Origin of the sequence: Streptococcus sp. FSL L8-0526 (assembly GCF_038007145.1) — a bacterium.
Taxonomy (GTDB): Bacteria; Bacillota; Bacilli; order Lactobacillales; family Streptococcaceae; genus Streptococcus; species Streptococcus thermophilus.
In genome coordinates this window covers 519,042-749,727 of sequence record NZ_JBBOWP010000001.1, presented here as the reverse complement: position 1 = coordinate 749,727, position 230,686 = coordinate 519,042, and the positions used below count along the sequence as shown (strand labels likewise).

General features: G+C 39.8%; 202 protein-coding genes, 4 tRNA genes, 3 rRNA genes and 28 pseudogenes (2 of these 237 only partly in view). 46 read left to right on the top strand and 191 right to left on the bottom strand.

Going from position 1 to position 230,686, the window contains the following annotated elements; genetic code table 11:
• The 5 genes and pseudogenes from NSQ85_RS04055 to NSQ85_RS04035 form a co-directional block, all read right to left on the bottom strand.
• A protein-coding gene (locus tag NSQ85_RS04055; protein WP_179970592.1) for an aminodeoxychorismate/anthranilate synthase component II crosses the window boundary here: on the bottom strand, nt 1–84 show its 5' end (the start). 483 nt of this gene lie to the left of the window's left edge; the window shows 84 of its 567 coding nt (coding positions 1–84); the start codon lies at nt 82–84; the stop codon falls past the left edge of the window.
• The gene (gene trpE, locus NSQ85_RS04050; protein WP_179973937.1) at nt 81–1,436 is read right to left on the bottom strand and encodes an anthranilate synthase component I; all 1,356 of its coding nucleotides are present in this window, start codon (nt 1,434–1,436) and stop codon (nt 81–83) included. The genes NSQ85_RS04055 and trpE overlap by 4 nt, the downstream gene beginning before the upstream one ends.
• Before the next feature lie 76 nt (nt 1,437–1,512).
• A pseudogene (locus tag NSQ85_RS04045) lies at nt 1,513–1,795 on the bottom strand (chorismate mutase).
• A gap of 575 nt (nt 1,796–2,370) precedes the next feature.
• Nucleotides 2,371–2,652: pseudogene (locus tag NSQ85_RS04040) on the bottom strand (PBECR3 domain-containing polyvalent protein); the annotation flags it as partial.
• Between the two features lie 93 nt (nt 2,653–2,745).
• Nucleotides 2,746–5,094: an HAD-IC family P-type ATPase gene (locus tag NSQ85_RS04035; protein WP_179973938.1), complete on the bottom strand. Its 2,349-nt coding sequence runs from the start codon at nt 5,092–5,094 to the stop codon at nt 2,746–2,748.
• A 965-nt stretch (nt 5,095–6,059) separates the two neighbouring features.
• On the opposite strand from NSQ85_RS04035, the gene NSQ85_RS04030 reads away from it, so the two are divergent.
• Nucleotides 6,060–6,359, top strand: a complete 300-nt coding sequence (locus tag NSQ85_RS04030) for a YbaB/EbfC family nucleoid-associated protein (protein WP_002884818.1) — start codon at nt 6,060–6,062, stop codon at nt 6,357–6,359.
• A gap of 265 nt (nt 6,360–6,624) precedes the next feature.
• Here the strand turns inward: NSQ85_RS04030 and NSQ85_RS04025 are convergent, their stop codons facing one another.
• The 4 genes from NSQ85_RS04025 to NSQ85_RS04010 form a co-directional block, all read right to left on the bottom strand.
• Nucleotides 6,625–6,807 (bottom strand): hypothetical protein, encoded by a 183-nt coding sequence (locus NSQ85_RS04025; RefSeq protein ID WP_445330293.1) that lies wholly within the window; start codon nt 6,805–6,807, stop codon nt 6,625–6,627.
• 105 nt (nt 6,808–6,912) lie between these two features.
• On the bottom strand, nt 6,913–7,641 hold the full coding sequence (locus NSQ85_RS04020) for a MerR family transcriptional regulator (RefSeq protein ID WP_340781201.1): 729 nt from the start codon (nt 7,639–7,641) through the stop codon (nt 6,913–6,915).
• Between the two features lie 174 nt (nt 7,642–7,815).
• A complete protein-coding gene (locus NSQ85_RS04015; RefSeq protein ID WP_179973265.1) occupies nt 7,816–8,406 on the bottom strand; it encodes a 3'-5' exonuclease in 591 nt (196 codons plus the stop codon).
• 49 nt (nt 8,407–8,455) lie between these two features.
• Nucleotides 8,456–8,992, bottom strand: a complete 537-nt coding sequence (locus NSQ85_RS04010; RefSeq protein ID WP_179972193.1) for a DUF536 domain-containing protein — start codon at nt 8,990–8,992, stop codon at nt 8,456–8,458.
• A gap of 512 nt (nt 8,993–9,504) precedes the next feature.
• On the opposite strand from NSQ85_RS04010, the gene NSQ85_RS04005 reads away from it, so the two are divergent.
• A complete protein-coding gene (locus NSQ85_RS04005) occupies nt 9,505–9,864 on the top strand; it encodes a metal-sulfur cluster assembly factor (protein ID WP_011681528.1) in 360 nt (119 codons plus the stop codon).
• A 147-nt stretch (nt 9,865–10,011) separates the two neighbouring features.
• On the opposite strand, the gene ilvD is transcribed toward NSQ85_RS04005, so the two are convergent.
• Entirely contained in the window at nt 10,012–11,715 is a 1,704-nt protein-coding gene (gene ilvD / locus NSQ85_RS04000; RefSeq protein ID WP_179973940.1) for a dihydroxy-acid dehydratase, read from the bottom strand.
• 127 nt (nt 11,716–11,842) lie between these two features.
• Here ilvD and NSQ85_RS03995 point away from each other — a divergent pair.
• Nucleotides 11,843–13,025, top strand: a pseudogene (locus NSQ85_RS03995) (NAD(P)/FAD-dependent oxidoreductase).
• Nucleotides 13,026–13,099: 74 nt separating this feature from the next.
• Here NSQ85_RS03995 and NSQ85_RS03990 read toward each other — a convergent pair.
• From NSQ85_RS03990 to NSQ85_RS03970, 5 genes are all read right to left on the bottom strand, one after another.
• A tRNA-Ser gene (locus NSQ85_RS03990) sits at nt 13,100–13,186 on the bottom strand.
• A gap of 59 nt (nt 13,187–13,245) precedes the next feature.
• A complete protein-coding gene (trmB, locus tag NSQ85_RS03985; RefSeq protein ID WP_179973942.1) occupies nt 13,246–13,887 on the bottom strand; it encodes a tRNA (guanosine(46)-N7)-methyltransferase TrmB in 642 nt (213 codons plus the stop codon).
• A 9-nt stretch (nt 13,888–13,896) separates the two neighbouring features.
• Complete coding sequence (gene ccrZ, locus NSQ85_RS03980) at nt 13,897–14,688, bottom strand: cell cycle regulator CcrZ (RefSeq protein ID WP_179973943.1); 792 nt, start codon at nt 14,686–14,688, stop codon at nt 13,897–13,899.
• Nucleotides 14,689–14,745: 57 nt separating this feature from the next.
• Nucleotides 14,746–15,780, bottom strand: a complete 1,035-nt coding sequence (locus tag NSQ85_RS03975) for an ABC transporter permease (RefSeq protein ID WP_415669366.1) — start codon at nt 15,778–15,780, stop codon at nt 14,746–14,748.
• The gene (locus NSQ85_RS03970) at nt 15,780–16,511 is read right to left on the bottom strand and encodes an ABC transporter ATP-binding protein (protein WP_179972197.1); all 732 of its coding nucleotides are present in this window, start codon (nt 16,509–16,511) and stop codon (nt 15,780–15,782) included. The genes NSQ85_RS03975 and NSQ85_RS03970 overlap by 1 nt, the downstream gene beginning before the upstream one ends.
• 64 nt (nt 16,512–16,575) lie before the next feature.
• On the opposite strand from NSQ85_RS03970, the gene NSQ85_RS03965 reads away from it, so the two are divergent.
• Nucleotides 16,576–16,995: an HIT family protein gene (locus tag NSQ85_RS03965; protein ID WP_179972198.1), complete on the top strand. Its 420-nt coding sequence runs from the start codon at nt 16,576–16,578 to the stop codon at nt 16,993–16,995.
• Nucleotides 16,992–17,300 carry a hypothetical protein gene (locus NSQ85_RS03960; protein ID WP_065972523.1) on the top strand — a complete coding sequence of 103 codons (309 nt, stop codon included), beginning with the start codon at nt 16,992–16,994 and terminating at the stop codon, nt 17,298–17,300. Before NSQ85_RS03965 ends, NSQ85_RS03960 begins: the two co-directional genes overlap by 4 nt.
• Nucleotides 17,301–17,341: 41 nt before the next feature.
• Here NSQ85_RS03960 and NSQ85_RS03955 read toward each other — a convergent pair whose 3' ends face one another.
• Nucleotides 17,342–18,073 carry a hypothetical protein gene (locus NSQ85_RS03955; protein WP_179973945.1) on the bottom strand — a complete coding sequence of 244 codons (732 nt, stop codon included), beginning with the start codon at nt 18,071–18,073 and terminating at the stop codon, nt 17,342–17,344.
• 18 nt (nt 18,074–18,091) lie between these two features.
• Entirely contained in the window at nt 18,092–18,727 is a 636-nt protein-coding gene (locus NSQ85_RS03950; RefSeq protein ID WP_179973946.1) for a DUF4230 domain-containing protein, read from the bottom strand.
• A 352-nt stretch (nt 18,728–19,079) separates the two neighbouring features.
• Here NSQ85_RS03950 and NSQ85_RS03945 point away from each other — a divergent pair, with 352 nt between their 5' ends.
• Nucleotides 19,080–20,255, top strand: coding sequence for an IS256-like element IS1191 family transposase (locus NSQ85_RS03945; RefSeq protein WP_179972202.1), 1,176 nt, complete (start codon nt 19,080–19,082; stop codon nt 20,253–20,255).
• A 368-nt stretch (nt 20,256–20,623) separates the two neighbouring features.
• Here the strand turns inward: NSQ85_RS03945 and NSQ85_RS03940 are convergent, their stop codons facing one another.
• From NSQ85_RS03940 to NSQ85_RS03835, 22 genes and pseudogenes are all read right to left on the bottom strand, one after another.
• The gene (locus tag NSQ85_RS03940; RefSeq protein WP_179973947.1) at nt 20,624–22,729 is read right to left on the bottom strand and encodes an ATP-dependent Clp protease ATP-binding subunit; all 2,106 of its coding nucleotides are present in this window, start codon (nt 22,727–22,729) and stop codon (nt 20,624–20,626) included.
• Nucleotides 22,730–23,444: 715 nt separating this feature from the next.
• A complete protein-coding gene (locus NSQ85_RS03935) occupies nt 23,445–24,536 on the bottom strand; it encodes a nucleotidyltransferase (protein WP_179973948.1) in 1,092 nt (363 codons plus the stop codon).
• A gap of 6 nt (nt 24,537–24,542) precedes the next feature.
• Nucleotides 24,543–25,283, bottom strand: a complete 741-nt coding sequence (locus tag NSQ85_RS03930; RefSeq protein ID WP_332068333.1) for a class I SAM-dependent DNA methyltransferase — start codon at nt 25,281–25,283, stop codon at nt 24,543–24,545.
• A gap of 323 nt (nt 25,284–25,606) precedes the next feature.
• Nucleotides 25,607–25,960 carry a ribosome silencing factor gene (gene rsfS / locus NSQ85_RS03925; protein WP_179972205.1) on the bottom strand — a complete coding sequence of 118 codons (354 nt, stop codon included), beginning with the start codon at nt 25,958–25,960 and terminating at the stop codon, nt 25,607–25,609.
• A 23-nt stretch (nt 25,961–25,983) separates the two neighbouring features.
• Complete coding sequence (gene yqeK, locus NSQ85_RS03920) at nt 25,984–26,574, bottom strand: bis(5'-nucleosyl)-tetraphosphatase (symmetrical) YqeK (protein WP_179973949.1); 591 nt, start codon at nt 26,572–26,574, stop codon at nt 25,984–25,986.
• Nucleotides 26,571–27,203 (bottom strand): nicotinate-nucleotide adenylyltransferase, encoded by a 633-nt coding sequence (locus NSQ85_RS03915; protein WP_340781190.1) that lies wholly within the window; start codon nt 27,201–27,203, stop codon nt 26,571–26,573. The genes yqeK and NSQ85_RS03915 overlap by 4 nt, the downstream gene beginning before the upstream one ends.
• A 103-nt stretch (nt 27,204–27,306) precedes the next feature.
• Nucleotides 27,307–27,624 carry a ribosome assembly RNA-binding protein YhbY gene (gene yhbY, locus NSQ85_RS03910; protein WP_179972208.1) on the bottom strand — a complete coding sequence of 106 codons (318 nt, stop codon included), beginning with the start codon at nt 27,622–27,624 and terminating at the stop codon, nt 27,307–27,309.
• 238 nt (nt 27,625–27,862) lie between these two features.
• Complete coding sequence (gene yqeH / locus NSQ85_RS03905) at nt 27,863–28,981, bottom strand: ribosome biogenesis GTPase YqeH (protein WP_340781189.1); 1,119 nt, start codon at nt 28,979–28,981, stop codon at nt 27,863–27,865.
• Entirely contained in the window at nt 28,981–29,508 is a 528-nt protein-coding gene (locus NSQ85_RS03900; RefSeq protein WP_179972209.1) for a YqeG family HAD IIIA-type phosphatase, read from the bottom strand. Before NSQ85_RS03900 ends, yqeH begins: the two co-directional genes overlap by 1 nt.
• 136 nt (nt 29,509–29,644) lie before the next feature.
• Entirely contained in the window at nt 29,645–30,559 is a 915-nt protein-coding gene (locus NSQ85_RS03895) for a DMT family transporter (RefSeq protein ID WP_179973952.1), read from the bottom strand.
• Between the two features lie 76 nt (nt 30,560–30,635).
• A pseudogene (locus NSQ85_RS03890) lies at nt 30,636–31,011 on the bottom strand (hypothetical protein).
• A gap of 97 nt (nt 31,012–31,108) precedes the next feature.
• The gene (gatB, locus tag NSQ85_RS03885; protein ID WP_179972211.1) at nt 31,109–32,551 is read right to left on the bottom strand and encodes an Asp-tRNA(Asn)/Glu-tRNA(Gln) amidotransferase subunit GatB; all 1,443 of its coding nucleotides are present in this window, start codon (nt 32,549–32,551) and stop codon (nt 31,109–31,111) included.
• Nucleotides 32,551–34,017 (bottom strand): Asp-tRNA(Asn)/Glu-tRNA(Gln) amidotransferase subunit GatA, encoded by a 1,467-nt coding sequence (gatA, locus tag NSQ85_RS03880; RefSeq protein WP_179973953.1) that lies wholly within the window; start codon nt 34,015–34,017, stop codon nt 32,551–32,553. The genes gatB and gatA overlap by 1 nt, the downstream gene beginning before the upstream one ends.
• A complete protein-coding gene (gene gatC, locus NSQ85_RS03875; protein ID WP_002884769.1) occupies nt 34,017–34,319 on the bottom strand; it encodes an Asp-tRNA(Asn)/Glu-tRNA(Gln) amidotransferase subunit GatC in 303 nt (100 codons plus the stop codon). Before gatC ends, gatA begins: the two co-directional genes overlap by 1 nt.
• A gap of 140 nt (nt 34,320–34,459) precedes the next feature.
• Nucleotides 34,460–34,642, bottom strand: coding sequence for a glycosyltransferase (locus tag NSQ85_RS03870; protein ID WP_232086282.1), 183 nt, complete (start codon nt 34,640–34,642; stop codon nt 34,460–34,462).
• Complete coding sequence (locus tag NSQ85_RS03865) at nt 34,567–34,890, bottom strand: glycosyltransferase (protein WP_232086281.1); 324 nt, start codon at nt 34,888–34,890, stop codon at nt 34,567–34,569. Before NSQ85_RS03865 ends, NSQ85_RS03870 begins: the two co-directional genes overlap by 76 nt.
• A gap of 363 nt (nt 34,891–35,253) precedes the next feature.
• Nucleotides 35,254–36,267, bottom strand: a pseudogene (locus tag NSQ85_RS03860) (family 1 glycosylhydrolase).
• Between the two features lie 152 nt (nt 36,268–36,419).
• Nucleotides 36,420–36,929: a peptide-methionine (S)-S-oxide reductase MsrA gene (msrA, locus tag NSQ85_RS03855; protein WP_340781187.1), complete on the bottom strand. Its 510-nt coding sequence runs from the start codon at nt 36,927–36,929 to the stop codon at nt 36,420–36,422.
• Nucleotides 36,930–36,940: 11 nt separating this feature from the next.
• Complete coding sequence (locus NSQ85_RS03850; RefSeq protein WP_179973029.1) at nt 36,941–37,789, bottom strand: MetQ/NlpA family ABC transporter substrate-binding protein; 849 nt, start codon at nt 37,787–37,789, stop codon at nt 36,941–36,943.
• A 123-nt stretch (nt 37,790–37,912) separates the two neighbouring features.
• Complete coding sequence (locus NSQ85_RS03845) at nt 37,913–38,470, bottom strand: cysteine hydrolase family protein (RefSeq protein ID WP_179973954.1); 558 nt, start codon at nt 38,468–38,470, stop codon at nt 37,913–37,915.
• A 62-nt stretch (nt 38,471–38,532) separates the two neighbouring features.
• Complete coding sequence (codY, locus tag NSQ85_RS03840; protein ID WP_164135571.1) at nt 38,533–39,318, bottom strand: GTP-sensing pleiotropic transcriptional regulator CodY; 786 nt, start codon at nt 39,316–39,318, stop codon at nt 38,533–38,535.
• Nucleotides 39,319–39,575: 257 nt separating this feature from the next.
• Nucleotides 39,576–40,790, bottom strand: a complete 1,215-nt coding sequence (locus NSQ85_RS03835) for a pyridoxal phosphate-dependent aminotransferase (protein ID WP_179973955.1) — start codon at nt 40,788–40,790, stop codon at nt 39,576–39,578.
• A gap of 354 nt (nt 40,791–41,144) precedes the next feature.
• Here NSQ85_RS03835 and NSQ85_RS03830 point away from each other — a divergent pair, with 354 nt between their 5' ends.
• Together NSQ85_RS03830 and NSQ85_RS03825 are read left to right on the top strand one after the other, a co-directional pair.
• Nucleotides 41,145–41,597: a universal stress protein gene (locus NSQ85_RS03830; RefSeq protein ID WP_179973956.1), complete on the top strand. Its 453-nt coding sequence runs from the start codon at nt 41,145–41,147 to the stop codon at nt 41,595–41,597.
• A gap of 179 nt (nt 41,598–41,776) precedes the next feature.
• Nucleotides 41,777–42,348, top strand: a pseudogene (locus tag NSQ85_RS03825) (IS30 family transposase); the annotation flags it as partial.
• A gap of 71 nt (nt 42,349–42,419) precedes the next feature.
• On the opposite strand, the gene NSQ85_RS03820 reads toward NSQ85_RS03825, so the two are convergent.
• From NSQ85_RS03820 to NSQ85_RS03800, 5 genes are all read right to left on the bottom strand, one after another.
• A complete protein-coding gene (locus NSQ85_RS03820; protein ID WP_179973957.1) occupies nt 42,420–42,593 on the bottom strand; it encodes a hypothetical protein in 174 nt (57 codons plus the stop codon).
• A 60-nt stretch (nt 42,594–42,653) separates the two neighbouring features.
• A complete protein-coding gene (locus NSQ85_RS03815; RefSeq protein ID WP_179973958.1) occupies nt 42,654–43,028 on the bottom strand; it encodes a hypothetical protein in 375 nt (124 codons plus the stop codon).
• Between the two features lie 210 nt (nt 43,029–43,238).
• Complete coding sequence (gene pflA / locus NSQ85_RS03810; RefSeq protein ID WP_179973959.1) at nt 43,239–44,039, bottom strand: pyruvate formate-lyase-activating protein; 801 nt, start codon at nt 44,037–44,039, stop codon at nt 43,239–43,241.
• A 187-nt stretch (nt 44,040–44,226) separates the two neighbouring features.
• Nucleotides 44,227–44,337 carry an LPXTG cell wall anchor domain-containing protein gene (locus tag NSQ85_RS03805; RefSeq protein WP_014621906.1) on the bottom strand — a complete coding sequence of 37 codons (111 nt, stop codon included), beginning with the start codon at nt 44,335–44,337 and terminating at the stop codon, nt 44,227–44,229.
• 558 nt (nt 44,338–44,895) lie between these two features.
• Nucleotides 44,896–46,227, bottom strand: a complete 1,332-nt coding sequence (locus NSQ85_RS03800) for a hemolysin family protein (protein ID WP_179973960.1) — start codon at nt 46,225–46,227, stop codon at nt 44,896–44,898.
• A 110-nt stretch (nt 46,228–46,337) separates the two neighbouring features.
• Between NSQ85_RS03800 and NSQ85_RS03795 the strand changes: the two genes are divergently transcribed.
• The gene (locus tag NSQ85_RS03795) at nt 46,338–47,120 is read left to right on the top strand and encodes an ABC transporter ATP-binding protein (protein ID WP_179973961.1); all 783 of its coding nucleotides are present in this window, start codon (nt 46,338–46,340) and stop codon (nt 47,118–47,120) included.
• Between the two features lie 618 nt (nt 47,121–47,738).
• On the opposite strand, the gene NSQ85_RS03790 is transcribed toward NSQ85_RS03795, so the two are convergent.
• The 4 genes from NSQ85_RS03790 to NSQ85_RS03775 are packed head-to-tail and all read right to left on the bottom strand — an operon-like array spanning nt 47,739 to nt 51,542.
• Complete coding sequence (locus NSQ85_RS03790; protein WP_340781183.1) at nt 47,739–49,805, bottom strand: cation:proton antiporter; 2,067 nt, start codon at nt 49,803–49,805, stop codon at nt 47,739–47,741.
• Between the two features lie 8 nt (nt 49,806–49,813).
• The gene (locus NSQ85_RS03785; RefSeq protein ID WP_011226461.1) at nt 49,814–50,056 is read right to left on the bottom strand and encodes a hypothetical protein; all 243 of its coding nucleotides are present in this window, start codon (nt 50,054–50,056) and stop codon (nt 49,814–49,816) included.
• Nucleotides 50,053–50,601 (bottom strand): tRNA (mnm(5)s(2)U34)-methyltransferase, encoded by a 549-nt coding sequence (locus tag NSQ85_RS03780; RefSeq protein WP_011226462.1) that lies wholly within the window; start codon nt 50,599–50,601, stop codon nt 50,053–50,055. The genes NSQ85_RS03785 and NSQ85_RS03780 overlap by 4 nt, the downstream gene beginning before the upstream one ends.
• Nucleotides 50,598–51,542, bottom strand: coding sequence for a TIGR01212 family radical SAM protein (locus NSQ85_RS03775; protein ID WP_340781182.1), 945 nt, complete (start codon nt 51,540–51,542; stop codon nt 50,598–50,600). Before NSQ85_RS03775 ends, NSQ85_RS03780 begins: the two co-directional genes overlap by 4 nt.
• 158 nt (nt 51,543–51,700) lie before the next feature.
• Here NSQ85_RS03775 and NSQ85_RS03770 point away from each other — a divergent pair.
• Nucleotides 51,701–52,958 (top strand): annotated as a pseudogene (locus NSQ85_RS03770) (ISL3 family transposase).
• 93 nt (nt 52,959–53,051) lie between these two features.
• Here the strand turns inward: NSQ85_RS03770 and NSQ85_RS03765 are convergent.
• The 10 genes and pseudogenes from NSQ85_RS03765 to dinB form a co-directional block, all read right to left on the bottom strand.
• Nucleotides 53,052–54,128 carry a SepM family pheromone-processing serine protease gene (locus tag NSQ85_RS03765; protein ID WP_179973962.1) on the bottom strand — a complete coding sequence of 359 codons (1,077 nt, stop codon included), beginning with the start codon at nt 54,126–54,128 and terminating at the stop codon, nt 53,052–53,054.
• The gene (gene coaD, locus NSQ85_RS03760) at nt 54,106–54,603 is read right to left on the bottom strand and encodes a pantetheine-phosphate adenylyltransferase (protein WP_340781179.1); all 498 of its coding nucleotides are present in this window, start codon (nt 54,601–54,603) and stop codon (nt 54,106–54,108) included. The genes NSQ85_RS03765 and coaD overlap by 23 nt, the downstream gene beginning before the upstream one ends.
• Nucleotides 54,604–54,636: 33 nt before the next feature.
• Nucleotides 54,637–55,236: pseudogene (rsmD, locus tag NSQ85_RS03755) on the bottom strand (16S rRNA (guanine(966)-N(2))-methyltransferase RsmD); the annotation flags it as partial.
• 90 nt (nt 55,237–55,326) lie between these two features.
• Nucleotides 55,327–56,334 carry a thioredoxin-disulfide reductase gene (gene trxB / locus NSQ85_RS03750; RefSeq protein WP_332068335.1) on the bottom strand — a complete coding sequence of 336 codons (1,008 nt, stop codon included), beginning with the start codon at nt 56,332–56,334 and terminating at the stop codon, nt 55,327–55,329.
• Complete coding sequence (locus NSQ85_RS03745; RefSeq protein WP_179972227.1) at nt 56,327–56,551, bottom strand: DUF4059 family protein; 225 nt, start codon at nt 56,549–56,551, stop codon at nt 56,327–56,329. The genes trxB and NSQ85_RS03745 overlap by 8 nt, the downstream gene beginning before the upstream one ends.
• Nucleotides 56,552–56,765: 214 nt before the next feature.
• Nucleotides 56,766–57,509, bottom strand: coding sequence for an amino acid ABC transporter ATP-binding protein (locus tag NSQ85_RS03740; RefSeq protein WP_179972228.1), 744 nt, complete (start codon nt 57,507–57,509; stop codon nt 56,766–56,768).
• Entirely contained in the window at nt 57,509–58,255 is a 747-nt protein-coding gene (locus tag NSQ85_RS03735) for an amino acid ABC transporter permease (RefSeq protein ID WP_179974542.1), read from the bottom strand. Before NSQ85_RS03735 ends, NSQ85_RS03740 begins: the two co-directional genes overlap by 1 nt.
• 395 nt (nt 58,256–58,650) lie before the next feature.
• Nucleotides 58,651–59,481 (bottom strand): transporter substrate-binding domain-containing protein, encoded by an 831-nt coding sequence (locus NSQ85_RS03730; RefSeq protein WP_179973965.1) that lies wholly within the window; start codon nt 59,479–59,481, stop codon nt 58,651–58,653.
• Nucleotides 59,482–60,062: 581 nt separating this feature from the next.
• Nucleotides 60,063–60,296 carry a hypothetical protein gene (locus NSQ85_RS03725; RefSeq protein ID WP_179973966.1) on the bottom strand — a complete coding sequence of 78 codons (234 nt, stop codon included), beginning with the start codon at nt 60,294–60,296 and terminating at the stop codon, nt 60,063–60,065.
• A 286-nt stretch (nt 60,297–60,582) separates the two neighbouring features.
• A complete protein-coding gene (gene dinB / locus NSQ85_RS03720; RefSeq protein WP_179973967.1) occupies nt 60,583–61,686 on the bottom strand; it encodes a DNA polymerase IV in 1,104 nt (367 codons plus the stop codon).
• A gap of 285 nt (nt 61,687–61,971) precedes the next feature.
• Here dinB and pflB point away from each other — a divergent pair, with 285 nt between their 5' ends.
• The 4 genes and pseudogenes from pflB (at nt 61,972) to NSQ85_RS03700 (ending at nt 67,205) form a co-directional block, all read left to right on the top strand.
• Nucleotides 61,972–64,281, top strand: coding sequence for a formate C-acetyltransferase (pflB, locus tag NSQ85_RS03715; RefSeq protein WP_179973968.1), 2,310 nt, complete (start codon nt 61,972–61,974; stop codon nt 64,279–64,281).
• A 266-nt stretch (nt 64,282–64,547) separates the two neighbouring features.
• Nucleotides 64,548–65,330: pseudogene (locus NSQ85_RS03710) on the top strand (carbonic anhydrase).
• Nucleotides 65,331–65,380: 50 nt separating this feature from the next.
• Nucleotides 65,381–65,833, top strand: a complete 453-nt coding sequence (locus NSQ85_RS03705; protein WP_179972233.1) for a GNAT family N-acetyltransferase — start codon at nt 65,381–65,383, stop codon at nt 65,831–65,833.
• Between the two features lie 227 nt (nt 65,834–66,060).
• Nucleotides 66,061–67,205, top strand: a protein-coding gene (locus tag NSQ85_RS03700) for an IS3 family transposase (RefSeq protein WP_179970608.1) whose coding sequence is annotated in 2 segments (ribosomal slippage) — nt 66,061–66,322 and nt 66,322–67,205 — 1,146 coding nt in all. Because the reading frame shifts where the segments join, the coding sequence is not laid out codon by codon here.
• 528 nt (nt 67,206–67,733) lie between these two features.
• On the opposite strand, the gene NSQ85_RS03695 is transcribed toward NSQ85_RS03700, so the two are convergent.
• The 9 genes and pseudogenes from NSQ85_RS03695 to NSQ85_RS03655 form a co-directional block, all read right to left on the bottom strand.
• Nucleotides 67,734–68,099, bottom strand: a complete 366-nt coding sequence (locus NSQ85_RS03695) for a TIGR02328 family protein (protein ID WP_015695649.1) — start codon at nt 68,097–68,099, stop codon at nt 67,734–67,736.
• A gap of 95 nt (nt 68,100–68,194) precedes the next feature.
• Nucleotides 68,195–68,527, bottom strand: coding sequence for an iron reductase (locus NSQ85_RS03690; protein ID WP_232087320.1), 333 nt, complete (start codon nt 68,525–68,527; stop codon nt 68,195–68,197).
• Between the two features lie 194 nt (nt 68,528–68,721).
• Nucleotides 68,722–69,672 (bottom strand): magnesium transporter CorA family protein, encoded by a 951-nt coding sequence (locus NSQ85_RS03685; protein ID WP_340781175.1) that lies wholly within the window; start codon nt 69,670–69,672, stop codon nt 68,722–68,724.
• 487 nt (nt 69,673–70,159) lie between these two features.
• Nucleotides 70,160–70,354 carry a hypothetical protein gene (locus NSQ85_RS03680; protein WP_179973970.1) on the bottom strand — a complete coding sequence of 65 codons (195 nt, stop codon included), beginning with the start codon at nt 70,352–70,354 and terminating at the stop codon, nt 70,160–70,162.
• 160 nt (nt 70,355–70,514) lie between these two features.
• On the bottom strand, nt 70,515–70,913 hold the full coding sequence (locus NSQ85_RS03675) for a hypothetical protein (RefSeq protein WP_232086253.1): 399 nt from the start codon (nt 70,911–70,913) through the stop codon (nt 70,515–70,517).
• A 76-nt stretch (nt 70,914–70,989) separates the two neighbouring features.
• Nucleotides 70,990–71,750 (bottom strand): annotated as a pseudogene (locus NSQ85_RS03670) (ABC transporter permease).
• Nucleotides 71,747–72,397 carry an ABC transporter ATP-binding protein gene (locus NSQ85_RS03665; protein WP_179972239.1) on the bottom strand — a complete coding sequence of 217 codons (651 nt, stop codon included), beginning with the start codon at nt 72,395–72,397 and terminating at the stop codon, nt 71,747–71,749. The pseudogene NSQ85_RS03670 and the gene NSQ85_RS03665 overlap by 4 nt, the downstream one beginning before the upstream one ends.
• A 201-nt stretch (nt 72,398–72,598) precedes the next feature.
• Complete coding sequence (locus NSQ85_RS03660) at nt 72,599–73,555, bottom strand: serine hydrolase domain-containing protein (RefSeq protein WP_084829079.1); 957 nt, start codon at nt 73,553–73,555, stop codon at nt 72,599–72,601.
• Nucleotides 73,555–74,310: a CppA family protein gene (locus NSQ85_RS03655; protein ID WP_084829080.1), complete on the bottom strand. Its 756-nt coding sequence runs from the start codon at nt 74,308–74,310 to the stop codon at nt 73,555–73,557. Before NSQ85_RS03655 ends, NSQ85_RS03660 begins: the two co-directional genes overlap by 1 nt.
• A gap of 282 nt (nt 74,311–74,592) precedes the next feature.
• Between NSQ85_RS03655 and NSQ85_RS03650 the strand changes: the two genes are divergently transcribed.
• The 3 genes and pseudogenes from NSQ85_RS03650 (at nt 74,593) to NSQ85_RS03640 (ending at nt 76,401) form a co-directional block, all read left to right on the top strand.
• Nucleotides 74,593–74,730 carry a hypothetical protein gene (locus NSQ85_RS03650; protein WP_340781172.1) on the top strand — a complete coding sequence of 46 codons (138 nt, stop codon included), beginning with the start codon at nt 74,593–74,595 and terminating at the stop codon, nt 74,728–74,730.
• On the top strand, nt 74,731–74,955 hold the full coding sequence (locus NSQ85_RS03645; protein ID WP_255135309.1) for a CPBP family intramembrane glutamic endopeptidase: 225 nt from the start codon (nt 74,731–74,733) through the stop codon (nt 74,953–74,955).
• A gap of 197 nt (nt 74,956–75,152) precedes the next feature.
• Nucleotides 75,153–76,401 (top strand): annotated as a pseudogene (locus tag NSQ85_RS03640) (ISL3 family transposase).
• 58 nt (nt 76,402–76,459) lie between these two features.
• On the opposite strand, the gene gla reads toward NSQ85_RS03640, so the two are convergent.
• The gene (gla, locus tag NSQ85_RS03635) at nt 76,460–77,323 is read right to left on the bottom strand and encodes an aquaglyceroporin Gla (RefSeq protein ID WP_002951781.1); all 864 of its coding nucleotides are present in this window, start codon (nt 77,321–77,323) and stop codon (nt 76,460–76,462) included.
• A 120-nt stretch (nt 77,324–77,443) separates the two neighbouring features.
• On the opposite strand from gla, the gene NSQ85_RS03630 reads away from it, so the two are divergent.
• Complete coding sequence (locus NSQ85_RS03630) at nt 77,444–79,711, top strand: Xaa-Pro dipeptidyl-peptidase (protein WP_100273451.1); 2,268 nt, start codon at nt 77,444–77,446, stop codon at nt 79,709–79,711.
• Nucleotides 79,712–79,790: 79 nt separating this feature from the next.
• On the opposite strand, the gene NSQ85_RS03625 is transcribed toward NSQ85_RS03630, so the two are convergent.
• From NSQ85_RS03625 to NSQ85_RS03610, 4 genes are all read right to left on the bottom strand, one after another.
• Nucleotides 79,791–80,171 (bottom strand): bacteriocin secretion protein, encoded by a 381-nt coding sequence (locus NSQ85_RS03625; RefSeq protein WP_084829082.1) that lies wholly within the window; start codon nt 80,169–80,171, stop codon nt 79,791–79,793.
• Between the two features lie 124 nt (nt 80,172–80,295).
• Nucleotides 80,296–80,559, bottom strand: a complete 264-nt coding sequence (locus NSQ85_RS03620; protein ID WP_002945924.1) for a hypothetical protein — start codon at nt 80,557–80,559, stop codon at nt 80,296–80,298.
• Nucleotides 80,560–80,880: 321 nt separating this feature from the next.
• Nucleotides 80,881–81,177 carry a bacteriocin immunity protein gene (locus NSQ85_RS03615; RefSeq protein ID WP_004197070.1) on the bottom strand — a complete coding sequence of 99 codons (297 nt, stop codon included), beginning with the start codon at nt 81,175–81,177 and terminating at the stop codon, nt 80,881–80,883.
• Between the two features lie 164 nt (nt 81,178–81,341).
• Nucleotides 81,342–82,268 carry a thioredoxin family protein gene (locus NSQ85_RS03610; RefSeq protein WP_084829083.1) on the bottom strand — a complete coding sequence of 309 codons (927 nt, stop codon included), beginning with the start codon at nt 82,266–82,268 and terminating at the stop codon, nt 81,342–81,344.
• 193 nt (nt 82,269–82,461) lie between these two features.
• Between NSQ85_RS03610 and NSQ85_RS03605 the strand changes: the two genes are divergently transcribed.
• Nucleotides 82,462–84,032 (top strand): IS3-like element ISSth1b family transposase gene (locus tag NSQ85_RS03605; RefSeq protein WP_340781170.1). Its coding sequence is split into 2 segments (ribosomal slippage): nt 82,462–83,107 and nt 83,107–84,032, totalling 1,572 coding nucleotides; the frame shifts between segments, so codons are not numbered across the junction.
• Nucleotides 84,033–84,177: 145 nt separating this feature from the next.
• Here the strand turns inward: NSQ85_RS03605 and NSQ85_RS03600 are convergent.
• From NSQ85_RS03600 to NSQ85_RS03585, 4 genes are all read right to left on the bottom strand, one after another.
• Nucleotides 84,178–84,420: a Blp family class II bacteriocin gene (locus NSQ85_RS03600; RefSeq protein WP_180482402.1), complete on the bottom strand. Its 243-nt coding sequence runs from the start codon at nt 84,418–84,420 to the stop codon at nt 84,178–84,180.
• Between the two features lie 250 nt (nt 84,421–84,670).
• Nucleotides 84,671–85,072 carry a hypothetical protein gene (locus NSQ85_RS03595; RefSeq protein ID WP_011226490.1) on the bottom strand — a complete coding sequence of 134 codons (402 nt, stop codon included), beginning with the start codon at nt 85,070–85,072 and terminating at the stop codon, nt 84,671–84,673.
• An 854-nt stretch (nt 85,073–85,926) separates the two neighbouring features.
• Nucleotides 85,927–86,052: a hypothetical protein gene (locus NSQ85_RS03590; RefSeq protein ID WP_340781168.1), complete on the bottom strand. Its 126-nt coding sequence runs from the start codon at nt 86,050–86,052 to the stop codon at nt 85,927–85,929.
• Between the two features lie 6 nt (nt 86,053–86,058).
• Nucleotides 86,059–86,289 carry a bacteriocin class II family protein gene (locus tag NSQ85_RS03585; RefSeq protein WP_011226494.1) on the bottom strand — a complete coding sequence of 77 codons (231 nt, stop codon included), beginning with the start codon at nt 86,287–86,289 and terminating at the stop codon, nt 86,059–86,061.
• A 252-nt stretch (nt 86,290–86,541) separates the two neighbouring features.
• Here NSQ85_RS03585 and NSQ85_RS03580 point away from each other — a divergent pair, with 252 nt between their 5' ends.
• Entirely contained in the window at nt 86,542–87,279 is a 738-nt protein-coding gene (locus tag NSQ85_RS03580; RefSeq protein WP_340781166.1) for a LytR/AlgR family response regulator transcription factor, read from the top strand.
• 530 nt (nt 87,280–87,809) lie between these two features.
• Nucleotides 87,810–88,613 (top strand): ATP-binding protein, encoded by an 804-nt coding sequence (locus NSQ85_RS03575; RefSeq protein WP_223899638.1) that lies wholly within the window; start codon nt 87,810–87,812, stop codon nt 88,611–88,613.
• Between the two features lie 17 nt (nt 88,614–88,630).
• Here the strand turns inward: NSQ85_RS03575 and NSQ85_RS03570 are convergent, their stop codons facing one another.
• The 19 genes and pseudogenes from NSQ85_RS03570 to NSQ85_RS03480 all read right to left on the bottom strand — a co-directional run bounded on the left by NSQ85_RS03570 (nt 88,631) and on the right by NSQ85_RS03480 (nt 109,276).
• On the bottom strand, nt 88,631–88,792 hold the full coding sequence (locus NSQ85_RS03570) for a ComC/BlpC family leader-containing pheromone/bacteriocin (RefSeq protein ID WP_011681573.1): 162 nt from the start codon (nt 88,790–88,792) through the stop codon (nt 88,631–88,633).
• 14 nt (nt 88,793–88,806) lie between these two features.
• A pseudogene (locus NSQ85_RS03565) lies at nt 88,807–90,174 on the bottom strand (bacteriocin secretion accessory protein).
• Nucleotides 90,175–90,189: 15 nt separating this feature from the next.
• A pseudogene (locus tag NSQ85_RS03560) lies at nt 90,190–92,344 on the bottom strand (peptide cleavage/export ABC transporter).
• Between the two features lie 1,013 nt (nt 92,345–93,357).
• Nucleotides 93,358–95,103, bottom strand: coding sequence for an ABC transporter ATP-binding protein (locus NSQ85_RS03555; protein WP_100285002.1), 1,746 nt, complete (start codon nt 95,101–95,103; stop codon nt 93,358–93,360).
• Nucleotides 95,096–96,853 carry an ABC transporter ATP-binding protein gene (locus NSQ85_RS03550; RefSeq protein WP_100285003.1) on the bottom strand — a complete coding sequence of 586 codons (1,758 nt, stop codon included), beginning with the start codon at nt 96,851–96,853 and terminating at the stop codon, nt 95,096–95,098. The genes NSQ85_RS03555 and NSQ85_RS03550 overlap by 8 nt, the downstream gene beginning before the upstream one ends.
• 187 nt (nt 96,854–97,040) lie before the next feature.
• Nucleotides 97,041–97,247: a hypothetical protein gene (locus NSQ85_RS03545; protein WP_011681579.1), complete on the bottom strand. Its 207-nt coding sequence runs from the start codon at nt 97,245–97,247 to the stop codon at nt 97,041–97,043.
• Between the two features lie 204 nt (nt 97,248–97,451).
• Nucleotides 97,452–97,979: a VanZ family protein gene (locus NSQ85_RS03540; RefSeq protein WP_171815053.1), complete on the bottom strand. Its 528-nt coding sequence runs from the start codon at nt 97,977–97,979 to the stop codon at nt 97,452–97,454.
• A 1-nt stretch (nt 97,980) separates the two neighbouring features.
• Nucleotides 97,981–99,149: pseudogene (rlmN, locus tag NSQ85_RS03535) on the bottom strand (23S rRNA (adenine(2503)-C(2))-methyltransferase RlmN).
• 3 nt (nt 99,150–99,152) lie between these two features.
• Nucleotides 99,153–99,875, bottom strand: coding sequence for a YutD family protein (locus tag NSQ85_RS03530; protein ID WP_084826128.1), 723 nt, complete (start codon nt 99,873–99,875; stop codon nt 99,153–99,155).
• A 52-nt stretch (nt 99,876–99,927) separates the two neighbouring features.
• Nucleotides 99,928–101,283, bottom strand: a complete 1,356-nt coding sequence (locus NSQ85_RS03525; protein ID WP_340781163.1) for a bifunctional metallophosphatase/5'-nucleotidase — start codon at nt 101,281–101,283, stop codon at nt 99,928–99,930.
• Between the two features lie 283 nt (nt 101,284–101,566).
• Nucleotides 101,567–101,803, bottom strand: coding sequence for a Blp family class II bacteriocin (locus NSQ85_RS03520; protein WP_171815042.1), 237 nt, complete (start codon nt 101,801–101,803; stop codon nt 101,567–101,569).
• Between the two features lie 329 nt (nt 101,804–102,132).
• Nucleotides 102,133–103,476 carry a DEAD/DEAH box helicase gene (locus NSQ85_RS03515; RefSeq protein WP_011681583.1) on the bottom strand — a complete coding sequence of 448 codons (1,344 nt, stop codon included), beginning with the start codon at nt 103,474–103,476 and terminating at the stop codon, nt 102,133–102,135.
• 74 nt (nt 103,477–103,550) lie between these two features.
• The gene (gene mraY / locus NSQ85_RS03510; protein ID WP_011227524.1) at nt 103,551–104,573 is read right to left on the bottom strand and encodes a phospho-N-acetylmuramoyl-pentapeptide-transferase; all 1,023 of its coding nucleotides are present in this window, start codon (nt 104,571–104,573) and stop codon (nt 103,551–103,553) included.
• A 1-nt stretch (nt 104,574) separates the two neighbouring features.
• Nucleotides 104,575–106,842, bottom strand: coding sequence for a penicillin-binding protein PBP2X (gene pbp2x / locus NSQ85_RS03505; protein ID WP_100273128.1), 2,268 nt, complete (start codon nt 106,840–106,842; stop codon nt 104,575–104,577).
• Between the two features lie 3 nt (nt 106,843–106,845).
• Nucleotides 106,846–107,166 carry a cell division protein FtsL gene (ftsL, locus tag NSQ85_RS03500; protein ID WP_002948801.1) on the bottom strand — a complete coding sequence of 107 codons (321 nt, stop codon included), beginning with the start codon at nt 107,164–107,166 and terminating at the stop codon, nt 106,846–106,848.
• Between the two features lie 2 nt (nt 107,167–107,168).
• Nucleotides 107,169–108,119 carry a 16S rRNA (cytosine(1402)-N(4))-methyltransferase RsmH gene (gene rsmH / locus NSQ85_RS03495; protein WP_014621931.1) on the bottom strand — a complete coding sequence of 317 codons (951 nt, stop codon included), beginning with the start codon at nt 108,117–108,119 and terminating at the stop codon, nt 107,169–107,171.
• Between the two features lie 164 nt (nt 108,120–108,283).
• Nucleotides 108,284–108,712 (bottom strand): hypothetical protein, encoded by a 429-nt coding sequence (locus tag NSQ85_RS03490; protein ID WP_011681585.1) that lies wholly within the window; start codon nt 108,710–108,712, stop codon nt 108,284–108,286.
• Nucleotides 108,678–108,893, bottom strand: coding sequence for a hypothetical protein (locus NSQ85_RS03485; protein ID WP_239504963.1), 216 nt, complete (start codon nt 108,891–108,893; stop codon nt 108,678–108,680). Before NSQ85_RS03485 ends, NSQ85_RS03490 begins: the two co-directional genes overlap by 35 nt.
• A complete protein-coding gene (locus tag NSQ85_RS03480) occupies nt 108,890–109,276 on the bottom strand; it encodes a hypothetical protein (RefSeq protein ID WP_340781158.1) in 387 nt (128 codons plus the stop codon). Before NSQ85_RS03480 ends, NSQ85_RS03485 begins: the two co-directional genes overlap by 4 nt.
• 106 nt (nt 109,277–109,382) lie before the next feature.
• Here NSQ85_RS03480 and NSQ85_RS03475 point away from each other — a divergent pair, with 106 nt between their 5' ends.
• Complete coding sequence (locus tag NSQ85_RS03475) at nt 109,383–109,610, top strand: hypothetical protein (RefSeq protein ID WP_340781157.1); 228 nt, start codon at nt 109,383–109,385, stop codon at nt 109,608–109,610.
• 305 nt (nt 109,611–109,915) lie between these two features.
• Here NSQ85_RS03475 and NSQ85_RS03470 read toward each other — a convergent pair whose 3' ends face one another.
• The 6 genes from NSQ85_RS03470 to NSQ85_RS03445 all read right to left on the bottom strand — a co-directional run bounded on the left by NSQ85_RS03470 (nt 109,916) and on the right by NSQ85_RS03445 (nt 115,616).
• Nucleotides 109,916–110,272 carry a DUF805 domain-containing protein gene (locus tag NSQ85_RS03470; RefSeq protein ID WP_340781156.1) on the bottom strand — a complete coding sequence of 119 codons (357 nt, stop codon included), beginning with the start codon at nt 110,270–110,272 and terminating at the stop codon, nt 109,916–109,918.
• A 359-nt stretch (nt 110,273–110,631) separates the two neighbouring features.
• The gene (locus NSQ85_RS03465) at nt 110,632–110,778 is read right to left on the bottom strand and encodes a hypothetical protein (RefSeq protein WP_340781155.1); all 147 of its coding nucleotides are present in this window, start codon (nt 110,776–110,778) and stop codon (nt 110,632–110,634) included.
• Nucleotides 110,779–111,101: 323 nt separating this feature from the next.
• Nucleotides 111,102–112,352, bottom strand: coding sequence for a glutamate-5-semialdehyde dehydrogenase (locus tag NSQ85_RS03460; RefSeq protein WP_014621940.1), 1,251 nt, complete (start codon nt 112,350–112,352; stop codon nt 111,102–111,104).
• Nucleotide 112,353: 1 nt separating this feature from the next.
• The gene (proB, locus tag NSQ85_RS03455; RefSeq protein ID WP_014621941.1) at nt 112,354–113,157 is read right to left on the bottom strand and encodes a glutamate 5-kinase; all 804 of its coding nucleotides are present in this window, start codon (nt 113,155–113,157) and stop codon (nt 112,354–112,356) included.
• A 135-nt stretch (nt 113,158–113,292) separates the two neighbouring features.
• Entirely contained in the window at nt 113,293–114,882 is a 1,590-nt protein-coding gene (locus NSQ85_RS03450; protein ID WP_340781154.1) for an ABC transporter permease, read from the bottom strand.
• 2 nt (nt 114,883–114,884) lie between these two features.
• Nucleotides 114,885–115,616 (bottom strand): ABC transporter ATP-binding protein, encoded by a 732-nt coding sequence (locus tag NSQ85_RS03445; protein WP_179972258.1) that lies wholly within the window; start codon nt 115,614–115,616, stop codon nt 114,885–114,887.
• Between the two features lie 273 nt (nt 115,617–115,889).
• Between NSQ85_RS03445 and NSQ85_RS03440 the strand changes: the two genes are divergently transcribed.
• A complete protein-coding gene (locus tag NSQ85_RS03440; protein ID WP_179973981.1) occupies nt 115,890–116,621 on the top strand; it encodes a DUF554 domain-containing protein in 732 nt (243 codons plus the stop codon).
• Nucleotides 116,622–117,014: 393 nt separating this feature from the next.
• On the opposite strand, the gene addA is transcribed toward NSQ85_RS03440, so the two are convergent.
• The 9 genes and pseudogenes from addA to NSQ85_RS03395 form a co-directional block, all read right to left on the bottom strand.
• Nucleotides 117,015–120,668, bottom strand: coding sequence for a helicase-exonuclease AddAB subunit AddA (gene addA / locus NSQ85_RS03435; RefSeq protein WP_340781149.1), 3,654 nt, complete (start codon nt 120,666–120,668; stop codon nt 117,015–117,017).
• Entirely contained in the window at nt 120,658–123,978 is a 3,321-nt protein-coding gene (gene rexB, locus NSQ85_RS03430) for an ATP-dependent nuclease subunit B (RefSeq protein ID WP_179973983.1), read from the bottom strand. Before rexB ends, addA begins: the two co-directional genes overlap by 11 nt.
• Nucleotides 123,979–124,469: 491 nt before the next feature.
• A complete protein-coding gene (locus NSQ85_RS03425; protein ID WP_232086947.1) occupies nt 124,470–125,120 on the bottom strand; it encodes a hypothetical protein in 651 nt (216 codons plus the stop codon).
• Between the two features lie 6 nt (nt 125,121–125,126).
• A pseudogene (locus NSQ85_RS03420) lies at nt 125,127–125,589 on the bottom strand (LytTR family DNA-binding domain-containing protein).
• A 214-nt stretch (nt 125,590–125,803) separates the two neighbouring features.
• The gene (locus NSQ85_RS03415; RefSeq protein WP_226003588.1) at nt 125,804–126,040 is read right to left on the bottom strand and encodes a hypothetical protein; all 237 of its coding nucleotides are present in this window, start codon (nt 126,038–126,040) and stop codon (nt 125,804–125,806) included.
• Nucleotides 126,021–126,368: a hypothetical protein gene (locus NSQ85_RS03410; RefSeq protein ID WP_232087324.1), complete on the bottom strand. Its 348-nt coding sequence runs from the start codon at nt 126,366–126,368 to the stop codon at nt 126,021–126,023. The genes NSQ85_RS03415 and NSQ85_RS03410 overlap by 20 nt, the downstream gene beginning before the upstream one ends.
• Before the next feature lie 339 nt (nt 126,369–126,707).
• Nucleotides 126,708–126,848 (bottom strand): hypothetical protein, encoded by a 141-nt coding sequence (locus tag NSQ85_RS03405; protein WP_179972262.1) that lies wholly within the window; start codon nt 126,846–126,848, stop codon nt 126,708–126,710.
• A gap of 44 nt (nt 126,849–126,892) precedes the next feature.
• Nucleotides 126,893–127,915, bottom strand: a pseudogene (locus tag NSQ85_RS03400) (DUF6574 domain-containing protein).
• 118 nt (nt 127,916–128,033) lie between these two features.
• Nucleotides 128,034–129,419 (bottom strand): Cof-type HAD-IIB family hydrolase, encoded by a 1,386-nt coding sequence (locus NSQ85_RS03395; protein WP_179973985.1) that lies wholly within the window; start codon nt 129,417–129,419, stop codon nt 128,034–128,036.
• Nucleotides 129,420–129,492: 73 nt separating this feature from the next.
• Between NSQ85_RS03395 and NSQ85_RS03390 the strand changes: the two genes are divergently transcribed.
• A complete protein-coding gene (locus NSQ85_RS03390; protein WP_179974543.1) occupies nt 129,493–130,458 on the top strand; it encodes an asparaginase in 966 nt (321 codons plus the stop codon).
• Between the two features lie 768 nt (nt 130,459–131,226).
• Here NSQ85_RS03390 and recG read toward each other — a convergent pair.
• The 10 genes from recG to NSQ85_RS03340 form a co-directional block, all read right to left on the bottom strand.
• Nucleotides 131,227–133,245 carry an ATP-dependent DNA helicase RecG gene (gene recG / locus NSQ85_RS03385; RefSeq protein ID WP_179973986.1) on the bottom strand — a complete coding sequence of 673 codons (2,019 nt, stop codon included), beginning with the start codon at nt 133,243–133,245 and terminating at the stop codon, nt 131,227–131,229.
• Nucleotides 133,246–133,373: 128 nt separating this feature from the next.
• Nucleotides 133,374–134,477, bottom strand: a complete 1,104-nt coding sequence (alr, locus tag NSQ85_RS03380) for an alanine racemase (RefSeq protein ID WP_141326799.1) — start codon at nt 134,475–134,477, stop codon at nt 133,374–133,376.
• A gap of 20 nt (nt 134,478–134,497) precedes the next feature.
• Entirely contained in the window at nt 134,498–134,857 is a 360-nt protein-coding gene (gene acpS / locus NSQ85_RS03375) for a holo-ACP synthase (RefSeq protein ID WP_179972266.1), read from the bottom strand.
• Nucleotides 134,858–134,860: 3 nt separating this feature from the next.
• Nucleotides 134,861–135,892, bottom strand: a complete 1,032-nt coding sequence (locus NSQ85_RS03370) for a 3-deoxy-7-phosphoheptulonate synthase (protein ID WP_179973987.1) — start codon at nt 135,890–135,892, stop codon at nt 134,861–134,863.
• A gap of 97 nt (nt 135,893–135,989) precedes the next feature.
• Complete coding sequence (locus tag NSQ85_RS03365) at nt 135,990–137,021, bottom strand: 3-deoxy-7-phosphoheptulonate synthase (RefSeq protein ID WP_179972268.1); 1,032 nt, start codon at nt 137,019–137,021, stop codon at nt 135,990–135,992.
• Nucleotides 137,022–137,042: 21 nt separating this feature from the next.
• Entirely contained in the window at nt 137,043–139,592 is a 2,550-nt protein-coding gene (secA, locus tag NSQ85_RS03360; protein ID WP_179973988.1) for a preprotein translocase subunit SecA, read from the bottom strand.
• Between the two features lie 182 nt (nt 139,593–139,774).
• On the bottom strand, nt 139,775–139,984 hold the full coding sequence (locus NSQ85_RS03355; RefSeq protein WP_179973989.1) for a hypothetical protein: 210 nt from the start codon (nt 139,982–139,984) through the stop codon (nt 139,775–139,777).
• A 137-nt stretch (nt 139,985–140,121) separates the two neighbouring features.
• Nucleotides 140,122–141,069, bottom strand: coding sequence for a mannose-6-phosphate isomerase, class I (gene manA / locus NSQ85_RS03350; RefSeq protein ID WP_179973990.1), 948 nt, complete (start codon nt 141,067–141,069; stop codon nt 140,122–140,124).
• A gap of 65 nt (nt 141,070–141,134) precedes the next feature.
• Nucleotides 141,135–142,028, bottom strand: coding sequence for a fructokinase ScrK (scrK, locus tag NSQ85_RS03345; RefSeq protein ID WP_179973991.1), 894 nt, complete (start codon nt 142,026–142,028; stop codon nt 141,135–141,137).
• 183 nt (nt 142,029–142,211) lie between these two features.
• A complete protein-coding gene (locus tag NSQ85_RS03340; protein WP_179973992.1) occupies nt 142,212–144,113 on the bottom strand; it encodes a sucrose-specific PTS transporter subunit IIBC in 1,902 nt (633 codons plus the stop codon).
• Nucleotides 144,114–144,302: 189 nt separating this feature from the next.
• Between NSQ85_RS03340 and NSQ85_RS03335 the strand changes: the two genes are divergently transcribed.
• Both NSQ85_RS03335 and NSQ85_RS03330 read left to right on the top strand, forming a co-directional pair.
• On the top strand, nt 144,303–145,745 hold the full coding sequence (locus NSQ85_RS03335; RefSeq protein ID WP_179973993.1) for a sucrose-6-phosphate hydrolase: 1,443 nt from the start codon (nt 144,303–144,305) through the stop codon (nt 145,743–145,745).
• An 8-nt stretch (nt 145,746–145,753) separates the two neighbouring features.
• Nucleotides 145,754–146,719 (top strand): LacI family DNA-binding transcriptional regulator, encoded by a 966-nt coding sequence (locus NSQ85_RS03330; protein WP_179973994.1) that lies wholly within the window; start codon nt 145,754–145,756, stop codon nt 146,717–146,719.
• Between the two features lie 89 nt (nt 146,720–146,808).
• Here NSQ85_RS03330 and nusB read toward each other — a convergent pair whose 3' ends face one another.
• From nusB to uvrA, 11 genes are all read right to left on the bottom strand, one after another.
• Nucleotides 146,809–147,243, bottom strand: coding sequence for a transcription antitermination factor NusB (gene nusB, locus NSQ85_RS03325; RefSeq protein ID WP_179973995.1), 435 nt, complete (start codon nt 147,241–147,243; stop codon nt 146,809–146,811).
• Nucleotides 147,236–147,625: an Asp23/Gls24 family envelope stress response protein gene (locus NSQ85_RS03320; RefSeq protein WP_002951891.1), complete on the bottom strand. Its 390-nt coding sequence runs from the start codon at nt 147,623–147,625 to the stop codon at nt 147,236–147,238. Before NSQ85_RS03320 ends, nusB begins: the two co-directional genes overlap by 8 nt.
• A gap of 70 nt (nt 147,626–147,695) precedes the next feature.
• Nucleotides 147,696–148,256 carry an elongation factor P gene (efp, locus tag NSQ85_RS03315; protein WP_179973996.1) on the bottom strand — a complete coding sequence of 187 codons (561 nt, stop codon included), beginning with the start codon at nt 148,254–148,256 and terminating at the stop codon, nt 147,696–147,698.
• A gap of 112 nt (nt 148,257–148,368) precedes the next feature.
• Nucleotides 148,369–148,824 (bottom strand): deoxycytidylate deaminase, encoded by a 456-nt coding sequence (locus NSQ85_RS03310; RefSeq protein ID WP_002951893.1) that lies wholly within the window; start codon nt 148,822–148,824, stop codon nt 148,369–148,371.
• An 18-nt stretch (nt 148,825–148,842) separates the two neighbouring features.
• Nucleotides 148,843–149,904, bottom strand: a complete 1,062-nt coding sequence (locus tag NSQ85_RS03305) for a M24 family metallopeptidase (RefSeq protein ID WP_179973997.1) — start codon at nt 149,902–149,904, stop codon at nt 148,843–148,845.
• An 877-nt stretch (nt 149,905–150,781) separates the two neighbouring features.
• Nucleotides 150,782–151,522, bottom strand: coding sequence for an ATP-binding cassette domain-containing protein (locus tag NSQ85_RS03300; RefSeq protein WP_232087326.1), 741 nt, complete (start codon nt 151,520–151,522; stop codon nt 150,782–150,784).
• Between the two features lie 187 nt (nt 151,523–151,709).
• On the bottom strand, nt 151,710–151,862 hold the full coding sequence (locus tag NSQ85_RS03295) for a hypothetical protein (RefSeq protein WP_179972274.1): 153 nt from the start codon (nt 151,860–151,862) through the stop codon (nt 151,710–151,712).
• A 190-nt stretch (nt 151,863–152,052) separates the two neighbouring features.
• Complete coding sequence (locus NSQ85_RS03290) at nt 152,053–152,232, bottom strand: bacteriocin (RefSeq protein ID WP_232086242.1); 180 nt, start codon at nt 152,230–152,232, stop codon at nt 152,053–152,055.
• Nucleotides 152,233–152,380: 148 nt separating this feature from the next.
• A complete protein-coding gene (locus tag NSQ85_RS03285; RefSeq protein ID WP_232086241.1) occupies nt 152,381–152,620 on the bottom strand; it encodes a hypothetical protein in 240 nt (79 codons plus the stop codon).
• Nucleotides 152,621–152,811: 191 nt separating this feature from the next.
• Nucleotides 152,812–153,054 (bottom strand): DUF3923 family protein, encoded by a 243-nt coding sequence (locus NSQ85_RS03280; protein WP_232086240.1) that lies wholly within the window; start codon nt 153,052–153,054, stop codon nt 152,812–152,814.
• A gap of 93 nt (nt 153,055–153,147) precedes the next feature.
• Complete coding sequence (uvrA, locus tag NSQ85_RS03275) at nt 153,148–155,973, bottom strand: excinuclease ABC subunit UvrA (protein WP_179973998.1); 2,826 nt, start codon at nt 155,971–155,973, stop codon at nt 153,148–153,150.
• A gap of 302 nt (nt 155,974–156,275) precedes the next feature.
• Here uvrA and NSQ85_RS03270 point away from each other — a divergent pair, with 302 nt between their 5' ends.
• From NSQ85_RS03270 to NSQ85_RS03260, 3 genes and pseudogenes are all read left to right on the top strand, one after another.
• Nucleotides 156,276–157,220 (top strand): magnesium transporter CorA family protein, encoded by a 945-nt coding sequence (locus tag NSQ85_RS03270; RefSeq protein WP_179973999.1) that lies wholly within the window; start codon nt 156,276–156,278, stop codon nt 157,218–157,220.
• 70 nt (nt 157,221–157,290) lie between these two features.
• A complete protein-coding gene (locus NSQ85_RS03265; RefSeq protein WP_179974000.1) occupies nt 157,291–157,962 on the top strand; it encodes a DUF1129 domain-containing protein in 672 nt (223 codons plus the stop codon).
• Between the two features lie 116 nt (nt 157,963–158,078).
• Nucleotides 158,079–158,960, top strand: a pseudogene (locus NSQ85_RS03260) (DUF4300 family protein).
• Between the two features lie 125 nt (nt 158,961–159,085).
• Here the strand turns inward: NSQ85_RS03260 and rpsR are convergent.
• From rpsR to rpsF, 3 genes are read right to left on the bottom strand one after another with little or no spacing between them, the layout of a single operon-like run.
• Nucleotides 159,086–159,325: a 30S ribosomal protein S18 gene (gene rpsR, locus NSQ85_RS03255; protein ID WP_000068665.1), complete on the bottom strand. Its 240-nt coding sequence runs from the start codon at nt 159,323–159,325 to the stop codon at nt 159,086–159,088.
• Between the two features lie 41 nt (nt 159,326–159,366).
• The gene (locus tag NSQ85_RS03250; RefSeq protein WP_179974001.1) at nt 159,367–159,885 is read right to left on the bottom strand and encodes a single-stranded DNA-binding protein; all 519 of its coding nucleotides are present in this window, start codon (nt 159,883–159,885) and stop codon (nt 159,367–159,369) included.
• Between the two features lie 11 nt (nt 159,886–159,896).
• Nucleotides 159,897–160,187: a 30S ribosomal protein S6 gene (gene rpsF, locus NSQ85_RS03245; RefSeq protein WP_179974002.1), complete on the bottom strand. Its 291-nt coding sequence runs from the start codon at nt 160,185–160,187 to the stop codon at nt 159,897–159,899.
• Nucleotides 160,188–160,405: 218 nt separating this feature from the next.
• Between rpsF and NSQ85_RS03235 the strand changes: the two are divergent.
• Both NSQ85_RS03235 and mutY read left to right on the top strand, forming a co-directional pair.
• A pseudogene (locus tag NSQ85_RS03235) lies at nt 160,406–161,359 on the top strand (hypothetical protein).
• Nucleotides 161,360–162,023: 664 nt separating this feature from the next.
• Complete coding sequence (mutY, locus tag NSQ85_RS03230; protein ID WP_179974003.1) at nt 162,024–163,175, top strand: A/G-specific adenine glycosylase; 1,152 nt, start codon at nt 162,024–162,026, stop codon at nt 163,173–163,175.
• Nucleotides 163,176–163,525: 350 nt separating this feature from the next.
• Here mutY and NSQ85_RS03225 read toward each other — a convergent pair whose 3' ends face one another.
• The 5 genes from NSQ85_RS03225 to polA all read right to left on the bottom strand — a co-directional run bounded on the left by NSQ85_RS03225 (nt 163,526) and on the right by polA (nt 167,592).
• Nucleotides 163,526–163,762: a hypothetical protein gene (locus NSQ85_RS03225; protein WP_232087329.1), complete on the bottom strand. Its 237-nt coding sequence runs from the start codon at nt 163,760–163,762 to the stop codon at nt 163,526–163,528.
• Between the two features lie 93 nt (nt 163,763–163,855).
• Entirely contained in the window at nt 163,856–164,089 is a 234-nt protein-coding gene (locus NSQ85_RS03220) for a hypothetical protein (protein WP_179974004.1), read from the bottom strand.
• Nucleotides 164,076–164,252, bottom strand: coding sequence for a hypothetical protein (locus tag NSQ85_RS03215; RefSeq protein ID WP_179974005.1), 177 nt, complete (start codon nt 164,250–164,252; stop codon nt 164,076–164,078). Before NSQ85_RS03215 ends, NSQ85_RS03220 begins: the two co-directional genes overlap by 14 nt.
• On the bottom strand, nt 164,253–164,465 hold the full coding sequence (locus NSQ85_RS03210; protein WP_232087330.1) for a hypothetical protein: 213 nt from the start codon (nt 164,463–164,465) through the stop codon (nt 164,253–164,255).
• 487 nt (nt 164,466–164,952) lie between these two features.
• Nucleotides 164,953–167,592: a DNA polymerase I gene (gene polA / locus NSQ85_RS03205; protein ID WP_340781143.1), complete on the bottom strand. Its 2,640-nt coding sequence runs from the start codon at nt 167,590–167,592 to the stop codon at nt 164,953–164,955.
• Nucleotides 167,593–167,798: 206 nt separating this feature from the next.
• Here polA and NSQ85_RS03200 point away from each other — a divergent pair, with 206 nt between their 5' ends.
• A complete protein-coding gene (locus NSQ85_RS03200; RefSeq protein WP_340781141.1) occupies nt 167,799–170,150 on the top strand; it encodes an endonuclease MutS2 in 2,352 nt (783 codons plus the stop codon).
• A 100-nt stretch (nt 170,151–170,250) separates the two neighbouring features.
• On the opposite strand, the gene NSQ85_RS03195 is transcribed toward NSQ85_RS03200, so the two are convergent.
• Nucleotides 170,251–170,793 (bottom strand): CvpA family protein, encoded by a 543-nt coding sequence (locus tag NSQ85_RS03195; RefSeq protein WP_340781139.1) that lies wholly within the window; start codon nt 170,791–170,793, stop codon nt 170,251–170,253.
• A complete protein-coding gene (locus NSQ85_RS03190) occupies nt 170,790–171,107 on the bottom strand; it encodes a hypothetical protein (protein ID WP_340781138.1) in 318 nt (105 codons plus the stop codon). The genes NSQ85_RS03195 and NSQ85_RS03190 overlap by 4 nt, the downstream gene beginning before the upstream one ends.
• 311 nt (nt 171,108–171,418) lie before the next feature.
• On the opposite strand from NSQ85_RS03190, the gene rnhC reads away from it, so the two are divergent.
• The 3 genes from rnhC (at nt 171,419) to recD2 (ending at nt 175,517) form a co-directional block, all read left to right on the top strand.
• On the top strand, nt 171,419–172,309 hold the full coding sequence (gene rnhC, locus NSQ85_RS03185; protein WP_340781137.1) for a ribonuclease HIII: 891 nt from the start codon (nt 171,419–171,421) through the stop codon (nt 172,307–172,309).
• Between the two features lie 18 nt (nt 172,310–172,327).
• Nucleotides 172,328–172,951 (top strand): signal peptidase I, encoded by a 624-nt coding sequence (lepB, locus tag NSQ85_RS03180; protein WP_340781136.1) that lies wholly within the window; start codon nt 172,328–172,330, stop codon nt 172,949–172,951.
• 61 nt (nt 172,952–173,012) lie between these two features.
• Entirely contained in the window at nt 173,013–175,517 is a 2,505-nt protein-coding gene (gene recD2 / locus NSQ85_RS03175) for an SF1B family DNA helicase RecD2 (RefSeq protein WP_340781135.1), read from the top strand.
• A 55-nt stretch (nt 175,518–175,572) separates the two neighbouring features.
• Here the strand turns inward: recD2 and NSQ85_RS03170 are convergent, their stop codons facing one another.
• From NSQ85_RS03170 to tsaB, 5 genes are read right to left on the bottom strand one after another with little or no spacing between them, the layout of a single operon-like run.
• On the bottom strand, nt 175,573–175,899 hold the full coding sequence (locus NSQ85_RS03170; RefSeq protein ID WP_179973035.1) for an AzlD domain-containing protein: 327 nt from the start codon (nt 175,897–175,899) through the stop codon (nt 175,573–175,575).
• Nucleotides 175,886–176,584, bottom strand: a complete 699-nt coding sequence (locus tag NSQ85_RS03165) for an AzlC family ABC transporter permease (protein ID WP_445330292.1) — start codon at nt 176,582–176,584, stop codon at nt 175,886–175,888. Before NSQ85_RS03165 ends, NSQ85_RS03170 begins: the two co-directional genes overlap by 14 nt.
• A 45-nt stretch (nt 176,585–176,629) precedes the next feature.
• The gene (gene tsaD / locus NSQ85_RS03160; protein WP_179974010.1) at nt 176,630–177,643 is read right to left on the bottom strand and encodes a tRNA (adenosine(37)-N6)-threonylcarbamoyltransferase complex transferase subunit TsaD; all 1,014 of its coding nucleotides are present in this window, start codon (nt 177,641–177,643) and stop codon (nt 176,630–176,632) included.
• Complete coding sequence (gene rimI / locus NSQ85_RS03155) at nt 177,643–178,056, bottom strand: ribosomal protein S18-alanine N-acetyltransferase (RefSeq protein WP_179974545.1); 414 nt, start codon at nt 178,054–178,056, stop codon at nt 177,643–177,645. Before rimI ends, tsaD begins: the two co-directional genes overlap by 1 nt.
• 1 nt (nt 178,057) lies before the next feature.
• Nucleotides 178,058–178,744 (bottom strand): tRNA (adenosine(37)-N6)-threonylcarbamoyltransferase complex dimerization subunit type 1 TsaB, encoded by a 687-nt coding sequence (gene tsaB, locus NSQ85_RS03150; protein WP_179974011.1) that lies wholly within the window; start codon nt 178,742–178,744, stop codon nt 178,058–178,060.
• A 262-nt stretch (nt 178,745–179,006) separates the two neighbouring features.
• Here tsaB and NSQ85_RS03145 point away from each other — a divergent pair, with 262 nt between their 5' ends.
• Nucleotides 179,007–179,237, top strand: coding sequence for a DNA-dependent RNA polymerase subunit epsilon (locus NSQ85_RS03145; protein ID WP_002947111.1), 231 nt, complete (start codon nt 179,007–179,009; stop codon nt 179,235–179,237).
• A gap of 4 nt (nt 179,238–179,241) precedes the next feature.
• Nucleotides 179,242–180,924 (top strand): ribonuclease J1, encoded by a 1,683-nt coding sequence (gene rnjA / locus NSQ85_RS03140; RefSeq protein WP_179974012.1) that lies wholly within the window; start codon nt 179,242–179,244, stop codon nt 180,922–180,924.
• Nucleotides 180,925–181,160: 236 nt separating this feature from the next.
• Here rnjA and NSQ85_RS03135 read toward each other — a convergent pair whose 3' ends face one another.
• The 4 genes from NSQ85_RS03135 to NSQ85_RS03120 form a co-directional block, all read right to left on the bottom strand.
• The gene (locus NSQ85_RS03135) at nt 181,161–181,538 is read right to left on the bottom strand and encodes a CHAP domain-containing protein (RefSeq protein ID WP_179974013.1); all 378 of its coding nucleotides are present in this window, start codon (nt 181,536–181,538) and stop codon (nt 181,161–181,163) included.
• A gap of 213 nt (nt 181,539–181,751) precedes the next feature.
• Nucleotides 181,752–183,095, bottom strand: a complete 1,344-nt coding sequence (gene glnA / locus NSQ85_RS03130) for a type I glutamate--ammonia ligase (RefSeq protein WP_179974014.1) — start codon at nt 183,093–183,095, stop codon at nt 181,752–181,754.
• A gap of 48 nt (nt 183,096–183,143) precedes the next feature.
• The gene (locus tag NSQ85_RS03125; RefSeq protein ID WP_179974015.1) at nt 183,144–183,518 is read right to left on the bottom strand and encodes a MerR family transcriptional regulator; all 375 of its coding nucleotides are present in this window, start codon (nt 183,516–183,518) and stop codon (nt 183,144–183,146) included.
• Nucleotides 183,519–183,692: 174 nt separating this feature from the next.
• Nucleotides 183,693–184,196 carry an FUSC family protein gene (locus tag NSQ85_RS03120; RefSeq protein WP_179974016.1) on the bottom strand — a complete coding sequence of 168 codons (504 nt, stop codon included), beginning with the start codon at nt 184,194–184,196 and terminating at the stop codon, nt 183,693–183,695.
• Between the two features lie 352 nt (nt 184,197–184,548).
• Between NSQ85_RS03120 and NSQ85_RS03115 the strand changes: the two are divergent.
• Nucleotides 184,549–185,231, top strand: a pseudogene (locus NSQ85_RS03115) (transposase); the annotation flags it as partial.
• A 79-nt stretch (nt 185,232–185,310) separates the two neighbouring features.
• Here the strand turns inward: NSQ85_RS03115 and NSQ85_RS03110 are convergent.
• Nucleotides 185,311–186,510 (bottom strand): phosphoglycerate kinase, encoded by a 1,200-nt coding sequence (locus NSQ85_RS03110; RefSeq protein ID WP_179974017.1) that lies wholly within the window; start codon nt 186,508–186,510, stop codon nt 185,311–185,313.
• A gap of 255 nt (nt 186,511–186,765) precedes the next feature.
• Nucleotides 186,766–187,011, bottom strand: a pseudogene (gene tnpA, locus NSQ85_RS03105) (IS200/IS605 family transposase); the annotation flags it as partial.
• A 114-nt stretch (nt 187,012–187,125) separates the two neighbouring features.
• On the opposite strand from tnpA (NSQ85_RS03105), the pseudogene NSQ85_RS03100 reads away from it, so the two are divergent.
• Nucleotides 187,126–188,473: pseudogene (locus NSQ85_RS03100) on the top strand (IS3 family transposase).
• 147 nt (nt 188,474–188,620) lie between these two features.
• On the opposite strand, the gene gap reads toward NSQ85_RS03100, so the two are convergent.
• From gap to rsgA, 10 genes are all read right to left on the bottom strand, one after another.
• A complete protein-coding gene (gene gap, locus NSQ85_RS03095; RefSeq protein WP_084829112.1) occupies nt 188,621–189,631 on the bottom strand; it encodes a type I glyceraldehyde-3-phosphate dehydrogenase in 1,011 nt (336 codons plus the stop codon).
• A gap of 187 nt (nt 189,632–189,818) precedes the next feature.
• Nucleotides 189,819–191,900, bottom strand: coding sequence for an elongation factor G (fusA, locus tag NSQ85_RS03090; RefSeq protein ID WP_340781126.1), 2,082 nt, complete (start codon nt 191,898–191,900; stop codon nt 189,819–189,821).
• 220 nt (nt 191,901–192,120) lie between these two features.
• Nucleotides 192,121–192,591, bottom strand: coding sequence for a 30S ribosomal protein S7 (gene rpsG / locus NSQ85_RS03085; protein ID WP_084829114.1), 471 nt, complete (start codon nt 192,589–192,591; stop codon nt 192,121–192,123).
• A gap of 18 nt (nt 192,592–192,609) precedes the next feature.
• A complete protein-coding gene (gene rpsL, locus NSQ85_RS03080) occupies nt 192,610–193,023 on the bottom strand; it encodes a 30S ribosomal protein S12 (protein ID WP_179972296.1) in 414 nt (137 codons plus the stop codon).
• A gap of 216 nt (nt 193,024–193,239) precedes the next feature.
• Nucleotides 193,240–194,064 (bottom strand): pur operon repressor, encoded by an 825-nt coding sequence (gene purR / locus NSQ85_RS03075; RefSeq protein WP_179974019.1) that lies wholly within the window; start codon nt 194,062–194,064, stop codon nt 193,240–193,242.
• Nucleotides 194,065–194,157: 93 nt separating this feature from the next.
• A complete protein-coding gene (locus NSQ85_RS03070) occupies nt 194,158–195,099 on the bottom strand; it encodes a 3'-5' exoribonuclease YhaM family protein (protein ID WP_340781124.1) in 942 nt (313 codons plus the stop codon).
• Complete coding sequence (locus tag NSQ85_RS03065) at nt 195,089–196,363, bottom strand: DNA recombination protein RmuC (protein WP_179974021.1); 1,275 nt, start codon at nt 196,361–196,363, stop codon at nt 195,089–195,091. Before NSQ85_RS03065 ends, NSQ85_RS03070 begins: the two co-directional genes overlap by 11 nt.
• 1 nt (nt 196,364) lies before the next feature.
• Complete coding sequence (locus NSQ85_RS03060) at nt 196,365–196,997, bottom strand: thiamine diphosphokinase (protein ID WP_179972300.1); 633 nt, start codon at nt 196,995–196,997, stop codon at nt 196,365–196,367.
• Nucleotides 196,990–197,649: a ribulose-phosphate 3-epimerase gene (gene rpe / locus NSQ85_RS03055; protein WP_179974022.1), complete on the bottom strand. Its 660-nt coding sequence runs from the start codon at nt 197,647–197,649 to the stop codon at nt 196,990–196,992. Before rpe ends, NSQ85_RS03060 begins: the two co-directional genes overlap by 8 nt.
• A gap of 7 nt (nt 197,650–197,656) precedes the next feature.
• Entirely contained in the window at nt 197,657–198,529 is an 873-nt protein-coding gene (rsgA, locus tag NSQ85_RS03050) for a ribosome small subunit-dependent GTPase A (protein WP_179974023.1), read from the bottom strand.
• 135 nt (nt 198,530–198,664) lie between these two features.
• Here rsgA and NSQ85_RS03045 point away from each other — a divergent pair.
• A tRNA-Leu gene (locus NSQ85_RS03045) sits at nt 198,665–198,747 on the top strand.
• A 38-nt stretch (nt 198,748–198,785) separates the two neighbouring features.
• On the opposite strand, the gene rsmA is transcribed toward NSQ85_RS03045, so the two are convergent.
• The 5 genes and pseudogenes from rsmA to trxA all read right to left on the bottom strand — a co-directional run bounded on the left by rsmA (nt 198,786) and on the right by trxA (nt 201,991).
• Nucleotides 198,786–199,658, bottom strand: a complete 873-nt coding sequence (rsmA, locus tag NSQ85_RS03040; RefSeq protein ID WP_179974024.1) for a 16S rRNA (adenine(1518)-N(6)/adenine(1519)-N(6))-dimethyltransferase RsmA — start codon at nt 199,656–199,658, stop codon at nt 198,786–198,788.
• 144 nt (nt 199,659–199,802) lie between these two features.
• A complete protein-coding gene (gene rnmV, locus NSQ85_RS03035; protein WP_179974025.1) occupies nt 199,803–200,363 on the bottom strand; it encodes a ribonuclease M5 in 561 nt (186 codons plus the stop codon).
• On the bottom strand, nt 200,356–201,132 hold the full coding sequence (locus tag NSQ85_RS03030; protein ID WP_340781122.1) for a TatD family hydrolase: 777 nt from the start codon (nt 201,130–201,132) through the stop codon (nt 200,356–200,358). Before NSQ85_RS03030 ends, rnmV begins: the two co-directional genes overlap by 8 nt.
• 53 nt (nt 201,133–201,185) lie before the next feature.
• Nucleotides 201,186–201,581: pseudogene (locus tag NSQ85_RS03025) on the bottom strand (CoA-binding protein).
• A gap of 95 nt (nt 201,582–201,676) precedes the next feature.
• Nucleotides 201,677–201,991: a thioredoxin gene (trxA, locus tag NSQ85_RS03020; protein WP_084826154.1), complete on the bottom strand. Its 315-nt coding sequence runs from the start codon at nt 201,989–201,991 to the stop codon at nt 201,677–201,679.
• A gap of 193 nt (nt 201,992–202,184) precedes the next feature.
• Between trxA and NSQ85_RS03015 the strand changes: the two genes are divergently transcribed.
• Nucleotides 202,185–202,967 (top strand): protein-ADP-ribose hydrolase, encoded by a 783-nt coding sequence (locus NSQ85_RS03015; RefSeq protein ID WP_179974027.1) that lies wholly within the window; start codon nt 202,185–202,187, stop codon nt 202,965–202,967.
• Between the two features lie 27 nt (nt 202,968–202,994).
• On the opposite strand, the pseudogene NSQ85_RS03010 reads toward NSQ85_RS03015, so the two are convergent.
• From NSQ85_RS03010 to NSQ85_RS02980, 7 genes and pseudogenes are all read right to left on the bottom strand, one after another.
• Nucleotides 202,995–203,412: pseudogene (locus tag NSQ85_RS03010) on the bottom strand (acyl-CoA thioesterase).
• Nucleotides 203,413–203,435: 23 nt separating this feature from the next.
• Entirely contained in the window at nt 203,436–203,771 is a 336-nt protein-coding gene (traF, locus tag NSQ85_RS03005; RefSeq protein ID WP_179974028.1) for a conjugal transfer protein TraF, read from the bottom strand.
• A gap of 108 nt (nt 203,772–203,879) precedes the next feature.
• Nucleotides 203,880–203,953, bottom strand: a tRNA-Asn gene (locus tag NSQ85_RS03000).
• 5 nt (nt 203,954–203,958) lie between these two features.
• Nucleotides 203,959–204,074 (bottom strand): 5S ribosomal RNA (rrf, locus tag NSQ85_RS02995).
• 83 nt (nt 204,075–204,157) lie between these two features.
• Nucleotides 204,158–207,057 (bottom strand): 23S ribosomal RNA (locus NSQ85_RS02990).
• Between the two features lie 147 nt (nt 207,058–207,204).
• Nucleotides 207,205–207,277 (bottom strand) — tRNA-Ala (locus NSQ85_RS02985).
• Between the two features lie 54 nt (nt 207,278–207,331).
• A 16S ribosomal RNA gene (locus NSQ85_RS02980) occupies nt 207,332–208,879 on the bottom strand.
• Together the 16S, 23S and 5S rRNA genes with 2 tRNA genes alongside form the textbook arrangement of a ribosomal RNA operon.
• A gap of 472 nt (nt 208,880–209,351) precedes the next feature.
• Here NSQ85_RS02980 and NSQ85_RS02975 point away from each other — a divergent pair.
• Nucleotides 209,352–209,489, top strand: coding sequence for a hypothetical protein (locus NSQ85_RS02975; protein ID WP_179972306.1), 138 nt, complete (start codon nt 209,352–209,354; stop codon nt 209,487–209,489).
• Between the two features lie 111 nt (nt 209,490–209,600).
• Here the strand turns inward: NSQ85_RS02975 and tgt are convergent, their stop codons facing one another.
• From tgt to rplK, 13 genes and pseudogenes are all read right to left on the bottom strand, one after another.
• Nucleotides 209,601–210,743, bottom strand: coding sequence for a tRNA guanosine(34) transglycosylase Tgt (gene tgt, locus NSQ85_RS02970; RefSeq protein ID WP_179972307.1), 1,143 nt, complete (start codon nt 210,741–210,743; stop codon nt 209,601–209,603).
• Nucleotides 210,744–210,995: 252 nt separating this feature from the next.
• Nucleotides 210,996–211,469: pseudogene (gene tnpA / locus NSQ85_RS02965) on the bottom strand (IS200/IS605 family transposase).
• A gap of 180 nt (nt 211,470–211,649) precedes the next feature.
• Nucleotides 211,650–211,784, bottom strand: coding sequence for a 50S ribosomal protein L34 (rpmH, locus tag NSQ85_RS02960; protein WP_179974029.1), 135 nt, complete (start codon nt 211,782–211,784; stop codon nt 211,650–211,652).
• Nucleotides 211,785–212,253: 469 nt separating this feature from the next.
• Nucleotides 212,254–212,481, bottom strand: coding sequence for an NAD(P)H-dependent oxidoreductase (locus tag NSQ85_RS02955; protein WP_232087331.1), 228 nt, complete (start codon nt 212,479–212,481; stop codon nt 212,254–212,256).
• Between the two features lie 324 nt (nt 212,482–212,805).
• Entirely contained in the window at nt 212,806–213,855 is a 1,050-nt protein-coding gene (gene jag, locus NSQ85_RS02950) for an RNA-binding cell elongation regulator Jag/EloR (protein ID WP_179974030.1), read from the bottom strand.
• Nucleotides 213,856–213,866: 11 nt separating this feature from the next.
• Entirely contained in the window at nt 213,867–214,673 is an 807-nt protein-coding gene (locus tag NSQ85_RS02945) for a membrane protein insertase YidC (protein ID WP_179974031.1), read from the bottom strand.
• 114 nt (nt 214,674–214,787) lie between these two features.
• Complete coding sequence (gene rnpA / locus NSQ85_RS02940) at nt 214,788–215,123, bottom strand: ribonuclease P protein component (RefSeq protein WP_179972316.1); 336 nt, start codon at nt 215,121–215,123, stop codon at nt 214,788–214,790.
• An 85-nt stretch (nt 215,124–215,208) separates the two neighbouring features.
• Nucleotides 215,209–216,594, bottom strand: coding sequence for an argininosuccinate lyase (argH, locus tag NSQ85_RS02935; protein WP_179974032.1), 1,386 nt, complete (start codon nt 216,592–216,594; stop codon nt 215,209–215,211).
• 329 nt (nt 216,595–216,923) lie between these two features.
• Nucleotides 216,924–218,123 (bottom strand): argininosuccinate synthase, encoded by a 1,200-nt coding sequence (locus NSQ85_RS02930; protein ID WP_340781118.1) that lies wholly within the window; start codon nt 218,121–218,123, stop codon nt 216,924–216,926.
• A gap of 903 nt (nt 218,124–219,026) precedes the next feature.
• Nucleotides 219,027–220,481 (bottom strand): glutamate--tRNA ligase, encoded by a 1,455-nt coding sequence (gltX, locus tag NSQ85_RS02925; protein ID WP_179974034.1) that lies wholly within the window; start codon nt 220,479–220,481, stop codon nt 219,027–219,029.
• A 181-nt stretch (nt 220,482–220,662) separates the two neighbouring features.
• Nucleotides 220,663–222,641: pseudogene (locus tag NSQ85_RS02920) on the bottom strand (peptide ABC transporter substrate-binding protein).
• 175 nt (nt 222,642–222,816) lie between these two features.
• On the bottom strand, nt 222,817–223,506 hold the full coding sequence (gene rplA, locus NSQ85_RS02915) for a 50S ribosomal protein L1 (protein WP_179974035.1): 690 nt from the start codon (nt 223,504–223,506) through the stop codon (nt 222,817–222,819).
• A 99-nt stretch (nt 223,507–223,605) separates the two neighbouring features.
• Complete coding sequence (rplK, locus tag NSQ85_RS02910; protein ID WP_179972321.1) at nt 223,606–224,031, bottom strand: 50S ribosomal protein L11; 426 nt, start codon at nt 224,029–224,031, stop codon at nt 223,606–223,608.
• Nucleotides 224,032–224,202: 171 nt separating this feature from the next.
• Here rplK and NSQ85_RS02905 point away from each other — a divergent pair, with 171 nt between their 5' ends.
• Nucleotides 224,203–224,556 (top strand): DUF3397 domain-containing protein, encoded by a 354-nt coding sequence (locus NSQ85_RS02905; protein WP_179972322.1) that lies wholly within the window; start codon nt 224,203–224,205, stop codon nt 224,554–224,556.
• A 93-nt stretch (nt 224,557–224,649) separates the two neighbouring features.
• Here the strand turns inward: NSQ85_RS02905 and NSQ85_RS02900 are convergent, their stop codons facing one another.
• The 4 genes and pseudogenes from NSQ85_RS02900 to NSQ85_RS02885 all read right to left on the bottom strand — a co-directional run bounded on the left by NSQ85_RS02900 (nt 224,650) and on the right by NSQ85_RS02885 (nt 228,041).
• Nucleotides 224,650–225,147 (bottom strand): beta-class carbonic anhydrase, encoded by a 498-nt coding sequence (locus tag NSQ85_RS02900; RefSeq protein ID WP_084830822.1) that lies wholly within the window; start codon nt 225,145–225,147, stop codon nt 224,650–224,652.
• Nucleotides 225,148–225,289: 142 nt separating this feature from the next.
• Nucleotides 225,290–225,986: pseudogene (locus tag NSQ85_RS02895) on the bottom strand (TIGR00266 family protein).
• Nucleotides 225,987–226,055: 69 nt separating this feature from the next.
• Entirely contained in the window at nt 226,056–227,417 is a 1,362-nt protein-coding gene (gene radA / locus NSQ85_RS02890) for a DNA repair protein RadA (protein ID WP_232997139.1), read from the bottom strand.
• A 177-nt stretch (nt 227,418–227,594) separates the two neighbouring features.
• The gene (locus tag NSQ85_RS02885; protein WP_179972323.1) at nt 227,595–228,041 is read right to left on the bottom strand and encodes a dUTP diphosphatase; all 447 of its coding nucleotides are present in this window, start codon (nt 228,039–228,041) and stop codon (nt 227,595–227,597) included.
• Between the two features lie 213 nt (nt 228,042–228,254).
• Here NSQ85_RS02885 and NSQ85_RS02880 point away from each other — a divergent pair, with 213 nt between their 5' ends.
• From NSQ85_RS02880 to NSQ85_RS02870, 3 genes and pseudogenes are all read left to right on the top strand, one after another.
• The gene (locus NSQ85_RS02880) at nt 228,255–228,857 is read left to right on the top strand and encodes an NADPH-dependent FMN reductase (RefSeq protein ID WP_179972324.1); all 603 of its coding nucleotides are present in this window, start codon (nt 228,255–228,257) and stop codon (nt 228,855–228,857) included.
• Nucleotides 228,858–228,875: 18 nt separating this feature from the next.
• Nucleotides 228,876–230,126 (top strand): annotated as a pseudogene (locus NSQ85_RS02875) (NAD(P)H-dependent oxidoreductase).
• Nucleotides 230,127–230,243: 117 nt separating this feature from the next.
• A pseudogene (locus tag NSQ85_RS02870) lies at nt 230,244–230,686 on the top strand (formate/nitrite transporter family protein) (it continues 349 nt past the right edge of the window).

The following is a 230,686-nucleotide window of genomic DNA, read 5'->3' as shown; positions in this document are numbered from 1 at the left end:
TAAGACTTTCACCTCTGTAAATGTCCCTAGGTATTGTGCCAAATTATAGGTAAAAGAATCATAGTTATCAACTAATAAAATCATTGGGCATCTCCTATTCTTGTCATAGCTTTCGCCTTGTTAATCGTTTCGTAAAATTCATTTTCAGGAACACTGTCATAGACAACACCTGCACCTGCCTGAACATAGGCTTTTTGATTTTTAAGAATCATGGTACGGATAGCAATAGCGAAGTCCATATCTCCTGTAGCAGACAAATAACCGATAGCTCCCGCGTAAATACCACGTTTTTCCTGCTCAAGCTCATAGATACGACGCATGGCACGAATCTTAGGCGCCCCGGACACAGTTCCAGCTGGTAGGGTTGACTTTAGAGCATCAAGGGACGTCAACTCCGGTAAGAGTTGCCCCTTCACCACACTAGTAAGGTGCATGACATATCGGAAATATTCAACCTCCATATACTTGGTCACCTTAACCGTACCATTTTTGGCAATCTTACCGATATCATTACGTCCTAAGTCAACCAGCATACGGTGTTCCGCAGTTTCTTTGATATTTTGTGAGAGTTCATCCGCTAGAGCAGCGTCCTCAGCCTCATTGGCACCACGAGGACGAGTTCCAGCAATCGGATTGGTTACAACCTCTCCATTTTTTACTGAAACCAAGCTCTCGGGGCTAGCACCAATCACCTGATAATCTCCAAAATCATAGAAATAAAGGTAATTTGATGGATTGGTCACGCGCAAATTACGGTAGTAATCCAAAGGATCTCCCTCAAATTCCGCTGAAAAGCGTTGGCTAAGCACATATTGGAATATATCCCCCTCACGAATGAGTTTCTTAGCCTTAGCCACCATATCCATGAAGACCTCTTTTTCGATATGATTTGAAAATTGCAAGGCCTGCAAAGCTTGAGGTGTAAACTCGTTTGGTGCCTGAATCTGGAGGCTCGTTATCACCTGTCCCAGAGCTTGACGCACCGCATCATTATCACGACCAGAGTAGATATTATCCTCAACCACATAAACCTTTTCCTTCTTGTGATCAAAAATCAAATAAGACTCATAGATGAAGAAATGCATATCAGGTGTCCCAATCGTATCTTCAGGAATCTCCCCGATATTTTCATAGAGACCGATCATATCATAACCTGCAAATCCGATGGCTCCACCTGCGAAAGGAAGGTCAGACTTAATGCCTTTGACGGTTACTCGGTCCAAGTATTCGAACGGATCCTGATCAATCGCCTTACCATTTTCATAAAGAACACCATCCTTGAAGGTTACTTCAAAGACCGGATTGTAGGCAACAATAGAAAAGCGTGCATTTTCCTTCTCACGAGGAATAGATTCAAGGATAACCTTGTGTTCCCCTTGAACACGCATATAAGCTAAGATAGGTGTTAAGGTATCGGCTGGTAAAATTTTTCTCATAATATTTCCTTTCAAACTGTATAATCGAGAGTAATAAAACTGATACAAGACACCTTTATGGAATGTATGGGCACCATTAGTATTCTTTGTTCACTTTCTCTTCTAAGGTAATAAAAGCTTTGATCATACTTCTCCAAACACCTTCAGCCACATCTGGCGATAAGCCAAGCTCTAATGCTTGCTTACGACGGTTAGCTATCACTTGGGCAACACGATTACTAGCCTGGACAAGCATCCTTGTTTCCCTTGAGCTTAAGCCGTCTTGCCTTTTCCACAAGTCTTTGACGTTGGGCCAGTAGTCGAATTAACTCTCTGTCAATATCATCAATCTCAATTCGAATATTGCTTAATGCATCCATAAATACCCAACCTTTCATTAAATAATGAAATACTACTTCTTTTAGGTAAATAGACCTTTAAAAATAAAAGTAAACAAAAAACCTCACAGAGAAAAACTCTGTGAGGGCATTAAATCTAGTTTAACGCGGTACCACCTCAGTTAATGGTCTCAAAAAACCATCATCTCTATCTCCTCTAACAAGGAGTTGCACGGTAAGGGGTGCCAACCGAGAAGAATATGTATTACCTTCTCATTATCATCCAATCAGCCCAATGTTCGCTTATCTCGATTACCTACTCACAATCACCGCAGGCTCCCTGAAAATCTAAGATCAGTTACTTTCTGATTTATTCACTATTGTACTCCTTTTTAAAAAGATGTCAATAATTTTCTGTTAATTTCGACAATTCTTCTCCTACAAAATTCGTTTTTAGCTAATCCAGATAGTGAGATAGCCTTGTCCCTAAGCTATACAAAATAAAGAAAATCCCCAAAGGGACTTTCTTTATTTGATAAACAACGGCAGGGTGACAATCCTGCATCTCTTTCAGACCCGAAGGTGCGGCAGCTGCCTCTTCCGCCCTCGTCGTTATTCCTTACCCATATTATATCACATAATCTGACCGCTACCAAAACATTACCATCAATACGTTTGATGTATTTCAAGGACAGGCCATTAGGATGGCAACCGATATATTCCGGATGAGCAATAATCTCTGGAATACGTTCATAGATGGCATCAAAATCACTGAATTCCTAGCGATGTTTTTCCATATGCTTCTTACGTTGTGCAGACAGCGTGATGTCTTCACCAGGCTTGTAGTCTAAATCAAAAGCTTTAATGACTTTTGACGTCAAGTGCCCTACTATTTTCATGCCTTTATTGTACCATACCTAATGCCCATCAAGGATTTTCCTATTATTTAGCTATCAAAAAACTCAAGTCTGTTAGCAAGTTTAAGTTTTGCTTTATGTTTTTTGGAAAGCACCTTGTTTATAGCTAATCCAGAAGAAAAGCGGTGTACAGATAGCCATTGCGACCAGATAGATTGGTAATGTGTAGCTATTAAGTGTTGAGATTGCAATCACATCTCGAAGATAGTAGGAACTGATTAAGAAGCCAAAGACTGAGTAGATAATCAAGGCCACACGCCCCTTATTCAAGGGGATACAAGCACGAATAACGGCAAGAACACCCATTGATCCCATCATATAATAAGAAAGCGTCAGCATGTCTGTACTACTCATACCAAGATAGATCTGAGACAGATGGAAAATAAGAACACTGATAGCCAGCATCAAGGCATTAGGAATAGCCAACTGGAGCGAACGTCTGAGGAAATGTTTCTCAACAGGACGAATATTACGTTCGAAGGTCAAAACAAATGGTGGAAGACCCTCGATAAACTGACCTGCCAAGGTCATCTGAACCTGAATGAATGGAAAGACCAAGAGGTACTCCGCCTTTCCAAAAACAATACTGCCAATACAGATAAGCCCCAAAAGGAAGGAATAAACAGTTTTAATGAGGAAAATAGGTGCAATGTGGGCAATATTATTAACTACACGGCGTCCCTCAAATAGAATTTCAGGAATGTCCTTAAACTCAGAATCCATTAGCACCAAGTTAGCAATCTGGCGTGTAGCAGGATCTCCCTCTGCCATAACAATCGAACAATCCGCCTCACGCAGTGCCAAGATATCGTTGACACCGTCACCAGTCATAGCCGTGGTATGCCCATTGGCATTAAGGGTTTGGATTAATAACTTTTTCTGATGCGGAGATACACGACCAAAAATCGCAGTATCCTCAGCCAAAGCCTCCAACTCCTCATCGCTGACCTTAGAACAGTCAATATAACTTTGATAATCGGCAAAACCAGCTTGATGAGCAATATGAGAAACCGTCACTGGATTGTCACCAGAAATAATCTTAAGTGTCACATCTTCTGAACGCAGGTATTCCAGAGTTTCTGGAGCATCCTCACGAATAGGATCGGCAATTTCAAGCAAGGTCAAAGCCTCGATATCATTCGGCAAAATCATGGTCTCTGTAGCAATACCTGACTGACTCCAAGCCAAAATCAAAACACGAGACCCTCGCGCCTGAGCCTTATCGACTGCTTTAGGATTCTCCTTAAGAAGCGTCTCAGGTGCTCCCAAAAAGAGAGTTCCAAGCCCATTGATGCTCACAGCACCCCATTTACGATTGCTTGAAAATGGAATAACATTACCTACCTGATAATGATGTTCCAGACCCTCATAAGCATTTCGAATAGCCCGAGCTGTTGCGTTTTTATCCTTGCTATGTTGCATATAAGCCGCAAGCAAACGCTCCAACTCCTCTTTCGTAAAACGCTCTGACAGTAGCTCCAGACCTTTAACAGTCATCTTTCCTTGTGTAATCGTCCCTGTCTTATCTAAACAAAGCACATCTACACGGGCCAAGGTTTCAACAGAGTACATTTCTTGCACAAGGATGTGTTTCATCCCAAGCTTAATGACAGCCGTCAAAAGTGATGTAATAGTCAAAAGGGTAATTCCCTTAGGCAACATTCCCAGAAGGGCTGTTGAACTGGTAACGACCGACTCTTGAAGAGAAAGCTGCTTAATCATGTAAGCCTCGAAAAAGAGTGCAAGCCCAAATGGTATAACAATCTTTCCCGTAAACTTAGCAATCTTGTCCATGTTATAAAGGATACAGGACACGATTGGCTTATGAGTCTTGGCCTCTAACATAAGCTTGTTGGCGTAATTGTCCTCGGCTACGTTAATGACCTTAGCATAGACCTGACCACTCACAAGATAAGAACCCGAGAGCAACTCCTTTCCAACTTTCTTTAGAATCTGATCACTCTCACCAGTCAGCATAGCCTCGTTAAGCTCAGCCATTCCATCAACAACCACTGCATCACTGGGAACCTGCTCACCCGCAGACAAGAGCATGACATCATCTAAGACAATATCCTTAGGATCGATGGAAACAAGCTGTCCATCACGCACCACACGAATCTGATCCTTATTCATGAGATTGAGCTTATCAATCATGCGACGGGCACGCAACTCCGTCATCATCCCCGTAAAGGCATTAAGCACAATAATCCCGAAGAAAAATAGATTGGACCAAGCCTGAACAGCAATCAAGGCCACAAAGATTGCAAAATTAAGCATATTAAAGGAGTTGAAGACATTACGCCTAAAAATATCCCAATTGCTGGAGCCAGCTTTTGCTTTAAAATAATTTGTTTTACCGGCATCTATCCGCTGCTTGACCTCCACCTGAGTCAAGCCTTGTAACTGTTTTTTCACAACTTTCATAGTAGCATAAAAACAAGGTGTTTTCAAAGGTTAGCCGTCATGAATACCAAGGAAATAAACCTATTATCCCTCATGCTTTTTTCACTCTGCCATCCAGGCCAATAAACCCAACAAAAATATTCTGTAGGATTATATTCTCTAATTAAACCTACTTCGGTAAAGTAGATTAAACAACTATTGAAGATTGATAAAAGGTTTTTTTGAACCTTCATGATTGAGGAAAAATCTTGCTTAATCTCTCGTTTAATGTGTGATTCATTAACTTGAATATTTTTGCTTCTTCTGACAAATAACTGACGTCCTCAAATCTAAACGTACTGTTAAAACCGATAGTCATATTATCCTTATCGTATAAAAAGCTTCCTAAGGATTTTGTTAGAAAAGATTTACTTTTAGTATTTATAATATCGTTTGTTCCATCATCATATATAATATTGTCGATTTTAGGAGTATAAATCCACCCCACATTCTTTACCAACATAACTAAATCCGTTTCTGTCCCCTCCTTATGAGGGATATGCTGAGCATAATAAACAGAGTTAAATTTTAAATTACAATAAGTATAGAGACTCATACACAAGACTATAAGCAGTCCGACATCCCTAAAATATTTCTTTTTTGCATTGTCATCTTCTCTCTCCTTTTCTATCTCCAATTACATGTTGACTAGGTTAACAATTAAGCATTGTACACTATTCATAACAAGTCTTAAAACTTCAAGGATTTGTGGATTCTGTAATTGCTTCTACAGCTTTTTTAACAAAGCCTCGTGATACCATCGTTGTAAACAAACTTAACTCTCTTATAATTACGGATTCTCTTTGACCCTCTCTCACTTTGTCATTCAAACTAAACATGGTATAATAGTTGAGGTATCGACTGTCTCTTCTATTAGGAAAAATAAGGCATCAAAAAGTAACAAGAAGGGGCTAAACCCTTGATATGAAAGGAATCTAGAAATTATTATGATGAACATGCAAAACATGATGAAGCAAGCACAAAAGCTTCAGAAACAAATGGAAAAAAGTCAAGCTGAATTGGCTGCTACAACTTTCACTGGAAAATCAGCCCAAGACTTGGTCGTTGCTGAATTAACTGGTGACAAAAAAGTGGTTAACATCACTTTTGCTGATGCTGTTGTGGATCCTGATGATGTGGAAACACTTCAAGATATGACTGTTCAAGCCCTTAACGATGCTCTTGGACAAATCGACGAAGCTACTAAAAAATCAATGGGTGCCTTTGCAGGCAAATTGCCATTCTAAACAATAAAAAGGAATCTCACGATTCCTTTTTCTATATACTCATTTAGCAACTCAGCCATAATATACAACAAGAGAGACACTGCACCCCAATAATGGGACAAGAGAAAAACTCTAATGCGACCAGTTTTCTTATACTCTTCAACTAGCTTGATAAAACTTACTTTGTCGATTCTCTTACCAAGCTCTGATACTTTTTTAGTAAATCTACCTGCAAACGTAACTGTTCAACTTCAGATAACTGCTTCATCCCTTTACCATAAGTATATTAGTTCCCCACGGATTGGTGGAAACGGTATAATTCATCATTCTGATACCATCGCCACCAGGTCTTCACCTGACTAGCATTTTTGACACCGAGGGCATCCATGATAACTTTATTTGACTTACCTACTTTCTTCATTTCGATACAGGCTAGCTTAGTTTCTACTGAATATGCTTTTTTGACCATAACAAAACACTCCTGTTTCTAGTTTATCAGAATTCAACAGGAGTGTTTTCTTGTGTCTCATTTTATGGATGCGGTGCCAGTCCAAGCGTTTTTATGTTCGAAAACTCATTTTGTTTGACTTTTAGCCAACTCCATGCAGTAGGACTTCACATGACAATGAGGACAGGTCAGTTTACGAGTCCTTGGTGTATGACTTGCAAGAGCAAACTCTTTAAAACTAGGATCAAAGATCTTATGACAGTTAGGACAGAGGTATTCAAACTGCTTTCTATAATGAAGTACCAGTAGGTTCACTAATATAACAAAAGCAGGGCAGACGATAAACAAACCTCTAGGATCCTTAAAATAATAAATGACTATCAGTAGGGCTATGATATAAAGAAGACTCGCTAGAATGATGCTCCCATACATTCTCAACTGCAAATTTCGCCATGATTTTTGATTTTCCATAAGACGTAAAATGTCTGACAAATCTTCTAGTGAAAGTTGACGCCACTTAGCAGTTGCTTTTTGCAAGTGACGGGCACGTTTTAGTTTGACCTCTATTTCCTTCGAAGACTTTTCCAAACTCTCGATTTGGTCTGTCAACAAAAGCTCTAAAACCTGTTCCCTATTCTCCTCTTGCAAGAGTTTCTTGATTTGTTTGATTGAGAAGTCCAAATCTCTTAAGAAACAAATGACTTGCAGGCGTTCCAAGTCTGATTCGTGATAGATTCTCCGACCACCTTCTGTGACTTCAGACGGCGTCAAGATACCTCGTTGATCATAGTACTGGACAGTCCTAACAGACACTTCTGCTGCCTTAGCCAACTCTCCTGTTGAAAACGTCGACATCTCAGTCACCTCCTTTTAAGATTTTCTATCAAAAGAGGACCTTTGCCACCCTTGATACCTAGATTCTACCTTATAACGTAAGGGAATATGCAAGACATAACCCTAGAGGATTTTCTTTTCTTAAAGAAAAAGTTAGCCATCGCTCTTTACAGCCTTTACAGCTCCTGTAAAGATCTAGTCGAAGAGGCCACCTAAATCTAGGGCAGCAAAAGGATTGTTACTGACTTCTTCCTGTTGCTCCAAAAGCTCGGCATTCTCATCTAATTCGAGAAACTTCTCGTAAATTTGAGCGGTCATCCGAGCATCCTCCAAACTGTTATGACCATGTCCCTTAATTCCAAAGAAATCTGCCACACTAGTCAACTTAAGATTAACAATACCATTCAAATCAGAAGCACGACGGTCAAAAGTCTCGTTAAAAACATCTAAAGCATATTGCTCTTCCAAGTTTAAACCATTTTCAGCTAGAATAGGCAAATCTGATTTAAGTGCATTATAACCGATAAGTGGTGTATTACCAATAAATGCCTTAAACTCTGCCAAAACCGACTCTAACTTTGGAGCCTTGGCAATCTTATCTGCTGTAATCCCCGTTAAACCATTGATAAAGGACTGCAAAGGAACATTCGAATAGACAAAAGAATCAAACTGGTCCACTTCCTTGTGCTGTCCCATTTTAACCGCCGACACTTGGATGATATGGCTAACGCCATCCACCGTATTAAACTCCAAATCAAAGGCAATATATGTTTCTAAATTTTCCATCTTAATCTCCTACAATAGTTAAAGCTGAGACCGAGTCTCAGCTTCTTTTTTATTTTCCAAATAGACGTCCAAAGAAACCTTTTTTAGCAGTTTCCTCTTGTTTAACCTGGATTTCTTCCACTTGAGCCTTGGCTTCGTCAATCTCTACCTTAGCTTCCTCAAGCTCCAATTTAAGCTCTTCTTTGTCCTTCATAGCAGTCAAGGTCAATTGCTGCTGCTGATCAATTTGCTTGTCTTTTTCAGCAATTTGCACGTCTTTGACACGCAATTGATTATCCATGTTTGACAACTGCTCATCCTTGGCCTTCAACTGAGCATAGAGACGAGCAATCTCAGAGTTTTTCTCGTCTACAAGAATCTCTAACAACTCACGTTGTTTTGTTTCTTCATCAATTGGCTCATCTTCAAATATGGTTTTCTTGTAGATTTCCTCCAACTTAATCAAGCCACTACGCTTAACGACAGTAACTCCTTTAGCATTTTTTTCAATATCTTCTTCTGGAAGTTGTTTGACACGATTATTGACTGCTTGACGACTAACGCCAAGGATTTCAGCAATCTCGCTGACGGTCATTTCAATACTCATAATAGCCTCGTTTCCTCTTGAAATTTCTTACTATGAGAATATCACAATCACACCTGTCTTGTCAATTTGACAAGTCATTCAGGACATTTAAAGAATCACTTACGAATCTATTTTTCCTTTCATTTTTCAAACAGTTTAGATAGGAAGGCAGGCTTTTGATAAACTATTTTTGGGTATAAATATGTTATAGAAGGAAAATCTTTGGCTTAACTGATTGGTACTTCCATAGTAAATGTGGTTGATACCGGATCTGCCTATTCAGGAATGTTGGGACAATTCTGAAGGGTTTGGGATTTTCATTCTTGCTCCAATTATTGACAGTGTTCACGTAACTCTCGTTACAAAACTGCCTATTATTGAGGCACATTAGCTTCAACGGTCTTACCGTTGAAGTTTTTTTGTTGCCAATCCAAAGCGCACTATAGCCTCATATTACCAAACCGGATTGAAAAAAGTCCTACATTATGCCATAATAAACAATAAACAAAAGCAAAATAGAAAGAACGAGTCCTATGAAAAACTTCCGTAATGATATCAAAATCAATGATTTGGCTCAGCCCTTCTTAGAGCAAATTATTGAACAAATGACTACTGTATTCGACCCTGAAATTGAGCTAGATATCTACAATCTTGGTTTGATTTATGAAATCAACATCGATGAAAATGGTCACTGCTACTTCCTTATGACCTTTACCGATACTGGCTGTGGCTGTGAAGAGACCATGCCATATGAAATCGCTGAAAAACTAAAAGCAATTGATGGCATTAATTCTGTCAAAGTAGAAACCACTTACTCACCAGTCTGGAAGATGACCCGTATTAGTCGTTATGGCCGTATTGCCCTAGGTATCTCACCTCGGGGCGGAAAATAAAACCAAAACCGATTGGAAATGTCCAATCGGTTTTTTATTAAGGAAACAGTGGATAGACATTACTAACTCACACAACACCCTAAAACTTAGAATCATAAAAATCACATCGCACAAATATACGATGTGATTTTGTTTTACAGCATGTGATTAAGCTTTACCTGATTTATCCATATTCCAGAAGTCAGTAACCGCACCACGTGATGCTGATGAAACGATGTGAGCATACTTACCGAGGACACCACGGCTATAAAGTGGTGGTAACTCAGTTTCTGCTTTACGTTTCGCCAACTCTTCGTCTGGTACATGCATAGTGATTTCTTTGGTATCCTGGTCAACTGTAACCATATCACCTGTACGGAGGTAGGCAATCGGTCCACCAACTTGAGCTTCAGGAGCAATATGACCTACAACAAGTCCGTAAGTACCACCTGAGAAACGTCCATCAGTCAAGAGGGCAACCTTGTCTCCTTGTCCTTTACCAACAATCATTGATGACAATGACAACATTTCTGGCATACCAGGACCACCCTTAGGACCTACAAAACGTACAACAACTACATCACCGTCAACGATTTCGTCAGAAAGAACTGCCTCGATCGCATCTTCTTCTGAGTCAAATACTTTAGCAGGACCAGTAATGTTACGCACTTTAACACCTGATACTTTGGCAACAGCACCTTCTGGGGCCAAGTTACCTTTCAAGATAATCAAGGGACCATCTGCACGTTTAGGATTTTCAAGTGGCATGATAACTTTTTGACCTGGTGTCAAATCATCGAAAGCTTCCAAATTTTCTGCAACAGTCTTACCAGTACACGTGATACGATCACCGTGAAGAAAACCATTCTTAAGAAGATATTTCATAACGGCTGGCACACCACCAACATTGTAAAGGTCTTGGAAGACATATTGACCTGAAGGCTTCAAGTCAGCCAAGTGAGGCACGCGCTCTTGGAAATCGTTGAAGTCTTCAAGCGTCAAATCAACGTTAGCCGCATGAGCGATAGCAAGCAAGTGAAGAGTGGCATTTGTTGAACCGCCAAGCGCCATTGTAACTGTGATGGCATCTTCAAAGGCTTCACGTGTCAAAATATCTGATGGTTTAAGTCCCATTTCTAGCATTTTCACAACTGCACGACCTGCTTCTTCGATATCAGCCTTCTTATCAGCTGATTCTGCAGGGTGAGATGATGATCCTGGAAGGCTCATCCCCATAACCTCAATTGCTGTTGCCATTGTGTTAGCAGTATACATACCACCACAACCACCAGGGCCAGGGCAGGCATTACATTCAAGATTTTTAACCTCTTCGGCAGTCATATCTCCGTGGTTCCATTTACCGATACCTTCGAAAACAGAAACCAAGTCGATATCCTTACCGTTAAGATTACCCGGTGCAATCGTACCACCGTAAGCAAAAATAGCTGGGATATCCATGTTGGCAATAGCAATCATTGAACCTGGCATATTCTTATCACAGCCACCAATAGCAACAAAGGCATCGACATTGTGACCACCCATAGCAGCTTCGATTGAGTCAGCAATAATATCACGAGATGGCAATGAGAAACGCATCCCTGGTGTCCCCATGGCAATACCATCTGCAACGGTAATTGTACCAAATTGAACTGGCCAAGCACCCGCATCTTTGACACCCTCTTTGGCAATTTGACCAAAACCGTGCAAGTGGATATTACATGGCGTGTTCTCAGCCCAAGTTGAGATAACCCCAACAATAGGCTTTTCAAAACTATCATCCGTCATCCCAGTCGCACGAAGCAGAGCACGGTTAGGTGATTTAACCATGCTATCGTAGACAGAAGAACGGTGTTTCATGTTATTTTCAGACATGATATTTTCCTCCATAGTTAGTAACAATTCTAATTTAAATTTGTACTCCTATTTTAACATAAATTGTCTAAAAAATCTGACCATTTACCAACTATTTTCTCTTTTCAAATTATGCTAAAATAAAACTATGAAATATTTTGATACTATCGTTATTGGTGGGGGACCTGCTGGCATGATGGCGACCATTGCCTCAGCCTTTTATGGCCAACAAACCCTTCTGATTGAAAAAAAATAAACGTCTCGGTAAGAAACTAGCTGGTACTGGTGGTGGACGTTGTAATGTCACTAACAATGGAACTCTGGACGATCTCTTAGCAGGTATTCCAGGTAATGGACGTTTCCTCTATAGCGTCTTTTCTCAATTTGATAATCACGATATTATTGCTTTTTTCGAGGACAATGGTGTCAAACTCAAGGTTGAGGACCACGGTCGTGTTTTCCCTAAGACAGATAAATCACGTACTATTATCCAAGCTCTGGAAAATAAAATCCAAGAACTAGGTGCTACTATTCTTACTAATACGGAAGTTATCTCTGTCAAAAAAGTCGATGAACAATTTCAAGTTAAGTCTGCAGACCAGATTTTTACTAGTGATAAACTCATCGTCACAACTGGGGGAAAATCTTATCCATCAACAGGTTCAACTGGTTTTGGTCACGATATCGCTCGACATTTCAAACTCCATGTTACTGATCTTGAAGCTGCAGAAAGTCCACTCCTAACCGACTTTCCACATAAGGCTTTACAGGGAATTTCTCTTGACGATGTCACGCTATCTTATGGAAAACACAAGATTACTCATGACCTTCTTTTCACTCATTTTGGCCTATCTGGACCGGCTGCCCTACGTTTATCTAGCTTTGTTAAAGGCGGTGAAATAGCTCATCTCGATTTTCTTCCTAACCAATGCCAAGAAAATCTCAAGACCTACTTTGAGGAAAATCGCGAGAAATCTGTTAAAAATACTCTCAAAGGTCTAGTGCCTGAGCGTGTCGCTGAATTTCTAGCAGGAGATAAGGCGGATAGCAAAATTAAACAACTCCATCCCAAAGATTTGGAAAATCTTATCAGTCAACTAAAGGAGATGGAAATTCCAATTACGGGCAAAATGTCACTTGCCAAATCCTTTGTAACCAAAGGTGGCGTAGACCTCAAGGAAATTAATCCTAAAACCCTAGAAAGTAAAAAAGTCCCTCACCTACATTTTGCAGGAGAGGTCCTTGACATCAATGCCCACACCGGTGGCTTTAATATTACAAGCGCCCTCTGTACTGGTTGGGTAGCAGGAATTCAGAGCCCTTGGGACTAACGAAATTTTTCGAATAACTCTATCCAAAAAGTGTCCCTTCTATTCTGGAAGGGACACTTTGTCTATTTCTGAAAAGGAGAGGAGGGGATTCGAACCCCCGAGCCCCGTTAAGGACTACACGCTTTCCAAGCGTGCGCACTCGGCCTCTATGCGACCTCTCCATATCAAACGATTAACCCATTACTGACTAATCGTTCATTTTAATTAGAATTTTCAAGATTTAATCTTTAAACTGAGCCTCTACTCGGTAGATAACTTGACCTTTTTCTGAAAACTTTCGCTCGTACTCAGTCATAACGTTGCCCTCATAATCACTTGCATGAAGATCCAACCACACTTTGTTAAGAATCATTCCATACTGTGAGAAACTCGTCAAACTGTATTCGAAAAGTCCTCGATTGTCTGTTTTAAAGTGAATCTCTCCATTTTTAGGCAAAATTTGCTTATAAGTATCTAGGAAAGTCTTGTAGGTCAAACGACGTTTCTCGTGACGGCTCTTGGGCCATGGATCTGAGAAGTTGAGATACATCATGTCCACTTCACCATTTTCAAAATAGTTGGTCAAAGCAGATCCATCCACACGCAAGAGTTTGACATTTTCAGCACCTGAGGCCAAGACCTTGTCCAAGGCGTAACTCAAAACAGATAACTGGATATCAATACCAATGTAGTTGATATCAGGATTTTGTTGGGCCATTCCAGTAATGAAGGCTCCCTTACCAGACCCCACCTCAATATGGATAGGATTGTCATTGCCAAAAATCTGGTGCCACTTACCTTTAGCAGCTTCCGGCTCAAGGATAACATACTGAGGATGGTTAGCTAGGTGTTCCTCTGCACCTTTACGTTTTCTAACTCGCATGTCTACTTTCTAATATCTGTGCAAGGTCTCTCTGAACTTACGCAGCTCATAAATTTCTCGATTGGCATGTTCCAAATCACGGTTATCAAAGAATTTGGAAATTTGTGTCAAATATGAAAATTGTCCATACCAGTAAATCTTATCCAAAACAAGGTCATTGTTCTTGTAACCATAATAAGACAACCACTGTGGCCAGTGAGCCAAAGGAATGTAATGGCTAAGAATCTGTGCTACATCATACACACGGTCAGTTAGACGTACAGAATCCCAATCAACCAAATAAATCAATCCTGAGGTTGTAATAACAAAGTTACTATGACGCGCATCGCCATGAACAATGGTCGCAATCTCTGCACGAAACTCTGGAAGATGACGTTTCAAATCTCTAACAACATCTTGAAGGAAACTATTCTCACGCAATTGATAGGCAGCATTTTCCTCCCACTCGTGTAGAAGATCAAAAGGATTTTCAATATGATAATCCAACTGCAAGAGCTGATTAACCAAGTGTTTAGAGCGGTGCAGATTACCAAGAATTTGGATAATCTGTTTACTGTTCATGTCATGTTTGGTCAAAATACGACCATCAAGCCACTCCTGTGCACTCATCATATCACCATTTCCCAGACGCTTAGCCCACAGGAGCTGGGGCGCAATCTGTTCCTTGGCAAGAGCTGCCAAGATTGGTGTTGTATTCATCTTCACAAAGACACGATCTCCGTTTGGATAAGTCCCCATATAGGCCTTACCACTATTTCCTTTGAGAGGAGTCAGGCTCAAATCTTTATCTGTTGATGTCACCTAGGCATCTCCTTTTTCTTTAGTCTTTTGCTTCTATTCTAACTTATTTAATAGGTATTAGTCAATCATCTTCTTAAGCTTGGCTGGTAGGTAAACAAGGCTCAAAACTAGCATAACTCCAACCAAAATCAGGCTAAATTTAAGGTCAAAGAGACAAAGAGCCTGAATCAGTGTCATTACAAGGACAATTTGATTAATCAAGTGCTTTAGATTGCTCACCTGCATGTCTTTTCCAATTGGCATAAGGTTGGCCATCCTTTGGTAAGCAAAGTGCGATTTAAGCGCTGTGAGCTGGAAGAGTAAGAGATAGTCAAAAACAACCACAAGTACCATAGCCAGCCATTTTTCAGGAACCAAAAATATAACCAAAAGTGTTAAAGCAAAAAGGCGTAGGCTAAGGGCAAAGTAATCTCCTGAACGTAAGAAGGCTCTTAGGTACAGGTTGTACCACGTATGTTTCTTGTCTTTCTTTGTACGCTTGATAATGCCATCCAAATAGCCACGGCGTTTAACACTCGATGTAATTCCCTTAACATTGGTAAAGAGTGAAAAAAACTTCAAGATTGATTGTTGACGTTTATTCTCCGCTGCAATAGCATCAGTCCAATTCAATCCAGACTGCTTATAAAAGGGTTGTGCTTTCTTTTGGAAAATAAAATACTTAAGAATAGCCATAGCCACGGCTACAAGGACAACTCCCCAAACTGGAAGACCCAAGGCCAGAAAAAGTGGGACGACCAAGATAAAAATCAATGTCTGGATGAGCACCCAAAATCTAAAAGCACGCCCTGTCGCCTTCTTAATATGGCCTAGCACCTCTTCTTCCTTAACTAAGAGGTAGTACTTGTCTGCAGGCTCTAAATAGGTGGCAATATTGCCCCAAAAAGGCAGTAAAAGACAAAGCACAAGTAAGCCAAGAATAATGGCCCATGGATTCTTTGGAAAATGTCGGAGTAACTGGCTATACTGAACCAAGACAAAACCCAGCAAAAAAAGAAGAACCAGGATAAAGTGGTCATTAAAGACGTAGCGACTATACTTAGCACAACGAGTAGTGAATCGTCTGCTACGCTCCTTAAAAAGTTCAGCTATCATGACAATTCTCCCTTAGTCAACTGCATATAGATATCGTTAAGACTAGCACTACTGTAGCCAAAGGTCTGACGAAACTCATCAATCGTCCCCTGTGCCAAGACCTGTCCATGGTGCAAAATCACAAAGCGATCACACATCTTCTCGGCTGAATCCAAAACGTGAGTCGACATGAGAATAGACTTGCCATTGGCTTTTTCCTCAGCCAGAAGCTCAATCAAATCAGAAATCGCCAAGGGATCCAATCCCAAAAAGGGCTCATCAACAATGAAAAGACTTGGGTTGACAATAAAGGCGCAGATAATCATGACCTTCTGCTTCATCCCTTTTGAAAACTGAGTCGGGAACCAGTCCAACTTTTCATCTAAGCGAAAGAGTTTGAGGTACTTGTCCGCACGTGCCATACCCTCAGTCACATCAAGACCATAGGCCATCAACACCGTTTCCAAATGTTCACGAAGCGTCAATTCTTCATAAAGACTTGGCGTCTCAGGAATATAGCCAATCTTCTGACGATAGCTAGCTGGATCTTGTTGAATAGTTAACCCATCAATGGCAATCTGTCCTCCATAGGGTGTTAAGAGACCAATAATCTCGTTAATTGTTGTTGATTTCCCAGCACCATTAAGACCAATCAGACCAACCAATTCACCATCAGCCACCTCAAAAGTGACATCTTTTAGGACGGGAATATTGGCATAACCACCCGTCACCTTTTCTAATTTAAGCATTATCTTTTCTCTCTTTGGTATGATATAATCTATTATAACAGAAACTCATGGAAAGGTCGTTATTATGGATAATTGTATTTTCTGTAAAATTATATCTGGAGAAATTCCATCATCAAAAGTCTACGAGGATGATAAGGTTCTAGCCTTCCTCGACATCTCACAAGCTACAAAAGGACATACTTTGGTCATTCCTAAAGAACACGTTCGCAACATCTTAGAAATGTCTGCTGAAACCGCAGAGACTGTCTTTAGCCGCGTCCCTAAAATTGCCCGTGCCGTCCAAAAAGCAACAAAAGCTATCGGAATGAATGTTCTCAACAACAACGAAGAAGTAGCTGGACAGACTGTCTTCCATGCCCATATCCATCTAGTACCTCGTTACGGTTCAGACGACGGTATCCATATGAGTTTTGATGAGCATGAACCTGACTTCGCTGCCCTAGCAAACCTTGCTGACAGCATTGCTAAAGAGGTAACAGAATGAAACTCGGACGCCTTCTAGCTCTTGGAACCCTTGCCTGTGGTGCCTACTACGCCTATAAACGACGTGAAGACATCAAAGAAGAGATCCTAGACCTCAACCAATCACGAGAAAATATCTCTCACGATCTGGACAGAATCAAACGCAACCTTGACATCATCAAGGAACAAAACCTTGTGCTTGATGACATCAAACAAGACCTCAGCTATAAAACACGTGTCTTCCAAAAAGACCTAGAACCCCGACTCAGCATCATCCAAGAACGCTTGAAAAAGTATCAAGGTGATGATAACGAAAAAGGTAAGTAGCCTCGTGCTACTTACCTTTATTGCTGATTAAAAATCGACAACTACTTGTACTCTGTAAAAATTAATTTAGCATCGTCAGCCTTTATTGACTCGTCAGATAATCCATCATAATAAATACTTAGGACTTGATTTTTCTTTAATCTAACAACAACATCTGTATTGCCTGGATTATATTCTTGGCTTTTTGAAGTATTTGAATCTAAATCTTCAATAGTGAGTCTCCAACCAAGATTACTAAATTGTGGGTCAAGATTAACGTTAGTGCTTAATTTGTAGGTTCCCTCCTTAATATCTCTGCCTACAATAAATTCTCCCTGACCAAGTTCATTACTTGGTTCAACTTCCTTAGCTACTGCATTGAATTTTACTTTAGAAATGTCATCTAATTGTAAAGTATCTCCGTCAAATAAAATAAGTCTAATCTTTGAAGCACCATTTGTAATATTCCCAACTGCACCTGCAATAAAGTTTATAGAAAGACCATCTTTAGATTTTCTTGTTCCTAAAATATTCCCTGAACCACCCGTAACTTCAATATCATAGATTCCCGGCTCAACATCACCTTTTTTGCCTACAGTAATATCATCAGTAACATAAATTTCATCTGTAGATATAGAGCTATCAATAAGTTTTTGGAAAGGATCTGATTTAGCAGTATGAACCTTTGATTGTTTTACCTTTGGATTTCCCTCTGACTTTTTACTATCATTTTGGCATCCCACTAATCCGATACCAACGAACATCAAAAGAACAAATGTGATTAACTTTTTCATAATATTTTCTCCTAAAATTTATTTTTTACTTTCGACTGTTACTGTTGCTTCAGAATCGATTGATTTGATCAGCGAAGTATAATATTTTTCTGCTGACTCCTCTATTATACTTCTGTGCTCGTTTAAATAAGATTCCTGTTCCTTATTAGAAAATCCTTCTGCAACTGCTTTACCAGTATCTATATCTTTAGTAGAATAACTAAGAATCTCCCCACTGGTATCATAAAGTTTATAAGGTTTATCTTTATCTAATTCAACACCAATGGATTCAAACTTAGACAAAGTCACGAGATAATGGTGTTCACCTTCTTTACTAATAGAAACACCTTTTTTGATATCGAATTTTGCAGTATAGTTGAGAATAATAATCGCTCTCTTTTCAGAACCAGGAATCACAAATTTAGTACCAAATAACTTTGTATTATCTTTAATTGTCTTAACTTTCTGTATACCAACATTTAACAAAACCACTTCTTGAACTTTTTCAATTTTTTTGATTGTTGAGTATGTATTTGTAGTTTGGTTCGATTCACTATTGGCTTTAGAAAAACTAATATATAATCCTAAAACTAAACCCAGTAAAGCAATAAGTCCAATACCTACTACTTTCCAAAGTAAAATCTTTGTTTTAAAAAATCTTTTTACTAATTTCATTCAAATTCTCCCATACTCCTACTTCTTCAAAAACAACTGAACTAACAGTGCTAAAATTACAATCCCAGCTGCAATCAGGGGGTTCAACATTGCCACACCTATAAGAAGTAGAATAGCTAAAATCCATAAAACTACCTTTATCATCTTATCACCTTTAAAATACGAATACCATAATTTCACCTAAATTTAATTTTCTGTAAACATTATATATATATTTCTGTAAACATTATATATATATATGTGTATATGTTGTCAATATTTTCGGTAGTGTAAAATAAGTTGTGTAAACACAAAAAGGAATAAATCCGTTATAGTAGAGTTGCAAAACATTACTAGAAAGAGATTTATTCCTATGACTCAGTTTACCACAGAACTACTTAACTTCCTAGCCCAAAAGCAAGATATTGATGAATTTTTCCGTACTTCTCTTGAAACAGCTATGAATGATCTGCTTCAAGCAGAGTTATCAGCCTTTTTAGGGTATGAACCTTACGATAAATTAGGCTATAATTCTGGGAATAGTCGTAACGGAAGCTATGCACGGAAATTCGAAACCAAATATGGGACTGTTCAGTTGAGTATTCCTAGAGATCGTAATGGGAACTTTAGTCCAGCTTTGCTTCCCGCTTATGGACGTCGAGATGACCACTTGGAAGAGATGGTTATCAAACTCTATCAAACCGGTGTAACGACTCGAGAAATTAGTGATATCATCGAGCGAATGTATGGTCATCACTATAGTCCTGCCACAATTTCTAATATCTCAAAAGCAACTCAGGAGAATGTCGCTACTTTTCATGAGCGAAGCTTAGAAGCCAATTACTCTGTTTTATTTCTTGACGGAACCTATCTTCCATTAAGACGTGGAACCGTTAGTAAAGAATGTATTCATATCGCACTTGGCATTACACCAGAAGGACAGAAGGCTGTTCTTGGATATGAAATCGCCCCAAATGAAAACAATGCTTCTTGGTCCACCCTGTTAGACAAGCTTCAAAACCAAGGAATCCAACAGGTTTCTCTTGTAGTGACCGATGGCTTCAAGGGGCTTGAAGAGATTATCAATCAGGCTTACCCATTAGCTAAACAACAACGTTGCTTAATTCATATTAGTCGAAATCTAGCTAGTAAAGTGAAACGAGCAGATAGAGCGGTTATTCTGGAGCAATTTAAAACGATTTATCGTGCTGAAAATTTAGAAATGGCAGTGCAAGCTTTAGAGAACTTTATCTCCGAATGGAAACCAAAGTATAGGAAAGTCATGGAAAGTCTGGAGAATACGGATAATCTTTTAACTTTTTATCAGTTTCCCTACCAGATTTGGCATAGCATTTATTCGACAAACCTCATTGAGTCTCTTAACAAAGAGATCAAACGTCAAACGAAAAAGAAGATTCTTTTTCCTAACGAGGAGGCTCTGGGACGTTATTTAGTTACCCTGTTTGAAGATTATAATTTCAAGCAAAATCAACGCATCCATAAAGGGTTTGGCCAATGTGCTGACACACTTGAAAGCTTATTTGATTAACATTCTTCAACTCTACTTGAGTGTTTACACATAATTATTGACAGTATCATATTTTCTTGAAAATATAATATATTTTAACTATTCATATCATAAGATTATTATAATTTCATATCATTTTAAAATTAAGAATAAACATGGAAGTAATAGCAATACCCAAAACAAGACTTTCCGCTGTGCTAAAGGTGAGAGAAACTATATTGCTTATGTCACTCGGAAGATTTGAGACTTAGGCTCAAATCTTAGGAATGGAATTCCGTTAGGAAGTCGCTTCCGTCCGTAGCACCCAAGGAAAGTCTTAAAAAAAGAAGAAGCAGAGATGTCTACTAACATCTCTGCTTCATTAATCGGATTAGGAGTTCCTATGCTTTTTATTTAGCATCTTTTTCTTTGATAACTAAGACACCATCTTCCATATCAGCTTCTAGGTGTTTAGCATCAAGGTTATCCAAGTGGAAGTCTGTGACTTTGTCACGGATTTGTTGTTCAACCACACGACGGAGTGGACGAGCACCCATAACTTCATCATAGCCTTCTTCTATCATATAGTCTTTAGCAGCTTTGCTAACCGTCAAGTCCATGCCTTTCTTAGAAAGAGTCTTGTTAACTTCATTCAACATGAGATCGACAATCTTAGAAAGGTCCTCCTTATCTAAGTGTGAGAACTCAATAATTGCGTCGAAACGGTTAAGGAATTCAGGACGGAAGTAAGGTTTCAAACGATCCATGAGTTCTGGTTTATCAGCATCTTCTGTCGAGTTAGATTCGTAACCAAAGCCAGCGTTTGAAGTTGCGATAATGACTGTGTTCTTGAAGTTTACAGTATTACCTTGACCATCAGTCAAACGGCCATCATCCAAAATTTGGAGGAGAAGGGTGATAACTTGAGGGTCTGCCTTTTCAATTTCATCAAAAAGGATGATTGAATAAGGGTTACGACGAACACGTTCTGTCAAGGTATTACTATTATCATCATAACCAACATAACCAGCTGTTGTACCAATCAATTTAGAAACGGCTGTGCGGTCGCTGTATTCTGACATGTCCAAACGGATGATAGCATCTTTGGTACCGAACAAATCAAGGGCCAATTGTTTAGCCAACTCAGTTTTACCAACACCAGTAGGTCCTACAAAGAGGAAGCTACCGATTGGACGGTTACCTTCGTCAAATCCTGCACGATTACGACGAATGGAACGTGCCACTGCTTCAACGGCCTTATCTTGACCGATAACCTTAGTTTTCAAACGGTTATCCATATCTTTCAAACGTTCGATATCCGTTGCACCCAATTGAGATACTGGAATACCAGTCATACGTTCTACGGATTCAGCCACATCGTTTACAGTCGCAGTCACCTTGCGATCTTTTGCATGGTTAGCAATTTTCTTTTCAAGTTCTTCAATACGAATCTTAGAATTTAGAGCTGCTTCGTAATCTTCTTTAGCAACTGCAGCTTCTTGTTTAGCTTTTTCTTCTTCGATTTCACGTTCAACAGCATTGACATCAGTTACTGGATGTTGTGCTGCCAAGTGAGCTGCTGTCATGTCCAAAAGGTCAATAGCCTTATCTGGCAAGCTACGTTGTGGAATGTATTGTACTGAAAAATCAACCACTGCTTTCAAGACATCATCTGGCAAGATAACATTGTGGTGTTTTTCATAAAGATCACGAATACCTTGAAGAATCTTGAAGGTATCTTCAGGAGAAGGAGCATTGACCTTAACTTCGTTGAAACGACGAGCAAGGGCAGCATCCTTCAAGATAGTGTTACGGTATTCATCTTGAGTTGTTGCACCAATCACTGTTATTTCACCACGTGAAAGAGCAGGTTTCAAGATATCAGCCAGACCTTTAGAACCTCGACCATCGCCAGTGCTTCCGGCACCAAGAATTTGATGAATTTCATCGAAGAAGAGGATAATGTTTCCAGCTTCTTTGACTTCATTTATCAAGTTTTGAATGTTTTCTTCAAAGCTACCACGGTATTGAGTACCAGCTTCAAGTGCAGAAATATCAATTGAGATGATTTCTTTGTCCTTGATAGCAGCTGGGACATCACCATTAACGATGGCTTGTGCCAAACCTTCAACTACAGCTGTTTTACCAACCCCAGCATCACCGACAAGGACTGGGTTATTCTTAGTACGACGAGCCAAGATTTCGGCAGTTTCTTGAATTTCTTTGTTACGTCCGATAACAGGCTCTAATTTACCTTCGCGAGCTTCTTGAGTCAAGTTACGACCAAGCTTAGCAAGAATACCATCTTGTTTAGGTCCTTTACCCTGTTGTTGCGTTGGGTTCACTGCTTCACCTTGATTACCAGGCAATTTACCTGTTTGACGGTAAATCGCAAATTCTTCAGGTGTCACTTCACGACCGTTAATCATGTAGCGACGGCTTTCTGAATGGAAACCACCCATGTTACCCATCAATTGATTGAAAAGATCATCCATATTATTAAAGTTGTTGTTCATATAATCACCTCATACAGTGTTTTCTTGTGATTTTTTCTTAAGTGTTATTTTTTAGTTAATGTGTCAAAATTGACTTTTACTGACCAAAAACCTAAAAATTTTAGAGCCTCAACTACTCTTCTAATAATTTCTGGTTTTGCTCTTGGTAGAAGGCTGAGAACTTTCACAGTCTTGAATTAATTATTATTTAGCATAAGAGCCACCTTCTTTCTGTGAATCTCTCAAAATAGCTAACTTACAAGCTTATTTCAGAAAGAAACTTATAGCTTAAGGAATCCCTTTTCCTTAAGTCTTATCATATACCTTTCATCTGCTTGGGTCAAGAATTTAGCTTTGAATTTTACTGAACTTTTTAATGAAAATTTAAGCAGACAAGCTGCAATCTTTTCATATCGGTATATGGACTGTTTTGACAACCTTCATAAGGATTTCATTTCCTTATGTTTATATTGTACAGCATTGGTCAGTATTGGTCAACATATTTTTTTGACTTTTTTTTGACCTTTATTGTAATTTTTTTTGCAGGCAAGCTATAATTACCTTTTTACAATTATTTAAGCTAGTCCTGCAATCTTATAAAGAAGCTAAATCCTTATGGAATCATAACACACCATTAGTCAGCAAAGGTCAATAGTTTTGTTTGATCTTTTTTGACCTTTTTGAGAATAGTTTACGAAAAGTAAAAGAGCCTACCAGAGGTAGACCTTTTATAAAACTATTTTACTCTAATCGGTATGCGTCCGAAGTTTTGTTCGGAAAGTTCAGGGTTGCCTAATTGATAAATATTATCCGCTTGTTGTGTAAGCATATCCCAAGGTTCTCGTCCAATCCGAACCACTATATCCACAGACTTTTTCACAAATTTGAGATGAGACTGCCCTTTTTGAGAAAATCCAAGCACATGAATAGATTTAGGCAAAGAATTATCCACAGCTCCAACTAGGATATAGGTCAAAATACGACGTACTCGTGCTTTTGTATAGCGTTTGGTTGCTACCTTATCCACCAGTTCCTCCAAAGAAGAAACCTCACGAATAGCAGCTTTTAAACGACTGGCAATCTCTTCATTCACCTGGAAAACATTGGTCAAATCAGGGTTTGTAAGAATCTGATAAACCAGCAATTGGAAATAATTATCCCAAGAGACCTGTGGAGAAGTTTGAAAAAGTTTGCTATTGGGCATGAACTTATCCACAAAATCACTATCTTCTTTGTGGAGACGTAGACTGGTCGCCGAGGCGAAAGATACTTCCTTGTCTGTGGAATGATAGCCAGCCCCTTGTCTCTGGATAGGATTCAACGTAATGCCCTTACCCGCACAAGCTTTGGCATAGGCTAATCCTAGGATATGGTTGGGTGTATTGCCAGTAAAATCCACACCAGCAAACTTTTCCCACATTTTTTGCGTCTTTTGTGGATAAGACAAGTCACTTGGTAAACTTTCCACAAAGGCTTCCATTTCCTCTGACTTTTCAGAATAGACATCTGCTATAGTCTGATAGTCTAGGACTTCTTCCGTGCCAAAAGTAAGGCTATCAATTCCCAGTCGAGACAAGATATCGACAGCCCCAGATGCAAAATAATCGGCAGACTGGACTGCCGTAAAGAAGGGCAACTCAACCACGAGATCTGCTCCATTTTCCAAAGCCATCTGAGCTCTAATCCACTTATCCACAATAGCTGGCTCACCTCGCTGAACAAAGTTCCCAGACATGGCAACAATTTTTATGCCTTCAGCATGATCCAAGAGATACTTGTGGCCGTTATGAAAAGGATTAAACTCAGCAATAATACCTGTAACTGTCATAGGCTCTTACTTTTGGGCGACAAAGAACCAACGTGCACTAGTTTCAGTCGGTTTCTTATCCTCGAAATCGGCGTAAAGCTTGAAAGATTTGAAGCCAGCCTGCTCTAGCAAGATATCATAAGTCAATATCTCATAGGTACGCTCCTCGTGCACCTCATCATGACGGCTAAAGCTTCCATCTTCCTCTTTGAGAAAGAAGGTCAATTCATGGACTACAGAATGCGGAGCCGCATCCTCATAAGTATCCCAGAGCATAGCAAAATCCTCAGCATTTTCATGGTAAGAATAGCCAGGGAAAACTTCATCAGTTTGATAGGTTGAGTGTACATCAAATATAAAGACGCCATCCTCATTGAGTGCATTGTAAACCTCTTTGAAGACGTCTCCAACCTCTACTTCATCCTGCATATAGCAGATTGAATCTGAGTAGCAGGTCACAAAATCATACTTCCCAGCTTGCGATAAATCCAACATATTGCCTTCAATAAAATCAATTTTCTGCTTGGCAGAAGACGCACGCTTCTGAGCAATTTTCAACATATCAGCACTCAAATCAAGTCCAGTGACATCAAAACCAGCTTGAGAAAAACGTACAGATTGAATCCCTGTTCCACAAGCCAATTCAAGCAATTTCTTTTTGTCCATAGTCTTTGGCAAATGACGGAGGGAAAAAGCCGTCCACAAATCGTAAAGACTGTCATCCATAACAGCGTCGTAGACCGCCGCAAAAGTTTCATAAGTAGCCATAATCACGATACCAAGTCCGTCCGTAATCGGAATGAAAATTAGAAGCTTTGACTTGGAAGCCTGATCCAAGCCAAGGCTATCTATTTTCCGACGATTACAGGACGGGTTCAAATCCTTTCTAGGATACAAAGAGCGTTAAAAGCAGAGAGAAAATAGGAAACTTTCTGCCGTATCGCTAGATACAAGGAAGTTTTTCTTTTTCTCATAGCTTTTAGCTTGTGTTAAGTTTTTAAAATTAACTAAACACGACACCCTATCCTTTCTTTCCATTAGATTTTCAATTAAGCAACAAAACCCAGTTATCGCCAACTGAGTTCAATTTCTTATGTCAAATAGGCTGACACATCCACCATTGGTGCTTCATGCCAGAGTTTTTCGAGGTTATAGTGTGCACGCTCATCTTCTGTAAAGATGTGAACAACGACGTCGTTAAGATCCAAGAGAATCCACCCCCCTTTATTGTCACCTTCCATGTGACTAGCGTCCACACCAGCTTCTTTAACTTTCTCACGGATGTTGTCGGCAATAGCTTCCAACTGACGGCTATTCATTGCACTCAAAATAACAAAGTAATCTGTTAGGCTAGTAAGACCATACAAATCTAGGGCAACGATGTCTTCAGCTCGCTTTTCATCAGCAGCTTTGACAACCAATTCAAGTAATTCTTCTTTAGTCAATTGTATTCTCCAGTAATTAATTATTAATCTTTTAAGTAACTCACAAAAGCATTATAGGTTTCAAGAGTTTTGGGATAAATCGGCAAGGCCTGGTGCGCCAAGTGTTCTACCGTATGAACTGTTTCAAAAGCAACTGCTTTATCCAAAGATTGATTTGCTACTTTTCTAGCTTCCTCTACCAAAGGGAAATTACGGTTATGCTCAATGTAGTCAGCCACATAGACAATTTTATCTAGGATTGACATTTCATGACTTCCGACAGTATGGATTTCAATACTGCGTAGAATCTCAGAATCATTTAAACCCAAATCTTCTTGGATTTTGTAAATCCCAACCATGCCATGCCAGACATTGTTTCCCCATTTTTTCAATTCAGGATCGAGCTCATACTTATCGATGAGCTCTATGAATTCCTTGTCTGGAAGTTCTTTGGCATAATCATGAAGGAGGCCAGCTAAACCAGCTTTTTCAGTATCGTAACCATACTTTTCAGCAAGAGCAATAGCAGCTCGCTCAACACCCAAAACATGACTAAAGCGTTTAGGACTCATAACCGCTCTAACTTTTTCAAGGAGTTCATCACGAGAAAAGTCAAGGTATTTTTCATAGGTCATTTATAGAGCCCCGCTTTCTTGATGTAGGCAAGTACAGACTGCGGCACCATGAAGTTAGGTGTACGATTCTTCTTAATGTAGGATCTGACTGCACTTGAACTAATATCCATAAGGGGCACATCAACCCAGATAACAGGATATGAGGTTCCAGCCTTATACTTAGGACGCGGTACACCAACAAATTGAACCATCTCGATAAGTTCATCAATACGGTGCCATTTTGGTAGGTACTCGACCATATCAGCTCCAATAATAAAGTAATAATCCGTATCAGGATTAGCCTCTGTCAAGAGCTTCATGGTGTCATAGGTATAGCTGATTCCCTTACGTTCCAACTCGATGGTTTCAATATCCAAACCTTCGATGCCGTTAATAGCCAGCATGAGCATATTAAGGCGATGCTTTTCATCAATAGTCTCTTTTTTATCGATATGAGGGGGCTCAAATTCAGGCATAAGAAGAACTTCATCGAGACCTAACTGCTGACGCACCTGGTCTGCAACAACCAGGTGGGCATTGTGAACAGGATTGAAATTTCCACCTAATATTCCAACCTGCTTACGGCCGGTATCTTTAATTTCTTCCTCTAGTTGAACCTTTGTAAACGGGGTTACAAGATCTAATGCCATGTTCGTCTCCTCTTATTCAAGCATTATATAATTTTTTAACATCTTCAATACTTTAAAAGTGTTTCTATACCTTAATTTGTCCTTCACCAAGTAACGTCAGCAACTATTTTTGGATGGCTTTAACATTTGGTGACAACTTACGATTTTCTTTTTTAGCAGATTCCTTGTAAATAATCAAGATGCGTCCAATCTTGAGGACTGTATCACAGCCGATTTCTTCTTCCAAAATTTCAGCAACTTCATGGATATCTTCCATAGTATTTTGAAGAAGGGTTACCTTAATTAACTCACGGGCATCAAGGGCGTTACGAACGCTAGTTTTGATATGATCGTTAAGACCGTTTTTCCCAATTTGTACAATAGGTTTAAGGGTGTGGGCTTCCGATTTAAGGAAGGCACGTTGTTTTGATGTTAGTGACATGTTTATTCCTTTTTAATTTTTTGATGTTTTTCTTAGATGATAGGGCCGCTCGTAAACTTTGGGTTCCATAGCTAATTTTTTGAGCTTAAAGTTTCAAAAATTCCAAATCCAAGTAACATAGTATGTTGCTTAGATTACTATCAGGGCGAAAAACACATTGTTTGCTTATGGCTTAACTCTAGGCAAACTTCATGCTCATTGAAAAGACTTTTTTATACTTTTAACTGCTTCATTAGGTTTAAATAATTGCTTTTCGTACGACGACACCAACGCCTTCTGGTGCCCAGGCAGCAACGATGGTTGGTTGGTCTGCTTTCCCTTGAACACGAATCCAGCCTAATCCTGAAAAGACAACGTCTGTCTTATCTTTGATAGTGAATTCGTGACAGACTAGTTTTGGAAATTCAGCCAATTCCTTAGGCCCAGGCGGCATGAGGAGACTTCCAACGTGCTTATCATAAAAGGCATCTGCGCCGTCAAGTTTAGTACGGTGAAGCTTTAGATTATTGTCAAAGAAGGCTGTAAAACCTTGTTTATCACCATCAATGAAGTCAAAACGTCCTAGTCCACCTAGAAATAGGGTTTGGCCTGCATTTAACTGATAAGTCTTCGGTTTGATTTCCTTCTTAGGACTAACGTATTTGAGGTCCTTAGCTGACAGATAATGTGCCATCTGGTGACGGTGTATAATTCCTGGTGTATCAAAAATATAGCTACCATCATCTAATGGGATTTCAATCTTATCAAGGGTCGTTCCTGGGAAACGAGAGGTTGTGATAACATCCTTATCACCAGTAATTTCTTTGATGATGGCATTGATTAAGGTCGATTTACCAACATTCGTAACACCAACAACATAGACATCACGACCCTTACGGAGGGCTTCAATACGTTGAATCAGCTCTTTAATAGCATGATGATTTTGAGCAGATGTCAACATGACATCCACAGGACGCATTCCTTCTTCGTGGGCACGTTCTGTCAACCATTGAGTTACCTTACCGTCTTTAACAGATTTAGGTAGGATATCCTTTTTATTTCCAACCAAGAGCACATCATTACCCGAAACAAAGCGTGATAAGCCTGGGATGATTGATCCATTAAAATCGAAAATATCAACAACATTAACAACAAGGGCATCACTATCACCAACTTCATGAAGTAATTTTAAAAATTCATCATCAGTGATGTGGACATCCACAATCTCATTGTAATGACGAAGACGGAAACAGCGCTGGCAGTATAGCTCACCTGTTTCCTCGGCCTTTTTAATAGAGCTAGTAGGTGTGAAACCTGCTTTTTCTTTATCCTCTGTTTGAATTTGGGCTCCGCACCCAATACAAAATAATTCTTCCATTAAATTCCTTTGTTGAAGGTCATTGGACCATATGCTTTTTCAATCTTTTTCCACATGCGACGTTCACGCCAACGGTTAAACTTGGTTACCCAAGAATCGGATTTCACCAAAGGCTTAACCAAAATCGAGCGAATACCTGCTCGGTGGCTAGCCCTAATGTCAGTCATGAGCTGGTCACCCACCATTACAACCTCTTCACGGTTAAAGTGATAGCGTTCAATCGCTTCATTAATGCCTTTAGTGAAAGGCTTCATGGCACGACTCACGAAATCCACATGGAAATTGGCAACTGCACGTTCAACACGTTTATAATTATTGTTGGAGACCACAACCACTGGAATGTCAGCCTCTGTCATCTCATCTAACCAAGCTCGTAGCTCAGGAGTCCCATCAGGGTTGTTCCAAGCAATCAAGGTATTGTCCAAATCGACCAAGACCGTACGAATACCGTGTTCACGTAGCTGGTCAGGTTTCAAATCATAAACAGCCTCCACCATGAACTGGGGCCTATAATCGTCTATACTCATTTTCTCTCCAAAGTGTTAGTTTACTTCTTATTTTACCATATTTTTAAGCTTTATGTGTGGAACTTAAGTCCTATTTTTTAAGAACAACCTTTACAGAACAATAAAGAAAAGAACCAAAATCACTCAGGCTCCATTCTTATCTCTGAATTTTTCCTTTTGTTAGGGCAACTAAATTTTTAAGCGATATGATGATGACAGCAAGAACAATTAAAATCATTCCAACCACATCAATGGCAAAGAAGCGGTCACCCATAATTAATACGGTCAAAATGACCGATGCTACGGGTTCCACCGAGGCTAAAAGACTCCCTTTGACAGCTCCAACCATGGCCGTCCCCCTAAGGAAAATGGTGTAAGCAAAGACTGTCCCAATGAAGACCAAACCAAAAAGCGCTAAGAGATTTCCACCGGTCAAAGGAAGCTTATACTTCCAAGCTTGGATAGCAATCGGAAAGACCAAACCACCAAGTAACATGCCTAGGCCAATAACAATCAAACTGCCCCATTTTTCAATGGCCTTAGCAGGCAGTAAGATATAAAGTGCATAGGTCACTGCCGAAAAGAGGCCCCAGAACAAGCCGATAGGCGTAATGGCCAGCTCTGTCACCTGACCATGCGTTGCGATAATAAAGGTTCCCGCAATAGCCATGATAATCGCTACCAACTCTGAAACCATTGGAAATCTACGGTTCTTAGCACACACAAAAGTCAGAATGAGTACTGGCGTGACATACTGCAAGACCGTCGCAGTCCCTGCATTGGTATGCTGAATGGCACTAAGATAGGCATACTGATTCAAGACCAGACCAAAGAGTGCAAATAAGGCGATACTTACTAAGGTTTTCTTATCTTTAAGTGCTGAAACTAATTTGTCTGACTGCCTAAAAAAGACCGAAGCTGTCAGCAAAATCCCAGCTAAAATTAAACGTAAACTTGTTAAAAGATTAACATTAACCCCATGAGCCATCAGGTATTGACCCGAAACTCCTGAAAATCCCCAAGAAATTCCAGCAACCAAGACCATCAGACTCCCTTTTAATTGTTTAGACATGTGTTTTCCTCAATTATGATAATGCCTATTTATTATAACACAGGGAGTCGTAAGTCAGTAGATAACTTCAGAAAAATTATACTCTTTTTCTTGAGGAATTTTCAAGCCACCAACCTATAATCCAACCACGGACTAAAAGATAATTTTCAAGTGTACCAATAGCGTTGACTTAGTGATGGTATCGAAGATATCTAAGGAAATAATTAGTTCCAATTCCCAAAACCTCCAATAATCAAAGCCATTAGAATAGCTCTCAAATAAAACCAATCGTACTTGAGATTGATAGCAATCAGGATGACAAGAACTGCTACATTCCAAATACCAATCTCCCTCTGCCATCCGACAGAAATGCCGTAACCCGAATGACTTCCCATGTAAGTTGGGAAGAATAGCTGAAAAATAATGCAACCAGTCATGGCGAAGATAAAAAGGACTCTTAAGAATTTGTTCATGGGGTAACTCCTAAAATCTATTTATAATAAAATTCTTGACTAGTCTAACACAAATATTGCAAATAGAAAACCAACCTTTCGGCTGGTTCTTTATCTATTATTCTTCTTTCAACTTAGCCAATTCTTGGGCAAGTAACTTGAGGGCTACTTGTGGGTTTGCTTGGCCTTTAGTTGCTTTCATGAGGAAGCCTGTGAAGGCCTTGTCAGCATTACGTTTACCTGACTTGAAGTCGGCTACGGCTGCTTCATTATCTGCAAAGACTTGGTGGATGATTGGAATCAAGACTTCAGGATCTGAAATCTGTACCAATCCAGCTTTTTCGACGTATTCACGCGCACCGCCACCGTTTTTCGCCAAATGAACGAATACTTTCTTGGCAATCTTAGATGAGATGGTGCCATCTTCGATGATAGCAATCATTTCCACCAAGTTTTCGGGTGTCAATTGGATTTCTTCAAGCGTTTTGCCTTCTGTGTTCAAGAATTGAGCGACTTCACCTTGAAGCCAGTTAGAGACTTGTTTGGCGTCTCCACCAAGGGCTACGGCTGCTTCAAAGAAGTCAGAAGTAACCTTCGTAGCTGTCAATTGGTTGGCATCATAGTCAGACAAACCAAGCTCTGCCACATAGCGAGCACGGCGGTCTTTTGGAAATTCTGGTAACTCCGTACGCATTTCCTCAATCCACTCATCTGAGATTTCAAACAATGGAAGGTCTGGTTCTGGGAAGTAACGGTAATCCGCTGCTCCTTCTTTGACACGCATAAGGATTGTGCTCTTGCTGGCTTCATCATAACGGCGTGTTTCTTGACGAATGACACCACCTGAACGCAAGATTTTCGCTTGACGTTGCACTTCGTATTCAAGACCTTTGCGGACATTTGAGAAGGAGTTCAAGTTTTTCAACTCCGTCTTGGTACCAAATTCCTCTTGACCATGTGGACGAAGGGAAATATTGGCATCCACACGCATAGATCCTTCTTCCATCTTGACATCAGAAATACCTGTGTATTGGATGACTTCTTTGAGAGCTGTCAAATAAGCGTAGGCTTCTTCAGGAGAACGCATATCGGCTTCAGATACAATCTCGATCAATGGCACCCCTTGACGGTTAAGGTCAATATAAGAGAAACCGTCTGCTCCATGCGTGTTCTTACCGGCATCTTCTTCCAAGTGGGCACGTTCAATCCCGATTTTCTTAGTTGTTCCGTCTTCCAATTGCACTTCAATCCAACCGTTATAACCGATTGGCTCGTCAAATTGCGAAATTTGGTAGCCTTTTGGATTATCAGGATAGAAGTAGTTCTTACGGTCAAAGTGCATGTGCTGGTGGATATCCATATTCAGCGCCAAAGCGGCCTTGATTCCAGCGTCCACAACACCCTTGTTCAAGACAGGAAGTACCCCTGGGAAAGACCAGTCGATCACATTAGTATTGGTATTTTGCTCGTTCCCAAAGTGAGCAGAGGTTGGTGAGAAAATTTTTGAGTTTGTATTCAATTCAACGTGGACTTCAAGTCCGATGACTGTTTCAAAGTTCATTAATTGTCACCTCCGAAAATCACGGGTTGTTGCTTATGGTAATCCGTTGTAGCTTCAAAAGCAGCTGCAGCTTGATAGATGGTCTCTTCAGAATACTTAGGACCAATCAACTGCAAACCAACTGGAAGACCTTGCGCAAAACCTGCAGGAATCGAAATCCCTGGAAGACCTGCCAAGTTAACAGGAATGGTCAACAAGTCCGCCAAGTACATGGCAACAGGATCATGATTGAGCGTATCCAAATCGAAAGCCACGCTTGGAGCTGTAGGACCAAGGATGAGATCGTAATCCGCAAAGACTTTTTCGAAGTCTTGGATAATGAGGGTACGAACTTGACCAGCTTTCTTGTAGTAAGCATCGTAGTAACCAGATGACAAACTAAAGGTACCCAGCATGATACGACGTTTGACTTCATCACCAAAGCCTTGGCTACGAGTGTTTACGTAGATGTCATCCAAGTTCTTGGCATCTTCCGCACGGAAACCATAGCGAATGCCATCGAAACGTTGCAAGTTTGAAGAGGCTTCAGATGAAGCAATGATGTAGTAGACAGCAACCCCGTATTTAGAATGAGGCAGGCTGACTTCCTCGACTGTTGCTCCCAATTTTTCAAAGTGCTTAGCCGCATCGAGGATGGTCTCTTTAACTTCTGGGTCAATCCCTTCCCCAAGGTGTTCCTTAGGAAGAGCAATCTTCATACCTTTGATGTCTTGACCAATCTTAGAAGTAAAATCGGCTATGCGGACTGGCGCAGATGTTGAATCCTTAGCATCTTCACTGGCAATAACATTGAGCAATTGGGCATTTTCCTTAACAGTTTGTGAGAACGTACCAATCTGGTCAAGTGAACTACCAAAAGCAATGAGACCGAAACGAGAAACCGTTCCGTAAGTTGGCTTAAGACCAACAATCCCGTTAAAGGCAGCCGGTTGGCGGATAGAGCCACCTGTATCTGAACCAAGAGACAAACGGACTTGACCTGAAGCTACAGCTGCTGCCGAACCACTAGATGACCCACCAGGAACCTTGCTGTGATCCCAAGCATTCTTGGTTGGTCCATAGTAAGAAGTCTCACCAGATCCACCCATGGCAAATTCATCCATGTTAGTTTTCCCGATGACAATCATATCTTTAGCTTTGGCATTAGCAACCGCTGTCGCATCAAAGATAGGCTCGTAGTTATAGAGCATTTTTGAGGCCGCAGTCGTCAAGATGCCATCAGTAGAGATATTGTCTTTGACAGCGAATGGAATCCCTGACAGAAGGTTGTCAGCATCGATTCCTTTTTCGTCAATGGCCTTAGCTTGTGCAAGGGCAGCTTCTTCTGCTACTGTCACAAAGGCATTGACTGCTTCTTCACGCGCCTTGATATCGTCAATGGTCGCTTGTGTCAATTCGGTTGCTGAAATTTCCTTAGAGACAAGGAGATTGTGCAACTCTTCAATGGTTTTATTGTTGAATGACATTAGGCATCTCCTCCATCTTCTAGGATAGCTGGTACCTTGATGTAGTAATTGTCTTTTTCAGGTACATTTTTAAACAAACGATCACGGTCAGTCCCTTTTTCAGCAACATCCGGACGCAGTACAGTCTTGCGGTCCGCCATGGTCGTTGTTGGGGCAACACCAGTTGTGTCCACTTCTTCCAACAATTCCACCATATCAACAATCTTCGATAAGGTTGTCGCAAACTCAGCTGTCTCTTCTGGAGAGAATTTCAATTTTGAAAGATTGGCAACGTGGGTTACCTCTTCTTGCGTAATTTTCATCTTGCTTCCTTTCGTGAAATGATGATTTTTCAACACCCCCCTATTTTACCATAATTTAGCCTAATTTGCTGGGAGGATAAAAAAACTGTAGCAACTTTTTTGTCACTACAGTTTACCAATATACAGCTTTTTCAAAACAGTTATCGTATGGGCATCAAGAGCTTTCTCCAGGCTTCTAACATTTCTGGTTTCAAATAATGTTTTATCAGGTCATATGAGGCTTGGTACATAGACTCAAGATCACTTTCTAAGGCAAATAAAATCTTGTCGGCCATCTGAGAAACAAGTAAATCCTCATCCATAGTCTCGCTATAAGGGACCAGATACCCATTCTCAGCATCTTCGATGAAGATTTTACTCTTTTCGATGGGCAAGAGCAACAGCTCTTATTGCCAAATCCGTTTAAATCTACTTCAAAAAGTGGTAACAAATCCTGCGTTAAAATCATATCATAGTCTAAATATAAAACGCGATTTTCTTGAACAAACTCAGGAATCACATAACGGAAAAAAGTCACATAATGAATATACGTACTTGGAAGCGAAAATTGTTTAAAGCTTTCTGCAGACATACGGCAATTGAGAATTTCCGAATCAATAGCAGCCAAACGACTATTCATAAGGGCAAACTAATCTGTTGGTAAATTCTCATTTAGCACATAAATTTACCACTACCCTTGGTGTGTATGTAAAGACTATAGAGCCAGCTCTAACTTTTTCACATAGAGATAGCTCTGCTATAAATACAACTGATTTTTTACCCAAATTTTCTCCATCTCAAACTTTAATAAGAATATCATTTTTAGAAAACATTACAATTTCTACCCTTTACAAAAAAGCCAGTCCAAAGGCTAACTTCAATTGGAGATCAATTTTCTTTCAGTGCTTGCTAGATTCGTAAAATTGAACCCAGACCAGCACACAGCTCAAATCCACTATTCTACAGAGGCACCGTTACTTGCGATAACTTTTCTCTGTACCAGTTAAATGATTTTTTCTTATAGCGTTTAAGGCTACCCTTACCATCATTGTCGCGGTCTATATAGATGAAACCATAACGTTTTTTCATTTCACCAGTTTCGGCAGAAACACGATCGATACAACCCCAGGTTGTGTATCCCCAAAGCTCTACACCATCTTCATTGATGGCATCCCTCATGGTCTTAATGTAGGCTGCCCAGTAGTCACATGGGTGGTCTGTATTTGGATAATATTGACCGGCTGCCAACATCCAACCAACCTTATTTTCAGGATCAATCTCGTGAGCCAACTTAGTCGCCATAGCTGAAGCTACCAACTCATGGTGGGCTGCTTGGTATTTAACCAGCTCCTCATTCTCACCCTCTTCAAAACAGGGCCCTACTCCCATAAATGGTGCATGGAGAATCATGTTAATTTCTTTAAAAGTGAGCCATTACTTAATCAAACCTTTATAACGTGTGAAAAGGGTACGGCAAAGATTTTCATAGAAACCAAGAATCTTACGTTTACGCCATCTCCTATACTCTGTAATCAAGTGCATTGGACAATAAAAGTGCGTAATAGTTACTAAGGGTTCGATGCCATGTTTGTGACAATCCTTGAATAGGTCCTCGTAAAAAGCTAGCCCAGCTTCATTTGGCTCAGCCTCATCACCCTTAGGAAAAATACGTGACCAAGCAATAGAAAGTCAATAAGTCTTAAAGCCCATTTCACCAAAGAGAGCAATATTTTCCTTGTAACGGTGGTACATATCAATGCTTTCCTTAGCTGGATAAAAATAACCATCCTCAAAATCAAACATCTTGCGACGTCCAGTAATAATCGAAAGGCGATCCTCACCAATTGACACCACATCAACATTGGCTAACCCACGTCCATCAGCATTATAGACACCTTCACATTGGTTGGCTGCTGTCGCACCACCCCCACAAAAAATTCGTCAGGAAAAACATTAATTTTTTAGTCATTATTCTACCTCTTATATATTTCGACTTAATATAGTAATAGTATACAATAACTTGTAATCGCTTTCTTATAGTAAACTACAGAAAACTGATACTATCCTATGATTTAAGACAAAGAATTGAGAGTAGGATAACTTCCTACTCTCGATGATGACTTATTTCCAATTTTCTTCTAAAAATTGGTGACGAATAGCGCTACTCTGCGCATAACGCTCAGGATTAGTCTTATAAAATCCCTGATGGTAAGCTTCGGCTTCGTAGAAAGTCTCCGCAGGTTCAATCTTTGTCACGATTGGACGGTCAAAACGTCCTGAGGCTTGAAGGTTAGCCTTAGATTGTTCAGCAATTTTCTTTTGACGCTCATCAAAATAATAAATCACAGGACGGTAATTATCACCACGATCCTCAAATTGTCCAAAAGCATCCGTAGGATCGGTCTGTGCCCAATAAATTTCGACTAAATCAGCAAAAGAAATAATTTCTGGATCAAAGATAATCTCCACTGCCTCGGTGTGCCCCGTCGTTTTACGACATATCTCCTCGTAAGTTGGGTTTGGTACATGTCCTCCAGTATAACCAGAGCGAACAGATAGAATACCTTCTTGCTCCTCAAAAGGTTGCACCATGCACCAGAAGCACCCTCCGGCAAAAATAGCTCTTTCCATAGCGTCCTCTCTTACCAAACTGGTTCATCCAAACCTTGAGATGATTTCTTGATGATCCCTTTGACTTCGTCAGTATGATAGGCCTTGATAACTTTCTTGATAGCATCAGCCTTATCTGATTTTTCCCAACCTTTTTGGGCTACAAGTAGATTGTACCATTGCTTAGTATTTTTACTAGCGGGCTCTACGTAGATAGCTGTCTTAGGATCAATACCAGCCTCTGTAACGAAGTCATTATTAATAATGGCCGCATCGACAGAATCAATGTTGGCAGCTGTCTGAGCAGCATCAACTTCTCTGATATTTAAATTCTTGCTATTTTCACTAACATCAGTCAACTTAGCCTTGTCATTTGCACCTACACTAAGTTTAATCAAGCCAGCAGACTGCAAGAGATTAAGGGCACGACTTTCATTAACGGCATCATTTGGAATGGCAATCGTAGCACCCTCTGGCAACTCTTTAATATCCTTATACTTGTTCTTACCACCCTCTGTACCAGAATAGACACGGAAAGCTGTGAAATAAGTCTCAGCAATTGGTACCAAGTCAGTCTTATGATCCGAGTTCCAGTTATCAAGAAAATTATAGTGTTGGAAAGCATTAATATCAATATCACCATTATTGAGGGCTACGTTTGGTTGAGAATAGTCCGTAAACTCGCTAAACTGAAGCGTGATTCCCTCTTTTTTCAAGATTTCTTCGATCTTATCCCAGCGTGCTTGTTCAGACTCACTCTTAGCCATGGTCCCTACTCGAACCACCGTCTTATCCTTAGCAGCATCCTTACCACAAGCTGCCAAAATACCTACAGAAGCAACAGCGATAGCCACAAAACCTAATAATCGTTTTATTTTCATCATTTTTCTCCTCTCAGATGAATCAATGCCTTTATTCTAACACGAATATATCCGCTTGACTAATTCATATTCTTAATCAGTTGATAGAGAGGAATTATCAAAAAAAAGAGTAAGAACCAACTCTTACTCTACAATTGTCGCTCCAAGAACATTTTTAAAATGCCCAATGGCAAAATCATGTGCTTCTGGCGTCAAGGAGGCTGTTGCACTCTCTACCACCTCGATATCATAGCCCAAATTATAAGCATCAATAGCCGTATGTAACACACAAATATCTGTTAAAACTCCCGTCAAAACGACTTTTGTCACACGACGCTCACGCAAACGAATATCCAAATCTGTTCCTGAAAAAGCTGAATAGTGACGTTTGTCCATCCAAAAGACACGATGATCATCCTTGATGGCGATGGCATCATATACACCAGCCAACTTACCATAAAGTTCTCGCCCAGCTGTCCCAGCAACATTGTGAGGCGGAAAGAGTTTAGTCTCAGGATGGAAAGTATCCCCCTCATCATGTCGGTCCATAGCCACAAAGATATAATCTCCATTGTCATAGGCTTCTTGCGTTACCTGAGCAATGCGATCTTCAATGGCTTGGGCAAGCTTACCAGCCGTCAACTTCCCATCATCTGCTACAAAGTCATAAGAGTAATCAATTGAAATCAATGCTTTTGTCATATTACCTTCTCCTTTTAAAAAAAGTGGGGCAGACTCAACCTACCTCACTTCTATTCAATGTTTTATTCGTATTCTTTCAATTTATCGTAGATACCTTCGTTAAGGACTTTAAGGTAAGTACCTTTCATACCAAGAGAACGACTTTCAATAATACCAGCTGATTCTAATTTACGAAGAGCATTAACAATAACAGAACGAGTGATTCCGATACGGTCCGCGATAACAGAGGCTGTCAAACGACCTTCTAAACCGTCCAACTCATTCAAGATAGCTGAAACTGCCTTGATTTCTGAGTAAGACAAGGTATTAATAGCCATATTAATAGCTGTTTGTTTACGAATCGTTTCTTCCAAGTTTTCTGTTTGAAGATTCAACAATTGCAAACCAACTACTGTAGCTGCAATCTCAACCAAGATAAGGTCGTCGTCCACAAAATCATGGTCGTTACGCCAAATAATGAAAGAACCAAGACGCATACCACCACCATAGATTGGTGCAATTGTAGTCAAACCGTCAGGGAAATCATCTTTTGATTCCACTGGGAAGATGGTCAAGTCACTGTCAATACCGATATTTTCTTGAGTATCATAAACACGGCTGATACCACGTATGTATTCCTCTGGAAGTTGTTTCGCTTTAAAAAACTCTTCCACACGGTCATTGTTGGTTTTGTATTTCATAGCATAACCAAGGAGAGTACCTCCACCATTTACGATAGCAGCATTACAATCAATAATATCTGCCAACTGAGCAGCCATGTTGTTATATGGAAGATCTCCTTCCAAACTATCTACTGAGCGTTGCAAGATAGAAGTAATTTTGCGTGTTTTATCAAGTAAATTTGCCATTTTTATTGTCTTCACTTTCTATTTATAATCTTAATAATCACAGATCCTGTACCAAGCATATCCATTAAGATCCGCTAGCACTATCATTATAGCATACCTGAACTAAAAATTGCAAACAATTGTCTGAAAATTATTTATTATTCTACTATTCATTATATTTTGTCTTTTTCAGGAGAAACGTTCGGATTTTAGGTAAAAACGACTCATTTTTAAGCAAGATAAAACCGAACAAGTCTTTTTGTCCAGTTTTCACGAATTTAGCGTTTATAATATGACAAAACACATTCGATTTTATTTCCAAGATCAGCCAATTCTTCCACACGAGGAAGGTAGACAATACGGAAGTGGTCCGGTTCATTCCAGTTAAAGCCTTTACCTGGAACCAAGAGGACCTTTTCCTTCTTCAAGAGACGAAGACAGAACTCTTCATCATCGTCAATATCATACATGTTGCGGTCAATCTTAGGGAAGATGTAAAGACCCGCATCTGGCTTAACAGCTGTGAGTCCTGGAATATTGTTTACTGTGTTTGTAATAAACTCACGTTGTTCATAAATACGACCACCTGGAATCAGGAGCTCATCAACAGATTGGTAGCCCCCAAGTGAGGTCTGAATTACGTGTTGAGAGAGCACATTAGAGCAAAGGCGCATATTGGACAACATATCAAGCCCTTCAATATAGCCCCTAACATTCTTCTTAGGCCCAGAAAGAACCATCCAACCTACACGGAAACCACAAATACGGTGAGATTTAGAAAGACCATTCATAGATACACAGAAAACGTCTGGTGCAAGACTTGCAATAGCAATGTGCTTCTTACCATCCATAACCAAGCGGTCATAAATCTCATCCGCAAAGATAATCAAATCATTTTGGCGTGCAATATCGACAATCTGTTCAAGAACATCTTTAGGGTAAAGAGCACCTGTCGGGTTATTCGGATTGATAATAACAATAGCCTTAGTATTTGATGTAATCTTTGATTTGATATCATCAATGTCTGGATACCAGTTAGATTTTTCATCACAGACATAGTGAACAGCGTTACCGCCAGCTAGACTGACACAGGCTGTCCAAAGAGGATAGTCTGGCATTGGAACCAAGACTTCATCACCATCATCAAGCAAGGCCTGCATAGACATGGAAATCATCTCTGACACACCGTTACCAATATAGATATCATCGATGTCTACATTTGGGAAACCCTTAAGCTGGCAATACTGCATAATAGCCTTACGAGCTGAGAAAATCCCCTTACTATCTGAATACCCCTCACTGTTACGAACATTCATAATTAAGTCACGAATGACTTCATCTGGTGCTGTAAAACCAAATTCCGCAGGATTTCCTGTGTTCAGACGGAGAATTTTTTCACCTTTGGCAATCATACGGTTGGCCTCATCCAAAACTGGACCACGAATATCATAGGCAACGTGTTCCAACTTTGATGATTTATCAAATGTTTTCATAAGTTAATCCTTTCAAAAGATACTAAAGCAGATCCATCTAGTAGAAAATAAGAAAATTCAACACCTGATGGGGATTTTTACTTTCATTGACACCATCTTAGACCTAGCCCGTTTGGCATCATTTCTGAAGATTTATCTTCCTCATTGATTATCTCGTTTCTTACGAAGCTAATAACAGATTGTATTATACCTCTTTTTCAGACAATATTCAATTTTTAGATAAGGTCAAACTCTTCCCATTACTGATAGTATCGTAAAGTAAGCAGTCAAAAAAGATTTCAGAAAACCCATAACAATGTTTTCATTTTTAAGATTAAAGGAGTATAATAAAACTAAAGATAGGAGGTAGAGCTTATGTCTCAACAATATGAACATATTATGGTAGCCATCGACGGTTCTCACGAATCGGAGTTGGCCTTTCTCAAAGGTGTACACGTTGCAAAACGTAATAACGCACAGTTACTTTTAGTACATGTTATCGATACACGCGCCCTTCAAAGCATTATGACTTTCGACTTTTATATCTATGAAAAACTAGAAGACGAGGCTAAAGCTGTATTGGCTAACTATGAACGTCAAGCCAGAGAAGCTGGTTTAACTAAGATTCGCAAAGTTATTGAGTTCGGTAATCCTAAGAGCCTTTTGGCTGTTGATATCCCTGATAAGGAAAATGTTGACCTTATTATGATTGGTGCCACTGGTCTCAATACTTTTGAGCGTCTGCTTGTCGGTTCAACTTCTGAGTACATTCTCCGTCACGCAAAAGTTGACTTGCTCGTTGTTCGTGATTCTGAAAAAACGCTATAGTCACCTCTCATAAGCACCTACGGTGCTTTTCTCATATAATAAATTGTAAAATATAGTGCAACAAAAAAACTCATAGCGTTTCATTGGTGTAAACTGTAAGTAACGAAACAAACAGAACCCGAGGAAAAACTATAAGCTACTCCCAGCTTACCATAACCGACTGAATAAAGATAGAAACCTATAAAACCATCTATAACTGGTTCTATACTGGTTTGATTGATCTGGATTTGAGCGTCCTTCGTCGGAAAGGAAACAGTCGACAACCCAAAGAATCAGGTGGAAGATTTAGAATTGGTACGCCAATTGCCAAACGTCCTAAGGAGGTCAGGAATCGTGAGACCTTTGGTCACTGGGAGGCTTGATACTGTGGTGTCTTCCAGAGGCAAAAACAAGGGGTGTTTAGTGGCCTTTCTAGAGCGAAAAACACGTTTTTACTTAGCTTCCAAGATACCAGATAGAACAACCAAAGCCATATTTTCAGCCATCGAACAACTTTGTAGGCTATTTCCAAAAGAGACTCTTATAACTTTCACTTCAGACAGGGGAAAAGAGTTTGCCTGCTATCCTCTGGTAGAGAGGAAGCAATGAGAACGCAAATGGCTTACTAAGAGGATATTTCCCAAAGAAAACAGATTTAGCTACTATTTCTGATAAGGTTTTGAACAAGGCCTTAGATGATATCAATCATCGACCACGAAAATGTTTAACTTACAGAACTGTTTGTGAATCTCTAGAGGATGAGTTCGAGTAAATGTTGCACTTATTCTTGTGATTTATCATATAAAAAGAACTGAGTTATTAATCTCGGTTCTTTTTCTTGTTCTATTTTTCAGACGTTGCTGATTCAGACACAGCTTCTGACTCTGAAGTTGCTTGGCTTTCTTCTACCAAGGCTTCGCTAGCAAATTGACTAGAGGAACTTGTTTGCTCCAAAGCAAGGATAGTTGAAGGGCTCTCGCGTTCTGCTTCCTGACTAAGGCTTGCTTCAACAATCATCAGTTCCTTTTGACGTTCTGTTTCACGAAGATACTCACGTTCTTCTTGCTCTTCCTGACGTCATCTTTCTTGCTCACGTCTTTGAGCTTTCTGACGTTCACGCTTAGCATGGCGTTTTTGCGTCTTATCAATCAAGACCTTAGTATTGTCTTTAGTTCGCATTAATTTGACAAGTTGAACCAAAAGTCTCCATACAAACACAATGACTAACTCCACAAAGAGAAGAAGCTCAACCAGAATAACTCCCAACAAGCTCCAAGCCATGAAAAGCATTATCAATAATTGCGTGGAAATCTTCTTCAAGTCACCCAAATGATTGTTGTAAATATTGAGAGTCTCAAGGAAAAGATCTAAGATTCCTTGTAAGAGATGAGACTCAACAGATTTATCTCCCTCAAGGCTCAAGTCCATTTGAACTTCCGCCGGAGTAACCACTGTCAACTCTCCATCTTGATAGACCTCAACACGATCCCCTAAATTTATATCAAAATCAAAAAGAGCACATCTATTTTTTCAAGCGCCCATCGGGATGACTAAGGTAAACAAAGTCATCATCAATTTTTAAAATACGAAACATAATTACCTGCTTTTTATTGCTTCCTAAAGAGTAACAAAGTAAAAAAGCTCTTGTCAAGAGCTCATTCTTTAATCCAAGGTTTTAACCCCGATACGATTCTTATACTCTTGATAAGTTTCCGTATGCATAAGAGCCTTAGCGTTTTTAACACGATCTGCAGTTGGTGGTTTGACACCTTCCAATGGATAAGGGATGCCAAGTTCACGCCACTTGAATTCCCCCATTGTATGATATGGAAGAATTTCAAATTTATCGACATTTTTCAAGGTCCTCACAAATTCACCCAATTCAACCAAATGCTCATCAAAGTCAGTCAAACCTGGTACCAAAACATGACGAATCCAGACTGGTACTTGTTTATCAGACAAGTATTTAGCAAATTCCAAGATATTCGTATTAGGCTGGCGAGTTACAAACTTATGTTGCTCTGGGTCAATCTCTTTGATGTCAAGTAGAACCAAATCAGTAACAGCCAAGAGTTTGTCAATAACTTCATAATATACAGGAGTATTACGGTAAGCAGATCCACAGGTATCAAGCGTACAATGAATACCTAACTTTTTAGCCTCCGTGAAAAGGGCTGTGACAAAATCAATCTGAAGCATGGCCTCACCACCAGATACGGTGATACCACCCTGTTTACCCCAAAAATGACGGAAACGAAGAGCTTCTTCTAAAACAGACTCGACAGTACGCTCGACAGCCTTATTTGACTTCATTGCCCACGTGTCTGGGTTATGGCAATATTGGCAACGCATCTTACAGCCTTGCATAAAAACAATAAAACGGATTCCCGGACCATCTACGGATCCAAAACTTTCAGTTGAATGAACAAGTCCAGTCACCTGACTGTAATTAATTTCTACCATGGCAGCCTCCTTGTAAACTCTTTTTACATGTTTTCATTATACCTCTTTTATCAGAAACATGCTCCATGTCTGTCTAATTTAAGATAAAAGTTATACTATAATACATCTAAAATTACTATATAACTATACTATACCAGAAGAAGAAAGGGAAAAACTGGATTCTTCCGGTTTTTTATTATCTATACTATTAGGCACGTTTCTTGAATACCAATAAAACTGCAAGAACAAGGAAGAATGTTCCTACAAGCGTCAATATTACAGTTGATACTTTACCAGTCAATGTACCGTCAGCATTCACTTTGAATCCTGTACTTAAGGAACAACAAGACTTGTTTTACCGTCATTATTGGCAACAACAAGCTGACTATTTTGTTTAGAAAGGATTGTTTGACCAGGTGCCCGTTATAGCTGGTGCTACTGGTGTTATAATGGCAACAGGTCAACCATTAACGTTGACTGAAGGAACTTCAGGTGATTGAGGGCCCTCACTTGTATTCGTATCTGTATCAGTTTTTGGCTGCATAAGAACAGTATCATTTGTCGCAATGCCGGCATCTGCAAAAGAAGTTACTGGTAGAAAGTCTCCTAGAGTAAGGGGGAGTAAAAGTAAGCTACTATGTATAGAATATAGAGATTTTTTAGAAGCTATTAAGATTCTCCTTTATCATTTAGATATTTTATTTTTATAATAAAGCATAACATAGAGGTTATCATATATTTTTAATCTAATTATGTATTAAAAAATATTTATCAAAAAGATAATAAAAAGCACTTTCAATCCAAAGGAAAGAAGGCGCTCAATTATCATTATCTGACTTTTTAGCTCTAGTCTTTTCTAATCTAAAGCTGGTGAATGCTATTCTCCTGCTTCTTCTGGAGCAGCTGTGATGATTACCTTAAGTTTGGTTACGCGACCATCCTTAACCTTATCGTTAATAAATTCAAGACGTTTGTCCTTGTTGATAACTTCGTAATGTTCCTTGACTTCTTGAGTGGGAATTGCTCCTACACCAGTCAAATAATAGCCTGCGATAGTATCAACATCATCACTTTCAAGCTCTGTGTCAAAGTATTCATTGAAGTCATTAAGAGTCATAGATCCTTCAACAATATAGGTATTCTCTCCTATTTCACGAACTTCCACACTAGCTTTATCTGTTTCGTCATCAATTTCACCGACGATTTCTTCCAAAAGATCCTCGAAGGTCACCAGACCAGCCATACCACCATATTCATCAAGTAAGATAGCCATTTGATTATTGGTGTTACGAAAGGCTGCCAAGAGGTCGTCAACGAAAATTGTTTCTGGAACAAAGAGGGGCTCATTCATGATACGGCGAAGATTAACATTCTCAAAACCGAGCTCATAAGCCGCTTTAAGGAGGTTTTTGGTATGGATTACACCGATAATCTTATCCTTGTTATCTTCGTAGACAGGGATACGAGAGAAGCTTTGCTTTATAATGGCTTGGATATTTTCCTGAGTATCGTCTTCAATATCTATCATGAAGGCATCTGTACGAGGAACCATGACTTCACGCGCCATTAATTCATCAAGAGAAAAGATACCTTGAAGCATTTTGATTTCTTTAGCTTCAAGTGTATCCTCACTCTTGGTCAACATGTACTCAATCTCATCACGTGTCATCGGCTCATCCGCATCATCAAAAGTCATAGGTGTCAAACGAGACAAGAGGTTGGTTGATGCCGAAAGAATCCATACAAAGGGACTGACAATCTTACCAGTTAAAATAATGACAGGTGCTGAGTAGATGGCCAGATTTTCCTTTAGGTTCATGGCAATACGCTTAGGATAAAGCTCACCAAAAACGATAGAAATGTAAGTCAAGACCACCAAAGATACCACGCTACCTGCTGTTTTAGCCCAAGCTACGTTACCAAACCAGGTCGCTATAACTGCTCCTAGCGAAGCAGAGAGACTGGCCCCTTGCAAAAGACTGATAAAAGTAATACCAACCTGAATAGTTGATAAGAAGTTATTGGGATTTTCAAGAACCTTGAGCAGGCGAATAAATTTCTTGTCGCCTTCTTCAGCCTTTTGTTCCACACGTGAACGGTTTAGTGATACTAAAGCCATCTCAGACGCTGAGAAAAAGGCCGAAAGTAAGGTTAAAATTAGTAATAAAATAAATTGAAATAATAAGGACTGACCGCTAGAGTCTTCCATTTTTTCTTCTCCTCTAAAAAAAATTCTGACTTTCATTATATCACAATTTTCCAATATAGGTTCCTATTTTATGCTATAATTAGAGTAATTTATCATCGAAGGAGAGACTTATGTCACTTATACGCTTAGAAAATGTCAGCTTGGCTCGCCAAGGAAAAATACTCTTGTCCAATCTTAACTGGTCAGTTGAAAAAGGCCAGACCTGGGCTATCCTTGGACTTAATGGTGCAGGAAAATCAACACTTCTACGCTTATTGACATCTGAGTTCTTTCCTTCTGAAGGTCATGCTGAAATACTTGGCTATACCTTTGGTAACGGAGACATCACGGGTCTTCGTAAACATATCGGTATTGTCAGTTCCTTCATCACTGAGCGTCTGCCTAAGCATATGACTGCAGAAAAAATCGTCCTTACTGGTAAATACAAGAGCTCAATCCTCTACAAGGCATATGGGGATAAGGAGTTGCAAGAAGCCAAGGACATGCTGACCTCACTTGGTGCAGGGGATTTGATAAGTCGTAAATACCATGGCCTCTCTCAAGGAGAAAAACAAATTTGTTTGATTGCTCGCAGTCTCATGGAAGATCCTGATATCATTATCCTTGATGAAGCGACTGTTGGCTTGGACCTATTTGCTCGTGAAAAACTCTTGCGTCAGATTGATCGTATCACCTCGCTTCCTCATGCTCCACTGGTTCTTTACGTCACTCACCACGCTGAGGAAATCACTGAAAACATGGACCATATTCTCCTACTCCGTCAAGGAAAAATCGTAGCACAAGGATCCAAAAATGATGTCATCACACCAGAAGTCTTAGCTGACTTCTATCAAAATCCTGTTCAAATTATTCCAATTGACGACCATCGTTTTTACATTAACCCTCTTTTATAGAGATCAGTCATAAAGTAGCTTGATTTAGGGCTAATTTACGAACAACATTAAAGAAACAAGTCCCCTAGACTATAAGTCTGGGGGAATTTGTTCTTTCATCATTACTTCTTTTTTATTTGAGATACGCTATACAAAATTAAGGCTGGAAGGACAAGGTGTTCTATAGACGTTCTTGAATAAAATAAATTGTGCAGCGACTATATATAAACAGATTTTGTCAGAGGTTTTACTGTGTGAGGAAATCTTTTGACTTTTACCGATTCGATAACAAAACAGTTCTTTTTTGACCGAATAAATTCTAAGATTAACCACATAGACATATGATATTGTCCGATGGCCGCTCTTTCCAGTTGTCTTGTTAATCTTCTTTACAATTGAGAATTTCATGAAAAAAGATTATAAGTCTAGCCTCATTAGTGCCTTGATTGGGCTGATGATTGCTAATGCAATCTATGACCTACTCCCTATTTCCTATTCCTACCGAAACTCTGATTGTTTCCGGTATCCTAGTAGGCCTAGGATTGGGCTATCTCTTTCCTGACCACGATAATGAAAAAAGCAAACATTAAAAGAAGCCAAATTAATAACTTAGCTTCTTTTTCTACTCTAAATTCTTTCTTAAGCTCCCCTTCGGGCTAGATTGATCATATCATATATCAAAGTATTGCTTGTTTCTTTGAGAGTATAGTTTTCCAAAGTATTGACTTCCTTACGAAGCTGTTTGGCATAACGACTAGAAATACGCCCAGCTTGTTCATATTCGATGATAATCTTACGTTCCAAAAAATAGCCTCGCAACATTTCGTCAACATAGTCTGGATTTAAGTGAGTGATAACCCGCTCGACAAAGGCTCCAGATTGAATAATTTCAGCCTCTCGAATCCGACAGCGTTTCAAATAAGACAAAAGATCTGAATGATAGACACCTTCCAGATTACTCAAGGCTTCCAAAACCCGCTCAGTATTTGTTAAATAAAGCTCAGTCATATGATCACGATTTTCCTTGGTCAATCGAAGACCTCGCCTATTCTCCTCTTGTTCAAATCGAAACTTGAAGGTAAAAGCTAGGTGCAAAATTCTACGAAGACCAATAACGAAAACAGCAGAGGCATAAGAGAGACTAGAAACAAAACCACGGTTGATACGGCGCTCCAAGCTTTTGATATAACGTTGGTATAGATTGTATTCGAGTTCTGAAATCTTCCCCTTCTTGTAGGCATATTCCAAACCCTCACTCTCGATTTCCATAATCATGATACGGATATTAGCTAACTCTTCCTTGATATCATTTGATTCCTGCTCCAAGATTAAATCTTCCAAACGTTGGTTATAGTTGTCAATGGTAGCATAAATAGCTTCTTGATTTGCAGACTGCTTCAGGTCTTTTTCTAGCTCTCTTACCACATCATTAAGAATAGCAATCTGCATGTAATGGTTGGTCCTATGTGCTGGTCTGGTAGCTAACCTAGGTAGAATTAAAATACCTATCAAGAAGCTCAATAGTGTAACACCCGCTACCGTAAAGATCAAGAGACTGTGTTCTAGCGCAGTCATATTAGTAACCGGAAGTAAAAGGATTGTTGCAATCGAAACCGTTCCTTTTACACCAGAAAAAGTCAAAATCGTAGCAACCTTCCATATTTTTTTCAGTGACCGTTTGGTCCGCCAAGCTCTTTGGGCAAACACTGTACTAATCATGACAAAACGAATTCCAAACAAGATCGCTGTTAACAAGACTATGGCAAGAAGCATCCAAAGCGTATTATAAGTACTGCTAGACAGTACTGGGATTGCTAAGGTTGGCAGTTCCGTCCCCAGAAGGAAAAAGACCATACCATTAAGCACAAAGGTAATGGTTCCCCAAATCGTATGGGAGACACTATCCAATTCGGCATCAAATACGGTGATTTTTTTGAAACGGCTAGCAAGCGAAATCCCTGCTACAACAACAGCAATAATTCCAGAGACATGTATTTCCTCAGCTACAAAGTAAGAGGAAAACGGTAGCACTAACTCTAGTAAGAGTGCACCTGTGACATCTGCTGCATCCATATTATCTAAAATGGTCAAAAAGAGACGATTCAATAGAGCTGTAATCAAGCCAACCAAAAAACCACCAATTACAGAGATAACCAAATTCCAGCTCGCGTCCAGGAGGGAGAAGGATCCCGTTGTCAAAGCAGTTACTGCCATCCGAAAGGCGACCAAGCCAGAGGCATCATTTAGCAAACCCTCTCCCTGCAGAATATGGCTAATCCACCTTGGAAAACTGAAGCGTTTGGAGATAGCGGAATAGGCAACAAAATCCGTTGGACCAAGAGCGGCACCGAGGGCTAGACAGGCAGACAAGGGCACCGAAGCAGGCAAGACGGCCTTAGCAAGATAGCCGATTCCTAGAGTAGAGACGAAGATGACTGGAAAAATCAAAAACAGAATGAGCCTCCAGTTACGTAGAATACTGGTAATGTCACTCTCTTCGCCCTCACGAAAAAGCAAGGGAGCAATAATAAACGCTAGAAAAAGTTCCGTTTCAAGCTCAAAAACTTCCCCCTTAAGAAGAAAACCAATACCCACTCCAAAAATAATTTGAATCAAAGGTAGGGGAAGTCGTGGAAAAATGCGGTTGATAACGTTCGATAAGATTAAGCTAAACAGAAGAACAAGCAAAGCTAATGATAAATGCATAGTTTCTTTTAACCTTCCTTATGACAACAGTTAGAAAATAGTTCTTTTTGCTTGCGAATTTTTTTATCAATGGCAGTCACGTCTTCCTTAGCTAAAAGTTTATGGCAACGTTCAACCTCAAGACTGGCTAGTTTCTTTTTGATTTTCGTCGTTTTGCAATTATAAACCGTTTTTAGGTTATCTTCAGCACTCTGCTTGTCTATATATTTGGCCTGCATATCTGCAAGTTTTTCTTTAATATCTGTAATCATTGTAATTTCTCCAACATCACCAAAAATGGCGGGGTATTAATTTGATTGAGAGGTTGATACAGCATGGCTGTAAAAACACGCTGGTCTAGACCAATCACATACTCAAGAACAGCATCCTTCTCCATATCACCCCCATCATGACCGTAGTAAATCATAATAGCTAGGCGACCACCCACCTCTAAGCGGTCAAGAATCTTCTCAATAGCTTCAAGGGTCGTGTGAGGTTTGGTGATGACACTCTTGTCTGCAGATGGTAGATAGCCTAAATTGAAAATAGCTGCTCGAATAGGCTCCCTAACATAATGGTCCAGATTTTCATGACCATCTAAAATGAGTTCCGTATTTTCAATTCCCAAGTCTGACAAGCGTTGACTGGTCTTTCCAAGCGCCTGCTCCTGCACGTCAAAAGCATAGACCTTCTTGGAAAGGCCAGCCAGAAAGGCTGTGTCATTACCGTTTCCCATGGTCGCATCGACAACTATACTCTCATCGTCCAGCACTTCTGCTAGAAAGTCATGAGACATATGAATGGGACGTTTAATCATGCTTTTTCCTCCTTCTTGCTAACGACTTTACACCCTTGCCATGAGTCACGACGTTCCATCTCTTTGTCAATGGCATTAAGGACTTCCCACTTGTTGAGACTCCACATAGGTCCAATCAGCATATCTCGCGGTGCATCACCAGTAATCCGATGAATGACGATATCCTTAGGGATGATTTCCAACTGGTCACAGATGATTGACACATACTCTTCCTGACTCAGCAATTTAAGACCCCCTTCGTGGTAGTCTCTTTGCATACGCGTATTAGTCATCAGGTGGAGGAGATGGAGTTTAATCCCCTGAATGTCATTATCAGTCACACAACGGCGAACATTCTCCACCATCATCTCATGAGTTTCCCCCGGTAACCCATTAATTAGGTGTGATACAATTTCAGCCTTGGGCGCACGCTCATGCAAGCGCTTCACCGTCTCCACATAGAGTTCATAGCTGTGTGCTCGGTTTATGAGCTCTGAGGTTTCTTCATAAGTCGTCTGCAGTCCAAGTTCAACCGTTACGTGCATGCGGTCTGTGAGTTCTGCCAGATAATCAATCACATCGTCTGGCAAACAGTCAGGGCGAGTACCGATATTGATCCCAACAACACCAGGCTCATTGATAGCCTGTTCGTAGCGATCCTTGATAACCTCAAGTGGTGCGTGAGTATTCGTAAAGTTTTGAAAATAAACCAGATATTTATGAACTTCTGGCCACTTGCGGTGCATAAAGTCAATCTCATGGTAAAACTGCTCACGAATCGGTGCCTCAGGAGCTACAATAGCGTCCCCAGATCCCGATACTGTACAAAAGGTACAGCCACCGTGAGCCACTGTTCCATCACGGTTGGGACAATCAAAGCCCGCATCTATAGGAAGTTTGAAAATCTTTTCGCCAAAAATCTCGCGATAGTAATCATTTACTGTTCTATAACGTTTTTTCATACAGACTATTATAACACTTTAGTCTAAAAAAGAGGCTCAATAATTTCTGTAGTGGGTAAATCCACCATGGAAATTATGGAGCCTTTTTGAGTATATACAAAAAGTCCCATATGACCTATAATGAAAAGTGCTCAAACTATCATTTTAGAAAGACTCATATGGAACAACTAAATCTTATCACAAATTTTCTCAGAATTAAAGACAAAATATCACTATCACTGATGAATGTGATATGGGAACTCACTTAGAACTCCACGGTCACTTGGATTACACAGCCCCTAAATGCCCAAAATGCAAGGGACAAATGGCTAAGTACGGCTACCAGAAAACTTCTAAAATCCCCTACTTAGAAACTGCTGGCTACCCTTTACTTATCCGTCTTCGAAAGCGTCGTTTCAAGTGTAAAGATTGCGGAAAAATGGCGGTCGCTGAAACTCCTCTTGTCAAGAAGAACCACCAAATCTCTGTCGCTGTTAACCAGAAAATCGCACAATTACTCATCGAAAATCAAGCAATGAAACATATTGCACACAGGCTATCAATTTCAACATCGTCAGTTATGAGAAAGCTCAATGAGTTCAAGTTTGAAACGGATTGGAATACCCTACCTGAGGTGATGAGTTGGGACGAGTATGCCTTCAAGAAGGGGAAAATGAGCTTCATCGCTCAAGATTTCGACTCCCTAAATGTCATCTCCATTCTCGACGGATGGAACTCAAGCAACCATCCGAAACCACTTTCTACGCTATCCTAGAAAGGTTAGAAATCGGGTCAAAGTTGATTACCATGGATATGTTTAGTCCCTATTATCAACTTGCTAAACAGCTTTTTCCGAATGCAAAAATTGTACTCGATCGCTTTCATATCGTGCAACACCTTAGTCGTGATATGAACCGTGTCCGTATTCAAATTATGAATCAATTCGACAGAAAATCGCAGGAATACCGAGCCTTGAAACGTTACTGGAAATTGATACAACAAGATAGCCGTAAACTCAGCGATAAACGATTTTATCGTCCTATGTTTCGAATGCATTTGACTAACAAGGAAATCCTAGAAAAACTCCTATCCTACTCAGATGAACTCAGACAGCACTATGAACTCTATCAATTTCTCTTGTTCCATTTCCAAGAGAAAAACTCAGATCATTTCTTTGACCTCATCGAACAGGAAATAGCCACTGTTAATCCTATTTTCCAGACGGTATTTAAGACATTTTTAAAGGATAAAGACAAGGTTGTAAACGCCATGGATTTACCTTATTCTAACGCCAAACTGGAAGCTACCAATAATCTCATCAAAGTCATTAAGAGAAATGCCTTTGGTTTCAGGAACTTTGAAAAATTTAAAAAACGGATTTTGATTGCATTGAACATAAAGAAAGAGAGGACGAAGTTCATCCTCTCTAGGTGTTAGCTTTTAATCTATCCACTACAGTTGACAAAGAGCCAAAAAAGAGAGTAAGACAGAGACAAAATCATAGATTTCTGTCTGTCCTACTCTCTCTTCTCATTTAGTCTTTTTCAAATAATCAATGGCTTCTTGAGCTGTTTTAACAGGGACGATTTTCATCTTGGTGCCCAGTTTCTCGGCAGCTTCCTTGGCCTCTTGATAATTAGTCTTGGCATCCGGATCGACCTTTTTCATTTCCTTAGTTACTAGATTATTTGGCACGAAGAAAATGTCTGCGCCACTATCAGCCGCAGATTTCACCTTGAGATAGGCCCCACCGATATCACCGACAGTCCCATCTTTTTCAATAGTTCCTGTACCAGCAATCTTGCGGCCAGCCTTGAGGTCTTGACCAGACACCTGATCGTAAATAGCCAAGGTAAATATAAGACCAGCACTTGGCCCACCGACACCATCTAGTTTAAACTTAACATTCTCAGGACTCTTAATTTCAGTATGGTCCGTTAGGCTGATACCAATACCATTTTTGCCATTGGCAATCTTAATAATCTTACCAGTAGCAGTCTTTTCTTTACCATCTCTCATATAAGTGACCTTGACCTTTGAACCCAGCTTAAGTCCTTGAACGTATTTAATCATGTCAGTCGAATTATCAAAGGTCTTACCATTAACAGCCGTCACCGTATCAGCGATATTGAGGACACCCTTGAAGCTAGAATCATCAGCAACCTGAAGCACATAGACACCCATATACTTCAAACTAACCTCCTTACCAGCCAGAGTCAAGCCCTGATAAACCGCTTGGTTTTGAGAAGTCTCCATGTAAAATTTGTTGATGCGTATGAAATCTTCATCAGAGTAATTTCCAGTTGCCTCTTCAGCCGTTTGAAGCTTTGCAAAATCATTAAACTTAGCATAGAGCATCAAGGCCAAAGTCGCCTTGGTTTGAGCCACCGCCACAAAATTATAGGAGCCCTTAGAATCATCAGCTTTCTTATTCACTGTCAAGACTTCCTTGGTATCAAAAGCACCACCCGGAAGCTCCACATAGTAATTATTGAGAGGGAAAAAGAGGGCAAAAAGGAGGAAAAGTAACGTAAAAATACTTAATAACCACCACTTAATACGCCACATTTTCTCTAGTAGCGATTTAGATTTTGTCTTGTTTGCCACGCTTGGCCTCCACTTCCTTAACAACTGCTTGCGGAACATAAGAGCTAATGTTCCCCTCAAAATAAATCAACTCACGCACACGACTTGAAGACACCGGTGTCACCTCATGACTAGCAATAAAGTAAACCGTTTCGAGTTCTGGCGCCAAACCTTTATTGAAATAGTCCATATTAGCCTCATAGTCAAAGTCTGTCGCATTGCGTAGTCCTCGAACCAGATAAGTTACACCAAGATCTCTGGCGACATCTACAGCCAGACTATCGTGGGCCGTTATGACCTTGACATTAGGAAAATCTGCCACAACCTCATCCAAGATACGCTTGCGAGTCACAACATCCCAGAAGCCCTGCTTATTTTTATTATAAAAAAGGCCTATATAGAGCTCGTCAAAGAGCTTGCTGGCTCTGGCAATAATATCCATATGCCCATTTGTAATCGGATCAAAAGACCCCGTAAACATAGCAATCTTGGTCATAGCATTTCCTTTCTACAACTTTCCTACCAAAGGCTAACGCACGTAAACGGTCACCTTACTGATACCATAGGTTTTCTGCTTCCAAATTCCAAAGTTTAAAATTTCTTCAGGCAAGTCCACAGCCTTATCAGTCTCACAAACCAACATCACCTTTTCAGACAAGAGCCCCTGCTCCTCTAACTGAGTAATATTGGCCACAATCTGCTCTTTCGCATAAGGCGGATCTAAGAGCACCAAGTCAAACTGACCTGTCAATTGTGTCAATGCACGCGCCGCATCCATCTTCAAAAGCTGGAACTGTTCCTCACTCTTGGTCATCTTGATATTTTCCTGAATAACAGCCTGTGCTCGACGATCCTTTTCCACGAGGACAGCAGACGACATGCCACGGCTAATAGCCTCAATAGCTAAACTACCACTCCCAGAAAAAAGATCCAAAACACGTCCTCCATCAAAGAAAGGACCAATCATATTGAAAATGGCACCCTTGACCTTGTCCGTTGTTGGACGAGTCGTTTTGCCTTCTAACGTTTTAAGCGGACGCCCGCCAAAATCACCTGCTACAACACGCAAGTCGGTCACCTCGTTTTTACTGACTTTTAGTAAGACTTCTCTATTATAACAAAAAACTACACATAGATGTTACTCCAAAGGAGGCTAGACTAGCTAAAGATCATCACACAAACACAAAAAACTCGAAATTCTCCCGAGTTTCCATTTATATTACTTATCACCAAGTGCAGTCACGTAGTTATAAGCTTCGATACCGGCTGTGGCACCTTCCCCTACGGCTGTGGTAATTTGGCGAAGGTCTTTCTGACGCACATCACCAATGGCAAAGATACCTGGAACACTTGTCGCCATCTTGTCGTCTGTGATTACCCAACCATTTTGGTCAGTGATGTCAAGGCCTGTCAAGTAATCTGAAACAGGATCAAGTCCGACATAAACAAAGACACCGCCAAATTCGTGGTTAGTCACCTCACCAGTTTTGACATTCTTGATATCAACACTGCGAACCTTGATGTCATCACCCTTGATTTCTTCAACGACGGAATCCCAGATAAACTTGACCTTTTCATTGGCGAAGGCACGGGCTTGAAGGACCTTTTGGGCACGCAATTCGTCACGACGGTGAACAATGGTTACGCTATTGGCAAAGCGTGTCAAATAAACTCCTTCTTCAACAGCAGAGTCTCCACCACCAACAACCAAGAGGTCTTGATTGCGGAAGAAGGCACCATCACATACCGCACAATAAGAAACACCACGGCTGTTGTACTCTTCTTCACCAGCAACACCAATGCGGCGGTGTTTAGCACCCGTCGCAATGATAACTGTCTTGGTTTGGTACTCCTCGTCACCAGTTTTGACAACTTTATAATTGCCCCTGTCTTCGATACCAGACACGATACCATAAAGATTTTCAACTCCCAATTTTTCCAAGGGTTCAAACATCTTCATGGACAGTTCTGGACCAGAAATATTTTCAAAACCAGGATAATTTTCAATATCAGATGTGTTATTCATCTGTCCACCAGGAGCACCTTGCTCCAAAGTTGCCACTTTAAGGTTGGCACGAGCTGCATAAAGTGCTGCAGTCATCCCCGCAGGACCAGCTCCAATAACAATTGTATCGTACATGAGTAACTCCTTATATAATTTTCTTAATATGATTTTCTTGTAGAGATATCTTACACCTAATGTGCCAACAAAGCTAGCATTATGCATCCAGTACGATAAGAATCGCCATAACAGCAAATGCCAATACTGGGATCGAAACCATCGACATCATAATAGCATCATAGAGGGCACCCTGACGCTCCTTAACGGTTTTGTCTAAACGACGTAGGGCACGCCATCCAAGCCAAAAGACACCAATCACCAAACAAACAAAGAAAGCAATCACAAGGCCTAAGAGATAAAATTTAAAAATATTTAATAACATAAATCATCCTAAAGTGAGAAATAGAAAAGGCTGAGACAACATTCTTCAACCTCTGAATCCGATTAGTAATAACTACAGAAGGCAGTCACCGAGTAGACTCCTTAGTCACCTTTGAAGTATTCAAAAGTTCCTAGTCATCCTTGTGGGACTTTGACTATGAACTAGAAATGTAGTCCTATCCTATCACCTTTTCTATTGTAACAAAAATCCCATCTTAAAGATATTGTTTTGAATAAGAAGCGAAGAATTCTTTTGTTCGCTCTTCTTTTGGATGGTTAAAGATGTCATCAGGTGTTCCTTGTTCAAGGATATGACCTTTTTCAAGGAAAAGCACCTTGTCAGCCACTTGATAAATAAAGTTCATGTCGTGACTGACCAAAATCATGGTTTGACCTGATTTAGCCGCATCTGCGATTGATTTTTCAACCTCACCAACCAACTCAGGGTCAAGGGCAGATGTCGGTTCGTCGAGCAAGAGCACATCAGGCTTCATGGCAAGGGCACGGGCCAAGGCCACACGTTGCTTTTGACCACCTGACAAGTGACGCGGGTAATAATTTTCACGATTAGAAAGCCCAACCTTAGCGAGCTCTTCTTTCGCAATCTTGGTAGCTTCTTCGTCAGAAAGTTTCTTAACAATCTTAAGACCTTCCTTAACATTATCCAAGGCTGTACGACGTTCAAAGAGGTTAAACTGTTGGAAAACCATAGCCAACTTACGGCGAAGGGTAAGGATTTGCTCCTTGGTAATTGTTTCAAAATCCACCTTGAAATCATCAATGGCAATAGTACCAGAATCAGGTTGTTCCAAATAGTTCAAGCAACGAAGGATAGTCGACTTCCCTGCACCAGAGGCACCAACAAGAGCCACAACTTCACCTTTTTCAATGTCAATATCAATGCCATCGAGAACCTTTTGTCCTGAAAATTCCTTGGTCAAATTTTTGATACTAATCATTAGCGGTCACCTCCAATGCCAGAAATGTCAGTCGCTTCAGGAGCCTTAATGGCCATATGATTTTCAACTGAACGACCAATGTTCTCAATCAAGATTGAAATTACCCAGTATATAAGAGCTACTGAAATATAACGTTCAAAGTAACGGTAGTCAGCACCACCTAGGATTTGAGCCTGCGCATACATTTCGACGATACCTGCACTAAAGGCAAGTGATGTTCCCTTAGTCAAACCAATCAAACTGTTAATCAAACTTGGTGTCGCAATAACAGACGCATTTGGTATAATGACACGACGGTAAACCTGTGCAGATGTCATCCCAAGAGAACGGGCAGCTTCAATTTCCCCAGCATCCACAGCTTGAATCGCCGCACGGATGGTTTCACTCATGTAAGCTGCTTCATTAAAGGCAAAGGCCGTAATAGCGAAGATAGCCGGCGGAACCTCATTAATATTCAAATCTAAGCCGAACTCACCATTCAAGTAACGAAGGAAGAGTGGAATACCATAGTAAGTCAACATGAGTTGTACAAGGATTGGTGTCCCACGCAAGAAGCTCACAAAAACTGCTTGAATTGGATAAAGGATACGTACTCGATTAATTTTAACAACCGCAAAGACAAGGGCCAAAATCAAACCGAAGAAGGCACCTGCAATAGTCAATCCCAAAGTTAAAGGCAAACGTTCTACAATCTTAGGAACAGCATCGAAGACAGCCTTCCATGAGAAGAGCTTACCAGCTGGCATCCAAGATGAAATCCATTTGAAGACAACCGTAACCAATTGCAAAACATAGCTCCAAAGGATTTCCACTAGCCATGATAAGGGAACGGCTAAAGCAACAGCTACTGCCAAACCAACCAAGCCAAGGATAACTTGAAGATACCAAGGTGACCGATTAAATGCTTCTATACTCTTTTTCACAATGTCGCCCTTTCTTTCTAAAAAAGTCGGTTAGCCTAGTGCTAACCGTTCAAATATCTTATCATAAATTTTATAATATTCATTTTAGCACGACTCAGAAAGTCTGTGAAATAATCTTTTCTTATCATTGTGATAAGGAAATCATATCACGGATAATTCTGCTTTATTAACGTCAAAAAGCAGAGACAAAGGTCCTAACTTTTCAACTTTTAATAGTCTTATTTCAAATCACTGACGTAATCGCCACCGAAGTATTCCTTACTGAGTTTGGCAAGGGTTCCATCCTTCTTGAGCTCTTTGATACGTTTATTGACAAAGGTCTTGAGTTCCTTACCTTGCTTATTTTTTGAGAAAATAAGGTATTCAAGACCATCAGTCTTCATACCGATATCGTCTTTAAGCTTGTTTACAGCCAACTTATAGCCTTGATCTTTAACAATATACTCAGACGAAATGGCATCATAAAGGATAAAATCAATTTTTCCTTCTTGAATGTGTTGAACGCGTGTTGAAAGACCCGTCGAGCTAGAAGCGTAATTGATTGTAATTGGTGTCTTGTCCGCATTGGCGTGGTTCCAGTTTTCAAGCAACTGAGCGTAGTTAGTGCCAGGAAGCACTTCTGTTGTCTTACCAGACAAATCGTCTAGGCTAGTATACTTTGTACCCTCAGCACTGATGATTGCATAGTTAGAACGTGAAATCGGATCTGAAAAACTATATTTCTGTGCACGCTCTTCATTGTAGTTAAAATCATTAGCTGCAATCTGATAACGTCCAGAATCCACCCCTGTCAAGATGGAATCAAAAGGCGTCGTTACAAACTTGACCTCATACTTGTCCGAATCCTTGAAAACAGCCTTGACCAAATCAATATCATAACCCTTGAAGTCATCACCTTTTTTAAAAGTGAAAGGTGCCGTATCAGAGTCAGTCGCAACAGTAATCGTCTGCTTTTCACCAGATACCTTACTGTCACTTTTGTTTCCACAAGCTGCCAAAGTCAAAACCGACAAACCAAGAATCCCTATGCCTGCAAGCCATTTTTTCATATCTATAATCCTCGATACTTTCATTAATAGTTAGTGATAACAGTTTACCACCTTCATCCAAACTCGTCTAATAATAAAAAACTAAAAGGTGATAGATAAAGGTAATAGGGATAAGGTTAGAAATAACAAGATAGAAAAAAGCTACCATATCAGTAACGACTCTTTTCATCTTTAACTTATTACATTATATTATATTGATCGTCTAGTATTCATGTGAAATACTATCAACTTATCACTCCTATATAATCCTAAGAGAGAAAACAACTAAAAATAATCTATTATCCACACTACTTGTCCTTACCTGATAACTTATTACTTGAGTCGCTACTACCTTCAGGTTGATAGTCTGACAAATTCTTATGGATACGTTCAGCGTAAACGGGCTTTACTTCCTGATTCAGCATGGCCAACCAGATCCTCGAAAAGTTCTTTATAATTTTTTGTAGAGGTAGTCCAGTTGATCCCATTATCTTCGATAAATTGAAGTTCCTTTCCAAATTATCTGCACCTGTCAAAGGTATATAGAACAATTCTTTATCAATATCCTTAAATTGCGTTAAATCACCGTTAAAGTTTTCACACTAAAGGAACTTTGTTGTGAGATCTTTACTCTTACCCTTTTCATCATTACTCTTATCAGATTGGTTCCAGTACTTCAACTTGTCAATATTAATACCATAGGGACTCATGAGGAGAATACGAACAGCAGCTTCAGCTCCATGGACACTAACAGAGAGTGAAGTAACAGTCACTGTTGCTTCATCTTTCTTGACTTTAACTTCCTTCAGTTTATAGTCCTGAATCTTGCCAATCATATTACGACGTACCCTGAGAAACTTTGAAAACACTTGAGTTGGTACTTTAGCATCAGCCTTGACACGTTATGTCGAAGTTGATTCGTTTTTTCTTTTCAGCTGACTTATTTGAAGCACAGGCTACAAGAACCAAGCAGGTTGCTAAAATCAAGCCCAGATAAGTAAAAACTTTTTCATTACTTTTATTATCTCATTTCTATTACTTACTAATTAAGATAGCACAGGTCTAATGATGCTTTAAGGTCAACTAGCAACGTAAAAAGTTAAAACTCTACTATTTATATAATCACGCTAAATCGTCTAAGTCTAACTGTCTACCTTCTTGGTCTTCCAAACCTGTCAGCGTAACACCAAGCAGGCGAACGCCATTACTATTTTCCTCCAGCTGATCAAAAATACTATGAGAAATCCTATTGATGGTGTCAAAATCCTGGGTTGATTTGTCCAAGGTCATACGTTTGGTTAGGGTTGAGAAGTCCGAATAACGAACCTTGATGACAATGATACGACCGACTTTTTTAGCTTTCTGGGCGCTTTCCACTACCCGTTTAGCATTTTTAGTCAACTCAGCCTTGATGTCATCTTCATTATACAGGAGCTTACCATAGGTTCGCTCGCTTCCGATAGATTTACGGACACGATTAGGCTTTACGGGGCTATTGGAAATGCCTCTAGCCTTGCGAAAGAGGTCAAAGCCAAAACGTCCAAATCGGTCTATTAAGGTTATCTCAGAAATTTTCAAAAGATCGGCACCGGTGTATATATTCATGTCATGAAGACGCTCAACTGACTTTTTACCAACACCATGAAACTTTGCAATAGGTAGCTTTTCCAAAAATTCCTGGGCCTCTTCGGGAAGTACTACCGTCAAACCAGCAGGCTTTTGGAAATCAGAAGCCAGCTTCGCAATGAATTTATTGTAGGAAACACCAGCCGAACAGGTCAGATGGAGTTCCTGCCAGATATCATACTGGATAAGTTTAGCGACCTTAACGGCCGACTTGATCCCAAGTTTATTGGTCGTAACATCGAGATAGGCCTCGTCAATAGACATAGGCTCAACCAAGTCCGTGTAGCGTTTTAAAATTTCACGAATCTGCATCCCTACCTCACGGTAATGGCAATAATTTCCTGAAATAAAGACAGCATTGGGACAACGTTCGTAGGCTTCCTTAGAAGACATGGCTGAGTGGACACCGTATTTTCTAGCCTCGTAGTTACAAGTAGACACCACACCACGACCGCCTGTTTTTCTGGGGTCATGACCGATAATAACAGGTATATCTTTAAGACTAGGGTCATCCCTCATCTCAACCTGAGCAAAAAAGGCATCCATGTCGATATGAATAATTTTCCGACTCGTATCATTAATTAGAGGGAACTCTAGCATGGCTTCTTTCCTCCTTTCTCAAATTCGTCTCATTGTAAATCCTTTCACATAAAACTTTGGGTCTACAAAACATTCTCCCCCTATGATACCAAAATCTATCAAAAAACAGAAATTTATAATACAGATTTCCAGTTTTCAAAACTGTATTATAAAAGAATGTCTTTAAAAACGCAGTTTTAAAGTTATGTAAGCGGTTACTATATGATAAAATGCTCTTAGATGTGATAAAATACTCTTAGATAATGTAACAAATTATTTGTTACTAGAATTATAGGAGTACAAACTATGGCAACCTTAAAAACTATCACTGATGTTTTCGAAAAAGCCTGGGAAGGCTTTAAAGGAACTGATTGGAAAGAAAAAGCAAGTGTGTCTCGCTTCGTACAAGCAAACTACACACCATATGATGGTGATGAAAGCTTCCTTGCAGGACCAACTGAACGCACACTTAAAATCAAAAAAATCATTGAAGAAACTAAAACTCACTACGAGGAAACTCGTTTCCCAATGGATACTCGTCCGACATCAATCGCAGATATTCCTGCCGGCTATATTTCAAAAGACGACGAACTAATCTACGGTATTCAAAATGATGAGTTGTTCAAACTGAATTTCATGCCAAAAGGTGGAATTCGTATGGCAGAAACAGCTCTCAAGGAACATGGCTATGAACCTGACCCAGCTGTTCACGAAATTTTTACAAAACATGTAACTACAGTAAATGACGGTATCTTCCGTGCTTATACATCAAATATCCGTCGTGCACGTCACGCACACACTGTGACTGGACTTCCAGATGCTTACTCTCGTGGACGTATCATTGGTGTTTATGCTCGCCTTGCTCTTTATGGTGCTGACTACTTGATGCAAGAAAAAGTAAACGACTGGAACTCTATCGAAGAAATCAACGAAGAAACTATTCGTCTTCGTGAAGAAGTTAACCTTCAATATCAAGCACTCCAAGATGTTGTTCGCCTTGGTGACCTTTACGGTGTAGATGTTCGTCGTCCAGCCTTCGATACTAAAGAAGCTATCCAATGGACAAACATTGCTTTTATGGCTGTATGTCGTGTTATCAATGGTGCGGCTACTTCACTTGGTCGTATGCCAATCGTCCTTGACATATATGCAGAACGTGACCTTGCTCGTGGTACCTACACTGAATCAGAAATCCAAGAATTCGTTGATGATTTTGTCTTGAAACTTCGTACTGTAAAATTCGCACGTACAAAAGCTTACGACGAACTTTACTCAGGTGACCCAACATTCATCACAACTTCTATGGCTGGTATGGGTGCTGACGGACGTCACCGTGTTACTAAAATGGACTACCGTTTCTTGAACACACTTGATAATATTGGTAATGCTCCGGAACCAAACTTGACAGTTCTCTGGACTGACAAATTGCCATATTCATTCCGTCGCTACTGTATGAAAATGTCACACAAACACTCTTCAATCCAATACGAAGGTGTGACAACAATGGCTAAAGACGGTTACGGTGAAATGTCATGTATTTCATGTTGTGTATCACCACTTGACCCAGAAAATGAAGAACAACGTCACAACATCCAATACTTTGGTGCTCGTGTAAACGTCCTTAAAGCCCTTCTTACTGGTTTGAACGGTGGTTACGACGATATTCATAAAGACTACAAAGTATTTGACATCGATCCAGTCCGTGATGAAGTTCTTGACTTTGACACTGTTAAAGCTAACTTCGAAAAATCTCTTGACTGGTTGACTGACACTTACGTAGATGCCCTTAACATCATCCACTACATGACTGATAAGTACAACTACGAAGCTGTCCAAATGGCCTTCTTGCCAACTAAACAACGTGCTAATATGGGATTCGGTATCTGTGGTTTCGCCAATACTGTTGATACATTGTCAGCTATCAAGTACGCTACAGTTAAACCAATCCGTGACGAAGATGGCTACATCTACGACTACGAAACAATCGGTGAATACCCACGTTGGGGTGAAGATGACCCACGTTCAAACGAATTGGCAGAATGGTTGATTGAAGCTTACACTACTCGTCTTCGCAGCCACAAACTCTACAAAGATGCAGAAGCTACAGTTTCACTTCTTACAATCACTTCTAACGTTGCTTACTCTAAACAAACTGGTAACTCTCCAGTCCACAAAGGTGTTTACCTTAACGAAGATGGTACTGTGAACCTTTCTAAATTGGAATTCTTCTCGCCAGGTGCTAACCCATCTAACAAATCTAAAGGTGGTTGGTTGCAAAACTTGAACTCACTTGCAAGCCTTGACTTCTCATACGCTGCAGATGGTATCTCACTTACAACTCAAGTTTCTCCACGTGCCCTTGGTAAAACATTCGATGAACAAGTTGATAACTTGGTAACTATCCTTGACGGTTACTTCGAAAATGGTGGACAACATGTTAACTTGAACGTAATGGACTTGTCAGACGTCTACGAAAAGATCATGAGTGGCGAAGATGTTATCGTACGTATCTCTGGATACTGTGTAAACACTAAATACCTCACTCCAGAACAAAAAACTGAATTGACACAACGTGTCTTCCACGAAGTTCTTTCAATGGATGATGCTTTGGGATAAAATGAATAAAGAGCTCGCAATAGCGAGTTCTTTTCTTTTTGTAAAACACTTGCTTTTCATTATAATTTTCTAAATAAACTATAATTTATATTCGACTATCTTTCACATTAGCTATAAAATAAAGGGGTTTCTGTTCGGTTTCTCCAAACACTTCACTTTCAGAAGTACCTTAGAGAAAGAACACCCTGTCACCGTCTGACTGCTAGTTTACAAATAACAGGTCAACTAGCAGTCATGACAAAAATAACAGCCTATAGGGAGAAAAGATGAATAAGAAAAGTTTTAAGCTAATTGGATTATTGTCTCTTATAGCAGCTACCATCCTACTCGTAGCCTTCCAGTCTGAAACTAAAAGTAAAACCTCTAAGTCTTAAGAGGTCCAATGGGGCTATACGGGTATAACTGGTCCTGAACATTGGGGTGACCTTTCTAAAGATTATGAACTCAGCAAGACGGGTAAGGAACAATCTCCCATTAATATCACAGGAGCTGAGGACGTTGATCTTCCAGAACTAAACCTTAATAATCAAGAATCAGAAGCCCATGTTAAGAACAATGGTCACACCATTGAAGTCAGCTTTAAAAATCCAAAGAATACCCTAACAATTGGTAAGGAAGTTTACAAGTTGCAACAATTCCATTTTCACGCACCAGCTGAGAATGAAATAGATGGCAAAACCTATCCTCTCGAAGGGCATTTCGTCTACAAGACGGATAATGGAAAAATCACAGTTGTCTCAGTTCTCTATAACTATGGAGATAAAAACCAAGCCTTGCAATTAATATGGGATAAAATGCCTCAAGCCGCCAATACTGAAACGGATTTATCTCAGGCTATCTCACTTGATGATTTCTATCCTGAAAACAAGGACTATTACAACTTTGAAGGCTCATTGACAACACCGCCTTGTACTGAAGGTGTTAACTGGATTGTCTTCAAAAGCCAAGAAACTGTCAGTAAGGAACAGGTGGAAATATTATCCCAAACTCTTGGATTTGAAAATAACCGTCCTATCCAAGATGCAAACGGCCGAAAAATTAAAGCATAAAACCTATCAAAAGCTTGATGATAGACTATAATCTTTGCTACACTATTCCTATGATTATCAAACATACAAGAGATACACTTTCAGAGACTTATCTAGATGCTGTGGCTATTCGAAACACCGTTTTCGTTAAGGGCCAAGGAGTTCCTCGCTCCATCGATATTGATGCCAACGAAGCCTACTGCATTCACTTTGTCCTCTATGATGACAAGGGCCAGGCTACAGCAACCGTACGACTACTTCCTAACATAGACTTGACACAAGTTACACTCCAACGCATGGCCGTGCTCGACGACTACCAAGGTCAAGGTCTGGGTAGCATCCTCCTAAAAGAAGCTGAAGATTTCGCTCAAGAGCAGGGCTTCAAATCTATTTCCCTCCATGCTCAACTAAGGGCACTTAAGTTCTATCTCAATAGTGGCTATCAAGAAGTCGGCCAAATCTTCGATGAAGCTGGTATCCAACACATTACGGTTGAAAAATCATTAATAAGTAAAAAAGCTTAAGCAGTAGATCAACTCTGCTTAAGCTTCTTCTTTTGTTGAAAATATAAAATAGCCATGCTCGATAGCAAGAACTGCCACATTTTCTTTTTTTAATACCTCTACAATCCTTTTCCAGTATTTCTACCCTTTTAAAAAAGTACAAACACTCCCATTGACCTGATATAATTAAGTTGTAACACCTGTGTATAGTTTGGTAAAATACATACATAATCCAAGGAGATGTTACAATGACAAACAATCGTTACGAGCCTGAGCTCAAACAAAAGGTTCTTCGCCTCTATCTGGAAGAGGGACGAACCAAGAAAAGCCTGACCGAAGAATATAATCTTGGACAAGGCACGCTGACATACTGGTTACAGCAATACCGCAAAGAATGCGATAACAGCCCAACAAAACGGGAAGAATCTGATTCATACGAAGTTGCAAAAAAGCTACGCAAAGAAATTGAAGAACTCAAAAAGGAAAATGATTTTTTAAAAAAAGCGGCAGCATTCTTTGCGAAGGAAATCGATTAGCTCAGTACCAGTTCATCCAGAAATATCAACAGACATTTGGGGTCAGATGGCTTCTTAGAAGAATGAACATCTGTCCAAATGCTTACTATAATTATCTTAAAAACAAAAAACATGCTTATCGTCAGGAAAAGGCAGAGATTCAACGTAAAATTGTTGAAATCTACCACCGCGAAAATGGAGTTCCTGGATACCGAATGATGAACGATTATCTTAAGGGTATCGGAAGCATTCGTTCAGATCTAACAATACATCATTTTATGAATGAATTGGGCTTACGTTCCATCACACGTCGAAAGAAACCAAACTATGTAAAAGGAACTGCCAATAAAATCTTTCCAAACCTTCTGAATAGGGAATTTGATGTAAAAGAACCCAATAAAATATGGTGTACTGATTTTACATATTTAACTCGTCCAGATGGAACAATGCGTTACAATTGCACGATTATAGACCTTTGCGGTCGTGAAGTGGTTGCATCATTAAACAGCAGTCATATCGATACTGAATTGGCAAAGGAAACCTTGAAAATCGCACTAGAACGTCGAAAACCAGCAAAAGGAATTATCCTGCATTCTGATCAAGGGCGTCAATTTACTGCAAAAGAATTCAATAAATTTTGTGATAAAAACTATGTCCAACAAAGTATGAGCAAAGCAGGCTGTCCATATGACAATGCCGTTATGGAAAGATTCTACAATACGCTCAAACACGAATTCTATTATCTCTACATGTTTGATTCAAATGACATTCTTGACCAAAAGCTCTATGAATTCGTTTATGGGAAATATAATCACGTAAGACCACATCGTGCAAACGGTGGACTTACACCTTATGCTGCACGATGTCGTGCAGCGTAAGAAATTTTATACACTAGTGTTACAAAAATGCTTGACTAGGTCACATGTAAACCAAAAAAACAAGAGACAAGCTTTCTTTTCTTAGAGTGTCTACTCGACCATTTTTGTCTAGACATAAGTTTTCTCCTATCTAGGGGATATTATATCACTTAACAAAAAAAACAGCCCCCATTACCTGGTAACTGGATAACGTGGGCTTCTTTAATAGTCTTTTCGAGGGGTTATTATGTAGTTATAGACCTTTTTCAAATTCAAATGTAGCGACAACCTAGTCTGGTAACTAGTACATAACCAGATAATTATAAATATTCTTTTTCATTGTTAATAGTATTAAAGTTGATTTTAGATAAATACTTTTTATGTGGATGGCGCTGATGTCAAGATTATTTTCCAAAGACAACTTGTCTATGACTAATTATTTTCACTCTATTTATAACTCTTTTATCCAAAATTAAACTCATACTTAGAAAATATCTCTTATAAGTCTTGTGCAATTGTTCGTGTGTAACCCCACAACGAATGATGTTTTTATTTTATTTCAATACCTTTTTTTCTCAAATTTTCAATACATTCAATTAAATAATTATGATCGTGTTCAGGATAAATAGGATAAGTTGATACTTCAATAGGCAGGGACTTATAAGGAATCATATTATTTCCACGATACAAAGGATTTAGCCAATTTTCATTCGGTTTGTATCCGCGATTTAACATCTCCGTCATAACTAATTTGTGGTATCTAAACAATTTATACGGAGAGTAAATAAAGACATAATCCACTGTTGCGTGCCTTTTTCCCCACCCGCCGCCACGAAGTGCACAGCACTCTCTATGTTGTCCAAGCAATTGTTGACGTGGTAATTTTGTAATTAACGATTCGTGCCATAACCTCATTTTTTGTCTACCTTGCTAACATTAGAATTGTTAGTAATTCCGAGTTAACATAATGTGCTTTCCTTTACATTAATAGCTGCTAATAGCTTATCGGCTTACCACTCAAAGGATTCAAAATAAATACTACTATCCGCCACGCCTCTATTTTTCAAAAAATTTCGCCAATATTTGGTCATGGCATGCGGACCAGCTAGCAAATAGATACCATTTTTTTGCATTATGTCCACAATTTGTGTATCAGAAAACCGCCCTACTTGATGTTTGAAACAAATATCGCTTTGATTAAACTTCGTCAATTCATCTAAATAAATAGCATCCTTTTCGTGTTTAGTTGAGTAAAGAAACGTCACTGTTTGTTGTCTTTCCACTGCCATTTGAGCAATAGATATAAACGGTGTAATGCCAATTCCACCAGCAACAATAATCAACGGCTGATCTTCATGATGTTGCTTCAAAAATTGATGATACTGTCCATAATCTTGACATCAGCGCCATTTGAATATTCTAACTCTCATACTATGAAGGAAGCCGCTGAAGCTATTCAATTACTGAAAGGAATCAGCCTTTTAATAAGCCAACAAAGAAATTCTGCTTTAAATCATATTGGGGTATCACAAATACTTTACAAATATGTTTTGCGTCGCAGCAAAAACCAGCACATTAGGCTTAGTATAACAGAGATAATCAGCACAGTAAAAACACCATAAGAAGATTTTTCAAACGGACCATCGACAGCGATTCCCCAAAAACCAAAAATGATTGCTGGAATAGTCAAAACGATTGATATCTCTGTTAGAGTTTTCATAATCATGTTTAGCTGATACGAAATCATATTGTTTATCATATTTTCCAAATAATCCAAATATTGACTGTAACCTAAAATAATTCTATCCATTGTGTCGCTTGTATTGTATATCTCATCAATTATTTTTTGGGTGGTAAAATCAATATCATTAATAGTTGTAAAATTTTTTTTAATGAAATCCAGCGCTTTGTGATTAGCGCCATAGGTTGTTGACAAAGCTATCATGTATTTTTGAAGAGTCAATAAATCACCAAACGTTGGTCTGAGTGAACCGGACGTTGATATTTTTGAGTCTAAATCATCAATTTTTTCCTTGACTCCACGAAGGTCATCAAGCATCACATGGAAATCTTTTTGCATGATCTTTAAAAGTACTTCCTGTATGAAATTATCGACATCATGTAAAACCATATTGGATAAGAGTTCGGGAATGAATTTTAATTTTTGTTTTGTAAAAATTATCAACTTATTTTTATATACCAAGAAAACAACAGATGTCGTCAGATTATCTAGATGCCCACCTTCATGTATCTTGGGAAACAAAAATCTTACGAGCAAACTTTTTTCATCGTTCTGATCTATCATCGTGTCATATGCAACTCGATCATCAAACGTTAGTATATTGTCTATGTTAACGTCAGATTTATGTTCAAAAGATTCGATATATTCTTGTTCGTCACCATAAACATAAACAACAGAGGAATTTTCGATATTTGATTCTGACGAAACTAATAATGTATTTTTTGTTAAAGAATAAGTTTTCAGCATTGTAATCCTCCTGCTTTATATTTTTCTCAAAAATAAATGCGTAATTGTTGTGGAATAAATACATTATCAGTTTTAAAAACATTTTGTCTTATGTATGATAACCTGCTAAAAATTTTATCTCACACATTATCTAGACAATCTTGTCTCCAGCTTCTTATGTATTATCTAATTTATAATTATCGCCCCTATTTGTTGGATATAATATTTAGTCCATTTCTACTATGGTAGTGTTAATAACATATATTTCGTCTTTAGTTAGCTTATATTTTTTATATAGTTGTTGATCAATTTCTGTAATAGATTTAGACCGATCAATATCTGAATATAGTGTAAAGTCTTGCATAGGGACAAATTTATAAGTTGATCTAGGGGCATCTTGAGTTGATTTAGCTATACTAATAAGAAATCTAGAGAATTTTGTTTTCAGGTAGTTAGAGAGATTACGAGCAGAATTTAAATTTAAATCTATATCTCCACCAATCACCAGTTATGTTTCAGTCACGATTTCGTTTGGATAACCAATTTTTGTGTTCAAATTATCATCATGTAGTTCAGTACCAATATTATTCGATCTAGCTGTAAAAACTTTGAATCCTTTAACCCATTCTTTGTGGGCTTTGATTAAATTATTTTCTATAAATCCAACTTTTCTTTTCCCGTAAATTTTTATAGGTTTTATCATTCCGCTTTTTGATAAACGAAAGTTATCATCTCACAGACGGGGCCAATTGAATTGATAAATCGTCAGCATCGTCAGATAGTTATAAAACCAAAAACCAAGGTAAAAAATGACCAGATTCGGAAATACCGTCAAAAAATAACTCACGGGCTGCGGCACATGACTACTCAACAGATTGCCTAAAAATGGCAAAACCAGAATGGCTAGTCCCAAGTACAAGGTCAACATATTCGCCAATGTATGACGTCTCATGACGCCACATGATCCACGCATTCCATAAGAGCAAGAAAGCTTGTAAGGTAAAAATCAGCCCAATCAACAGGATCAGCAACACAAACAACGTCCCACTGATAATGATTAACCAGTGGATATTGCTATCTAAAATTGTAATCGCCAGCATGGTTAAAAACGAGTAGAAAAATAGCGAAAACCTAATACCGTTACCTAGGCGAACCTTATCGCGATGATAACGCCAACCAAAAATGGTTCCAAATATGAGTGGTACTAACCAGCCCCAGTAAAACATTGCTGGAACTGGAACCCAAACCGCTGCGTCATTCACATCAATACTTCCGCATTAAGTTTTATTTCAGCTTCCATCATAAAGGACTCCCCGCGGGACTTGCAATCAGGAGTCATTACTTCAACTGTTTTTGTTCATTATAGAAATTACGGTAAGCTAAATAGCACGCAATGATTGACCCCAAACTAGTAGCTAATAATAGCATGAACGTGACCATAATTTGATACCTAATGGCCCGTACTGGATCGACCCCTGCAAAGATCAAACCGGACATCATCCCTGGCAGACTGACTAGACCCACAGTCTTTGCCGAATCAATGGTTGGTGACATCCCCGTACGAATCGCCTCACGCACGATGGCAATCGAAGCATCAAGTAGATCAGCCCCTAACGCCAACCGTTCAAGCACACCTTGCCGCTGGTCATGAAACTGACTATTGAGGCTGCGATAAGCCAGCCCAATTGCGACCATTGAATTTGACGCAATCATACCAGAAATGGGAATCATTTGCGATGGCACAAACTTAATCGCACCAGATAGCACGAGGACGCCGAGTGTTACCCCTGCCCTGTACTAACAAAAATGGCTAATAACGAAATGGCTAATGCATGGTCAATCCCCGGCCCCCGTTTTTTCGCATTCCAAGCCGCATTGAAGATAATGAAGCCTATCATCGCCAGCGTTAGCCACAAATTGTTGACTCGGAAAATATACTTTAGCAAGTAACCCACGATAAATAGTTGTACAACAGCCCGCACGACACCAATGACGATGTCCCTATCCAAGCCAAGTTTCTGCCACAAACTAATTCCTAACGCGACAAGCACTAACATTGCCGCCCAAAATAGCGACGTATTATTAATTGCTAAATTCATGCGTGCACCTCCAATCTGCCAGCAATCACTTTCACTAATTGATCTGCCGCAGCAATCTCTGTCGCGTCATGAGTAATCATGATCGTTGTCACGTGATCCTGCTCATTTAACTGTCGTAACCAGGCGTGCACGATTTGCTTATTATTTTCATCCAAACCAGCTGTCACCTCATCTAATAACAACACTTTTGGTAAGAATAAGATGTTGCGAATCAGAGCGACCCGCTGCCGTTCACCACCGGAAAGCTCGATAATCGGCTGATGCAGGGTTCGTTCGGACAGCCCAACATTATTTAACGCCGTTACCACTCGTTTCGTATCCATGACTTGCTTACGAATTTGGTACGGGAAAGCTAAGTTATCTGCCACCGTCTCACCAAATAACGTCGGTTGTTGGAAACAATATGAGACTTGCCGCCGATACATGATTGGGTCATAACTTTCAATCGGCTGCTCATCAAAAATCAAGGTCCCACTTGTTTTAGAAATCATGGCCGCAATGATCTGTAATAACGTACTTTTCCCACCACCGGATGGTCCCGTCAATGTAATATGAGCCCCAGCTGGAATCTGCCAATCAATATCATGTAAAATATGTTGATCAGCGATTTTATAATTAACTTTTTCTAAACTAATCAATGAATTCATACGCCCACCCCCGATCGCACAATGATCGGCGCCGACAACAGCCGGATGAAAAAGTGCTCAGAAGTCAATAAATTGGACTTATCTGTTTGATGTATTAATACATGAACCTGTGTAGCCATTGGCAAAGCCCTATGAATCATACCTGAGTCAAAGTGTTCCGTATAACTACGGAGGAGTTCTAATTGAACTTTTAATTTATCATTATTTTCCTTGATCGACCATTTCACAAACCAACTCCTTCTTCATTATCTCAATCAAAGCATCTCTGTCCTTAATCCATTGAGCCCTCTCATCCTTGTAATAGGTACGATTACTGAGGAAAATCCCCGCACGTTGACGAGGGATATTGATAAGCACAAAGGTACCTGTATAACCAGTATGAATAATCCAATCGCCTTGAAGGTCCCACGCGACACTACGCTCCTTCTTGGATTGACTGATATTTTGCGTCAGATTTTTAGCAAAATCATCCTTCAAATAATGGTTAACAAAGATTTCCAAGTCCTTTAGGGTTGAAAAGAGACCTGCTGAACCTGTGTGCTCTTTGAGCACTCGAGCCTTGGGATCGTGAACAGTTCCTCCCGGAATTCCCTCTACAGTTGGAACAGCAAGGTCAACTGGACCAAACTGTGTGTCAATCATACCAAAAGGTTGGAAAATTTCGCTGTCAAAAAGCCTGTCCAGTCTTTGTCCAAATAATTTCTCAAGCATCAAGCCCAGGAGAATAAAGTTAATATCTGTATACAAGAATGGTTTATCAGACTTAACTTTGATGGCATTTATTGCAGCAATCAATCCTTTTTGGTCTAATTCATCACGATTTGGAATAAAAGGATCAATTCCGCTACTATGAGAAAGAAGCTGACGAAGGGTTAGCGTCTTGTCTGCTACTTCAGGATAATAGGTGGAGAACTTCTCATCCAAATCCAGTTTTCCTGACTGTAAGTAGAAGATACAAAGAGTCCCAACTCCCACGACCTTAGAGACACTAGCTAGATCATAGGTTAAATCTGGAATTACTGGATTCTTTCCATCCTGAGTACCACAGTAGTACTCTTGCCAATTCTTTCCGTCATAGAGTGCAAGGCTGGCACCCGGGAAGATGTCAGCCTTGATGTAGTCTGTAATTGTTAACAATGTTTGTTTGAAATTAGTCATTATTTTGTTAACCAAACCTCAATATTACTCATATCAGTCAGTGCGAGTAGACTTCCTTTAGGATCTAGATAACTTGAGAACTGTTCCTTGTCAAGTTTCTCATGCAAGGCAGCCAAATCATAGTCTTCAGCTACCTTAAATTCTAGAACTTCCAAATCCCAAGTTTGATCTGAACTTACTTGAAGGTCCGGACCTTCTGCCTTTTCAAAGTGGATAGATAAAGGCAATTCTTCGCCAAACAGATTATCGTAGAAAAAAGCCGCTTGAGCCGTATCGACAACATTCAAAGTCAAAGACTGAACAGTAAAATCTGAAACTCCTTTAAAATCTTTTTTTTCTTCAACATCTGCGTACTCGACTGTCTTTAGAGTTGATAAATCATCTTCGGCATGCACCAAAATAAGACCATTTTCTGGTGAGATAGTCTCAAAAGCGTAACCATTTTCCCCTTGGAAAATAGCCTTAGCTTGATTATCATCACGCGCCAAAAGGTACTCAATCTCAAGTGGATTTGAAACCTTAATGACCACTTTATTAATTTTCTTAGGACCTTCAACTGCACGGAAACGGTAAGCTGGAGACTCCTCAATTACAAAAAGTGAGTTACGTTCTGACCAGTCAGTGAAGACAGCAAGAGCATTTTCCTCAGTCAAAAGCTTAAATCCTAACGTATTTTGGTAAAAATCGATATTTTCTTGTCTATTATTCACACGAAAAATTGGTGTGTGAAACTTAAGATTCCCTGATTGCGTCATGATACCCTCCATTTTTTCTATTTTATCCAAAAAGAGTCTGTGTGACAAGAAGTTTCCTAAGAAAATACAGGATTGTAATTTTTTACATTCTTTCACATAAATTAGGAAAATCATTATATTATCTTTACCTTAGGACTCGCTATTTCTTCATTTTAGAATATAATAAAGACTTTGAAAACTTTCGTCAATCACATTTGGCGTTTAGACATGCCGATCAGGCATTCTTTTTACTACTTGGGGGGCTGTTCTTATTTTTTGATGAGAGTTATTGGGAGTAATCTTATGCTACTGACCCACACCAACTACCATGCAGAACTTCAAAGAATTCTTACGACAACGTCTATCCTCCCAGTAGCCATTAGCATGATGACTACAGCCTTCTTGCAAGAACTACTCTTTCGTAAGTCGGTTTGCTCTTAGTTGGCTCCTTATTCGATAGTTACTGCTTTAGTGAGTACCAGTCTCTTTTTCCTATTCCATATGCCCACCAACCTTGCTCCCCTCTTCCTCTATATTGAAATGGGATTGGCTCTCTCTATGGTCTACCAAAAAAGAGAAAATCTATCAGCAACTATCTCGCTTCATATCCTATGGAATATTTTCACCTTAGGTGCTACCATTCTAGTAATGACTAATCCCATGTAACTGAGAAAACTTTCTCAGTTTTTGCTACTTTCAAAATTTTAAGCATAAAAAATCTGAAGCATTTGCTTCAGATTTTGGATCTATAATTTCTGTAGTGGGTAAAACTACTGTAGGGATTATAGAGCTTTTTGAGTGTACACAAAAAGTCCCATAAGAACTATAATGAAAAGCAACCAAACCATCATTAGGAAGAACTTATGAGACTTATTAAGAATAACACAGAATTAATCGGAATCAAAGACCAAAATATCAAGATTTCACTTATTTTTGAAACTGACACTCATATCGAGATTCAAGCAAAACTTGATTACCCTGCACCATCATGTCCTCATTGCCATGGAAAGATGATCAAGTACGACTTTCAAAAGCCTTCTAAAATCCCTCTTCTCGAGCAAGCGGGAACACCAACTCTACTACGTCTGAAAAAACGTCATTTCCAGTGTAAAAATTGTAGGAGAGTCACGGTAGCTGAGACATCTATCGTTGAGAAAAACTGCCAAATCTCCAATCTAGTCCGACAAAAAGTTACACAACTCCTAACTGAGAAAGTGTCACTAACTGATATTGCAAGAAGACTTCGCGTGTCGACGTCCACTGTCTATCGCAAGCTTGATCAGTTTACTTTCAAGGAACATTATGACAAACTCCCTGCCGTTATGTCCTGGGATGAGTTTGGGTTCAAGAAAGGGGAATTGGCTTTTGTGGCGCAGAATTATAAGACAAACGAACTCATAATCATCCTTGATAATCGCCGCCAAACCACTATACGAAACTACTTTTTGAAGTATCCATTGAAAGTCCGACAACAGGTACAGTTTATCACGATGGATATGTCTGGAGCTTATATTCCACTGGCTCGCAAGCTCTTTCCAAACGCAAAAATCGTTCTTGATCGTTTCCACATCATCCAGCACCTTGGACGTGCCTTTTTAAAGACAAGAATTGCAATTATGAACCAGTTCGATAAGAAGTCACTACCCTATCGAGCCCTGAAAAATCACTGGCGACTCTTCCAAAAGGACAGCCGTAAACTATCTCTCTACTCTTTCTATTCAAAGACTTTCCGCCAAACTTTAGCACCACATGAAGTTGTTGCGAAGACACTAGTTTTTTCAAAAGAGCTTACTGACTACTATACACTTTATCAGCTTTTGCTTTTTCACTTTCAGGAGAAGAGAGTAGATGAGTTCTTTGAACTGATAGAGGAAAATAGGAGCAAGGTCAATCATTATTTTCAAACTGTCTTTAGGACTTTTCTTAGACACAAGCAATACATCAAAAACGCACTAGAAACGGACTATTCAAACGCGAAACTTGAAGCGACTAATAAGTTGATCAAAGATATCAAACGCTTGGGCTTCGGTTTAGAAACTTTATCAACTTTAAGAAGCGTTTCTTCATCACACTGAACATACATAAAAAAAGGACCTATCCGGTCCTCTCTAGATGTTAGCTTTTCGTCACCCACTACAGTTGACAAAGAGCCCAGATTTTTTGTTATTAATTAAAGGTAGAGAGCTTTAAACAAGTATACAGCCAAAAGTCCTGCAAGGATTGGCGCTACAACTGGAACCCAAGCGTACCACCATTTAGAATCACCTTTGTGCTCACCAAGAACTGATGTTGGCAAGAGGTGGTGAAGAAGACGTGGCATCAAGTCACGAGCTGGGTTAAGGGCTGGTCCAGTAGGTCCACCGAATGAAAGTACCAAAGCAGCAACCAAGAAACCAACACCGATGTGGGCTGTTTCAAGCGATCCATGGAATTGTCCATCAACCATTTCTTTAGTGTAACCAGCAGCAACAGCTTGTTGTGCAAGCTTGTGACCAAAGTAGTTGTTTGTCAAGGCAAGGGCACCAAAGAAGAGGAGGAATGATCCTGCAAACTCGTTGACAAAACCATTGGCACAGGCACGATTACGATTTTCTGGAGTGTCATCATGATCGTCAACTGCTGAGATAGTTGAGAAGGTCCCAAGAATATTGTTAGGATTCTCAGTTTGTGCATAGTAAGGTTGGTGAACCCAAACCACAATAGCTTGACCTAGGAAGGCACCGAGAAGTTGTGCAATAAGGTATCCAGGAACGCCTACCCATGAGAACAATCCAGATGCAGCAAGTCCAAGTGTGAAAGCAGGGTTGATGTGGTTACCAGAAACATCACCAAACATAAGGGCTGGCATCATAACACCAAAACCATAACCAAAAGCGATAACAATCCAACCAGATTTGTTACCTTTTGTTCCTGTAAGCTCAACGTTGGCAACAGCACCATTACCAAGTGCTACAAGAAAAGCAGTCGCGAACAACTCAGTGAGGTATTTCAAAAGCCATTCACTGGTGAACGCTTCTTTTAGAAAATCATTCATTTGTCTCTTTATTTCCTTTCGATTTTACAATAATTTAGACATTTATCATTTTATCAGGTATAATGTCTGATGTAAAGATATTTCTGGAATATTTACGTATTATTTTTGAGGTTTTTGAATATGAAATTTAACCAGTTCAGTTACATCCCTGTTAGTCCTGAAACGGCTTATCAGGAACTCCGTTCTTTGGGCTTTGAAGTCTCTCTAGATGCTAGTGCCAAAGCCAATTTTGAATCCTTTGTTCGCAAGTACTTCCTTTTCTTTGAAGATACTGATTTGGCTTTGAAAAATTGGATTGCCGATCCAGAGACAGACCTCCTGTCCTTTTTCCAATCAGACCGTCCTTTGACTGCTGAAGTCTTTGGCTTAGTAGCCCTTCAACTGCTAGGATTTGTCCCTAATGTGGACTTTACCGACAGTGTTGCTTTTCTTGAGAAAATGGCCTTCCCAATTGCTTTTGATGGTAGCCTTAATAACCTTCACCAGTTGTTAGCGACACGCACACAATCTGGCAATACCTTAATTGATCAGTTAGTAGCCCAAGATTTAATCCCAATAAGTAATGACTACGTCTTCTTTAATGGTAAGAGCTTGGCAACATTTGACACTAATCAGCTTCACCGTGAAGTGGTTTATGTCGAAACACCTGTAGATACTGACAAAGATGGGCTGTTAGACCTAGTCAAGGTGACTATCTTACGTCCTAATGTTGACTTCCCAGTTCCAGCCATGATGACCGCAAGCCCTTATCAACAAGGGACTAATGAACCTTCCTCTGATAAACTGACCCACAAGATGGAGGGAGACTTGCTCGTCAAACCAGCTGGTAAGATTTCTCTTAGCCGTCCAGAAATTAAAGCACCAGAGGCAGACCTTACGCCTATCAACCCTGTCACAAAGGCTGAGGAGCGTTTTGCTCACACTGATACCTATACACTTAACGATTACATGTTGGCTCGTGGTGTGGCTTCTATCTATGTATCTGGTGTCGGTACTTTCAACTCGGAAGGTTTCATGACCTCTGGAGACTATCAACAAATTTTGGCCTATAAAGCTGTCATTGACTGGCTCAATGGTCGTGCACGCGCCTTTACTAGTCGTAGCAGACAGCATACAATCACTGCTGATTGGGCTTCTGGTAAGGTGACTACTACTGGACTTTCATATTTGGGTACTATGTCCAACGCCCTTGCTACAACTGGTGTTGACGGTTTGGAGATGGTTATTGCTGAAGCGGGTATTTCTTCTTGGTACGACTATTATCGTGAAAATGGACTCCTCGTTAGTCCTGGAGGGTACCCTGGTGAGGATCTCGATACCTTGACTGAATTCACCTATTCTCGTGCCCTATTAGCTGGAGAATACCTACGCCACCAAAAAGACTACGAGGCCTACCTCAATGAGCTAAGCACAGCTATTGATCGTAAGCATGGGGATTATAACCAGTTCTGGCATGACCGCAACTATGTGCAATTCGCAGACCGTGTCAAAGCTACTGTAGTCTTTACACACGGTAGCCAGGATTGGAATGTCAAACCAATTAATGTCTATCAAATGTTCAGAGCCCTTCCTAAATCTCTCGAAAAACACCTCTTCTTCCATAATGGTGCCCACGTTTACATGAATGCCTGGCAGTCTATTGACTTCCGAGAAAGCATGAACGCCTTAATTTGTCAGAAACTCCTTGGTTTAGATAATGGTTACACACTGCCTACAGTCATCTGGCAAAACAACCAGTCTGAACAGACCTGGGAAGTTCTCGATAACTTTGGTCATGATAATGGTAAACACATTCAGCTTGGTAAGGCAGAAGCTAGTATCGCTAACCATTACGAAGAGGAAATCTTTGCTAAGTACAGTAAGGCTTATCAAAGCTTTAAGGATGACCTCTTTATGGATAAAGCCAATGCCATCACTCTAGACTTTGAACTGGACCAAGACATCCAAATCAATGGTCGTGTCCACCTAGAGCTCAGGGTCAAGTCTAGCACAAACCGTGGTCTCATTTCGGCCCAAGTTCTGGAAATGGGAGATAAAAAATACCTAGCTCCAATACCTGAATTAAAACGCATGAATGTAGACAACGGCCGTCTCTTCAAGGAGGAAGCCTTACGTGAATTGCCATTCAAGCAGGCAAAATACCGTGTCATTACCAAAGGACACCTTAACCTGCAAAATCGCAAAGATCTCCTTAGCATTGAGAATGTCACTCCAAATGAATGGACGACTATCGGTTTGGACTTACAACCAACCATCTACAAACTCAACAAGGGCGACAAACTCCGACTCGTTCTCTATACCACAGACTTTGAGCACACTATTCGTGACAATAGTGACTATGAAGTGACTGTGGACCTAAGCCAAAGTAAGATGACATTGCCTTATTAATCTTTATCGCAAAAATTCCCACGAGATGATGACTCCCATGGGATTTTTTTATTGTGTGAAAATAAACAAGATTTGATCTTCAATTTTTACGATTCATTTTGATGTTATTTAAACAAATGATATAGCCAAGACAGTGGAACAACACAAAGATATGCCAGTAAAAATAAAGCATAAAGCTGTCAGATTTAGTCAACGTATAAAAAAGAAAAATTCCAACAAACAAAATGGAAAGCCAGAGTGTCTTCTTAACGAATAAAAAGTATTGATGCCATATCTCTTTATCACTCAAAGTGACTTTAGATTTTTTGCCTAGGACAAGATGCATCAGAACCTCTGCTATACTGCTAAGTACTGTTAAAACCAGAATCTTACTAAGAGGAATTCCTAAAAAGAATCCCATACACTCAATAAGCAATTGGGACAAAATAATGGCCGTAAGGGCACGTAGATTTTTTGACATAAAACTTAAACCTCACACTTCTCTCAAACAGAAAGTTTTCACAACGCCTACAAAGTTACCAAAGCATAGATAAGCACTTACAGCCTCGCTATTTTTATAGGCGTGTCTATCATAAACTGCCATTCTAACCTCGTTCACTTTGTTTAATGATTTTAAGCACTCTAGGTGTCAGAAAAGCTAGTAAACAAATATCCAAAACAATCACAACAATAATGATTAGGCGCCATTCGGCACCTCTCACCGTCAGCAAACGATAAACACCAGTTAAAATAATAGCCAAATGTGCCAAGCCCATACCAGCGTAAATTTGTTTAGGAGTAAACTGTCGTTCCCAAGTGGACGATTGTTCAGCTCTCGTCCGATGAACACTGGTAGGTAGGTCAGACACAGTAAGGAAACCAAACCCAGGGGTAACTAAAATAAGAAGGAAGAACCATTATATAATAATTCTAAACCAATATTGCCATCTATCAAACCTTAGGCAACAACCATGAGTTGTAAATAAAGTAACTTTCCTGAACGAAGTCGGTTAAGATAAGGCATCGCACTCACCTTTTATCACAATCACTTGTCCGCTTGTCATAATCATAACTAGGACTTAAGGTTCTTTCTCTGCTCCTCAACAGATTGGAAAAGAACCTTTTTGCTCCATCTTCCTTTTCTCAATGGACAACTCAACCTTAAAACCAAGAAATCCTCCCTAATGACATCAATAGCCATAACGAATCGCTAGCAATTTTCGCAACTCTGCCATTCGCTCCTCGATACAGGGAGACAAGGTTAGCTGGTCTTTTCTGACCACTTTGGATATTTCCAGTGACATCCTGCTTAAGATATAGGGAGTGGCTGAACGAGAGTCTGCAAGTTCCGTTCGGTAGGAGTGCAGGACCTGCTTCAAATCAGCATAATCTGGCTTATCTCCAATAGTTTCAATTACCTCATCGATGATAGCTACTGCTTGTTCTTGTCTCTCTTTGCCTCCTGCAAACCATTTAAGTCCTTTCATTAAGAAAACCTCCTTATTTCTTTCAACTAATTTTTCAATCACATCTTTAGTATAGCACACTGATAGTCATTTAAAAGCCAGCGTCACAAAAAGTGGCTATACGTCCTGAATGGTCATTCATATACAAAATGAAAAAAATTGAGGGAGATACTCAATCTTTTAACCTATTTAATATAATATCTCAGTGCTAACATGAGTGAAGCTAAGATTGCTAATGCCCCCACAAAAGAGACAAGTGATTGCTCACCGTCATTTGTTTTAGGGAATTCTTTTGTGTCTGCTACTTTATCAGTCATTGGTGCCATTTGCCCTGTTTGAGCGTTCAGTTCCTTCTGAACCGTTGACATCGGCTGTGGTTGAACAGTTGGCAAAGATTTCTCTTTCGTACTCTCTTCGGTTACTCGTGTAGGACGAACAGTTTTAGTTTGAGGTTCAGAGATGGTTGTTTGTTCCTGATTCAAAGTCATAAAACGTGGACTAGAGCTGGCTAAATGGTCATAAACTGTTTGAGCAGGTCCACCACCAACCCATCCTGATAATAGCTGACCATTTTCCAGATAAAGTAGTGTAGGTGTACCTGGAATACCAATCTCACCAAACACATAGTTTCGGTCAAAATCCTCACGATCTATATCGTAATACTCTAAACGACCATCCATCAGTTGGTTCAAGACCTTCAACTCTGGTGAAAATTGACGACAATAGTAACAGGTTCCACGTCCAAAATAAATCGTATGTGCCTGACCATCCTCGGTAAAGGCATTACGCACATCATCTAAACTTATTTTAGGTAAATCAGCAACATTAGCGTCGTATTCCTCACGAGATACTGCTGGGATATCATTTGCAGTCTCCTCCTCAGACTCAGCCAAGGTTACTGATTCAGTCGCTGCTGGTGCCTCTTTATCTTCAGGAAGCGACTGCTCCTGACTATCTGATGGTTGTTCTACTGGAGTAGATTCGGTTGCTTCAACCTTTGGAGAATTATCAGCTCCCGTTTCTACCACCTCATCCGCTAAAGCAGTTCCTACCGATAGATTCAGTAACAAGGCTGAACTCATCAGCCATAGCGTTAATGTCCTTTTTCTCATCATAAACTCCTTTCGATTACTTAGTCTAGTTTAACAATTTACAACTCTCATAGAAGCTAACGTCCCAAAAAGTGACTATACGTCCCGAATGGTAAGAATATAAAAAATCCCACTATCACCATGATATACTCCCCTTATAGTGGACAGTGAAAAAATAAAAATTTTCACTAGAAACTATAAGGGGAGTCTTATTATGTCCAAAAGAAGTCCAAAATCTGTATCTGAGAAACTAGAAATTGTTCTGCTTCACTTGGAAGAAGGTAAATCACTTAGTTGGTTAACTAGAAACCAAGGTATCTCTAAAGACACCCTATCGAACTGGGTTCGGAAGTACAAAGAAGCTGGTGTTGATGGGCTAGAGGAAAGCCGTCAATGGAAGAAGTATAGTAAGGAACTAAAGGAACAAGCTGTTTCCGACTATCTTAATGGCTTGGGAAGTCTCAAAGATCTGACCAAAAAATATGGAATTTCTGACCCTTATGTTCTCAGATCATGGATAAAAAGTTATACTAGTGGTAAAGAACTGAAAGCTACTAGTAAAGGAATGAGACGCATGAAGCAAGGACGCAAGACAACATTTGAAGAACGAATTGAGATTGTCAATTTTACCCTTGCCCACGAGAAAGATTACCAAGGGGCTGTTGAGAAGTATGGTATTTCCTACCAGCAGATCTATTCTTGGGTCAGAAAGTTCGAGAAGGACGGTTCTAACGGTCTCCTAGATCGTCGTGGAAAAGGTCTTACAAGTAAACCAAACCTTACTCCAGAAGAAGAGTTACGCCTCAAAATCAAGCAACAGGAAGAGCGGATTAAGTATCTTGAAATGGAGAACGGCCTGCTAAAAAAGTTAGAAGAAATCAAACGACGAAACCGACGGTAAGACTTGGTCGGCACTTGGAAACCTTCCAAGCGATTAAAGAATATGCGGATGAGTATGAAGAGGTTTCTATCAGCCACTTGTGCCATATTCTAAAGGTATCTCGCTCAGGCTATTACAAGTGGTTACAACATCAAGAAACAACTTCTGAACAGGAAAATTTAGGCTTGATGGATATCATCAAGAAACTTCATAGCCAGCATAATGGTATTCTTGGTTATCATCGTATGACGCTATTTGTCAATCGCAAGCTTGAAACAAACTACAACAAGAAGCGGATTCGACGCTTGATGCACATTCTAGGTCTACGTTCCATTATCAGAAGAGCCAAGGGCTATTGTACTAAAACTAGCTTTGTCAATGTAGAGGACAACATTCTCAATCGTAATTTTACAGCCACTGCTCCAAATCAGAAATGGTGTACAGATGTGACTTTCTTGAAGTACGGTTTCAGCTGTATAGCCTATTTGAGTGCTATTAAGGATCTTTACGACGGCTCAATTGTCGCCTATGTAGTTGGTCAATTTAATGATAACGAATTGGTATTGGAAACACTTCGTAAAGCACAAAAAGCTAATCCTAATGCGACACCATTAATTCACAGCGACCGAGGTTCGCAGTATACTTCGAAAGATTATTACCGTTTAACTACCCAGTATCAGATGACCCGCTCCATGTCTCGTGTTGGTAAGTGTATTGACAATGCACCAATTGAGAGTTTCTTTGGGCACTTTAAGACGGAGTGCTATGATTTGAAGAAGTATAAGACTTTTGAGGAGCTAGTTTCAGATATTGATGCCTACATCTATTTTTACAATCATCAACGTTTTCAAGAGCACAATAACGGCCTTGCCCCTCTTGAAATGAGGAACAAGGCCGTCGCCTAATATTTTATTATTTCATTGTCCACTTGACAGGGAGCTGTTCAGTATATGTTCAAGATTATTTTTTATGTTTATTTTTATTGACCTTTTTGAAAAAGATATTACCTAACAAAGCAACAACAAAACCTATAATAAAATATACCATAGATTAGCTCCACCAGCAGGTTGCTCCATAGGCAACAGTACCACCTGCACCACCTAGAACACCACCAGCTAGATAACCAGGAACTGAGCCTACAACTGGTAAAACTACATTACCTCCAAACGCTCCTCCGATAGCTCCTTGAACAGTCGCTCCACCTGCGCCTCTCCAACTACATCCACCTCCTTCAACACTATCAAGTGTTTCGAGGTCAAGGGTGTTAAAGTTTTCAATTGTTTGAGTTGCCATGGCAACTACCTCCTAAAATTTTTATCGTGTGATCTCTCAATCACATCTTTAGTATAGCATTCAAGTGTCTCTATCAGAGCTAGCGTCCCAAAAAGTGGCTATATATCCCGAATGGTAATTCCTAAAGAACATCCTTCAATCATTGGAAATCTTCCTCTAATTTTCACATATTTACTTAATCACTTTCTTATTATAACACTTTTATGCAAATATCTTCTAGATTGCTTACAGAATAATCAAGCAAATGCGTTTATTGTTTAAAATATTTTTTGACTTGAAGGTAAGATAGAAAATCACAGAGGATTAACAAAAGCATTAATACGGCTAGTACTATACGGTCTGTGGTATCACTGAATGTTAGTAATGTGTAAAACTCTACACTAAGCACTAGAAATGTGATGACAGGAAAGACAATGAAGGACTGCCGTATTGTTAACAGATTTACTGAATCTGGACGCTTCTTAAGCATACGGTAGAGCAGTCCATTAACAAAAATGACTACGAAAGCTAGTGCTCCGACTGCTAGCCAAGTTCCTGGCGAGATCTTGCTTTTGTAGAGAGAAAGGCTGATACTTATAAGGAAAACTGCCAACGCAGCAGTGATGGTTCTAAAAGATCGCAATACACTCGAACTAATATTCTTTAACTTCATGATAAAACACCTAAACTATGAATAACCTCAGTCAGTCTTGCAAACCTAATAAGCTATTACATTTAACTCTATTCCTCTCTGTATTTTATTATACAGCTGTAAGATTTCAAGTAAGCCCTTAGCGATTAAATTCTACTGGAGATGTAATACAGTAGTGTCATTAGTACTGATACTTTAAATAGGCGAATATACATATCTTTGTTTTCTCTATTACAAAGATATGCAATCAAATATAATATAATCTCCGCTATCATTAGCAAGAATAATTTTACTTCGGGAACATCAAAAATAAGCATTTGCAAGCATCTTACGTTCAAAGTGACCAAAGGTTACTTTTGAAACTGTACCCACTTTTTAAAAAGTAAGCTATAAAGAAGCACCGTTAGCCCTAGCAAGTTAATGGTATGGTGAACTGCATCCAAGCTTCTAAATAGATTAGCGAGGCCCATTACGATGAGAATGGTAGCCAGTAAATACGGTTTTGAGTTTTTAAACATACTTTTCTCCTTAAAGTGTTTTTAGCTAGTCTGTGCATAATCTATGAATTTTATTATAGATTGGAAGCCGATAAAAAAGTAGTGACATAAATGTCACTACTTGTCTGACCTTATATCCTTGATAACCGTACACATAAGAAAGAGAAATAAACATAACCCGATAAGATTTAGGCATTGAAGTCCAAAATTCAGTTTTTCTCCAAAGTTATGTAAGGCAACAAGGACGAAGCCCATAGACATCATTAGAGACACTAGGCGTTTTTTGGTCATGATTACAAATACCTCTTCTCTTATATCGAAATTTTCAATCATAATTCACATGCTATTCACAGACCAGCAATTGACAAGACATTTCAGTTAGGGTTTCTTCTTAACGGAATTGGTAGCCTTGTGTTTTTCAAGAAATGACATAATTGGCTTATCTAAAAAACTCATAACAGCCATGGAAACCATCCCTAAAATATAACTTTTCAAATCAAACATAATCCATCACCACCAGCATGTTGCTCCATAACCAACACCACCTACGATAGCACCTCCAGCTGCTCCTGCGACAGCACCTTGCCAAGTACGTGTTTTGATACCTAGTCGTAAACCATTACCAACTCCTGTAGCTACTCCTTGTTTAGCAAAACCTCCCCAGCTACATCCACCACCTTCAACACTAGCAAGTGTTTCGAGGTCAAGGGTGTTAAAGTTTTCAATTGTTTGAGTTGCCATGGCAACTACCTCCTAAAATTTTTATCGTGTGATCTCTCAATCACATCTTTAGTATAGCATTCAAGTGTCTCTATCAGAGCTAGCGTCCCAAAAAGTGGCTATATGTCCCGAATGGTAATTCCTAATGTATATTATTTCTAAAATTCAGAAAAAAAAAATCTCATTTTATACTCATAAAAAAATGAAAAACCGTTTTCTTTATGTTACAATTTTTCAATAAACAGTATTCGTCATAAAAGAGAGGACTAGACCTTGAAGATTTACCTATTAGAAAATAATTCTATTCAGATGGGTCGCTTGGAAGAGGCTGTGGCACATGAACTTAAATCCTTCGGAAAAGATCTATCTTGTGTCCAGTCTTTTGACAAACCTGACCAGTTGTTATCAGCTATCACTTCTAATACAAGCGATCAGATTTTCTTTCTTGATATTGAAATTAAAGGTGAAGATAAGAAGGGACTTGATATCGCTAAAATCGTACGTCAAAATAACCCTTATGCTATCATTGCCTTTGTCACTACACATATAGAGTTCATGCCTCAAGCTTTTGGCGTTACAGCCTATAAATACATCAATAAAACCTTAGATGAAGCTAGCTTTAGAAAAGAAATAGGGGAAACCATTGCTCAAGTCTTCCCTATTAACGCAACTACCACGGATGAGTTTTTTCTCTACAAAACAGAGTCTCAATTAATAAACCTTCCTATGGATCAAATTCTATACCTATCCACATCAGATATCAAACACCATGTTCACCTCCAGACTATCCATACCCTCATGGATATCCGAGCAAATCTGGCAGACTTTAAAAAGATACACAAAAAGCTCTACCCATGCCATCGGTCCTATATCGTCAATACAGATATGATCATCTCTGTCAACAAGACCAATTATGAAGCTACCTTAATTAATGGTCAAGTCCTACCAGTATCCCGTATGAAGATAGGAAAGATTGCACAGATTGTTGAGGAAAGAGGCAGAGGATGTTAACAACGTTATGGCTACTTTTTCTCACCCTTTTAAGTGCAGGCCTAGAAATTATTCTTTTCCTTTATTTAATGGGACAGAAGATTCGTCTGAGGTATTTTTTCCTACTCCTTATTTTTAATTTAGCCTTTAATTTTATTTATAACCACTCTTCTTGGTTTATCATTAAATTCTGGGGTGAGGATATCTATTATCTTCTTCTCTCCTTCCTTTTATCCACTAAGACTAAAAAACCATTAAAAATAAAGATTTTCAATGGTCTCTTCCCTGATATCCTCAACAACCTTAGTTTAAGATTGATTACTTTCTTTATCTTCCCTTTTTTTAATATTAGTATCACCGATTATCAAAGCTCTCTATTAATATCCATCCCTTCATCTATTGCACCTCTTTGTCTATCATTTCTCTTTATTAAATTATTCAAGGGGAGTTTTACCATACTTCAAAAGCAGAAATCAAATTCTCCGATTCAACATATTATTATAGTTGCTAACTTTTTTATGTTTGGGTACACCCTACTGTTACAGATCCTCATGTATCTTGAAAACACTACTCATTCTTCAACTTTGGAGCTTCGAAAACTCTGTGTTGTTATTTCACTTGTCCTCTTCTTCATTATGATTGTCTTTTTAGACAGAAACATTCGTGAAATGATTCAAGGACAATTGGACTTCCAAAAAAATCTCCAGCTAGAAAATCTCTACACCTACAATAAACATATTGAAGGTCTCTACAATTCTGTTCGTAGTTTTAGACACGATTATAGTAATCTCTTAGTCACATTACGATTGGGGATAGATAAAGACGATATGGATATTGTCAAAGAAGCCTATGATAGTGTGCTTCAAGAATCCGATAAACGATTAAATACAAGAAACTTTGACTTAGCTAGACTCGTTAATATTCAGGATAACACTTTGAAAAGCCTTCTGTCCGCAAAAGTTCTACAAGCAGAAGAAGAAGGCATTGAAGCTCAGATTAGCATCCCAGAACCCATCCACTTGATTGGGATGGAGACTCTGGACTTCATTATCGTCACTTCTATTTTTTTAGATAACGCTATTGAAGGTGCCATTCAAACTCAAAACCCTAAAATTACTATTAGCTTTTGGGAAGATCATTGTTCACAGCTATTATCTATTAGCAATACCATAAGTGAAGAAAAAACAGAAACCAAAACCATATTTGAAAGAGGTGTCTCCAACAAGGGACGAGAGCGAGGCATTGGCCTTGCTAATGTCACAGAAATCTTAGATAACTATATCAATGTAAACTTAGAAACACAGAGTAACAATTTCTCATTCACACAACAATTAACAATAACTAAAAAGGCCTAACAGCCTTTTTTCTATACCTAAGCTTGAGGAATGTTATAGTCTTTTGTTGGAAGCGTTCTTTGCCCTCCGAATCCTTTTAGGAAACCATTTATATAATCCATCCACCCACTTCCACCTACGACTTGTTCAAGAGCGTGGTTATCAAGTGTTTCAAAGTTATTAATCGTATTGTTAGCCATCAGTAATTCTCCTCCTATTGGTCTTGCAAGTTTAGTAACTTGTCTTTAAAGTAATTGAAGTAGGTCTTTTGGTCAATAACGCTTGTCACACGACCTTCTAGACCGTAACGTAGATTTTGGGCTTCTTTTTCTGAAATACTTGCCCTAGCAGTTACTCTAAACACATTCCCCCTTTCTGTTTCCGTGGCAGAATTATCAATACTCTCAAGTTTTCCAATAATTGTGGTACCGTGATTACCAACCTTATCCAAGGTCAGTCGAACTGACTGGCCTTTTTGCAGTTTTGGCACATAATCCGAATTCACATAATAAGTAATGGCAACTTCCTGAGTTTGAGTCATATCGGGATAAAGCTGGGCCAACTCAGTTCCTGTCGCAGCCATGGTTGCTTTTTTATCAGCTTGACTCAAGTGTAAGATTCCATCTTCTGGTGACTGGATGAGGGTATTAGTCAGAAGGACATCTGCCTGATTGATTTTACTCTCGGTATCGGTAATTTGTGTTTCCACTGAGCTCAATTGCTGTCCTGCATTTTGCAAGAATTGATTTTTTAGAGCTTCTTTTTTAGTGCTATCACTATTGTCATAAGTTACAACTGTGCCTGTCCCAGCCTTTTGGATTTCTAGATTACCTATGGAAGCATTCAAGCTCGAAATATTGGTATTAACTTGAGATAGGTATTGGTCTGTTACACTGGCATCCGGTGTCGTAGCATACTGACTGTTATAGGCATTTAAGGTTGCCTGATGAGGATTGCCTTCAGGTAAAGTCGTTTCATGATTGGTAATAGCTTGAGAGAGCGCCTCATACTCTGAGACCTGAGTCTGCAATTGACTAATCTGGTTATCAATAGCAGAACCGGTATTACTCGCAATTGCTGCTTGGTTATTAACCTCTGTATTTGTTTTAGCCACACCCAAGTCAATATCCTGTGCCTGACTTAGGTAGGTGTTAAAAGTACTCTGATAACCAAACTCGTCTTACTGTTCTTGGAAAAGATTGGTTCCCTGCGTTAGGCTAGATTGCAAGGTCTTCAAACCTGATTCCTGTCTTTTTAAAAGTTCTAGTTGCTTTTGAAGCCCCTCTTTTTGCGATGCCTCCATGGTCTCTGAATACTGAACTAAGGTGTCCCCTTTTTTAACAACCTTATTAGCAACCAGTTGATTATCTATGATGGTATTGTCACTGGTTGATTGGATTACTGCGATAACCTTGGTTGGCTCTATACTTCCTCTAGACGTGACTGTAACTTCCTTCTTAGCAAAAAAAGCGAAAAGAAAAAGGAAAATAACTAACAAAATCAAGGGAGTAATCAAAACAGTAGACATATTGTGGTAGCGACGATGGTAAAACTCTGTGCTTTTAAACAACTGTGGATTCATCGTGTTTCCTTTTCCTCACTTTCTAAATAATTGATAATAGAAACCTGGATAAGACATCAGGTCTTGATGAGAACCTGTCTCCACTACGCGTCCCTGATCAATGACTACGATACGGTCGGTCCGCTCAGCGATACTAAGCCTGTGTGCTACAAAGATGATCGTTTTATCTTTTAGTGCTAGGAGGTTATCAATAACCTGCTTTTCTGTCAAAACATCCAATCCGCTAGTTGCTTCATCTAAGATTAGTACAGGAGATTTCGTTAGTAGTGCACGCACCAAAGCGATACGTTGCTTTTGCCCTCCAGACAGACCTGCTCCATCAGACAGCTCTGTCTGAAACCCCATAGGCATGTTTTCAATATCTTGACGAATTTCTGCTATTTCACAAGCTTTCAAAATATCAGCTTGCGTAATACCCCGTGCTGCACCTAAAGTAAGATTTTCTAAAACACTACCACTAAATATATAGGATTGCTGAGGGAGATAGTTAATATGTTGACGAAGAGTTTTCTTGTCTATGCGACTAATATTTTGACCATTAAAATCTATGTGCCCCTTATATGGTTGATAAAAATTGACCAACATTTTAGCTAGAGTAGTCTTACCAGATCCACTGACACCAACAAAACTGATTTTTTCTCCTTGTCTAATCGTCAAACTGACATCAGTCAAAGTATCACGACCAAAACCATATTTATAAGATAAATCCGTAACAGTGATATCTCCATCCGCAATGCCTTCTTGATAGGTATCATCACTTTGTCCAAACTCTGATTCAATCAGATAGACCTCATTGAGCCTAGTATTAGCTACCTTAGCAGACTGTAACTTGGTTTGCAGGTTAATGATATTTTCCAAAGGATTCGTGAAGTAGGAAAGCAACATATTAAAAGTAATCAATTGTCCTATCGAAATGGTATTTCCCATCACCAACTGAGCACCTGTCCAGAGGATAAGTACATTTAAAATAAGTTGAGCACCTTGTTTCAATGATGTTTGTAGTATAGATAACTTAGAAAGGCGAAAAGAATTGTCTAGATAGTCAACAAACTCACCATCAATCTTTTGATAGCATACTTCTTCGCTGGTTAGTGACTTTATGGTTTCAATCCCATTAATGTCCTCAATGATGGCTGAATTAACCATAGCATTACTCTGCATGACGTCATGATTCATTCGCTCAAAAGGTTTCATAAAGGCAAAGACGATAAGGGTATAAATTGGAACCGAACAAAGAACTAGCTTGAAGAGATTGCTATTTTGTATCAATAACACGCCTCGTACGATAATCACAATAGAGAAATCAAGGAAAAGTGATAATATCGTCGAAGCCAGAGCATCGATAATAGAGTTAGCATCACTAAAACGTGAGATAACCTCCCCTGTACGTCTTGTGGCAAAAAAAAGACATTGGGAGTTCAAAGATATGTCGTATGTAGGACAAGATAACGTCAATGGTCAATCGCTGACTCAGTATGGTTAAGAGATAATCTCTTGCAAAAGTCATCATTTGTTGTAAAACATAGGTCACAACTAATCCAATTGAGATAATTCCTAAGGTAGACTTCATTTGATTAGGGACATATTCGTCTAGAATACCTTGTAAATAATAGGAACCTAAAATATTTATTAAAGTAACCAAGAGACTGGCAAAGACAATATTAGCTATCAAGGACCTTTGTTTAAAGATCAAAGGGAGAAAGTCCCAGAGTCCATTTTTCTTATCCTTATGTGGTTTATAACTGGGTTCCGGTCTCATAAAAAGAGTAACACCTGTCCACTCTTTCTCAAAACGCTCTTTAGTCATTTTAGTTACTTTTACACTTGGATCAGGGTCTCCAATTATCAGATAATCCTTGGTGCTTTTATAAATAACATAATAATGTTGAAGCTTCCCATCTTTATTAACATGAGCAATAAAAGGATAAGGAACATCTTCCATCTCAAAGAGCGACATTTCAGCCTTTATAGCTCTCGTTTCAAAGCCAATTTTTTTAGCAGCCTCTACAAGACCTAAGGCAGTTGTCCCTTCTTTATTGGTCTTCGCCAACTCACGCAGATGTGCTAATGAATAATCTGAACCATAGTACTTGGCCACTGATGCCAAGGCAGCAACTCCACAATCCCTCATGTCTATTTGAGGGACAAAAGTCCTACGAAAACGAAACATACCAAACCCTTTCATCACAAATTATCATATGATTAGTATGTCATATTTTCAGGATAAAAAGAGCCAGCGTCCCAAAAAGTTGCCATACGTCCCAAACGGTAAGAAAAATCTTAAAGTCATCTCCACTATTACCATTTAAGCCGTATTTGGGGTCATTTAGGACAAGTTCATTGAAATCGATTTCAAAGTTATACAATAGTTATTAGAAGGAAACATTCTAAAATAGTCCTACAAGCATACGTATTTGATCTAACCATTATTACTGTGCCAGCCCTGGTATTTTCAAAGGAAACCATGACTGCTGATAGCCTCGGAGCCTATCTCTATCGTATGATGTCATAATTTGATTATTTTTATTCCGAAAAGGGATAACATTATGAAAAACGTCAATCCATATCTCAAAAAATCCTATCAAAAAAGGCTAAATCAGCCTCTTGAGATTCGATTACTCAATTATCGGTTTAATTTTCCTTAGCTTTGTAAGTGTATTTGTTATCACTGTCAATGCTATTTTTAGCGTCACTAGAGGGGTTCCCTTCCTTAATGCCCACCTTATTTCCACCTTGAGTAATTGTGCCTTCTATCTTTTGATTTACTCAACCTTGAGGTGGCACCATCTCAAAAAGCTCTATAATCTCTACAGTGGTTTTTCCCACTACAGAAATTATAGAGCCGAAGTTAAGTAGTTCTGTGGTAAACTGAGTCATAGGAATAAATCTCTTTCTAGTAATGTTTTGCAACTCTACTATAACGGATTTATTCCTTTTTGTGTTTACACAACTTATTTTACACTACCTCAACGTTTGCAAGTGCCTCGAGATCGAGTGTTTCAAATGTATTATTTGTTTGCCTTGTCATTCTAACAACCTCCTAAATTATTTTCAGCTTTTTCTCTCAAGCTATGATTTTATTATAGGGTGGTAGCCAACAAAAAAGTAGTGACATAAATGTCACTACTCGATTTTGATTTTTAAGAAATCTTTTCGAATATAGAAGCTATGGTCTAGATTAGCTTACTCTCCTTCCATGGCGCCTGCTTGTAGGCTGTACATCTTGTGATAGGTGCCGCCGAGGGCTAGGAGCTCTTCGTGGCTACCGTGTTCAATGATGCGGCCCTTGTCTAAGACATAGATGCAGTTAGCATCTTGGATTGTTGATAGGCGGTGGGCAATGGCAATGGTTGTACGGCCTTGACGCATTTTTGCAAGAGAGTTTTGAACAATAGCCTCTGTCTCCGAATCAATATTGGCTGTCGCTTCATCCAAAATCAAGATTTTAGGCTGGCTAGCAACGGTTCTAGCAAAGGCTAGAAGCTGGCGTTGACCGGTCGAGAAACTTGAACCACGTTCGGAAACTGGGGAATCATAGCCTTCAGGAAGTTTATCAATAAAGTGATTGGCATCGACAAACTCAGCAGCAGCTTTAATCTCTTCATCAGTTAAATCTTGATACATGGCAATATTGGATTTGATTGTGCCATGATAGAGGAAGGGGTCCTGAAGGACAAGACCAATATTCTTGCGCAGCTCTGCCTGACTATAATCACGAATATCCACACCGTCTATGAGAACTCGTCCTGATTGGAACTCATAGAATCGCATGAGCACGTTGATAATAGAGGATTTTCCAGAGCCTGTAGATCCCACAAAGGCGATGGTTTCACCTTTATTGACAGAGAAGGAAATATTATCCAAAATCTGGTGCTTGCCATCATAGGAGAAGGAGACATTCTCAAAGCGAATATTCCCCTCAGTAACCTTGGCAGCTGTGTCTCTCTGTTCAGGCTCATAGGTACGCTCGTCAATCAAGGCAAAGACCCGACCTGCTGAGACCATAGAGGTTTGTAGAGTCGAGAAGTTTTGTGTCACTTCAATCAAGGGATCAAAGAGGCGATTAATATACTGGATAAAGGCATACATGGTACCTGCTGTGATACCCAGATAGATACCTCGGTAGCCAAAATAGGCCATGAGAACAGCATAAGCCAGGAGCTTCAGTAGACTCATGGCTGGGCGTAGAAAGAGAGAATCCAGTGATATAGAACGGCTGGCATAAATCAGGTGTTCCTCATTAATGGCATCAAACTCTTTTTTAAGACGCTTCTCCTGGTTAAAGGCCTGAATGATGCGAATCCCTTCGATACTCTCTGACAGTTTGGCATTTATATCTGAAAGCAAGGCTCTGGTCTTTTCAATGATGACCACTGATTTTTTGCGATAAAGGTTAACCAAAAGGACAATCAGAGGAAGAAAGAGGACAATAAGCCCGGTCAGACGAATGTCCAAGATCATCATGGTGTAAAGGGTGGTAACAAAGATAAAGATAGCCGAAATAAAACTAGACAGAGTTCCTGAAAACATCTCGCTAATGGTCTCAGTATCATTGGTCAAGCGGGAAACGATGGAACCTGCTGGGGTCTTGTCAAAGTAAGACATACCCAGTTTTTCCATATTGGCAAAGGCATCTCGACGAATATCTCTGACAATGCTATAGGACACACGCGCAAAGAAGAGATTTCCCAGATACTGGACTAGTGTCTGCAAGAGGTAGAGACCATAGTAGCCAATCAGAATCATACTTGCCGCCTGATTCATATCATGAAGATAGTGATCAATAAAATAAGAGGCCACCAAGGGAATGATACTCTTGATAACCGTTGTGGACAAGAGGAAGGTCAAAGCTAGAAAGGTCAAGAACTTGTAAGGCTTGAGATAGGTCAAGAGACGCTTAAACACAGACCATTGGTTTTGATTAGGCATGAGCTTCTCCTCCTTCCATTTCTAACTGTTGAGACTCGTAGGTCTTGGCATACCAACCACCTTGAGCTAGTAAGTCGTCATGACGCCCACGTTCAATGATACGACCATCTTGCATGACCAGGATGAGGTCAGCGTGCACCACCGCACTGAGACGGTGGGCGGTAATAATAGTTGTTTTGTTCTTGCGAGTATGCTTAAGATTATCAATAATGGCATGTTCTGTCTTAGCATCAACCGCAGATAAGGAGTCATCCAAAATCAAAATTTCTGGATTCAAAATCATGGCCCGGCTCATAGCCAGACGTTGTTTTTGACCACCTGATAGGCTGACACCCTTTTCACCAATGATTGTTTCAAAGCCTTCAGGCATATCCTTGATATCATCATAAACTTGAGCTAACTTAGTCGCTTCTTCCACCTTATCAATGGAGAAATCTGGATTACCAAAGCGGACATTGTCTAAAATAGAACTGGCAAAGAGAAACTGGTCTTGAGGAACATAACCAATCAAGCTACGCAAGTCTGATAGGCGATAGTCTCGGATGTCATGTCCATTCAAATAGATGGCTCCTTGATTGACATCGTGCTCCCGCAAGAGCAACTTGACAAGAGCTGTCTTTCCTGAGCCAGTCGGTCCAACCAAACCAAGGGTTTGCCCCTTGTCCAAGGTGAAATGAATATCTCGCAAAGTATCCTCATCCTCAAAAGCAAAGCGGTCAATCGCAAAGTCTAAACGACCATTTTCAATGCTTGGAAGAGGATAAGCAGGATCTTGAACATCTGATTCCTGCTCTAAAAGAGTCTCGATACGTTGGTAGGACACATTTCCCCTCTGCGTGATATTAAAGAGGAAGCCAATGGCCATTAGGGGCCAAACCAGCATGTCCAAATAGGTAATAAAGGTTACCAAATTTCCGACCGTTATCTGACCGGCCTGAATCATAAAGGCCCCGACAAGGAGGGTCAAAACATAAGATGAGCCAACAAAGAGCAAGACCAAAGGATCAAAAAGGCTGTCGTACTTCATGGTATGCATATTCTTTTCAAAAGTCATCTTATTGGTCTCTTGGAAGGACTGGAGCTCAGCCTCCTGATAGCCAAAAGACTTGGTTACCTTGATACCTGACACCGATTCTTGTACCTTATTATTAAGTTCAGAAAAAGCTGCCTGGGATTCTCCAAAAGCTTTGTGGGTCTTACGTCCCAAACGACTAGTCGCAAAAGCCATGAAAGGTAGAGGTAAGACTGCCACCAGGGTCATCTGCCAGGAAATGCTGAAGAACATGGTGATTAAAGTCACCAAGGCTGTGATAGACGCATCCACGGCTGACATGACACCCCCACCAGCCAAACGGGTTAGAGAGTTGATATCATTGGTGGCATGGGCCATGAGATCACCAGTTCGATACTTTTGGTAAAAAGAAGGCGACATCTTGGTAAAATGCTCAAAAAGCCGCGAACGCATAATCTGTCCCAAGCGATAAGACGTTGCCAAGATATACATCCGCCAAACATAGCGCAAATAGTACATTCCTAAAGCTGCCAAAAGCAAATAAACGAGATTCAAAAGCAAGATCTGATTGGTCAATTTTCCCGATGTGATAGCATCAATGACCCGACCCATAACCATAGGAGGAATCAGATTGAGAACCGAAACCAAACTCAGTGCCAGTATCCCGACAATATAACGGCGTTTTTCTAACTTGAAAAACCACCAAAGTTTTGCAATGATTGATTCTTTAAAAAACAAGTTATTCCCCCTATCCCTACAAAAGGATGATTATAAGTCTAATGAAAGTTATTTCCAATAGCGATAAATTGTACCATCTTCTAACTGAAAGTGACCAATATAAGTCAATTTTCCAAAATCAGTAGACTCTGGCAATTGATAAGCAAAGGAGTCAAAATTATAGACCTTGTGCCCATCATCAATAGAATCAGTTATCCTTATCGTGGATAACTGATTCGTCCTTCTTAGGGTTCCAAATACGTCTGATTTCATCAGATGTCTTATACTCTCTGACAAAATTGTACAATTCGAAGTTAGTTGCCTCACTGAGATAGCGACCATCAGTGTTGTAGTTAGCTAATTGAGACTCTCTCTTAACCTCAGAATAGCTCCAAACCTGCCCTCTTTCTCGCATAATATCGGCATCACGGCCACTTTTGATAAGTATCTGCTTTAACCATTGTCATTGTTGCTCCTAGTGTCAATACGGTGACTACTGTCACATTAAGTATTTCATTGTTTCACTAAAAGTGTTTATTCATTTTTCCCTCTTTTGGATGTGTTGTATTTGTATGAGAGAAAATAAGTGAAACCTGGGACGCAAAGTGTCCTAGGTTTTTTACTCATTAAAATACGTTTGAATCAGTTTCACAAGGAGGCGATAGGCACCTAGTGCCACCAAACCACCCAAAGTGTTGGTCCATAAATCATCTATCTCAAAGACACGATTAGCATCAATGAGAAGATCAAGAATCACCTGCCCGATTTCGATCGTCAAAGACATGGCAAGCGTCGCTACAAGGACCTTTTTCCAAGACCTAAATCTTGGGTACAAGGCTAAGAGTCCTAAAATCAGCGGACTCAGCAAGAAAATGTTGGCCACATTTTGCCCAAGAACAAAGACAATCTCCTTAAGACTATCCAGCTGATTAAAATTAGTCAGACTGTTGAACGGCGTCAAAAGCACCACTACCCTACCAAAATGTTGAATACCGGGGGTTTCAACACCTTCAACTAGCCCATACTGGGGTGTCCAACAAAGGAGTACTAAACAAAGAAGATAAGAACAAACCAAAACTTGACTTAGCTTTCTTCCTTTTGGTGTTAGTTCTCCATTCTTATCTACCCAAGTCGTCAGCTGAAACATCTTACTTACCTTCTGATTTACAGATGCTTCTGCCACAGCCTTTTGACGGTCACGTTTCATAGTGTTTGAGCGCAATTGTCCACAAGCAGCATCAATATCTGTACCATGTTCTTGACGAACGACACAGTTGACACCATTTTTCTTGAGCACATCGTAAAAGGCAGCCACACGTTCTTTAGTTGAGCGGCTATATTGGTCGTGCTCTGATACTGGGTTGTAAGGAATCAAGTTGATGTATGACAACTTACGGATTTTCTTAGTCAAATCAGCCAACTCTTGAGCATTTTCAGGGTGATCATTGACCTCATTAAGCATGATGTACTCAAAAGTTACACGACGGTTGGTTGTCTGGATGTAATATCCAATAGCTTCAAAGAGTTTTTCAAGTGGAAATGAGCGGTTAATACGCATGATGCTTGAACGAAGGTCATTGTTAGGCGCGTGGAGTGATACGGCGAGGTTAACTTGAACACCTTCGTTAGCAAATTCCTTAATTTTTGGTGCCAAACCAGATGTTGACACTGTAATATGACGAGCTCCAATAGCAAGGCCATTATCATTGTTAATGGTACGCAAGAAGCGAAGCACATTGTCATAGTTATCGAAAGGTTCACCAATCCCCATAACAACCACGTGGCTGACACGTTCACCATCACCACGGTCATCAAAGTACTTTTGTACCAACATGATTTGAGCAACAATCTCACCAGCAGTCAAGTCACGCTGTTTCTTAATCAAGCCACTAGCACAGAAAGTACAACCGATGTTACATCCAACCTGAGTTGTCACACAGACAGACAAACCATAGTGTTGACGCATCAAAACAGTCTCAATCAACATACCATCTGGCAATTCAAAAAGATACTTAACCGTACCATCTTTTGATTCTTGAACGATACGCTGTTTTAATGGGTTTACGCAGAAATTATCGTTCAATTTAGCAATGAAGTCCTTAGAAATGTTGGTCATTTCTTCGAAAGACTGCACACGCTTCTTGTAGAGCCAATCCCAAATTTGAGTAGCACGAAATTTCTTTTCACCGTGTTCCACAGCCCAGTCAATCAACTCATCACGAGTAAGACCGTAAATAGAAGGTTTGTAGCCCTCCATATCCTCTAATTTCTGACGTTTACGACGTTCTGGTTTTGCTTGTGTTGTTACTTCTGACATAGTTTAATTTCCTTTTTTTCTGATTGTAAAATGCTGACCATCTGACTTGGCATTACTTTGCTTTTTCAGTGAGGGGGTTTGATTTTTTGAAGCTTTCTTCTGACTCTTCTTGAAGTTAGGCTTTCGCTCACGACTACCATCCTCGGACTTAGATTTGAACTTAGATCGACGCTTGACTTTCTCAAAGCTTGCCCCTTCTTGGTCCCTGTCTCCTCGTTTGGACTTATCCCGCTTTTGCTTAGCAGAAACTTTTTGTCCCTTATTCTTTTGAGAAGCATTATGCTCCTTCTCTCTAGATTCCTGAGAAGAATTACGACGATTATTAGAACGACGACACTTGCGACGAGGCTCTGTCTCCTCTTCAAAGACGATTAATTGCGGCTCTTCATTTTTCAAAATAAAGTAGGCACAACCAAAGGCACAGTATTCGCGTAAATACTCTGACAATCGGCTAATACGATCTGTCTTACGCGTATTGGGACGATCGTCCTCGTAAAATCCCTTAAGGCGAAGCTGGTCATTAGACCAATCCCCAACAATATAGTCATACTTGAGCATGATTTCAGAAAAACGTTGCCCAAAGCGGGTAGCGTCTAAAGCATCCTTGTGATTTTCAAGAACCTTAAACTGATAGGCATCTGATTTCAGAAGGTCGGCCACATACACAAAGTCTGGCCCTGGATATTTATTATAATTAAACATTTCTGGCAAGATTTCTTTACGCATGTGCCATCCTTTCTGCTCTCTTATTTTTTATCCTGATGCAGTGATAATGTTCTTATCTCTTATCCCAATCAGCACAATGATTTCTTAGATACTTGGCCACAAGTTCCCTTAACAAATCTGGAAAAAGAAGCGTGACTTCCTTTTTCTTGATTGTAGGGAAGTAAGAAGAAAAGTAGTACTGATCCACAAGGACCAAACTAAACTTCTCATTGGAATCTACAACCCTACTATTATACAACAAATTACCGTTTTTGTAAGCAAAGTTCCCTGTAATTAGCTCACCAAATACCTTACCTCTAAAGCCCATACCTTTAATAGCTTGGTTTTTAAGGAGTTCAGCCTTGGTAAAAACTTCACGACAAATTTCCTTTAGTTCTTGCCCTGTCACAAATAGACGGGCCATCCGCATCTGATGGGGAAGGGCTTCTTGAAGGTCTGCCATTGTCACTTGAGGACCTAGCGTTTTCATGATAAGTCCTGTATTCAAAAGCGTTAACTGGCTATCTGTCTCCTGACAAACAGCTTGTAAAACCAATTGACAGGTCTCATTAAAATTTAATTTTCGACCTAGATTAGCCACTTTTTCCTGGGCCAAACGACGATGACCTTCCTCACGCATGGCCTTGATAAAGGCTTCGTCCTCCTTGTCCAAATCCAAGATATAGTCCTTAGTGGGGATAGCCTCGATCTGACACGCTATTATTTGCCCATTTTCCACAGTTAGGTCAATACAGCCAAGAAAATAGCCATATCTATCAGCAGCTGCCAAATAGGTCTCATTAATCAATTTGCCCTCTTCAAAAAGGTGATGGGTGTGGCTTCCGATAACAAGGTTGACCTGTGGATAAGTCTCTGAAATCTGCTCATCATAACGCACACCTAGATGGCTAAGTACTATGACTAGGTCTGCATCCCTTACCTCAGAGCGGGCCAAATCCTCTTCCAACCTAGCCATAGGCTCTAACACCTGCCAACCATTGGGAGCATAGGTAAGGTAATAGGGAAAGGTATAGGCCAAGAAAGCAATTTTTGTACCAGCTTTAGTTTTGTGAACAAGATAGGGCTTGGCCCATTCAGGCTGTCCCTCCTCATCCTTGAGATTTCCTATGATCGGTTGAAACTGAGCCTGCTCATAAAGACAGTCTAGCTCATCCTTAGCTAGACCAATCCCCTCATTATTTCCAATAGTCGCATAGTCTATCCCCAGCTCATTCATCAAGGCTATATTAAAACGCCCAGCTGTCGCATCTGACAAGGGATGAGACTTATCCACATTATCCCCAAGATCTACCTTAATCAACTCTCTGTCCGTCTGACTCAAATCATCCACAGCCCGCTTGAGTTGTGGATACTGTTCAAAATGAGAGTGCAAATCATTGATATGGAGAATTCTAATCTTGTCTTTCATGACTTCTATTTTAGCACTTTTACCACAAAAAAACTTGACATTCATTCAGCCAAGTTTTTATATGTGAGACGATGCTCCTTGCTATCCAATTTTTTAATTACTGAAAGGCTTATGAGTAATGATGTTTTTTTAGTATAGATAAGGACTACAAAACCTGTAACTCCTAAAACATCTATCATTGTAAAGAACCAATGATGAGGAACACACAACTGATAGCAACTTGCTAGAATGAAACACACACAAATAAAAACGCACGGATCATTTTGTTCTTTCAAATTTCTAACTAAACTCCACAAAATATAGCCATTCCAACACCGGCTCCTGACCATGCCCCAAATACCCCACCTGAAATGGTCCCAACAATCGGTAATGTATGGGTTCCAACTGATGTTCCAGTCAAAAATCTAAGCACAGGAGATCCAGCAGCCCCAGCTACACAACCAATCACACCCTCACCTTCAATAATAGAAAGGTCTTCGGAATTAAGTGAATTAAAATTGTTAATGATTTTTGTTGTCATGAAAACAACCTTCTTTAAACTATTTTGTTTTAGGCTTTTCTTAAAAGCTATGATTTTATTATAGGTGGGAAGCCAACAAAAAAGTAGTGAAATTATAATTTTGAGAGTTGATTCAGCTTAGGACTTACAAGTTCTTTTACTTTTAAAGAAAATCTTCTAAAAACTAAGGCTTTCCACTGTGATAAAAACACCTAAATCTTTGTAGTCATAAGGCTTGGGGAGTGAGATCTTCGGATCAAAAGATGAATAATAAGTAAAGAGGCCGAAACTTTATAGTTTCAACCTCTTAAATTTTTTAATCTAAATTTACCTTTATCTAAAAGCCAAGCTTAGAGGCTTTGCTTCTTAGCTTTACGTTCAGCACGTCCCTTAGCACGATTGGCTGCACGACGTTCACGTTTGCGTTTTTCGTCAACCTTCCACTGAATTTTCTTCTTGTAACCAGGCTTGATTTTTTTCTTTTTCTTCTTAACCAAACCAATCATTTCCGTGTCAAGTTTTTGATAGGCTTTTTCTCGGTTGGCACGACGGTCGCGGTCATAGGTATCTTGGAACTCACCATCTTTAAAGACCTTAGGTTCAAAGGTGATCCCCATCTTTTCAAGCTCACGAATATCTGAGTCGTCACTTGGTTGATAAAGGGTGATTGCTGTTCCTGACAAGCCGTTACGTCCAGTACGTCCTACACGGTGAACAAAGAATGACAAATCTTGAGGAATAGCGTCATTGATAACATGGCTAACCCCTTCAATATCAATTCCACGCGCTGCAAGGTCAGTCGCTACAATATACTCAAATTCAAGCTTCTTAACTTGATTCATGATACGCTTACGTTCACGTGGTGGAATACCGCCATGAATTTTCGCTACTTTAAGACCGTTTGATACCAAATAACTGTGTAAATCATCCGCACGTTCCTTGGTATTAACGAAAATCATTGCCAAGTATGGCTGCATCCCCTTAAGCATCTCAAGAATTTGTCCATTCTTGTTGCGCCCCTTGGTAGATACTAACCAGTTATCAATGGTATCCGCAATCACCGTTGAAGTCTTGATTTGTTCCATGACAGGATTGGTCAAATATTTCTTCAAGAATGGTTGTAATTTTTGAGGAATGGTTGCTGAGAAGACCAAAATTTGAACTTCCTTAGGAAAACTTGCCGCAATCTTATCCACAGTAGCCAAGAATCCCATATCCATGGTCATGTCGGCCTCGTCAACGACAAAAGTATGTGCCTTGTGGATAGCCAAGTCACCAGACTTAAACAGGTCATAAATACGCCCTGGTGTCCCGATAACGATATGCGGTTGGGCTACCTTAAGTTTCTCGATCTGACGTTGTTTATCCGTACCACCGACGTAATTAACAACACGAATTTCTGTATCAGAGTGTTTGGCAATCTGTTTTGTCGACTGATATATCTGTGTCGCCAATTCACGCGATGGAGCTGTGATAACAACTTGAACATCCCTGCTCTCTGGATTAAGCTTCTCAAAAATTGGCAATAGGAAGGTATGTGTCTTCCCTGAACCAGTCTTTGATTCACCCACTAAATCACGGCCAGAACGGACTACTGGAATCAATTTTTGCTGAACAGGTGTTGGCTCCTTAAATTTAATCTCGTCGAGAGCCTCTTGAATATAGTCTTTAAAATTAAAATCTTTAAATGACATTTTTTCTTACTTCTTTTCTATCTAGTCTACCCTTATCATTATAACAGAAAAAGAGCATTTCTGCTCTTTTTCATTTATTTCATAACGTTTCCAAGAACCATCCAAAGGGTAATGGAACTTGCAAGAGCTCCAATAGTCCAAAGGAAAGCATCAACCTTCCATTCTGACCATTTCTCACCCTTACCCGAGATACCACCCAACTCGAGATGATGGTGAAATGGTGTCATACGGAAAATACGACGACCTTCACCATACTTACGCTTAGTATATTTGAAGTAGCTGACCTGCAGCATAACAGAAGCTGTCTCTAAAACATAGACTACACCAATCAAGAGTAGTGTCCACTCCACGCGTAGAGCGATGGAAATAACGGCAAGCATGGCACCAAGTGACAAGGAACCGACATCCCCCATAAAGACCTTGGCTGGCTTGTGGTTAAAGACAAAGAAGCCAAGAAGGGCACCAATCATAGTGATAATGATAGTCAAGATAGCTAACTCACCCTTGACAAAAGCGATGATTCCATAGGCAATCAAGCTGATAACCACAGAGACAGAAGCTAAACCATCAATACCATCTGTCAAGTTGACCGCATTTGAGAAACCAACGATCCAGAAAAGGACAAAGAGAACATAGAAGACACCAAGCTGAATTGTCAATCCTCCAATAGCTAGGCTATTTGTCCCACTAGGGAGTACATGGATGAAATAGAAAAGCAAACCTGCAACAATCTGCAAAGCCATCTTTTGCCAAGGTTTAAGACCCTCATTGATTTGATGGAAAATCTTAAGGAAATCATCAAGGAAGCCGATAATACCATAAATCAATATTACAAAGAGAATCCCTGCTGTAGCACCATAAGCTTGGTGCCCCTCAGTAAAGACGTGAAAGTTGAAAATCAAACTAATCAAGATGGCAACCACTAGAAAGACTGTCCCTCCCATAGTTGGTGTACCAGCCTTAGCCAGATGCTGCTTCACATCTTCATGCATCTGTTGGCCACCGATTTTTTTGATTTTGTAGTAAGTAATAAAATGGGGCATGGCGAGCACCGTCAACACAAAAGCGGCCACGCCTGCTATCAGACTCATAGTCATCTTAGTCTCCTAAAGTAATGGTAATCTTTTTGGTTTTAGACAGGGCTTCTCCTGCCGCAACACTTTGTTTGGTAACAGTCCCTGACTTGCCACCTTTATAAGTAATTTTAATGCCTTTCCATTTGGCAAATGTTTCAACATTCTTCTTGGTCCAACCATACATGTCTGGAAGTTCTGTGAACTCATTAGTCATGATTAGGATCTGCTCATTAGCTTTAATATCTTCTTTTGCATCTACAGAAACCTTTTCAATCTTATTGCCAACACCCAGAACAATCGGATGAACTAGGTTTTGGCGAAGAGTATTAGCTGTCTCTCCTGGTGTCTTACCAATGATATCACCAGTTTGGTAGCTAGTCTCTTCAGTCTTTCCACTCCCCTCAGAAACAGAAGTATCCAAAGTAGCACCCATAGACATGGCTTCTTCTAAAACAGGGTTCACCACAGTCGCAAAGAAATTATTATTCCAGGTCTTAGGCTCTTGAACGGTCACATACATGATGTATTCTGGATCCTCAGAAGGAACCATGGCTACAACTGAGTCGAGAGTCTCGTTTGTCCCAACTTTATAGGTTCCTGTCTTTTCATCGGGCACTTCGGCTGTTCCTGACTTAACCGCAACATCATTGTTACCAACCTGAATGATTGGTGAACCTTCAGACTTGTTGTACAGGGTACCAAACTCTGGATCTGTACCAACAGAAATCATATAATTACGGGTTTCAGAAGCAGCCTGCTTAGAGACAGGTTTGCCAATAACTTCTTTCTTGGCTGTACGAACAGTACCTTTATTAGTATCAGCAACTTGTTTTATAAATTGAGGCTCTAACATAATACCATTGTTAGAGATTGCGGTAAAGGCTCGAAGCATTTGGACTTGAGTTACTGAAATCCCTTGTCCAAAAGATGATTGGGCAATATTAACTGAGTTTCGAGAGACAATCCCTGAAGACTCGCCAACCATCCCAAAGCGGGTTGGAATTCCAAATTTGTATAGCGATAGGTAGTTAGACCAGACTTTGTCTCCCATGGCTTGTTCCAGCATGGTCATACCAACGTTACTTGAATATGAAAAACCTTGTGCAAATGACATCGTTCGACCTGTTGAGATACCTTCATTGATTGACCAGTCATTGATTTCAACATCACCAACCTTAATACCATTAGCGTTACTGTAGGTTGCATTCGGGTTGAAACTTCCATTATTGATAGCTGCTGACAAGAGCATCACTTTCATGGTTGACCCTGGCTCATACTGAGCTTCATAAAGGCGGTTGACCCAGTCGTAACCCTTTTTAGCCTGTCCTTCTAGCGTATCCGAGTTATAGGTTGGACGTTGTGTCGTTGCAAGGATTTCACCTGTTTTCGCATTGACAACTGTTGCTGAAGCATTTACGCCTTTGGTCTGCTCCATAAAGGTATCCATTTGCGTTTCAAGGAAGGTCTGAAGGGGGGCCGACAAAGTCGTATAGATATTCTTACCATCGATTGCTTCTTTGGTAATCGTTTCCGTACCCAGAAGCGTATTACCGTCTTTATCCTTCTCATAGATAGCTTCCCCATCTGTCCCAGTCAACAAGCTATTAAGCGAACGCTCCAAACCCGTTTGACCAATCAAAGAATAAGAACCATCTTTTTTATTTTCAATAGGTTCAGCACGACCAAGAAACTCTGATGCAAAGATGCCATTAGGGTACATACGTGATGTTGTTGCCTCAAATGCCATCCCCTTAATACCTGCATCCTTAAAAGTCTTTTCAAGGTCCTCTTTGACAGAGTAGGTGATTCCTTTTCCTTTTAGTCCAAAGGATACTTGATAGGCACCCTTGGTACGCAATTGAGCCAAAGTATAACTCTTTTTAATTCCTAGCTTGTCTTTCAAAATATCGGCAACCTTATCAAACTGACTCTCTTGTACATAGAGTTTTTCCCGAGTTGGTGACACATAGCTGGTTGATACAATAGCATAAATGGAATAACTGGTTGAATCCTCAGCCAAAACATTCCCATTTCGGTCATAAATCGTCCCACGCTTGGCCGCCACTGCGGTTTTCGTTTTATAAGACTTAGCAGCCTGTGTTGACAAATCAACACCAAACTTACTATCGGTTCCAATAATTACCACAAAGTTGATAATAAAAACAAAAAAGATAAAAATACTGAGAACCATCAGGTTCTGACCAACATGCTGTCGGTTTTGAGCTGGCTTTCTCCTATCCCTTACGACATAGTTTAGAAATAAATGTTTAAGTTTTTTAAGTCTGTTCATTTGCTATTTCACACTCTTAATACTATCGTTATTAATAGACAGGCCTGCCTTAGTGGCAATCTCTTTGATACGATCAGAGTTAGTTAACTCATTTACTGCCTGCTTAGCATTGTTAAGCTCTGTCTTTTCGTCACTAATCTTGCGATTAAGGTCTGTGATTTGATTCTTGATGGCTTGATTACGTCCTTGCAAATAGACGACTGAGATACTCATTACAATAGCTGTCAAAACAATTGCCGAATAGAAGGCCTTTTCCATACGTGTCATAAAACGAATATGGTTTCTAATAGCCCTATTAACAATCTGACGTTCCTTATTTTCCATAGTTACTTCCTGATTTTTTTAGCCACACGCAACTTAGCAGAGTGCGAGCGGTTATTGGCTTCTAATTCTTCCTGACTAGGTAGGATAGGCTTGCGATTAACCAGAGCTACCTTAGGTTGTAAGTCTTCGGGAATAAAGGGCAAGCCTTTAGGCACATCTACCGTGCTAGCTTCCTTAAAAAGCTGCTTAGTCAACCGGTCCTCCAAAGAATGGAAGGTAATCACCGAAATACGACCATCCACAGCTAGGAGATCCAAAGCCTCCTGAATAGACTCATCCGCAGCACCAAGCTCATCGTTGACCTCGATTCGGATGGCTTGGAAAATTTGTTTGGCTGGATGGCCCTTCTTCTTTAATTCCTTAGCAGGCTTAGCTGATTTAATAATTTCTGCCAGTTCCGTCGTCGTCTCGATAGGTTTTACCTGACGTACTTGCTCAATCTTACGTGCAATTTGTTTAGAGAACTTGTCCTCACCGTATTTGAAGAAAATACGTACTAAATCATTGTAAGGATAGGTATTGACCACATCATATGCGGTCAGACTTGCCTCCTCATTCATGCGCATATCCAGCTTGGCATCCTGTTTGTAGGAGAAACCACGCTCACGCTCATCCAACTGCGGGCTAGACACGCCTAAGTCATAGAGAATACCATCGATTTCAGACACACCCAAAGCTTCAAGGTTGGACTTGAGATTACGGAAATTATCTTTAATGAAGGTCACCATGCCCTTATCAATATAGTCCTTGAGACGCACTTGAGCATTATCAATAGCCTTCTGGTCTTGATCAAAGCAATACAAATGTCCCTTTTCAGACAATTGTGACAAAAGATAAGACGAATGTCCTGCGCCACCCAAAGTCGCATCTACATAGATGCCATCAGGCTTGATATCAAGCATATCAACAGTTTCGTGCAAAAGAACAGTTACATGGTGAAATTCATTAGTCATAATTTTTATTATAGCATAAGAACAGAGAAATTGTCTCGACTTGAAAGTTGTTAGGAAGTCAAAAAAGCTAGACCCTAGGCCTGGCTTTATGATTGATATATTAGTACTCAAAAATTAGTCTACTCTGTAATAATAACTTTTCTCTGAAGGCATCCCATTAGTCGCTAAAATTCGGTCCTTACTGTTATCTCCAGCATCACTTCCATCGCTAACCCCTTTAGGACAAAGCTCAATTGGGGTGTGTTACCTGTCGGAATGGAATCAATATAAGTTAAACTATATATCCCAGACACATATTGACTTTGTGAAACCTTATCAATTGGATAAGCATTCCCCCAAAGTTCCAATTGTCCATCCGAAGTAATTTTGATGGTCATTCCATTTGAGGACTTCCATGTGCCTACAGCTGACTTATAGTTACCATTTTTCAGTTCATCAGCCTTAAGTGAGCTTGAGCTTGTTTTATCTTCCAATGATGTTTTAGAACTACTATTACTTTCATCACTACTCAAATCCTCCCAATCCCAACTAGAAAGATCTGCTTTTTCAGCACCTGAATCACTGTCGTTTTTGACAAGAGGAGGGACCGTCATTATTAAAGTGATAACCTGAACCACCGCCTGCCGTGGCACCGACACTACCATAGTAGCTAAACGTCTTATCCTTGAGGTAAGCCAAGGTCATACGCTCACCTAACATTCCCAATTGCAAACCATCAGTCAGACGAATCACCTGACCATCATCCTTAGAAATAGTGTAGATATCCGTAATCATATAGTCTTTAAAGACATTTCCAGGTTTAAAAGCAAACACCAACTCGTCAACCCCATTACCATCCATATCATAATAAGCATAGATAGTGACGCCGGATTCGCTTGAGAATGAGCATAGGTCACCACCAAAGGATTAATTGAAGCGTCAGTTTGATTGTCAGCTACAGCTGTTTGATACTTGCTGATAATGTCATCATAAGCAGAGGTATCTACTTTCTTCTCTTCACTTGAACTTGAGTCTTCGCTTTCGCTCCCGTCTGATCGGGACTGCTCTACTGATGAGGCAGAATTTGTTTGTGATAAATGATTAGACTGATTTGAACAAGCTTCCAAAAGGGCAAGGCTAGATAAGCCAGTTACTAATAACAATATTTTCTTTTTCATGATAATCTTTCTCCTCTCTATTCGGTTACAGTAGAGCTAATATCTGAGCCGTAGGCAGGGTCTGTATAGCTTGAGGTATCACTATTTGAGTCGGTATCAGTTGTTGATGGCTCATAGTTATACCGAGGAGCTTGAGGACGAAGATTCACTTAAGCTTGTTGAAAATGTCGATGAACTAGAGCTAGATGACTTGGACGAAAACTTGGTTTTGCTTGATGATGACTGCTTAGTAGCTACCTTGACTTGTACCTTATCACGATTGTGCGTGAGCTACAAAAAGACGATTGCCAAAGCTAAAAGGATAGCCGGTAGGGTAAAAGCCAAAATAAGGTAATGTTTTTCTTTTAAATGACACGAAGTAGTTTCATAGAGTATTCACATTTATTAAATATAATTTTAGTATCAATTAGTCTTAGATAAAATTATATCAGAAATATTCAAATGTGCAATATTAGCATAAAGATTAGGGGATTAGAGAAACCAACTTTAAAAGAATTCAAAAATTGGTTTGATTACCTACATTATTCAAAATCCATTAATCGAGCAATTCATTTCCTAAAGCATCTTGATGGTATTTCGTACCTGGTTTCGAAGTAAATATCATAATACCGAGAACAATATTCCATACGAGATTGATCGCTAAGAGTTGTTAAATGGGGACTCAACTTTAGTTGGCTTACATAACAAAACAAGTAAAATAATCCAACCTACAAACGGAATAAAAATAGTAAAAATATAAGGCCATGTATATCCAGTATCATGCAAACTACCAACTATTACAGCAAGACCTGGTAAGAACTCACCAATTGTATAGACCCACATGATAAGTCCAAGGATGAGTGAAATGATTGCCAGAGCACTTGAACCAATTGAAGAAGCAATTATTCCAACAACTGCTACCACTATATATAGGCACCATGTAATCAGAACATTGACCAAATAGACAAACCAATAATCTGAGCAGCTGGAACGTCCCGTGAGATCGACATAGCCCATCCAATATTTTTTAGAGAATTTCTCTATTGAAAACTACAAATACTCAATACTTACAAATCCCTTTATAGCAATATTTAAAAAATGAAACTTTCATGATAATAGACTAAAAGCCATAAATTGGGATGAAATTGACACCAATTAACACCATAAAATAGACTAGCAATTATAATTGAATACAAAAATTATTATCAAAATAATATTACTATTTTCGATAAAATTTAGGTATCCAAAAAGCAGACTCCAAAGGTCTGCTTTTTACTATCAGCCGCTGACTGAGCTTGTGATTGAGCTTCTTGATTGTTTTCAAATGTTGCTTTTGCGGATGCAAATTGTTCTGAGGTAACTAACTGGGGCTGTGCCTAACTGGCTGTTGTCGTAGTAGTATCAACACTATCAGCATGTGCTTCTTGGCTAATGATACCTGTCGCAAGGACAGCTGTCGCCAAAGAAACTGATGAAATGATTTTCTTAGAATTCATCCTAAACTCCTTTTGACTTTTAAACATTAAAACTCCCACTAATTACCCCTCCCCGAAAATTTGTCAAGACTTTTTTAGGTATTTTTTGAAAAATTTAATATATTTTCATTTTTTCAGGAAAACAATACTCTTCTAATCTAGAATTTTATTACTGAATTTAAAATATAATAAAAAACGCCAAGTATAACCTGACGTATGAAATCACCTCATTTATTAGCTTCGTATACACGAAGCTTTTTATTGGTCTTTAAAACATCACCAAAGCTCCTCATTTTTGATGCCCCCAATATATCAGAAGCGTTTTACTCTAGCAAACTGACCAAAAAAAGCCCCTCATGGAGCTTGATGAGTTATTCTCTAATTTGACCTTGACCGTTAATATAGAACTTGGTTGAAGTTAGGGCCTCAAGTCCCATTGGTCCACGGGCGTGCATTTTTTGGGTTGAGATTCCGATTTCAGCACCCAGTCCAAAGACGAAACCGTCTGTGAAACGGGTCGAGGCATTGACATAGACAGCTGCAGCGTCAACATCGTCTTGGAATTGCTCAGCACGACTGATGTCCTGAGTCACGATAGCTTCTGAATGCGATGTCGTGTAAGTGTTAATCCAATTAATCGCCTCATCAAGGCTGTCTACTACTTTAACAGACATAATGTAGTCAAGAAACTCTGTCGCAAAATCCTCTGGTGAAGCGGGTACAGCTTTTTCCATAAGTTTCAAAGCCCTTTCATCCGCACGGAACTCAACAGACTGAATTTTTGAAATAGCTTTTTCCAAGTTAGGCAAGAATTCTTCTACAATATCAGCATGAACAACGAGAGATTCTGCAGCATTACACACACTTGGTCGTTGGGTCTTGGCATTGATGACAATCTGTGTCGCCATATCTAAGTTAGCATATTTATCCACATAAATATGACAGTTACCAACTCCCGTTTCGATGACTGGAACCTTGGCTTTTTCTTTCACAGTTTGGATGAGACGGGCTCCGCCACGAGGGATAAGCAAGTCAACATATTTGGTCGCCACCATGAGTTCCTCGGCTACCTCATGAGAGGTATCTTCAACAAACTGAACGGCATCTGCTGTAATTCCTGCATTTTTCAAAGCTTTACGAGCTACCGTAACCAAAGCCTTATTGGAATTGATAGCATCACGTCCTCCACGAAGAATAATGGCATTATTAGTCTTAAAGGCAAGGCTAAAAGCATCGATTGAAACATTAGGACGGCTCTCAAAAATCATAGCGATAACACCCATGGGAACACGCTTTTGAACAATTTTAAGACCATCTAGATTTGTATAACCACGAACTACTTGGCCGATGGGATCTTGGAGATCTGCGACTTGACGAACACCTTCAGCAATCCCTGCGATACGGTCTTCCGTTAAGAGCAAGCGGTCTTGCATAATCTTTGAAATGCCATTTTCGCTGGCATTGGCCATATCCTTAGCATTTTCAGTGATAATATAGTCACTCTCAGCTACTAGAGCTTTAGCTACCTGATTTAAAAGGTCGTTTTTAGCTGCTGTTGACAATTTAGCAATCTGACGACTCGCCACTTTGGCCTGCTGGCCCAATGTATCAACGTATGTCATATTAGTCCTCCTGTTTAAAAAGTGTACCGATTTTGGCTCCTTCTAGGACACGAAGAATGTCACGTGGATTTTCACCATTCATTAAAACCATTTGGCTTTGATTTTCAAAAACCATCTGAGCTGACTTAATTTTACTCATCATACCACCCGTACCAAATTTACTACCAGCAGCACCAGCTGAGGCTAGAATTTCCTCGGTAATCTCTGGTACATAGCTACGAAGGGTTGCATCCTCATAGACATTTGGGTTCTTATCAAAGAGCCCATCAATATCTGACAACATGATAAGTAAGTCCGCACCAACAACCTTAGCTACGATAGCTGACAAGCGGTCATTGTCCCCAAACTTAGTTGCATGATCCATTTCATCTACACTGACAGCATCATTTTCATTAACAATTGGAACTACTCCAAGCTCAAAGAGGCTTTCGAAGGCATTGATGGCATTGGCCAAACTCTCGGGGTACTCGACCACATCACGGGTCAAAAGAAGCTGAGATACCTTGGTTTGGTAATGTGAAAAGACTTGAGAATAAAGGCTCATCATGGCCACCTGCCCTACACTTGAGACAGCCTGTTGCTTACCTACCTCTGCTGGACGCTTCTCAAGATCTAGAACATTAAGACCAAATCCCATAGCACCAGAGGATACGAGGACAACCTCAATCCCTTTATTGTGTAAGCTAGAAATCACAAAAGCTAGCTGATCGATTTTTTCAAGATTAATTTTCCCTGATGGCAAAACCAAGGAGCTGGTCCCGATTTTGATAACTAGGCGTTTTACTGAGTCAAAATTTCGTTTCATGTTTATGATTATATACTAAATTCTTGTATTTTAACATATATAATGCATAGGTTTACACATAATTATTGACAGTATCCAGTATTATCCATCAAAAAAGAATCCCTCCAATCAGAGAGACTCTTTAAACAATTTGACCTAGGTAAAAAACATAGTTCTAATGCGTTTCCAACGTCTACGATCAACAAAAAGATAAATGATTAGAGCAATTAAAACTAGAAGTCCAGTTGCTATAACATTAACAACTAGGGCAATCCAGAACTTACTTGCAAAGAAGACAAGACCACCCAGCAAAGCTGCAATAAAAATGGTAAGGATAAAAATCCCCATATAAAGCCACTGTCCGCCGCCCCGATTGAAGAGCTGGGTGACTTCTTGCCAATTCACTTCTAACAATTTAAGGTCACGTTCAAAGAAATAGCCACCTACAAGATAGGTTGTCACAAGGAAACCAATGATGAAACTCAGTACTAAAACCGGATGGAGATGTGCAAGGAATATTAAACCAAGTCCTCCTAATAAGAGGGGAACACTGACTTGCAAGCCATAGAAAATCCAAAACTTTTGACGAAGATAGTCACCAGTATTGATTGGCAAGCTACGAATAAAGTCAAAGTTTGTTCCCTCTAAGGAAGTTGCTACACCAAGAAAACTTGTTGGTTGGGCTGAAAAGAAACCAAAGGCAACTCCGACTAAAAGCATAAGTCCGAAATAGTCTGGGCCCAGGTCCTTCAAAAAGACCGCACCTCCACCTAACATGATCATATATAACACTGGTACCATATAGGTATTAATAATGAGGGTGGGATTTCCCAAAGTAGATAAATGATGTCGGACCAAGACCTGTCTTTGACTTTGAGTAACAGCTTTGGCCTGAGTCTTTCTAGCCTTTTGGTTATAAATCGCTTCGTGAAAATAACGAGGCATTCTAACCTTATAAAACCAATAGGCCAGAATGAATACTAAGCCAAGAGGAAGGTATAGATTTAGGAGAGTCTCCATAGACAGCGGAGCAGCTACGACATCATAGTAACCTCTTAGATAAGGCAACAAGGGAAAATTGACATGCCCAGCACCCTTAATATAACCATTAAGAAAACCAACCATCATGATAGGCAACATAATCAATAGGGTCGACAGAGTCATTAGGATACTCGAATAGAGCTTTTGACGAGAGCTACGAACAATCATGGTCCCAATGCTATTAGCGAGAACTACTGACAGAACGAGATTGACAAAAAGACAAAGGATAAAGGCAAATAGCCCTACAGGTATCCCAAGTGGTCCAATAAATTGCCAGTAAGCTAGAATCAGAAGACTAAGGATAGGTACCATAAAGGTCATACCAACCATAAAACCTGACAAGGTCTTGGCAAGGAAAACTTCTGATGGTTTTAAGGGAAGAGGTAAATAGACCTTGCTATCTTTACTATCATAAAAGGTACTATAGAGAGCTGTAAATGTCTGGAGAAGTCCCATAACTGAAAATATCAAGAGATATAGGGTTAGAACACCAGGGTTAGCCTTATAATCAATACCTACAAAAAGATAGCTATAGATAATCGTAAAAATAATTAAAATCAAGAGTTGCTGCCTGAGCATGGCGTTAACGATGGAAAAATTGGCTTTTTTCTTTTTCTCCTGACGCTTCTGTAGGCTTGTAACTGCTTGAGGATTCGCATAGAGGAGATTAATTTTAAAAAGCTCCCAAACATGGTTCCAGTTCATGACTACACCTCCTCGGCCTTACGTCCAGCCATTTCTAGATAAATGGTTTCCAAATCCTTGTCAGGGTACTGATGCTTAAGTTCAGCTAGAGGCCCTTGGAAGATGAGTTTTCCTTTCTTCAAAATACCGATGCGATCACAGAGCTGTTCAGCTACACTTAAAACGTGGGTTGAGAAGAGTACACTATTGCCCTCCTTAGCATGGTTACGCATAGCTTCTTTCAAATCATAAGATGCCTGTGGGTCCAGACCAGTCAAAGGCTCATCTAAAATCCAAATCTGTGGATTAACCAGAAGAGCACCGATAACAACAACCTTCTGACGCATACCGTGAGAGAAGGATGAAATGAGGTTATAGCGATTTTCAGTCAAGTCAAAGGTAGACATGAGATTAATCAAACGTTCCTCAACCTGATTAGCTTCCAAATCATAGATACGTGTCAAAAAGTACCAGTAGTCATTGGCAGTCAAATTTAGAAATAAGTCCGGCGAATCTGGCACATATGCTATTTTCTTCTTAATAGCATCACGATGTAGGCTGAGGGCCATATCATCCACGTAAACTTCTCCGTAACTGGCTTCAATAATAGACGTCAAAATGGAAATAGTCGTGGTTTTACCAGCTCCATTGTGACCAATCAAACCAAAGATTTCACCGTCTCGAATCTCGAGATTAAGATCTGAGAGAGCATCCTTATTTTCATAACGTTTCGTTACATGTTCAAATCGAATCATCTTTTATCCTTTCTTGAGAACCTCTTTAACGATGGTCTCATTTTATAATGTATATCAGATTGTGAGTTAGAGTTGTTTCCTTATTTTTTATGAACAACACTCTAAAAACACTGACAATAGATTTAGATATGGCTATCTCATCACCTTCTCATTTATTGTATCATTTTAAAGGTACAATTTCAAGAAAAGTTTACAAATACGAGACGATTTTGCTTTCAGCCTTTGATAATGCTAAACTTATAGTATTTAGAACAAATAGGAGGAAAATCACTGGTGCCAACCGGAATTATCATCAACTCGCTATCAATCATCCTAGGAGGAATCGCTGGAGGACTCTTCGGTGACTATTTCAGAGAAGACTTCAAGGAGAACCTTAATCTCATATTCGGACTAGCCTCTATGGTTATGGGGATTAGTGCTATTATGAATATGGTTAATATGCCTGCGGTTATCTTCGCGGTGGTTATCGGTACTATCATCGGCCTCTTATTGAAGCTTGGAAACCTCATCAACAAGGGAGCTGGACTTATGGAAAAAGGCTTGTCCAAGGTTACGCCAAGCAAGAAAACCAGACTGGCTCACGATGAATTCTATGCACAACTTCTGACAGTTATCGTCCTCTTTTGCGCGAGTGGGACAGGAATTTACGGGAGTCTTGAGTCAGGAATGACTGGTGATGCTTCTATCTTAATTTCCAAGTCTATCCTAGATTTCTTCACAGCTATGATTTTCTCTTGTAGTCTGGGCTACATAGTTTCCATGATTGCCATTCCACAATTTATTGTTTTTTTCCTTCTCTTCTTGAGCGGTGGGATCATTCTTCCTCTAACGACAAAAGCCATGATTGGAGACTTTAAGGCTTGTGGGGGCTTTCTCATGATTGCGACGGGATTTCGTATTATGAAACTACGTCAATTCCCAACAGCAGACATGATTCCAGCCATGATTCTGGTTATGCCTATTTCTTGGGCTTGGGTTAATTGGATCTTGCCTTTTCTTGGCTGAAATTACTATCGAAATAACGAAATACCGTTGGTACTTAACTCCTGGCGGTATTTTATCTGTTGGGAAATTGGGGTAAAAAGTCATTTTGAAGAGAATTACTCTACTGATTATTACAGGTTTAGATAATTGAAACCTTATAATTTATGTATTTATAATTTTAATTCTTTCTCACCTTATTTATACTAAAGTTGGTTTATTATAATAGCCCTTTTAGGCCTAAGCAACTTACAAGATACTTTTTTCATAACTATTTCCACCCTCTAATATTTCAACGAATTTACAATAGTAATGGACATCTATCAAAAAAGACCGGTGTATTCACACCAGTCTTTTTTGAGGGGTTTGAGATACAAAAACCACTCTCCTACTATGAAAGAATGGTTCTGCGATAACTTATACTTCTACAACTTCTAAGTCCTTTCCACCCAAGAGGATAAGATATTTGTCGACCTTTTCCATTTGATAGGCTTGGCTAAGCGCTTTAGCATAGAGGCTCATTTGCCCTTGATAGCGCGTCCTAAGCTCACTAGGACGAGTGAAGTGGTCGGTCTTGTAGTCAAAGAGGACAATACGGTCTTCAAGAAGAAGATAGCCATCAATGATTCCACGAACAACAAAGTCTTCTTTACTAGCTGGGTCTTCTGCCAACATGGCAAAAGGTGCTTCACGACGCAACTTATCACGGTTGGCCAAAATAAGCTTCCCGAGCTCTGTATCAAAGAAGCCTAAAAGTTTTTTTAACTGAACACGCGCCTTGACTTGATCAGATGCCGATACCCGACTCAGTGCCTGAGTCAAATCTTGGAGAGTCACTGTATCAGAAAGAGTCAAGCGTTGCATGAGTTCATGGGTTGCTGAACCAACTGCAGCTCCAGTGACCTTAGTTTTTTGCCCAAAGTCTGGTAGCTCAAAAGTGCTAGCCGTCTCAAGAGGTTGCACTCCTTCTTTCTTATCCATGATATCTACGCCCTCTGTATCCATAATTGGTTCGTAAAAGGTCTTGAGCTGGCTTGGGGTACGCACAGATGGTAGGTTAATCGCTGGTGCATAAAGGTGGTTGAGTTTTTCAACACTTTCTAAGACAGTCAAGGCACGCTCAATCTCCTCCGTCTGACGATTGTTAGATAAATCATCGGCATCTACTGCTGCCTTGACTTCAACCTGTCCAATAGCCTCTGGCGTCAACTCCTCATCCTCAATAAAGCGAACAGTAAACTTGAGGTTCTTTCTCATAAAAGCAGTATCAAGTGCCATAATCCAATCCTGATAAGTAGCAATCTGGTCACGTAGAGCCACTGGTAGGCGATTATTTTCGATATCAGTGCCATACTGCTGGGTTAAGGTTTCCTTACTTCCCTTACCAACTAGGTAGAGTTTCTTCTTTGCACGTGTCATTGCCACATAAAGTAGACGCATCTCTTCTGAAATACTTGCCCTGCGCTCTTCCCTACGATTTTCCTGGAAGGTCAAGGTCTCAAGAACAACATTTAACTTAGGCAAATTGGTGTTTATCTGGTCTTTGAGGTCAGCTAGATACTTAATACCAAGCCCTTTTTCACGATTGATAATATACTTACCACTCAGGCCATCCTTGCTGTGACCAATGAACTTGCGATTCATCTGCAGGACAAAGACATACTTGAACTCTAGCCCCTTGGACTTGTGAATGGTCATGAGGCTAACGGCATTTTTGGGAACCAAATCTGTCACTTCCTCTAGGTCATTACCGCTGGCAATAATCTTATCAATCATGCCAATAAAACGAGAAAGCCCCTTAAATCCTGTCTTTTCATAAGCATTAGCACGCAAGGCAAGGGCATAAAGATTGGCCTGGCGTTGCTCAGCTCGTGGAAGACCTCCGACGTAGTCATAATAGAAACGGTCGTTGTAAATCTTCCAAATGAGGTCATAAATCGAATGACACTTACCGTAGTCACGCCAATCTGCCAGAGTCTCTGTGAAGAGAGTCAACTTGGCATCAAGTCCTTGCGTCACAACTTCCGGATAAAGACCTGATTTGGTATGAGCTGCAAGAAGCTTATCATAGAATTGGCCTTTGTCAGCCTGAACTGCGATACGAGTCAGGTCATCCTCGTTGAAGTTAAACATAGGTGAACGAAGGAGAGCAACGAGAGCATAATCGTTAAGAGGATTATTGATAGCACGAAGGGTGTCCAACATAATCATAACTTCTAGCGACTCTAGGTAGCTTGACTTATACTCGTCAGGAACCAAGGGAATCCCGTGTTCCTCGAAACTTACCATCAAGTCCAGATAGGTGTTACGGTTCGGTGCTAGGAGGGTGATGTCCTCAAAACGTACACCCTGCTCATGAAGTTTGATAATTTCTTTGATAACCAAGGAAATCTCACCGCTGCTGATAGCTTGATCAGGACCTTCTTCATCCTCACTCGTACTAGATTCATCACTATTATAAATCAGAACCTCAGTTTCATTTTCAGGATGGGGCTCTTTTTGCTTCTGACTACCTGCTACCAACATATGAGTCTTGTCATATAGGATGTCCCCGATTTCCTGATCCATGAGGTGGCTAAAAACACCATTTGTCGCATCAATGACTTCAGATTGACTACGAAAGTTTTCCTTAAGGAGAATCAGCTTACCTGCATCAGGATTTTCAAGGAAAAGCTGAAACTTACCATTAAAAATCTGAGAGTCTGCCTGACGGAAACGATAAATGGACTGCTTGATATCTCCCACCATGAATCGGTTATGACCGTTAGATAGAAGTTCCAACATTCGTTCTTGAGTATGGCTATTGTCCTGATACTCATCCACCATAACTTCATGGTAACGGTCACGGTATCTGACTGCCACCTCTGGATTTTCTTCCAAAATACGGATAGCAAAGTGAGCAATATCCGAGAATTCAAAGGTATTTTCCTGAATCTTTGCCTGTAAATACTGATCCGAAAAATCAAGTATAAAGAACTGAAGTAGCTCCAACATAGGTAGGATGTCATCATTATGCTTGGTCAAAACCTCCAGAACGGTGAGCTGAGTATCGACCTCTCGCAACTGAGCCACAAACTCATTTTTGGTCTTGTTGTATGCTTCCTTGTAGGCCTTGAGTTCCTCATCTTTAGGACGGGTCATATTGGTCAAACCAGTACCTCCTGACAGAGTCAATAGTTGTTTGAGGAGGTCCTCCATGTCAGTTTGGTCATTAATCAAGGAGCCCTCAAGAAGGATAATGGCATCTGACACATTATTCAGATACTTGGCCTTGGCAAATTCACGCTGAGCTATACCTAAATGGTCTCTTAAGAAAGCTAGGAAATCAGCCAACAAGCCATCTTTAAGACCGTCTAAAAGCTCATTTTTAGCCTGTTCTGGCTTGGCCTCGATCTGTCCTTTCAAGAGATTTTGACGTAGCCATTTTTCAGGATCTGCAGTAGCCTGAGAAAAGCTGTAAATATCGTAAACTAAATCACGAAAAGCCTTGCTAGTTTTGCTATGTCCAGTGAAATTACGGACCAATTTTTGAAAAAGTTGGGCATCCTTTCCTTGCATGTAATCATTGAAGAGATCAGCATAGACCTCATTTTTCATAAGCGTCTGCTCAGCAAGGTCTGTCATGATACGGAAAGTAGGTGACACACCCAGGAGATAGCCATACTGATTGACCAATTTCTGGGTAAAGGCATCCATGGTTCCAATATCAGCCGTCCCAATCTTGGCAATCTGTTCTGAAAGAAATGCCCGCTCCTCATCCGTCTCTGCCTGTCCTAAATGCTTTGTCAGCCGCTTTTCTAGACGCTCCTTTAACTCACCTGCAGCTTTTACCGTAAAGGTTGAGATAAAGAGTTGATCAATACTAACGCCACGTCCAATCATATCAAGGATACGCTCAACCATGACAAAGGTTTTCCCTGAACCAGCTGAGGCAGATACCAAAATATTAGTACCATTACTGTAAATAGCTTCAATCTGTTCAGGTGTTAACTTGCAATCCTTGTCAGAAGCTGCTTCTTGGGCAATACGTTCCTCAATCTCTGCTGGACTTAAAAAAGCTTTAGTCAACATGGTTATCCTCCTGGTCTTTTTTGTCTACTCTCACAGCATGATCAATGACTGAAAAGGAGATAGGATTTTCAGAAACTTGCATCTGATTCTCTTCCTCAGTTTTTGCCATCAACTCCAAATAGGCTTCCTTCTTGCCCTTTTTGGGTAAACGCAAGAGTTTACGAGCCTGTCCCATGTGGCGGTCGGCCTCGAAGTGAGTAATAGACTTGATTTGATCCCCTTGAACAGACTTGCCATCCTCAGTATAAGGATTGATCGCAAAATTCCCACTTCGAATAACTTCAGCAGCACTCCTAAAGAGCTTAATATTGTATTCCAACAAGGTTTCTAAATCCTCCTTGTCATAGGTGACAGTCTTTTGCAGATCATAGTTTCCACCAGTCAAATGCTCCGTTTCTGAAGCCACAAAAAGTCCCTTATAAGTCAATTCCTTATGAGCCTGAGCCACTAGCTTTTCCAAACCAATCTGAGCTAGGTTAAGCTGTGGGACCTGCATGTGAAGATACATAGCCCCAAAAAGTTGATCAGCATCAACCTTATAGGTTTGACGGAGAGCCTCCAGGTAGGTCACCAATTGCGGACTGAGGCCATTGTAGAATTTCTGAATATCAAAGACATTTTTACCTGTTTTATAGTCAACAACACCCAGAGCACCATCTGTTAAACGGTCCACTCGGTCAATAATCCCAGTAATCTTGATGCTATTTTCTAAAAGCAAGTCAAACTTGACTTCCTCACGCTCAACCTTAACCGCCGCATTGTCACGTAGAACACTGGCTGTTGAACGCGCTATGTCCTCCAAAATCTGAAGTGAGAAACGACTCTCTTGGTCCTCAGTATAGAGAATTTCAAAAGGGTGATCCTGATTGGTCTGAGCAATGGCCTTTTCCAATTTATCATCGAAGCTTTCTGACGACGAATCACCCATCACACGCTCAAAGACTCGGTGTAAATAAGTCCCATGGTGTCGAGCATCCGGATGGATAGACTCTAGCTCCTCAAGTTCCAAAACATAACGCAAGAAATAAAGATATTGGTTGTTATAGAAGGTCGTCAGAGCTGTAGCTGATAATTTCAGTGGTTCTTCCTTCGGAAAGACCAACTGCATGACCTGATCGTCCACCTTGGTTGTCGTCACATCGTCAATCACCTTTGGAATCAAGACTTGATCCTTATCAAGTCGCTTACGGAGATAACGTACAGCAACCGACCAGAAAGTCTTGGTTTCTTTGTCCAAGTCAAGATCCAAATGGCTACTGTTAAGGGCAATGACAGTCGACAGAAGGTCTCTATAGTTCCCAATCTGGTCCCCCTTTGCTTCGAAACGATTGCGTCCCTTTTCCACCAAAGGAATACCAAGGTCAAGAAGCTCCTTCAAATAAACCGACATGTCATCTTGACTTTCATTTATAATTTGTGGCTGACTAAGCACTAATTGTTCACTAGCAGCATTCAAAAGCGACATAGCCATGAAATGACCTCGCTTACTATTGCTCTGCGTAACAATATCCAAACTCCTGTGCTCATCCGTCGCCTCATTGATACGACTACGCTCCTCATCAGACAGGAGACTCTTATTTTGTCCTACCTTAGGAAAATGTGACTGGGTCATCCCCAAGGCAAAAACATACGGAGCCGAATGTGGCTGTATTAAGTCGTATTTTTTCACATTGACCACATCAACAGTGGCTGGAACCGTACGGTAATCACAGGCCAACATTCCCGAACGCAAGATAGACAAAAAGTCGTCTACTGAGAGCGATTCGTCTCCAAAGATAGTCTCAACCTGCTCCAAGATATGAGTGAAAGCCTTCCAAACCTGTTCATTCTGTTCTTTTTCAGCTTCACTGGCCTTGGTGGACAATTCAACCATCTGCCTTGGCAGTTGCACAGCCTCTAAAAAGATCACCAGTTTCTTGAGTAGACTAGATCCCTTTTGTTTGCGACTATTAAGAAACTTATCCAAGGGCTCTATCAATTGTGACCGCAAGACATTGATCTGGTCTAAATTATACTTATCACGACTATTAGCTGTAAAATTAGACAAGAATTTATGACGCCCCTTGATATCCGCAAAATTGACATAATACTCAAAAATGTCTAAACCCTCTTGAGCAAAACCACCATAGAGACCGGATTTTACAAGGTTAAGCAAATCCTCAGCACGGTAGTTATAGCGCTTGATACGCTCTAGCGAATCCACAAACTGCACCAAAGGATGGCTAGACATGCTTTCTTCCTTGCCGAAATAATAGGGAATATCAAATTTTCGGAAAATCTGCCCCACGTGAAGCTTGTAACTCTCCTCGTCACCAAGCAAGACCAAAATATCCTTGTAACGCTTGCCATCTGCCAGCAACTGACGAATACTCTTGGCAACCTGGGCCACTTCTTCTTTCTGGTTGACCACTTCCCAAATCTTCAGGGCATGCTTATCCTGCTCAATTACCGTCTCATCTACCGTACTAAAGTCATGACGGCTCTCCAAAAGACGACTAATACGCGCAAAAGAAAGATTGCCCTCCTTGTCTGTCGTCACGTAGTCGGGTATCACTTTATATGTCTGAGCCAAAGTCCTCAAGAAGTCCACTGAGGCCTGATAAACATTGCCATAAACAAAATTGGCCTTATAAGCTTTTTGACTAGCATAGGTCCCAACTACAATCTGGTGGCACTTGTCGTTCAAGAGTGCAACCAGAGCCTCCTCCTCAGCCGAGAAACGGGTAAAACCATCAATGACCAAAACTGTGTTACTCAAGGCCTCATCCAGATGCCCTGAGGTGATTTCCTTAAAGAAGGCACTGAGCTTTGATTGATTGTCAAAATCTCCTGCCAACAAGAGGTCCTGAGCTGCACTGAAAATCCTTACCAAATCCTCTTGTTTTTCAACCTGATCCAAATGCTGCAAATCCAATACTGTCATATTGGCCTGCTGCAACTCTTTATAAAGGTCCACCAATTGATTAATAAAGTTGCTATCCTTACGCAAACGGCCATAGACCTTGAGCTCATCATCGCCCATGTGCAACAACACTTTATAAAAAATCATGGCCAAACCTGTATCATCCAACTGAGTCTTTGGGTTACTCGTATTGAGAATAAAATACCTAGCCATCTGAGTAAAACGAGTCACCGTAATGTCAAAAGATGCTGACTGAGGCAGGTATTCTAAAACCTTTCGCTCCTTTTCAAAGGATAGGGCACTAGGAGCAATATAAAAAACCCTCTTTCCCTTTTGAGCATAGCTAGACGCCTGCTCCGTCAGAATTTCTGTTAAATCCTGAGACATATCCGTATAAAGTAATTTCATAAGACGTCCCTTTCTTGTCTCTACACCAGCCGTTCGGACTAAGTCGGACTAAGCAAGAATTGCCATTCACTTAGCACTAACAACCACTAATCCTTGCTATTATAACACAGAATTAACCGACAATCAGACTCCTCCCTCATCCCTTTCTAGACCTCTGGCCTATGGGCCAGACATAAGCTTATCTCCTACAGGAAAAGCCCAAAATATCTGGTCCTCTACCCAAAAAAAGAACCAAATCAAAAGATTTAGCACCACAACTTTATTTAAAAATTAATTCCTGTTCTAGTAGGAAAAAAAGAGAGTGATACCGAACAGCTTTTCAAAAACTCTCCCTTGTCTTACTCCCTCGAGTATTAGTTGATTTAACAGACTTGATGACGTTAGGAATCTCAGAGCTCTTGTCCCTCTTGAAAATAGATTGAGTCTATCTTATCACAGGGATTGAGATAAAACAATAGGTATTATATTAATCAGAGGTTCCCTACACTAACTTAATTAATCACATTTTCACCAACATACATAATTTCTAAATTACCCAAGGAAACTTCCCCTTTAATGTATAAATCCTTGCTAGTCAAATTGCTTGGATTTTCCTGGTGTTGAATAACCGAGAGCAAGTTGTCCACATTAACATGTACCCGCCAATCACTGGGCACATAGAGACTCAGACTTCCCAGATAAACGTCCACATCAAACTGGGCAGACGGCCCTTCAATACGGCAGTTATCAAAATAAACCGAGGCTTCTCCCAGACTTATATCCGCACTTCCATGCGTAAAGTGTTGGTCATTGAGATATTTGGTCACCGTTGAAAAAGTCACATCAATATCATTACCACCATTGTTAGCGTCTGAGCCAGTAGAACCCAATCCAAAACGATTCTTTGTTTTACTAGAAGAATTGAAGAGGATATTCAAGCCAATAACTGCAAGAATAGAAGAAATGATAACGACAGAATTGGATACTGTAAGAAAGTGAAACTGCCCATTGAGTGAAAAGAGAGCCAAAACACCATAGATGAATCCCCAAAAAAAGTGGTGTTTCAAAAAACTAGAAAGGGACAAAATAGCCAGTAAGACTACCCAAGCTAACATCCAAAAACTAATTTCCCATTGTATAAAATAGTCTTGTATAATAACCAAAGCTGCCTAAAGGATCAAGAGGATCCCAACTAATTTCTTTCTCATTTCGTTTAGTCGTTCTTTTAAAACTGGATAGTAGCGTCTTGATAACATGAACCTGCTTATGGATCTGATAGAAATTAACCGTGCTGGTCCCTGAAAAAGAGTTCTCTAAAGAATAAATCTGCTTTATGTTGACAATGGTTGATTCGGAAATCCAACAAAAGGCAATCGGAAGCAGCTCTTCTGCTTGACCTCATAAGCCTCGTCCTTGGTATGCCCATAAATCCTCTCTCCATCTGTTTCAAAAAAGAGAAGCGTTTCCAAATCCAGAAAATATTCGCTACGATCCTTATAAAAGGCTAAAGGAGCCAACTTTTGCTTTAAAATGGACTCTTGGAGCTGTGGCTATTTCTTCTGTTAATTGAGGAGCTCGAATCAAGATTTCAGGCTCATCTATAGAAGGGTCCAATGCGATGCTAACTTTCATAATACTCCTTTTTTGTCCTTTTGATGGTTCTATTATTACAGCTACTTTAAACAAAACAAGGCCTTTTAGGTAAGTGGTACAGTTTAGCCCCTAAGAGGTAAAAACAGACAAACAAAAGAACCTGGCAATTACCAGGCTCTCATTTTTAGTAGAGAGGGTTACCCTCCTAATTGTAATCAGTTTAACAATGACTAGATCTATGAGAAAACAACTACTATTTCACAGTATCTTCACGACTCACTTTTTGTGGTTCGACAGCTTTACCATTGATACGGTAGTCGCTGTAGTTAGAACTGCTACCACTAGAGTCACTATCGTCACCAACATATTCTACATTACATGACCATGAAATTTTGTCTTTAATATCTCCTGATGACTTGAACTTCGAATCATAGCCATAATAGAAATCATAGACTGCCGTGAAAGTTACTTTAAAGAAAGGTCTTTTCACCAGTCTGAACGAATTCAGTTTCATCAACATCTGAGAAAATAATACTATCAGCGGAACGGTTCTTGGCTCCCGTAGTATTTTTATCGATATCAGCCGTTACATCCTTATACATGGTATCATCAGTACCATTAAGGAAAATGTCAGAAACACCATCTGGAGTTGTGTTATGATTTGAGGCATAACTAACAAACTTACCATAAGTTGCTGCTTCATAACGATCTGCTACTTGACCACGTGAGTAGTAATAAGAACCAAATCCATAACCAGCAAGCGCTAAGACTACCACGATAATATCAGCAATAATCGGGGTCTTCTTTCCTTTAGCCATGGCTGAATTGCCAGGTTTAGCAGCCTTACCATATGAGATAAACTGATAGATGATCGACTCATCATAACCTGAAGACCTACCTATAAGAAATTCCTCAGGACGAGGCTGACGACGACCTACTTAGTTTTTGAAGGCCTTCATCCAGATTACTTGTGCTTCTTTAGAAGTAGCTTATGAATGTTCTTCGGTATGTGTCTGGTCTTCGCGAGACACCGGCGTGAGCTCCTCAGTTTCTAATAAAGTCGTTTCCTCTTCGTCATCAAGGGCCACATCTTCAACCACTTCCTCGGCAACGTCATACTCATCAACTTTTTCTGTTAGTTCAGGAGCAGCAACTTCCTAATCCAATCCCATTGCGGAAATGCCTTTAATAGCCTTTAAATCAAAGTCTGATTTTTGGCCTTCTTCAATTTCTAAGACACGGGGCGGACGACCAACTGCCTTTTCAAATAAATCAATCCACTTTTCTTTTGTTGCCATAAAGACTCCTATACACTTGCCTTTTCAAAAATAGTTAAGCTTACTTAGAATAGAAGACCTATTATAAATGATGACATGATAGTAGATATGATCGCAAATAAGATAGACAAAATGACACCGTTCAAGAGTGCTGCCAAGATCATTTGATAGAACTTATCAGCCTTCCATGCTGTTGTTACAGGAACAATTGTAAAGAGGTTAGCAATTGCAAACAAAGTACAAACGATATTAAATAAAAAGCTTGGGAAGACAACAAGTCCAATAGCTCCCAACAAGATAGTTACAAGCAATACTGGCAAGGCTAATGATGTCAAACGACCAAAACGATCGAAGCTAATTAAGAAGGTTGTTGCAGGGTCACGAAAGATGGCCTTACGTGTTATAAATCCTGCCAAGATGAAAGCAAAGATAAAGAGGAAGGCAGCTAAAATACTTGCAAAGAAAGCCGCAAAACCAATACTAGATGCATGACTTGAAACTGATGGTGAGTAATCATTTGATCCGAAAGATCCAAAGATACTGCTGAATACACTCGCTGTCGACTCTAAAGTGTTAACCATTTTACGTCCTATTGCGCTCAAGATAGTAAAGAATGCAAGCCCTGTAAAGAATGACAAGAAGATATAATTAAGCCAAGCATTATGTTTACCATAATCTGTCATATCTGCTAGACGACGCCATGCATTAAGCAATCATGTCCAGTAATTTTTGAAAGTTGTTGCAAATGCTGATGATTGGGCTGGAACAACTACAGCTTGGCCATTGATAAATTGGACATTTTGACCTGGTTGAAGAGGTTGACCGTTAGCAAAAGCTACTTGCTGACCAGCTTGCCCATTCGCAAAGCCAGCTTGTGGTCGCACTGCTTGATTTGGTACTCCTTGGACTGGAGTTGTTTAAGCCCCTGCAAAGATTGGTTGTGCTGGTGCTTCTTGAACAGGCGCCGCTTCAACTGCTGGTGCGTCATCTTGAAACTCACCTGCTGCAAGTGTTGCTGCAATTTGTTCTTCAGTTGCTGAACGAACATTAATGGCTTCAAAAAAATCTAACCAATCTGCTTTAGTCATAATAAACTCCTTAAAAATACATAGAATGACATTATTTTTCCACAAATAGGGCTTATCAATAAATGTCATTTTTATTAGAAAAAGGTTTGGAGCAGACTGTCCAAACCTTTTTCTCTTCTTATTTATTTCTTTGGATCGATTTCTGAATCTGACGATCCAACTCTCGTTTTATATGAGGTTCTGGCGCAAAACGCTCTTCCCAGTCACTTGGTTTAAGGATCTTATGAGTAACTAGATCAAAGTGAGCCTTGCCATCTGGGAAAATTTTACCCATATTAGCCTCATGAACGGTATCAAAGAAAGGCTTAGGATCCACCCCCATAAGAACAAATGAACCATAGGTCAAATAAAGCAAGTCTGTCAAAGCATCCACCTGGCCAACCATTGTTGACTCTGAGTGCTCTTTAGAACTAACCTTGAGTGCAGCCTTATCAAGAGCAGCATGTAAATCTAGAATAGCTTGGCCAAAAACACGCTTATCCCCACCTGATGAGGCATAAAGAAACTCGACAATTTCCTCCAACTTAAAGTCCGAACGATGACTAGCCTCTTCTATGCTAAAGACACGAGGCATATCATTGGTAGAGCCATCCATCAAATAGTGGAAATCCTTAACCTTGTTAAAGTTGTCATCATCACTGGTGAAGGAATTCTCTGTTTCAAAGTGAATCAAACCATAATGGGACAAGGCTTTTGCAATCCCGTTTTGGTTATTGGTATCAGTGACATGGGTAGCATGATCTTTCAGTTCATCTTCCCCATTTCCCATGGCAACACCAATACCAACACCAGATAGCATTTCTAGGTCATTTTTCGAATCTCCGAAGGCCATAACCTCGCTGAGTTCGAAACCAAAAACCTCACCTAGATGGGCAATGCCTTTAAGTTTAGACTGTCCAGCTGAAATAATATCGGCTGAATAAGGGCTTGAACGTGTAATCTTTACGTGTGGAAATTTTTCCTCGATAGCCTGGGTTTCCTCCTCCGTCGCCACCATAACCACCTGATAAACCGGCTCGCGCATAATTGTTTTGAGGGTCTCCATGCTCTGTGGCTTAAAACGACGAATTAAGGATTTGAAACTACGTTCCACCATCTTAGCCCAAGACTTTGGCACAATACGGCTTACCATTTGTCCAAACTTACTAGTCCCCATACTAATGATATTGGAACCAACCAGTTCTGTGCTAGTCCCTAGAGAAATCTCTCTACGGTGCTTGGTAGCATAGCGGATTAAGTTGTAGATAGTTGACTTAGGGAGCTGGTTTTGATAAAGAACCTTGTCATGGGTCAAAATATACTGACCATTATAAGTCACTGCAAAATCAAGACCTAGATTGTCCATGAAAGGCTGAACAAATCCTGGACCACGACCTGTTGCCAAACCAACCAAGAGTCCATCGTCCTTCATTTGACTGATAGCTTTTTTGGTTGAACTCGACACACGCTTTCGATCATTTAAAAAGGTCCCATCAATATCAAAAAAGACTGCTTTAATCGCCATAAAGCTCCCCTCCTTCTAACTTTTTGTGTTAAAATAAATTATAGCATAAATATGATAGTGAGTAGTATAAATGATTAAAAAAATCCTAGTCCTTCATACTGGAGGAACCATTTCCATGTCCGCAGATGACGATGGCAAGGTCAGTCAAAATGCTGATAATCCCATGAACCATGTTGGACTTGATCTAGATAATCTAGCCTTAACTGTCCTAGACTTCTTTAACATCCCTAGCCCACACATTACGCCTTACCACATGCTTGATATTTATAAAAAAATCAAGGAAACAGCTGGACAATATGACGGGGTGGTTATCACCCACGGAACAGATACACTGGAAGAAACAGCCTACTTCCTAGATACCATGAACGTTCCTGAAATTCCAATCGTCATAACAGGTGCCATGCGTTCGTCAAACGAACTAGGAAGCGATGGCGTCTACAACTATCTCTCAGCCCTTCGTGTCGCAAGCAATGACAAGGCTGCCGATAAAGGTGTCCTAGTCGTTATGAACGATGAAATCCATGCGGCCAAGTACGTGACTAAGACCCATACTACAAACGTGGCAACCTTCCAAACACCAACCCATGGTCCACTAGGCATCATCATGAAGCATGATATCCTCTGGTTCAAAACTGCTGAGCCTCGTGTTCGCTTTGACTTGAAACAAATTACAGGAACTGTGCCAATCATTAAGGCTTATGCTGGAATGGGAATTGGAGATGGTATCATCAGTCTCCTAGACCCTGAAAAGATTGACGGCGTGGTTATCGAGGCCCTAGGCGCCGGAAATCTCCCCCCACTAGCTGCAAGAGAAATTAAGTCACTTATGGACAAGGGAGTTTCCGTTGTACTCGTTTCCCGTTGCTTTAACGGCATCACCGAGCCAGTCTATGCCTATGATGGTGGTGGTGTTAAACTCCAAGAAGCAGGCGTTATGTTCGTCAAAGAACTCAATGCTCCAAAAGCTCGTCTCAAGCTCCTCATTGCACTCAGTGCAGGACTAGAAGCCCAAGAATTGAAAGATTATATTGAGGGGTAAGACATGAAACTTAGCATTGAAGCAACCGATAAATTGGAAAACAAAGATTTCCACTAGGAACTAATCGTCTTACAGACACATATCACCATGGTCTGTGGTACTGTGCTAGCCAGTCTATCCCGGATTGCATGGCTGAAGAAAAAATACTAGTTTATAGATAATGTTTTACTACTTTACAAATAAGATTTATTCAATGATTCGTAAAACAGAAAAACCAGTTAAGAAAATCTCAACCGGTTACCTTACTTATGTTAATCGCCTATACTGGTCATTCTTCCGTCTAGACTTGTTATGATTTTAAGAAGAGGGATTCTACGTTATGAAAAAAGAAAAAAGGATTTTTGGAAATCAAGAGATGAAAGTTGTAGAATATGGGTAATTTAGCCTCTTCCTGGGCATCACTATTAGTTTTGATAAACCTTAAAGTCTTGAGGATGCTTTTGAAAATTGGGGTTATAAATTACTTTAATATTTACTGTCATTGTTTTTCCTCCTTTTTAGGAATGATGTGACCCAGCCAAAACGTTTTATTATCAAAACCTATCTCGTTTTGATGGTTTTATTATAGGGTCTCTAACTTAAAGAAAGCTTGTAATAAACTTGAAGGAAACAAAAACTCTCAGTAAGTTCACTGAGAGTTTTTGTTATCATGGATAAAATAAGGTAAAGCCTGCAAAATAAAATATAAGACCTATCATCGTAAGAAAGAAGGCATGGCAGATAGCAAAAAATCGAGTTTTAACCGCTTCTTTTTCATTGGTTTCCTACTCAGTCAAACTCAGCTTGGTTTCTCAAATGAGCTTCTAGCACCTGCCAATCAGGATTCTCACGCCAGTTAGGGTCCGAAACAATTTGACTGGCCACGCGCCTTGCTTCTTCTAGGATATTATAGTCTTCCACAATATCAGCCACCTGAAATTCAGGAATGCCTGACTGCCGCGTCCCGAAAATCTCTCCTGAGCCACGCATTTTAAGATCCTCTTCTGCTAAAACAAAACCATCCGTAGTCTCACACATGGCCTTCATGCGTTTTTTACCGGTATCATTTTTAGGATTAGCCACCAAGACACAGTAAGACTGTTTGTCTCCACGCCCTACACGGCCTCGAAGCTGGTGAAGCTGGCTAAGTCCAAAACGATCCGCATCCATAATGACCATAACCGTAGCATTAGGTACGTTAACTCCAACTTCAATAACTGTGGTTGATACTAAAATCTGAGATTTTTTGTCCTTAAAATCCTGTATAATTTGGTCTTTTTCATCATTTTTCATCCGACCATGCATCAGAGCCACCATAGCTGAATCTCCAAAAAACTCTGTGAGTTCCTGATGAAGGGCAACAGCATTTTTCAAATCAAGAGCCTCAGACTCCTCAATCAAAGGAGAAATAAAATAGACCTGAGCATCTTTTTCCAACTCACTCTTAATCCAAGCCAATACGGTGTCTAGTTGCTCATGTTTAACCCAACGGGTAATAATAGCCTTACGTCCAGCCGGCATCTGATCAATGATTGACACATCCATCTCCCCAAAGGCAGTGATTGCCAAGGTCCTAGGAATGGGTGTTGCTGTCATCATGAGGACATCAGGATTGTCTCCCTTCTCTCGGAAAATACGACGTTGATTAACTCCAAAACGGTGCTGTTCATCAGTAATCACCAACCCAAGTTTATGATAAATCACCGCATCCTGAATTAGTGAGTGAGTCCCCACAATCATTTGAGCCTCCCCAGATTCAATTTTAGAAAGAGCTACTTTCTTATCTGCCACCTTCATCCCAGAAGTTAAGAGGATTACCTTTAGCTCAGGAAAAAGTCCCTTCAAACTCTGATAATGCTGCTCTGCTAAGATTTCTGTCGGCACCATAAGGGCAGACTGCAACCCTGCCGTATAAGCCCCATACATGGCAAGACTAGCAATAACTGTCTTTCCCGAGCCCACGTCTCCCTGCAAGAGACGGTTCATGTGAGCCCCAGATTTCATATCAGCTAGGATTTCTGATAAACTGCGCTCCTGGGCTTTGGTCAGAGGGAAAGGAAGGGTAGCAATCTTGGCTTTTATTTTTACCTCATCGTAAGAAATCGCTAGTCCATTGGTCTCTGATTTATTCTCAGCCTTTAGCACCTGCAAATTCATCTGGAAATAAAAGAGCTCCTCAAACTTAATCCTACGTAGGGCCTGCTTATATTCAGCCAAATCTTTAGGAAAATGCATGACACGCACAGCCTCTTGACGTCCCATGAGACGATACTTGTCCATCAGCACTTGGGGGAGACTTTCCTCCAACAAATTAAGGGCGCCACTGTCAAAAGCTACCTTTATAGCCTTTATCAGCTGGGCCTGACTAACACCCTGAGCCACATGGTAGACTGGCTGCATATCGTCCTCAACATGAGCCAAGACTTTCATACCAGTCACTGCAGACTTCTTATGATCCCACTTGCCAAAGATAGCCACTTCTGCCCCCACCTCAAACTTGTCCACAAGATAGGGCTGATTAAAGAAATTAATGGCAATCACAGCCTCACCCTGCTTTATTTTAAAGCTAAGACGATTACGTTTAAAGCCATAATACTGCACATTGGCCGGTGTTACCACTGTTCCTGTAATGACGGCCTTTTCTCCATCCATCAGTTCAAAGATGGACTTACTCTTAAAATCTTCATATCGAAAAGGAAAATAAAGCAAGAGGTCCCCAACTGTGTGTAAATCTAATTTGGTAAATTTTTCAGCGGACTTAGGACCAAAGCCCTTCAAATCTGCAATTGGTGAATCTAGTTGAATCATATTCTATATCATTTCTATCGAGTTCTGTTCCTTGTAAAAGAGGAAGCCTTATCAGCTATTATAACACATGGAAATGATCTTCCCTAGAATCAAAAAATCCAGTATCAAACTGGATTTCCTTTTTTATATTAGTCATAGCTACGAGGTACACGATCACTAAGTAAACAAAGGACTTCGTAGTTGATTGTGCCACGCTTTTCAGCCACCTCTGTCGCAGTAATGCTCGCTCCTCCATTTTCACCCATAAGCGTAACTGGAGTTCCTAGTGGATAAACCTTAGGAAGGCGAACAGTGATCTGGTCCATAGACACACGCCCAACAATAGGACAAAGTTGTCCATCCACAATAACATGGAAACCTTGTAAATCTCTAGTCCAACCATCCGCATAGCCAATTGGAAGCGTTCCAATAACTTCTTCATCCGTAGTTGTATAGGTTGCACCGTAACCCACGTCTTGACCGGCTGGAAGGGTCTTAACATGAATAAGAGCTGTCTCTAAACTTAGGGCAGGTTGAATATTATAAGGAAGTTCCAAGACACTGCCACTAGGATTGAGGCCATAGATGACAACACCCAGACGTACCGTATTAAAGACGGTTGCTGCATGCCAAATACTTGTCGCTGAGTTGCTAGCGTGCACCAAGCGAGGTCTATCAGTCAAGTTATCCACCAAATCGGTGAAGAAAGATAATTGACGCTTAAATTTACTATCATCTGCTTCATCAGCTGTTGCAAAATGAGTAAAAATACCTTCGACATCAGCACCAAGAGCCTTCAGACCAGCAATCAAGTTATCTGCGTCCTTTAGGTTACGTACCCCAATACGACCCATACCTGAATCAACCTTAATATGACAGGTCAAACCTGTCAAATCAAGCCCTTGTTTCTGAGCCAGTGCCAACCACTCAAGTGAGGCCACCGTCAGACTAATGTTTTCTTGAATAGCCAAGGGAACACCATCTGGCAAGACTACTCCCAAAATAAGTATAGGTTGCTCTATGCCAGCTTGACGAAGTTCAAGCGCCTCATCTAGGTTAGAAACACAAAAACCATCCACCTGCTTAGACACATGTTTAGCCACTTCAACAGCGCCATGACCATAAGCATTAGCCTTTACAACTGCAAAAGTCTGCACCTGTTTAGGAATATGACTAACCACTTGTTCAATATTTTCTGAAATTGCTGACAGATCAACCTTTGCCAAGGTTGGTCGATGTAAACTCGCAATCATAAGCTATCCTCTTCCAACACCTATCTCTTGTTTTTTTCTAAAATGACACTTGCCTGAACAAAATCACCACTATGAGAAATGGAGATAAAGACATCTCCTTCAAAAGGCGACTGAGTAACCACGGGAGCTCCCTTATCATTATTTAGAATTTCAATATCCTTAAAACTGACTGCTCCGATTCCAGTACCCCAGGCCTTTGAAAAAGCTTCCTTCCCCGCCCAACGGCCTGCCAGAAACGACATCTGACGCTCTCCAGAAAGGGACTCGAAACGCTCCCATTCTTTTGGTGTCAGTACTTTCTTTGCAAAACGTGGGTTTCGGTCATAGGCCTTTTTAACTGCTGAAATTTCCTGCAAGTCTATACCATGTCCAAAAATCATAAACTATTTTGAAAGGGTAGTATGGATTTCACGAATAAGGTTAACCGTTTTTTCCCAACCGAGGCATGGATCTGTGATTGATTTTCCATAAACTTCAGGTGTATCTTGACGACCATCTTCAAGATAAGATTCAATCATAAAGCCACGCACAGTATCTGCAATACGCTTATCCCACTCACGGTTAAGAAGAACTTCACGCACAATACGGATTTGCTCCATGAAGTTTTTACCAGAGTTATCATGATTTGTATCAACAAGAATAAATGGATTTTCTAAACCAAATTCACTATATTTATCCAAAGCCTTAACTAAGTCCTCGTAGTGGTAGTTAACCTCGTTTTGACCATATTCGTTACTAGAACCACGTAAAATAGCATGTGCTAATGGATTACCGTCTGTTTTCACTTCATGGCCATTGTAGATAAACTCTTGCTCATTGTGAGCAGCATAGATAGCATTGAACATAACATTAAGATTGCCAGAAGTTGGATTTTTCAACCCCGTTGGGACATCAAGCCCCGAAGCCACAAAACGATGTTCTTGATCTTCAACTGATCGAGCACCAATAGCATGGTAACTTAACAAATCTTCAAAATAGATCAGATTTGTCGGATATAGCATCTCATCAGCAAGCGGAAGTCCGGTTTCCCTAATAATGCGAGATTGTAGACGACGCACTGCCTTAATACCTGTTATAAGATCAGTAGCTCCTTCTGCATCAGGTTGGTGAACAAGTCCTTTATAACCATCACCATTTGTGCGTGGTTTAGCCGTATAAACACGCATAACAATGAAAATCTTATCCTTGACTTCCTCTTGCAACTTAGATAGGCGATGAGCATAGTCAAGTACAGCTTTTTCATTATCTGACGAACATGGTCCAATAACTAAGAGAAGACGATCATCCTCACCTTTAATTATCTTAGCTAAGGCACTATCATTAGCCTGTTTTTTCGCCAAGTCATCTCCTGTAAGAGCGTGTGCTTTTCTTACTTCTGCTGTATCAATTAATGAACTAATTTTATGAATTCCCATTTCCCTATTCTCTACTTCCTATTTTGGATAAAGAGTCGAGCCGTTTGGAAGATCCCAAAACGGCTCAATTCTTTACATTCAGACTGTTTTCAAATTATTATTTTGAAAGTGTTGCGTGAATTTCACGAATCAATTGCTCAGTATTTTCCCAACCAAGACATGGGTCAGTAATTGATTTTCCATAAACTTCTGGTGTGTCCTGACGGCCATCTTCAAGATAAGACTCGATCATAAATCCACGAGCAAGCTTATTGATTTTTTCATTCCAATCACGGTTAATCAAGGTCTGACGTACAATACGTACTTGCTCTAAGTAACGTTTACCAGAATTATCGTGGTTCGTATCAATCACGATAAATGGATTTTGAAGTCCCATCTTTTCATAGGTGTTAATAGTATCAAGGATATCATCATAGTAGAAATTAGGAATATTCTTCCCGTATTCATTTGTTGATCCACGAAGGATAGCGTGTGCTAATGGATTTCCAGATGTCTTAACTTCTTCACCGTTAAAGAGGAAGTCTTGTTTGTTTTGTGCAGCATAGATACCATTAAACATAATGTTAAGGTTACCTGATGTTGGATTTTTCATTCCAGTTGGTACGTCAATACCCGACGCAACGAAACGGTGTTGTTGATCTTCTACAGAACGAGCACCGATGGCAATGTAGGACACAAGGTCATCTACCAAAGGAAGGTTTTCCGGGTAAAGCATTTCATCAGCAGTTGTGATACCAGTTTCTGTGATAACACGGTAGTGAAGATTACGTACAGCTTTGATACCATTAATGAGATTTGGTTTTCCTTCAGCATCAGGTTGGTGCACAAGCCCTTTATACCCATCACCGTTTGTACGAGGTTTAGCAGTATAAACACGCATAACCATAAATACTTTATCTTTCACTTCTTCTTGAAGTTTAGCCAAACGGTGTGCATAATCAAGAACTGCATCCTCATTATCAGATGAACATGGACCAATCACCAAAAGTGTACGGTTGTCCTCACCCTTAATGATTGCCTCAAGCTCTTTATCACGAGCTTGCTTCTTGGCAAGGGCTTCTCCTGTCAATGTAGTTGATTCTTTAACTGCATCAAAATCAATTTTTTCACTTACTGCTTTAAAAACCATTATAATTACCTATTTTTTTATCTAAAACTGTTTACGACCGTGACAATTTTTGAATTTCTTACCAGAGCCACATGGACAGAAGTCATTACGACCAACCTTGCTAAAGTCAATCTCTTGACCGTTAGCATCTGCTTGATGTGCTTGAATATTGCCTGTTGCTGTTGTTGAAACGCGTTCATTAACATGTTCACGAGATTGTTCGTGGATTTGTGCTTTCATCATCGTACGAGTTACATCATACTCAATAGCACCAATCATATCTTGGAACATCTTGAAACTTTCAGATTGATACTCAACGATTGGGTTGTTTTGCGCATAACCACGCATACCAACGGCGTTACGTAATTGATCAAGGGCATCAATGTGGTCTGTCCACTTATTATCAACAACCATCAAAATCAAGACTTTTTGGAATTCGCGAATAGCCTCCTCTGAACGCAATTTCTTAATTTGACGATCATAAACGTCATCTGCTAACTCAGTCAGATAAACCTTGATAGCATCATAATTAACACTACGTTTAGTTACCTCTCCCACTTCTTTTAAATCTTCAAGCGAGATGGCATTCTCAGGAACCAAGGCCTGACGTGCAAAGTTCAAGATACCTTTAAGAGCTTCTTCTTGATCGTTACGACTGTGTCCATCAACCGTACGGTTAATAGTACGCTTGATCATAGCCTTGATTTCAGGTTCAAGGTCACGTTCTGCTGTAATAACATCATAACGCTCAGCGTAGATGATTTCACGCTGTTCACGCATAATGTCATCGTACTGAAGGACTTGTTTACGAGTATCATAGTTATTCCCTTCGACACGTTTTTGAGCTGATTCCACTTGACGGGTCAACATACGTGATTTAATAACAATATCTTCGTCATCAGCGTTCAAACGTTCCAAGAGATGCTTGATACGGTCAGAACCGAAACGACGCATCAATTCGTCTTCAAGAGATAGGTAGAATTGAGACTCCCCTGGATCCCCTTGACGTCCCGCACGACCACGCAACTGGTTGTCGATACGACGACTTTCATGACGCTCTGTACCAATGACACAAAGTCCACCAAGCTCCAGAACACCTTCACCAAGTTTGATGTCAGTACCACGACCGGCCATATTGGTCGCAATCGTAACAGCACCACGTTGACCTGCATTCATGATAATATGCGCTTCTTTTTCGTGGTTCTTGGCATTAAGCACTTCGTGAGGAATACCTGCGTCAACCAACATCTTAGAAATCAAGTCAGATGTTTCAACGGAAACCGTACCAACAAGAACTGGTTGCCCCTTCTCATAACGACGCTTAACATCTTGTACCACAGCACGGAATTTAGCATCCAAAGTTGAGTACAGAAGGTCATCATGGTCAATACGTTGAATTGGACGGTTTGTTGGAATTGGGATGATTCGCATGTTATAGATTTCACGGAATTCATCTTCTTCAGTCTTACCAGTACCAGTCATACCTGACAATTTCTTGTACATACGGAACATATTTTGGTAAGTGATTGAGGCAGAAGTCTTGGTTTCCTCTTGGACTGGTACACCTTCTTTAGCCTCGATGGCTTGGTGAAGCCCATCTGAAAAACGACGACCTTCCATGGTACGACCAGTAAATTGGTCAATGATAAGGATTTCTTGCTCAGAACTTACAACATAGTCAATATCACGCAACATAATGTAGTTGGCACGAAGGGCATTGTCAATATAGTGAGTCAAAGCAACATTGTCAATATCGTACAAATTTTCCAAGTTGAAGAACTCTTCAGCCTTGTCAATACCTGAGTCATTCAAACCAATTGTTTTTGTTGGAATATCAATCGCATAATCATCTTCAGTCAATGTCTTAACAAAAGCATCCGCACGGTGATACAACTGATTAGTTTCTGAACTTACAGGCCCTGATACGATCAATGGTGTACGAGCTTCATCAATAAGAACCGAGTCAACCTCATCGACCAAGGCAAAGTTCAATGGGCGTTGTACCATGTTTTCCTTACGAACAACCATGTTATCACGAAGATAGTCGAAACCTACCTCTGAGCTGGTTGAGTAAGTGATGTCACAATTATAAGCTTCACGTTTTTCAGCTGGTGATTTAGATGAAAGGTTGATCCCTACTGACAAACCGAGCCAACTATAAAGCTCACCCATTTCAGTCGCATCACGCTCTGAAAGGTATTCGTTAACGGTAATAACGTGTACACCTTCACCTGAAATAGCATTCAAGTAAACAGGCATTGTCGCAGTAAGGGTTTTCCCTTCCCCTGTACGCATCTCCGCTACGTCACCATGGTGAAGCACAATACCACCCATAATTTGCACACGATATGGGAAAAGTCCAAGGACACGTTTCGCTCCCTCACGAACAACCGCAAATGCCTCCGGCAAGAGCTGATCTAGACTTTCTCCGTTTTGATATCGTTGTTTAAATTCTTCTGTTTTTGCCTGAAGTTCTTCATCTGAAAGAGCCGCCATTGCATCAGCATAGCTCTCAACTTTCTTGGCAGTTTTTTCTAGTTTTTTAATTTCGCCTTTATCATTTTCAATGATTTTGCGTAATATATTTGCCATCTTTTTTCCTTTCGACAGTCCTTATCTCCGTATTTTATCATAAATGCCCCTTTTAAACAAGAAATCACTCAAGTATTGACAAAGGAAAAAGCCCCAGTTTAAAGGCTTTCACAATAGATTAGCAAATAAACTAAAACTTCTTTATTAGATTCACTGAAAATATCGACAATAACATTTCAAGGCTATCCCTCAATGATTTCTTGATTCTCTAAGAAATCCTCAAAGCCATGTAAGAGATTTTCAAAGGCCTGTTCAAAGAAAGCTCTATCACTACTACAATAAGCCTTCATAATCATAGGGCCGGCCTCAAAATGCACGTAAAATTCGTATTCCAGGACACCGTTTTCCCAGTAAAATTTGATACTAGAAGAGGCTGTCTTTTCACCACACATACCAGAAATCGCCCGTTGAAAACCATAAATGTGGTCTCTATAGTCTTTTAAACGTTAATAAGATCCTTCAAAATAACAGGATCGCCCAATTTCAACACACCCAAAAAGAGCTGATAATACTTGTTCATTACTCATACTCAAGCCTCGTTAGGGTGACTGACAATCATCTCTAATTGTCCATCAATTTCCCAATTTGTAACATTATTTGGAAGAAGGAAGTGATCACCTTTTTTTAGACAATAAATGCGTGAATCGACAGTCAAAGTCCCATTACCAGAAAGCACTGAACAGAGCAAATAAGGGGCTGATCGCTTGAAATCAACTAATCCACTGAATTTCCATTTGTATACTGTGAAAAAGGCGTTTGATGTCAAACAAGTCATCTCTAACTGCATGGTCTTAACAGTTGATGGGACACTATTTTGGGGCTCCCCAAGATTCAGAACATCAAGAGACTGTTGGATGTGAAGCTCACGTTGTTTGCCTTGATCATCTCTACGATCAAAATCATATACACGATAAGTGGTATCGCTAGATTGTTGTGTTTCTAGGATAAGTATACCTGGACCAATAGCATGCATGGTGCCGCTAGGTACAAAGAAAAAGTCACCTTTTTTTACAGGCGTTTTCGACAAAAGCCCATCCCAATCACCCGCCTCAATCAAAGTTGCCAGCTCTTCCTTGGTTTGAGCCTTGTGCCCATAGATAATTTCAGCGCCCTCTTCGGCGTCAATAATATACCAACACTCCGTCTTTCCTAGTTCACCTTCATGCTCCATACCATAGGCATCGTCTGGGTGTACCTGCACTGACAGCCAATCATTAGTATCCAAAATCTTTGTCAACAAAGGAAATACACTCGCCTTTGGATGTCCAAAAAGTTCTGGTTTGTCTTTGTAAAGTTCTGCTAGATGAAAACCAGAATACTTCCCGTTCTTGACGTAAGATACACCATTAGGATGAGCAGAGATTGCCCAGTATTCCCCAGTGCTTTCACTAGGAATATCATAACCAAACTCTGTCTTAAGTCGATTACCTCCCCATATTTTTTCATGCATTGGCGAATCTAAAAATAAAGGTTCCATTACATCCTCCTGTATAGAGCAAAACGCCTTAAGATCATGTCTTAAAGCGATTTTACATATTTGGGTTATTTGCGTGAGTATTTGTCAGCTACATCTTTAGCAAGTGCAAAGTTACCAAGTGTCGCAGATCCATTATCTGAAACAGCCGGTGTCACAATATACTCAGTCACGTCTGGCACTGGAAGGTAACCATTCAACAGAGCTGTGAATTTTTCACGGACACGGCGAAGCATGTGTTCTTGTCCCATAACACCACCCCCAAAGACAATAATCTCTGGGCGGTAGAGCACAGTTGCTTGGACAGCAGCTTGAGCAATGTAGTAAGATTGAACATCCCAAACCTCAGAGTTTTGCTCAATCAATTCACCACGAATACCTGTACGGGCTTCAAGCGATGGACCAGCAGCCAAACCTTCCAAACATCCGCGGTGGAATGGACATGTTCCGTTAAATTCATTGGCAATATCTTTTGGGTGAAGTGGTACATAGACGTGACCCGCCTCAGTATGACCTAAGCCACCAATGAATTCTCCATTTTGAATAGCACCAGCACCAATACCAGTTCCGATAGTGTAATAAACAAGACTCTTAACACCTTTACGAACAAGTGTTTCACCATAAGCAGATGAATTCACATCAGTCGTAAAGTAAAACGGAATATTAAATTCCTTAGCGATTAAACCAAGAAGGTCTATGTTTGACCAGTGTGGTTTTGGCGTTGAAGTTACAAAACCATATGTTTCTGAATTTGGATCAACATCTATCGGACCAAATGAACCAATAGCGATTCCTGCCAACTGATCTTCATAACGTTTGAAAAATTCAACCGTATGATCAATTGTTTCGTAAGGTGTAGTTGTTGGGAATTGAGTTTTTTCAATGACTTGGAATTTCTCATCACCAACAGCACAAACAAACTTTGTACCACCAGCTTCCAAGCTTCCGTATAGTTTAGCCATATGTAAAGCTATCTCCTTTTATGATTAATAAATAACTATCTTGTCACTATTATAAAGAAAATCAAGATAAAAGACAATCTAAATAAAAGCATATTTAAGCTGCTACCAACTTGGATTCATATCACTCTTCTTTATAAAACATTCAACTAAAAAAGCCGAAACAGCTTCGACTTTTCTAGCTTATTATTTAACTGCGATGAAGTCATCACCCTCAGCAACTGAACCAGTTGCTACTGATGAAACATCTTCGTAGTCTGCAGTGTTTGTAACGATAACCATAGTTGTATCGTCAAGACCTGCTTCAGTGATAACTGAGCTATCGAAGGTAGCCAAGACATCACCTTTTTTAACACGTTGATTTGCTTGAACCTTAGCATCAAATCCTTTACCGTCAAGTGAGACAGTATCGATACCGATGTGGATAAGCACTTCAGCACCTTTATCAGATTTAAGACCGTAAGCGTGACCTGTTGGGAAGGTAATTTGCACTTCACCATCAAATGGTGCAACAACTCGGTTACCTGAAGGTTTGATAGCGGCACCTTTACCCATAGCTCCTGAAGAGAAGACTGGGTCATTTACATTTTCCAAAGCTACAACTTCACCTTTAAGTGGTGCAGCAATTGTTTCAGCTTGCAATGCAACTGGAGCAGAACCTGCTGAGGCGATATCTTCAGCAACAACTTCTGTTTGAGCTTCAACCTCTTCCTCTTTATATCCAAAGATCCAAGTAAGAGCGAAACCAAGAGCAAGTGTTACAAGTACCATGATTACATACTTAAGTACTTGACCATTTAGGTAAAGAAGAGTACCAGGAATGATTGTTACACCAAATCCTGTACCAGCAAGGTTAAGGATTGATGCCAACCAACCACCAGCAGCACCAGCGATAAGACCCATGATAAATGGTTTACCGAAACGAAGGTTAACCCCGAAGATAGCTGGTTCAGTGATACCAAGTACTGCTGAAAGACTTGCAGGGAAAGCGAGAGCTTTCAACTTAGAGTTTTTAGTTTTAACACCAACAGCGAGTGTTGCACCAGCTTGAGCAGTCATCGCAGCTGTGATGATAGCGTTAAGTGGGTCTTTACCTGTATTAGAAATAAGGTTAGCTTCAAGCAAGTTAAAAACGTGGTGAACCCCTGTAACGACGATAATTTGGTGAATACCACCTAGAACAAGACCTGCAAGACCAAATGGCAAGGCAAGAATCCACTCTGTACCAGCAAGTACGTAGCTCTCAACGGTGTGGAAGGCAGGACCAATGATAAAGAGGGCCAAAGCTGACATCACAGCAAAGACAACAAGTGGACGCAAGAGAAGGTCAAGAACATCTGGAACCCATTTACGAACCCATTGTTCAAACTTAGCACCAACCAAACCTACGAAGAAGGCTGGAAGGACTGAGTTTTGGTAACCAACTACTGGAATAAAGTCAAAGAAGTAAATTGGTTTTGCAGCACCTGATGCAACATCCCAAGCATTTGGAAGAGCATTGTTAACCATCATCAAACCAAGAACCAAACCAAGAAGTGGTGAACCACCGAAAACGTTAAAGGCTGACCAACAGATCAAGGCTGGGAAGAAGGCAAAGGCTGTATCTGTCAATACAACTGTATAAGTATAGAAATCAGTAGCAGCGAAGGCTTTAGATGTTGTACCAAAAAGAGCAAGAACTGTATCGTTATTGATGGCTCCACGGATACCCATGAAAAGACCAGTCGCTACGATAGCTGGAAGCAATGGAACGAAAACGTCACCGAATGAACGGATGGCACGTTGGAACCAGTGTCCTTGTTTAGCAGCTTCTGCTTTTTGTTCGTCTTTAGATGCTGTTGGAAGACCTTGAGCAACGACTTCGTCGTAAATCTTGTTAACAGTACCTGTACCAAAGATTATTTGGTATTGACCTGAGTTAAAGAAAGCACCTTGAACTTTTTCAATATTTTCAACTTTTTCTTTATTGATTTTGTTTTCATCTTTAACCATAACACGTAGACGTGTCGCACAGTGAGCAACACTTATAACATTTTCACGTCCACCGAGGGCTTCGATGACTTCTTTTGCAATTTGTTTGTAATCCATTTGCAAAATTCTCCTTAATAAAATTTGTTTTTGAAAACGTTTCGCTTTTTTTACGATATTAATTTTAACATCTTTCTGTCATATGTCAACCGTTTAGCATATTTTTTTATTTTCTTATTATAAATCGTTGATTTTTCTAGGTAAAACGTTTACTATATTACTAACAAATAAATTAGGAGATTACTAAATATGAATCTACCAACAGAAGTTCGTTACCGTCCATACACAGATTGGACAGACGGAGAAAAAACAAAGATTAAAGAGAATGTTGGCAAATCCCCTTGGCGTGCAAGCTACCATATTGAACCAGAAACAGGACTTCTAAATGACCCAAACGGTTTTTCTTACTTTAATGGTAAGTTCCAACTTTTCTATCAAAGTTGGCCATTTGGAGCCGCTCATGGTTTGAAACAATGGGTTCATACTGAATCTGAAGATTTGGTTCACTTTACAGAAACTGGTGTCAAACTCTTGCCAGATCATGAAAATGACAGCCACGGTGTCTACTCAGGTTCTGCTTATCAAATCGGTGATAAACTTTTTATCTTCTATACAGGTAATGTCCGTGATGAAAACTGGATTCGCGATCCACGTCAAATCGGTGCCTGGATGGATAAAAACTACAAAATCAAAAAAATCGACAAGGTTCTTATCAAAAAACCTACTGACGTTACTGAGCACTTCCGTGACCCTCAAATCTTCGATTACAAGGGACAATTTTATGCTATCATAGGTGCTCAAAACCATAATAAACAAGGTTTCATCAAATTTTACAAAGCAGTTGATAATGATGTCGAAAACTGGGTTGAGGTTGGAGACCTCGACTTCGGTGGCACTGGCTCAGAATACATGATTGAGTGTCCAAATCTTGTCTTTGTAGATGGCAAACCTGTTCTTCTCTATTGCCCACAAGGTCTTGATAAAGCTGAACTCGACTATAACAATATTTATCCTAATACTTATAAGATTTTCCAAGATTTCGACCCTGAGAAAGCTGCCCTTGTTGGTGGTACACCAATCATCAACTTGGATTACGGGTTCGAAGCTTATGCTACTCAAGGATTTAACACTCCTGATGGTCGTGCGCTTATTGTTAGCTGGATTGGTCTCCCAGACGTGGACTATCCAACTGACAAATACGACTACCAAGGTGCTTTGAGCTTGGTTAAAGAATTATCTATCAAAGATGGAAAACTCTACCAATACCCAGTAGAAGCTATTACAAGCTTACGTACTAGACAAGAAGATTTCTCTGAAAAAACGGCAACAACTAACACTTACGAGCTTGAACTTAACTTCCAAGCTAACACTCAAACAGAACTTGTCCTCTTCGCAGACCAAGAAGGAAATGGCTTATCACTTACCGTTGATACTGCAAAAGGAAAAGTTATCCTTGACCGTTCTAAAGCTGGCGAACAGTACGCTACAGACTTTGGCACAAGCCGTGAATGCACTCTTGATGCCGGACAAGCTGCAACAGCAAACATCTTTGTAGATAACTCAATTGTTGAAATTTTCTTCAACAAAGGTGAGAAAGTCTTCACTAGCCGCGTATTTCCAGGTGCAGAACAAACTGGTATCAAAGTAGCATCAGGGAACGTTTCTGGTCACTACTTCGACTTAGAATACTAGGGTGGTTTATGGTCGCAAAGCTTACTGACGTTGCCGAACTGGCTGGTGTGAGCCCAACCACAGTTTCCCGCGTCATAAACAAAAAGGGCTATCTCTCACAAAAAACCATTGACAAAGTACACGCTGCCATGCAGGAGCTGAATTACAAGCCTAATAATTTGGCTCGAGGTCTCCAAGGAAAATCAGCCAAGCTCGTTGGCTTGATTTTTCCAAATATTTCCAACATTTTTTACGCTGAGCTTATCGAACGACTTGAGGACGAGCTCTTTAAGCAAGGTTATAAAACCATCATTTGTAACAGTGAGCATGATCCCAATAAGGAAAAGGACTATTTGGAAATGCTTTCCGCCAACCAATGTGATGGTATCATCTCGTCTTCTCACAATCTTGGTATAGAAGATTATGAAAAGGTTGAAGCTCCTATCATTGCCTTCGACCGTAATCTGGCCCCAAAGATTCCTATTATCTCATCTGATAACTTTGAAGGAGGAAAATTAGCCGCAAAAACCTTGGCCAAGGCCGGTTGTCAGCGTATTGTCATGATTACAGGTAATGATAATTCAGATTCCCCAACTGGACTACGTCAACTTGGATTTAATTACGAATTGAATAAACAGGGTATTGTCTGTCCTGTCCCAAACGATTTATCTATCATGCGACGAGAATTAGAAATCAAATCTATTATTTGTCGTGAAAAGCCGGATGGTATCTTTGTCTCAGATGATTTAACAGCTATCTTAGTTATAAAAGTAGCTAGACAACTAGAACTTTCCATCCCAAATGACTTAAAAATCATCGGTTACGACGGTACTGCCTTTATCCGACACTTCTATCCAGAGCTAACAACCATCCAACAGCCTTTGGATGAAATTGCTAAACTTTGTGTCGAAATTCTATTGAAGAAAATCAAAGGCGAAATAGTCAGTCGTGATTATGTGCTACCAATAAATTTGATTTCTGGTGCCAGTATATAAATAAAAGTCGCAAGAAATCTGTACTTGCGACTTTTTCTTGAGCTTAGTTATCAAAAAAAGAAGTTGAAACAGCAATCAACTTCTTTTTCTTATGCTTCGTCTGTCACGAACTGACTAAGAACACCATTAATGAACTTAGCAGATGTTTTATCAGAATATTTTTTAGCAATTTCAATAATTTCATTGATAGCCACACGTCCTGGTGTCTCTTCAAAAGACGTGATTTCATAAAGCCCCAAACGAAGGAGGGTACGGTCTGTCATAATCAAACGTGAGAGACTCCAACCTTCTTTCAATTTTTCTTCAATTTGACTATCCAGTTGAGGCAACTCTTCACGAACACCTGTTACTAGACTAAGTAAAAAAGATGGTAGATCAACTTCTGTTTCTTCATCAATTGGCTTGTCGTAAGTGTAAGCAAAATAGGCTTGATCTAAAGCTTCGCCACCAAACTCCAGGGCAAACAGCGTTTGAAAAGCACGCTCACGAAGGTCACGACGTGAATCTTTAAAGATATCAGTCATTCAAAAAATCCTCGTTAAACAATTCAGCCAAGTCTGGTTTTTGTGACTTTTCAGTGACAATAGATTCAACGTGAACGTTTACTTCTGAAATTAACACTTCGGCCATATCGTAGACAGCTGTTTTAATAGCTTTTTGAATTTCAATTGAAACCGCAGGCACATTAACGCCATACTGAAGGGAAACGTAGATATCAACGTTTACTGTACCATCTTCCTCAGTTTGAAGATAAACACCACGTCCCAAGCTTGTTTTGCTGAGACCATCCGTAACGTTTTTGTTTTGAAGGGCGTAAACACCGTCCACTTTAGTTGCAGCGATACCAGTAATCACCTCAAGAACACGAGGGGCAATTACGATTTCACCGATATTTTCTGTAGTCATCGCATATTTCCTTTCCGTTAGTTTGGAAAATAAAGCTTTCAAACCAGTGGTTTGAAAGACTTAGTTAGGCTTAGGCACGTGATTCGTAAGTACCATCAGCTGTGTTGATAACCAATTTTTGACCAGCTTCGATAAAGTCTGGGACGTTAACCACAAGACCAGTTTCAAGTGTTGCAGGTTTACCTGAACCTGTAACTGTTGCACCTTTGATTGATGGTTGTGTTTCAGTAACTGTCAATTCAACAGTTGTTGGTACTTGCACACCGATAACTTCTGTTCCGTAGAATTGGATTTTTACGTCTGAGTTTTCAAGGATAAATTTCAATTCTTCTTGAACGTTGACTACTGGAATTTCATATTGATCATATGTTTCAGTGTTCATGAAGTATGCAGTATCATCCATTTGGTACAAGTATTGTGCTGGTACTGTTTCGATGATCGCTTGTTCAAATTTCTCTTCTGGACGGTAGCTGGTGTCAAAAGTTGAACCTGAGCGAACATCACGCAATTTCATACGCATGATTGTGTTACCTTTACCAGGTTTGTGGTGACTAGCTTCAAGAACTTTGAGCAATTTGCCATCATTTGTTACGAAAGTCATACCCGCACGGAGTTTACTTGCTTCAATCATTATTAAATACCTCTTTGTAAAAATTATTATCAGTTTATTTTACCATAAATGACAGCATGGCTCAAATATTTTATAGAATCAAACCTAAACCCTAGGATTTTCCAAGGAGAATCTAGTCATCCATCCCCAAGTGTACCTCTGGAACATCATGTTGCACATAAGAGACTCCCTTTTGTTCCATCAACTCAATCGCAAAGGCGTGGGGGCGATAATTAGCCTTATAAGTAATCTTAACAACGCCAGCCTGAAGGAGAGCTTTAGTGCAGTTAATACAGGGGAAATGCGTCACATAGATTTCTGTATTTTTAGTAGAAATCCCCTCTTTGGCACACTGGATAAGAGCGTTCATCTCCGCATGGACCGTACGAATACAATGACCATCTTCCATGTAGTGACCTACCTCATTACAGTTATCTGCCTCAGAGACTCCACCGTTATAACCTGTAGCAATAATACGCTTGTCCTTGACCAAAACAGCACCAACAAAAGCACGATCACAGGTAGAACGCTTAGAAATCAGCTCTGCATTAGCCATAAAATAGTCTTGCCAAGATAGACGGTTTGTCATAAAGTATTCCTCCAAATCTTAGAGCACAATCAATTCCTTAGGTGCAAGCGTAATCACTTCGCAACCATTCTCAGTAATAATGATATCATCTTCAATACGAACACCGTATTTGTCAGCCAAATAAATACCTGGTTCATCCGTCAAGACCATACCAGCTTCGATAGTCTCATCAGAATTACCGAAGTAAGGAATCTCGTGAATGTCAAGACCGATACCATGTCCGATACCATGTGTAAAGTAATCACCATAACCCGCTTCAACAATAACATCACGCGCAACCTTATCATAATCACGACGCGTCATGCCAGCTTTAGTTGCATCAATCAAAGCTCGATTTGAACGTAAGACGATATCATAAATTTCACGCTCCTCGTCAGTCGTTTCACCAATATGGATAGTACGAGTCATATCACTAACATAATGATTGTAGTAACAACCAAAGTCCATAGTCAAAGTTTCTCCTGACTGGATGACCTTGTCTGAAGCAACACCGTGAGGCATAGCTGAACGGTAACCTGAAGCAATGATAGACTCAAAGGAAATACCTGAAGCTCCATATTCACGCATACGGAAATCTAGGAAGTTAGCCACTTGTAGTTCTGTTGTTTGACCTGGTTTGATAAAATCAAGAACATCTGTAAAGGCACGATCTGAGATAGAACAAGCCTTACGGATAGTTGCCAATTCTTTCTCATCCTTAATCATACGCAACTCTTCCATGAAGTTGGTTTGCGGTAACAAGGTATAGCCTTCAAAAATCGCTTGAAGAGCTTGATAATAAGCGAATGACACCTGATTGTCAAAGCCTATTGTCTCAAGTTTATCTACCTCGACAAATTTAACGATATCTTTTAGTGGATCCTTACTTTCGATAATATCAAAGCCGTGTACAGATTGTTTGGCAATAAGCGTATAACGTGAATCAGTTAAAAAGAGACGACGATTTTTCGTAATGAAAACAGTCGCATTTGTCCCCCAGAAATCCGTCAAATAGTAAATATTATTTTGTCCTGTCACCAACAAGGCATCTAGGCCTGATTGGGCAAGTTTAGCATCAAATCGCTCAAGTCTACGTTGCATTTGAATGACCCCTTTGTATTTTAGGTTAATTATATCAAATTTTCAGATTTTAAAGAACGAAGTTGATGCTTTGGCGTGTTTTTTTGATGGCATTAATAAAAAGCCAGATGAAACTCTGACTTTATAAGTACTATACATAGGCTCGCTTTTCGTAAATGGCTGGCGTCAAAAGGAGCAAAAATAGGGTTCAAGCAAACAAAACAAAGGCATCACGAAGACTAAAGAACTGTTGACCACTAGTAAAGACCGCTCGCATAAAACTCAACGGAACGTAAGTCATTAGATTAGTCATAGTATCTCCTAAACTAGCCAAATAGAGTGTAAAGAAGGTCATTCCTGTTACCCTGTTACAAAAGCTGTTAAGGTATTCTTTAAAAGTAAGATAATCAAAGTTGAAACCATATAAATAAAAGTCCCATAAGCTAGAAAATAAACATAGATTTGTCTGACATAAACCCACAAAGGAAAATCGACATGCTGCACATAGTACTTGTAAAAAATCAACTCTAAAACCAAGATAGTAGCTGCAAATATAGATAAAATAAGGAAGCTCAGAAGCTTTCGGAGAATCACTTCCCGACCAGATAAGTCACTCACCCGAATCATATTAATCGTTCAATTCTGAAATTCTCTTCCCAAACTGGATAAAGCTAAGTAAGCAAAGACAATATCCACCACACCATGATAGAATAGCTAGCTAAAATCGCAGATAGTCCAAGATAAGATCCCTTATAACCATCACATAAGATAACAATCGCACCAATCAGCCCTAGCAATACAAGACAACTAAAGGCACTCTTTGTAACACATTCTTGCTTTAAAAATACCGTTTTCAATTTAGTCGCCATTAAAAAGTACCTCACTCAATCCCGATTTTTCATATGTGAAAAAAATTTGTGAAAAAAATTCCCCCTTGTCCCAAAACCTGTTTGATCTTTTCTATTCCTTTAACCAGAATATCATTCTTTTGACATTCAAAAGCAAGGTCATTTAGTTTTAGCAGGGTCATCAAAGGTTTCATGCTTAAATCCTCAGTGTAAATTTTATATTTGGCATTCGCATCATCATCCAAACAAATCAATTTGTGATTCTTCAACAAATAGTTTTTTGTACAACCCTGTTCAAGATTTGATAAGATGTGACTGGAAATAATAAAAGTTAGACCATGATTTTTAGCTAGCCTTTCAATCAAGATTAAAATACTATTGATACCATTAGGATCCAAGCTATTGGTAGGCTCATCAAGAAGAATAAATTCATCTGATGCAATTAAAGCAATAAACAAACCTACACGTTGCTTCATACCCAGGGACAACTTGGAAGCCTTGCGTTTGAGATAGGTTGCTACCTCTAAATCTTCTTTATAGCAATCAATCGATGAATAATCTTTATGATAAAGCCTGCAATAAAACTTAAGGTTAGCTTCAACCGTCATGTTGGGATATAAAGCTGGAGCTTCAATCAAGGCACCCTCAGTTTTAGTATTTAAGTCAGTAGTTCCATTAGGTCTCTCTAAGATACCCGAAATTAATTTCATTAAGGTCGTCTTTCCTGCACTATTATTGCCAATCGGACCAGCAATATCCCCCTTTTTCAAGGTTAGAGAGATATTATCCAAGACAGATTGCTTTCCAAAATTGTAGTTTACCCCTCTACCTCTAGTACTGTCATGTATTTCCTTTCTTTGCTTAATTATATTTTAAATGTAAATCTTTAACATCCAAGTGAACTATTCACTTGGGCGATGAAAACTTATAACAATTCTTCTTTATTAATTCTCATAAACATAAATATTTTCCAATATGCTATCTTATTTTTCTTAGTTTTAGAATCTCAACCGCAATATAACTTACATTCCTTACTCCATAGCCAATATCATATGGTACATTTCCTCCAACAATTTCAGAAAGCTTATCAATAGACAAACCATCAAATTTCTTCATTGTCATTACATCCATATAAAATTCACCTTAACCTCTAAATCCATCTACAAATCCATGGCCAAAATCATAGATAGTGTGCCTAACAACCCCAATTCCATATCCTACAGATCAGTAGACACTTCCTCCAAACACTGTTTCTAAATCTTTAACATCAACTTTTTGAAATTTATTCTTCATATTCTCTCCTGTCTTTAATTAACAATAACTACCACGCTTGACGAAAACTTTTTACAAATTCATTAATAACGTACTTGCCATATTTTCCCGAATTGAAACCACCAGTAATTTGCTCCAAGTCGGCATCAGATAACACCTTAAATAATTGTTTTTCCTCTAATATTGCAAGACTCCTTTCTAAGTTAAACCATAAAGTTAGCTCTCTCATAATGACTCTTACACCCCCTGTTCAAGCTATGAATCCATTATAAAAGCTGAATAAAATAAAAAATAGTGATGTAAATGTTACCCTGCACAAGAAAAAATGAAAACAAAAAAAAGACTGAGTTAGTAAGCTCAGCCTAAAGCTAGTAAAATCATCTTTCCTTGTCCTTACTAGCTAGTCTAAGTGCAAACAAAGAGACAGCCAATGAAAGTGTTGCCCAGACAAGGCTATGGTCAATAAAAGCGATGCCTTCTGTAAAACTTGAAGTAGCATTCATCATTACAATAAATAGCCATACAATCACAATAACAAGGGTCAACCTATTAATAAGATTTACTCTTTGTTTATCCATATTTTTCTTCTCCATATCTGGTCCTTTCAAAGGTGTCATTCTAATCTCTGATAACTCTAAAAACAGCTGTTCTTGAGTAATCTTTTAGATAAGGTTTAAAGCTAAAAAATACAGCTACTCTCTTATTTTTAGCAGCTAACTTTACAGAGCTTGACTTTATTATAGAATCTCCCTTATCAAAAAAATAGTGACATAGATGTCACCATAAATAGCTACGAAAAAACAAGTACTTATATGACTTGTCCAACAATCTGCTTATTTTTACGATGTCTCATAATAAGAAACAAAATCATTTCAAAAAGGAGAAAACTAACATAAACTCCCGAAACGTAAAGTAAGGTTTGCCATTTATCTGTTGTTGATTCAAAACGACCATGATGATCAACTGTACGAATACTAATCAAAAGACAAATATCTAGAAATAGGACTAGAAGAATACCATTAAATCCTATGAAAAAACGCTTTTCAACCATAGTGTGACTCCTTTGTTTTTTCTTAACCGTAGAATAGCAAATTCAACTTAAACCAGCCTAAAGCAAAAAAAGACTCAGAGAGCCCTTTTCACTTTATTTCAATTTTTCTTTCAAATATTGTCCTGTATAGCTTTTGGGAACGGTTACTACCTCTTCTGGAGTCCCTGTAGCTACGATAGTACCTCCACCAATACCACCTTCAGGACCCAAATCAATGATATGGTCTGCTGTCTTAATAACATCCAGATTGTGCTCAATCACGAGAACCGTGTTACCATCGTCCACAAAACGCTGAAGCACCTTCAAGAGACGAGCAATATCATCTGTATGGAGACCAGTCGTAGGCTCATCGAGAATGTAGAAAGACTTCCCAGTAGAGCGTTTGTGAAGTTCACTAGCCAGTTTCATACGCTGTGCCTCACCCCCTGATAGGGTTGTTGCTGATTGCCCCAAAGTCACATACCCGAGCCCCACATCCTTGATTGTCTGCACCTTACGAGCAATCTTAGGGATAGCCGCAAAGAAATCAACCGCGTCATCAACTGTCATATCCAGAATTTCAGCAATATTCTTCCCTTTATAACGAACTTCTAAGGTCTCAGAATTATAGCGTGTGCCATGGCAAACCTCACAAGGTACATAAACATCAGGCAAGAAGTGCATCTCAATCTTGATAATCCCATCACCAGAGCAGGCTTCACAACGGCCACCTTTGACATTGAAAGAGAAACGTCCCTTCTTATAACCGCGAATCTTGGCCTCATTGGTTTGAGCAAAAAGATCGCGAATATCGTCGAAGACGCCTGTGTAGGTTGCAGGGTTGGAACGTGGAGTACGCCCGATTGGACTTTGATCAATATCAATCAAACGCTCGATATTCTCGATTCCAGTCACCGATTTATGTTTCCCAGGTTTCTCACTGTTTCGATTTAGCTCTTGGGCAATCTTTTTCTTGAGAATACTGTTAACCAAAGTTGACTTTCCAGAACCAGAAACGCCTGTCACTGCGATTAATTTTCCAAGTGGGAACTTGACAGACACATTTTTAAGATTATTTTCACTGGCTCCTTTAACCTCGATAAAACAGCCGTTTCCTACACGGCGTTCCGTCGGTACAGGAATTGATTTAGCACCTGACAGGTACTGACCAGTAATTGATTTCTTATTTCTAGCAACTGCTTCTGGGGTTCCTGAAGCTATGATTTGTCCACCAAAGGCACCGGCGCCAGGTCCTACATCGATAAGCCAGTCAGCTTCACGCATGGTATCTTCATCATGCTCCACCACAATTAAGGTATTGCCCAAATCACGCATCTTTTTAAGACTTGAAATCAAGCGATCATTATCACGCTGATGAAGACCTATAGAGGGCTCATCCAAAACATAAAGGACTCCAGAAAGGTTGGAGCCAATCTGTGTCGCCAAACGGATACGCTGACTCTCACCACCTGAAAGTGTTCCGGCCATACGAGAGAGAGTCAAGTAATTAAGGCCGACATTGTTTAAGAAAGTCAGACGATCCTTGATTTCCTTGATAATTGGACGGGCAATCAATTCTTCATTCTCACCTAATTCAAGGCGATCTATTTCTTGAAGATGATCAGAAATAGACAGCTCAGAAATTTGACCAATATTTAAGCCATCCTCACCACCAACACGAACCGAGAGTGCTGCTTCGTTAAGACGATAGCCATGACAAGTTGGACATGACAGTTCATTCATATAACCACGCATGACATTGCGGGTGAAATCACTGTTAGTCTCATGATAGCGTCGATTGATATTAGTCACAACCCCTTCAAAAGGAATGTCAATATCACGCACCCTACCAAAATCATTAACATAATGGAAATGGAACTCGCGGTCACCAGATCCGTAGAGAATCAAATCTTGTTCTTCTTTTTTAAGATTTTCAAATGGCGTATCCATATCCACGCCAAACTGTTCCATGGCCTGCTCAAGCATGGCAGGATAGTAGTTGGATGAGATAGGATTCCAAGGCGCTAGTGCACCTTCACGCAAGGTCTTACTAGGGTCAGGAATGACCAAATCAATATCAACTTCTAGTTTATTTCCTAAACCGTCACAGGTCGGACAAGAACCAAATGGCGCATTGAAGGAAAAGAGACGCGGCTCCAACTCAGGCACTGTAAAACCACAAACTGGACAAGAATAATGCTCCGAGTAGAGCAATTCATTATCATCCATAGTATCCACAATCAAGTAGCCATCCGCTAAACGTAGCGCTGCCTCGACTGAGTCAAAGAGACGACTACGGATACCTTCCTTATTAACCAAACGGTCCACAACCACCTCAATATTATGCATCTTCGACTTGGATAGCTCAGGGACTTCCGTCACATCGTATATCTCACCATCCACACGAACACGAACATAACCGTCCTTCTGCACGCGCTCAAAAATCGCCTTGTGTTGCCCCTTTCGACGACGGACAATCGGCGCTAAAATCTGCATACGTGTCCGTTCAGGAAGGGCTAAAACCTCATCTACAATCTGTTCCACTGATGACGACTTAATGGCCCCATGCCCATTGATACAATAAGGCACACCCACACGCGCATAAAGGAGACGAAGATAGTCATTAATCTCCGTTACAGTTCCCACAGTCGAACGAGGGTTCTTACTCGTTGTTTTCTGATCAATGGAGATGGCAGGACTCAAGCCATCAATCGAGTCCACATCAGGTTTCTCCATATTTCCCAAGAATTGGCGGGCATAAGCTGAGAGACTTTCAACATAACGGCGCTGACCCTCTGCATAAATTGTATCAAAAGCCAAAGAAGACTTACCAGACCCCGACAACCCCGTCACGACGACGAGCTTGTCACGAGGAATCTCTACATCAATATTTTTTAAATTGTGAGCTCTTGCTCCGCGAATCACTAACTTATCTTGCATATTTTTAAGAGGCCTAGCCCTAAAGCCACTGCCACTCCTTTCTACAGACGGATGGGAACACCATCCCTAGTTTCTCTCATAATTATAACAAAATTTCAATTTATCCAACCCAAAAATGTTTCAAATATAGTATAATGGTTGAGTGTGCAAAAAAGGCAAAGAGAATAGTCTCTAGGCCTCAATTGATATCACTAAAAAGCTAAGAGCTGCTTATTTATCTGACTTTTTCTGGTCCAAAAACGGACAAGACATTTTCAGATAATGACGCCAACACTTAACGAATGACAAAGGAGGGGTTCCCATTGAAACAAATGTTCTTATCCACCGGAAAAGAATTGAAAGAAATTGAAACATTCGAGCCTGGTGCTTGGATTCATTTGGTAAACCCTTCCCAGGAAGAAGCCTTAAAGGTTGCAGAACGTTTTAACATTGATATCCAAGATCTCCGCGCCCCTCTGGACGTGGAAGAAACATCACGTATCGATGTCGAAGATGACTACACCCTAATCCTGGTCGACATCCCCACCCAAGAAGAGCGTAATAACAAAAGTTATTACGTTACCATTCCATTGGGTATCATCGTTACCGATGAGGTAGTCGTAACTACCTGCCTCGAGAACACCAGCCTTATGGACGACTTCCTCAATCACCGTGTACGTAACTTCTATACCTTCATGAAGACACGCTTTGTCTTCCAAATTCTCTATCGCAATGCTCAACTTTACCTAACCGCCCTACGTTCTATCGACCGTCAAAAGGATAAATTGGAAGCTCAGTTGGAAAATTCGACAAAGAATGAACACTTGATTGACATGATGGAATTGGAAAAATCCATTGTCTATCTAAAAGCCTCACTTAAGATGAATGAGCGAATTGTCAAAAAACTAACAGGTAACGCCTCTAGCTTGAAGAAATATATTGAGGACGAGGATCTCTTGGAAGATACCTTAGTCGAAACCCAACAGGCCATTGAGATGGCAGGCATCTATGAAAATGTCTTGAACGCCATGGCCGAAACCTCAGCCTCTATCATCAATAACAACCAGAACACTATCATGAAAACACTCGCTCTCATGACTATGGCTCTGGACATCCCAACCGTTATCTTCTCCGCTTACGGTATGAACTTAAAAAACAATTCTATGCCACTAACCGATTTAGATAACGCCTTTTGGATCATTTTCTTCATTGCGGCTTTCGGGTCATCTTGCGTTGTTATCTACTTTATCAGAAAAAAATGGTTCTAACATAGAGCCCCCTCTTCTTTTCTCTAAACTTCAACACTAAAAATAATATTAATTATCGAAAGGTCATCTCATGGACATCCAAAAACTCACCAAGAAAAACCAAGAATTTATTCATATAGCAACTAACCAACTTATCAAAGATGGTAAGTCAGACCAAGAAATCAAAGATATCCTTAGCGATGTTATTCCTGTACTTATCAAAAATCAGAAAAAAGGAATCACAGGCCGTGGATTCCTTGGTGCTCCAACTGTTTGGGCAGCTAGCTTCTCTACTGAAAAGCACCAACAAGCTGTTTCTGGAAAACCTAGCAAAGAAATTCCAGAAACAGACAAAACTCCTTGGAAGATGTGGCTTGATACCTCATTATTCCTTCTATCCATTGTTGCTATTATGAACGCAATCTTTGGTTTCTCGGGAACACAAACAAGCTACGGCCTCACAACCCTTCTTTCAGTCTCATTTATTGGTGGCCTTGCTATGTATACCCCTTACCACTATATCTATCGTCATAATAACAAACCAAAAGAAGAACGTCCTAAATGGTGGTTTAGCATGACCATCATTACACTTTCTTTCATTGCATGGTTTGCCCTCTTTAGTCTTACAGCCCTTCTTCCAACTTACCTCAATCCTGGGCTTTCTCCAATTGTAACCCTTATTATTGGTGTTATCGCTGGTGTTGCCAAATATTTCTTCAAACGTCATTACAACGTTCAAAGCACTTACGCACCAGTATCTTAATCAACCGATACCTCAAGCACCCATAAGGGTGCTTTTTTACGTCAGAAATCTTGACACAGCTGGCTGTTCTATACTAAAATATTAAAGCTAATAGACAAAAGAAAGAACTCCAATAGATGCGAATCAAATTTCCTTTACTTATCATCTCTTGCGGCCTATTACTGATAGCTTGCGGCCACAAGACTAGTCAAAAAAGCTATCATGCTTACTATAATTTCAACAATGTGACAATTCCAACTCAGGTAAAGCAGCTAGCTAAAGATTTAAAAAGCAAGGGTATTCCAACAAAAGACTGGGATAATCTAGTTCCTTATATCAACCGCTATAATCAGGAAAACACAAATCTTCAACCTATTGTCAAAAAATGGACCACAAGCAAAATTGGTAAGGATCAAAATCAATTTGTCACCTTTCTTAACGAAAAAACTTTTGAAAATAATAAATCTCACTTCACCGATGATTTGAACTGCCGACGGACGTCCTTCCTCATCCTTCATGACCTCATTACAAGTTCGAAGGACCTTACTAAACTGGACCTCTCCCTTCAAAATGAATTTCTTGATCTCAAGTCCCGTCACAAAGAACTAAATGCCAAGGATTAAGCTCTCTACAGCCTCCTCTTTGGGGATAATATCAGCTACCAGTCTACAGATGACCTCCTGAAAGCTTGGAAAGAAGCTGGACTCAAGTTTCCAGAAAATATAAAACTCCTCTCTGTCTTTCAAAATAGCCCTGGTGATGTTAGTAACTTCCATACAGCTATAGCTTACGAAAAAGATGGTAGTATCTATGTTTTTGAAAAACAAGATCCAACACTTCCTTACCGCTGAAGTCGTTTCAACAATTGGTCCGATATCAAAACACACTGGCTAGGCAATCGTTTCAAGGTTTTCAAAGACAATGTTGATATCCTCGTTAATAATCAGAAATTTGATGATTTCTTAGAAAATACATTCTTTATACCACAGAACAACCAACTAGTTCCTCAAGATAAATGAGAAGACCAGTTGGTTTTTCTTTTACCCTAAAGCACAAGATTAAATCTCTCCACTCTTAGCCCTAGAAATGACAAAAATCTACAAAACTAAGACAGAAAAAACACCCTCAGATGAGGGCATTATTTTTAATCTTCGTTTACGTAAGGCATAAGTGCCATAACGCGAGCGCGTTTAATAGCTGTTGTTACTTTACGTTGGTTTTTAGCTGAAGTTCCTGTTACACGACGTGGAAGAATTTTACCACGTTCTGAAACGAAACGGCTAAGAAGCTCAGTATCTTTGTAATCAACATATTCGATTTTGTTAGCTGCGATGTAATCAACTTTTTTACGGCGTTTGAATCCGCCACGACGTTGTTGAGCCATGTTTATTTCTCCTTTATATATTTAATTCGTTTTGCCCATTCTTAGAATGGAAGATCGTCATCTGAAATATCCATTGGATTTGAATTACCAAATGGACTTTCATCACGACCGAAGTTTGGTGTAGATTGTGCAGGTTGTGATTCACCAAACGAATCACCAGTGGAAGCTCCACCACCGAATGAATTTGAGTTATCAAATCCTCCAACATTGTATGAACCACCACTATGACCTTCACGTGCCGCACGGCTTTCCAACATTTGGAAATTATCAGCGACAACTTCAGTTACGTAAACACGTTGACCTTGTTGATTTTCATAGTTACGAGTCTGAATACGACCTGTAATTCCAACCAATGCACCTTTCTTAGCCCAGTTAGCCAAATTTTCAGCCTGCTGGCGCCAGATAACACAGTTAATAAAGTCAGTTTCACGTTCACCATTAGCACCTTTAAAGTTACGATTAACCGCAAGGCTGAATGTTGCAACAGCAACATTACTTGGTGTGTAACGAAGTTCCGCATCACGGGTCATGCGACCAACAAGTACGACATTATTAATCATAATTTACCTTCTTACGCGTCAAGTTTAACGATCATGTGACGAAGAATATCGCGGTTGATTTTTGCAAGACGGTCGAACTCGTTAAGAGCTGTAACGTCATTTGCTTCAACGTTTACGACGTGGTAAAGTCCTTCACGGAAATCTTGGATTTCGTATGCAAGACGACGTTTTTCCCAATCTTTTGATTCAACAACAGTTGCACCGTTGTCAGTCAAGATAGAATCGAAACGTGCTACCAAAGCGTTTTTAGCTTCTTCTTCAATGTTTGGACGAATGATATAAAGAATTTCGTATTTAGCCATTGATATTTTCCTCCTCTTTTGGTCTAATGACTCATGGTCTTTCGCCACGAGTAAGTGAGGTGCACTCACAAGAAACCATTTTACCAAAGAATAGGTGATAATGCAAGGAAAAAGTCAATGTGTCTGCTCTATTTTTGTGAGACTTAAAAATCACTCAGAAAATACTAAGCCCTATCTGTTATCTTTTCTCAGGTCAAACTTCATGCTAAAATAATAGAATGCTTTACCGTAAAAATAAACTGGGAGAGGAACTAGAGCTTCCAATCTTTAACCACTACTATAATATTTCTATCACTGCTCTTGAATTTGACCTTAAAAACCCGGGGCAGAGTGATACCTACATCATTACTTTCAAATAGGACAACAACCTCTTTATTGTTGATATGACACATGATCTTGGTCACACCAGTCACTTTGATGCCGCCTCTCTATTTACAAAAGACAAGCTCCTATCAGGTATCGCAGCTGTACCCCTAGCTGCTGTCTACAGCATCCAGATCTTTGCTTTTCCAAAGGAGTTACACTCTCTGGCACCCAGTCAGTATCTTAAAAATCTAGTCGCTCTATACTTTAAAGACCCAGAAACCATGCGTTATCTCAAGACGACAAAAAATATAGGTGATCAGGTAACAAGGTACCAACTGGAGTCGGAGAAACTAGAAAGAGAAGGTAAGGTTTTTGAATTTTTCAAGTACACCAGTCGAGGAAAGATGAAAGAAGAAAACAACTTGTCCGAGGTGTCTAACAAAGACTACGATTTTCTCCCTGATTTCCATCCCTTTTTAAGCTCACCACGGAACCAGCAGGTCCTGAGTATACCTGTGACCTACTTTGATGATAAAACTGGACAAACTGCCAAAATCGACATCATGGGCTGGTATATTAAATATCAACAGCTTAAGATCCGTTGGAAACCTAAATACATGCGCAAACGCCGTTGGCGATCTTCACGTATCTCTGTTGACATCGTGACTAATAACTACTTCTTTCAGGGTCAAATTTACAGAGATAGTAGTGCACCGATTTTTCTGGATAACTTAAGTTTTGATAGCAAAATTCCCAAGAGTTTCCTGCCACATCTTCAAAAACAATACCAAATTTTTTTATCTCTAGTAGAGGAACAAAAAAGACTAGCCTTGCTTCGAAAGGTTCAGTTAAACAATAAGGACTAAGAATCTTTCGCCAAAATAAACATATCAGTAAGCTCATTCTAGCGTGTAAGAATGAGCTTTTAAGATTTTTCAATTGTCATTAGAACATCCTTTAGGAATTTTGTAAAAAATATTTTCATAAGGAGGAGCTATTGTGTGTCACCATTTTTATACCTAGCAATCATATATTACCCCATCAACTTATAAATGATTTTTAACCATTTTAAAATTTTCTATTACATTGGTATCACTCCCTAAGCTATTTTACACAACTGCTTAAGTATCTCCATTTTTTATACCTACTAACATTTCTCATGAGCTTTACCTCACTTTTTTCGTAAGTTAATTGATTTGATTTTAGCTTTCAACTTCTGGTGGTATCACTCCCTTGTAGCTATTTTATGCGACTTAATTAATCTCCATTCTTGTATCGCCCTACTGTCATGTGACCACGCTCCTCAGAGATAATTGGTAAAGTTATTTGTTTTGCCTACTATTTTGTTTAGAGATCTTAGTCTCCGTTTTTATACCTTGAAATATTGATTCTCACCATGGCTTTTACCTCCTTGATGAATCCTTATCTTCTTTACATTTTTATTATAATGTAAACGCTTACTTTTATCAATCTTTTTCTCTAGAAAATGCAAGATTTTTTGAAAAAAGATTTCTTTGCTACAATAGATATATGTTAGATTTAAAAGAATATGGCATTGTTATGTGGGATGCTGAGAAAATCGCATCTTTTCGTCGTACCCTCCTGGACTGGTACGATCGTGAAAAACGGGACCTACCTTGGCGTCGAATTAAGAATCCCTACTATATCTGGGTCAGTGAAATCATGTTACAACAAACTCAAGTGCAGACTGTCATTCCCTATTACGAGCGCTTTTTAGACTGGTTTCCAACAGTTAAGGATTTGGCTGAAGCTCCAGAAGAAAAACTCCTCAAAGCTTGGGAGGGTCTAGGTTACTATTCACGTGTCCGAAACATGCAAAAGGCCGCACAACAAATCATGACTGACTTTGCTGGTCAGTTCCCAGATACTTATGACAATATTGCAAAACTCAAGGGGATAGGACCCTATACTGCTGGTGCTATTTCTAGCATCGCTTTTGAGCTCCCTGAACCTGCTGTTGATGGGAATGTTATGCGAGTCTTGGCTCGCCTCTTTGAAGTTAACTATGACATCGGAGACCCTAAGAATCGTAAGATTTTCCAAGCTATTATGGAAATTTTGATTGATTCTGACCGTCCAGGTGACTTCAATCAGGCACTTATGGACCTCGGGTCCGATATCGAATCGGCTAAAAATCCAAGACCAGACGAAAGTCCTATTCGCTTTTTCTGTGCAGCCTATCTCAATGGAACCTATGACAAATACCCCATCAAATTGCCAAAGAAAAAGCCCAAACCTGTGCAAATTCAGGCTTTTATTATCAGAAATATGAAGGGTGAATTTCTTCTAGAAAAAAATATCGATGGGCGCCTACTAGGTGGTTTCTGGACTTTCCCTATCATAGAGACGAACTTTATTGGCCAACAACTCAGTTTTTTTAAAAAGGATAATTGTGCCCTCGAAACCGCTTCACAAAAAGCTATTTTCGAGGAAAATTATGCTCTTAAACCAGTCTGGACAGACAATAACTTTACACCCGTAAAACATACCTTCAGCCACCAAAAATGGACCATCGAAATAGTGGAAGGTATTGTTAAAGATGACAAACTCCCTACCCACAAGGAGCTATGCTGGGTAACGACTGAGGACTTTAACCAGTTCCCAATGGCCACACCACAGAAAAAAATGATTAAAACTTATGAAGATAGCAAAAAAGGTTAGCATCGCGCTAGCCTTTTTCTTATGCGCCAAGTTTATCGTACATACGGCTACGACCCTTAACATAACCAATCAAAATAATAGTCCTATCATAAGAGTCAGTAAATATCTTTCCTCTGTTTACTTGACTTATATTTTTTAAGATAGGATATAATTGACCTATCAAAAAGAGTCAACAAACCCATACAAACCATCCCTATTATATAATTTTTCAAATCAAACATGGGTTCTCCTTTTGCTTTTTTAAGCTCCTATCACAGCTCCTGGTCCCGCTTTTATTTATGATAGATTGCAAGAATAAGTGCATAAAAATAATAACATAAATGTCACTATGGGAAACAAAGCCATTGAGACTACAAATCCCAACCGCTTTGTCTTATTTTACGATAATGAAAATCAGATGATTGACCTAACTCAAGATTACTTTGTGTTCCTAAAAGTCTATCTTTACTATTATCAGATTCGTTATTGTCTAGAATAGAAACTCCCGAAGAAATCATAAAAAGTTGTGAACTCCCTACAGATTCCCCCGCCCAACTATACTCCTTCAAAATACGGTCTTTTACTTCTCCGAATTTCAATGTAATCATTGTACCAGATTGTGTGACTCTATCCTTGCTAAATACAATAGTGTCTCCTCTTCCATTTTCTCAAGTTCCTTCCAGAATACTAAAATCATCATCCTAAATAGCATCGATATCTATTCCAGTCTCTTTGCTTGACTTACTGTTGCTACTACTTTCTTCTGTATTGTCGCTACTTGAGTCATCAAAGTCGTACCAGCCTTCGGAAAACAAGTCCAAGGTCTTAACGTATCCCAGGATAACCTTACTTGCACCATCTGTCGTCTCAGATATGCTGAAATCAACCGATTGAAGCTGATTAAAGTTAAAGGTATCATCTTTATAGCATTTCATAGTGCTCAAGCTTAGCAAAGGTTCCAGCACTTTTAACAAATACAAGCTCATCATCATTATTAAGATAATATAATACATGAACACTGTCAGGAGTATCAATCAAAACCTCAGCCGAGCCATCATTATTGATATCTACATAGCTATATTGGACTTTTTCATCCACTCAATTGGATTCAAAAATCGTATTAGTTGAATAAGCTTCCTCAGTTGAGAGGTTGCTTGGAACAGCTGATGTATCACGGTTTAAGGCAATAGATCGATAGAGGTCCAAGACCAAAGCATAGAGCTCATCATAGCTCACTTCCTCGGCTTCAGAAGAAACACCGCTCACTTGCTCAGATTTAGAGGTGCTGTCGCCTGAACCTGAAATGTCCATATTTGTTGCGTTACAAGCCGTCAGAAAAAAATAAACTTAATAAAAGTAGAAATCCTGTTAATTTCTTTTTCATAACTATTCTTTCATAAAAAACGACCTAATAAAAACATTAAATAACTTAAATCTCTTTGGTATTACATCAACAATTACACGGGTGATAAGTTAAGTATTTTTTGAGAAATCAATCTATATTTTTATATCTCTAATCGTTTATACAATTGGACTAAATGCTATGTTTTAGCAATTCTAAACTAGATTAAATTAGAATCTTAATTAAATTATCTATAGATTAAGCGATAATCCTTTATAATTACAAGTAGTTCTACCAAAAAAGCCGGACTGAGGTCCGGCTTTTATCTATCTATTTCTACTTGGTTATAAAGTAGGTGATAATCACCAATACTGCCACGATACCTAGGACAACGGCTAGAAACCCCAGCATATAACGCAGGAGAAAATAGGTAAATGGGAGATTTTCTTTCATGCTTTACTTTGCCTCATACCATGTACAGCCCTCATTTTCATCTGCGATGAGGGGGACAGCGAGTTCTACTGCAGCTTCCATGGTTTCTTTAACCAAAGCTTTCATAGCTAAAAGTTCGTCGCTTGGCACCTCAAGGACGATTTCATCGTGTACTTGGAGGAGCATCTTGGTTTTATAGCCACCTTCTACCAGAGCCTTGTCTAAGTTAATCATAGCAATCTTGAGGATATCAGCAGCACTTCCTTGGATAGGAGAGTTTATGGCTGTTCGCTCTGCGAAGTTACGGACATTAAAGTTACGAGAATTGATATCTGGCAACTCACGACGGCGGTGGAAGAGGGTTGATACATATCCTTTATCCTTGGCTTCACGAACCACATTATCCATATAAGCCTTAATACCAGGATAACGCTCAAAATAGGTGTCAATATACTCCTTGGCCTTCTTACGGCTAATACCAAGGTTGTTAGAAAGACCAAAGTCAGAAATACCATAAACGATACCGAAGTTAACAGCCTTAGCGTTACGACGGTCGTTAGGTGTGACATCCTCTGGCTTTTCAATACCAAAGACACGCATGGCTGTAGAGGTATGGATATCCGCCCCCTCCTTAAAGGCTGCAATCAAATGCTCATCTCCCGAAATGTGGGCAAGCACGCGCAACTCAATTTGTGAGTAATCCGAGCTTAGTAGCACTGCGTCCTTAGTCGATGGGACAAAGGCCTTACGGATGAGACGACCCTGCTCCAAGCGAACGGGGATATTTTGCAAGTTAGGATCCACAGATGAGAGTCGACCTGTCTGGGTCAAATCTTGCATGTAACGGGTATGGATCTTACCATCCTCAAGGATATAATCCTGAAGCCCCAAGACATAGGTAGACTGAAGCTTAGTGATTTGGCGGTACTCTAAAATCTTAGCTACTATTGGAGCAATTGGTGCCAAACGTTCAAGGACATCCACTGCCGTTGAATAACCTGTCTTGGTTTTCTTAGTGTATTCCAAAGGTAGACCCATTTTTTCAAAGAGGATAACACCCAACTGTTTAGGCGAGTTAATATTGAATTCTTCGCCCGCCATTTCGTAGATGTCTTGGGTCAATTTGTCGATGACTGCTTGGTTTTCCACTGCCATCTCGTTAAGGGTTTGTCCATCGACCTTAATACCAGCCATTTCCATCTTGGCTAACACATTTGCCAATGGTAATTCCATGTCAAAGAGAAGCTCTGATTGGCCATGTTCAGCTAACTTTTCTAGCATGACCGGTTTGGCAACCTGAAGGACCTTGACTTTTTTTGCCAGGTGGCTGAGCAAGACCTCTTTTTCAGGAATGGCACGCTTAGCTCCCTTACCATAGACCACCTCATCTGTTTCCAGTGGTAAATCTGTGTAGAGACGAGCAATGGTTGACAATTCATTGTCCTCAACAGTTGAGAGCAAATACTTGGCCAAACGGGCATCAAAATTAGCTGTCGGCAAGTCAATACCTAGATGGCTCAAAAGGACCTTACTGCGCTTGAAATCGTAGATATTAACAGCCTTAGAAAGAGCTGCTTGGAATGCTTCTGATTTGAGTAGGTCAGTATCTGTAGACGCATAAATCTGCTTTTCATTTCCCCAAGCAAAACCGATGATAGGTTCTGTGTGATAATTGTCACCGAGGATTTCAAAATAGAAGAAATCTTCAGAGCTAAAGTGATCCGCTGTCACTTGGCTAGGCTCTACATAGGCCACATCAAAATCCTGTGGGACAGCCTCTCCGCGAAGAGCATTTTTGAAATGAACAAAGCCCATCTCGTCATAAAAAGCTAGCAATTTTTCAAGGTTAGGTCTCTTAAAGGCCGTATCATCTAGGCCAATTTCAATAGGTGACTGTGTATCAATGGTTGCCAAGGTCTTAGAAAGAAAGGCTTGTTCCTTGTCGTTGATGAGATTTTCCTTCATTTTGGACTTTTTCATCTCATCAATGTGGTCATAGATGCCTTCAAGGGAACCGTGTTCCAAGAGGAGCTTGAGACCAGTCTTTTCACCTATCTTAGTAACCCCTGGAATATTGTCGGACTTGTCACCCATGAGGGCCTTAAGATCGATGAATTGAGCTGGAGTAATCCCCATTTTCTCCATGAGATAGTCAGGAGTGAAGGCCTCAAACTCAGCTACGCCTTTCTTCGAAATCTCAACGACTGTATTTTCATCAGTCAGCTGAATCAAGTCTTTATCCCCAGAAACAACAGTAATTTGAAAGGCCTCACTAGTATTTTCAGCCATCTTAGCTAAGGTACCGATAATGTCATCTGCTTCGTACTGAGCCAAGTCATAATAGGCAATGCCACGTGCAGCCAACATCTCACGGATATAAGGGAGCTGTTCACGGAATTCCTCTGGAGTCTTGGCACGACCAGCCTTATAGTCCGCAAACATCTCTGTACGAAAAGTTGTTTTTCCCGCATCAAAAGCTACTAAGACATGGGTCGGCTGAATACGCTCAAGTAGATTGTCCAACATAAGGTGAAAGCCGTAGATGGCATTGGTATGAAGGCCGTTATTGTTACGAAAACGGTCAATTTGATTATAGAGTGCGAAAAAAGCACGAAAGGCAACGGACGAACCGTCGATTAATAGTAATTTTTTCTGATTAGTCATAGGTTTATTATAACATAGATGAGTGCATTGGTTTTGATTGAAAATCTCTTATTTTGAGAAGACTGTTTTGTAAAATAAACATTCATAAATAATAAGCCATAAGGAAAATTGTCCATCGACAAATTTTAGAACGAATCAGTCAACAGTATTGTTACAGGTATTTCCCAGCTCCACGTCCTATAGTAAAATATGCTATAATAGGAACTATGAACACAAAGATTTTAGACCAATTAGAATTTAACAAGGTCAAAGACCAGTTCACAGAATACCTGCAGACCGAACAGGCTCAGGCGGAGTTGCGTGACTTGGTGCCTATGACCAATCCAGAAAGAATTCAAAACCAATTTTCAGAAATCCAAGAAATGTCTGAGATTTTCGTAGAGCATCATGGCTTTGCCATTGGTAGCTTAAGAGATATTTCTGAGCCCTTGCGTCGCTTGGAACTGGATGCTGACCTCAACATCCAGGAGCTCATTGCTATCAAGAAGGTCTTGCAAGCTTCAGCTGACCTTAGCCGCTTCTACGCTGACCTTGAAAATGTTGAACTCATCGCTCTTAAACGTCTTTTTGAAAAGATTGAGGCCTTTCCAAGTCTACAAGGTAGTCTTCAAAGTATTAATGATGGTGGTTTTATTGAGCATTTTGCTAGTCCTGAGTTGCAAAATATCCGTCGTCAACTTAAGGCTTGTGATGATGCCATTCGCCAGACCTTGCAAGACATTCTCAAGAAATCTGGGCACATGTTAGCTGAGAACTTAATTGCTAGTCGTAATGGCCGTTCAGTGCTTCCTGTCAAAAATACCTACCGTAACCGTATTGCGGGGGTTGTTCATGACATCTCAAGCTCTGGGAACACAGTGTATATCGAGCCACGAGCCGTTATCCAGCTTAACGAAAAAATTACACAATTACGTGCAGACGAGCGCCATGAGATGGCACGTATCCTACATGAACTGTCTGATCAACTCCGTCCACATACTGCTGCCATCGCTAACAATGCTTGGATTTTGGGCCATATGGACTTCATTAGAGGAAAATACCTCTATCTCCATGATAAAAAGGCAATTATTCCAGAGATTAGTGACAACCAAACACTCCAACTGCTTAACGTTCGTCACCCTCTTTTAATCAATCCAGTAGCCAACGATTTGCGCTTTGATGAGGATCTCACGGTCATTGTCATTACAGGTCCCAATACTGGTGGTAAAACGGTCATGCTTAAAACTCTAGGACTAGCTCAACTAATGGCTCAATCTGGTCTGCCAATTTTGGCTGATAAGGGCAGTCGTGTAGCCATTTTCCAAGAGATTTTTGCGGATATCGGAGACGAACAGTCTATCGAACAGAGCTTGTCAACTTTCTCTAGTCACATGACGCACATTGTCGAGATTTTGAACACTGCCGACAGCAATAGCTTGGTCTTGGTCGATGAGCTTGGGGCTGGTACCGACCCTCAGGAAGGGGCTAGTCTAGCCATGGCAATCCTAGAGCACCTCCGTTTGAGCCAGATTAAGACCATGGCTACTACTCACTATCCTGAGCTTAAGGCCTATGGGATTGAGACACAACATGTGGAAAATGCTAGCATGGAGTTTGACACAGCAACTCTAAGACCTACCTATCGCTTTATGCAAGGGGTTCCTGGTCGCTCTAACGCCTTTGAGATTGCTCGCCGCCTCGGTTTGAATGAGATTATTGTCAAGGAAGCAGAAAACCTCACTGATACGGATAGTGATGTCAACCGTATCATCGAGCAACTTGAAGCCCAAACTGTAGAAACACAAAAACGTCTGGAGCACATCAAGGACGTTGAGCAAGAGAACCTTAAATTCAACCGTGCGGTCAAGAAACTCTATACTGAATTCTCCCATGAGTACGACAAGGAACTCGAAAAGGCTCAAAAAGAAATTCAAGAGATGGTGGATACAGCTTTAGCTGAAAGCGATAGTATTCTCAAAAATCTCCATGATAAGAGTCAACTCAAGCCTCATGAAGTTATCGACGCCAAAGGGAAACTTAAGAAACTTGCCGCACAAGTCGACCTTTCTAAGAACAAGGTTCTTCGTAAAGCCAAGAAAGAAAAGGCTGCGCGTGCCCCTCGTGTCGGTGATGATATTATCGTTACTGCCTATGGGCAACGTGGTACGCTCACCAGGCAAGCCAAAAATGGTAACTGGGAAGCTCAAGTGGGTCTCATCAAGATGAGCCTAAAGGCAGACGAATTCACTCTGGTTCGTACCCAAGCAGAAGCACAACAACCCAAGAAAAAACAAATTAATGTGGTTAAAAAAGCCAGGAAGGCATCATCTGATGGGCCTCGTGCCCGTCTAGACCTTCGTGGGAAACGTTACGAAGAAGCCATGCAAGAGCTCGATGCCTTTATTGACCAAGCTCTACTTAACAACATGAGTCAGGTGGAAATCATCCATGGTATTGGTACCGGTGTCATCCGAGATGCTGTAACCAAATATCTCCGCCGTCATCGCCATGTTAAAAATTTTGAATATGCCCCACAAAGTGCTGGTGGTTCCGGATGTACCATCGTAACCTTGGGTTAAAACTAATTAAGAGAGACTGAGACACTATGTCCAGTCTTTTTCATATATCTCAAATCCAAACACAAAAAAGTCTTCCTTAAGCAAGGAAGACGTCTGTTTTCTATATCACACTTGTCCACAAGTGTTGGATAATCTGGCTAACTGGAAAATTCCAATTAATCAAAAGACGCAAAACCCAGCTAGATAACAAGACCGTTTGAATATTGTTTATGGGGACGGTCGCAAGGATATTCCCCAACATCGTCAAAGGTACTAGACTTACCAAAGAAGCTAAAATACCGCCTACCACTTTGAACCGTGTCTGATCAAGGCGCTCAATTCTCACAAAATGGAAGAAAATCCCAAGAAAACGCAAACCATAATAGGTTACACAATAAATGGCGAAGTAGGCGACGCCCGCATAATAGACACGGTCAAGTGAGAAGATATTCTGGTCTGTAAAAAAAGCTACACTGGCATCTTTGGTTGGATTAGTATAAGGTACCCAAAGATTTATAGCCTCTCCTAGCGACTTATAAAAATAAGTCGCGACGCACATGGCGATAATGACTGAAACCACGTAATAGGCTTGCATAAAGAGACCTCTTCGGTAGCCAATATAGAAATTCCAAGCCATGAGGGCTAAGACAAGGAGTCCAATCATACGTCATCCTCATCGTCATCACTTTGAGCTGTCGCCTTGACCTTAAGTTGTTCGAGTTGCTTAGCCCTCAAAATTTCCAACTCTTTTTCCATATCTTCAACTTGGATTTCGCGTTCCAACTGAGTTGATAAAGAATTGATAGCCATTAGGATAGCAATCGTTTCATTATCAGCATTTTTCATCTGCTTTTTGATAATTTTATATTTTTCATAAGCAACACGCTCCACCTCTTCCATGAATAAGTTGTCCTTATCAGTTGTTAGCGTGAGATTCTTTTCTCCAAAATGAAATTTGTAACGGTTTTTGTTTGCCATTTGCTTATTAACTGCCTAATCAATGGTGGACATGAAGTCTCCACCGCAGCTTCTCCTTATTTTTGTTTTAGCACCCTTTTTAGTCAGATTTTAACACCTTCTCCAGGGCATGTTCGACACATAAATACCAACTGACTCATCCAATCATAGAAAAAAGAGGAGAATTTGGCATTGTCTTTCTAATCATTATATCCTAAATTTTAAATTTCGTAAATTTTAGACTTTTCCCTTCTCCAGAAAAATCATTTTTCAAGGATTCCTAACCTGTAAAATATCTACCAATTTTCCTTTTTTGTGCTAAAATAGATTCCATGGGCACAATCGTATTAAAAATGACAGCAGAGCAGATTTCAGTACTCCAGAAGGATCTAGCAAGCTATGCAACTGCGACTAAAAATCCATACGCTCGTTTTTCAGCCAAGGTCGATGGAACAAGTATCATCGCCTATACTTCAGGCAAGGTGACCTTCCAGGGTGCTAAACCAGAATTCCTAGCTAGCCGTTTTGGTTACCAAGCTGAGCCTAAGCAGTCACCTGATGGGCAAAATCTAGCCCTAATTGGATCAGACGAAGTTGGAAACGGCTCCTATTTTGGTGGTTTGGCTGTTGTAGCTAGCCTAGTTACTACCGCTGACCATGCTTTTTTGAAATCTCTAGGAGTCGACGATTCTAAAAATCTAAATGATAGCAAGATTCGTCAGATTGCACCTCTCTTGGAGGAGAAAATTCCCCACAAAGCACTCCTACTTTCTCCTAGAAAGTACAATGAAGTAGTTGGAGACGGTAAAGCTCACAATGCTGTATCCGTCAAAGTAGCCCTCCACAATCAGGCTATTTTCCTACTATTACAATCTGGTGCTAAACCAGATAAGATTGTCATTGATGCTTTTATCAGTGAGAAGAATTATCAAAAATACCTCAAGAACGAACGCAATCACTTTGAATTCCCCATCACTCTAGAAGGAAGGGCTGAAGGTAAATACTTGGCCGTCGCGGTGAGCTCTATCATTGCTCGCAACCTCTTCCTGGAAAATCTGGATAAACTCAGCCAAGAGGTGGGTTATACCCTTCCTTCAGGTGCTGGTGCCAAGTCAGACCAGGTCGCTGCTAAACTCCTTCAAGCTTATGGAGACCAGGCTCTCCAGACTACTGCTAAATATCATTTTGCCAATACTAAAAAAGCCTACCAACGCTTAAAATAACCCTGAAAGGCCTTAACTATGCAAAACAAATGGACCCAATATTTCCTCACTTTTCTTCATGAATGGGGACTCTTCATTCTCTTTATCAGTCTCTTCCTCTTGACCCGTCTCTTCCTCTGGCTCCCTGTTCAGGTTGAAGGACACTCAATGGATCCTACCCTAGCAGATGGACAACGTGTGATCGTTTTAAAACACACGTCCATTGAGCGTTTTGACATTGTCGTTGCCAAGGAAGTTGAAAATGGTAAGACTAAACAAATCGTAAAACGTATCATCGGTATGCCAGGTGATACTATTACCTATCAAAACGATAAACTTACTGTCAATGGTAAAGAAGTTAAGGAAGAATACCTCAAAAAATTCCAAGCTGCCTTTGCTAAGGATAAACTCCAAAAAGAGTACGCCTATAGCGACTACTTCCAACAACTGGCTAAGGAATCAAATGCCTTCACTGTCAATGCTGACAAAAACACTACTTTTTCTGTCACTGTTCCTGAAGGCAAATATTACTTACTCGGAGATAACCGTATCGTTTCAAAAGATAGCCGCGAAGTTGGTTACTTTGACAAGAGTGCTCTTGTCGGGGAAGTTAAATTCCGCTTCTGGCCACTTGATAAAATTGGCACAGTTGAGGACAACTAAGAACACTAAATAAGATAAGGTTGGGGAGACCCAGCCTTATTATGTATCTAGGAAAAAACACATGCAAGAATTTTATTTTTCAGGAACTATCGAGCGCATCATTTTTGAAAATACCAGTAATTTTTTTCGTATCCTACTCTTAGAAATTGATGAAACTGACAGTGATTTTGAAGACTATGAAATCATTGTTACTGGAACTATGGGGGATGTCATGGAGGGGGGAGACTACACCTTCTGGGGTCAGCTAACCAATCACCCCAAATATGGCAAACAACTCCAAATGACTCGCTACGAGCGTTCAAAACCCTCAGCCAGTGGCCTTATCAAATATTTCTCCAGTGATAATTTCAAAGGAATCGGTAAGAAAACGGCCGAGCGTATTGTCGAGATTTATGGCGAAGACCCTATTGACAAGATTCTCGAAGACCCTAGTAAATTAGAGCAGATTCCTAATCTGTCCAAGGTAAACCGAGAGGCCTTCCTTGCAAAATTAAAAATGAACTATGGTACTGAACAAATCTTGTCCAAACTTTCCAGCTATGGCCTCACACCAAAGGCTGCCTCACAAATTTTCAACCAATATAAGGAAGAATCACTTAACCTTATTGAAAAATATCCTTATCTCTTGGTAGAGGAAGTCCAGGGAATTGGATTTAAAATGGCCGATCAACTAGCCGAACGCCTAGGGATTGCTAGCGATGCTCCTGAGCGTTTACGAGCCGCCCTAATTAACTGTCTGCTAGAAACTAGTATGGAAGAAGGGGACACCTACATCGAAGCCAAGTCCTTGCTTGAACGGACTATCATTCTTTTGGAAAGTTCTCGCCAGATTGAACTTGACCCTGCCTTGGTTGCTAACCAATTAACCAATCTCATCCAAGAGGATAAGGTGCAAAATATAGAGACTAGAATTTTTGATAATACCCTATATTTTGCAGAACAGGGCATCTATACCCACCTAACTCGTATCATGAAAGACCAGCCTGACATCAGTGCTGAGGACAAAATCCAAGCAAGTCTTGAAAGGGTGGAAGAGGAGCTTGGTATCACCTATGACAAGGTTCAAAAAGATGCCATTCTTAAAGCCCTACAAAGCAAGGTCTTCATCCTGACAGGCGGTCCCGGAACAGGGAAAACCACTGTTATTAACGGAATTATTAAAACCTATGCAGACCTTCATGGTTTAGACCTCAAAAAATCTGATTTACCCATTATTTTAGCAGCACCAACGGGACGGGCTGCTCGTCGGATGAACGAACTGACCAAGCTCCCTAGTGCCACTATCCATAGACATTTGGGGCTTAATGGCGAGGACGATTTCAAGACCTTAGATGACTATCTCGATTGCGATTTGATTATCATCGATGAGTTCTCTATGGTTGATACTTGGTTGGCCAATCAACTCTTCGAAAGCATTTCCGATACCACTCAAGTAATCATTGTAGGTGACCAAGATCAGCTACCTTCTGTAGGCCCTGGCCAAGTCTTAGCTGACCTTTTGCAGATTGATGACTTGCCTAAGGTTTCCCTAACCAAAATTTTCAGACAATCTGAGGATTCCACTATTGTTACCTTAGCTAGCCAGATGCGCCAAGGCCAACTACCCACTGATTTCACAGAGAAAAAAGCTGACCGATCATACTTTGAGGCTAATGCTAACCATATTCCACAGATGATCCCTAAAATTGTCTCTGCCGCTATTAAAAGTGGGATCGCTGCTCAGGATATACAGATTCTGGCCCCCATGTACCGGGGACAGGCTGGTATCAACAATCTCAATACCATTATGCAGGATCTACTTAATCCCAAAGAAAAAGCCAATCAATTTGCCTTTAATGATATTTTCTTCCGTAAGAATGACAAGATTCTCCACCTGGTCAACGATACAGAGCTCAATGTCTTCAATGGCGATATTGGAATCATTACTGATCTCATACCTGGTAAATATACTGAAAGTAAGCAAGACGAAATTTACATGTCCTTCGATGGCAATGAGGTTATCTATCCTCGTAACGAATGGAATAAGATTACTCTGGCCTATGCCATGTCTATACACAAATCCCAAGGGAGTGAATTCCCAGTCGTTATCCTTCCCATCACACGCCAAAGTGGGCGTATGCTGCAACGTAACCTCATCTACACCGCTATCACACGCGCCAAAAGTAAACTGGTCATGTTGGGGGAAATCGCAGCCTTCGATTATGCCGTTCACAACGAGGGGGCCAAACGTAATACCTACCTCATCCAACGTTTTGAACAAACTTATACACAAGTTGTTGATAAGTCTGTCGAAAAGAATGTTAAAAACGAGGGAACAGACGCATCCAATCAAACAGAAAGGAAAAATAGTAGCCCCTCAGAAACCATTGAAAACAAAGACTTCTTAGAAAATATCAATCCATCCCAAACTCTTATTAACACTTATTCACATCCTGTGGATAAGTCTGTTAACAAACCTGTGCAAACAGAAGAAAACTATCGTTTAACTGAAGAAAATTGGGCAACTATCGATCCAATGATAGGTCTCAGCGAAGACGATATTGCAGCCTTTTTTAACAATAACTAAGAAAAAAAGACTTAGAGTCGCTCTGAATGAGCCACTTTTCAAGTCTTTTCATTTGCTAAAATACTAAACGAATCAGGGCCATAGACACTATACCAACAATTACTGCATAGAGCAGATTTTTACTCTTAAACGCTACAATTACCGTTGGCACCGAAGCCAGGATTTCCATCCACTTAATCTGTGGCAAGTGACCGATTTTCTCAGTCATAAGGCTTGAGAGAATCAGTGCAAAGAGAATAGAAACTGGTAGGTAGTGCAAAAATCGAACAACAATATCTGGTAATCCCTTATATTTCACTAAGATAAAAGGGAGGACACGAGGGACCCAGCTGACCACAAACCCTAGTAAAATAGCGATAAGAGTGAAGCTATTGACGGCCATCACATATCACCCCCACACTGCATCCAATCAAAGTGGCCACTAGAACAGCCAAAGATTCTGACAAAATGATGCTAAAGCTCAGATATGCCACAGCAATAGATAACAGAATCAGAAACAGCTTACGCACTCCTTCACCTAGCAAGGCATCAAACTGACTACTTAACAAACCAATAAACATGGCAATCAAGGCAAAATCCAAACCAAAAAGCTCAGGATTTGGAATCATTGAGCCAATTAAACAACCAACAACTGACGACACAATCCAAACCAAATAACTGAAAATATTATTACCATGCATCCAGTTAGCGGGAATATCTTTACGATGTACATATTCTCCTAATAAGACACCATAACTTTCATCCGTAATCAGACTACCAATTCCCAGCTGATTCCAGAGACTTGTTTTGGTAAAAATCGTTGTTGCATGTAAACTCATCAACATGTTACGCAAATTAACTAAGAAAACAGTCAAGGTTAACTCACCAAGGCCAGCTCCTGAAACGGCTAAAGCACACATAGCAAACTGAGCCGAGCCACCATAGACCAATGCACACATGAGAGCGACCTCAAGAGCCGATAGACCAGAAGCTGCCGCTACGACACCAAATGCTAGACCAATAGCCACATATCCTAGAGCTGTCGGTACTGCGGCTTTCATACCCGAACGAAAGTCAGACACACTCAATTCCTTTCTGAATGAACCTCTTACCAGACGAGTAAGCGGTTCTTCTTATTCTTCAAATCCTGCAAAGGCTAGACTTGGTTTAGCATTTAAATCCAAGTCAGCAAAATGTTTTTTATCATATTCAATAGCTGCTGCTAAAGCAATCATACCAGCATTATCACCACAAAGACGCAAAGGCGGAATAACCACATCTACATCTGTGATTTCTTCAGCTAGGCGTTCACGTAAGCCCTGATTAGCTGCCACGCCCCCAGCAACAACAAGTGTCTTGACAGGGTAACGCTCTAAGGCTTTCTTGGTCTTAGCTAGGAGAATATCCAAAACAGCAGCTTGGAAGGAAGCACAAAGGTCTTCTGTGACTAAAACCTCCCCTTTCTGCTCAGCATTATGGTGCAAATTGATGAAGGCTGACTTCAATCCTGAAAATGAAAACTCCAAGTGGTCTTCCTTAATCATGGCACGTGGGAAATCATGAATATCTTTCCCCTTATGAGCCAATTCATCAATCTCTCGTCCTGCTGGGTAGGTCAAGCCCATCACACGTCCCACCTTATCATAGGCTTCACCAACCGCATCGTCACGTGTCTCACCAACAATCTTGTAATTCCCTGGTTTTGACACATAAACCAACTCTGTGTGGCCTCCAGATACCAAAAGCGCTAGGAGGGGGTACTCCAACTCTTGAACCTCACGCGCCGCCATCAGATGCCCTGCCATATGATTGACCGGAATCAAAGGCAAACCGTGCGCCCAGGCAAAGGCCTTAGCTGCTGCCATCCCAACCAAGAGGGCTCCAACCAAGCCTGGACCATAGGTTACAGCTACAGCATCCAATTGTTCAGCAACAATTCCCGCCTCAGATAGAGCATCCTTAATACAAAGAGTCACTACTTCCACATGGTGACGGCTAGCCACCTCAGGAACAACGCCACCAAATCGTTTATGGCTTTCTACCTGACTAGCAATAATATTACTTAAAAGTTCTTTCTCATTTTTTAAAACAGCAACTGAAGTCTCGTCACACGAGCTCTCCACCGCCAAAATATATCTATCTGCCATTAGATTTCCTCTCGCCTCATGATAACTGCATCCTCCTGAGGCTCATGATAATAATTTTTCCGAATTCCTAGACTTTCAAATCCAAATTTTCTGTATAGCGCCTGAGCAACTTGATTTGACGCTCTAACTTCAAGAAAGATGGGTTCACTACGCTCCTCTAAATACTTCATCAACTGACTTGCATATCCACGTCCCTGATAAGCTTTTAGAACCGCAATATTGGTAACTTCAATCTCACCAACTAAATTTTGAAGAGCTAAAAAACCAACAACTTCTTCTTGATTATAAACATAGAAATATTCAGTAGTGTCCAAAGCCAAGTCTGCTATCACCTGCTCAAGTGTCCATGGAGATTTGTCATAAACATCCGACAAAATTTGGTAAATAAGCTGAGCCTGTTCCTGACTACTCAATCTAGACGCGCTTGATGTAGTTATCACGGTTAGTCTCCTCATGTGTCTTAAGCCAGTTTTCCTCCGCCTCAACTCGCTTCAAGTAATGAGGGACAAAAGCGTCCACATTAACAGGAGGCAAGGATAAGCCTAAACGACCAATTAACAGGGCTGACGGAAGACTTGGCAAGATAGTTGCCTCTGGAAGGCTTTCCTTAATCTGATCCACAAATTTAGCCACTTCACCTACAAAAGTTACCTTTTCAAAAGTTTTAGCTTGCTCAAGAACATCTGTAAAGGCAGCATGACGATCCGGGACGATAGCTTGGCCATTTTCATAAAATCCGACGTAAACATTATTACGACGGGCATCCATGATAGGAATTACGACACCATCAGCTGAATGATCCATCAAGGCCTGCAAACTTGAAACTCCCACTAAATCAATGTCAAGGGCATATGCTAAAGTCTTAGCTGTTGCGACAGCCACACGAAGCCCTGTGTAGGATCCGGGTCCTTGAGCAACAACAACACGGTCTAAATCAGCTGGTTGCCAGCTCACCTGAGCAACCAAAAAATCAATAGTGGGCATTAGACTAATACTATGATTCTTTTTCACTGTCACTGTTGCTTCTGCCACTAAATTCTCATCTTCCAACAAGGCTACTGATAAAGCAGTGCTGGAAGTATCAAATGCTAATATTTTCATCTTTTTTCCTTGTTTCTTTTTATGCTTCTCTATTATAACACAAGTAGTTGTTTCCCAAAAATGAACATTTCCCAACTTTTTCCGCCATTTTCTTTATCTACCCCTTATCTTATGGTACAATAATAGTAATTGTTATACGAATCAAGGCTACTACCTATTACTCATAAAAGTGAATATCAAAACGTCAAGTAAATCAGAGAAAAGATTGACTTGACCGGTTTTTTTATAGAATGGTAGAGCCTTTTGGAAAGAAAGGAAAATCATGATTTATAAAGTTTTTTACCAAGAAACTAAAGAGCGTAGCCCACGCCGTGAACAGACAAAATCACTCTATCTAGATATCGATGCAGAAACTGAACTTGAGGGACGTATCCAAGCTCGTCAAATCATCGAAAAAAACACTGCCTACAACATCGAATTCATTGAGCTCCTCTCAGAAAAAGCCCTTGAATACGAAAAAGAAACAGGCGTTTTTGAAGTAACGGAGTTCTAAGACCATGACATCAAAAATCAATCTAAAACCTGAAGAAGTTGGGGTTTATGCTATTGGTGGTTTGGGAGAAATCGGTAAAAATACCTATGGTATTGAATACCAAGATGAAATCATCATCGTCGATGCGGGTATTAAATTCCCTGAAGATGATCTTCTCGGTATCGATTACGTCATCCCGGACTATTCTTACATCGTTGAAAACGTTGACCGTGTTAAGGCTCTTGTCATTACTCACGGTCACGAAGACCATATTGGTGGTATCCCCTTCCTTCTTAAACAGGCAAATATCCCAATCTATGCAGGACCACTTGCTCTTGCTCTTATCAAAGGAAAATTGGAAGAACACGGACTACTACGTGATGCACAACTCTATGAAATTAACGCTAATACAGAGCTTACTTTCAAAAATATGAGCGTAACCTTCTTCCGCACAACTCACTCAATTCCAGAACCTCTCGGAATTGTCATCCATACACCACAAGGTAAAATTGTTTGTACCGGTGACTTTAAGTTCGACTTCACTCCAGTAGGTGAGCCAGCGGACCTTCATCGTATGGCGGCACTCGGTGAAGAAGGCGTTCTTTGCCTCCTCTCAGACTCAACCAATGCTGAAGTCCCAACTTTCACTAATTCCGAGAAGGTCGTTGGACAATCCATCATGAAAATAATTGAAGGCATTCATGGACGTATTATCTTCGCCTCATTTGCCTCTAATATTTTCCGTCTTCAACAAGCTGCTGAGGCTGCTGTAAAAACCGGTCGTAAGATTGTTGTCTTTGGACGTTCTATGGAGAAAGCCATTGTTAATGGTGTTGAACTAGGCTATATCAAAGTTCCAAAAGGAACTATTATTGATCCTAGTGAAATGAAAAACTATCATGCCAGTGAGATTCTTATCATGTGTACCGGTTCTCAAGGGGAGCCTATGGCGGCCCTTGCACGTATTGCCAATGGTATGCACCGACAAGTAACACTACAACCTGGTGACACCGTTATCTTCTCATCTAGCCCTATCCCAGGAAATACAACCAGCGTTAACCGTTTGATTAATACCATTCAAGAAGCGGGTGTAGATGTTATTCACGGTAAAATCAACAATATCCATACCTCTGGTCACGGTGGTCAACAAGAGCAAAAACTAATGCTTCGCTTGATTAAACCAAAATTCTTCATGCCTGTTCATGGTGAATACCGCATGCAAAAGGTCCACGCAGGTCTCGCAGTTGATTGTGGTGTTCCGAAAGAGAATATCTTTATCATGGAAAATGGTGATGTCTTAGCCCTAACAAAAGATTCTGCTCGTCGTGCAGGTCATTTCAATGCTCAAGACATCTATATCGATGGTAATGGTATCGGTGATATTGGGGCGGCCGTTCTTCGTGACCGTCGTGATCTTTCTGAAGACGGTGTCGTCCTTGCTGTCGCAACTGTTGATTTCAAGTCTAAGATGATTCTAGCTGGTCCAGATATTCTCAGTCGTGGATTTATCTATATGCGTGAATCTGGTGATCTTATTCGTGATAGCCAACGCATTCTATTCAACGCTATTCGTATTGCTCTTAAAAATAAGGACGCCAGCATTCAATCCGTTAACGGAGCTATCGTCAATGCATTACGACCATTCCTATACGAAAAAACAGAACGTGAGCCAACTATCATTCCAATGATTCTCACACCTGATAACTAAAAAATGGTAGCCTGACAGCTACCATTTTTTAGTATGCTACAAATCTTCAGTAAGTAAAAAAGTTCTATAAACGCTGCTTCTCCTTTTATGCACCTGAATAAATGTAAGATATCATCTCTGGTGTTGTTGAATTTTATGGATTAAACTAACCACGATAGTTATCAATTTGTTGCAAATTGTTATGGTTCGACTCCAAGATTTTAATCTAACCAACTTGTGTAACATAACCAACGTATCTAATATTCACCATCAGTCCAACATACAATCGAACGAGCAGCAGATATCGAACCAACAGCATAGCCTTGTCTAGCAGCGCTTCCTGCCCAATCGCCCCCATTACACCACCAGTTACTTCCCCATAGAGTAAATTCTTTAACACCCCATGTACATTGACCAACTAGATAACGATTCCATGTGGAATCTATATCTGTATCAGTAGCTGTTACCTCTGAATAAAAAATTTCAGATATATCTTCAGCTGCTGTGGAAGTTCCTGAAACATCCGAAGTTCCACCAAGAACGAGTCTTGACCAGATAGTCATGCCATTTTCAGCAGCTAATTGATATGTAGCTACGCTATATTGGCTAGCAATTGAGAAGAACAAGTTTCCCATTTTGAACAGTGTAATAAATCAGCATCAGTCGTTTGGGTGACTGCAAGACCAAGCAATAATGTACTTGGGACTATTGCTGAGGCAGTATTTTTTGTTGTTTTTATATTTCCTCCTGATTAAGATTGATATGAAATTAGTTTAACATCTTAATATTTTAATGTAATTAAGAGAGAAAAAAGAAAACCAGGTAACCCTGATCTTCAAATTATTTTATTAATACAGATCTAAGTAGTTATCAATTTCCCATTGTGAAACGAAAGTAGCATAACTTGCCCATTCCAAACGTTTCGCATCAAGGAAGTTTGTATAGATATGATTACCCAATGCTTGACGAACCACTTCATCCGTTTCTAATGCTTTAAGAGCATTACGTAGTGTTGAGGGCAAATCAATGATACCAGCCTCTTTACGTTCTTCTGGAGACATTGAGTAGATGTTTGTTTCAACTGGAGCTGGAGCTTCAATCTTATTAATGATACCATCAAGTCCGGCTTCCAAAAGAACGGCCATTGCCAAATATGGGTTTGCCATTGGGTCAACTGAACGCAATTCCAAGCGTGTACCCATACCACGAGAAGCAGGAACGCGGATTAATGGTGAACGGTTGCTACCCGCCCATGCAATATATACAGGAGCTTCATAACCAGGAACCAAACGTTTGTAAGAGTTCACTGTTGGGTTAATAATTGCAGTATAGTTATATGCATGTTTCATCAAACCACCAAGGAAGTAGTATGCGTCTTGAGACAATTGCATACCACGTGGATCCTTTGGATCAAAGAAAGCATTTCCTTCTTCAGTGAAAAGAGACATGTTACAGTGCATACCACTACCGGCAATACCATATTTAGGTTTCGCCATAAATGTAGCGTATAGACCGTGTTTACGAGCGATTGTCTTAACAACCAATTTGAAAATTTGGATATTATCACAAGCTTTTAAAACATCAGCATATTTAAAATCGATTTCGTGTTGTCCAACCCCAACCTCATGGTGAGATGCTTCAACTTCAAATCCCATCTCTGTCAACACATTAACAATTTCACGACGTGTATTGTCGGCAAGGTCAGTTGGTGCAAGGTCAAAATAACCACCTTTATCGTTAACTTCAAGCGTAGGATTACCTTGTTCATCTAATTTAAAAAGGAAAAATTCTGGCTCTGGTCCAAGATTAAATGATTTATAACCAACTTCTTCCATATGACGCAAAGCTTTTTTCAAGTTACCACGTGGGTCTCCTGCAAATGGTTCACCTGCCGAAGTATAGATATCACAAATAAGACCAGCGACTGACCCATTTTCATCGCCCCAAGGGAAGACTGTCCAAGTATCAAGATCTGGGTAAAGATACATATCAGATTCATTGATACGAACAAAACCTTCAATTGATGAACCATCAAACATAACTTTATTTGAAAGTACCTTATCCAACTGTTCATCTGTCGCAGGAATTTCAACATTCTTCATAATACCAAGGATATCAGAGAACATTAAACGCAAAAAAGTAACATTCTTCTCTTTGACTTCGCGACGAATATCAGCTGCTGTGATTACCATAATAGGGGTCTCCTTTATAAAAATCAAAAATAAAAGTTCAAAGCGTAATTAAATACGCAAGTTACCAAATTGTTGCGATGGGGTCGTAAAACGACCTTGCTGAAGGAGTTCATCATGCAAGATACGTCTAACGTCCGCATCAGTTAAAGCTACTTGTTTTTGTTGTACACGAGCTTTACGTTTCTCATACTCATGCTTAATTGCTGCAATATTGTAACCGTCATTCAAAAAATCTTTGATTTCTAATAAACGATCCATATCATTTAATGAGTACATACGACGATTCCCAGCTGTACGTTCAGGTTGAATCAACCCCTGATCTTCATAGTAACGAATTTGACGAGCAGTTAAATCCGTTAACTTCATAACTGTGCCAATCGGAAAAACAGCCAAAGTACGTCTAAGTTCTTTTTCTCTTGCCATGATCATGCTCCTTTCCTAACAATTATATTCTGAATGTTACTACATGTCAACAGATAATGTCACTTTTTCTTACACAATAAGAAAACCCCGAACATTGTATTGCTTATTACCTTATATTCAAGGATTTTATTTTAAAAAAAAATAAAAAAAGAGCTCAAGAGAACTCTATTATTCTTATTTTAGATGTTTAAGTAACCAATCATAATCATAATTAACAAGGATTGCAATAAAGACTCCGCAAAACGTATCAAATACTCTTGCTATCACATAGGTGAAAGTATTATCAGGTGGGATAGACAAAGTGATAATCAGAAGCGCAGCCACTCCTCCAATAACTCCAGAAGCATTATTAAAGGATACATTAATGACAATAGTCAACATTGTTAAAATAGGGACCAATAGCAAGGTCACCCAAACTGAATTGTCAAACCACATATTCACAAAATAGAATAAAAGCGATAAAAGACCCCCAACTGTATTTGCAAAAATACGTGACTTTCCAAATTGAACACTACGGTCAAAGTTCTCACGCAAACTAAAAACAGCAGTTAAACAACCAATCTGAAGCCCATCCCAGCCGAAAGCAGAAAACAAGCCTAAAACAAGAAAAACGGCTATTCCGGTCTTTAGTGTACGCATACCAAACTTAAATTTTTCTGGTTCAAATTTCAATCCCATTCATTTATTTTACCATGATTTACTAGTTTTTGGGATATTTCACTGTATAATTAAAAAATAAAAAAGAATGTTGATATTTTACATTTTACAATTGAATAGTATTCAATTCAACAAAAAAAGAACGGCTCTATAATTTCTGTAGGGGGAAAACCACTGTAGAGATTATAGAGCTTTTTAAGTATACACAAAAAGTCCCATAAGAACTATAATGAAGAGCGACAAAACCATCATTAGGAAGAACTTATGAGACTTATTAAGAATACCGCAGAATTAAAGACCCTAACATCATTATTTCTCTTGTTTTTGAAACGGATACTCATATCGAGGTTCAAGCAAAACTGGATTATCCTGTATACGAAACTACTTTTTGAAGTATCCATTGAAAATCCGACAACAGGTACAATTTATCACGATCGATATGTCTGGAGCTTATATGTCACTAGTTCGAAGAGTTTTCCTAAATGCCCAAATCATTATTGATCGTTTCCACATCATCCAGCATCTTGATCAAGCCTTTTTAAAGGCAAGAATTGCCATTATGAACCAGTTCAATAAGAAGCCACTACCTTATCGAGCCTTGAAAAATCACTGGCGACTTTTTCAAAAGGACAGTCGTAAGTTATCTCTCAACGTCCTCTATTCAAAGACCTTCCGACAAACTTTAGTACCACATGAAATCATTGAGAAGACATTGGTCTTTTCAGAAGAGATCGCTAATGCCTACAAACTTTATCAGCTTTTACTTTTTCACTTTCAGGAAAAAAGAGTAGATGAGTTTTTTGAGCTCATTCAAGAAAACTTAAACGTCGTCAATCAATACTTTCAAACTGTCTTTAGGACTTTTCTTAGACACAAACAATACATCAAGAATGCACTAGAAACAGACTATTCAAATGCAAAACTCGAAGCGACTAACAAGATGATTAAAGACATCAAACAGTTAGGCTTTGGTTTTAGAAACTTCATCAACTTTAAGAAACGTGTCTTCATCACTCTGAACATACAAAAAGAGAAAACCTATCCGGTCCTCTCTAGATGTTAGCTTTTCGTCACCCACTACAGTTGACAAGGAGCCAAAAGAACGCTCTATAGAACGTTCTTGATTTACCAAAAATTATTTTTCAGTCAAAGCTGCAATTCCTGGAAGTTCTTTACCTTCAAGGAGTTCCATAAATGCACCACCACCAGTAGAGATCCATGAGAATTTGTCTGCATATCCAAGGTTGATTGCTGCAGCAGCTGAGTCACCACCACCGATGATTGATTTAACACCTGGTTGTTTCACGATAGCGTCCATCACACCGATTGTACCAGCTTGGAAGTCAGGGTTTTCAAATACACCCATAGGACCATTCCATACAACTGTTTTAGCACCAGTCAAAGCTTCGTCGAATTTAGCGACAGATTTTGGACCGATATCAAGACCAAGGAAACCTGGGTCTATTGCTTCACCTTCAGTATATTTCACTTCAGTGTAGTCAGTAAATGCATTTGCTTCTTTTGAGTCAACTGGCAAGATCAATTTACCATTTGATTTTTCAAGAAGAGCTTTCGCTACATCCAATTTGTCTTCTTCCACAAGTGAGTTACCGATTTCGATACCTTGCGCTTTGAAGAATGTGTAAGTCATCCCACCACCGATAAGAACTTTATCAGCTTTTTCAAGCAAGTTTTCGATAACACCGATCTTATCTGAAACTTTTGAACCACCAAGGATAGCCACGAATGGACGTTCTGGATTTTCAACTGCTTCTTGAATGTATGCAATTTCTTTTTCAAGAAGGAATCCAGCAACAGCTTTTTCAACGTTTGCTGAGATACCAACGTTAGATGCGTGTGCACGGTGAGCTGTACCGAATGCATCGTTTACGAAGATACCATCTCCAAGTGATGCCCAGTATTTACCAAGTTCAGGATCGTTTTTAGATTCTTTCTGGCCATCAACATCTTCAAAACGAGTGTTTTCAACCAAGAGAACTTGGCCATCTTCAAGAGCGTTAACAGCTGCTTCCAATTCAGGACCACGTGTAACACCTGGAATAAACTTAACATCTTGACCCAATTTAGCAGCCAAGTCAGCAGCTACAGGAGCAAGTGATTTACCTTCTTTATCAGCTTCATCTTTTACACGTCCAAGGTGAGAGAAGAGGATTGCACGTCCACCTTGTTCAAGGATATACTTGATAGTTGGAAGGGCAGCAGTGATACGGTTGTCGTTAGTGATCACGCCATCTTTTATAGGTACGTTGAAGTCAACACGAACGAGAACTTTTTTCCCTTTCAATTCAACGTCTTTAACAGTCAATTTAGCCATTTGATCAGACTCCTTAATTTTTTAATACGGTCTCATTATACCACAAAATGCATAAAAGAGATAGTAAAATCAGAAGGATTTCTAGCTAATTGCTAGTAAGCTACTTTTATCATATAATCAAAATAGAAAGTCAGAATAGCAACGAAAAAACACCTAAATAAAATTCAGAAAAAAGCTAATTTCGATTTAAATATAATCCTCATAATTACACTTATTCCTCTTCTTTCTTACTTTTAAACAAACACTCTTTTCCTATAAATATCCCATAAATGAGGAAATACTTATTTTTGGTGGTATACTCACCAACATGTGAATATGATCTGGACAAGCTTCAGCTTCATGAATTACAACGCCTTTTCTTTCAAATAATAACCGTAAGATTTGACCAATACTTGCTTTGTATTTCCCATAGATTATGTGACGTCTATATTTGGGGGAGAAAACAATATGATACTTACAATTCCAAGTAGTATGTCCTAAACTATTATTATCCTGTCTCATCAAGGGTTCTCTTTTTGTATATTAGTTAGTGGTCGGGAAACCTTATCTAATATAACACTTGGACTGCATCCCAAAAGTTAGATAGAAAAATCTAACTTTTAGGGTGTTTTTATTATGAAATTAACTTATGAAGATAAAGTTCAAATATATGAATTGAGAAAGCAAGGTCAAACCTTCAACCAACTTTCAAAACGATTTGGTGTGAATATTTCTGGTCTAAAATATATGGTGAAATTAATTGACCGTTATGGAATAAACATCATCAAAAAGGGAAAGAATCGTTACAATTCACCAGAATAAAAACAAGAAATGATTGATAAAGTTCTACTTGAAGGTCGTTCTCAACAAAGTGTTTGCCTGGACTAGGTCTTCTCAAATCAAGGATTGCTTAACAATTGAATAGCACAATACAAAAATGGGTATACTCTTCTTGAGAAAAGAAGAGGGAGAGTACCTAAAATGGGGCGTAAACGTAAGAAAACTTGGGAAGAAATGACAGAACTAGAGCGACTCCAAGCAGAAAATGAGTACCTGAGAGCCGAGAATGCAATTCTAAAAAAGTTGAGAGAACTCCGATTTAGGGACGAAAAGGAGCAAGAAGAAAAACAGAAATTGTTCAAGGATTGGTAACAGAGTCTGCTTTAGGGATTCTTCTAAAGATTATCAAACTTGCTCGTTCAACCTATTATTACCACTTAAAGCAACTGAATCAAGTAGATAAAAATCAATCTATCAAAGTGGAAATTCAAGAAATTTATTATGAACATAAAGGAAATTATGGCTATCGCCGAATAACTCTTGAATTGAGGAATCGTGGTTTTGTAGTGAACCAGAAGAAGGTCTAACGTCTGATGAAGCTCCTTGGTTTAAGTTCCCAAATTCCGTCGTAAACGCAAGTATTCTTCATACCAAGGAGAAGTTGGTAAGAAAGCAGATAACCCTTATTCAACGGCAGTTTGAAGCAGCCAACCCAATGAAAAAGTGCTACACAGATGTGACAGAGTTTGCCATTCCAAATAGCACACATAAATTATATTTATCGCCTGTTTTAGATGGTTTCAACAGCGAAATTATCGCTTATAATCTCTCAACTTCACCAAACTTAGAACAAGTGAAATCTATGTTAGACCAGTCCTTCACAGAGGAGCATTATGAAAATACAATTCTCCATAGTGACCAGGGATGGCAATACCAACATCAGTATTATCATCAATTTTTAGAGGATAAAGGGATTCAACCGTCCATGTCACGTAAGGTAAATAGTCCAGACAATGGTATGATGGAGTCTTTCTTTGGCATTCTTAAGTCTGAGATGTTTTATGGTTACGAGAAGATGTTTCACTTACTTGAGCAATTGGAACAAGCTATTGTAGACTATATTGATTATTACAATAACAAACTAATCAAGGTAAAACTAAAAGGACTCATTTCTGTGCAATACAGAACTAAGTCCTTTGTGTAAATTAATTGTCTAACTTTTTGGGGTCAGTACACACTTTAGGGGGACTTTTTTGATACATCGCTAAAAGCTTTTCGGAACCACTAGCTGTGCTAGTGGTTTTCGTGAGAAAAAAAGAAGAGCCTAAGCTCTTCTTCCTATACAATTGAATTATTTAGCGATTTTCGCGAAGTATTCTAGAGTACGTACAAGTTGTGAAGTGTAAGACATTTCGTTGTCGTACCATGAAACAACTTTAACCAATTGTTTACCGTCAACGTCGAGAACTTTAGTTTGAGTTGCGTCAAACAATGAACCGTAAGACATACCTACGATATCTGAAGATACAATCGGATCTTCTGTGTATCCATATGATTCGTTTGTAGCTGCTTTCATAGCTGCGTTCACTTCATCAACAGTAACGTTCTTTTCACAAACTGCTACCAATTCAGTAACTGATCCAGCTGTAACTGGAACACGTTGTGCAGATCCGTCAAGTTTACCGTTCAATTCTGGGATTACAAGACCGATAGCTTTAGCAGCACCAGTTGAGTTAGGAACGATATTTGCAGCAGCAGCACGTGCACGACGAAGGTCCCCACCACGGTGTGGTCCGTCAAGGAGCATTTGGTCACCAGTGTAAGCATGGATAGTAGTCATCAACCCTTCAACAACACCAAAGTTGTCATTAAGTGCTTTAGCCATTGGAGCCAAACAGTTTGTAGTACATGAAGCGCCTGAGATAACTGTTTCAGTACCATCAAGGATATCGTGGTTAGTGTTAAATACAACTGTTTTAACATCATTTCCACCAGGAGCAGTAATAACAACTTTCTTAGCTCCACCAGGGTGCAAGTGTTTTTCAGCAGCATCTTTCTTAGCGAAGAAACCAGTTGCTTCAAGAACGATTTCTACACCATCATTAGCCCAGTCAATTTGTTCTGGATCACGTTCTGCAGAAACTTTAACGAATTTACCGTTAACTTCGAATCCACCATCTTTTACTTCAACAGTACCGTCGAAACGACCTTGAGTTGTGTCGTATTTCAACAAGTGTGCAAGCATAACCGGATCAGTAAGGTCGTTGATGCGTGTAACTTCAACACCTTCTACGTTTTGGATACGACGGAAAGCAAGACGACCGATACGGCCGAAACCGTTAATACCAACTTTAACTACCATTAGTGATTTCCTCCTTATGAAAATCGAATAAATATAATTTTGAGAGCAAACTCTCACTATTGTGAAAAGATTAACTTGAGGGTTTTCATTTAACCTTTTAACATACCTATTATATAATTTTTTTCAGGAGAATGCAAATAGAAAGAGGCACTTACTTTCATAAGCACCTTAACTTAAAAACTTCTAATTAAGCTTCACCAGAATTTTTCTTGATGATTTCTTCTTGAACTGATTTTGGAACATCTTCATAGTGATCAAATACCATCATGAATGTACCACGTCCTTGAGTTGCAGAACGAAGTGTTGTTGCATAACCGAACATTTCAGCAAGTGGTACATAGGCACGAACGGTTTGGGTGTTACCGTGTGCTTCCATACCATCAACACGTCCACGACGAGCAGTAACGTGACCCATAACATCACCAAGGTTCTCTTCTGGAACAGTGATAGTTACAAGCATCATTGGCTCAAGAATAGTTGGTTGTGCAGTCTTAGCAGCTTCTTTAAGTGCAAGAGATGCAGCAATCTTAAAGGCAGTTTCAGATGAATCGACATCGTGGTATGAACCATCATAAAGCTTAGCTTTAATGTCAACCATTGGGTATCCAGCAAGGACACCATTAGCCATTGATTCTTCCAATCCTTTTTCTACTGCAGGGATGAACTCACGTGGAACCACACCACCAACGATGGCATTTTCGAATTCGAATCCTTTACCTTCTTCGTTTGGAGTAAATTCAATCCAAACGTCACCAAATTGACCTTTACCACCTGATTGGCGTTTGAAGAATCCACGTGCTTGTGTTCCAGCACGGAATGTTTCACGATATGATACTTGTGGGGCACCAACATTGGCTTCAACCTTGTGTTCACGTTTCAAACGGTCAACAAGGACATCAAGGTGAAGTTCACCCATACCAGAGATAACAGTTTCACCAGTTTCAGGGTTAGTTTCAACACGGAATGTTGGATCTTCTTCAGCAAGTTTTTGAAGACCGATAGCCATTTTATCTTGGTCAGCTTTAGTCTTAGGCTCAACCATCAATTGGATAACTGGTTCTGGAACTTCGATTGACTCAAGAATAACTTTAGCTTTTTCATCAGTCAACGAGTCACCAGTTGTAGTATCTTTCAAACCGATAGCAGCAGCGATATCACCGGCATAAACTTGTTCAATTTCTTGACGGCTGTTAGCGTGCATTTGAAGGATTCGTCCGACACGTTCACGTTTACCTTTAGAAGTGTTCATTACGTAAGAACCTGATTGAAGGATTCCTGAGTAAACACGGATAAATGTTAAACGACCTACAAATGGGTCAGTCATGATCTTGAAGGCAAGAGCTGCAAATGGCGCTTCATCAGAAGCAGGACGAGTTTCTTCTTCGCCTGTATCTGGGTTAATACCTTTGATGGCTGGAATATCAAGTGGACTTGGAAGGTAGTCAATAACCGCATCAAGCATCAATTGAACACCTTTGTTTTTGAAGGCTGAACCACAAAGAACTGGGAAGAATTCAACGTTAATTGTAGCACGACGAATAGCTGCTTTCAATTCATCGTTAGTGATTTCTTCACCTTCAAGGTATTTCATCATCAAATCTTCGTCAGTTTCAGCAACTGCTTCGATCAATTTTTCACGGTATTCGTTTGCTTGATCTACGTATTCAGCTGGAATATCTTCTTCAAGAATATCTGTACCTAGGTCATTAGTATAGATTTCAGCTTTCATTTTAATCAAGTCAATGATACCACGGAAGTCATCTTCAGCACCGATTGGTAATTGAATTGGGTGTGCGTTTGCTTGAAGACGATCATGAAGTGTGCTTACTGAGTAAAGGAAGTCAGCACCGATTTTATCCATTTTGTTGGCAAATACGATACGTGGAACACCATAATCAGTTGCTTGACGCCAAACTGTTTCAGTTTGAGGTTCTACACCTGATTGTGAGTCAAGAACGGTTACGGCACCATCCAATACACGGAGTGAACGTTGTACTTCGATAGTGAAGTCCACGTGTCCTGGTGTATCGATGATGTTAACACGGTGACCATTCCATTGCGCTGTTGTAGCGGCAGAAGTGATTGTGATACCACGTTCTTGTTCTTGCTCCATCCAGTCCATTTGTGATGCACCTTCGTGAGTTTCACCGATTTTATGAATTTTACCAGTGTAGTAAAGGATACGCTCTGTTGTAGTTGTTTTACCAGCATCAACGTGGGCCATGATACCGATATTACGAGTTTTTGCAAGTGAAAATTCGCGTGCCATTAGGTTTATTCTCCTATAAATATTTTAGTTTACTTATTTATTATAACATTATTGTCAAAAAACGGATAGGCAGGACCTACCCGTTCTTCAATGATATTCAACTGGTTTTCAAACGATATAAATTATACAATTTGAACCAAAGCCAAAACTCAAGCTGTTACAGTTCCAAAGCATCAGCTTATGAATAATATATGACTGTAATACAGCTTGAAACTTATAATTACCAGCGGAAGTGTGCAAAGGCACGGTTTGCTTCAGCCATTTTGTGAGTATCTTCACGTTTCTTAACTGCTGCTCCAGTGTTGTTTGCAGCATCCATGATTTCTTTTGCAAGACGTTCTTTCATAGTGTGTTCACCACGCGCACGTGATGCGTTAACCAACCAACGAAGACCAAGAGTTGTACGACGTTCTGGACGAACTTCAACTGGGACTTGGTAGTTTGAACCACCAACACGACGTGCACGTACTTCAAGTACAGGCATGATGTTGTCCATAGCTGTTTCGAATACTTCAAGAGCATCGTTTCCAGTTGCTTCTTTGATTTGCTCGAAAGCATCGTATACGATTGTTGCAGCAGTACCACGTTTACCATCAAGCATTACACGGTTGATAAGACGTGTAACGATTTTTGAATTGTACAATGGATCTGCCAATACTTCGCGTTTAGGCGCTCTATTTTTACGACTCATTTTATCTTATCTCCCTTCTTATCCTTTAGGACGTTTAGTACCGTATTTAGAACGGCTTTGTTTACGACCAGCTACACCTGCAGCATCAAGTGCACCACGGACGATGTGGTAACGTACCCCTGGAAGGTCTTTTACACGTCCACCACGGATAAGAACAACGCTGTGTTCTTGGAGGTTGTGTCCGATACCTGGGATGTAAGCAGTAACTTCGATAAGGTTGCTCAAACGTACACGAGCAAATTTACGAAGGGCTGAGTTAGGTTTTTTAGGTGTCATTGTTCCAACACGTGTTGCAACACCACGTTTTTGTGGTGAATATACTTTAGTTTGAACTTTTTTGAGGCTGTTGTAACCAACGTTCAAAGCTGGTGATTTAGATTTAACAACTTTTGATTGACGTGGTTTACGAACCAATTGGTTAATTGTAGGCATCTACATTCTCCTGTGTTTTTTATTTTTGGTTGATATGGCACTGGTGACAATCCATATCTGTGTGTACTTTTGCAACTTATGTCAGCACGTCTCTGTACACTTTTGAGAGACCAAAAGTAAAAAGTACCGTCTGATATAATACCATATTCTAAGGAACATTGTCAATAATTTCTTGCCAAAAAGAAAATTCCTAAATATTAAATTAGGAATTACGTTCTAAGCTTTTGATTTATCGAAAATATTACCTACTTCAACTTCTACTTTTTGTGATTTTACATCGATGTCAGATACAGTGAGCAATGATTTGTATTCATGAATGTCTCGATCGACTTTGGCATTCTCTGCAAATACAGCTATACCCACCAACTCACTATCAAATTCCGAAAGCAAACTAATCATACCGGTAATAGTGCCGCCACCTTTAAGAAAATCATCAACAATAAGAACACGACTATTTGGTTTCAAACTGCGTTTTGAAAGGAACATTTTTTCAATACGATTGCTTGAGCCACTGACGTAGTTTACTGAGACTGTTGATCCTTCTGTGATTTTCAAATCACGACGAACAATAACAAATGGAATATTCAAGACATCTGCCACTGCATTTGCCAAAGGCACACCTTTTGTTGCAACAGTCATTACAGCATCAATTTTTTGACCTTTAAAAGCACTAGCAATAATACGACCAACATTTTTCAAAATCGATGGGGTACTTAATAAATCAGATAGATAGAGATAACCACCTGGCAAGATACGATCACTCTCAGAAAGGCGTTCACAAAGATTTTCAACTAGACTTCTTGCATCTTCATCAGAAATAGTTGGTGTAAACATAACACCCCCAGAGGCACCCGTTACTGTTTCGATTTCCCCTATTTGACTTTCTTCAAAAGCTTTTTTAATAATAGCAATATCTTCTGAGATTGACGACTTAGCAGCTTCATAACGCTCTGCAAAGGTGTTAAGACTTGTTAGTTGATATGGATTATTAATCAGGTAGTTTGAAATCACTACCATACGCTCACTTCGTTTTAATTTCATATGTTACCTATATTTTCTGTACTTTTTAACTATTATACCATAATACAATAAAAAGCGAACATTTTTTCATTAAATGTTCACTTACTTTCGCTTCTAGTCATATTTTGGCTTATAGAAAGAACGGTTATCCATGGCAAATAGGCGATTAGTCATCTCTCCTGGTCCAACTAAGTTCAGAGCTGTCGTCATCATCATCATACTAGCATCGAGATTATCAATCATATGGATAACCTCCGCCTCCATGATACGAGGACGAACTGGACTTCCATACTCCAATTGCCCGTGGTGACTTAAAATGACATGACGTAAAACAACAACATCCTCACGTGTATCATCAATATTAAGCTCGACAAGAACTTTGGTAATTTCTTCATCAATCAAAGCTATGTGACCAATCAAGTTTCCACGAACGGTATATTCTGTATTTTCAGGACCAGTTAATTCAATGACCTTAGCTAGGTCATGTAGCATAATTCCTGCAAAGAGCAAACTCTTATTTAGCTCTGGATAAATATCTCCAATACTATCAGCCAAGCGAATCATAGTCGCTGTATGATAAGCTAATCCACTTTCAAAGGCATGATGGTTTGTTTTAGCAGCAGGAAAACTAAAAAAATCCTTATTATGCTTACGATAAAGGGCACGGACCACACGTTGCCACGTAGCTTCCTCTATTTTGAAAATCATCTGCTCAAGATATTCACGCACTTCGGATGAATTTACCGGTGGCTTTCCCTTAAAATCAGCCGGATCATTCGGTTCACCAAATAAAGGGAGTCGCAAGGTAATTTGATTGACTTGAGGCGTATTATTATAAACCTCTCGGCGTCCTTTCATATGGACTACCTTACCAGCTGTAAATTCTTCAACATTATAAGGCTGAGCATCCCATAAATTTCCTGAAATTTCACCAGAATCATCCTGGAAGGTAAAAGCAATATAGTCCTTTCCCGCTCGTGTCTTACGTACTTCTGCACGCTTAATCAGATAAAAGCCTTCAAAATACTCATCTTTTTTCATTTGATTAATTTTCATGCTCATCCTCATTTTCTAATCGTGGTAAATCTAACAAACTTTGTGTCGCACTATCTTGGTAGGTTTCAATGGTATCAAGAGCTCTAACAATTGCCCTGCTCCGTGTGTTAAGCAGACTATCGACAGTTTTACTTGCTGTATTTAATTGTTTTTGAGCCTTAGCAAGCATATCTCCAAACTTACCAAACTCCAGTTTAACGTTTCCTAAAATTTTACTAATATCATCCGCATTCTTTTGAATATTCAAAGTTCTAAATCCCACAGATAATGAATTCAAGAGTGCAGATAATGTTGATGGACCTGCAATTACAATATTCTCCTCGCGACGAAGGGCATCAAAGAAGGCCGGCTGTCGTACCACCTCAGCATAAAGTCCTTCCGTCGGCAAAAATAATATGCCAAAATTGGTAGTCTCAGGTGGATTAAGATACTTCTTATTAATATCCTTGGCAAATCGTCGAATACTAGTCATAAGTGACCTACGATGACTCTCAATCTGCTCTTTGTCGCCAGATTCATAAGCATCTTCCAGACGATAATAATCTTCTAGGGGAAACTTAGAATCTATCGGGAGGTAGACATATTCGTCTTTATGATTTCCAGGCATCTTAATTGCATATTCAACCCGTTCACTTGAACCTGATACCGTAGGAAATTCTCGCTCGTACTGATTAGCAGCCAGTATATCTTCAATAATTTGTCCTAATTGAAGTTCTCCCAGAATACCACGTGTTTTTGTATTTGAAAGGACCTTGTTGAGGCTCCCAACATCCTTAGCAACATTTTTCATTTCCCCCAAACCTTGGTTAACAGACTCTAGCTGTCTTGAAACCGTCTCAAAAGACGCTTGTAAACGTGTTTGTAAAGTTTGTTCCAGTTTCTCTTCAACTGTCTGACGCATTTGTTCCAAACGTTTCTCATTGGAATTCTGCATATCCCTAACAGCTTTCGCCAGGCTTTGGTTTATTTGCTCTAGGCGTTGATCAGAACGATCTCGATTATCGGACAAGTTTTGGTGCAAAACCTCGCGAATATCTGTCAATTGTTGATAAAGTGCCACCTGCAATTGATTCAATTGCTTTGTCGTTTCGAGTTGATTTGTTTTAGCAAAATTTTCTAACTGAAAAGAAATTTGATCTGAAAGATTATCTGCATTTTCTTCCAGACTCTTGTTAAGCTGTTCTTTTAACTCCACATTCTTCAAGTAGAGAACAGCCAAAAGCCCTAGGCTTAAAAAAGTCAAAAGTGTAAGCAGGTAGATCATACTAACTCCTATCTCTAGTCTGGATGATAATCACGTATCCATTTGGTACTGTCACATGAATTGGACCATCAACGAATTCATTGCTGGAATAGATTTTTTTTTGAAAATAATTACTACTGGTTAATTCATATTTTGCTCCCAAAATCGTCAGTTCTCCATCACCTTCCTGTAAAAAGGATATATAAGTCATATCAGGTTCTGGAAGAAATTCATGTTTGCCTTCTGAACAATAAGTAATTTTATTTTGCTTATCCCGTAAGCAGATACGATCCATAAAAGGAGCTAGTTGCGGATTGCTGACTAGAAATACATTTGACAACATATGATCTATCCTACCACCAAAAGCACCAAAAATGGTTACTTCAGCTTCGGGGTAAGCCTGAAAAATCAATTTTAAAGCTAACTCAGTGTCTGTGTCATTCTTCTCAGCTGAAGCTTTCTTACAAGATTTAGCTGTCGATTGAATGACGTCTAATTCTAACTCAGAGACCGAATCAAAATCCCCTACCGCCAGGTCAAGAGGTAACCCTAACTCCAGCAAGTACAAACAAGCACGATCCACTCCAACAAAATAATCAAAATCGGTAGTGAACCAATCTAGCTCACCACCGACAAACAAAGCTATTTTAGGCATCGATAGCATCACGGAGCGTTTGAACTTGCGCAGTCAAATCATGATTTTTGAAAAGGTAAGAGCCCGCTACAAAAACATTAGCTCCCGCCTTAGCACATGCTGCGATGGTTTTGTTATCTACCCCACCATCAACTTCAATATCGAATGAATAGCCACCTTTTTGGCGAAGTTCAACGACCTGTTCTACTTTAGACATCATTTCTGGAATAAAGGTCTGACCACCAAAACCTGGGTTTACAGTCATAATAAGTACTTGATCCACTAAAGCAAGCACTGGAATAAGTGCCTCAACTGGTGTGCCAGGATTGATTACAACACCTGCTTTCATACCAGCAGCTTTAATCTTCTGAAGGGCACCATGAATGTGTTTAGTAGCTTCGACATGAATAGTCATAATATCTGCACCAGCCTGTGCGTAAGCAGTCACATAACGCTCAGGATCAACAACCATAAGATGACAATCAAAAACTAACTTACTATGTTTACGCATGCTAGCAACCACATCTGCTCCCCAACTGATATTCGGAACAAATTGGCCATCCATGATATCGATATGAACATATTCTGCGCCTGATGCATCAATACGAGCTAGTTCAGAAGCAAAATTAGCGTAATCAGCAGCTAGGATAGATGGAGCAATTTTATATGACATGAGAGACCTACTTTCTTTTGATATTTTTTTTATATATTTCGCGACGGTTTTCAATTTCACTTAAAAATTGAAGGTAATTATCATAACGAACTTCCCAGATTTGACCATTGTCCACTTCATCTTTAACAGCACAAGAAGGTTCATGGGTGTGGGTACAGGAACGGAACTTACAGCCATGACTGGCCTGACGAATTTCTGGAAAAGCTTCACTCAAATCTTCTGAATTAGCCACTTCATAGTCTAGTGAAGAGAACCCCGGTGTGTCAGCAACCTTCCCACCATGAACATCATAAAGGCTTACAGCCCTTGTTGTGTGACGACCACGACCTAGACTGTCCGAAATTTCACCTGTTTCTAAACTTAACTGCGGGGCAATACGATTTAGCAGAGTCGATTTTCCTACACCAGTCTGCCCCATGAAGACTGTGACTTTATCAACCAAGAGAGGCAATAGTTCTTCCAAAGTAAAGACAAGATCAAAACCAATTCGTTGATACTGTGTTTGAATACTCTTCATCTCCGAATCATCTTCAACCAAGTCCATCTTAGAAATATAGATTACAGGTTTTATATGTTTATGCTCTAATAAAACCAAAAAACGATCCAAAAGATTACTGTTAAAATCTGGTTCCTTAGCAGACATAATAACCACAGCCTGATCGATATTGACAATGGGCGGACGCACTAGACTATTGATTCGTTGACCGATTTTAAGGATATACCCCTCTGAATTTTCCTCTGCCGAAAATTCAACAAAATCTCCAACATAAGGTGTTTGCCCTTTTTTTCTAAAATTTCCTCGTGCACGCGTCTGGTAAACAACACCATCATGCTCTACATAATAGAAACCTGCTAGTGCTTTGATAATTCTTCCTTGCAAGTGAACTCCTCATTCGTTTAATAGCCTTATTATACCACAAAACTACAAGCATTTCTGACCCAAAACAAGCACGGAGCACAATTACTTTGGACTCCTTGAATTTTTACTAATTTGCAGTATAATAATACTATCACTGCGGAGGTGGTGGAATGGCAGACACGCATGCTTCAGGCGCATGTGCTTTTTCAAGCGTGAGGGTTCAACTCCCTTTCTCCGCATAGCTAAAACCCCACTGACATTCAGTGGGGTTTTTGAATTATAGACCAGCTTCTCTCAAAGCATCTGAGAGATGTGCAAAATTCGAAATAGACAGTGCCTCTCCCCGAATAGAAGGTTTTATAGCTGCATTTTTCAAAGCCTGCTCAAGCTTGTTTTTAACTTCTTCAGACTTACCAAAATGACTTGTCAGATTATTCCAAAGCGTCTTGCGACGATGCAAAAAACTAGCCTTTGATACACGGAAAAAGAAATCTTCGTCTTTAACTTCGACTAAAGGTTGCTTACGGCGTGTCATCTTCAAAATAGCCGAGTCAACATTAGGTGCTGGCACAAAAACTGTACGAGGGACAACGAATGCCACCTTGGCAGTCATATAATATTGCACAGCGATGGATAACGACCCATAGGCCTTTGTATTGGGCTCAGCAGAAATACGATCTGCAACTTCTTTTTGCATCATAACAACAAATTCTGCAAAAGGAATCTTACTCTCAATCAAATGCATTAAAATTGGTGTCGTAATATAGTATGGCAGGTTGGCTACAACCTTGATTGGTAGGTCTGGATTTTCAAATTCTTTGACACGTGTCTGTAAATCTGCCTTGAGAACGTCTTCGTTAATCACTTTAACATTATCATGATCACGCAAAGTGTCTTCCAAAATCGGAACTAATCGCTCATCAATTTCAAATGCCATAACTTCCGAAGCATTTTCAGCCAAGAATTCAGTTAATGCTCCAATACCTGGCCCAATTTCGATAACATTGACGTTTTTATTAATCTCTGCCGTATCAACAATCTTTTGTAAAATATTTGTATCTGTTAAGAAGTTCTGTCCAAAAGACTTCTTAAAGGTAAAACCATGACGTTCAAGAACAGCCTTGGTCACACTATAATCTGCAATTCTCATTCATTCTCTTTTCTTATTTTTAATATCAGGATTCTTGTTACTTTGATTCAAAATTAAATCAAATTCTTAATTATCTCAACTGCTAAAATAAACGATTTAGCAGCAACTTTAGCGACTTCTTAATTTCTAAGAGCACTAATAACCCTAGTATTTCGCCATGACCTCTTCAAGTTCTTCTAAAGTAATTCCAAACAATTCCAAACGTTTTAATAGCTGCTTTCCATTGCAATAACCAATACGAAGCGCTTCCCCCAAATATTCTCGACGTTTACGGCTATCCGATCCCATTAAAAGTCCTAACTTCATGAGATCTGATTTACTGATATCAAACTGATTATCATCATCGTAACTACCTAGAACTCCAGCCAGTGCCTTCTGAATATCTTTAAAATTTGCATGCTCGACTCCCAAGGAACGGCCTCTTGTCTTAGATTTTGGACTCGCTTCACCACGGTTCAAAAAAGCATGCTTTGCTGTCGGAACAGCTTCCATGATGATTTTCCGAATACGTTCTCCATTATAATCTGGATCTGTGAAAACAATCACTCCTCGTAATTCATTAAGCTTATCAATACGCTCTAAGTCATCCTCATTAATAGCAGAGCCTCTAGTTTCATAGGTATCCACCTCATAAAAACGTCTCAAATTTGCCGTATCATCCTTGCCTTCTACGACGATAACTTCTTGAATTTTTATTTTACTCATTCAGACCAAAAATCCTCATCGCATTGTTATAAGTAACTCTTGCAACCTCTTCACTTGTTAAACCACGAAGCTCGGCAATCTTATCCACCACGTAACGTGTATACCCTGTACGATTTTCACGACCACGTTTTGGCACAGGTGCTAGATACGGTGCATCTGTTTCAACTAAAATCTTATCTAAAGGTAAGTACTGAGCAGCTTCTTGGACATCCAAAGCCTTCTTAAAAGTTACAACACCTGAAAATGAAATCATCATACCAAGCTCAATAAATTTTTGAGCCATCTCCAGGGACCCTGAGTATGAGTGCATAATCCCACCACAAGGACCAACCCCAACTTCTTTAATAACCTCGTAAGTATCCTCTATTGCGTCACGTGTGTGTACAACGAAAGGCAAATTATATTCCTTTGACAAGGCTATTTGACGCTTAAAGACCTCAATCTGAACCTCCTTAGAATCTTCCATCCAATAATAGTCCAAACCAATCTCGCCAAGTGCCACTACGTTCGGATTTCCCAATTGTGACACAATCATATCCTCAATTTCCTGAGTATATGATCCCGCTTCTGTAGGATGCCATCCGATTGTACTATATAGCTGGTCGTATTGCTCTGACAGTGCTAAAGACTTCTTAATTGTCGCTTTATCAAAACCAACAATATTCATTTTAACAACACCAAGTTCAGCTGCAAAATCTACTTCTTCTAGTTCTTTTCCTGCAAAATTATCCACATTAAGATGGGTATGTGTATCAAAAATTTTAATCATAGGTCTATTATAACAAAAAGGAGCGAGCTTAGCTCACTCATCTTTTCATTTTATTAAACAAAGAGTCGCATATATTCTATCTTTGTACAGCAATTTATTACAATATCCTGTCTATTAGCCTGACGAAGAATAGTCTCTGCCTCTTCATTTTCAAGACCGATTTGACTCCAAAAAACTTTGTCCTTCGTTTCAAGAAAATCATAAGCAACATCTGGTAAATACTCACTGCGTCTAAAAACATCAACAATATCTGCTGAAAACGGGATGTCCTTAAGATAAGCATAAACATGCTCTCCTAGAAGCTCCTGACCTTCTAGTTTAGGATTTACTGGCATGATACGATAACCAGTAGCTTGTAGGAAATGCGCAACTTGATAAGATACTGCCTCCTTACGATGAGATAGACCAACGATTGCGATAGTCTTTGCTGATTTTTAATAAGATTCTATAACCTGAGCACTAGGGTTTTAAAATGAATAAGACATTTGACTCTCCTCATCGTTCAAAAAAATAAACTCTCCCTAAATGGAATGGCCATGATTACTTAGCTAAGCTCAGAAATGATGGCTTTAATTTGTTCTTTTGTATGGACACCTGCAACTTGCTTAACAACCTCACCATCTTTTTTGAATAACAAAGTTGGGATAGACATAATTCCAAATTTTTGTGCTGTTTCTGGATTCTCATCAACATCAATCTTCACAATCTTTAGTTCATCTTCTGAAATCTCTTCAGAAAGTTGCTCAAGAATTGGTGCTTGCATCAAGCAAGGCCCACACCAAGTAGCCCAAAAATCAATCAAGACGAGTCCTTCAGCTGTTTCTTGTTCAAATGTAGAGTCTGTTACTACTTTTGTCATTTAATTGTCCTCCTAAATATTATAAAACATTTGTAGACCTATTCTATATGATTCTAAAGGCCATTGCAAGAATTTGATACATACATAAGAATTTCTTATCAAATATTAGTCATTGTCTATCATGGACATCACTTGCCCATAGAATACCTTGAGAGTATAATAATAAATAAACTAAAAAATAGAAAGAATAAATATGGATAAAGTTGCAATGATTACCTATCTCATAGGTGAACTCAAAAAAGAAAATCTAGAATTACATGATTTGATTGTTCCAGAAGAGCTCGAAGAAAAGCAGAAACTCCTAAGAGCACTCTTTAATACACGTAAACCAATGGCAGCATCAACACAATTCTTGACCATACAAGATCTTTACCTACAAGTTAGAAAAGGGGAACGAGGAATTGTACAACTCAACTCTCTCCAGTCTATTCCTCAAGATAAGAGAATCTATCTATGGAAAGGTGATATTACAAGACTAGAGATCGATGCAATAGTAAATGCAGCAAATAAGACCTTACTTGGATGTATGAAACCACTCCATAATTGTGTTGATAATGCTATTCATACATATGCAGGTGTCCAGTTACGTCAGGCTTGTTTCGAACTCATCTTAGAACAAGGATATGAAGAACCAGTAGGAATGGCTAAAATAACCCCAGCCTACAATCTCCCTTCTGCCTTTGTTATCCATACAGTTGGTCCAAAAATTGAAAACCAAGTAACACCAATTGACGAAGATCTTTTGATTAAATCGTATCTTTCAGTATTAGCACTAGCTGAAAAAAACAAGATAGAATCAATTGCTATACCATGTATATCAACTGGCAATTTCAATTTTCCAAAACAAAAAGCAGCAGAGATCGCAATCAAAACTGTAAAATCCTTTATTGATCACTCTCAAATTGTTAAAAAAGTTATTTTTAACGTCTTTGATGATGAAAATTTAAATATTTATCAAAAACTTCTTGAAGAATAAAAAAGAAAATCATTTTGATTTTCTTTTTTATTCTAAAGTTAATTGTTCTTCTAACAAAGCAAAGAATACAGGGAAATCATTTTTTAGATTAATAAAACTACCTTCTTTAGACAAAAACTATGCTCTGAAACAGTTGTACAAACTAGAATACCATCTTGATTTACCATTCAATACAGAAAAGAAAGTTTAGAAAGTTTAACACTTTTAACAGAAATCTCTATAGAAACCTGATCTGCGAAAGTTGTTTTAGCTTTGTATTCACACGAAATAGAAATAACAGGAGAAATAATACCCTCCTCTTCAATTTTTTCATAAAGCCATCCTAAATTCCTTAGAAAAAAGTTCTGGCCTTTTCCATCCATTGAACATAATTTGAATGATGAGTAATTCCCATTCGATCTGTTTCATAATACTGGTACTGGCCCTTGTGTTTACAAAAAAACATAAGAACCTCTAAATATAAATAACTTAAGAAATAAAATCTAAAATGTCTTCCTCAGAGAGCGTAGAGTCACAAACAACCTTCACAGCTCCTTTTTCTGAGACAAACAATGCAGGTACAGTCGCAATACCATAGCGTTTACGTAAAGCCTGAATCTCTCCCAGTTCATCAGTATTTTCACTATTAATATAAAAAATATTAAATTCAGACTTACGTGCAACATTTGATAATTTAGGCTCAAAAAGCTGACAATACGGGCACGAAGGACGTCCAATAAACAAAATAAATTTTTCAGCTGAAGCAATATTCTCCTTAGCCGAAGAGACAGAAATGGGCGTAAAAGCAGATGCAAAAATTGACATAATAATACCTCTCAAATAAAAAATATATTCATATAATACCCAAAAAATTAGTAATTAACAAGAAAACAAACCAAAAAAGCTAGACAATGTCTAGCTTAAAAAATTATACTCCGCCAGTAGGACTCGAACCTACGACATCATGATTAACAGTCATGCGCTACTACCAACTGAGCTATGGCGGATAAAGGCTAAGCGACTACCGTATCTAACAGGGGGAAACCCCCAACTACATCAGGCGTACTAGGGCTTAACTTCTGTGTTCGGCATGGGAACAGGTGTATCTCCTAGGCTATCGTCACTTAACTCTGAGTATTCTCAACTCAAAATTGAATATCTATACTGTATCAAGAAACCAAATCGTTGTCAATATATCTCAGTTACTTTCGTTGGATAAGTCCTCGAGCTATTAGTATTAGTCCGCTACATGTGTCACCACACTTCCACTTCTAACCTATCAACCTGATCATCTCTCAGGGCTCTTACTGATATAAAATCATGGGAAATCTCATCTTGAGGTGGGCTTCACACTTAGATGCTTTCAGCGTTTATCCCTTCCCTACATAGCTACCCAGCGATGCTCTTGGCAGAACAACTGGTACACCAGCGGTAAGTCCACTCCGGTCCTCTCGTACTAGGAGCAGATCCTCTCAAATTTCCTACGCCCGCGACGGATAGGGACCGAACTGTCTCACGACGTTCTGAACCCAGCTCGCGTGCCGCTTTAATGGGCGAACAGCCCAACCCTTGGGACCGACTACAGCCCCAGGATGCGACGAGCCGACATCGAGGTGCCAAACCTCCCCGTCGATGTGAACTCTTGGGGGAGATAAGCCTGTTATCCCCAGGGTAGCTTTTATCCGTTGAGCGATGGCCCTTCCATACGGAACCACCGGATCACTAAGCCCGACTTTCGTCCCTGCTCGAGTTGTAGCTCTCGCAGTCAAGCTCCCTTATACCTTTACACTCTGCGAATGATTTCCAACCATTCTGAGGGAACCTTTGGGCGCCTCCGTTACCTTTTAGGAGGCGACCGCCCCAGTCAAACTGCCCGTCAGACACTGTCCCCGATAGGGATAACCTATCTGGGTTAGAGTAGCCATAACACAAGGGTAGTATCCCAACAACGCCTCACTCGAAACTGGCGTCCCGAGGTCATAGGCTCCTACCTATCCTGTACATGTGGTACAGATACTCAATATCAAACTGCAGTAAAGCTCCATGGGGTCTTTCCGTCCTGTCGCGGGTAACCTGCATCTTCACAGGTACTAAAATTTCACCGAGTCTCTCGTTGAGACAGTGCCCAAATCATTACGCCTTTCGTGCGGGTCGGAACTTACCCGACAAGGAATTTCGCTACCTTAGGACCGTTATAGTTACGGCCGCCGTTTACTGGGGCTTCAATTCATGCCTTCGCTTACGCTAAGCACTCCTCTTAACCTTCCAGCACCGGGCAGGCGTCACCCCCTATACATCATCTTACGATTTAGCAGAGAGCTGTGTTTTTGATAAACAGTTGCTTGGGCCTTTTCACTGCGGCTGACCATCAGTCAGCGCCCCTTCTCCCGAAGTTACGGGGCCATTTTGCCGAGTTCCTTAACGAGAGTTCTCTCGCTCACCTGAGGCTACTCGCCTCGACTACCTGTGTCGGTTTGCGGTACGGGTAGAGTATAATTAACGCTAGAAGCTTTTCTCGGCAGTGTGACATCACTAACTTCGCTACTAAACTTCGCTCCCCATCACAGCTCAATGTTAAAGATATAAGCATTTGACTCATATCACACCTCACTGCTTGGCCAGACACTTCCAATCGTCTGGTTTAGTTAGCCTACTGCGTCCCTCCATCACTATATACTCTAGTACAGGAATATCAACCTGTTGTCCATCGGATACACCTTTCGGTCTCTCCTTAGGTCCCGACTAACCCAGGGCGGACGAGCCTTCCCCTGGAAACCTTAGTCTTACGGTGGACAGGATTCTCACCTGTCTTTCGCTACTCATACCGGCATTCTCACTTCTATGCGCTCCAGCACTCCTCACGGTACACCTTCTTCGCACATAGAACGCTCTCCTACCATACCTATAAAGGTATCCACAGCTTCGGTAATATGTTTTAGCCCCGGTACATTTTCGGCGCAGGGTCACTCGACTAGTGAGCTATTACGCACTCTTTGAATGAATAGCTGCTTCTAAGCTAACATCCTAGTTGTCTGTGCAACCCCACATCCTTTTCCACTTAACATATATTTTGGGACCTTAGCTGGTGGTCTGGGCTGTTTCCCTTTCGACTACGGATCTTAGCACTCGCAGTCTGACTGCCGATTATATCTCATTGGCATTCGGAGTTTATCTGAGATTGGTAATCCGGGATGGACCCCTCACCCAAACAGTGCTCTACCTCCAAGAGACTTAACATCGACGCTAGCCCTAAAGCTATTTCGGAGAGAACCAGCTATCTCCAAGTTCGTTTGGAATTTCTCCGCTACCCACAAGTCATCCAAGCACTTTTCAACGTGCACTGGTTCGGTCCTCCAGTGAGTTTTACCTCACCTTCAACCTGCTCATGGGTAGGTCACATGGTTTCGGGTCTACGACATGATACTAATGCGCCCTATTAAGACTCGGTTTCCCTACGGCTCCGTCTCTTCAACTTAACCTCGCATCATATCGTAACTCGCCGGTTCATTCTACAAAAGGCACGCTCTCACCCATTAACGGGCTCGAACTTGTTGTAGGCACACGGTTTCAGGTTCTATTTCACTCCCCTCCCGGGGTGCTTTTCACCTTTCCCTCACGGTACTGGTTCACTATCGGTCACTAGAGAGTATTTAGGGTTGGGAGATGGTCCTCCCAGATTCCAACGAGATTTCTCGTGTCTCGCCGTACTCAGGATACTGCTAGGTATAAAGACTATTTCGAATACGAGGCTATTACTCTCTTTGGCCTACCTTCCCAGGTAGTTCTTCTATAATCTTTAAGTCCACGTTGCAGTCCTACAACCCCGAAGAGTAAACTCTTCGGTTTGCCCTCTTGCCGTTTCGCTCGCCGCTACTAAGGCAATCGCTTTTGCTTTCTCTTCCTACAGCTACTTAGATGTTTCAGTTCACTGCGTCTTCCTCTACATTACCTTAACAGTAATGAGTGACAGGCATTACCTGCCGGGTTTCCCCATTCGGACATCTCTGGATCATTGCTCACTTACAGCTCCCCAAAGCATTTCGTCGTTAGTCACGTCCTTCATCGGCTTCTAGTGCCAAGGCATCCACCGTGCGCCCTTATTAACTTAACCTTATTTTTGGCCTTTCGACCTAACTCATTAAATATTCACAGCGTTTCGGTTTATTTTCTTGTTACTATCTATATGTAATTACTTACATATGGAATTTGATATAGATATTCAATTTTCAATGGACAATACTTGAATCTTTCGATTCAATGGAGCCTAGCGGGATCGAACCGCTGACCTCCTGCGTGCAAAGCAGGCGCTCTCCCAGCTGAGCTAAGGCCCCACAAGACCTCTCAAAACTAAATAAGAAACTCAAGTACATTCCGTTTTTCCTTAGAAAGGAGGTGATCCAGCCGCACCTTCCGATACGGCTACCTTGTTACGACTTCACCCCAATCATCTGTCCCACCTTAGGCGGCTGGCTCCAAAAGGTTACCTCACCGACTTCGGGTGTTACAAACTCTCGTGGTGTGACGGGCGGTGTGTACAAGGCCCGGGAACGTATTCACCGCGGCGTGCTGATCCGCGATTACTAGCGATTCCGACTTCATGTAGGCGAGTTGCAGCCTACAATCCGAACTGAGATTGGCTTTAAGAGATTAGCTCGCCGTCACCGACTCGCAACTCGTTGTACCAACCATTGTAGCACGTGTGTAGCCCAGGTCATAAGGGGCATGATGATTTGACGTCATCCCCACCTTCCTCCGGTTTATTACCGGCAGTCTCGCTAGAGTGCCCAACTGAATGATGGCAACTAACAATAAGGGTTGCGCTCGTTGCGGGACTTAACCCAACATCTCACGACACGAGCTGACGACAACCATGCACCACCTGTCACCGATGTACCGAAGTAACTTTCTATCTCTAGAAATAGCATCGGGATGTCAAGACCTGGTAAGGTTCTTCGCGTTGCTTCGAATTAAACCACATGCTCCACCGCTTGTGCGGGCCCCCGTCAATTCCTTTGAGTTTCAACCTTGCGGTCGTACTCCCCAGGCGGAGTGCTTAATGCGTTAGCTACGGCACTGAATCCCGGAAAGGATCCAACACCTAGCACTCATCGTTTACGGCGTGGACTACCAGGGTATCTAATCCTGTTCGCTCCCCACGCTTTCGAGCCTCAGCGTCAGTTACAGACCAGAGAGCCGCTTTCGCCACCGGTGTTCCTCCATATATCTACGCATTTCACCGCTACACATGGAATTCCACTCTCCCCTTCTGCACTCAAGTTTGACAGTTTCCAAAGCGAACTATGGTTGAGCCACAGCCTTTAACTTCAGACTTATCAAACCGCCTGCGCTCGCTTTACGCCCAATAAATCCGGACAACGCTCGGGACCTACGTATTACCGCGGCTGCTGGCACGTAGTTAGCCGTCCCTTTCTGGTAAGCTACCGTCACAGTGTGAACTTTCCACTCTCACACCCGTTCTTGACTTACAACAGAGCTTTACGATCCGAAAACCTTCTTCACTCACGCGGCGTTGCTCGGTCAGGGTTGCCCCCATTGCCGAAGATTCCCTACTGCTGCCTCCCGTAGGAGTCTGGGCCGTGTCTCAGTCCCAGTGTGGCCGATCACCCTCTCAGGTCGGCTATGTATCGTCGCCTAGGTGAGCCATTACCTCACCTACTAGCTAATACAACGCAGGTCCATCTTGTAGTGGAGCAATTGCCCCTTTCAAATAAATGACATGTGTCATCCATTGTTATGCGGTATTAGCTATCGTTTCCAATAGTTATCCCCCGCTACAAGGCAGGTTACCTACGCGTTACTCACCCGTTCGCAACTCATCCAAGAAGAGCAAGCTCCTCTCTTCAGCGTTCTACTTGCATGTATTAGGCACGCCGCCAGCGTTCGTCCTGAGCCAGGATCAAACTCTCATTAATACTTTAATAATTGTTTGAGCGTTAACTCATTACCGTCGTCTGACGATTTATTCTTGTAAATTGACAGGTTATAATTCTTCTATCATAACCCTGCACTTGGTTTCTTATTCAGTTCTCAAAGGTCTTTGCCTCTCTTGAGACAACTTCTATATTTTAGCAAAGATAGAATAGCTTGTCAACACTTTTTTTGAAGTTTTTTTCTCTTCTTCGTGCTGGCCGTCTCTCACGAAACAGCTTTTTTATATTATCATCCCTTCTTAAACTTGTCAATAGCTTTTTTAAAAGTTTTGGAACCTTTACGAGTTAGAGACAAATCACTTAAGACAACTTTTATATCTTAACATCCTTTTAGATAGGTGTCAAGAGTTTTTAAAAACTTAAATATACAATACAAGAGACAAGTACACAATAAAAACTCATAAGATTTTCTTGTAAAATAGAATTGAACGAACTAGTTACGAAAGGAAGTCTTATGAGCTACCATCATTTTGCTAAGTCACTTCATCGTCTTCGTGCTCGTGTCGGTATTCGTAAGCCCCGCCATCGTGGAAAGACAAGTCATCAGACTATTCAGCTGCAGGAAAGCAAACTTAATAATAGGCCACGATAATGTCCTAACTGAAAAACACCTTATGAAGTATTCTAAGGGGAAAGTATGCACTTAATCTGACAATTCAAGAAAGAAAAAAAGCAGTACATTCGGTACTGCTAAATAAATTATTTAAAAATTCCTATTACTCGCATTATATCCATATTTTTCAATAAAGTCTTGACGAAACTCGAGTAAGTTGTCATCAACAATAGCTTGACGGACCTTGGCCATCAAATTTACTAGGAAATAAAGATTATGATAACTTGTCAAACGAATTCCAAACGTCTCATCTGCTTTCAACAAGTGTCTCACATATGCACGTGTGTAATTCTTACATGTGTAACAATCACACTCTGGATCAATTGGGCTAAAGTCTTCTGCATAGGCAGCATTTTTAACTACTAGGCGTCCATTGCTAGTCATACACGTCCCATTTCGAGCAATTCTTGTCGGCAAAACACAGTCGTACATATCGACTCCACGGATAACACCATCAATCAAACTATCTGGCGCCCCTACTCCCATAAGGTAACGCGGTTTGTTTTCAGGAAGTAGAGGTACAGTAAAATCTAGTACGGCATTCATCTCTTCATGAGTTTCTCCAACCGCAAGACCACCAATAGAATACCCAGGAAAATCCATAGAAACCAAATCATGCGAAGATTGTCTGCGAAGGTCTTCGAAACCAGCTCCTTGTACAATACCAAAGAGCCCTTGATCGTGTGGCCGACGATGGGCTTTTAGTCCACGCTCTGCCCAACGACTCGTACGTTCGATAGATTTTTTGACATAATCATATGGCTGGTAAAATTGCGGACATTCGTCAAAGCTCATCATAATATCTGAGCCGAGATTATTCTGAATTGAAATAGCTTTTTCAGGAGAAAGAAACATCTTACTTCCATTAAGGTGATTTTTAAAGGTTACACCTTCCTCTGAAATGTTTCGCTTTTCCGCCAATGAGTAAACCTGGAATCCTCCACTATCTGTAAGAATGGCTTGTTCCCAATTCATAAACTTATGGAGTCCACCAGCTTTAGCAATAAGCTCATCACCAGGTCTCAGCCATAGATGATAGGTATTTGCCAAAATAATTCCTGAACCCATCTGCTTTAGTTCTTCAGGGGATTGCGTTTTTACAGTAGCTTGGGTACCGACAGGCATAAACATCGGTGTTGGAAAAGTGCCATGAGGCGTTATAATTTCTCCTAGGCGTGCTCCTGTGTATTTTTCTTTCTTTATAAGACGATATTTAATAGGAAAATCAGTCATTTAAACTCCTTACGTTAGGAAAAACAGTCCTAAGTATTTTTTAGCGAGCGGACATTATCCACAACTGCTTTAGTGTATCAAATTTTATAAGAATTGTCAGCTCTCTATTTTCAAACTGTCGATTCAAACTCTTTAAAACCCATCACCTAACAATTTCATCCGAAGCTACCAGCCGAGGCCCAAAGGCCTACTGAATGGTTTCCCTTCAGCACCACCTTTGCTAGCTGACCCTCCTAGCGGGTCTATTTTAGACTACTTTCTTTGATTCTTATCACCTGTAAATGGATTATATTCCTCGAAAAGACTGAGCTGATCTGCTATCACGTCTTCTTGTAATTGATTACGAATATATGCTTCAATTCGCTTCTGATTTCGCCCAACCGTATCAACATAAAACCCTTGACACCAGAATTTGCGATTACCATATTTATACTTTCAATTAGCGTGTCGGTCGAATATCATTAAGCTACTTTTACCCTTTAAATATCCCATAAATAAGGAGATACTTAGTTTCAGTGGTATACTCACCAACATGTGAATATGATCTGGGCAAGCTTCTGCTTCATGAATTTCAACGCCTTTTCTTTCACATAATAATCGTAAGATTTGACCAATACTTGCTTTGTATTTCCCATAGATTATTTGACGTCTATATTTTGGGACGAAAACAATATGATACTTACAATTCCATGTAGTATATGCCAAACTATTATTACTCTGTCTTATCAAGAATCCTCCTTTAATATACTAATTAATGGTCGGAAAACCTTATCTAATGAAACACTTTAGTTGGAGGATTATTTGATACATCGCTAAAAGCTTTTCGAAAACCACTAGCACAGCTAATGGTTTTCGAAAGACAACAAAAAAGCAACAGTCTCGAGCACTGTTGCTTTCATGAATGTCTTAAGCTGCAAGAACTTTACGTCCTTTATGACGACGAGCTGCAAGAACGCGACGTCCGTTTTTAGTTGACATACGGTGACGGAATCCGTGTTTACGTTGACGACGGATTTTACTTGGTTGATAAGTACGTTTCACGTTGAATACCTCCTAATAGATTTTCGTATTCGTTTAGCCGGCTATTTTTGATCAGTTACTAAACATACCATATTATTTTATAGTAATAGCATGCTCTTGTCAAGAAATACTTAGAGATTATTTTCACCATAGCTTGAAGTACTAGAAAATTCATTAATAAAAAGAACAGACCGATAACCGTAGTAGAATGGTTTTAAAAATCTAGTATATATTACCCCCTTAACTCCTCACACTATCAATATTTAGTTATAAGGATTTAACTATTTTTGCAATATTTTTGAGCTTTATTTTTCGCTTTTGCTCACTCATATATTCAACACGTGTAAGCTAAGTGACTTTGAATAGTTTAATGCCACAAGTTTTTAGAATTTAATATTTTAAAACTTTGGTGTAGTCTTGCGCAAAAGGAAAAAATCTTGGGTGTATTATGTCTAGTAATGATCCGCACCGTATCATCAAGTCTACCTTTTCAACTACGTACTGTATTATCATAAGCAAAAACAGCAACAAAAACTCGTTCAATATATCCTTTTAAGATTGTTGACATTCCACTCCTCCAAGTTAGAAATATAAAAATCAAATAAACAATCCAAATCAACAAGTCTCTATAGACTTTCATATTTATATCATGAGCCAAGTCTCTTCTCCTATATGTGGCATCGAATCGTAAAACAGGATCAAACTTCTCTTTGTACAAATCAAAGATTCTAATGCCTTGTAGGGGGTGATAAATTCTTTTTTTCAGTCTCTAGTATAGAGAGAGATTGTAGCTATTGTTGTTTGGATATGCGTAGATAATCGAGACCTCCATTATTTAGCTCCTTCCATATAGATAGTTGTTCGATTCCTTTTGCTCTTATCTCTCCCGCTTCCAGTTGTGATTAACTTTTCCTTTAGTTTAGTAGTATTACGTTTCATTTTGACCCTGTTTTCACTTTGTTAGACAGCGACTACTTTTCATTGTCAAAAAAACTAGCCTTAAAATAAGACTAGTTTTTGCAAGCAATAAACTCTATTATAATTATACTTTTGTCACCACAACATAACGATTAGGATCATCACCCTCTGAGTGACTTTCTACACCTTCAATTTGAGAGAGATACTTATGAATGATTTTACGTTCGCTGTTGGTCATTGGATCCATCACATACTCTCTCCCTGTTTCTTTTACTTTGGCTGCTATTTTTTCTGCTAAATCAATCAGAGTCTCTGTACGTTGCTCCAAATAATCACGAACATTAAGAACAACACTAGAGCGTTTAGAATGACGGTCGTGCACATAATTTTGTGCTAAAAGTTGTAAAGACTTAAGAACCCTACCGTGATAGCCAATAACACGTCCTGGCTGGTCTGTCTCAATCTGTATAATGATATTACGACGATTGTGACTAACCTCCAGACTAGCATCAACGTCCATTTCATAGATGATTTTTTCAAGGTAAGATAAAACGTCATCTGCAGCTGATTGAACTTCTTCAAAATTGCTTTCAGAATATTCAACTGAACTAAACTCAGATGCCACAAAAGAGCTGAAATCATCTTCTGATTCTGAAGTTTCTACATTCTGAAGTTGAGCAACAGGTTCTAGTTTGGGCGCAAGAGAAGTAACCTTAGGTTCTGTAGCATCCTCTTCTGATGACTCGTGCTGAACAGACAAAGGAATAATTGTCGCCTTTGGCTGCTCCTGTATTTTACCAAGCACCTCTTCCCCAAAGGTCTCAGTAGCCACTGGTTGCTTTAAGATTTCCTGTGCCTCTCCCTTATTATCTGAAACCGTAATAAGCTTTGTCACTTTCTTGAAAGCAGTAGTTTCTTCTTTGGAACTTGTAACAAAATCATCCGGCTGCTTTACAGCATCAGGAGCCACTTTAATAACATCGCGATCAGCTTTGTGAGCTATTTCTTCAATGATTGGTTCAACGCTAACTTGGGCATGTTTCTTTCCGAACCCTAAAAAACCTTTCTTCTCACGAGAAATCACCTTAATATGAGCCTTCATACGCGGTAGATTAAGGTCTCTCAAACCTTTCTCGATAGCTTGTTCAACTGTTCGTCCAGAATAGACTACCATAAAAAGCCTCCTTATTTACGTTTATGCGCCTTTTTCTTGGCACGACGAATCTTAGCTTTACGTTCTTTTTCTTCTGCTTCCAAACGGTTACGCTCAGCAATGATTTTAAATGGGTTATTAAAAACTAAAATTTGAACGACTTGGAAAGCATTCGAAACTGTCCAATAAAGTGCTACCCCTGAAGAAATCTGTGTCCCAAACCAAAAAATAAAGATTGGCAGCATGATATTCATGACAATAAGCATAACACTACGATCTTTAGCAACTTTATTAGTCAACCAAGTTGAAAGGAAAGTAAAAGCTGCCGCCAGAATCGGAAGAATGAAGTACGGATCTTTTTGACCCAGATCAACCCACAAAAAGGACCCTTCTCGCAACTCTGGGACACGTGTAAGAGCTCCATAAAGAGCCATCAAAATAGGAAACTGAATTATGAGAGGAAGGAAACTTGCGTAAGGATTTACACCATGCTCTTTATAAAGTTCTTGTTGTGCATAAGCCAGGGCCTCACGATTCTCTCGGCCAGGATACTCACTCTGTAAGCGACGCAACTCTGGCTGAAGCTCTTGCAATTCACGACTTGACTTAATTTGGCGGTTATACAAAGGAATCATGACCGAACGAATCAAAATCGTAAAAATGATAATACCTAATCCAATGGATCCTCCAAATGAGAGTCCTTGAATAGCCTTACCAAAGGTTAAAATGAGACGTTCCCAAACGCCACTAGATTGACTTGTAACGTCACCATGTCCACAAGCCGACAAAAGCAAGAGAGCTCCTGTCCCTAAAAAAGATAAACTAAGTTTTTTCTTCACTAAAAACTCCTTTAAAATAGACCAGAGAACTAGTTTTCTTCGTCCATTAAGATGATTCCTGAGACCATGAACAATCTTAGTCATTCCTATAATGTAACGAAGCAAGGTAATTGTCTAGTCTTTATACAACTTTGCTATTTTTAAGACATGAACGAGATTGCTATAAATGTCTTGGTAACTTAAGTCCTCAACACCTTTACGAGCAATAACGACAAAATCTTGATGTTCTAACTGAGATGACACGTCCATCAGTGCATGTCGTAGACGACGTTTTACCCGATTCCGAGTAACCGCATTACCAAGACGCTTACTAACAGATAAACCTACTCTAAAATGAGGTAGATTACGATCCAGACAGTAGACCACAAATTTTCGATTAGCAACACTGTGTCCTGCATCAAATAATGCTTTAAAGTCTTTCTCTTTCTTAACGCGATAAGATTTTTTCAAAATGTGACTCCAAACTCAAAACTAGTACTATTATATCATAAATAGCAAAAAAAGCCCAAAACCTTATTGTTAGGGGCTTAGAGACTTACTTGTTAAGACTTTGCTGAGCTTCTTTGATTTGCCATTTAACTTGATCAAAACCTGTCCCACCAAGAGAATGACGACGCTCAACAGCAGTGTGAGACTTTAATGTTTCATAGATATCCTCTTCAATCAAAGATGAAACTTCTTGATAACGTTCAAGAGAAACATCTTGAAGGTAATAACCTGCTTTAGTACACTCGAGGACAAGTTTCCCTACAATTTCATGAGCTTCACGGAATGGAAGTCCTTTAGTTGCAAGGTAATCCGCCAATTCCGTAGCATTTGAGAAATCTTTTTCTGTCGACTCTGCCATATGCTTGTCGTTAACAGTCATAGTATTGAGCATACCTGCGAGGATGTCAATAGCGACAGTAATCGTTTCTACCGTATCAAACATACCTTCTTTATCTTCTTGTAGATCCTTATTATAAGCCAAAGGTAGTGATTTCATCACGGTCAATAGTCCAATCAGATTACCATAAACACGACCTGATTTCCCACGAATAAGCTCCGCCATATCTGGATTTTTCTTTTGAGGCATAATGGAAGATCCTGTTGAAAAAGTATCCGAAAGAGTTACAAACTTAAACTCGTTAGAGCACCAGTTAATGATTTCTTCACAAATACGTGTCATATGCATCATAAGGATACTTGAATTTGACAAGAATTCGAGAATAAAGTCACGATCGGAAACAGCATCTAGAGAATTACTATATGGTTTTGCAAAGCCCATTAAATCAGATGTCATATTACGATCAATTGGGAAAGTTGTCCCTGCTAAAGCGGCAGCACCAAGTGGGGAAATATCGGTATGCTTGATATTAAATTCAAAACGTTCAGAATCACGTGTGAACATGTTGTAGTAAGCCATCAAGTGGTGACCAAAAGAAATCGGCTGAGCATGCTGTAAGTGGGTGTACCCTGGCATAATTGTGTAAGTATGTTTATCTGCTAGACTGACCAAGACATTACGTAAGTTATCAATTTTCTCAATAACTTCCACGAGTTTGGCTTTCAGATACAAGTGCATATCTGTCGCTACTTGGTCGTTACGTGAACGCGCTGTATGAAGCTTTCCTGCTACAGGTCCAATTTTAGCCGTTAGAAGACTTTCTATATTCATATGAATATCTTCGTTGGAAACATCGAATTCTAGCTTACCCGCCTTATATTCCTCCAGAAGCTCTTCCAAGCCCTGTTTAATTTGCAAAGCCTCCTCTTGAGCAATAATTCCTGTCTCACCCAACATGGTTACATGGGCAATAGAGCCTTTCAGATCAAACTCAGCCATCTTTTGGTCAAAGGAGATTGAAGCACCAAATTCTTCTACCCATTTTTCAAGACTAGCTTCGAACCGACCACCCCATAGTTTATGATTTTCTGCCATAGTTTTTATGTTGAAGATTTTCCTAAACGATAAGATAACCTTCCGTCCTTTCTTAATACTTATAACAAGTAATGACCTCTTAGGCCACAGTGTTTTAAATGAAAAAAGCTAGATATTTTTTGTCTAGCTTAGTTTGTCTCTCTGGACACTTGTTTTCCTAAAACCCGATCTCAGTCGTAGTTTATTTAGGATCGTGACGCCTCGCAGAGCGTCTTCACGAGAATAATATAAGTTATAAGAAAAGAGTATCAGATGCGGCTCCCTGTCCACTTTTATCTGATATTAAGAAGTTTCTTCTCATATCCTGCTTTTCTTTATGAAATCTGTCATTATTTGTCAAATGGATGGTTAATTTGAGAATTTACCTGTGTTGGAAGTCCCCAAAGCTTGATAAATCCAATCGCAGCATCTTGATCAAAGCTGTCGGCTGATGTGTAAGTAGCCAAGTTTTCATCATACAATGAATTAGCTGATTGACGTGCGACTACTTGTGCATGCCCTTTGTAAAGTTTTACTTTAGCGATACCATTAACTACTTTTTGTGTTTCCTTGATATAAGCAACGATAGCTTCTGTTGCCGGACTAAACCACAAAGCGTTATAGATGAGATTTGACAATTCATTTTCAAGAATTGGTTTAAAGTGAGATACTTCACGAACCAAAGTTAAATCTTCAATTTCTTTATGAGCTGCCAAAAGTGCAATAGCTCCTGGGCATTCATAAATTTCACGTGACTTGATACCCACAAGACGATTCTCAACGTGGTCAATACGTCCAACGCCATGCTTACCAGCGATAACATTCATTTCTTGGATAAGGTCAGCCAATTTCATTTCTTTACCATTAAGAGCAACTGGTTTGCCTTCCTCAAAAGTTACATCTACATACTCAGCTTCATCGGGTGCAGACTCTGGTGAGTTAGTAATTCCAAAAGCTTCTTCCGGAGCTTGGTTCCAAGGATTTTCAAGAACACCACACTCATTGGCACGTCCCCAAAGGTTTTGGTCGACTGAGTAAGGATTATCAAGGTCTGCCGGAACTGGAACACCATTAGCCTTAGCATACTTAATTTCTTCCTCACGAGACCATTTCCATTCACGCACTGGCGCTACTACTTTAAGACTTGGATCTAGGGCAGCGATGGCAACTTCAAAACGAACTTGGTCATTACCTTTACCAGTACAACCGTGAGCGATGGTTGTTGCACCTGTTTTATGAGCAATTTCAACTAATTTTTTAGCAATAATCGGACGGCTAAGGGCTGAAACTAAAGGATATTTTTGCTCGTAATAGGCGTGAGCTTGAAGTGCTGGAAGCACATAATCTTCAGCGAACTCATCTTTGACATCAAGAACATAAGACTCAACAGCTCCAACAGTCAAAGCTTTGTCATGTATAAACTCTAAATCTTTACCTTCACCCACATCCATACAAACAGCAATAACATCGTAATCTTTTTTAAGCCATGTAATAGCAACTGAGGTATCAAGACCTCCTGAATAGGCAAGAATAACTTTCTCTTTTGACATATTATTTTCTCTTTTCTTATATTTTCTTAGGGTTACTATCTCTATCAACCTTACGAGATAAATTATATTGAATATTTATTCATATGTCAACTATTTTTTTGATATTTTTTATATTTATTTTTATTTTTTATATTTTTAGTCAAAAAGTGTTTTATTTTTTTGGTTTTTATTCAATTTTATGCAATATCAGATTGAAAATAAATAACAGCCTTGAAACTGTTTAAATAGATTTAAAAATGTTTTTAACTATTTTTCTTCTAAAATGCCAAAAGGCCTGTACAAAGTACAGACCTTTTGAACAACAATATCCTCGGTAGAGAACAGAGCAACAATTTTAGATAGAATGAATGTCGTTTTTTATCCTGAACTGTAATTTCTTAGTCTATTTTTATAAATTGCTAAATTTGATCACTAAAAGCCATCCCGTAATGCCTCCTAAAAATAAGCAAGGGACTCCCGCTTTTCCTTTCAAAAATCAACCTACTTTATTGTAAGATAAATATATATTTTAGCATCATTCCTATTAGAAAAAACTAAAAATATAAATCTATTTTTTTCTAGTTAAGAACCATCAACTATTCAACTGACAGTCAGACCATGTCACATATAAATTTATTTACGAAACATAAAAAAAAGAGCCTAGATACCCCAAGCTCTTTAACTGACTTATAACCTCAATTATAGACACATGTCAATGACGTAGTAGAAATACCAACCAAATCTTCACTTCTCTCTACTTTTTATTACAAATCTATTATAAAACTAATTTAAAGTTTTTGAAATGATAATATGACTACGTTATATCATCATCGTATTACAAAAACACTCTTAACTAAAATCATATGATGGCTGACATATCGCTTATGTACATTCGAAAACCCAACAAATGTTGGGTTCGTTTTTTTATAGTGTTGCGAGAACTTGATCAATATGTTTAATAGATTTTTCACGACCAAGTAAAAAGATAGTCTCTGGTAATTCTGGGCCGTGCATCTCTCCTGAAACAGCTATACGAATTGGCATGAAGAGGTTTTTCCCTTTAATTCCTGTTTCTTTTTGAACAGCCTTAATTTGTGAGAAAATATTTTCTGTAACAAACTCATCATCTGACATAGCTTCAAGTTTAGCTTTAAAAGCCTCAAGTACTGTTGGTACTGTTTCACCAGCCATAACTTCTTTTTCAGCCGCTGTCAATTCTGGGAAATCTTCGAAAAAGAGGTCTGTAAGAGGTACAATTTCTTCCGCAGCTGTCATCTGTGGTTTATAGAGTTCAACTAATTTTTCGGCTTTATCTGTCAAACGACCAGCTTCTTCCAAGAAAGGTTTGCAAAGAGCAAAGACCTTATCGAAATCAGCATTCTTGATGTAGTCATTACTCATCCAATCCAGTTTCTTCTGGTCAAAGGCCGCTGGAGACTTACTTAGACGGTTTTCATCAAAGAGTTTGATAAGTTCTTCGCGAGAGAAGATTTCGTCCTCGCCACCAGGGTTCCAACCTAGAAGAGCAATAAAGTTGAAGACTGCTTCTGGCAGGTAACCTTTTTTACGGTAATCTTCGATAAATTGAAGGGTATTAGTATCACGTTTAGACAACTTCTTACCAGTTTCAGAATTGGTGATAAGGGTCATGTGCCCAAACTCAGGCGCTTCCCAACCAAGAGCCTCATAAACCATAAGCTGTTTTGGCGTATTGGCAATGTGGTCATCTCCACGGATAACGTGTGAAATTTGCATATCGTGGTCATCAACAACAACCGCAAAGTTGTAAGTTGGGTAACCATCCCTCTTCTGGATAACCCAATCACCACCTATATTGCCACCTTCAAATTCGATATCTCCTTTAACGATATCATGCCATTTATAGATTCCTGACTCATTAACAGCCAAACGAACTGTAGGAACAATGCCAGCGGCTTCACGTTCTGCGATGTAGGCGGCTTTTTCTTCTTCAGTCATACCAAGGAACTCGTTAATATAACGAGGTGTTTCACCTGCTGCTTCTTGACGTTCACGTTCTGCAGCCAACTCTTCTTCAGTTACATATGACTTGTAAGCCTTACCTTCTGCCAAAAGTTTATCAATATATTTTTGGTAAAGTGGCAAACGCTCTGATTGACGGTAATTTTCATGTGTTTCAGGACTTTCATCCCAGTCAATTCCCAACCAACGCAAGTTATCAAGCTGTGAACGCTCACCATCTTCAACGTGACGCTTACGGTCAGTATCTTCAATACGGATAATGAAAGTACCGCCATGATGACGTGCATAGAGGTAGTTAAACAATGCCGTACGGGCATTACCAATGTGTAGCAGCCCTGTTGGACTTGGTGCGTAACGAACGCGGATATCTTTAGCCAAGATAAATCTCCTTTTTATGTTTCATTCTTCAGTCTTTGGATACCTGGTTAGCTTGAAGGCTCTCCCCAAGCTTAAGCATAAGCTTATAAGTATCAATCCTTTTTATTATAACACAATCTAAAGGTGGTTCGAGGAATTTTGTCAAAAAAACGACCACCTAAAGGTAGACGTTTTCGATAGTTTACTTAACGTGTTTTGCAAGATCTTTTTGAGCTTTGTCATTAGATTTTGCTTTTTCTTTAAGCCAATCTTTATAAGCTGAATCATACAGTTTCTTAGTTACAATATTATCTTGATATTTAATATACCTGAAGTAGCAGGTCGAACCATTATCAACAGCTTGAGCGTAAGCTCCTGAAAATGGCTGTATACGAGAAACTACCGTTGCTACACCACTATAAGTGGTAGTTAGAAGATAGAGGGCACTATCTGTCAACCATGCTTGAGCTTTAGCATATTTTTCATAACGAACTTTTAAATCTGTAGTTTCCTTAGAAGCATCCTCAACTAATTGGTCATATTCTTTAAGACCTACTTTTTCCACAGCTTGACTATTTGGATTGTCGTAACCCATAAAGGACTTGGTTTTCTCGCTACTAGTCGTTTTCAAAACATCAAGATATGTGGATGGATCGAGGTAATAAGGCTCCCAAACAACACCAACTGACAAGTCCCAATCCTCTTCTGCTGCATTCGAAACATAGTAAGTAATATTGTAGAAATCGTCGGCTGACAATTGATGGATATCAATGACAACATTATCTTTTCCAAGTGTAGCTTCAATAGACTGTTTGATAGATTGCACTTGATTCACAAAAATTTACTTGTTTGGTTTACTGGAACGTCGAAATAAATCGGGAACTGAACTCCTTCTACTTGAAGGGCTTCCTTATCTTTCGCGAACTCAGCCTTAGCTTTTTCTAGATTGTAAAGACCATCTTGACTATCTGCAAGATTCACACCAGACCACTCATCACCATAAGCTGGAAGTTGATCCATTACCATTGTTCCGAAATCTTTACCATCTGCTTGAACAAAGTCTGGTTTAACAAAGATATTACGAAAGCTGTATTACCACTTTCTTTACCATTCAACTGAGCCGCATAATTTGTACGATCAATAGCAAACCCTAATGATTGACGGAAATCCTTATTAAGAAGTGCTGCTTTAGTTGATGATTTCTGTTGGTCATTTTCTATAGAGGTATTATTGTAAGTTTGGCGATCAATATTAATACCACCCCACCCCCCTCTACTGATGCTGCTGGTTGAGTAGTATAGATATTATCTTTATACTTTTCAGAAACCTTAGAATAATTTGAGCTACTAGGTAAGAGACGAGCTAATGTATAGACACTATCAGTGAACTTATGTTCCAAAGAGTCTTGATCTGATCCATCATCATAAGTTAATTTGATATTGTCAAAGTAGACATTATCCTTATCCCAATAATTTTCATTCTTGGTGAACTCAATAGATGATTTAGTTGTCAAAGCTTTAAGAAGGTATGGTCCGTTATAAAGAATAGACGTTGGATCCGTTGACTTACTAAAATCTTTTCCTTTAGATTTCAAAAACTCTGCGTTAACAGGCCAAGTGACAGAGTAAGTCATTTTTGAATTCCAGTAAGGTACTAGTTGGCTAAATGTATATTGCAAGGTGTGATCATCAACCGCTTTCATACCTATAGCTGAAAAATATTTGTTAGCTCCAGAGAGGTATTCATTTAGACCTTTAACTGAATTTTTGTAGCAAATAGATAGCTTCAGACTTTGTATCTGCGGCATGTTTAAGACCTGTTACAGAGTCCTTAGCAGTCACATCTGCATATTCTTCGCCGTCTGAAGTGTACCATTTGAGCCCCTTACGAATCTTGTAAGTATATGTTAAGCCATCTTGAGAGACAGACCAATCTTTCAGCTACAGATGGTTTTAAATTACCGTATTGATCATTTTCAAACAAACCATTAACACCATTACTAACAGCTGTCGTCATGTTTTTCTTATTTGTAGCAAGATAGTCTAGGGTTGCAGGATCACCTCCGTAAACATAGTTATAAGTCTTTCCAGACATCTTAATTGATGATGAGCAAGCCGTTAAAAGACCTACAGACAACAGGCCTACGGCTACCAGTAAAAACACCTTACTCCTTTCTTTCATTGCCTCTTTAAAATGTAACGCAAAAAGTTTTAAATCAAAAATTATGTGTATACGCATAAAATATACCATAATCTCCAACAATCAACACTACCTTCTGAAGATTTTTTATTTTCTACTCTAGTATTCCTATCTATCTCAATTAAAAAACCTATCCGAAGATAGGTTTTTACTACTCTTACAATGAGTTAGGATCAACTTTGATACCAGGACCTTGTGTAGTAGTGATTGTAAGGTTTGTGATGTAAGTACCTTTCGCTGTAGCTGGTTTAGCTTTTTGAATAGCATCGTTAAATGCTTTGAAGTTTTCAACCAATTTTTCAGCTTCGAATGAAACTTTACCAATGATAGCTTGTACGTTACCTGCTTTATCAGCACGGTAAGTGATTTTACCACCTTTAGACTCTTCAACTGCTTTAGCAACGTCCATAGTTACCGTACCAGTTTTAGGGTTTGGCATCAAGTTACGTGGTCCAAGGACACGTCCAAGACGACCAACGATTGCCATCATGTCTGGTGTTGCAACAACAACGTCAAAGTCAAGCCATCCACCGTTGATTTTATCAACGAGTTCGTCTTCACCAACGAAGTCAGCACCTGCTGCTTTAGCTTCTTCAGCTTTAGCACCACGGGCAAATACAAGAACGCGTTGAGTTTTACCAGTACCGTTTGGCAATACCATTGCGCCACGGATTTGTTGGTCAGCTTTCTTAACATCGATGTTAAGGTTGTATGATACTTCAACAGTAGCATCGAATTTTGCGAAGTTAGTTTCTTGTGCAAGAGCTACAGCTTCTTCTACGCTGTAAGCTTTTGTGCTGTCGATTTTCTCAAGAGCAGTACGCATTTGTTTGCTTTTTTTAGCCATGTTAATTATTTCTCCTTGTGTATTGTGGTCATAACGACTTTCATCTTCCACGTCACTCAGCGAAGTGAGACGACGTCTGTGGTTTTCTTGTTAACTGAATTAGTCAGTAACAGTGAATCCCATTGAACGTGCAGTACCTTCGATCATACGCATAGCTGATTCGATGTTTGCAGCGTTCAAGTCAGGCATTTTAGTTTCAGCAATTTCTCGTACTTGCGCACGAGTTACTGAAGCAACTTTAACTGAGTTTGGAGTACCTGAGCCTTTTTCAACACCTGCAGCTTTTTTCAAAAGAACAGCAGCTGGTGGTGTTTTAGTGATGAAATCGAATGATTTATCTTCATACACAGAGATAACAACTGGGATAATCATACCAGCTTGATCAGCTGTACGAGCGTTAAACTCTTTAGTGAATCCCATAATGTTGATTCCGGCTTGACCAAGAGCTGGTCCAACTGGTGGAGCTGGAGTCGCTTTACCAGCAGGAATCTGAAGTTTTACGATTTTTTCGACTTTTTTAGCCATTTTGTAATTTCCTCCTATTGTGGTTTTGTCGGTAAGTAAGTTTTGTTACCTCCCACAAGTATGTTTTTACATACCTTATCTATTATACAGAAATTCTTTTTAGATGCAAGAAATTCTTATTAAGTTTAGGAAAAAATTTACATTAAGACTTTTTCGCGGTAAAATAGACCTATGGTTCTATATAAATTCTTTGCTGTAGCATTTTTGATTTTAACACCTATCTTTGCTTTTATTATCCACCGCTTCTTCAGTTTAAAATATCTCGGTCTTAATTTTGCTGATTTAACCTTTCCACTTTATTTTATTGAAGTCATTGCTATATCAGCTCATTTTTTTACCCATAGTTTTCTTCCATACATCACCATCTTATTATCACTGGCAGCTATTATTATCACGATTCAGATGCTGAGAAAAACACAATCCTTTAAATTTAAACGCTTCCTTAAGTTTTTCTGGCGCATCAGTTTCTTTATTACTAGTATTTTCTATTTAGGGACTGTAATTCTCATTTTTATCGTCTCTTAAAAACAAGAAAACTCAGCATATTTTAGTAAGCTGAGTTTTTTACATTGAATTATAAAAAAAAGCAGGCAATCATGCCTGCTAAATTTTTAGATATTAAGGGAAGACCTGAGTCATTCGTCCAGTATCTACATCGTAAACCGCACCAGAGATGATAACATCCTTAGGAATAAGTGGCGATTGACGAAGAATAGCCATATCTTCACGAACACTCTCTTCTACATCTGTAAATGGAAGAAAATCTTGATCAGATACGTCAACGCCAAGTTCTTTATTAAGATAGGCCGTAAACTCATCGTTCTTAAAGGTCTGAGCACCACAATCTGTATGGTGAAGAACTACGATTTCACGTGTTCCCATTTGTTGTTGGGAAATGACCAAAGAACGAATCACATCTTCCGTAACACGACCACCCGCATTGCGCAAAATATGAGCGTCACCTAGTGCCAACCCTAAGGCCTGGGCAACGTGAAGGCGTGAATCCATACAAGTAACAATAGCCACCTTAGTCTTAGGTTTCAAGGGAAGATGGGCTGTCCCGTGAAGATCAACATAGGCTTTGTTGGCATTGAGAAAGTTTTCAAAATAAGACATAATAACTCACTTTCTAACGGAGAAATAATTCGATATTTAAATTATTTACAGTCTATCTTATCATCTTTTTCTTAACTTGTCAGCTATCAACTTCTGTAAGTAAAAAAAAGAGTCCTACCTATCGAGGTTACTCTCCTTTATTTTATGAACATTTTGGTAAGTATCTATTAAGTAAGCCTGCGAAGGTTTGAAGGTTGAGACTTTGAACGTAGATTTCTCCGTTTCCTCTGAAGGTATTAACCACACCTTCACCTGTTCCGATAGACTGCCAGAAACCATTTTCCAAATGAATATTATAATCAAGAGTCTGACTCCAAGCAACAACATGGGCATTGTCAATAGTCACTCCTTGATTGTTTAGTTCAATTTTTTTAATGGAACCGTAAGCATTGGCCAAAAGAGTCCCTTGACCTTGGTCGTCATAACGAAGAATCCTCCCTGGCCACCAAAGAGAGTCTTACCGATCGATTGAGTTTCCATTGTATAGTAAGCCGTACCATCAAGTGCTAAAAAGGCACCATCATTAAGTCGGTAATGCTTTTCACCAGGATACAGCGGAATCACCTGACCTGGTGAGTCGGGTGCCAATGCTAGGTAAGCGTTATTAGACTGGGCAAATACCTGGGTAATAAAGGTACTTTCACCCGAAACCATTGACCGTCAAACTGCTTTTACAAAGCGTCCTACACCAGAGCCACTTGCATTTAATTTGGTGTTGAGGGTCACACATTAGGTGTATGGTAGACCATACTGCCACGTTGGATAAAAACCGTTTCACCTTGATTAAGAGTTAACTCTACCAGCGGGAATTGCATATTGCTGTCTGTGAAAAATTGCATATAAGAAAAGTATAGCATCATACAGGTATTCTTGCAGCCACTTTCAGATTCCAACTCTGAGCATATCTTTTAAGAAAAGACTTTTTTGAGTACTTCTCCTACCGTTGTGACCCCAATGACCTGAATACCTTCTGGAATCTTCATGCCATGAAGCGAATTTTTAGGAGCATAAATCTTAGTAAAACCTAGTTTAGCGGCTTCATTGATACGCTGTTCAATACGAGTCACACGACGAATCTCTCCGGTCAAGCCAATTTCTCCTACGAAGGCTTCTTGTGGATTGGTTGGAAGCTCCTTGTAACTAGAAACAATAGCAACGGCAACTGCAAGGTCAATAGCTGGCTCGTCCAACTTGACACCACCAGCTGATTTGAGATAGGCATCTTGATTTTGGAGAAGAAGGCTGCAACGTTTCTCTAAGACAGCCATGATAAGGCTGACACGGTTAAAGTCCAGTCCCGTCGTTGTCCGCTTTGCGTTACCAAAGACGGTCGGTGTCACCAAAGCTTGAACCTCAGCTAGGATAGGTCGACTCCCCTCCATTGTGACAACAATGGCAGAACCTGTGGCACCATCTAGGCGTTCTTCTAAGAAAACTTGGCTAGGGTTTAGTACCTCGACCAGACCACCTGACTGCATTTCAAAAATCCCAATCTCATTGGTTGAACCAAAACGGTTTTTAACTGTCCGCAGAATACGGAAGGTATGATGACGTTCCCCCTCAAAATAAAGCACAGTATCCACCATGTGCTCCAACATACGTGGTCCAGCCAGCTGTCCCTCCTTGGTCACATGCCCCACAATAAAAGTGGCAATGTTATTGGTTTTGGCAATCTGCATGAGTTCGGCAGTTACTTCACGAACCTGGGAAACAGAACCTTGAACGCCAGAGATCTCTGGGCTCATGATGGTCTGAATAGAATCAATAATGAGAAAATCGGGTTTGATACTCTCCACTTGACTACGGACTGCCTGCATATTGGTCTCAGCATACAGATAAAATTCGTTATCAATATCACCTAAACGTTCACTCCTCAATTTGATTTGCTCGGCCGATTCTTCCCCAGAAACATAGAGGACAGTTCCCATGTTAGCCAGCTGTGTTGACACCTGTAAGAGGAGGGTCGATTTCCCTATTCCTGGATCTCCTCCAATAAGAACCAAACTCCCCGGAACCACACCGCCACCTAAAACACGGTTAAACTCGTCCATATCGGTTTTTATGCGGGCATAACTAATTGAAGAGACTTCTTTTAACTTAGTAGGTTTGGACTTTTCACCCGTCAAACTGACACGGGCATTTTTAACCTCCTGAACCTCAACCTCTTCCTCGAAAGAGGACCAAGAAGAACAATTGGGACAGCGCCCTAGATATTTGGGTGAATTGTAGCCACATTCTCTACAAACAAAAGTTGATTTTTTCTTAGCTATGATTCTAATCCTTTCCTTTCATGATAAACTCAGACATTGCCATCGACTCCTATAAGCTCTAGTTTTAGCACGATTCTTCCAGAAAAACTCTTTTAAATCCAGATTGGTTAAGCAAGAAGCCCTACGCTGCTCAAAGATATGAGAAGATATAACCAGAAAGCCGGCCGCAAATTTCTTCTATTTTCCAGTTGACCCGAACCCACCAGTTCGAACGCCATCTGCTTCGTCTCCATCAACAATCAAAAAGGGCATAAAGACACCTTGAACTATGCGCTCACCAACTTCAAGAGTCACAGGCTGGTCAGTAATATTTTTCATCTGGGCAAAGATATGTCCTTCATTTTCGGGATTTCCATAGTAATCGCTATCAATAACTCCAACTGAGTTGATTAAGACCAGACCTTTTTTACGAGGGTTAGAGGAACGGTCATAGAGATATAGAACCTCACCAGGTTGCATGTAAGCCTTAACACCTGTTGGTACGAGAACAATTTCCCCAGGAGAAATCACAGTATTCTCCGCAACCTTTAAATCATAGCCAGCTGCATGGGCAGTCTCTCGCTTTGGAAGTAAGTCCTGATTGTTATAGGTTGATACAAGTTCAAATCCACGAATTCTAGTCATTATTTTTCCTTTCAATACATCAGTTAACTAATTCTTGTAAAATCATCTACACTGAATTAAGAAGAATATTTTTTAAATCTATCCTATTATAATCTATTCGAAATAAGATGACAAAAGTAATAGGCTAATCGTATTATCATCAAACGAAGATTGACTTTTATCTAGGAAAACGCTAACATGATACTAGATATAATACTTTTAAGGGGAATTGTCATGAAATTCATCGAACTTGTTGGTACGAATTCAAAACGTTCAACTAATAGACAATTATTGCAATATATTCAGAAGCATTTTGCAGATAAGGCAGAAATTGAACTTGTAGAAATCAAAGATCTTCCTGTCTTTAACAAGCCTGCTAATAAGCAATTGCCAGAAAGTGCACTAGAAATCGCTAAAAAAATCGATGAATCTGATGGTGTCATCATTGGAACACCTGAGTATGATCACTCAATTCCGGCTGTTCTCATGAATGCTTTAGCTTGGCTCTCATACGGAGTTTTTCCCCTTTTGAATAAGCCTGTTATGATTACAGGGGCATCTTATGGAACTCTAGGAGCTTCTCGTGCACAGCTACAACTTCGTCAAATTTTGAATGCTCCAGAAATCAAAGCTAATGTGTTTCCAGACGAATTCTTGCTCTCACATTCCCTTCAAGCTTTTGATAGCAACGGCGATTTAGTTGACCTCGATGTCATCAAAAAATTAGATGCTATTTTCGATGACTTCCGTCTCTATGTCAAAATTACCGGTAAACTCTCACATGCTACAGAGTTACTACATAAAGAAGCTGAAGACTCCAACTGGGAAAGCCTATAAGACAGGAGAATATAAACTATGAAATTTGTTGGACTCGTTGGAGCAAATTATGATCAATCATATAACCGTAAACTTCTCGAATTTATCAGAAGACATTTTAAAATTAAATTTGAACTTGAAGTTTTAGAAATTGATGAAGTCCCTATGTTTAATCAAGATCAAAAATGGGATGAAAGTTTCCAACTTCGCTTACTTAATAACAAAATTACACGCGCTGATGGTGTTATCATAGCTACACCTGAGCACAACCACACTATCTCTGCAGCACTTAAGTCAGTATTAGAATGGCTCTCATTCGAAGTGCACCCATTTGAAAACAAACCAGTTATGATTGTTGGTGCTTCTTACTACGACCAAGGAACTTCACGTGCCCAAGTGCATTTGCGTAAAATCCTTGAAGCACCTGGCGTCAATGCTTATACTCTTCCGTGTAATGAATTCTTGCTTGGAAAAGCCAAAGAAGCCTTTGACCTTGAGGGTAACATTACCAATGAAGGTACTATTAACTTCCTTGAACAATGCTTAGATAATTTCATCCAATACGTAGGAGTGGTTTCTAAATTGAAAAAACCAAAACCAATCGAACCTGAAGACTTGGATTGTGACAAACCAATCGCTACAACTGTTACCGAGGTTGATCCTGACGATCCAGAATGGGTCGAAAAAGTAGCTGAGATCACTGGTGCAGTATCTGGTGATACTTATGTTAAACTAGATCACGGTATTTTGACGGTTAACCAAATTGATATGTTCCTCAAGGCTATGCCGTTTGAATTAACCTACGCCGATGATAACAACCAGTTCCTCTACTACAATAATGCCCGTCAAGATCCTGATACCATGTTCGCTAAACGTGTACCGACTCAATCAGGTAGCCGTATGTCAACAGTTCACGGTTCACTTCCACCAGCTCGTATGAAGAATGTGGAATGGGTTATCGGTACCCTTCGTAACGGCAACCAAGAATATGTGCGTACAATTGTACCTGGTTTGCCTAAAGGTGTTATCAATACGCATAACTATCAAGCTATGTACTATGATGATGGTTCTTATGCGGGAATCAATGAAATCGTCTTTAACTTTAAACCATGACTTGACTGGTATCTCGAAACAACTGGTCAACGCCTTGTCGGAGGAAGCGGTCCTTTTGCACCGGCTGTAACTAGCCATAACGGTAGCGATGCAACATCTGGAGCATCAGACGCTAGTGGTCACGCTGGCGATGCATCGCCAGCCGCAGATGCCACATCTGGAGCGTCCTCATACTAAGACTTGGAAAAGTTGGGACAAAATATCCTAACTTTTTTCATGGTCATCTTAGATTAACATTCACCCGAGCATATGTATCTATTCATGCTCCATGTCACACTACTTAGAGGTAAACTTATGTCTCAATTCCAAGAAAAAGTTTTTGCTGCTTGCGCTAAAAAGAAGCTCTCTTTAACGAAAGTCTTGGTCGCTATGCCTTACGTTCTATGCTTGCAGGCGTTTATCTTACCATGTCAACTGCTGTAGGAATTATTGGCGCTGATATTATTGCTGCAGCTAGCCCAGCTCCTTATCGCTTCGTCTTTGCTTTTATCTTTGCTATCGGATTTGGTATTCGTTCTCATTTTCAACGGAGAGTTAGCCACTTCAAACATGATGTTCCTTACTAGTGGTGCCTATTATGGTAAAATCAGATGGAGTAAGGTTTTTACCATCCTCCTCTACTGTATCTTCTTTAATTTTGTTGGTGCCCTTATCTTGGCCTGGTTTTTCAACCAATCCCTCTCTTTCAATCATCTGACAGATAGGAGTTTCTTGGTAACTGCTGTCTCAACTAAGCT

Bases quoted from the DNA above. Each gene is read 5' to 3' on its own strand.
- NSQ85_RS03030 (WP_340781122.1), bottom strand. From the start codon at position 201,132: ATGATTAAAATTTTTGATACACATACCCATCTTAATGTGGATAATTTT.
- coaD (WP_340781179.1), bottom strand. From the start codon at position 54,603: ATGACCAAGATTGCTATGTTTACGGGGTCTTTTGATCCGATTACAAAT.
- NSQ85_RS03290 (WP_232086242.1), bottom strand. From the start codon at position 152,232: ATGAGAGAGCTAACTTTATGGTTTAACTTAGAAAGGAGTCTTGCAATA.
- NSQ85_RS03915 (WP_340781190.1), bottom strand. From the start codon at position 27,203: ATGGCATTAGATCTTGTAACCCCGTTTACAAAGGTTCAACTAGAGGAA.
- NSQ85_RS03935 (WP_179973948.1), bottom strand. From the start codon at position 24,536: ATGACAGTTACAGGTATTATTGCTGAGTTTAATCCTTTTCATAACGGC.
- NSQ85_RS03170 (WP_179973035.1), bottom strand. From the start codon at position 175,899: ATGGCCGTCAATAGCTTCACTCTTATCGCTATTTTACTAGGGTTTGTG.
- alr (WP_141326799.1), bottom strand. From the start codon at position 134,477: ATGATTGCGAGTTTACATCGACCAACCTTGGCAAAGGTTGATCTGTCA.
- NSQ85_RS03340 (WP_179973992.1), bottom strand. From the start codon at position 144,113: ATGGATTACAAACAAATTGCAAAAGAAGTCATCGAAGCCCTCGGTGGA.
- mraY (WP_011227524.1), bottom strand. From the start codon at position 104,573: ATGACTATGAGTCTGATAGCAGGCGTGGCCGCTTTTGTGTTGACGGTG.
- NSQ85_RS03600 (WP_180482402.1), bottom strand. From the start codon at position 84,420: ATGGCAACTCAAACAATTGAAAACTTTAACACCCTTGACCTCGAAACA.
- NSQ85_RS03735 (WP_179974542.1), bottom strand. From the start codon at position 58,255: ATGCCAGCTGGTAAGCTCTTCTCATGGAAGGCTGTCTTCGATGCTGTT.
- NSQ85_RS03590 (WP_340781168.1), bottom strand. From the start codon at position 86,052: ATGTTTGATTTGAAAAGTTATATTTTAGGGATGGTTTCCATGGCTGTT.
- yqeK (WP_179973949.1), bottom strand. From the start codon at position 26,574: ATGACCTATGAAAAATACCTTGACTTTTCTCGTGATGAACTCCTTGAA.
- NSQ85_RS03595 (WP_011226490.1), bottom strand. From the start codon at position 85,072: ATGAAGTTAAAGAATATTAGTTCGAGTGTATTGCGATCTTTTAGAACC.
- NSQ85_RS03310 (WP_002951893.1), bottom strand. From the start codon at position 148,824: ATGACAAACCGTCTATCTTGGCAAGACTATTTTATGGCTAATGCAGAG.
- NSQ85_RS03950 (WP_179973946.1), bottom strand. From the start codon at position 18,727: ATGAAATTAGTAAAAAGATTTTTTAAAACAAAGATTTTACTTTGGAAA.
- NSQ85_RS03530 (WP_084826128.1), bottom strand. From the start codon at position 99,875: ATGCGTAAAGAAATCTTGCCAGAAATGTTTAATTATAATAAATATCCA.
- NSQ85_RS03615 (WP_004197070.1), bottom strand. From the start codon at position 81,177: ATGAAAGGACTTAAATGGTTTGCAGGAGGCAAAGAGAGACAAGAACAA.
- acpS (WP_179972266.1), bottom strand. From the start codon at position 134,857: ATGATTTTTGGACATGGTATAGACTTGCAGGAAATTTCAGCAGTTAAA.
- NSQ85_RS03725 (WP_179973966.1), bottom strand. From the start codon at position 60,296: ATGATTGGCAAGATTCAGGACTATAAACTGAAGGAAGTTAAAGTCAAG.
- NSQ85_RS03540 (WP_171815053.1), bottom strand. From the start codon at position 97,979: ATGTTTCAGCTGACGACTTGGGTAGATAAGAATGGAGAACTAACACCA.
- NSQ85_RS03730 (WP_179973965.1), bottom strand. From the start codon at position 59,481: ATGAAAAAATGGCTTGCAGGCATAGGGATTCTTGGTTTGTCGGTTTTG.
- jag (WP_179974030.1), bottom strand. From the start codon at position 213,855: ATGGTAGTCTATTCTGGACGAACAGTTGAACAAGCTATCGAGAAAGGT.
- NSQ85_RS03515 (WP_011681583.1), bottom strand. From the start codon at position 103,476: ATGTCATTTAAAGATTTTAATTTTAAAGACTATATTCAAGAGGCTCTC.
- NSQ85_RS03365 (WP_179972268.1), bottom strand. From the start codon at position 137,021: ATGGTTTTTAAAGCAGTAAGTGAAAAAATTGATTTTGATGCAGTTAAA.
- NSQ85_RS03465 (WP_340781155.1), bottom strand. From the start codon at position 110,778: ATGTTTAAAAGTCAAAAGGAGTTTAGGATGAATTCTAAGAAAATCATT.
- rexB (WP_179973983.1), bottom strand. From the start codon at position 123,978: ATGAAATTACTTTATACGGATATGTCTCAGGATTTAACAGAAATTCTG.
- NSQ85_RS03940 (WP_179973947.1), bottom strand. From the start codon at position 22,729: ATGAACAACAACTTTAATAATATGGATGATCTTTTCAATCAATTGATG.
- rsmH (WP_014621931.1), bottom strand. From the start codon at position 108,119: ATGACTAATGAATTTCACCATGTAACTGTTCTTTTGCACGAAACTGTT.
- pbp2x (WP_100273128.1), bottom strand. From the start codon at position 106,842: ATGAACAGACTTAAAAAACTTAAACATTTATTTCTAAACTATGTCGTA.
- NSQ85_RS03835 (WP_179973955.1), bottom strand. From the start codon at position 40,790: ATGAAAACATTTGATAAATCATCAAAGTTGGAACACGTTGCCTATGAT.
- NSQ85_RS03475 (WP_340781157.1), top strand. From the start codon at position 109,383: ATGGCTCATAGTTATACCGAGGAGCTTGAGGACGAAGATTCACTTAAG.
- NSQ85_RS04035 (WP_179973938.1), bottom strand. From the start codon at position 5,094: ATGAAAGTTGTGAAAAAACAGTTACAAGGCTTGACTCAGGTGGAGGTC.
- NSQ85_RS03190 (WP_340781138.1), bottom strand. From the start codon at position 171,107: ATGGCAAACAAAAACCGTTACAAATTTCATTTTGGAGAAAAGAATCTC.
- NSQ85_RS03955 (WP_179973945.1), bottom strand. From the start codon at position 18,073: ATGAAAAAGTTAATCACATTTGTTCTTTTGATGTTCGTTGGTATCGGA.
- NSQ85_RS03775 (WP_340781182.1), bottom strand. From the start codon at position 51,542: ATGAAAAAACGTTATAGAACAGTAAATGATTACTATCGCGAGATTTTT.
- NSQ85_RS03125 (WP_179974015.1), bottom strand. From the start codon at position 183,518: ATGGCAAGAGAAAAAGAACTTAGACGTACTTTGGCTGTTTTTCCGATT.
- NSQ85_RS03545 (WP_011681579.1), bottom strand. From the start codon at position 97,247: ATGCGAGAAAGAGGGCAGGTTTGGAGCTATTCTGAGGTTAAGAGAGAG.
- rpsF (WP_179974002.1), bottom strand. From the start codon at position 160,187: ATGGCTAAATACGAAATTCTTTATATCATTCGTCCAAACATTGAAGAA.
- NSQ85_RS03820 (WP_179973957.1), bottom strand. From the start codon at position 42,593: ATGATTGTTGAAGCAAGCCTTAGTCAGGAAGCAGAACGCGAGAGCCCT.
- NSQ85_RS02905 (WP_179972322.1), top strand. From the start codon at position 224,203: ATGGTTCTATATAAATTCTTTGCTGTAGCATTTTTGATTTTAACACCT.
- NSQ85_RS03480 (WP_340781158.1), bottom strand. From the start codon at position 109,276: ATGAAAAAGAAAATATTGTTATTAGTAACTGGCTTATCTAGCCTTGCC.
- argH (WP_179974032.1), bottom strand. From the start codon at position 216,594: ATGGCAGAAAATCATAAACTATGGGGTGGTCGGTTCGAAGCTAGTCTT.
- NSQ85_RS03845 (WP_179973954.1), bottom strand. From the start codon at position 38,470: ATGACAAAAGCATTGATTTCAATTGATTACTCTTATGACTTTGTAGCA.
- NSQ85_RS03570 (WP_011681573.1), bottom strand. From the start codon at position 88,792: ATGGCTAACAATACGATTAATAACTTTGAAACACTTGATAACCACGCT.
- gatC (WP_002884769.1), bottom strand. From the start codon at position 34,319: ATGAAAATTACGCAAGAAGAGGTAACCCACGTTGCCAATCTTTCAAAA.
- NSQ85_RS03305 (WP_179973997.1), bottom strand. From the start codon at position 149,904: ATGCAACGTAGACTTGAGCGATTTGATGCTAAACTTGCCCAATCAGGC.
- NSQ85_RS03460 (WP_014621940.1), bottom strand. From the start codon at position 112,352: ATGACATACGTTGATACATTGGGCCAGCAGGCCAAAGTGGCGAGTCGT.
- NSQ85_RS02885 (WP_179972323.1), bottom strand. From the start codon at position 228,041: ATGACTAGAATTCGTGGATTTGAACTTGTATCAACCTATAACAATCAG.
- rnhC (WP_340781137.1), top strand. From the start codon at position 171,419: ATGGGCACAATCGTATTAAAAATGACAGCAGAGCAGATTTCAGTACTC.
- dinB (WP_179973967.1), bottom strand. From the start codon at position 61,686: ATGCTAGAGTTCCCTCTAATTAATGATACGAGTCGGAAAATTATTCAT.
- NSQ85_RS03785 (WP_011226461.1), bottom strand. From the start codon at position 50,056: ATGATTACAGATATTAAAGAAAAACTTGCAGATATGCAGGCCAAATAT.
- NSQ85_RS03065 (WP_179974021.1), bottom strand. From the start codon at position 196,363: ATGATCTACCTGCTTACACTTTTGACTTTTTTAAGCCTAGGGCTTTTG.
- NSQ85_RS03200 (WP_340781141.1), top strand. From the start codon at position 167,799: ATGAACACAAAGATTTTAGACCAATTAGAATTTAACAAGGTCAAAGAC.
- NSQ85_RS03250 (WP_179974001.1), bottom strand. From the start codon at position 159,885: ATGATTAATAATGTCGTACTTGTTGGTCGCATGACCCGTGATGCGGAA.
- NSQ85_RS03745 (WP_179972227.1), bottom strand. From the start codon at position 56,551: ATGTTATTAAATATTTTTAAATTTTATCTCTTAGGCCTTGTGATTGCT.
- ftsL (WP_002948801.1), bottom strand. From the start codon at position 107,166: ATGGAAAATAAGGAACGTCAGATTGTTAATAGGGCTATTAGAAACCAT.
- rsmA (WP_179974024.1), bottom strand. From the start codon at position 199,658: ATGAGAATTGCAGATTATAGTGTGACCAAGGCTGTTCTTGAACGTCAT.
- NSQ85_RS03965 (WP_179972198.1), top strand. From the start codon at position 16,576: ATGGATAATTGTATTTTCTGTAAAATTATATCTGGAGAAATTCCATCA.
- NSQ85_RS04025 (WP_445330293.1), bottom strand. From the start codon at position 6,807: ATGGTCAAAAAAGCATATTCAGTAGAAACTAAGCTAGCCTGTATCGAA.
- NSQ85_RS03490 (WP_011681585.1), bottom strand. From the start codon at position 108,712: ATGACGGTCCCTCCTCTTGTCAAAAACGACAGTGATTCAGGTGCTGAA.
- NSQ85_RS03865 (WP_232086281.1), bottom strand. From the start codon at position 34,890: ATGTCTGCAGAAAGCTTTAAACAATTTTCGCTTCCAAGTACGTATATT.
- msrA (WP_340781187.1), bottom strand. From the start codon at position 36,929: ATGGAAAGAGCTATTTTTGCCGGAGGGTGCTTCTGGTGCATGGTGCAA.
- NSQ85_RS03355 (WP_179973989.1), bottom strand. From the start codon at position 139,984: ATGTGTGGTGAAAAGACAGCCTCTTCTAGTATCAAATTTTACTGGGAA.
- gatA (WP_179973953.1), bottom strand. From the start codon at position 34,017: ATGTCATTCAACAATAAAACCATTGAAGAGTTGCACAATCTCCTTGTC.
- purR (WP_179974019.1), bottom strand. From the start codon at position 194,064: ATGAAATTAAAACGAAGTGAGCGTATGGTAGTGATTTCAAACTACCTG.
- NSQ85_RS03110 (WP_179974017.1), bottom strand. From the start codon at position 186,510: ATGGCTAAATTGACTGTTAAAGACGTTGAATTGAAAGGGAAAAAAGTT.
- pflB (WP_179973968.1), top strand. From the start codon at position 61,972: ATGGCAACCTTAAAAACTATCACTGATGTTTTCGAAAAAGCCTGGGAA.
- NSQ85_RS03660 (WP_084829079.1), bottom strand. From the start codon at position 73,555: ATGACTAATTTCAAACAAACATTGTTAACAATTACAGACTACATCAAG.
- rnjA (WP_179974012.1), top strand. From the start codon at position 179,242: ATGACATCAAAAATCAATCTAAAACCTGAAGAAGTTGGGGTTTATGCT.
- NSQ85_RS03655 (WP_084829080.1), bottom strand. From the start codon at position 74,310: ATGACGCAATCAGGGAATCTTAAGTTTCACACACCAATTTTTCGTGTG.
- NSQ85_RS03225 (WP_232087329.1), bottom strand. From the start codon at position 163,762: ATGATTACATTGAAATTCGGAGAAGTAAAAGACCGTATTTTGAAGGAG.
- rpe (WP_179974022.1), bottom strand. From the start codon at position 197,649: ATGTCATATAAAATTGCTCCATCTATCCTAGCTGCTGATTACGCTAAT.
- NSQ85_RS03410 (WP_232087324.1), bottom strand. From the start codon at position 126,368: ATGGCTAAAGGAAAGAAGACCCCGATTATTGCTGATATTATCGTGGTA.
- NSQ85_RS03265 (WP_179974000.1), top strand. From the start codon at position 157,291: ATGGACATCCAAAAACTCACCAAGAAAAACCAAGAATTTATTCATATA.
- NSQ85_RS02880 (WP_179972324.1), top strand. From the start codon at position 228,255: ATGAAATTCATCGAACTTGTTGGTACGAATTCAAAACGTTCAACTAAT.
- NSQ85_RS03145 (WP_002947111.1), top strand. From the start codon at position 179,007: ATGATTTATAAAGTTTTTTACCAAGAAACTAAAGAGCGTAGCCCACGC.
- NSQ85_RS03650 (WP_340781172.1), top strand. From the start codon at position 74,593: ATGCTACTGACCCACACCAACTACCATGCAGAACTTCAAAGAATTCTT.
- NSQ85_RS03210 (WP_232087330.1), bottom strand. From the start codon at position 164,465: ATGGACATTTCAGGTTCAGGCGACAGCACCTCTAAATCTGAGCAAGTG.
- gap (WP_084829112.1), bottom strand. From the start codon at position 189,631: ATGGTAGTTAAAGTTGGTATTAACGGTTTCGGCCGTATCGGTCGTCTT.
- rnmV (WP_179974025.1), bottom strand. From the start codon at position 200,363: ATGAGTAAAATAAAAATTCAAGAAGTTATCGTCGTAGAAGGCAAGGAT.
- NSQ85_RS03470 (WP_340781156.1), bottom strand. From the start codon at position 110,272: ATGGGCTATGTCGATCTCACGGGACGTTCCAGCTGCTCAGATTATTGG.
- NSQ85_RS03330 (WP_179973994.1), top strand. From the start codon at position 145,754: ATGGTCGCAAAGCTTACTGACGTTGCCGAACTGGCTGGTGTGAGCCCA.
- NSQ85_RS03610 (WP_084829083.1), bottom strand. From the start codon at position 82,268: ATGAGAAAAAGGACATTAACGCTATGGCTGATGAGTTCAGCCTTGTTA.
- NSQ85_RS03960 (WP_065972523.1), top strand. From the start codon at position 16,992: ATGAAACTCGGACGCCTTCTAGCTCTTGGAACCCTTGCCTGTGGTGCC.
- NSQ85_RS03850 (WP_179973029.1), bottom strand. From the start codon at position 37,789: ATGAAAATAAAACGATTATTAGGTTTTGTGGCTATCGCTGTTGCTTCT.
- NSQ85_RS03625 (WP_084829082.1), bottom strand. From the start codon at position 80,171: ATGTCAAAAAATCTACGTGCCCTTACGGCCATTATTTTGTCCCAATTG.
- NSQ85_RS03575 (WP_223899638.1), top strand. From the start codon at position 87,810: ATGTATCTTGAAAACACTACTCATTCTTCAACTTTGGAGCTTCGAAAA.
- NSQ85_RS03395 (WP_179973985.1), bottom strand. From the start codon at position 129,419: ATGGCGATTAAAGCAGTCTTTTTTGATATTGATGGGACCTTTTTAAAT.
- yhbY (WP_179972208.1), bottom strand. From the start codon at position 27,624: ATGTCACTAACATCAAAACAACGTGCCTTCCTTAAATCGGAAGCCCAC.
- NSQ85_RS04010 (WP_179972193.1), bottom strand. From the start codon at position 8,992: ATGAGTATTGAAATGACCGTCAGCGAGATTGCTGAAATCCTTGGCGTT.
- tgt (WP_179972307.1), bottom strand. From the start codon at position 210,743: ATGACTGATTTTCCTATTAAATATCGTCTTATAAAGAAAGAAAAATAC.
- nusB (WP_179973995.1), bottom strand. From the start codon at position 147,243: ATGACTGATATCTTTAAAGATTCACGTCGTGACCTTCGTGAGCGTGCT.
- NSQ85_RS03280 (WP_232086240.1), bottom strand. From the start codon at position 153,054: ATGGTTGAAAAGCGTTTTTTCATAGGATTTAATGGTATTCTTCTAGTC.
- NSQ85_RS03705 (WP_179972233.1), top strand. From the start codon at position 65,381: ATGATTATCAAACATACAAGAGATACACTTTCAGAGACTTATCTAGAT.
- NSQ85_RS03680 (WP_179973970.1), bottom strand. From the start codon at position 70,354: ATGATAAAACCTATAAAAATTTACGGGAAAAGAAAAGTTGGATTTATA.
- scrK (WP_179973991.1), bottom strand. From the start codon at position 142,028: ATGGCTAAACTATACGGAAGCTTGGAAGCTGGTGGTACAAAGTTTGTT.
- manA (WP_179973990.1), bottom strand. From the start codon at position 141,069: ATGGAACCTTTATTTTTAGATTCGCCAATGCATGAAAAAATATGGGGA.
- mutY (WP_179974003.1), top strand. From the start codon at position 162,024: ATGTTAGATTTAAAAGAATATGGCATTGTTATGTGGGATGCTGAGAAA.
- trxB (WP_332068335.1), bottom strand. From the start codon at position 56,334: ATGCATAATGCTAGCTTTGTTGGCACATTAGGTGTAAGATATCTCTAC.
- NSQ85_RS04030 (WP_002884818.1), top strand. From the start codon at position 6,060: ATGATGAACATGCAAAACATGATGAAGCAAGCACAAAAGCTTCAGAAA.
- secA (WP_179973988.1), bottom strand. From the start codon at position 139,592: ATGGCAAATATATTACGCAAAATCATTGAAAATGATAAAGGCGAAATT.
- gla (WP_002951781.1), bottom strand. From the start codon at position 77,323: ATGAATGATTTTCTAAAAGAAGCGTTCACCAGTGAATGGCTTTTGAAA.
- efp (WP_179973996.1), bottom strand. From the start codon at position 148,256: ATGATTGAAGCAAGTAAACTCCGTGCGGGTATGACTTTCGTAACAAAT.
- NSQ85_RS03685 (WP_340781175.1), bottom strand. From the start codon at position 69,672: ATGCTGAAAACTTATTCTTTAACAAAAAATACATTATTAGTTTCGTCA.
- NSQ85_RS03295 (WP_179972274.1), bottom strand. From the start codon at position 151,862: ATGGATGTAATGACAATGAAGAAATTTGATGGTTTGTCTATTGATAAG.
- trxA (WP_084826154.1), bottom strand. From the start codon at position 201,991: ATGACAAAAGTAGTAACAGACTCTACATTTGAACAAGAAACAGCTGAA.
- recD2 (WP_340781135.1), top strand. From the start codon at position 173,013: ATGCAAGAATTTTATTTTTCAGGAACTATCGAGCGCATCATTTTTGAA.
- pflA (WP_179973959.1), bottom strand. From the start codon at position 44,039: ATGGTAGAAATTAATTACAGTCAGGTGACTGGACTTGTTCATTCAACT.
- NSQ85_RS03830 (WP_179973956.1), top strand. From the start codon at position 41,145: ATGTCTCAACAATATGAACATATTATGGTAGCCATCGACGGTTCTCAC.
- NSQ85_RS04020 (WP_340781201.1), bottom strand. From the start codon at position 7,641: ATGTCGACGTTTTCAACAGGAGAGTTGGCTAAGGCAGCAGAAGTGTCT.
- NSQ85_RS03285 (WP_232086241.1), bottom strand. From the start codon at position 152,620: ATGACACCTTTGAAAGGACCAGATATGGAGAAGAAAAATATGGATAAA.
- NSQ85_RS03070 (WP_340781124.1), bottom strand. From the start codon at position 195,099: ATGAAAATTAATCAAATGAAAAAAGATGAGTATTTTGAAGGCTTTTAT.
- NSQ85_RS03790 (WP_340781183.1), bottom strand. From the start codon at position 49,805: ATGCATTTATCATTAGCTTTGCTTGTTCTTCTGTTTAGCTTAATCTTA.
- NSQ85_RS03895 (WP_179973952.1), bottom strand. From the start codon at position 30,559: ATGTCTAAACAATTAAAAGGGAGTCTGATGGTCTTGGTTGCTGGAATT.
- NSQ85_RS03900 (WP_179972209.1), bottom strand. From the start codon at position 29,508: ATGAGTATAGACGATTATAGGCCCCAGTTCATGGTGGAGGCTGTTTAT.
- NSQ85_RS03060 (WP_179972300.1), bottom strand. From the start codon at position 196,997: ATGCCTAAAATAGCTTTGTTTGTCGGTGGTGAGCTAGATTGGTTCACT.
- NSQ85_RS03945 (WP_179972202.1), top strand. From the start codon at position 19,080: ATGACTCAGTTTACCACAGAACTACTTAACTTCCTAGCCCAAAAGCAA.
- trmB (WP_179973942.1), bottom strand. From the start codon at position 13,887: ATGCGAGTTAGAAAACGTAAAGGTGCAGAGGAACACCTAGCTAACCAT.
- NSQ85_RS03220 (WP_179974004.1), bottom strand. From the start codon at position 164,089: ATGAAATGCTATAAAGATGATACCTTTAACTTTAATCAGCTTCAATCG.
- NSQ85_RS03405 (WP_179972262.1), bottom strand. From the start codon at position 126,848: ATGGCAACAAAAGAAAAGTGGATTGATTTATTTGAAAAGGCAGTTGGT.
- gatB (WP_179972211.1), bottom strand. From the start codon at position 32,551: ATGAACTTTGAAACAGTCATCGGACTTGAAGTCCACGTTGAATTGAAT.
- NSQ85_RS03555 (WP_100285002.1), bottom strand. From the start codon at position 95,103: ATGCCTAATCAAAACCAATGGTCTGTGTTTAAGCGTCTCTTGACCTAT.
- NSQ85_RS02930 (WP_340781118.1), bottom strand. From the start codon at position 218,123: ATGTCAAAAGAGAAAGTTATTCTTGCCTATTCAGGAGGTCTTGATACC.
- uvrA (WP_179973998.1), bottom strand. From the start codon at position 155,973: ATGCAAGATAAGTTAGTGATTCGCGGAGCAAGAGCTCACAATTTAAAA.
- NSQ85_RS03970 (WP_179972197.1), bottom strand. From the start codon at position 16,511: ATGCTTAAATTAGAAAAGGTGACGGGTGGTTATGCCAATATTCCCGTC.
- NSQ85_RS02975 (WP_179972306.1), top strand. From the start codon at position 209,352: ATGAGCTACCATCATTTTGCTAAGTCACTTCATCGTCTTCGTGCTCGT.
- NSQ85_RS03485 (WP_239504963.1), bottom strand. From the start codon at position 108,893: ATGATTACGGATATCTACACTATTTCTAAGGATGATGGTCAGGTGATT.
- NSQ85_RS03740 (WP_179972228.1), bottom strand. From the start codon at position 57,509: ATGATTAGTATCAAAAATTTGACCAAGGAATTTTCAGGACAAAAGGTT.
- NSQ85_RS03335 (WP_179973993.1), top strand. From the start codon at position 144,303: ATGAATCTACCAACAGAAGTTCGTTACCGTCCATACACAGATTGGACA.
- NSQ85_RS03795 (WP_179973961.1), top strand. From the start codon at position 46,338: ATGTCACTTATACGCTTAGAAAATGTCAGCTTGGCTCGCCAAGGAAAA.
- NSQ85_RS04015 (WP_179973265.1), bottom strand. From the start codon at position 8,406: ATGGAAAATTTAGAAACATATATTGCCTTTGATTTGGAGTTTAATACG.
- ilvD (WP_179973940.1), bottom strand. From the start codon at position 11,715: ATGTCTGAAAATAACATGAAACACCGTTCTTCTGTCTACGATAGCATG.
- rpsR (WP_000068665.1), bottom strand. From the start codon at position 159,325: ATGGCTCAACAACGTCGTGGCGGATTCAAACGCCGTAAAAAAGTTGAT.
- NSQ85_RS03195 (WP_340781139.1), bottom strand. From the start codon at position 170,793: ATGATTGGACTCCTTGTCTTAGCCCTCATGGCTTGGAATTTCTATATT.
- NSQ85_RS03370 (WP_179973987.1), bottom strand. From the start codon at position 135,892: ATGGGAATTCATAAAATTAGTTCATTAATTGATACAGCAGAAGTAAGA.
- fusA (WP_340781126.1), bottom strand. From the start codon at position 191,900: ATGGCACGCGAATTTTCACTTGCAAAAACTCGTAATATCGGTATCATG.
- rpsL (WP_179972296.1), bottom strand. From the start codon at position 193,023: ATGCCTACAATTAACCAATTGGTTCGTAAACCACGTCAATCAAAAGTT.
- NSQ85_RS03930 (WP_332068333.1), bottom strand. From the start codon at position 25,283: ATGGCTACTTATGAAACTTTTGCGGCGGTCTACGACGCTGTTATGGAT.
- NSQ85_RS03525 (WP_340781163.1), bottom strand. From the start codon at position 101,283: ATGAAAGACAAGATTAGAATTCTCCATATCAATGATTTGCACTCTCAT.
- NSQ85_RS04005 (WP_011681528.1), top strand. From the start codon at position 9,505: ATGAAAAACTTCCGTAATGATATCAAAATCAATGATTTGGCTCAGCCC.
- NSQ85_RS03695 (WP_015695649.1), bottom strand. From the start codon at position 68,099: ATGAGGTTATGGCACGAATCGTTAATTACAAAATTACCACGTCAACAA.
- rpsG (WP_084829114.1), bottom strand. From the start codon at position 192,591: ATGAGTCGTAAAAATAGAGCGCCTAAACGCGAAGTATTGGCAGATCCA.
- NSQ85_RS03015 (WP_179974027.1), top strand. From the start codon at position 202,185: ATGGATAAAGTTGCAATGATTACCTATCTCATAGGTGAACTCAAAAAA.
- recG (WP_179973986.1), bottom strand. From the start codon at position 133,245: ATGATTCAACTAGATTCACCAATTGCAGATTTGAAGGGCTTTGGTCCT.
- NSQ85_RS03320 (WP_002951891.1), bottom strand. From the start codon at position 147,625: ATGACTACAGAAAATATCGGTGAAATCGTAATTGCCCCTCGTGTTCTT.
- glnA (WP_179974014.1), bottom strand. From the start codon at position 183,095: ATGGTAATCACAGCAGCTGATATTCGTCGCGAAGTCAAAGAGAAGAAT.
- NSQ85_RS03120 (WP_179974016.1), bottom strand. From the start codon at position 184,196: ATGGGATTGAAATTTGAACCAGAAAAATTTAAGTTTGGTATGCGTACA.
- rplA (WP_179974035.1), bottom strand. From the start codon at position 223,506: ATGGCTAAAAAAAGCAAACAAATGCGTACTGCTCTTGAGAAAATCGAC.
- addA (WP_340781149.1), bottom strand. From the start codon at position 120,668: ATGTTGACTAAAGCTTTTTTAAGTCCAGCAGAGATTGAGGAACGTATT.
- tsaB (WP_179974011.1), bottom strand. From the start codon at position 178,744: ATGAAAATATTAGCATTTGATACTTCCAGCACTGCTTTATCAGTAGCC.
- NSQ85_RS03520 (WP_171815042.1), bottom strand. From the start codon at position 101,803: ATGACAACAAAAATCATTAACAATTTTAATTCACTTAATTCCGAAGAC.
- proB (WP_014621941.1), bottom strand. From the start codon at position 113,157: ATGAAACGAAATTTTGACTCAGTAAAACGCCTAGTTATCAAAATCGGG.
- yqeH (WP_340781189.1), bottom strand. From the start codon at position 28,981: ATGGAAGAATTATTTTGTATTGGGTGCGGAGCCCAAATTCAAACAGAG.
- NSQ85_RS03665 (WP_179972239.1), bottom strand. From the start codon at position 72,397: ATGAATTCATTGATTAGTTTAGAAAAAGTTAATTATAAAATCGCTGAT.
- NSQ85_RS03780 (WP_011226462.1), bottom strand. From the start codon at position 50,601: ATGATTAAACGTCCCATTCATATGTCTCATGACTTTCTAGCAGAAGTG.
- NSQ85_RS03630 (WP_100273451.1), top strand. From the start codon at position 77,444: ATGAAATTTAACCAGTTCAGTTACATCCCTGTTAGTCCTGAAACGGCT.
- polA (WP_340781143.1), bottom strand. From the start codon at position 167,592: ATGACTAATCAGAAAAAATTACTATTAATCGACGGTTCGTCCGTTGCC.
- NSQ85_RS03450 (WP_340781154.1), bottom strand. From the start codon at position 114,882: ATGAACTGGAACCATGTTTGGGAGCTTTTTAAAATTAATCTCCTCTAT.
- NSQ85_RS03585 (WP_011226494.1), bottom strand. From the start codon at position 86,289: ATGGCAACTCAAACAATTGAAAACTTTAACACCCTTGACCTCGAAACA.
- NSQ85_RS03445 (WP_179972258.1), bottom strand. From the start codon at position 115,616: ATGATTCGATTTGAACATGTAACGAAACGTTATGAAAATAAGGATGCT.
- trpE (WP_179973937.1), bottom strand. From the start codon at position 1,436: ATGAGAAAAATTTTACCAGCCGATACCTTAACACCTATCTTAGCTTAT.
- lepB (WP_340781136.1), top strand. From the start codon at position 172,328: ATGCAAAACAAATGGACCCAATATTTCCTCACTTTTCTTCATGAATGG.
- NSQ85_RS02900 (WP_084830822.1), bottom strand. From the start codon at position 225,147: ATGTCTTATTTTGAAAACTTTCTCAATGCCAACAAAGCCTATGTTGAT.
- rplK (WP_179972321.1), bottom strand. From the start codon at position 224,031: ATGGCTAAAAAAGTCGAAAAAATCGTAAAACTTCAGATTCCTGCTGGT.
- NSQ85_RS03135 (WP_179974013.1), bottom strand. From the start codon at position 181,538: ATGGGAAACTTGTTCTTCTCAATTGCTAGCCAATATAGCGTAGCTACA.
- codY (WP_164135571.1), bottom strand. From the start codon at position 39,318: ATGGCAAATTTACTTGATAAAACACGCAAAATTACTTCTATCTTGCAA.
- traF (WP_179974028.1), bottom strand. From the start codon at position 203,771: ATGTCAATTTTTGCATCTGCTTTTACGCCCATTTCTGTCTCTTCGGCT.
- NSQ85_RS03800 (WP_179973960.1), bottom strand. From the start codon at position 46,227: ATGGAAGACTCTAGCGGTCAGTCCTTATTATTTCAATTTATTTTATTA.
- tsaD (WP_179974010.1), bottom strand. From the start codon at position 177,643: ATGGCAGATAGATATATTTTGGCGGTGGAGAGCTCGTGTGACGAGACT.